The sequence below is a fragment of the Neorhizobium sp. BT27B genome (genome assembly GCF_050455485.1).
Lineage (GTDB): Bacteria > Pseudomonadota > Alphaproteobacteria > Rhizobiales > Rhizobiaceae > Neorhizobium.
In genome coordinates this window covers 1-223,319 of the sequence record NZ_JBCIYT010000003.1, presented here as the reverse complement: position 1 = coordinate 223,319, position 223,319 = coordinate 1, and the positions used below count along the sequence as shown (strand labels likewise).

At 60.2% G+C, this 223,319-nt stretch carries 226 protein-coding genes and 1 tRNA gene; 119 read left to right on the top strand and 108 right to left on the bottom strand.

Features of this window, described 5'->3' with window-relative positions; translation table 11 throughout:
• Nucleotides 1-145 precede the first annotated feature (145 nt).
• From AAIH70_RS09795 to AAIH70_RS09780, 4 genes are all read left to right on the top strand, one after another.
• Nucleotides 146-1,369 carry a PQQ-dependent sugar dehydrogenase gene (locus tag AAIH70_RS09795; protein WP_430033928.1) on the top strand — a complete coding sequence of 408 codons (1,224 nt, stop codon included), beginning with the start codon at nt 146-148 and terminating at the stop codon, nt 1,367-1,369.
• A 161-nt stretch (nt 1,370-1,530) separates the two neighbouring features.
• Entirely contained in the window at nt 1,531-2,091 is a 561-nt protein-coding gene (locus tag AAIH70_RS09790; RefSeq protein ID WP_132272059.1) for an RNA polymerase sigma factor, read from the top strand.
• A 35-nt stretch (nt 2,092-2,126) separates the two neighbouring features.
• On the top strand, nt 2,127-3,080 hold the full coding sequence (locus tag AAIH70_RS09785; protein ID WP_165931932.1) for a FecR family protein: 954 nt from the start codon (nt 2,127-2,129) through the stop codon (nt 3,078-3,080).
• 85 nt (nt 3,081-3,165) lie between these two features.
• Nucleotides 3,166-5,676: a TonB-dependent receptor gene (locus AAIH70_RS09780; RefSeq protein ID WP_132272057.1), complete on the top strand. Its 2,511-nt coding sequence runs from the start codon at nt 3,166-3,168 to the stop codon at nt 5,674-5,676.
• Between the two features lie 79 nt (nt 5,677-5,755).
• Here AAIH70_RS09780 and AAIH70_RS09775 read toward each other — a convergent pair whose 3' ends face one another.
• Entirely contained in the window at nt 5,756-6,958 is a 1,203-nt protein-coding gene (locus AAIH70_RS09775; RefSeq protein WP_132272056.1) for a pyridoxal phosphate-dependent aminotransferase, read from the bottom strand.
• Between the two features lie 364 nt (nt 6,959-7,322).
• Between AAIH70_RS09775 and AAIH70_RS09770 the strand changes: the two genes are divergently transcribed.
• Both AAIH70_RS09770 and AAIH70_RS09765 read left to right on the top strand, forming a co-directional pair.
• Nucleotides 7,323-7,652: a hypothetical protein gene (locus AAIH70_RS09770; protein ID WP_132272055.1), complete on the top strand. Its 330-nt coding sequence runs from the start codon at nt 7,323-7,325 to the stop codon at nt 7,650-7,652.
• A 529-nt stretch (nt 7,653-8,181) separates the two neighbouring features.
• Nucleotides 8,182-8,397, top strand: coding sequence for a cold-shock protein (locus tag AAIH70_RS09765; RefSeq protein ID WP_003494703.1), 216 nt, complete (start codon nt 8,182-8,184; stop codon nt 8,395-8,397).
• Nucleotides 8,398-8,475: 78 nt separating this feature from the next.
• Here the strand turns inward: AAIH70_RS09765 and AAIH70_RS09760 are convergent, their stop codons facing one another.
• Both AAIH70_RS09760 and AAIH70_RS09755 read right to left on the bottom strand, forming a co-directional pair.
• Nucleotides 8,476-9,123, bottom strand: a complete 648-nt coding sequence (locus tag AAIH70_RS09760) for an MBL fold metallo-hydrolase (RefSeq protein ID WP_132272054.1) — start codon at nt 9,121-9,123, stop codon at nt 8,476-8,478.
• 76 nt (nt 9,124-9,199) lie between these two features.
• On the bottom strand, nt 9,200-9,403 hold the full coding sequence (locus AAIH70_RS09755) for a hypothetical protein (protein WP_132272053.1): 204 nt from the start codon (nt 9,401-9,403) through the stop codon (nt 9,200-9,202).
• Between the two features lie 300 nt (nt 9,404-9,703).
• Between AAIH70_RS09755 and AAIH70_RS09750 the strand changes: the two genes are divergently transcribed.
• The 4 genes from AAIH70_RS09750 (at nt 9,704) to AAIH70_RS09735 (ending at nt 12,854) form a co-directional block, all read left to right on the top strand.
• Nucleotides 9,704-10,171, top strand: a complete 468-nt coding sequence (locus AAIH70_RS09750; RefSeq protein WP_132272052.1) for a MarR family winged helix-turn-helix transcriptional regulator — start codon at nt 9,704-9,706, stop codon at nt 10,169-10,171.
• Nucleotides 10,168-10,866: a response regulator gene (locus AAIH70_RS09745; RefSeq protein WP_132272051.1), complete on the top strand. Its 699-nt coding sequence runs from the start codon at nt 10,168-10,170 to the stop codon at nt 10,864-10,866. Before AAIH70_RS09750 ends, AAIH70_RS09745 begins: the two co-directional genes overlap by 4 nt.
• Before the next feature lie 51 nt (nt 10,867-10,917).
• A complete protein-coding gene (locus AAIH70_RS09740) occupies nt 10,918-12,300 on the top strand; it encodes an ATP-binding protein (RefSeq protein WP_132272050.1) in 1,383 nt (460 codons plus the stop codon).
• A gap of 101 nt (nt 12,301-12,401) precedes the next feature.
• Nucleotides 12,402-12,854 (top strand): MarR family winged helix-turn-helix transcriptional regulator, encoded by a 453-nt coding sequence (locus AAIH70_RS09735; RefSeq protein ID WP_132272049.1) that lies wholly within the window; start codon nt 12,402-12,404, stop codon nt 12,852-12,854.
• A gap of 41 nt (nt 12,855-12,895) precedes the next feature.
• Here the strand turns inward: AAIH70_RS09735 and AAIH70_RS09730 are convergent, their stop codons facing one another.
• The 4 genes from AAIH70_RS09730 to AAIH70_RS09715 form a co-directional block, all read right to left on the bottom strand.
• Nucleotides 12,896-13,237, bottom strand: a complete 342-nt coding sequence (locus tag AAIH70_RS09730) for a tRNA-binding protein (protein ID WP_132272048.1) — start codon at nt 13,235-13,237, stop codon at nt 12,896-12,898.
• A 2-nt stretch (nt 13,238-13,239) separates the two neighbouring features.
• Entirely contained in the window at nt 13,240-14,058 is an 819-nt protein-coding gene (gene proC / locus AAIH70_RS09725; RefSeq protein ID WP_132272047.1) for a pyrroline-5-carboxylate reductase, read from the bottom strand.
• Entirely contained in the window at nt 14,058-14,558 is a 501-nt protein-coding gene (locus AAIH70_RS09720; RefSeq protein ID WP_132272046.1) for a YbjN domain-containing protein, read from the bottom strand. The genes proC and AAIH70_RS09720 overlap by 1 nt, the downstream gene beginning before the upstream one ends.
• Nucleotides 14,559-15,020: 462 nt before the next feature.
• On the bottom strand, nt 15,021-15,278 hold the full coding sequence (locus AAIH70_RS09715) for an accessory factor UbiK family protein (RefSeq protein ID WP_132272045.1): 258 nt from the start codon (nt 15,276-15,278) through the stop codon (nt 15,021-15,023).
• Between the two features lie 269 nt (nt 15,279-15,547).
• On the opposite strand from AAIH70_RS09715, the gene lgt reads away from it, so the two are divergent.
• The 6 genes from lgt (at nt 15,548) to AAIH70_RS09685 (ending at nt 21,677) form a co-directional block, all read left to right on the top strand.
• The gene (gene lgt / locus AAIH70_RS09710; protein ID WP_430033918.1) at nt 15,548-16,363 is read left to right on the top strand and encodes a prolipoprotein diacylglyceryl transferase; all 816 of its coding nucleotides are present in this window, start codon (nt 15,548-15,550) and stop codon (nt 16,361-16,363) included.
• 16 nt (nt 16,364-16,379) lie between these two features.
• Nucleotides 16,380-17,483, top strand: coding sequence for a class I SAM-dependent methyltransferase (locus tag AAIH70_RS09705; protein WP_132272043.1), 1,104 nt, complete (start codon nt 16,380-16,382; stop codon nt 17,481-17,483).
• Between the two features lie 191 nt (nt 17,484-17,674).
• The gene (gene pgeF / locus AAIH70_RS09700; RefSeq protein WP_132272042.1) at nt 17,675-18,472 is read left to right on the top strand and encodes a peptidoglycan editing factor PgeF; all 798 of its coding nucleotides are present in this window, start codon (nt 17,675-17,677) and stop codon (nt 18,470-18,472) included.
• Between the two features lies 1 nt (nt 18,473).
• Nucleotides 18,474-19,640: a M24 family metallopeptidase gene (locus AAIH70_RS09695; protein ID WP_132272041.1), complete on the top strand. Its 1,167-nt coding sequence runs from the start codon at nt 18,474-18,476 to the stop codon at nt 19,638-19,640.
• A 106-nt stretch (nt 19,641-19,746) separates the two neighbouring features.
• Complete coding sequence (locus AAIH70_RS09690; protein ID WP_245519035.1) at nt 19,747-20,595, top strand: hypothetical protein; 849 nt, start codon at nt 19,747-19,749, stop codon at nt 20,593-20,595.
• 149 nt (nt 20,596-20,744) lie between these two features.
• The gene (locus tag AAIH70_RS09685) at nt 20,745-21,677 is read left to right on the top strand and encodes a ribose-phosphate pyrophosphokinase (RefSeq protein ID WP_132272040.1); all 933 of its coding nucleotides are present in this window, start codon (nt 20,745-20,747) and stop codon (nt 21,675-21,677) included.
• 125 nt (nt 21,678-21,802) lie between these two features.
• Here AAIH70_RS09685 and AAIH70_RS09680 read toward each other — a convergent pair whose 3' ends face one another.
• Both AAIH70_RS09680 and AAIH70_RS09675 read right to left on the bottom strand, forming a co-directional pair.
• The gene (locus tag AAIH70_RS09680; RefSeq protein WP_132272039.1) at nt 21,803-23,257 is read right to left on the bottom strand and encodes a hypothetical protein; all 1,455 of its coding nucleotides are present in this window, start codon (nt 23,255-23,257) and stop codon (nt 21,803-21,805) included.
• A gap of 110 nt (nt 23,258-23,367) precedes the next feature.
• Nucleotides 23,368-25,443, bottom strand: coding sequence for a putative bifunctional diguanylate cyclase/phosphodiesterase (locus tag AAIH70_RS09675; protein ID WP_132272038.1), 2,076 nt, complete (start codon nt 25,441-25,443; stop codon nt 23,368-23,370).
• Between the two features lie 327 nt (nt 25,444-25,770).
• On the opposite strand from AAIH70_RS09675, the gene AAIH70_RS09670 reads away from it, so the two are divergent.
• The 6 genes from AAIH70_RS09670 (at nt 25,771) to AAIH70_RS09645 (ending at nt 32,146) form a co-directional block, all read left to right on the top strand.
• Nucleotides 25,771-26,382, top strand: a complete 612-nt coding sequence (locus AAIH70_RS09670) for a 50S ribosomal protein L25/general stress protein Ctc (RefSeq protein WP_132272037.1) — start codon at nt 25,771-25,773, stop codon at nt 26,380-26,382.
• 330 nt (nt 26,383-26,712) lie between these two features.
• Nucleotides 26,713-29,088 carry a putative bifunctional diguanylate cyclase/phosphodiesterase gene (locus AAIH70_RS09665; RefSeq protein ID WP_132272560.1) on the top strand — a complete coding sequence of 792 codons (2,376 nt, stop codon included), beginning with the start codon at nt 26,713-26,715 and terminating at the stop codon, nt 29,086-29,088.
• 37 nt (nt 29,089-29,125) lie between these two features.
• Complete coding sequence (locus tag AAIH70_RS09660) at nt 29,126-29,854, top strand: substrate-binding periplasmic protein (protein ID WP_132272036.1); 729 nt, start codon at nt 29,126-29,128, stop codon at nt 29,852-29,854.
• Between the two features lie 94 nt (nt 29,855-29,948).
• On the top strand, nt 29,949-30,686 hold the full coding sequence (gene pth / locus AAIH70_RS09655) for an aminoacyl-tRNA hydrolase (RefSeq protein WP_132272035.1): 738 nt from the start codon (nt 29,949-29,951) through the stop codon (nt 30,684-30,686).
• A gap of 5 nt (nt 30,687-30,691) precedes the next feature.
• Nucleotides 30,692-31,141 carry a GNAT family N-acetyltransferase gene (locus tag AAIH70_RS09650; RefSeq protein ID WP_132272034.1) on the top strand — a complete coding sequence of 150 codons (450 nt, stop codon included), beginning with the start codon at nt 30,692-30,694 and terminating at the stop codon, nt 31,139-31,141.
• Nucleotides 31,142-31,216: 75 nt separating this feature from the next.
• A complete protein-coding gene (locus AAIH70_RS09645) occupies nt 31,217-32,146 on the top strand; it encodes an oxygenase MpaB family protein (RefSeq protein ID WP_132272033.1) in 930 nt (309 codons plus the stop codon).
• Between the two features lie 9 nt (nt 32,147-32,155).
• Here the strand turns inward: AAIH70_RS09645 and clpS are convergent, their stop codons facing one another.
• The 3 genes from clpS to AAIH70_RS09630 all read right to left on the bottom strand — a co-directional run bounded on the left by clpS (nt 32,156) and on the right by AAIH70_RS09630 (nt 33,233).
• Nucleotides 32,156-32,464 (bottom strand): ATP-dependent Clp protease adapter ClpS, encoded by a 309-nt coding sequence (clpS, locus tag AAIH70_RS09640; protein WP_132272032.1) that lies wholly within the window; start codon nt 32,462-32,464, stop codon nt 32,156-32,158.
• 84 nt (nt 32,465-32,548) lie between these two features.
• On the bottom strand, nt 32,549-32,947 hold the full coding sequence (locus AAIH70_RS09635; protein ID WP_132272031.1) for a PIN domain-containing protein: 399 nt from the start codon (nt 32,945-32,947) through the stop codon (nt 32,549-32,551).
• Nucleotides 32,937-33,233: an AbrB/MazE/SpoVT family DNA-binding domain-containing protein gene (locus tag AAIH70_RS09630; RefSeq protein ID WP_132272030.1), complete on the bottom strand. Its 297-nt coding sequence runs from the start codon at nt 33,231-33,233 to the stop codon at nt 32,937-32,939. Before AAIH70_RS09630 ends, AAIH70_RS09635 begins: the two co-directional genes overlap by 11 nt.
• Before the next feature lie 139 nt (nt 33,234-33,372).
• On the opposite strand from AAIH70_RS09630, the gene ychF reads away from it, so the two are divergent.
• The 3 genes from ychF to AAIH70_RS09615 are packed head-to-tail and all read left to right on the top strand — an operon-like array spanning nt 33,373 to nt 35,439.
• Nucleotides 33,373-34,476 carry a redox-regulated ATPase YchF gene (ychF, locus tag AAIH70_RS09625; RefSeq protein ID WP_132272029.1) on the top strand — a complete coding sequence of 368 codons (1,104 nt, stop codon included), beginning with the start codon at nt 33,373-33,375 and terminating at the stop codon, nt 34,474-34,476.
• 16 nt (nt 34,477-34,492) lie between these two features.
• Nucleotides 34,493-34,975 carry a MaoC family dehydratase gene (locus AAIH70_RS09620; protein WP_132272028.1) on the top strand — a complete coding sequence of 161 codons (483 nt, stop codon included), beginning with the start codon at nt 34,493-34,495 and terminating at the stop codon, nt 34,973-34,975.
• Nucleotides 34,972-35,439 carry a MaoC/PaaZ C-terminal domain-containing protein gene (locus AAIH70_RS09615; protein WP_430033911.1) on the top strand — a complete coding sequence of 156 codons (468 nt, stop codon included), beginning with the start codon at nt 34,972-34,974 and terminating at the stop codon, nt 35,437-35,439. Before AAIH70_RS09620 ends, AAIH70_RS09615 begins: the two co-directional genes overlap by 4 nt.
• A gap of 11 nt (nt 35,440-35,450) precedes the next feature.
• Here the strand turns inward: AAIH70_RS09615 and AAIH70_RS09610 are convergent, their stop codons facing one another.
• From AAIH70_RS09610 to petA, 5 genes are all read right to left on the bottom strand, one after another.
• A complete protein-coding gene (locus AAIH70_RS09610) occupies nt 35,451-36,065 on the bottom strand; it encodes a LysE family translocator (protein ID WP_132272026.1) in 615 nt (204 codons plus the stop codon).
• Between the two features lie 92 nt (nt 36,066-36,157).
• Nucleotides 36,158-36,703, bottom strand: a complete 546-nt coding sequence (locus AAIH70_RS09605; protein WP_132272025.1) for an adenine phosphoribosyltransferase — start codon at nt 36,701-36,703, stop codon at nt 36,158-36,160.
• Between the two features lie 169 nt (nt 36,704-36,872).
• Nucleotides 36,873-37,763 (bottom strand): cytochrome c1, encoded by an 891-nt coding sequence (locus AAIH70_RS09600; protein ID WP_132272024.1) that lies wholly within the window; start codon nt 37,761-37,763, stop codon nt 36,873-36,875.
• A gap of 20 nt (nt 37,764-37,783) precedes the next feature.
• Nucleotides 37,784-39,100 carry a cytochrome b gene (locus AAIH70_RS09595; RefSeq protein WP_132272023.1) on the bottom strand — a complete coding sequence of 439 codons (1,317 nt, stop codon included), beginning with the start codon at nt 39,098-39,100 and terminating at the stop codon, nt 37,784-37,786.
• A gap of 15 nt (nt 39,101-39,115) precedes the next feature.
• Nucleotides 39,116-39,694: a ubiquinol-cytochrome c reductase iron-sulfur subunit gene (petA, locus tag AAIH70_RS09590; RefSeq protein ID WP_132272022.1), complete on the bottom strand. Its 579-nt coding sequence runs from the start codon at nt 39,692-39,694 to the stop codon at nt 39,116-39,118.
• A gap of 378 nt (nt 39,695-40,072) precedes the next feature.
• On the opposite strand from petA, the gene AAIH70_RS09585 reads away from it, so the two are divergent.
• On the top strand, nt 40,073-41,002 hold the full coding sequence (locus AAIH70_RS09585) for an endonuclease/exonuclease/phosphatase family protein (RefSeq protein ID WP_132272021.1): 930 nt from the start codon (nt 40,073-40,075) through the stop codon (nt 41,000-41,002).
• Between the two features lie 4 nt (nt 41,003-41,006).
• Here the strand turns inward: AAIH70_RS09585 and AAIH70_RS09580 are convergent, their stop codons facing one another.
• From AAIH70_RS09580 to AAIH70_RS09560, 5 genes are all read right to left on the bottom strand, one after another.
• Nucleotides 41,007-42,893, bottom strand: coding sequence for an ABC transporter ATP-binding protein (locus AAIH70_RS09580; protein ID WP_132272020.1), 1,887 nt, complete (start codon nt 42,891-42,893; stop codon nt 41,007-41,009).
• Nucleotides 42,894-43,276: 383 nt separating this feature from the next.
• Entirely contained in the window at nt 43,277-45,187 is a 1,911-nt protein-coding gene (locus AAIH70_RS09575; protein ID WP_132272019.1) for a HAMP domain-containing methyl-accepting chemotaxis protein, read from the bottom strand.
• 313 nt (nt 45,188-45,500) lie between these two features.
• A complete protein-coding gene (locus AAIH70_RS09570; protein ID WP_132272018.1) occupies nt 45,501-47,438 on the bottom strand; it encodes a HAMP domain-containing methyl-accepting chemotaxis protein in 1,938 nt (645 codons plus the stop codon).
• Nucleotides 47,439-47,736: 298 nt separating this feature from the next.
• On the bottom strand, nt 47,737-49,650 hold the full coding sequence (locus AAIH70_RS09565; RefSeq protein ID WP_132272017.1) for a HAMP domain-containing methyl-accepting chemotaxis protein: 1,914 nt from the start codon (nt 49,648-49,650) through the stop codon (nt 47,737-47,739).
• A gap of 224 nt (nt 49,651-49,874) precedes the next feature.
• Nucleotides 49,875-51,725 carry an ABC transporter ATP-binding protein gene (locus AAIH70_RS09560; protein WP_132272016.1) on the bottom strand — a complete coding sequence of 617 codons (1,851 nt, stop codon included), beginning with the start codon at nt 51,723-51,725 and terminating at the stop codon, nt 49,875-49,877.
• 402 nt (nt 51,726-52,127) lie between these two features.
• On the opposite strand from AAIH70_RS09560, the gene AAIH70_RS09555 reads away from it, so the two are divergent.
• A complete protein-coding gene (locus AAIH70_RS09555) occupies nt 52,128-52,586 on the top strand; it encodes a tRNA (cytidine(34)-2'-O)-methyltransferase (protein WP_132272015.1) in 459 nt (152 codons plus the stop codon).
• A gap of 3 nt (nt 52,587-52,589) precedes the next feature.
• Here AAIH70_RS09555 and AAIH70_RS09550 read toward each other — a convergent pair whose 3' ends face one another.
• Entirely contained in the window at nt 52,590-52,847 is a 258-nt protein-coding gene (locus AAIH70_RS09550) for a hypothetical protein (protein ID WP_165931931.1), read from the bottom strand.
• A gap of 155 nt (nt 52,848-53,002) precedes the next feature.
• Between AAIH70_RS09550 and hemF the strand changes: the two genes are divergently transcribed.
• Together hemF and AAIH70_RS09540 are read left to right on the top strand one after the other, a co-directional pair.
• Nucleotides 53,003-53,917, top strand: coding sequence for an oxygen-dependent coproporphyrinogen oxidase (gene hemF / locus AAIH70_RS09545; protein WP_132272014.1), 915 nt, complete (start codon nt 53,003-53,005; stop codon nt 53,915-53,917).
• A 103-nt stretch (nt 53,918-54,020) separates the two neighbouring features.
• Entirely contained in the window at nt 54,021-54,284 is a 264-nt protein-coding gene (locus AAIH70_RS09540; RefSeq protein WP_132272013.1) for a hypothetical protein, read from the top strand.
• Between the two features lie 13 nt (nt 54,285-54,297).
• Here AAIH70_RS09540 and AAIH70_RS09535 read toward each other — a convergent pair whose 3' ends face one another.
• On the bottom strand, nt 54,298-54,570 hold the full coding sequence (locus AAIH70_RS09535; RefSeq protein WP_132272012.1) for a Txe/YoeB family addiction module toxin: 273 nt from the start codon (nt 54,568-54,570) through the stop codon (nt 54,298-54,300).
• Nucleotides 54,567-54,821, bottom strand: coding sequence for a type II toxin-antitoxin system Phd/YefM family antitoxin (locus AAIH70_RS09530; RefSeq protein WP_132272011.1), 255 nt, complete (start codon nt 54,819-54,821; stop codon nt 54,567-54,569). Before AAIH70_RS09530 ends, AAIH70_RS09535 begins: the two co-directional genes overlap by 4 nt.
• Before the next feature lie 194 nt (nt 54,822-55,015).
• Here AAIH70_RS09530 and AAIH70_RS09525 point away from each other — a divergent pair, with 194 nt between their 5' ends.
• A complete protein-coding gene (locus tag AAIH70_RS09525) occupies nt 55,016-55,207 on the top strand; it encodes a DUF1059 domain-containing protein (protein WP_132272010.1) in 192 nt (63 codons plus the stop codon).
• Here the strand turns inward: AAIH70_RS09525 and AAIH70_RS09520 are convergent.
• From AAIH70_RS09520 to AAIH70_RS09510, 3 genes are read right to left on the bottom strand one after another with little or no spacing between them, the layout of a single operon-like run.
• Entirely contained in the window at nt 55,204-56,481 is a 1,278-nt protein-coding gene (locus AAIH70_RS09520; protein ID WP_132272009.1) for a CCA tRNA nucleotidyltransferase, read from the bottom strand. The two genes, AAIH70_RS09525 and AAIH70_RS09520, sit on opposite strands and share 4 nt — an antisense overlap.
• A complete protein-coding gene (locus AAIH70_RS09515) occupies nt 56,478-57,113 on the bottom strand; it encodes a CoA pyrophosphatase (RefSeq protein ID WP_132272008.1) in 636 nt (211 codons plus the stop codon). The genes AAIH70_RS09520 and AAIH70_RS09515 overlap by 4 nt, the downstream gene beginning before the upstream one ends.
• Nucleotides 57,110-57,733 carry a DUF1285 domain-containing protein gene (locus tag AAIH70_RS09510; RefSeq protein WP_132272007.1) on the bottom strand — a complete coding sequence of 208 codons (624 nt, stop codon included), beginning with the start codon at nt 57,731-57,733 and terminating at the stop codon, nt 57,110-57,112. The genes AAIH70_RS09515 and AAIH70_RS09510 overlap by 4 nt, the downstream gene beginning before the upstream one ends.
• Before the next feature lie 183 nt (nt 57,734-57,916).
• On the opposite strand from AAIH70_RS09510, the gene AAIH70_RS09505 reads away from it, so the two are divergent.
• The 5 genes from AAIH70_RS09505 (at nt 57,917) to AAIH70_RS09485 (ending at nt 65,391) form a co-directional block, all read left to right on the top strand.
• On the top strand, nt 57,917-58,930 hold the full coding sequence (locus tag AAIH70_RS09505; protein ID WP_132272006.1) for an AAA family ATPase: 1,014 nt from the start codon (nt 57,917-57,919) through the stop codon (nt 58,928-58,930).
• 25 nt (nt 58,931-58,955) lie between these two features.
• Nucleotides 58,956-59,900: a DUF58 domain-containing protein gene (locus AAIH70_RS09500; RefSeq protein ID WP_132272005.1), complete on the top strand. Its 945-nt coding sequence runs from the start codon at nt 58,956-58,958 to the stop codon at nt 59,898-59,900.
• Nucleotides 59,897-62,770, top strand: a complete 2,874-nt coding sequence (locus tag AAIH70_RS09495) for a DUF4159 domain-containing protein (RefSeq protein WP_132272004.1) — start codon at nt 59,897-59,899, stop codon at nt 62,768-62,770. Before AAIH70_RS09500 ends, AAIH70_RS09495 begins: the two co-directional genes overlap by 4 nt.
• Before the next feature lie 12 nt (nt 62,771-62,782).
• Nucleotides 62,783-64,849 (top strand): hypothetical protein, encoded by a 2,067-nt coding sequence (locus AAIH70_RS09490; protein WP_132272003.1) that lies wholly within the window; start codon nt 62,783-62,785, stop codon nt 64,847-64,849.
• A 122-nt stretch (nt 64,850-64,971) separates the two neighbouring features.
• Nucleotides 64,972-65,391 carry a GNAT family N-acetyltransferase gene (locus AAIH70_RS09485; protein WP_132272002.1) on the top strand — a complete coding sequence of 140 codons (420 nt, stop codon included), beginning with the start codon at nt 64,972-64,974 and terminating at the stop codon, nt 65,389-65,391.
• Nucleotides 65,392-65,403: 12 nt separating this feature from the next.
• Here the strand turns inward: AAIH70_RS09485 and AAIH70_RS09480 are convergent, their stop codons facing one another.
• Nucleotides 65,404-66,381 (bottom strand): LysR family transcriptional regulator, encoded by a 978-nt coding sequence (locus AAIH70_RS09480; RefSeq protein ID WP_132272001.1) that lies wholly within the window; start codon nt 66,379-66,381, stop codon nt 65,404-65,406.
• Nucleotides 66,382-66,471: 90 nt separating this feature from the next.
• Between AAIH70_RS09480 and AAIH70_RS09475 the strand changes: the two genes are divergently transcribed.
• Nucleotides 66,472-67,446 carry an MBL fold metallo-hydrolase gene (locus AAIH70_RS09475; protein WP_132272000.1) on the top strand — a complete coding sequence of 325 codons (975 nt, stop codon included), beginning with the start codon at nt 66,472-66,474 and terminating at the stop codon, nt 67,444-67,446.
• A 40-nt stretch (nt 67,447-67,486) separates the two neighbouring features.
• On the opposite strand, the gene AAIH70_RS09470 is transcribed toward AAIH70_RS09475, so the two are convergent.
• Both AAIH70_RS09470 and AAIH70_RS09465 read right to left on the bottom strand, forming a co-directional pair.
• Complete coding sequence (locus AAIH70_RS09470) at nt 67,487-68,800, bottom strand: MFS transporter (RefSeq protein ID WP_132271999.1); 1,314 nt, start codon at nt 68,798-68,800, stop codon at nt 67,487-67,489.
• A gap of 80 nt (nt 68,801-68,880) precedes the next feature.
• On the bottom strand, nt 68,881-69,396 hold the full coding sequence (locus AAIH70_RS09465) for a GNAT family N-acetyltransferase (protein ID WP_132271998.1): 516 nt from the start codon (nt 69,394-69,396) through the stop codon (nt 68,881-68,883).
• Nucleotides 69,397-69,656: 260 nt separating this feature from the next.
• Here AAIH70_RS09465 and AAIH70_RS09460 point away from each other — a divergent pair, with 260 nt between their 5' ends.
• Nucleotides 69,657-70,646, top strand: a complete 990-nt coding sequence (locus tag AAIH70_RS09460; RefSeq protein WP_132271997.1) for a glutathione S-transferase family protein — start codon at nt 69,657-69,659, stop codon at nt 70,644-70,646.
• A gap of 33 nt (nt 70,647-70,679) precedes the next feature.
• Here the strand turns inward: AAIH70_RS09460 and AAIH70_RS09455 are convergent, their stop codons facing one another.
• Nucleotides 70,680-70,838: a hypothetical protein gene (locus tag AAIH70_RS09455; protein WP_165931930.1), complete on the bottom strand. Its 159-nt coding sequence runs from the start codon at nt 70,836-70,838 to the stop codon at nt 70,680-70,682.
• A gap of 89 nt (nt 70,839-70,927) precedes the next feature.
• On the bottom strand, nt 70,928-71,416 hold the full coding sequence (locus AAIH70_RS09450; protein ID WP_132271996.1) for an NUDIX domain-containing protein: 489 nt from the start codon (nt 71,414-71,416) through the stop codon (nt 70,928-70,930).
• 41 nt (nt 71,417-71,457) lie between these two features.
• Here AAIH70_RS09450 and AAIH70_RS09445 point away from each other — a divergent pair, with 41 nt between their 5' ends.
• From AAIH70_RS09445 to AAIH70_RS09435, 3 genes are all read left to right on the top strand, one after another.
• Nucleotides 71,458-72,426: a metallophosphoesterase family protein gene (locus AAIH70_RS09445; protein ID WP_132271995.1), complete on the top strand. Its 969-nt coding sequence runs from the start codon at nt 71,458-71,460 to the stop codon at nt 72,424-72,426.
• A gap of 87 nt (nt 72,427-72,513) precedes the next feature.
• Complete coding sequence (locus AAIH70_RS09440; protein WP_132271994.1) at nt 72,514-72,978, top strand: sigma factor; 465 nt, start codon at nt 72,514-72,516, stop codon at nt 72,976-72,978.
• A gap of 3 nt (nt 72,979-72,981) precedes the next feature.
• Complete coding sequence (locus AAIH70_RS09435; protein WP_132271993.1) at nt 72,982-73,812, top strand: anti-sigma factor family protein; 831 nt, start codon at nt 72,982-72,984, stop codon at nt 73,810-73,812.
• Nucleotides 73,813-73,889: 77 nt separating this feature from the next.
• Here the strand turns inward: AAIH70_RS09435 and leuA are convergent, their stop codons facing one another.
• Nucleotides 73,890-75,596 (bottom strand): 2-isopropylmalate synthase, encoded by a 1,707-nt coding sequence (gene leuA / locus AAIH70_RS09430; RefSeq protein ID WP_132271992.1) that lies wholly within the window; start codon nt 75,594-75,596, stop codon nt 73,890-73,892.
• Between the two features lie 372 nt (nt 75,597-75,968).
• A complete protein-coding gene (locus tag AAIH70_RS09425) occupies nt 75,969-77,156 on the bottom strand; it encodes a benzoate/H(+) symporter BenE family transporter (protein WP_132271991.1) in 1,188 nt (395 codons plus the stop codon).
• Nucleotides 77,157-77,378: 222 nt separating this feature from the next.
• Between AAIH70_RS09425 and AAIH70_RS09420 the strand changes: the two genes are divergently transcribed.
• A complete protein-coding gene (locus AAIH70_RS09420) occupies nt 77,379-79,673 on the top strand; it encodes a bifunctional diguanylate cyclase/phosphodiesterase (protein ID WP_132271990.1) in 2,295 nt (764 codons plus the stop codon).
• Nucleotides 79,674-79,755: 82 nt separating this feature from the next.
• On the opposite strand, the gene AAIH70_RS09415 is transcribed toward AAIH70_RS09420, so the two are convergent.
• The gene (locus tag AAIH70_RS09415; protein WP_132271989.1) at nt 79,756-80,340 is read right to left on the bottom strand and encodes an ATP-dependent Clp protease proteolytic subunit; all 585 of its coding nucleotides are present in this window, start codon (nt 80,338-80,340) and stop codon (nt 79,756-79,758) included.
• A gap of 235 nt (nt 80,341-80,575) precedes the next feature.
• Here AAIH70_RS09415 and AAIH70_RS09410 point away from each other — a divergent pair, with 235 nt between their 5' ends.
• Together AAIH70_RS09410 and AAIH70_RS09405 are read left to right on the top strand one after the other, a co-directional pair.
• On the top strand, nt 80,576-81,163 hold the full coding sequence (locus AAIH70_RS09410; RefSeq protein WP_430034201.1) for a HupE/UreJ family protein: 588 nt from the start codon (nt 80,576-80,578) through the stop codon (nt 81,161-81,163).
• Between the two features lie 110 nt (nt 81,164-81,273).
• The gene (locus AAIH70_RS09405; RefSeq protein ID WP_132271987.1) at nt 81,274-82,074 is read left to right on the top strand and encodes a DUF2076 domain-containing protein; all 801 of its coding nucleotides are present in this window, start codon (nt 81,274-81,276) and stop codon (nt 82,072-82,074) included.
• Nucleotides 82,075-82,237: 163 nt separating this feature from the next.
• On the opposite strand, the gene queF is transcribed toward AAIH70_RS09405, so the two are convergent.
• The 7 genes from queF to AAIH70_RS09370 form a co-directional block, all read right to left on the bottom strand.
• On the bottom strand, nt 82,238-82,702 hold the full coding sequence (gene queF, locus AAIH70_RS09400) for a preQ(1) synthase (protein WP_112734420.1): 465 nt from the start codon (nt 82,700-82,702) through the stop codon (nt 82,238-82,240).
• On the bottom strand, nt 82,699-83,577 hold the full coding sequence (locus AAIH70_RS09395) for a cation diffusion facilitator family transporter (protein WP_132272558.1): 879 nt from the start codon (nt 83,575-83,577) through the stop codon (nt 82,699-82,701). Before AAIH70_RS09395 ends, queF begins: the two co-directional genes overlap by 4 nt.
• 179 nt (nt 83,578-83,756) lie before the next feature.
• A complete protein-coding gene (locus AAIH70_RS09390; protein ID WP_132271986.1) occupies nt 83,757-84,059 on the bottom strand; it encodes a HigA family addiction module antitoxin in 303 nt (100 codons plus the stop codon).
• A 22-nt stretch (nt 84,060-84,081) separates the two neighbouring features.
• Nucleotides 84,082-84,363: a type II toxin-antitoxin system RelE/ParE family toxin gene (locus AAIH70_RS09385; protein ID WP_132271985.1), complete on the bottom strand. Its 282-nt coding sequence runs from the start codon at nt 84,361-84,363 to the stop codon at nt 84,082-84,084.
• 76 nt (nt 84,364-84,439) lie between these two features.
• Nucleotides 84,440-84,940, bottom strand: a complete 501-nt coding sequence (locus AAIH70_RS09380) for a GNAT family N-acetyltransferase (RefSeq protein WP_132271984.1) — start codon at nt 84,938-84,940, stop codon at nt 84,440-84,442.
• 36 nt (nt 84,941-84,976) lie between these two features.
• Complete coding sequence (lepB, locus tag AAIH70_RS09375) at nt 84,977-85,801, bottom strand: signal peptidase I (protein ID WP_132271983.1); 825 nt, start codon at nt 85,799-85,801, stop codon at nt 84,977-84,979.
• Nucleotides 85,802-85,879: 78 nt separating this feature from the next.
• Nucleotides 85,880-88,069 (bottom strand): anthranilate synthase, encoded by a 2,190-nt coding sequence (locus tag AAIH70_RS09370; RefSeq protein ID WP_132271982.1) that lies wholly within the window; start codon nt 88,067-88,069, stop codon nt 85,880-85,882.
• Between the two features lie 316 nt (nt 88,070-88,385).
• Here AAIH70_RS09370 and AAIH70_RS09365 point away from each other — a divergent pair, with 316 nt between their 5' ends.
• Nucleotides 88,386-89,573: an extensin family protein gene (locus tag AAIH70_RS09365; RefSeq protein WP_430033894.1), complete on the top strand. Its 1,188-nt coding sequence runs from the start codon at nt 88,386-88,388 to the stop codon at nt 89,571-89,573.
• Nucleotides 89,574-89,719: 146 nt separating this feature from the next.
• Here AAIH70_RS09365 and AAIH70_RS09360 read toward each other — a convergent pair whose 3' ends face one another.
• Complete coding sequence (locus tag AAIH70_RS09360; RefSeq protein ID WP_132271981.1) at nt 89,720-91,399, bottom strand: formate--tetrahydrofolate ligase; 1,680 nt, start codon at nt 91,397-91,399, stop codon at nt 89,720-89,722.
• Between the two features lie 351 nt (nt 91,400-91,750).
• Here AAIH70_RS09360 and AAIH70_RS09355 point away from each other — a divergent pair, with 351 nt between their 5' ends.
• The 4 genes from AAIH70_RS09355 to AAIH70_RS09340 all read left to right on the top strand — a co-directional run bounded on the left by AAIH70_RS09355 (nt 91,751) and on the right by AAIH70_RS09340 (nt 95,442).
• Nucleotides 91,751-92,473 (top strand): helix-turn-helix transcriptional regulator, encoded by a 723-nt coding sequence (locus tag AAIH70_RS09355; protein WP_132271980.1) that lies wholly within the window; start codon nt 91,751-91,753, stop codon nt 92,471-92,473.
• A gap of 34 nt (nt 92,474-92,507) precedes the next feature.
• Nucleotides 92,508-93,008 (top strand): diguanylate cyclase, encoded by a 501-nt coding sequence (locus AAIH70_RS09350; protein ID WP_132271979.1) that lies wholly within the window; start codon nt 92,508-92,510, stop codon nt 93,006-93,008.
• Between the two features lie 226 nt (nt 93,009-93,234).
• On the top strand, nt 93,235-93,789 hold the full coding sequence (locus tag AAIH70_RS09345; RefSeq protein WP_132271978.1) for a TetR/AcrR family transcriptional regulator: 555 nt from the start codon (nt 93,235-93,237) through the stop codon (nt 93,787-93,789).
• Between the two features lie 555 nt (nt 93,790-94,344).
• A complete protein-coding gene (locus tag AAIH70_RS09340; RefSeq protein ID WP_132271977.1) occupies nt 94,345-95,442 on the top strand; it encodes a porin in 1,098 nt (365 codons plus the stop codon).
• A gap of 86 nt (nt 95,443-95,528) precedes the next feature.
• Here AAIH70_RS09340 and AAIH70_RS09335 read toward each other — a convergent pair whose 3' ends face one another.
• From AAIH70_RS09335 to AAIH70_RS09325, 3 genes are all read right to left on the bottom strand, one after another.
• Nucleotides 95,529-96,680: a DUF2333 family protein gene (locus AAIH70_RS09335; protein WP_132271976.1), complete on the bottom strand. Its 1,152-nt coding sequence runs from the start codon at nt 96,678-96,680 to the stop codon at nt 95,529-95,531.
• A gap of 32 nt (nt 96,681-96,712) precedes the next feature.
• Nucleotides 96,713-97,621, bottom strand: a complete 909-nt coding sequence (locus AAIH70_RS09330) for a hypothetical protein (protein WP_132271975.1) — start codon at nt 97,619-97,621, stop codon at nt 96,713-96,715.
• A 121-nt stretch (nt 97,622-97,742) separates the two neighbouring features.
• Nucleotides 97,743-98,195: a pseudoazurin gene (locus AAIH70_RS09325; RefSeq protein WP_132271974.1), complete on the bottom strand. Its 453-nt coding sequence runs from the start codon at nt 98,193-98,195 to the stop codon at nt 97,743-97,745.
• 202 nt (nt 98,196-98,397) lie between these two features.
• Between AAIH70_RS09325 and choX the strand changes: the two genes are divergently transcribed.
• The 8 genes from choX to AAIH70_RS09285 all read left to right on the top strand — a co-directional run bounded on the left by choX (nt 98,398) and on the right by AAIH70_RS09285 (nt 106,511).
• The gene (gene choX / locus AAIH70_RS09320; protein WP_132271973.1) at nt 98,398-99,351 is read left to right on the top strand and encodes a choline ABC transporter substrate-binding protein; all 954 of its coding nucleotides are present in this window, start codon (nt 98,398-98,400) and stop codon (nt 99,349-99,351) included.
• 77 nt (nt 99,352-99,428) lie between these two features.
• Nucleotides 99,429-100,271 carry a choline ABC transporter permease subunit gene (gene choW, locus AAIH70_RS09315; RefSeq protein ID WP_132271972.1) on the top strand — a complete coding sequence of 281 codons (843 nt, stop codon included), beginning with the start codon at nt 99,429-99,431 and terminating at the stop codon, nt 100,269-100,271.
• Nucleotides 100,268-101,356: a choline ABC transporter ATP-binding protein gene (choV, locus tag AAIH70_RS09310; RefSeq protein WP_430033890.1), complete on the top strand. Its 1,089-nt coding sequence runs from the start codon at nt 100,268-100,270 to the stop codon at nt 101,354-101,356. Before choW ends, choV begins: the two co-directional genes overlap by 4 nt.
• A 53-nt stretch (nt 101,357-101,409) precedes the next feature.
• Nucleotides 101,410-102,144: a HugZ family protein gene (locus AAIH70_RS09305; RefSeq protein ID WP_132271971.1), complete on the top strand. Its 735-nt coding sequence runs from the start codon at nt 101,410-101,412 to the stop codon at nt 102,142-102,144.
• Nucleotides 102,145-102,282: 138 nt separating this feature from the next.
• Nucleotides 102,283-102,600, top strand: coding sequence for an ArsR/SmtB family transcription factor (locus AAIH70_RS09300; protein ID WP_132271970.1), 318 nt, complete (start codon nt 102,283-102,285; stop codon nt 102,598-102,600).
• Between the two features lie 258 nt (nt 102,601-102,858).
• Nucleotides 102,859-103,206, top strand: coding sequence for a DUF2185 domain-containing protein (locus AAIH70_RS09295; protein WP_132271969.1), 348 nt, complete (start codon nt 102,859-102,861; stop codon nt 103,204-103,206).
• A 184-nt stretch (nt 103,207-103,390) separates the two neighbouring features.
• The gene (locus tag AAIH70_RS09290; RefSeq protein ID WP_132271968.1) at nt 103,391-105,112 is read left to right on the top strand and encodes an ABC transporter ATP-binding protein; all 1,722 of its coding nucleotides are present in this window, start codon (nt 103,391-103,393) and stop codon (nt 105,110-105,112) included.
• Between the two features lie 283 nt (nt 105,113-105,395).
• On the top strand, nt 105,396-106,511 hold the full coding sequence (locus tag AAIH70_RS09285; protein ID WP_132271967.1) for a branched-chain amino acid ABC transporter substrate-binding protein: 1,116 nt from the start codon (nt 105,396-105,398) through the stop codon (nt 106,509-106,511).
• A 48-nt stretch (nt 106,512-106,559) separates the two neighbouring features.
• Here the strand turns inward: AAIH70_RS09285 and AAIH70_RS09280 are convergent, their stop codons facing one another.
• Nucleotides 106,560-108,182: an SDR family oxidoreductase gene (locus AAIH70_RS09280; RefSeq protein ID WP_245519033.1), complete on the bottom strand. Its 1,623-nt coding sequence runs from the start codon at nt 108,180-108,182 to the stop codon at nt 106,560-106,562.
• Nucleotides 108,179-108,604, bottom strand: coding sequence for a thiol-disulfide oxidoreductase DCC family protein (locus tag AAIH70_RS09275; RefSeq protein ID WP_245519032.1), 426 nt, complete (start codon nt 108,602-108,604; stop codon nt 108,179-108,181). Before AAIH70_RS09275 ends, AAIH70_RS09280 begins: the two co-directional genes overlap by 4 nt.
• 142 nt (nt 108,605-108,746) lie before the next feature.
• Between AAIH70_RS09275 and ade the strand changes: the two genes are divergently transcribed.
• The gene (gene ade / locus AAIH70_RS09270) at nt 108,747-110,441 is read left to right on the top strand and encodes an adenine deaminase (protein ID WP_132271966.1); all 1,695 of its coding nucleotides are present in this window, start codon (nt 108,747-108,749) and stop codon (nt 110,439-110,441) included.
• A gap of 125 nt (nt 110,442-110,566) precedes the next feature.
• Here ade and AAIH70_RS09265 read toward each other — a convergent pair whose 3' ends face one another.
• Nucleotides 110,567-111,409 carry an alpha/beta fold hydrolase gene (locus tag AAIH70_RS09265; RefSeq protein WP_132271965.1) on the bottom strand — a complete coding sequence of 281 codons (843 nt, stop codon included), beginning with the start codon at nt 111,407-111,409 and terminating at the stop codon, nt 110,567-110,569.
• 189 nt (nt 111,410-111,598) lie between these two features.
• Between AAIH70_RS09265 and AAIH70_RS09260 the strand changes: the two genes are divergently transcribed.
• The 4 genes from AAIH70_RS09260 to AAIH70_RS09245 all read left to right on the top strand — a co-directional run bounded on the left by AAIH70_RS09260 (nt 111,599) and on the right by AAIH70_RS09245 (nt 114,565).
• Nucleotides 111,599-111,799, top strand: coding sequence for a hypothetical protein (locus AAIH70_RS09260; protein ID WP_132271964.1), 201 nt, complete (start codon nt 111,599-111,601; stop codon nt 111,797-111,799).
• Nucleotides 111,796-112,050 carry a type II toxin-antitoxin system RelE family toxin gene (locus tag AAIH70_RS09255; protein WP_132271963.1) on the top strand — a complete coding sequence of 85 codons (255 nt, stop codon included), beginning with the start codon at nt 111,796-111,798 and terminating at the stop codon, nt 112,048-112,050. Before AAIH70_RS09260 ends, AAIH70_RS09255 begins: the two co-directional genes overlap by 4 nt.
• Nucleotides 112,051-112,158: 108 nt before the next feature.
• Nucleotides 112,159-113,256 (top strand): carboxynorspermidine decarboxylase, encoded by a 1,098-nt coding sequence (locus tag AAIH70_RS09250; protein ID WP_132271962.1) that lies wholly within the window; start codon nt 112,159-112,161, stop codon nt 113,254-113,256.
• Nucleotides 113,257-113,323: 67 nt separating this feature from the next.
• The gene (locus AAIH70_RS09245) at nt 113,324-114,565 is read left to right on the top strand and encodes a saccharopine dehydrogenase family protein (protein ID WP_132271961.1); all 1,242 of its coding nucleotides are present in this window, start codon (nt 113,324-113,326) and stop codon (nt 114,563-114,565) included.
• A gap of 85 nt (nt 114,566-114,650) precedes the next feature.
• Here AAIH70_RS09245 and AAIH70_RS09240 read toward each other — a convergent pair whose 3' ends face one another.
• Nucleotides 114,651-114,773, bottom strand: coding sequence for a hypothetical protein (locus AAIH70_RS09240; RefSeq protein ID WP_281033525.1), 123 nt, complete (start codon nt 114,771-114,773; stop codon nt 114,651-114,653).
• A gap of 232 nt (nt 114,774-115,005) precedes the next feature.
• Between AAIH70_RS09240 and AAIH70_RS09235 the strand changes: the two genes are divergently transcribed.
• Entirely contained in the window at nt 115,006-115,914 is a 909-nt protein-coding gene (locus tag AAIH70_RS09235) for an AraC family transcriptional regulator (RefSeq protein WP_132271960.1), read from the top strand.
• A 9-nt stretch (nt 115,915-115,923) separates the two neighbouring features.
• On the opposite strand, the gene AAIH70_RS09230 is transcribed toward AAIH70_RS09235, so the two are convergent.
• Nucleotides 115,924-117,567, bottom strand: coding sequence for an alpha-glucosidase family protein (locus AAIH70_RS09230; RefSeq protein ID WP_132272553.1), 1,644 nt, complete (start codon nt 117,565-117,567; stop codon nt 115,924-115,926).
• Nucleotides 117,568-117,852: 285 nt separating this feature from the next.
• On the opposite strand from AAIH70_RS09230, the gene AAIH70_RS09225 reads away from it, so the two are divergent.
• The 7 genes from AAIH70_RS09225 (at nt 117,853) to AAIH70_RS09195 (ending at nt 125,229) form a co-directional block, all read left to right on the top strand.
• The gene (locus tag AAIH70_RS09225; protein ID WP_132271959.1) at nt 117,853-119,433 is read left to right on the top strand and encodes a peptide ABC transporter substrate-binding protein; all 1,581 of its coding nucleotides are present in this window, start codon (nt 117,853-117,855) and stop codon (nt 119,431-119,433) included.
• Nucleotides 119,434-119,547: 114 nt separating this feature from the next.
• Nucleotides 119,548-120,471, top strand: coding sequence for an ABC transporter permease subunit (locus AAIH70_RS09220; protein WP_132271958.1), 924 nt, complete (start codon nt 119,548-119,550; stop codon nt 120,469-120,471).
• On the top strand, nt 120,468-121,385 hold the full coding sequence (locus tag AAIH70_RS09215; RefSeq protein ID WP_132271957.1) for an ABC transporter permease: 918 nt from the start codon (nt 120,468-120,470) through the stop codon (nt 121,383-121,385). Before AAIH70_RS09220 ends, AAIH70_RS09215 begins: the two co-directional genes overlap by 4 nt.
• A gap of 1 nt (nt 121,386) precedes the next feature.
• Complete coding sequence (locus AAIH70_RS09210) at nt 121,387-122,394, top strand: ABC transporter ATP-binding protein (RefSeq protein ID WP_132271956.1); 1,008 nt, start codon at nt 121,387-121,389, stop codon at nt 122,392-122,394.
• On the top strand, nt 122,387-123,412 hold the full coding sequence (locus tag AAIH70_RS09205) for an ABC transporter ATP-binding protein (RefSeq protein ID WP_430033884.1): 1,026 nt from the start codon (nt 122,387-122,389) through the stop codon (nt 123,410-123,412). Before AAIH70_RS09210 ends, AAIH70_RS09205 begins: the two co-directional genes overlap by 8 nt.
• Before the next feature lie 239 nt (nt 123,413-123,651).
• Nucleotides 123,652-124,563: a sugar kinase gene (locus AAIH70_RS09200; protein ID WP_132271954.1), complete on the top strand. Its 912-nt coding sequence runs from the start codon at nt 123,652-123,654 to the stop codon at nt 124,561-124,563.
• A gap of 132 nt (nt 124,564-124,695) precedes the next feature.
• A complete protein-coding gene (locus tag AAIH70_RS09195; RefSeq protein WP_132271953.1) occupies nt 124,696-125,229 on the top strand; it encodes a hypothetical protein in 534 nt (177 codons plus the stop codon).
• Nucleotides 125,230-125,263: 34 nt separating this feature from the next.
• On the opposite strand, the gene AAIH70_RS09190 is transcribed toward AAIH70_RS09195, so the two are convergent.
• A complete protein-coding gene (locus tag AAIH70_RS09190) occupies nt 125,264-125,824 on the bottom strand; it encodes a fused DSP-PTPase phosphatase/NAD kinase-like protein (RefSeq protein WP_132271952.1) in 561 nt (186 codons plus the stop codon).
• A gap of 187 nt (nt 125,825-126,011) precedes the next feature.
• On the opposite strand from AAIH70_RS09190, the gene AAIH70_RS09185 reads away from it, so the two are divergent.
• The gene (locus tag AAIH70_RS09185) at nt 126,012-127,052 is read left to right on the top strand and encodes a glycosyltransferase family 4 protein (RefSeq protein ID WP_132271951.1); all 1,041 of its coding nucleotides are present in this window, start codon (nt 126,012-126,014) and stop codon (nt 127,050-127,052) included.
• A gap of 347 nt (nt 127,053-127,399) precedes the next feature.
• Here AAIH70_RS09185 and AAIH70_RS09180 read toward each other — a convergent pair whose 3' ends face one another.
• From AAIH70_RS09180 to AAIH70_RS09170, 3 genes are all read right to left on the bottom strand, one after another.
• The gene (locus AAIH70_RS09180) at nt 127,400-127,753 is read right to left on the bottom strand and encodes a hypothetical protein (protein WP_132271950.1); all 354 of its coding nucleotides are present in this window, start codon (nt 127,751-127,753) and stop codon (nt 127,400-127,402) included.
• A gap of 331 nt (nt 127,754-128,084) precedes the next feature.
• On the bottom strand, nt 128,085-129,509 hold the full coding sequence (gene der / locus AAIH70_RS09175) for a ribosome biogenesis GTPase Der (protein WP_132271949.1): 1,425 nt from the start codon (nt 129,507-129,509) through the stop codon (nt 128,085-128,087).
• 46 nt (nt 129,510-129,555) lie between these two features.
• The gene (locus AAIH70_RS09170; RefSeq protein WP_132271948.1) at nt 129,556-130,227 is read right to left on the bottom strand and encodes a tetratricopeptide repeat protein; all 672 of its coding nucleotides are present in this window, start codon (nt 130,225-130,227) and stop codon (nt 129,556-129,558) included.
• Nucleotides 130,228-130,457: 230 nt separating this feature from the next.
• On the opposite strand from AAIH70_RS09170, the gene AAIH70_RS09165 reads away from it, so the two are divergent.
• The gene (locus AAIH70_RS09165; RefSeq protein WP_132271947.1) at nt 130,458-131,498 is read left to right on the top strand and encodes a polysaccharide deacetylase family protein; all 1,041 of its coding nucleotides are present in this window, start codon (nt 130,458-130,460) and stop codon (nt 131,496-131,498) included.
• A 54-nt stretch (nt 131,499-131,552) separates the two neighbouring features.
• Complete coding sequence (locus AAIH70_RS09160) at nt 131,553-131,906, top strand: VanZ family protein (protein WP_132271946.1); 354 nt, start codon at nt 131,553-131,555, stop codon at nt 131,904-131,906.
• A gap of 365 nt (nt 131,907-132,271) precedes the next feature.
• Here the strand turns inward: AAIH70_RS09160 and sbmA are convergent, their stop codons facing one another.
• The 8 genes from sbmA to AAIH70_RS09120 all read right to left on the bottom strand — a co-directional run bounded on the left by sbmA (nt 132,272) and on the right by AAIH70_RS09120 (nt 140,473).
• The gene (gene sbmA, locus AAIH70_RS09155) at nt 132,272-133,552 is read right to left on the bottom strand and encodes a peptide antibiotic transporter SbmA (RefSeq protein ID WP_132271945.1); all 1,281 of its coding nucleotides are present in this window, start codon (nt 133,550-133,552) and stop codon (nt 132,272-132,274) included.
• A 128-nt stretch (nt 133,553-133,680) separates the two neighbouring features.
• Nucleotides 133,681-134,850 carry a YbfB/YjiJ family MFS transporter gene (locus AAIH70_RS09150; RefSeq protein ID WP_132271944.1) on the bottom strand — a complete coding sequence of 390 codons (1,170 nt, stop codon included), beginning with the start codon at nt 134,848-134,850 and terminating at the stop codon, nt 133,681-133,683.
• Nucleotides 134,851-134,955: 105 nt separating this feature from the next.
• On the bottom strand, nt 134,956-135,711 hold the full coding sequence (gene map, locus AAIH70_RS09145) for a type I methionyl aminopeptidase (RefSeq protein WP_132271943.1): 756 nt from the start codon (nt 135,709-135,711) through the stop codon (nt 134,956-134,958).
• A 53-nt stretch (nt 135,712-135,764) separates the two neighbouring features.
• Complete coding sequence (locus AAIH70_RS09140; protein WP_132271942.1) at nt 135,765-136,826, bottom strand: LLM class flavin-dependent oxidoreductase; 1,062 nt, start codon at nt 136,824-136,826, stop codon at nt 135,765-135,767.
• A 263-nt stretch (nt 136,827-137,089) separates the two neighbouring features.
• Nucleotides 137,090-137,551 (bottom strand): SRPBCC family protein, encoded by a 462-nt coding sequence (locus AAIH70_RS09135; protein WP_132271941.1) that lies wholly within the window; start codon nt 137,549-137,551, stop codon nt 137,090-137,092.
• An 87-nt stretch (nt 137,552-137,638) separates the two neighbouring features.
• A complete protein-coding gene (locus AAIH70_RS09130; protein WP_132271940.1) occupies nt 137,639-138,913 on the bottom strand; it encodes an RNA polymerase sigma factor in 1,275 nt (424 codons plus the stop codon).
• The gene (locus tag AAIH70_RS09125) at nt 138,910-139,302 is read right to left on the bottom strand and encodes a YciI family protein (RefSeq protein ID WP_132271939.1); all 393 of its coding nucleotides are present in this window, start codon (nt 139,300-139,302) and stop codon (nt 138,910-138,912) included. The genes AAIH70_RS09130 and AAIH70_RS09125 overlap by 4 nt, the downstream gene beginning before the upstream one ends.
• A 127-nt stretch (nt 139,303-139,429) precedes the next feature.
• Nucleotides 139,430-140,473: an SMP-30/gluconolactonase/LRE family protein gene (locus AAIH70_RS09120; protein WP_132271938.1), complete on the bottom strand. Its 1,044-nt coding sequence runs from the start codon at nt 140,471-140,473 to the stop codon at nt 139,430-139,432.
• Nucleotides 140,474-140,867: 394 nt separating this feature from the next.
• Between AAIH70_RS09120 and AAIH70_RS09115 the strand changes: the two genes are divergently transcribed.
• Together AAIH70_RS09115 and AAIH70_RS09110 are read left to right on the top strand one after the other, a co-directional pair.
• Nucleotides 140,868-142,826, top strand: a complete 1,959-nt coding sequence (locus tag AAIH70_RS09115; RefSeq protein WP_132271937.1) for a methyl-accepting chemotaxis protein — start codon at nt 140,868-140,870, stop codon at nt 142,824-142,826.
• 347 nt (nt 142,827-143,173) lie between these two features.
• Nucleotides 143,174-145,081, top strand: coding sequence for a methyl-accepting chemotaxis protein (locus AAIH70_RS09110; protein ID WP_132271936.1), 1,908 nt, complete (start codon nt 143,174-143,176; stop codon nt 145,079-145,081).
• Between the two features lie 90 nt (nt 145,082-145,171).
• Here the strand turns inward: AAIH70_RS09110 and AAIH70_RS09105 are convergent, their stop codons facing one another.
• A complete protein-coding gene (locus tag AAIH70_RS09105) occupies nt 145,172-146,065 on the bottom strand; it encodes a DMT family transporter (protein WP_132271935.1) in 894 nt (297 codons plus the stop codon).
• Between the two features lie 340 nt (nt 146,066-146,405).
• Between AAIH70_RS09105 and AAIH70_RS09100 the strand changes: the two genes are divergently transcribed.
• Nucleotides 146,406-147,056, top strand: coding sequence for an outer membrane protein (locus AAIH70_RS09100; protein ID WP_132271934.1), 651 nt, complete (start codon nt 146,406-146,408; stop codon nt 147,054-147,056).
• 67 nt (nt 147,057-147,123) lie between these two features.
• On the opposite strand, the gene AAIH70_RS09095 is transcribed toward AAIH70_RS09100, so the two are convergent.
• Nucleotides 147,124-148,716: an MFS transporter gene (locus AAIH70_RS09095; protein ID WP_132271933.1), complete on the bottom strand. Its 1,593-nt coding sequence runs from the start codon at nt 148,714-148,716 to the stop codon at nt 147,124-147,126.
• 106 nt (nt 148,717-148,822) lie between these two features.
• Here AAIH70_RS09095 and soxR point away from each other — a divergent pair, with 106 nt between their 5' ends.
• Entirely contained in the window at nt 148,823-149,353 is a 531-nt protein-coding gene (gene soxR / locus AAIH70_RS09090; RefSeq protein WP_132271932.1) for a redox-sensitive transcriptional activator SoxR, read from the top strand.
• Between the two features lie 11 nt (nt 149,354-149,364).
• Here the strand turns inward: soxR and AAIH70_RS09085 are convergent, their stop codons facing one another.
• Nucleotides 149,365-149,973, bottom strand: a complete 609-nt coding sequence (locus AAIH70_RS09085) for a DUF2026 family protein (protein ID WP_132271931.1) — start codon at nt 149,971-149,973, stop codon at nt 149,365-149,367.
• A gap of 324 nt (nt 149,974-150,297) precedes the next feature.
• Here AAIH70_RS09085 and AAIH70_RS09080 point away from each other — a divergent pair, with 324 nt between their 5' ends.
• Together AAIH70_RS09080 and AAIH70_RS09075 are read left to right on the top strand one after the other, a co-directional pair.
• Nucleotides 150,298-151,395 carry an AbrB family transcriptional regulator gene (locus tag AAIH70_RS09080; protein WP_430033874.1) on the top strand — a complete coding sequence of 366 codons (1,098 nt, stop codon included), beginning with the start codon at nt 150,298-150,300 and terminating at the stop codon, nt 151,393-151,395.
• A gap of 125 nt (nt 151,396-151,520) precedes the next feature.
• The gene (locus AAIH70_RS09075) at nt 151,521-151,784 is read left to right on the top strand and encodes a DUF982 domain-containing protein (protein WP_132271930.1); all 264 of its coding nucleotides are present in this window, start codon (nt 151,521-151,523) and stop codon (nt 151,782-151,784) included.
• A gap of 10 nt (nt 151,785-151,794) precedes the next feature.
• Here the strand turns inward: AAIH70_RS09075 and AAIH70_RS09070 are convergent, their stop codons facing one another.
• Genes AAIH70_RS09070 through AAIH70_RS09060 form a run of 3 tightly spaced genes read right to left on the bottom strand, consistent with a single transcriptional unit; the run spans nt 151,795 to nt 154,816 of the window.
• Nucleotides 151,795-151,992: a heavy-metal-associated domain-containing protein gene (locus AAIH70_RS09070; RefSeq protein ID WP_132271929.1), complete on the bottom strand. Its 198-nt coding sequence runs from the start codon at nt 151,990-151,992 to the stop codon at nt 151,795-151,797.
• A gap of 11 nt (nt 151,993-152,003) precedes the next feature.
• Nucleotides 152,004-152,417 (bottom strand): Cu(I)-responsive transcriptional regulator, encoded by a 414-nt coding sequence (gene cueR / locus AAIH70_RS09065; protein ID WP_132271928.1) that lies wholly within the window; start codon nt 152,415-152,417, stop codon nt 152,004-152,006.
• The gene (locus AAIH70_RS09060; protein ID WP_245519031.1) at nt 152,414-154,816 is read right to left on the bottom strand and encodes a heavy metal translocating P-type ATPase; all 2,403 of its coding nucleotides are present in this window, start codon (nt 154,814-154,816) and stop codon (nt 152,414-152,416) included. Before AAIH70_RS09060 ends, cueR begins: the two co-directional genes overlap by 4 nt.
• 144 nt (nt 154,817-154,960) lie before the next feature.
• Between AAIH70_RS09060 and AAIH70_RS09055 the strand changes: the two genes are divergently transcribed.
• Together AAIH70_RS09055 and AAIH70_RS09050 are read left to right on the top strand one after the other, a co-directional pair.
• Nucleotides 154,961-155,296: a hypothetical protein gene (locus AAIH70_RS09055; protein WP_132271927.1), complete on the top strand. Its 336-nt coding sequence runs from the start codon at nt 154,961-154,963 to the stop codon at nt 155,294-155,296.
• Nucleotide 155,297: 1 nt separating this feature from the next.
• Nucleotides 155,298-156,119: a nucleotidyl transferase AbiEii/AbiGii toxin family protein gene (locus tag AAIH70_RS09050; protein WP_132271926.1), complete on the top strand. Its 822-nt coding sequence runs from the start codon at nt 155,298-155,300 to the stop codon at nt 156,117-156,119.
• 3 nt (nt 156,120-156,122) lie between these two features.
• On the opposite strand, the gene AAIH70_RS09045 is transcribed toward AAIH70_RS09050, so the two are convergent.
• Together AAIH70_RS09045 and AAIH70_RS09040 are read right to left on the bottom strand one after the other, a co-directional pair.
• Nucleotides 156,123-157,229: a helix-turn-helix transcriptional regulator gene (locus tag AAIH70_RS09045; RefSeq protein ID WP_132271925.1), complete on the bottom strand. Its 1,107-nt coding sequence runs from the start codon at nt 157,227-157,229 to the stop codon at nt 156,123-156,125.
• A 131-nt stretch (nt 157,230-157,360) separates the two neighbouring features.
• Nucleotides 157,361-157,819, bottom strand: coding sequence for a YcgN family cysteine cluster protein (locus tag AAIH70_RS09040; protein WP_132271924.1), 459 nt, complete (start codon nt 157,817-157,819; stop codon nt 157,361-157,363).
• A 164-nt stretch (nt 157,820-157,983) separates the two neighbouring features.
• On the opposite strand from AAIH70_RS09040, the gene AAIH70_RS09035 reads away from it, so the two are divergent.
• Nucleotides 157,984-160,269: a PBP1A family penicillin-binding protein gene (locus tag AAIH70_RS09035; RefSeq protein WP_132271923.1), complete on the top strand. Its 2,286-nt coding sequence runs from the start codon at nt 157,984-157,986 to the stop codon at nt 160,267-160,269.
• A gap of 68 nt (nt 160,270-160,337) precedes the next feature.
• On the opposite strand, the gene AAIH70_RS09030 is transcribed toward AAIH70_RS09035, so the two are convergent.
• Nucleotides 160,338-160,721, bottom strand: coding sequence for a hypothetical protein (locus tag AAIH70_RS09030; protein WP_430033868.1), 384 nt, complete (start codon nt 160,719-160,721; stop codon nt 160,338-160,340).
• Nucleotides 160,722-160,899: 178 nt separating this feature from the next.
• Here AAIH70_RS09030 and AAIH70_RS09025 point away from each other — a divergent pair, with 178 nt between their 5' ends.
• Complete coding sequence (locus tag AAIH70_RS09025; RefSeq protein WP_132271921.1) at nt 160,900-161,595, top strand: alpha/beta fold hydrolase; 696 nt, start codon at nt 160,900-160,902, stop codon at nt 161,593-161,595.
• A gap of 14 nt (nt 161,596-161,609) precedes the next feature.
• Here the strand turns inward: AAIH70_RS09025 and AAIH70_RS09020 are convergent, their stop codons facing one another.
• The gene (locus AAIH70_RS09020) at nt 161,610-162,773 is read right to left on the bottom strand and encodes a hypothetical protein (RefSeq protein WP_132271919.1); all 1,164 of its coding nucleotides are present in this window, start codon (nt 162,771-162,773) and stop codon (nt 161,610-161,612) included.
• A gap of 78 nt (nt 162,774-162,851) precedes the next feature.
• Here AAIH70_RS09020 and AAIH70_RS09015 point away from each other — a divergent pair, with 78 nt between their 5' ends.
• Both AAIH70_RS09015 and AAIH70_RS09010 read left to right on the top strand, forming a co-directional pair.
• Nucleotides 162,852-163,439 carry a DUF1214 domain-containing protein gene (locus AAIH70_RS09015; RefSeq protein WP_132271917.1) on the top strand — a complete coding sequence of 196 codons (588 nt, stop codon included), beginning with the start codon at nt 162,852-162,854 and terminating at the stop codon, nt 163,437-163,439.
• Nucleotides 163,432-163,980 (top strand): DUF1254 domain-containing protein, encoded by a 549-nt coding sequence (locus tag AAIH70_RS09010; RefSeq protein WP_132271915.1) that lies wholly within the window; start codon nt 163,432-163,434, stop codon nt 163,978-163,980. Before AAIH70_RS09015 ends, AAIH70_RS09010 begins: the two co-directional genes overlap by 8 nt.
• Before the next feature lie 31 nt (nt 163,981-164,011).
• Here the strand turns inward: AAIH70_RS09010 and AAIH70_RS09005 are convergent, their stop codons facing one another.
• Nucleotides 164,012-164,191 carry a hypothetical protein gene (locus tag AAIH70_RS09005; protein WP_132271913.1) on the bottom strand — a complete coding sequence of 60 codons (180 nt, stop codon included), beginning with the start codon at nt 164,189-164,191 and terminating at the stop codon, nt 164,012-164,014.
• A 689-nt stretch (nt 164,192-164,880) separates the two neighbouring features.
• Between AAIH70_RS09005 and AAIH70_RS09000 the strand changes: the two genes are divergently transcribed.
• Complete coding sequence (locus tag AAIH70_RS09000; RefSeq protein ID WP_132271911.1) at nt 164,881-165,825, top strand: DUF2336 domain-containing protein; 945 nt, start codon at nt 164,881-164,883, stop codon at nt 165,823-165,825.
• On the opposite strand, the gene AAIH70_RS08995 is transcribed toward AAIH70_RS09000, so the two are convergent.
• Complete coding sequence (locus AAIH70_RS08995; RefSeq protein WP_132271909.1) at nt 165,822-166,169, bottom strand: DUF1491 family protein; 348 nt, start codon at nt 166,167-166,169, stop codon at nt 165,822-165,824. The two genes, AAIH70_RS09000 and AAIH70_RS08995, sit on opposite strands and share 4 nt — an antisense overlap.
• Before the next feature lie 184 nt (nt 166,170-166,353).
• Here AAIH70_RS08995 and AAIH70_RS08990 point away from each other — a divergent pair, with 184 nt between their 5' ends.
• Nucleotides 166,354-166,584, top strand: coding sequence for a hypothetical protein (locus AAIH70_RS08990; protein ID WP_132271907.1), 231 nt, complete (start codon nt 166,354-166,356; stop codon nt 166,582-166,584).
• Between the two features lie 31 nt (nt 166,585-166,615).
• Here the strand turns inward: AAIH70_RS08990 and AAIH70_RS08985 are convergent, their stop codons facing one another.
• Nucleotides 166,616-167,647 carry a peptidoglycan-binding domain-containing protein gene (locus AAIH70_RS08985; RefSeq protein WP_132271905.1) on the bottom strand — a complete coding sequence of 344 codons (1,032 nt, stop codon included), beginning with the start codon at nt 167,645-167,647 and terminating at the stop codon, nt 166,616-166,618.
• On the bottom strand, nt 167,619-169,208 hold the full coding sequence (locus AAIH70_RS08980) for a sensor histidine kinase (RefSeq protein WP_132271903.1): 1,590 nt from the start codon (nt 169,206-169,208) through the stop codon (nt 167,619-167,621). The genes AAIH70_RS08985 and AAIH70_RS08980 overlap by 29 nt, the downstream gene beginning before the upstream one ends.
• Nucleotides 169,209-169,673: 465 nt before the next feature.
• On the opposite strand from AAIH70_RS08980, the gene AAIH70_RS08975 reads away from it, so the two are divergent.
• The 4 genes from AAIH70_RS08975 (at nt 169,674) to AAIH70_RS08960 (ending at nt 172,097) form a co-directional block, all read left to right on the top strand.
• The gene (locus AAIH70_RS08975) at nt 169,674-170,111 is read left to right on the top strand and encodes a DUF5330 domain-containing protein (RefSeq protein WP_132271901.1); all 438 of its coding nucleotides are present in this window, start codon (nt 169,674-169,676) and stop codon (nt 170,109-170,111) included.
• A gap of 245 nt (nt 170,112-170,356) precedes the next feature.
• Complete coding sequence (locus AAIH70_RS08970) at nt 170,357-171,064, top strand: glutathione S-transferase N-terminal domain-containing protein (RefSeq protein WP_132271899.1); 708 nt, start codon at nt 170,357-170,359, stop codon at nt 171,062-171,064.
• A gap of 50 nt (nt 171,065-171,114) precedes the next feature.
• Complete coding sequence (locus AAIH70_RS08965) at nt 171,115-171,573, top strand: GFA family protein (protein ID WP_132271897.1); 459 nt, start codon at nt 171,115-171,117, stop codon at nt 171,571-171,573.
• 92 nt (nt 171,574-171,665) lie between these two features.
• A complete protein-coding gene (locus tag AAIH70_RS08960; protein ID WP_132271895.1) occupies nt 171,666-172,097 on the top strand; it encodes a VOC family protein in 432 nt (143 codons plus the stop codon).
• A 42-nt stretch (nt 172,098-172,139) separates the two neighbouring features.
• Here the strand turns inward: AAIH70_RS08960 and AAIH70_RS08955 are convergent, their stop codons facing one another.
• Nucleotides 172,140-173,480: a D-alanyl-D-alanine carboxypeptidase family protein gene (locus AAIH70_RS08955; protein WP_132272549.1), complete on the bottom strand. Its 1,341-nt coding sequence runs from the start codon at nt 173,478-173,480 to the stop codon at nt 172,140-172,142.
• 339 nt (nt 173,481-173,819) lie between these two features.
• On the opposite strand from AAIH70_RS08955, the gene AAIH70_RS08950 reads away from it, so the two are divergent.
• The 3 genes from AAIH70_RS08950 (at nt 173,820) to AAIH70_RS08940 (ending at nt 176,028) form a co-directional block, all read left to right on the top strand.
• Entirely contained in the window at nt 173,820-174,314 is a 495-nt protein-coding gene (locus AAIH70_RS08950; RefSeq protein WP_132271893.1) for an invasion associated locus B family protein, read from the top strand.
• A 16-nt stretch (nt 174,315-174,330) separates the two neighbouring features.
• A complete protein-coding gene (locus AAIH70_RS08945; protein ID WP_132271891.1) occupies nt 174,331-174,945 on the top strand; it encodes an SH3 domain-containing protein in 615 nt (204 codons plus the stop codon).
• 159 nt (nt 174,946-175,104) lie between these two features.
• Nucleotides 175,105-176,028 (top strand): bestrophin family protein, encoded by a 924-nt coding sequence (locus AAIH70_RS08940; RefSeq protein ID WP_132271889.1) that lies wholly within the window; start codon nt 175,105-175,107, stop codon nt 176,026-176,028.
• An 11-nt stretch (nt 176,029-176,039) separates the two neighbouring features.
• Here AAIH70_RS08940 and glpK read toward each other — a convergent pair whose 3' ends face one another.
• Both glpK and AAIH70_RS08930 read right to left on the bottom strand, forming a co-directional pair.
• Nucleotides 176,040-177,545 carry a glycerol kinase GlpK gene (gene glpK, locus AAIH70_RS08935; protein ID WP_132271887.1) on the bottom strand — a complete coding sequence of 502 codons (1,506 nt, stop codon included), beginning with the start codon at nt 177,543-177,545 and terminating at the stop codon, nt 176,040-176,042.
• A 104-nt stretch (nt 177,546-177,649) separates the two neighbouring features.
• Nucleotides 177,650-177,940, bottom strand: coding sequence for a hypothetical protein (locus AAIH70_RS08930; RefSeq protein WP_430033861.1), 291 nt, complete (start codon nt 177,938-177,940; stop codon nt 177,650-177,652).
• A 237-nt stretch (nt 177,941-178,177) separates the two neighbouring features.
• On the opposite strand from AAIH70_RS08930, the gene AAIH70_RS08925 reads away from it, so the two are divergent.
• The 5 genes from AAIH70_RS08925 (at nt 178,178) to xdhB (ending at nt 185,233) form a co-directional block, all read left to right on the top strand.
• Nucleotides 178,178-179,281 carry a methyl-accepting chemotaxis protein gene (locus AAIH70_RS08925; RefSeq protein ID WP_132271883.1) on the top strand — a complete coding sequence of 368 codons (1,104 nt, stop codon included), beginning with the start codon at nt 178,178-178,180 and terminating at the stop codon, nt 179,279-179,281.
• A gap of 176 nt (nt 179,282-179,457) precedes the next feature.
• Entirely contained in the window at nt 179,458-180,303 is an 846-nt protein-coding gene (locus tag AAIH70_RS08920; RefSeq protein ID WP_132271881.1) for a glycosyl transferase, read from the top strand.
• A 97-nt stretch (nt 180,304-180,400) separates the two neighbouring features.
• Nucleotides 180,401-181,177 carry a 3-hydroxybutyrate dehydrogenase gene (locus tag AAIH70_RS08915; protein WP_132271879.1) on the top strand — a complete coding sequence of 259 codons (777 nt, stop codon included), beginning with the start codon at nt 180,401-180,403 and terminating at the stop codon, nt 181,175-181,177.
• Nucleotides 181,178-181,236: 59 nt separating this feature from the next.
• The gene (gene xdhA, locus AAIH70_RS08910) at nt 181,237-182,709 is read left to right on the top strand and encodes a xanthine dehydrogenase small subunit (protein ID WP_132271878.1); all 1,473 of its coding nucleotides are present in this window, start codon (nt 181,237-181,239) and stop codon (nt 182,707-182,709) included.
• Between the two features lie 187 nt (nt 182,710-182,896).
• Nucleotides 182,897-185,233, top strand: coding sequence for a xanthine dehydrogenase molybdopterin binding subunit (gene xdhB, locus AAIH70_RS08905; RefSeq protein WP_132271876.1), 2,337 nt, complete (start codon nt 182,897-182,899; stop codon nt 185,231-185,233).
• 2 nt (nt 185,234-185,235) lie between these two features.
• Here xdhB and AAIH70_RS08900 read toward each other — a convergent pair whose 3' ends face one another.
• The 3 genes from AAIH70_RS08900 to AAIH70_RS08890 form a co-directional block, all read right to left on the bottom strand.
• On the bottom strand, nt 185,236-185,556 hold the full coding sequence (locus tag AAIH70_RS08900; RefSeq protein WP_348639705.1) for a hypothetical protein: 321 nt from the start codon (nt 185,554-185,556) through the stop codon (nt 185,236-185,238).
• Nucleotides 185,557-185,570: 14 nt separating this feature from the next.
• Nucleotides 185,571-186,485: a DMT family transporter gene (locus AAIH70_RS08895; RefSeq protein ID WP_132271874.1), complete on the bottom strand. Its 915-nt coding sequence runs from the start codon at nt 186,483-186,485 to the stop codon at nt 185,571-185,573.
• A gap of 100 nt (nt 186,486-186,585) precedes the next feature.
• On the bottom strand, nt 186,586-187,527 hold the full coding sequence (locus tag AAIH70_RS08890; RefSeq protein WP_165931928.1) for a GGDEF domain-containing protein: 942 nt from the start codon (nt 187,525-187,527) through the stop codon (nt 186,586-186,588).
• Nucleotides 187,528-187,733: 206 nt separating this feature from the next.
• Between AAIH70_RS08890 and xdhC the strand changes: the two genes are divergently transcribed.
• Nucleotides 187,734-188,567 (top strand): xanthine dehydrogenase accessory protein XdhC, encoded by an 834-nt coding sequence (xdhC, locus tag AAIH70_RS08885; RefSeq protein WP_132271870.1) that lies wholly within the window; start codon nt 187,734-187,736, stop codon nt 188,565-188,567.
• On the opposite strand, the gene AAIH70_RS08880 is transcribed toward xdhC, so the two are convergent.
• Nucleotides 188,541-188,774: a hypothetical protein gene (locus AAIH70_RS08880; protein ID WP_430033856.1), complete on the bottom strand. Its 234-nt coding sequence runs from the start codon at nt 188,772-188,774 to the stop codon at nt 188,541-188,543. The two genes, xdhC and AAIH70_RS08880, sit on opposite strands and share 27 nt — an antisense overlap.
• A 107-nt stretch (nt 188,775-188,881) precedes the next feature.
• On the opposite strand from AAIH70_RS08880, the gene AAIH70_RS08875 reads away from it, so the two are divergent.
• Entirely contained in the window at nt 188,882-189,823 is a 942-nt protein-coding gene (locus AAIH70_RS08875) for a LysR substrate-binding domain-containing protein (RefSeq protein WP_430033854.1), read from the top strand.
• Here the strand turns inward: AAIH70_RS08875 and AAIH70_RS08870 are convergent.
• Nucleotides 189,801-190,031, bottom strand: a complete 231-nt coding sequence (locus AAIH70_RS08870) for a hypothetical protein (RefSeq protein WP_132271864.1) — start codon at nt 190,029-190,031, stop codon at nt 189,801-189,803. The two genes, AAIH70_RS08875 and AAIH70_RS08870, sit on opposite strands and share 23 nt — an antisense overlap.
• Nucleotides 190,032-190,203: 172 nt before the next feature.
• Here AAIH70_RS08870 and AAIH70_RS08865 point away from each other — a divergent pair, with 172 nt between their 5' ends.
• The gene (locus AAIH70_RS08865; RefSeq protein WP_132271862.1) at nt 190,204-191,106 is read left to right on the top strand and encodes a LysR substrate-binding domain-containing protein; all 903 of its coding nucleotides are present in this window, start codon (nt 190,204-190,206) and stop codon (nt 191,104-191,106) included.
• A 9-nt stretch (nt 191,107-191,115) separates the two neighbouring features.
• Here AAIH70_RS08865 and AAIH70_RS08860 read toward each other — a convergent pair whose 3' ends face one another.
• Nucleotides 191,116-191,448 carry a hypothetical protein gene (locus AAIH70_RS08860; RefSeq protein WP_132271860.1) on the bottom strand — a complete coding sequence of 111 codons (333 nt, stop codon included), beginning with the start codon at nt 191,446-191,448 and terminating at the stop codon, nt 191,116-191,118.
• 283 nt (nt 191,449-191,731) lie between these two features.
• On the opposite strand from AAIH70_RS08860, the gene puuD reads away from it, so the two are divergent.
• The 4 genes from puuD (at nt 191,732) to AAIH70_RS08840 (ending at nt 195,988) form a co-directional block, all read left to right on the top strand.
• Nucleotides 191,732-192,961 carry a urate hydroxylase PuuD gene (gene puuD / locus AAIH70_RS08855; protein ID WP_132271858.1) on the top strand — a complete coding sequence of 410 codons (1,230 nt, stop codon included), beginning with the start codon at nt 191,732-191,734 and terminating at the stop codon, nt 192,959-192,961.
• A gap of 8 nt (nt 192,962-192,969) precedes the next feature.
• Nucleotides 192,970-194,301 (top strand): guanine deaminase, encoded by a 1,332-nt coding sequence (guaD, locus tag AAIH70_RS08850; protein ID WP_132271857.1) that lies wholly within the window; start codon nt 192,970-192,972, stop codon nt 194,299-194,301.
• A 27-nt stretch (nt 194,302-194,328) separates the two neighbouring features.
• A complete protein-coding gene (locus AAIH70_RS08845) occupies nt 194,329-194,709 on the top strand; it encodes a helix-turn-helix domain-containing protein (protein WP_132271855.1) in 381 nt (126 codons plus the stop codon).
• Between the two features lie 133 nt (nt 194,710-194,842).
• Entirely contained in the window at nt 194,843-195,988 is a 1,146-nt protein-coding gene (locus tag AAIH70_RS08840) for an alpha-hydroxy acid oxidase (RefSeq protein ID WP_132271854.1), read from the top strand.
• 81 nt (nt 195,989-196,069) lie between these two features.
• Here AAIH70_RS08840 and AAIH70_RS08835 read toward each other — a convergent pair whose 3' ends face one another.
• The 11 genes from AAIH70_RS08835 to AAIH70_RS08785 all read right to left on the bottom strand — a co-directional run bounded on the left by AAIH70_RS08835 (nt 196,070) and on the right by AAIH70_RS08785 (nt 203,780).
• A complete protein-coding gene (locus AAIH70_RS08835; RefSeq protein ID WP_132271852.1) occupies nt 196,070-196,351 on the bottom strand; it encodes a hypothetical protein in 282 nt (93 codons plus the stop codon).
• A 134-nt stretch (nt 196,352-196,485) separates the two neighbouring features.
• Nucleotides 196,486-197,823, bottom strand: a complete 1,338-nt coding sequence (locus tag AAIH70_RS08830; RefSeq protein ID WP_132271850.1) for an MFS transporter — start codon at nt 197,821-197,823, stop codon at nt 196,486-196,488.
• A gap of 167 nt (nt 197,824-197,990) precedes the next feature.
• A complete protein-coding gene (locus AAIH70_RS08825; RefSeq protein ID WP_132271848.1) occupies nt 197,991-198,740 on the bottom strand; it encodes a metallophosphoesterase family protein in 750 nt (249 codons plus the stop codon).
• Nucleotides 198,740-199,096 (bottom strand): hydroxyisourate hydrolase, encoded by a 357-nt coding sequence (gene uraH, locus AAIH70_RS08820; protein ID WP_132271846.1) that lies wholly within the window; start codon nt 199,094-199,096, stop codon nt 198,740-198,742. The genes AAIH70_RS08825 and uraH overlap by 1 nt, the downstream gene beginning before the upstream one ends.
• The gene (locus AAIH70_RS08815; protein ID WP_132271844.1) at nt 199,093-199,593 is read right to left on the bottom strand and encodes an ureidoglycolate lyase; all 501 of its coding nucleotides are present in this window, start codon (nt 199,591-199,593) and stop codon (nt 199,093-199,095) included. Before AAIH70_RS08815 ends, uraH begins: the two co-directional genes overlap by 4 nt.
• Before the next feature lie 16 nt (nt 199,594-199,609).
• Nucleotides 199,610-199,972: a HepT-like ribonuclease domain-containing protein gene (locus AAIH70_RS08810; RefSeq protein WP_132271843.1), complete on the bottom strand. Its 363-nt coding sequence runs from the start codon at nt 199,970-199,972 to the stop codon at nt 199,610-199,612.
• Nucleotides 199,969-200,259 carry a nucleotidyltransferase family protein gene (locus AAIH70_RS08805; protein WP_132271841.1) on the bottom strand — a complete coding sequence of 97 codons (291 nt, stop codon included), beginning with the start codon at nt 200,257-200,259 and terminating at the stop codon, nt 199,969-199,971. Before AAIH70_RS08805 ends, AAIH70_RS08810 begins: the two co-directional genes overlap by 4 nt.
• 36 nt (nt 200,260-200,295) lie before the next feature.
• On the bottom strand, nt 200,296-200,793 hold the full coding sequence (gene uraD / locus AAIH70_RS08800; protein ID WP_132271839.1) for a 2-oxo-4-hydroxy-4-carboxy-5-ureidoimidazoline decarboxylase: 498 nt from the start codon (nt 200,791-200,793) through the stop codon (nt 200,296-200,298).
• Nucleotides 200,790-201,719, bottom strand: a complete 930-nt coding sequence (puuE, locus tag AAIH70_RS08795; RefSeq protein WP_430033847.1) for an allantoinase PuuE — start codon at nt 201,717-201,719, stop codon at nt 200,790-200,792. The genes uraD and puuE overlap by 4 nt, the downstream gene beginning before the upstream one ends.
• A gap of 82 nt (nt 201,720-201,801) precedes the next feature.
• Nucleotides 201,802-202,509 (bottom strand): DUF1045 domain-containing protein, encoded by a 708-nt coding sequence (locus AAIH70_RS08790; RefSeq protein ID WP_132271836.1) that lies wholly within the window; start codon nt 202,507-202,509, stop codon nt 201,802-201,804.
• Nucleotides 202,510-202,610: 101 nt separating this feature from the next.
• Entirely contained in the window at nt 202,611-203,780 is a 1,170-nt protein-coding gene (locus AAIH70_RS08785; RefSeq protein WP_132271834.1) for an NAD(P)/FAD-dependent oxidoreductase, read from the bottom strand.
• Between AAIH70_RS08785 and mnmD the strand changes: the two genes are divergently transcribed.
• Nucleotides 203,779-204,486: a tRNA (5-methylaminomethyl-2-thiouridine)(34)-methyltransferase MnmD gene (gene mnmD / locus AAIH70_RS08780; RefSeq protein ID WP_132271832.1), complete on the top strand. Its 708-nt coding sequence runs from the start codon at nt 203,779-203,781 to the stop codon at nt 204,484-204,486. The two genes, AAIH70_RS08785 and mnmD, sit on opposite strands and share 2 nt — an antisense overlap.
• 3 nt (nt 204,487-204,489) lie before the next feature.
• On the opposite strand, the gene AAIH70_RS08775 is transcribed toward mnmD, so the two are convergent.
• Both AAIH70_RS08775 and AAIH70_RS08770 read right to left on the bottom strand, forming a co-directional pair.
• The gene (locus tag AAIH70_RS08775; RefSeq protein WP_132271831.1) at nt 204,490-205,284 is read right to left on the bottom strand and encodes a glycosyltransferase family 2 protein; all 795 of its coding nucleotides are present in this window, start codon (nt 205,282-205,284) and stop codon (nt 204,490-204,492) included.
• Nucleotides 205,285-205,488: 204 nt separating this feature from the next.
• On the bottom strand, nt 205,489-209,220 hold the full coding sequence (locus AAIH70_RS08770) for a PAS domain-containing hybrid sensor histidine kinase/response regulator (protein WP_132271829.1): 3,732 nt from the start codon (nt 209,218-209,220) through the stop codon (nt 205,489-205,491).
• A 457-nt stretch (nt 209,221-209,677) separates the two neighbouring features.
• On the opposite strand from AAIH70_RS08770, the gene AAIH70_RS08765 reads away from it, so the two are divergent.
• Entirely contained in the window at nt 209,678-211,432 is a 1,755-nt protein-coding gene (locus tag AAIH70_RS08765) for a DEAD/DEAH box helicase (protein WP_132271827.1), read from the top strand.
• Nucleotides 211,433-211,602: 170 nt separating this feature from the next.
• Here the strand turns inward: AAIH70_RS08765 and AAIH70_RS08760 are convergent, their stop codons facing one another.
• The gene (locus AAIH70_RS08760) at nt 211,603-211,902 is read right to left on the bottom strand and encodes a hypothetical protein (RefSeq protein ID WP_132271825.1); all 300 of its coding nucleotides are present in this window, start codon (nt 211,900-211,902) and stop codon (nt 211,603-211,605) included.
• A gap of 154 nt (nt 211,903-212,056) precedes the next feature.
• On the opposite strand from AAIH70_RS08760, the gene AAIH70_RS08755 reads away from it, so the two are divergent.
• Nucleotides 212,057-212,581 carry a YcxB family protein gene (locus AAIH70_RS08755; protein WP_430033843.1) on the top strand — a complete coding sequence of 175 codons (525 nt, stop codon included), beginning with the start codon at nt 212,057-212,059 and terminating at the stop codon, nt 212,579-212,581.
• Here AAIH70_RS08755 and AAIH70_RS08750 read toward each other — a convergent pair.
• Nucleotides 212,575-213,474 carry a DMT family transporter gene (locus tag AAIH70_RS08750; RefSeq protein WP_132271821.1) on the bottom strand — a complete coding sequence of 300 codons (900 nt, stop codon included), beginning with the start codon at nt 213,472-213,474 and terminating at the stop codon, nt 212,575-212,577. The genes AAIH70_RS08755 and AAIH70_RS08750 overlap by 7 nt on opposite strands.
• 326 nt (nt 213,475-213,800) lie before the next feature.
• Here AAIH70_RS08750 and AAIH70_RS08745 point away from each other — a divergent pair, with 326 nt between their 5' ends.
• The 4 genes from AAIH70_RS08745 to AAIH70_RS08730 all read left to right on the top strand — a co-directional run bounded on the left by AAIH70_RS08745 (nt 213,801) and on the right by AAIH70_RS08730 (nt 217,574).
• On the top strand, nt 213,801-215,210 hold the full coding sequence (locus tag AAIH70_RS08745) for a circularly permuted type 2 ATP-grasp protein (RefSeq protein WP_132271819.1): 1,410 nt from the start codon (nt 213,801-213,803) through the stop codon (nt 215,208-215,210).
• Nucleotides 215,211-215,219: 9 nt separating this feature from the next.
• Complete coding sequence (locus AAIH70_RS08740; protein WP_132271818.1) at nt 215,220-216,161, top strand: alpha-E domain-containing protein; 942 nt, start codon at nt 215,220-215,222, stop codon at nt 216,159-216,161.
• A gap of 16 nt (nt 216,162-216,177) precedes the next feature.
• On the top strand, nt 216,178-217,029 hold the full coding sequence (locus AAIH70_RS08735; protein WP_132271816.1) for a transglutaminase family protein: 852 nt from the start codon (nt 216,178-216,180) through the stop codon (nt 217,027-217,029).
• 68 nt (nt 217,030-217,097) lie between these two features.
• Nucleotides 217,098-217,574, top strand: a complete 477-nt coding sequence (locus tag AAIH70_RS08730) for a hypothetical protein (protein ID WP_132271815.1) — start codon at nt 217,098-217,100, stop codon at nt 217,572-217,574.
• 51 nt (nt 217,575-217,625) lie between these two features.
• On the opposite strand, the gene AAIH70_RS08725 is transcribed toward AAIH70_RS08730, so the two are convergent.
• Entirely contained in the window at nt 217,626-217,808 is a 183-nt protein-coding gene (locus AAIH70_RS08725) for a DUF3329 domain-containing protein (RefSeq protein ID WP_132271813.1), read from the bottom strand.
• Here AAIH70_RS08725 and AAIH70_RS08720 point away from each other — a divergent pair.
• The 4 genes from AAIH70_RS08720 (at nt 217,807) to AAIH70_RS08705 (ending at nt 218,808) form a co-directional block, all read left to right on the top strand.
• Nucleotides 217,807-218,040, top strand: a complete 234-nt coding sequence (locus AAIH70_RS08720; RefSeq protein ID WP_132271811.1) for a hypothetical protein — start codon at nt 217,807-217,809, stop codon at nt 218,038-218,040. The two genes, AAIH70_RS08725 and AAIH70_RS08720, sit on opposite strands and share 2 nt — an antisense overlap.
• Before the next feature lie 44 nt (nt 218,041-218,084).
• Nucleotides 218,085-218,161 (top strand) — tRNA-Arg (locus AAIH70_RS08715).
• An 87-nt stretch (nt 218,162-218,248) separates the two neighbouring features.
• Nucleotides 218,249-218,551 (top strand): hypothetical protein, encoded by a 303-nt coding sequence (locus tag AAIH70_RS08710; protein WP_132271809.1) that lies wholly within the window; start codon nt 218,249-218,251, stop codon nt 218,549-218,551.
• A gap of 113 nt (nt 218,552-218,664) precedes the next feature.
• On the top strand, nt 218,665-218,808 hold the full coding sequence (locus tag AAIH70_RS08705; RefSeq protein WP_132271807.1) for a DUF1127 domain-containing protein: 144 nt from the start codon (nt 218,665-218,667) through the stop codon (nt 218,806-218,808).
• Between the two features lie 447 nt (nt 218,809-219,255).
• Here the strand turns inward: AAIH70_RS08705 and msrA are convergent, their stop codons facing one another.
• The gene (gene msrA, locus AAIH70_RS08700) at nt 219,256-219,768 is read right to left on the bottom strand and encodes a peptide-methionine (S)-S-oxide reductase MsrA (RefSeq protein ID WP_132271805.1); all 513 of its coding nucleotides are present in this window, start codon (nt 219,766-219,768) and stop codon (nt 219,256-219,258) included.
• A 203-nt stretch (nt 219,769-219,971) separates the two neighbouring features.
• Here msrA and AAIH70_RS08695 point away from each other — a divergent pair, with 203 nt between their 5' ends.
• The 3 genes from AAIH70_RS08695 (at nt 219,972) to AAIH70_RS08685 (ending at nt 221,349) form a co-directional block, all read left to right on the top strand.
• On the top strand, nt 219,972-220,184 hold the full coding sequence (locus tag AAIH70_RS08695; RefSeq protein ID WP_132271803.1) for a hypothetical protein: 213 nt from the start codon (nt 219,972-219,974) through the stop codon (nt 220,182-220,184).
• A 399-nt stretch (nt 220,185-220,583) separates the two neighbouring features.
• The gene (locus tag AAIH70_RS08690; protein WP_132271801.1) at nt 220,584-220,973 is read left to right on the top strand and encodes a group II truncated hemoglobin; all 390 of its coding nucleotides are present in this window, start codon (nt 220,584-220,586) and stop codon (nt 220,971-220,973) included.
• A gap of 55 nt (nt 220,974-221,028) precedes the next feature.
• Entirely contained in the window at nt 221,029-221,349 is a 321-nt protein-coding gene (locus tag AAIH70_RS08685) for a DUF423 domain-containing protein (protein WP_245519066.1), read from the top strand.
• Between the two features lies 1 nt (nt 221,350).
• On the opposite strand, the gene AAIH70_RS08680 is transcribed toward AAIH70_RS08685, so the two are convergent.
• The 4 genes from AAIH70_RS08680 to AAIH70_RS08665 all read right to left on the bottom strand — a co-directional run.
• Nucleotides 221,351-221,668: a FliM/FliN family flagellar motor switch protein gene (locus AAIH70_RS08680; protein ID WP_430033838.1), complete on the bottom strand. Its 318-nt coding sequence runs from the start codon at nt 221,666-221,668 to the stop codon at nt 221,351-221,353.
• Nucleotides 221,669-221,814: 146 nt separating this feature from the next.
• On the bottom strand, nt 221,815-222,255 hold the full coding sequence (locus AAIH70_RS08675) for a hypothetical protein (protein WP_132271797.1): 441 nt from the start codon (nt 222,253-222,255) through the stop codon (nt 221,815-221,817).
• A gap of 179 nt (nt 222,256-222,434) precedes the next feature.
• Complete coding sequence (locus AAIH70_RS08670) at nt 222,435-222,848, bottom strand: DUF2325 domain-containing protein (RefSeq protein WP_132271795.1); 414 nt, start codon at nt 222,846-222,848, stop codon at nt 222,435-222,437.
• Between the two features lie 216 nt (nt 222,849-223,064).
• Nucleotides 223,065-223,319 (bottom strand): peptide chain release factor-like protein (locus AAIH70_RS08665; RefSeq protein WP_430033835.1); only part of this gene is annotated, 255 nt, incomplete at its 5' end.

The window sequence follows — 223,319 nt, the reverse complement described above, 5'->3', positions numbered from 1 at the left end:
TTGAATCTGTTTGTCAGCGCGCCGGAACGGGCGCCGAAATCCGATAAAGTTATGTTGAACACTGCGTGTGCGGTTCTGGCGGCATGACGCCCTAGATAGGAGACGTCCACGCACCAGAGACGATCACGATGAAAGGGAGTTCACCATGACGCGCCTCGCCCGTCTTCTCACCGGCACCATGCTGGCCACCGCTGTTCTTGCAGGCCCGGTCCTTGCGCAAACGGCAGGCAAGCCGGCCGAAACCAAGGCCGCCAACGCCCCGGACCAGAAGCCCGCCTTCGCCAACCAGACCCGTGCGCCGCAGCCCGCCCAGATGCCCAAAATCGCCACCGAGACCGTGGCGGAAAACCTGCCGCATCTCTGGTCGATGGAATTCCTTCCCGATGGCCGCATGCTGGTCACCGCCAAGGAAGGCGCAATGCATATCATTTCCGAGGAAGGCGAAGCCGGCCCCGAAATCAAGGGCGTGCCGAAAGTCCTATCCGGCGGACAGGGCGGCCTGCTCGACGTGGCGCTAGCACCCGACTACGAAACCTCCGGCAAGATTTACTTCTCATTTTCCGAACAGCGTGAAGACGGCAACGGCACCTCGGTCGCTTCGGCCAAGCTGGTGCCAGACGATGCCGGCGGCGGTACGCTCGAAGACGTGAAGGTCGTTTTCCAGCAGATGCCGAGCTATGACGGCAACAAGCATTTTGGCTCCCGCCTCGTGTTTGGCCCGCAGGGCGAGCTTTACGTAACGGTAGGCGAGCGCTCGGATGCGGAACCACGCGTGCAGGCGCAGGAGCTTTCGAGCGGCCTCGGCAAGGTTTTCCGGATCGATGCCGAGGGCAAGGCCCTGCCCGATAACCCGTTCGTTTCCACCGAAAACGCAAGGCCGGAAATCTGGAGCCTCGGCCACCGCAACCTGCAGGCCGCCACTCTCGACGGCCAGGGCCGTCTCTGGACGGTGGAACACGGCCCCAAGGGCGGCGACGAACTGAACCGCCCGGAAGCCGGCAAGAATTACGGTTGGCCGGAAGTCACCTATGGCGTCGAATATAGCGGTAAGGCGGTCGGCGACGGCATTACCGCAAAGGCCGAAACCGAACAGCCGGTCTATTACTGGGACCCGGTGATCGCCCCTTCCGGCATGGCCTATTATGATGGCGATGCCATTCCCGAATGGAAAGGCGCCTTCCTCGTCGGCGGTCTCGGATCGCAGGGCGTCGTCGTGCTGCACATGGATGGTGACAAGGTAGCTCATGAAGAACGCGTGCCGCTCGATGCGCGCATCCGCGACGTCAAGGTCGGCCCCGATGGCGCCGTCTATGCCGTTACCGAAAGCCGCGGCGGCAGCTCCACCATCGTCAAGCTGACCAAGGCCTGATACGGCTCTGATAGCAGGCGGCCACCGACAGCCGCCGCCGCCTGCTGACCCGCTCTCCAAAAGAGGGCATCAATAAACATGATGATAAAAATCATATTTGTTGCATTGCCTGTCCATGGCGTCTAAGAGACCGGTGATCCACCGCCACCTCCGGGACTGCCATGACCGCGCATTTCGGCGCCTCCTCCTCCGGCGACTTCACGTCGACCACCAGCCACACAGCCCTGCTGGATAGCGCGTTGCTGGCGCATTACGAGGAACTGTGCACAAGCGTGCGCCGCCGCGGCCATAGCCCTGCAAATTCCCAGGAAATCGTCCACGACGTTTATGTTCGCCTGCGGCAGAAGCAGACGGCGCTGGAAGGCAAGACGTCGCTGAGGGCGTTTCTGATCCGCGCCTGCGTCAATCTCGGCATCGACCGTTTCCGGCGCCAGCGTTTCGAAGCCTGCCTGTTTTCCGGCAGCGAGCAGGAAGCACTGCTGGTCAGCGCACCGATCGCCTCGCCCGATCAGGGACTGGATCTCGAATACCGCATCGCCATTCTCAAGACGGCCATCATGGACATGTCGCTGCAGAGACGCCGCGTCTTCATCGCCAGCCGCGTCGGCAACCTGTCGTCCGATGAAATCGCGCTGCGCATGAAAATCAGCCGCAACATGGTCGACCGTCATCTGCGCAAGGCTTACCTGCATTGCCTCGACAGGCTGGAAGAGACACTCTGACCCCGATGACCAGCAGAGCGGAAAAAGCCGGATCCATGTCAGACGACAAGGCAAACGACCGAAAACTGCGCGAACAGGCGGTCGACTGGCTGCTGCGTCTGCAGGACGAGCCGGATGACCCGATGCTGCAGGCGCAGTTCCAGACCTGGCTTGCCAAGGACCCTGCCCGCGCCGTGGTGTACGAACGCGCCCGCCGCGCCATGGGCGATGCCAGCCATCTCCTGAAAAGCGACCTCGACTTTGCCCAGAAAGCCGCCCACAAGCCGCTGCTGCGCGCCCGCAACGTGGTGGCGGCACTGCTGGTCATCATGGCAGGCTCCGGCGCATTCATGGCCGCTGACGGCCCCATGCGCCTGCGTGCCGACATCATCACCGGCACCGGCCAGCCGCAACACCTGACGCTGGCCGATGGCTCCAGGGTCGAACTCAATGCCGAAACCGCCATCGCGATCCATATGGAGCGCAACGAACGCCGGATTAAACTGCTGCGCGGCCAGGCCTATTTCGAGGTGGCTGCCGACCCTGCCCGGCCTTTCGTGGTCGAGGCCGGCCATGGATCGACGACGGCACTCGGCACAGCCTTCGACATCAACCTCACCGCCGACGCAACGCATGTGACCGTGACCGAACACGCCGTCATGGTGACCTCGCTCTCCGGTGACGGCCGGCAGCGCCTGCCGGAAGGCAACCAGCTCTCCTATGACGACGACGGCCAACTGGGTGCGGTCGAACCGGCCGATATCGGCATGGCGACCGCGTGGCGGCAGGGCCGCATCGTTTTCGAAAACCGTCCGCTTGCGGCGGTCGTCGACGAAATCGCCCGTTATCTTCCGGGCCGTATCGTCATCGCCCAATCCGATCTGGCGACGCGAAAAATCTCCGGAAGCCTCGACCTCACCGATCCGCAGACCGCGCTCGACGGTTTTTCCGAAGCGATCGGCATCAAGGTGACACGCCTCGGCCCCTACCTGACGATCCTGCGCCAATAATTTTTTTCAAAAGACCTGTCCCAAACCCGGCCGCCCATCCGTCCACCCGGCAGAGACATAGCTTGAGAGGACGGGTCCGGGGACCATGACAGTTTCGACCAACACACATTCGACATCCCGCAGCCAGCGACGGCTACAGCATCTTGCCGCCGCACTTCTGGCCGGCTCCGCCATTTTCGCGACAGTTGATGCGCCTCTTGCCCAGCAGGCAACCGCCATCAGCATCAACGTGCCCGGCGGCAATCTTTCCACCGCGCTCAACGCACTGGCCGCACAGGCAAAGCTGCAGATCGTTTATGACGCGGCGATCACGCAAGGTGTGCGCACCTCGGGCGTCTCCGGCAACCTGCCGGTCGATGCGGCACTGTCGCAAATGCTGTCCGGCACCGGCATCAGCTACCGTTACAGCGGCCGGACAGTGACGCTGTCGAAGGCAGCAACAGCGGATGCTGCTGCGGCGACGGATGGTGATGCGACCAATCTGGATACACTTCAGGTCAAGACCAGCCGCTATTATGCTTCCGGCAACCCCAGCTCAGCAGCGATTGATGAAGAACTCATCGCGCGTGTGCAGGCCTCCAGTCTTCCCGAACTGGTAAGGCAGACACCAGGCGTCTCGATGGGTGGCGGTGTTCGACTGCAGGGGCAGAGTATCTCGATCCGAGGTTTCGCAAGACAGTCCGACACCCGAATCCTGCTCGACGGCGCCCCGAAAAACTTCGAGAAGTACGATCAAGGTAATATTTTCGTCGAGCCGGAATTGCTGAAGCGGGTAGAAATCGAAAAAGGTGCAACCTCGGTTCGTTACGGTAACGGCGGGTTTGGCGGCACGGTTCGTATGGAAAGCAAGGACGCGGCAGATATGCTAAGACCCGGCGAAAGCTGGGGGGCATGGGGAAAGACTGCCTATCAGACCGCCAACAAGGAATTTCTGGAAACAGGTGCGCTCTATGGCCGGTCGGATTTCGGCACGCCAATCACCTATGATGGCCTGCTTTCACTGACATGGAGAAAGGGCGGCGATATGCGTGTCGGCGGCGGCGAACATTACGCCTTTTCTGACTCCAAGCTTGCCACCGGCATGGCAAAATTCGGCGCTGAGTTTGACGGGCATGAAATCAATACGTCGGTCATCTACGGCGAAAGCAATAACTGGGGTCCGGTTGCAGCCATTCGCGGACAGCTGGATATCTCGCTCTCCGACATCGCCAGATACGGTTACAAGGAAGCCGCACGTCGGCGCCTTGCGTGGCGCGAACTACAGGATCTCACGACAACATTCGAATACAAATACAAGGGCGACAGCGAGCTTTGGAACCCACGTTTCATGGCCAGCTATTCCTCGACAGGTCAGCTCGCTACCCGCCCGGGCAATCTCAGCCCCGCCGCATCGGTCGGAGGGCTCGAGAACGAAGCAACCTATTCCGACCTGCGGCTGGAGCTGGAGAACACCTCGGAATTCACGCTTGGTGGACTGGATCATAGCCTGAATTACGGCCTCCAATATAACGCCCACAAGCGCGACGTCTGGATGTACGATGTCGCCAACAAGAACTCGGCACAGCACAATTACGGGTATTACGCACCGTGGTTCATGCCCGAAGGCACGCAGGATACCGCCTCCGCCTTCGTTCGTGACACGATAAGCGTAACCGACGACCTGAAAATTACACCCGGCATGCGTTTCGATTTCATTCGATCGGAAGGCGTGCCCAGTAACGCACCGCGCTACAACAATCCGGCGGCCGGTCATGACTTTTCCGCCGTTGATCACACAGGCTTCACACCGGCTATCAGCGTGATCTGGGATGCCACACGAAACCTGCGCCTCTTCGCTGACTGGTCCTACGCGATGCGCGCACCCAATATCGATGAGATCTATTCGAACCAAAGTGCGGCAACGACGGCGGCCAGCACGAGCAGGGGTCTCGAAGCCGAACGCAACAACACCATCAACCTCGGCGCCGAGGTCAATTTCGACGACGTGCTGACATCCGGCGACATGTTCGCTGCAAAGGTTGCCGTCTATAACAACCATGTCACCAATCCCGTGACGCGACGGTTCGGAACGGCCAACCTGTCGGGCATGGGCGTCGTCGGCCCGGTGCCGTTTTACTGGAATACCCCGTCCTATTCCACAAGCGGCCTGGAAATTCAGGCGCACTATGAGAACGAACGGATGTTTGCCGATCTTGGCCTTTCATGGATGACCGGCACCCGACAGGGCGCCATCAACAATGTCTTTGGGCCCCGCACCTATACCAATGACCTGGCACCCTTCACGGCCCAGACGACACTCGGTGTGAAATTCCCCGATCAGGACCTGACCTTTGGATGGTCTGGCACGTTTGTCGATGCTCAGGACAAGACACCCTACAATCAGGATGGCAAGACTTATGCACGTCCGCCAAGTGCGGGTTACGCCGTGCATGGCCTCTTCATGAGCTGGACGCCCAAGGACGGCATCATGAAGGACACCGAACTTCACGCAGCCGTCGAAAACATCTTCGATAAAAACTACGAGCCCTATCTCGCTGACGGTATTACCGCCATGCCGGGCCGCAATTTCAAAGTCTCGCTCAGCCGCAAGTTCTAAAGCCAAAAACACCCCACAAAAACCAGAAGGCCCGCCGTTTCCGGCGGGCCTTCTTCGTTTCAATGTCGGTTCGAACCGTTTAGCGGCAGGCGGCGCAGAAACGCTGGATGCGCTTGCAGGCTTCTTCCAGCAGTTCTTCCGAAGTCGCATAGGAAATGCGGAAGTTCGGGCCGAGGCCGAAGGCCGAGCCGTGCACGACGGCAACGCCTTCGGTTTCCAGAAGCTCGGTAACAAAATCCTCGTCGGTCTCGATGACCTTGCCCGACGGCGCGGTCTTGCCGATCAGGCCGGCGCAGGACGGGTAGACGTAGAACGCACCTTCCGGCTTCGGGCACACAAGGCCCGACGCCTGGTTGAGCATCGACACGACGAGATCACGACGGCCTTCGAAGATCGCCTTGTTCTTGGCAACGAAGTCCTGCGGGCCGTTCAGCGCTTCCACGGCCGCCCACTGGGCGATCGAGGAGGCACCCGAGGTCTGCTGGCCCTGGATCATGTCCATGGCCTTGATCAGCTCGAGCGGGCCGGCAGCGTAGCCGATACGCCAGCCGGTCATCGCATAGGCCTTGGAGACGCCGTTCATGGTCAGCGTGCGGTCGTAAAGTTTTGGCTCGACTTCCACCGGCGTCACGAACTTGAAGTCACCAAAGGTCAGGTGCTCGTACATGTCGTCGGTCAGGACCCACACATGCGGATGCTTGAGCAGAACGTCGGTCAGCGCCTTCAGTTCATCGTGGCTGTAGGCTGCACCGGTCGGGTTGGACGGCGAGTTGAACAGGAACCATTTTGTCTTCGGCGTGATCGCGCTTTCGAGCTCTTCAGCCGTCAGCTTGAAATTGTTTTCCTGCTTGGTCGAGATCGATACCGGCGTACCGCCGCAGATCGCCACCATTTCCGGATAGGAAACCCAGTAAGGCGCCGGGATGATGACCTCATCGCCCGGGTTCATCGTCGCCATGAAGGCGTTGAACAGGATCTGCTTTCCGCCGGTGCCGACGATCGTCTGGGCAGCCGTGTAATCGAGACCGTTCTCGCGCTTGAACTTCTTGGCGATCGCCTCGCGCAGCTGCGGAATACCCGAAACCGGCGTGTACTTCGTCTCGCCGCGATTGATCGCGTCGATAGCAGCCTGCTTGACGTTGTCCGGCGTATCGAAATCCGGTTCGCCGGCGCCGAGACCGATCACATCGCGGCCTTTGGCTTTGAGATCGCGCGCTTTCTGCGAAACGGCGATGGTGGCGGAGGGCTTTACGCGGGAGAGGGCATCGGCAAGAAAGGCCATGATGAAGTCATCCTGAGGGTTTGAGTAGGCGGACAAGACTGTATTTCCGCCGTCAGGTTCTATGTCGAATGTGACAGGCTTATTCAAGCACAAACCGGCCTCAAACGGTTCTTTCGCCAACAAAATCGAGCCTGTCTGACAGCTAGACTTGTTTCGCTGCGGCGACAAATTGGAGCCGACGCCAGTCGGTTTGACGGGTGCTTCTGCACGTGTTGGTGCCACCCGCAAACGACCGTTAACCGCTGCCTTGTTTTGGCCACATCAAAGCCGCGTGAGGCCGCAAATCAGTCTTTATCGGGTCGTTTTCCAAGGCGATCGTCCGCTTGTTCGCAGCACGACGGACGCGCCCGAGAAAGACAAGACGATGGACAACGAAAACACCCCTGCCCCGAAACTGCCTGCCCGAACCGTTTCGGCTTACAGCGGCCGCATCTCGCTCGCCATCGTCACCCTCACCGCCGCGCTGGGCACCACGCTTCTGATGTCCGGCCTCGCTCACGCGGAACCGATGATATCGGCCGCCGGATCGTTGACCCATGGCAGCAGCCTGCAGCAGTCCGGCTTTGCGGATGAACGCTTTTTATTCGGAACGCTGACATTCGGGTTTTCACTTCTGGCAGCCGGCGTCTGGCACCGCAGCTTTCGCGCTGCGGCAAGGCCAAACACCGCAGCAGGCACTAAGCCAAACCGATAGCCTCTCTCGAAGGCATGTTCATGCTCGCAAAAATTGCACGCAAAGCGCCATTCATAAGCCTTGCCTAAAATGCAAGATTAAGCAGGAAAATGCTCGTTAAGCGGGATTTTGTGCCAAAATCGCGCGGCAATTTAGATATTCTTATCGCTAGCGATGGAAATTGGGTAGGGTTTTGCCAGCACATGCCGCAAAGCCTTGCCACCAAAGGCTTTTGCTGCCTTTGGCCACCTCCGAATTTCAACGACTGTTAGAAAACTTTTTCTTGCCAATTTACGATAAACGCAGCAATCTGTGTTCGTTCGGGCAATTTGCGAGCATGGGAAGACCTAATAATCAATGCGATCCGGGGGCGCAAACAACCCCGGGCGGACGACTGGGGGACTGATTTTTGGTGATCTTTCTGCCGGCCTGCCGCGGTAATACGGGGCCCCTTTCCTCAATTTTCGAACTGCCTGCCGCTGCCCTTCGGGGTAAACATCGTAATGCTGTCCGCCCGCTGAACACGGACAGAGGAAAAAGGACCTGATGCATGGCCGAAACTGGCACTGTAAAATTCTTCAACACCGACAAAGGCTTCGGCTTTATCAAGCCAGATAATGGCGGCGCCGATATCTTCGTACACATCTCTGCCGTCCAGGCTTCTGGCCTGTCCGGTCTTTCTGAAAACCAGAAAGTAAGCTTCGACACGGAACCGGATCGTCGTGGCAAAGGCCCCAAGGCTGTCAATCTGCAGATTGCTGGCTAAAGCCCAAACGGCTCTCTATTCGAGTTGAAGCCCGGCAGCGATGCCGGGTTTTTTTATGCCTGTTTCACTGTGGCGCAGTCAAAGCCCTGTCAGGTATGGGTTGGAGCGCCGCTCATCACCGATGCGCCCACCGGGTCCATGGCCACAGAGAAACCCGACCTCGTCTCCCAACGGCAATACCTTGTCGCGGATCGAGGCCAGAAGCTGGGCATGATCGCCGCCGGGCAGATCGGTGCGGCCGATCGAGCCGTTGAACAGCACGTCTCCCAGATGCGCAAAACCTTCCGCGCGATTGAAGAAGATCACATGGCCGGGCGCGTGGCCGGGGCAATGAAAGATCTCGAACACATGGCTGCCGAAGGAAACGCTGTCGCCCTCCGCCAGGTAGCGATCTGGCACCAGATTGCGCAGCGGCATGGCGACACCGAATTTCTGGCCCTGCACCTCGAGATTTTCGAGAAGCGGCTTGTCATCGATATGCGGGCCGATGACGGGCACACCCAGCCGCTCGCGCAGTTCGTCTGCACCGCCGGCATGGTCGAGATGGCCATGGGTGATCCAGATTTCCTTCACCGTGATCCCGTTCTGCGCGATGGTTTCAACGATCGTGTCGACGTCTCCGCCGGGATCGACCACCACGCCTTCCTTGCTATCGGCATCGAAGAAAATGGTGCAGTTCTGCTGGAAAGGAGTGACCGGAATAATGCCGGCCTGAAGCTTGCCCATATCGTTGCCGCCTGATTTCAAGAGAGTGTCCGGGCCGGGTATAACGACAAAACGTGCCGGCGGTCAGCCCCAAAAATCAGTTGGCCGCAGCCAATTGTGCATCGCCGGCAAGATAACGGCTTTCGGCAGACAGCGGCGGCGAAAGCGATACGGAAAGCAGCAGAAAGGCGGCGACTGCCAGCTTCAGCGACAGCACGGTCAACAGGACCGGTCGCAACGAATTGGCCGGGGCATCGGTGAGATCTGCGGACAGTGTCTGGGCGGCGATGGCGGTCGGCATGGATGGCTCCTTGTATCTGGCGGTGAGAACGGGTGACCATCGTGAAGGTTCCGAAACGAAGTCTTACAGTTTGTAACAATCGTGGCGCGTTTCACGGATTGAGAATGACGGGTCATCAAGAGTGACGAAACAACGCCGCCATACGATTATGCAATTGACCTAAAGCCTTGACAGGACAGCCGTGGGCGATATCCAGAAGCTTTAGGGCGAGGCAGTGATGTCCGGAAACACGCCCGGCGAAATGGAGGCCGCGTGATACGCGCAACGACCGGAAAAGCGGTGGCGAAAGTACGACCGCAAATGCCAGCCGTAGATGAGGCAGAGATCGACTTCGAGTGCATCGAGTTGTTCTTCTTCGCTTACCGTGATTTCATTTCCGATCCGGATGCTATCCTCGACAAGCTGGGCATGGGTCGCGCCCATCACCGTGTCGTCTATTTCGTCTGCCGCCAGCCCGGCATGATGGTCGGCGACCTCCTCGATATTCTCAGGATTACCAAGCAGTCGCTGGCGCGCGTCCTCAAGCAGCTGATCGACGAAGGTTATATCCGCCAGATGGCCGGCGCCAAGGATCGTCGCGAACGCCGGCTCTATCCGACGCTGGCCGGCCGCGAACTGGCGCTTGCCCTTTCGCAGCCGCAATCGCAACGTATCGCCCACGCCATGGAGCCGCTTTCACCGGAAGCGCGCGCAGGCGTCATGCAATTCCTTCAGCGCATGCGTCAGCCGATAGCGGCCGACAGTCAAAAGGCGAGTAAGACGACATGAGCAAGGTTCCTCTTTCGGACGATGCCGCCCACCTTCTGGTCGTCGATGACGATACCCGCATTCGCGACCTGTTGAGCCGATATCTCACCGACCAGGGTTTTCGTATAACGGTCGCGGCTGACGCGGCGGAAGCACGCCGCAAGCTGGAAGGGTTAAATTTCGACCTGATCATCCTTGACGTGATGATGCCGGGCGAAAGCGGCCTGTCGCTGACGGAAGCCATGCGTGAAAAACGTGCCATTCCGATCATCCTGCTGACGGCGCGGGCCGAGGCGGAATCGCGCATCGCCGGCCTTGAGGCTGGTGCCGACGATTATCTTCCAAAACCCTTCGATCCGCGTGAACTGGTTTTGCGCGTCAACAACATCCTGCGTCGCAGCACGTCTGCCGACACTCCGAAGATCGACCAGATCATGTTCGGTCCGTTCACGTTCTCGATTGCCCGGCGCGAATTGCGCCGTGCGGCCGAAAACATCCGCCTGACGGATCGCGAGCAGGAAATCATGCTGCTGTTTGCGCTGCGCGCCGGCGACACCATTCCGCGTCACGAACTGATCGGCGATGATGCCGATGTCGGCGAGCGCACGATCGACGTGCAGATCAACCGCCTGCGCCGCAAGATCGAGGACGACCCGGCAAACCCGATCTATCTTCAAACCGTTCGTGGCATCGGTTACCGTCTCAGCATCGATTGAGGTCTTGTGCGGCCGGGTCAGAGACCCTCCACATGAAAACCGGAAGGCAGCATGGCGATATTGGAAAGCTTCAGGCGCACGACCGGACGGCTGCAACCGCCCGGCTGGCGCCTGTTCGGGCGCTGGCTGAAACGGCGCATGCCGACCGGCCTCTACACCCGCACCATGCTGATCGTCATCATCCCGATGCTGCTTCTGCAGACCGTGGTTGCCGCGGTGTTCATGGAGCGCCACTGGCGCATGGTGACGGATCGCCTGTCGCAAGCCGTCACCCGTGATATCGCTGCCATCATCGATGTCATCCGTACCTATCCGCAGGATGGCAATTACAGCGAAATCACCCGCATCGCCGATCAGCAGCTCGATCTGAGCATCCTGATCGAACCGAATGCGCAATTGCCGCCGCCGCGTCCAAAACCGTTCTTCTCGCTGCTGGACGATGTTCTCGCCAGCCAGATCCAAACCAATGTCGGCCTGCCCTTCTGGATCGACACGATCGGTGACAGCGGCCTCGTCGAGATCCGCATCAAGATCGATGATCGCGTGCTGCGTGTCTTTGCCCGCCGCAGCCAGGCCTATGCCTCCAACACCCACATCTTCCTGGTCTGGATGTTCGGCACCTCGCTGGTGCTTCTCGGCATTTCGGTGCTTTTCCTGCGCGGCCAGATCCGGCCTATCCTCGCGCTTGCCGATGCAGCCGAGACGTTCGGCAAGGGCCAGCGCAGCGACGAACCGTTCCAGCCACGCGGCGCCGACGAAATCCGCCGCGCCGGCCTTGCCTTCGTGCTGATGCGCGAACGCATCGAGCGCCAGATGGACCAGCGCACCACCATGCTGAGCGGCATCAGCCATGACTTGCGCACCATCCTCACCCGCTTCAAGCTGCAATTGGCGCTGGCAGGCGACCTTCCCGAACTGCAGGGCATGAGCGCGGATGCAGACGACATGCAGACCATGCTGGAAGGTTATCTGGCTTTTGCCCGCAACGAATCGGAAGAGGATATCGGCGTCCTCAAGCTCAGCGACCTGATGGAAAAGATGCGCGCCGACTTTGCCCTGCACGGCAAGACCATGACCTATTCGATCGACGGCGAAGATGAACTGTCAGTGCGGCCGAACGCTTTCCTGCGGCTTGTCGACAACCTTGCCTCCAACGCCCAGCGTTACGCAAACTCGCTGCATGTGGAAGCGCGCCACAGCGCCAAATGGCTGATGCTGGTATTCGACGACGACGGTCCCGGCATTCCGGAAAATGCCCGCGAGGAAGTGTTCAAGCCCTTCTACCGGCTGGACGAAGCCCGCAATCTCAACGCATCCGGCACCGGCCTTGGCCTTGCCATCGCCCGCGATGTCGCCCGCGCCCATGGCGGCAATGTCACGTTGGGAGAAAGCCCCAAAGGAGGTCTGCGAGCGATCGTCAGAGTGCCTGCCTGATCGGTCAATTCGGGCTGACAAATAGTTCAGTCGCCTGAAGATGACAGCCAGTCGAATATGTGCAATAGCAACAGTTGATAGAGAAACGAGATACAGCCCGCATGACATCAAACGTCCGTGACAATTTCGGTAATCTTCTCAGCCAGGCCGGCCGCAATTGGCGCCGCGCCCTCGACTTGCGCCTTCGGCCGTTTGGCCTGACGGATGCCACATGGCTGCCGCTACTGCAGCTGTCGCGCGCCGAAACACCGATGCGCCAGAAAGATCTCGCCGAAGCGCTTTTTCTGGACAGCTCGTCTGTCGTGCGCCTTCTCGATGCCCTGCAGACCAGCGGCTTCATCGAACGTCGGGAGCACCCTGAAGATCGTCGCGTCAAGACCATCGTGCTGACGGAGGCCGCTCAAGGCGTTCTGGCTCAGGTCAATCAGGTTGCGGCCGAAGTGCGCAAGCAGGTTCTTTCCGGTCTTTCGGACGAAGAGCTGGAAGTCGCATCACGTGTCATGCGCAGTATCAGCGCCTCCATCGACCTGCCCGAGACGGAAGAGACAGCTTAAGCCAGCCCAGCGCATCGGAAAATGGCACGCTGCGCCGGAGATTACATGATCTTCCGGCCGTTCGGTACAGTGCGTTCCGGCGAACCGAGCACGATGGCGCCGGCTTCATCCTCGAAACCCAGCGTCAGCACTTCCGAACGTACCGGGCCGATCTGGCGCGGCGGAAAATTGACGACCGCCATCACCTGTCGGCCGATCAGCGTTTCGGGTGTATAATGCACGGTGATCTGTGCTGACGAACGTTTTATGCCGATCTCCGGGCCAAAATCGATGCGCAGCTTGTAGGCGGGCTTGCGGGCTTCCGGAAATGCTTCCACCTCGATGATCGTGCCGACGCGGATGTCGACCTTCTCGAAGTCGGCATAGGTGATTTCGTCGCTCATGCTCAGCTACCAAGCTCCTGTGCGCGTGTTCTTGCTGCTTCAAGCGCCGTATCGAACAGCGGCTGCATGCCGTCCTCTGCCATCAGCACGGAGAGAGCGGCCGCCGTCGTGCCGCCGGGCGACGTGACGTTCCTGCGCAGCTGCGCGGCTTCATCGGGGGATCGCCGCATCAGCTCGCCCGCCCCCGACACGGTTTCCCGCGCAAGCCGCATGGCAAGGTCCGCCGGCAGGCCGAGCTTGCGCCCCGCTTCCGCCATGCACTCAACGAGATAAAACACGTAGGCCGGGCCGCTGCCGGACACGGCGGTGACGGCATCGATATCGGCTTCGCTCGAAACCCACTCGACGGGACCGCTGACGGCCAGAAGTTCGGTCACTCGGCTGCGCTGCTCATCCGTGACGCGGGCATTGCCGTAAGCGCCGGTAATGCCGCGGCCGATCATGGCAGGCGTGTTCGGCATGGCCCGCACCATGGCGGCTTCACCGAGATGTTTTGAAAGAGAGGAGAGCGTGGTGCCCGCCGCAACCGACACGACGACCGTCTGTGGCCCGACGACGCGTTTCACCAGTGGCAGCACGGTTTCCATCATCTGCGGCTTGACCGCAAGAAACAGGATGCCGGCAATCAGGCCTTCCGGCGCAGCGGGATAAGAGGAAGCCCCCTTCTCCGACAGCTTCGCTCTGATCGCCTCGGATGGCGACGGATCGAGAACAACGATGGAGGCGCCATCCGTGCCGGCATCGAGCCAGCCCGAGAGCATCGCGCCGCCCATATTGCCGGCACCAACGAGAACGATCGGCCCCGCCACCGCTGCAGTCATCAGGCCTCTCCGACGGTTTCGAACAGAACGCATTCCATGGCGGACTTGGCATCCATGCCCGACCACACGACGAACTGGAATGCCTGATAATAGTTTTCGCAGGCATCGAGCGCACTGGAGAGCAGAACCTCCACCTGCTGGTTGGTCGGCTCGGCACCGCCTGCCAGAAGCAGGGACTGACGGAAGATCACCACATCTTCCTGACGCCACAGGTCGAAGTGACCCATCAGCGTCTGGCCGTTGACATGCGACAGCAGGCGGAAAATCTCGTTGACGCGCACTTCCGGCACCTTCAGGTCGAAGGCGCAGGCCAGATGCAGCGCCTCGAACTCTTCCATCCAGGAGAAGGACACGTGGTAATCCGTCCAGTGACCGGCGACCGTCATGGCGATTTCGTCCTCGCCAGAACGCTCGAACGTCCAGTCATTGGAGGCAGCCACAAACTCGATCATATCGACCGGGTTAGACTGTCGTTCAATTTCCATTCCCATGACGTTCATGCGGCACCTTTTAGACCGGGGTTGGATCTTGCGAAATTCACGTGCGAACACACCAAAACGCGACACAACGAACCGGAGACAAAATCTGGAATGATCGCCGACGAACTTGAGCCTAGGCTTCGCAACATGTGCGGAGCTTGCCGGTGTTCATCTCGAATCATCTTGTAAAATCAGTGTATAGGCACAGAGTCCCAACTCCAGCCCCCGGCTTTAGATTTTGCGGGGACGACTCACAAACCATGCTCGGATTTGGATTGAGCGGGAACGATAACTGACTCTGGCAATTGGCTTTTTCGGCAGTGTCCACAGGGTGCGGATTTTTTAACGTACCGTTTACCAATAGGCGGGCGATGCACAACAAAACGGGGCTGCCAAGCCCCTGATTGCCAACGGAATGTCCGTCAGCGGCATTATCAAGAGAAAATTGTGGCTGGAACAAGACCAGCCACAAGCGCTTGTGAATCAGGCCTTGTCGGCGAGCTTGGCTTCAAGAGCTTCGATGCGGGCCTTCAAAGCGTCATTTTCGTCACGCGCCTTGATGGCCATTTCGCGCACGACTTCAAACTCTTCGCGCTTGACCACTTCCATGCTGTTGAGGAAACGCTCGGCCTGCGCCTGGAATGCGGTTTCCACTTCCTTGCGCAGCCCCTGTGCGGTGCCTGCAGCATCCGTCATCAGCCGTGCGAATTCGTCGAAGATGCGGTTCGTTCCGGTTGACATTGTGGTCTCCGTATAAAGGGGCCGCAAAAGGGCCATTGATCTGTGGAAATCAGGTAGGGTCTGGCGTCGCCGCTTGCAAGAAGATTTGGCGTCACACCCGCCGATTCCAAAGATGCCTGAGGATGACGCGAGGTGACACGGAGATTCGTCTTGACCGCGATTTTCCCAAGCCCCATGGTCCGCAAACGCCTGTTTTAGGCCTCTTTTAAGTATGTATCCCGCCGGGAGAGCGTAGAATTTTGGTAACAGCGTCCAGTCTCCTTGCCATAATGCCATTTCCGAACATCGATCCGATCGCTTTTTCCATCGGGCCGCTTTCGGTACATTGGTATGGTCTGGCTTATGTTGCAGGCATTCTTCTCGGCTGGCTTTATGCCCGCAGACTTATCGCCACATCAAAACTATGGCCCAACGACACCCCGCCGATGACGGCGCAGCAACTCGACGATTTCCTCGTCTGGGTCGCAGCCGGCGTCGTGCTTGGTGGCCGTATCGGCTATATCCTGTTCTATGACTTCGCAGCCGTCGCAGCCGATCCGATCCGCGCATTGCAGATCTGGAACGGCGGCATGTCCTTCCATGGCGGCCTCACCGGCACCACGATTGCGATGATCCTGTTTGCCCGCCGGCATTCCATCCCGGTATGGAGCATGTTCGATATCGTTGCCGCCGTCGTGCCGCTGGGCCTGCTGTTCGGCCGGATCGCCAATTTCATCAATGGTGAACTCTGGGGTCGCATCAGCGACGCGCCGTGGGCTGTGGTTTTCCCGACCGGCGGCCCCTTCTCCCGCCATCCGAGCCAGCTCTACGAGGCAGGCCTGGAAGGCATCGTGCTGCTGATCCTGCTCGCCATCACCGTCTACGCCTTCAGAGCGCTGAAGACACCCGGCACCGTCACCGGCCTGTTCGTGATCGGCTACGCCGTGTCGCGCATCTTGGTGGAATTTTTCCGCGAACCGGACGCGCAGCTCGGTTACCTCGCCTTCGGCTGGCTGACCATGGGCATGGTCCTGTCGCTGCCGATGGTGGCGCTCGGCATCTGGTCAATCGTCCGTGCCCGCCTCGCGGCCGGCAAGGCCGCGTAGGACGACGAGGACGCCCATGACCACGCCCCTCGCCGACAAGATCAAGACGATCATCCGCCACAACGGCCCGCTCAGCGTCACCGATTATTTTGCCATATGCCTCGCTGACCCGCAGCACGGCTATTACATGACGCGCGAGCCGTTCGGCCGCACCGGCGATTTCATCACCGCGCCGGAGATCAGTCAGCTTTTCGGCGAAATGCTCGGCATTTTCATGGTACATGCCTGGCAGCAACACGGCAGCCCGACGGAGAATATCCGCCTCGTGGAGATCGGCCCCGGTCGCGGCACGCTGATGCTCGACATGCTGCGGGTCATCTCGAAACTCGCACCGACACTGTTCGAAGCAGCCCACGTGCATCTCGTCGAAACCAGCGAACGCCTGCGCGGCGTGCAACGCATCACGCTCGAATCCTATTCGGCCAAGGTCAGCTGGTTCGGCGATTTTGAGGAGGTGCCGGAAGGTTTTACACTTCTGGTCGCCAACGAACTGTTCGACGCCATCCCGATCCGCCAGTTCGTCAGGACGCCGACCGGATTTCGCGAACGCCTTGTGACGCTGGATGCCAATGACGAACTCGCTTTCGGCGTCGGTATCGCCACGATCGATCCGCAGCTTTTGCCGGTCCCGCATGGCAACGAGCCGGAAGGCACCATCTTTGAACTGGCACCTGCCCGTCAGGCGGTGATGCAGACCCTGTCCGAACGCCTGCGGCATCAGGGCGGCACGGCAGCGATCATCGATTACGGCACCATGGTCACCAGCTATGGCGACACCCTTCAGGCGGTTCTGCGCCACCAGTTCGATGACCCGCTGGCGCATCCAGGCGAGGCCGATCTCACCAGTCACGTCGATTTCGAGGATCTGGCCAAGGTGGCGCGTTCTGCCGGTGTGCAGATCAACGGCTGCCTGCGTCAGGGTGATTTTCTCTACGGCCTCGGCATTGCCGAACGCGCCTCCAAACTGGCCAATGACAAACCATTCGAGCAGCAGAAGCTGATTGCCGCCGCCGTCGATCGCCTCGCTGGCGAAGGTGCGGGCAAGATGGGCGAACTGTTCAAGGTCCTCGCCGTCTCCAGCCCCGATGTGCGCCTTGCACCGTTCCGCAAGATCGACTGATCGCAGCCCACGGAGCGTCGCAAACCGTTCCGTGATCTGCATCGCGATTGACAGACGGCGTTCGGCTGGGCCAACATCCGGCCCAACGAAGCAGCGAACCGGGAAACACCGCACCATCCGCCTGCAACATTGATCCGGTGCCGAGACCTTCATCCATCCATCCCATATCAGAACGAGAAACAGTCCAGCCGATGCAGGAAAACTTGCCGACGCCGATTGAAAGCCCGCTGCTCGCCCAAAACGCCGGCAGCCGCATTCGCCATGGTTTTTTCACGCGCCAGGGCGGCGTTTCGCAAGGCATCTATGCCGGTCTCAATGTCGGCCTCGGTTCGGATGATGTCCGCGAAAATGTCGTCGAGAATCGCCGCCGTGTCGCCGCCTGGTTCGGAGAGCAGGCAGAAAATCTCGCCACCGTGCATCAGGTTCATTCGCCCGATGTCGTTGTCGTCAGCAGCGACAATGCCGGCGAACGCCCACAGGCCGACGCCATGGTCACCCGCGTGCCCGGACTTGTTCTGGGCGTGCTGGCGGCCGATTGCGGGCCGATCCTGTTTGCCGATGCGCAAGCGGGCGTCATCGGCGCGGCCCATGCCGGCTGGAAAGGCGCGCTCGGCGGCGTCGCAGAAAACACCATCACCGCCATGATCGCGCTCGGAGCAACACGCGAAAACATCACCGCCTGCCTCGGTCCATCGATTACTGGCGCCAGCTACGAGGTCGGTCCGGAATTCGTCGAACGGTTTTTGGGTTTCGATCCGGCTTACGACGAATTCTTCGCGCCGTCAGGCAAGCCCAGCCACGCCCTGTTCGATCTGCCCTCGCTCACCCTCAAGCGCTTGAAGGCGGCCGGCGTGCGGGCGGAAAAACTCGATATCGACACCTATCCCGACCCCGACCGTTTCTACTCCTATCGTCGCACCACACATGCCGGTGAACCCGATTATGGCCGGCAGATTTCGGCGATCAGCATCATGAAGAAGGAAGGCTGACATGGCCCTGCATTTCGAGAGACCGGAATATGACGCCCGCCTTGCCCGCCTGACAGAGCGGATGCGGACGGAAAAGCTCGATGCCATGCTGCTGTTTGCTCAGGAAAGCATGTACTGGCTGACCGGCTACGACACGTTCGGCTACTGTTTCTTCCAGTGCCTCGTGGTCAAGGCCGATGGCACGATGTCGCTGATCACCCGCTCTGCCGATCTGCGGCAGGCACGCCATACCTCGACCATCGAAAACATTGTCGTCTGGGTCGATCGCGCCAATGCCGATCCGACCGTCGACCTGAAAAACCTGCTGAGCGAATTCGATCTGCTCGGCACCCGCATCGGCGTCGAATACGACACCCATGGCATGACCGGCCGCGTTGCGAAACTGCTCGACAATCAGTTGAACTCTTTCGCCCAACTTGTTGATAGCTCCTATCTCGTCGGCGAACTGCGGTTGATCAAGAGCCCTGCTGAAATTGCCTATGTGGAAAAGGCAGCCGCCCTTGCAGACGACGCACTCGATGCCGCCCTGCCGCTGATCAAGGCAAGCGGCAATGAGGCCGATATTCTGGCGGCGATGCAGGGCGCCATCTTTGCCGGCGGCGGCGATTACCCCGCCAACGAGTTCATCATCGGTTCCGGCGACGACGCGCTGCTGTGCCGCTACAAGGCCGGCCGCCGCACGCTGTCCGCCTCGGACCAGCTGACACTGGAATGGGCCGGCGTCAGCGCCCATTACCATGCGGCGATGATGCGCACGGTGCTGATAGGCGAGCCGAGCGCCCGCCACCGCGAACTTTACACGGCCTGTCACGAAACCATCCTTGCGATCGAAGAGGTGCTTCGCCCCGGCCACACCTTTGGCGACGTTTTCGACACCCATGCCCGCATCATGGATGAGCGTGGCCTGACACGTCACCGCCTCAACGCCTGCGGTTATTCGCTCGGCGCGCGTTTCTCGCCGTCCTGGATGGAGCAGCAGATGTTCTATCAGGGCAATCCCCAGGAAATCCTGCCCGGCATGTCGCTGTTCGTCCACATGATCATCATGGATTCGGAAAGCGGCGCGGCAATGTCGCTGGGCCATACCTACCTGACGACAGAGGAGGCGCCACGCGCCCTCTCCCGCCACCCGCTCGACCTTATTGCCCTGCCCGCTTTCCCGGCCTGATGGAGAAAGTGCAGACGGCGCCACCGACGGTGGCGCCAGCGGCATTGACAGGCCCGGAAAGGCGCACGTAAATTTACCGCCGGGACTGGTGGTAAAGGAGACGGACATGCGGCACGGCAAAACAATGCCCGCAATTGCCGGCGGCACTCCGTTTCGCGCGATCACCCTTGCTCTCTCCCTAAGCCTCACATTGGCGCTCTGTGCCTGCAACACCACCGATGCCCTGACGCCGCAGGTCGATGTCGGCGGCGGCATGCAGCCGTCGAACCCTGTCACGCAAGCGGATACGGAGCGCATGGCCTCGAGCCAGCAGCCGGCCTATCGCTCGAACGCCTATGCCGGCAGTAGCAACTATGGAAACGATCAGTTTCCGGAGCCTCCATCCAGAAACCGCCGCGGCCCGCAGAATTCGCTGGAAGCGCAGGCACGCGCCATCGAGGCCGGCAACGAATCTCAGGTCGCCTCCGCACCGCTCGATCCGCTTCCGGGCACCGCCCCGGCCTCCACGGAGACCCCTGCGAACAATCCGCCGCAGACCCAAAGCGCGCCGATGCAGGCAAACCTGCCGCCGACGCGCGCGAACACGACCGCGGAAACGATCCGCTTCCTGCCGATCATCGGTGCGCCCGTACAGGCCGTGACGCCGCTGTCGCGCCAGCTCGGCATGCGTGCCCGCGCCGCCGGCCTCACCATCAAGTCCTCCGGTGACAATTCTTCCGAACATATCCTCAAGGGCTATCTTTCCGCCTTTCCTGATGGCGGTGGCATCACCGTGGTTTATGTCTGGGATATTCTCGACAGCGGCGGCAACCGCCTCAACCGCATCCAGGGCCAACAGAAGGTTCCCGGCGGCGGAACAGACCCATGGGCGTCGGTGCCCGCCGCAACGATGGAAACGATCGCCGGCGAGACGATAGATGCGTATATGGAATGGCGGCATGCACAACCGGGCTGAAACGCGTCGCAACACCGCATTGACTGATGCAAAAACAGCGCCTGCGTCATGGAGTCTTCATAAAAAAGTAGGGGCATCGGCCAATCGGACTTGCATTCACAAACTGCGGCGGTAAAAGGCCCCATCCAGCACACAATAGGCGGACCGAAATGAAGGTTTTCGCAGGAAATTCGAACCGGCACCTAGCCGATGCGATCTGCAAGTATCTCAATGTTCCTGTTGGAAAAGCCAGCGTCAGACGGTTTGCGGACCAGGAGATCTTCGTAGAGATCCAGGAAAACGTTCGCGGCGAAGACGTGTTCGTCATTCAATCGACGTCCTTTCCCACCAACGATCATCTCATGGAACTGCTGATCATGATCGATGCGTTCAAGCGGTCTTCCGCCAAGCGCATCACAGCAGTCATTCCCTACTTCGGCTATGCTCGTCAGGACCGCAAGGCCGGGCCGCGCACACCGATTTCGGCAAAGCTCGTCGCCAACCTCATCACCGAGGCCGGCGCCGACCGCGTTCTGACACTCGACCTGCATGCAGGCCAGATTCAGGGCTTCTTCGACATCCCGACCGACAACCTCTACGCCGTGCCGATCCTCGGACGTGACGTCAAGGAACACTATGACCTGAAAAACGTCATGGTCGTTTCCCCTGACGTCGGCGGCGTGGTGCGTGCCCGTTCGCTTGCCAAGCGCCTCGATTGCCAGTTGGCGATCGTCGACAAGCGCCGCGAACGCGCCGGTGAATCGGAAGTCATGAACGTCATCGGTGACGTGACCGGCAAGGACTGTCTGCTTATCGACGACATCGTCGACTCCGGCGGCACGCTTTGCAACGCGGCCGAAGCGCTCCTGAAGAACGGCGCCACCAGCGTGACGGCCTATATCACCCACGGCGTTCTGTCCGGCGGTGCCGTCACCCGTATCGCCTCGTCGATGCTGAAGGAGCTTGTCATCACCGACTCGATCCAGCCGACGACGGCCGTACAGTCCGCACCGAACATCCGCGTGGTCTCGACCGCCAACCTTCTCGGCGAGGCCATCAACCGCACGGCACTGGAAGAATCCGTATCCAGCCTGTTTGACTGATCCAGCGATCATCAAGTATCAAAAAAAGCCGCCCTGCTTCAGCAAGGGCGGCTTTTTTGTTGGCGTTTCTTACCACCTCTTCGGTGGTGAAGGCGGACACGGGAACCGCATCCGCCAATCAATGTTTAGAACGGCAGCAGATTGCCGTTGATCGTCACCTTGCGGTTCTCATCGACACTGACTTCCCAGCGCGCACGACCGTCGGCATCCGTCTTGGCAAGGCCCTTGACCATGGTCATGCCGAGAAACACCTGCATGACCTGCGGATCGGCCTGGCCGAGCTGCTGAACGGCAGCCATGGTCTTGTCGAAGTCACGCGCCAGAATGACCGTATCGACCTTGACGCGATCCGGCGCCATCAGCGAACCGGTCACCTTGCCGCTGATTTCCAGATCATAGGACGGTGCCGTCACGATGGACTTGCCGATATTGACCGTGTAGGCGCCGCCCGGAAACACCGAGAGCCCCATGGCGGCCGATTCCGCATCGCTGAGCGGCTGCTCCTTCGAGTAGTCTGCATTCAGCATGACATCGATGGGTGCCTGCAGGTTCAGGTTCGGCACCGAGAACTGCAGATCGGTCACGGTCGGCACGAACGGCGTGTAGATCGGCGGCACCATGCCGTCAGCCAGCGTCAATTCCTTGGCGCCGAAACCGAAGCCGACTTCGGTCGCGGCAAGCGGGCCGGAAGCCTTCATCATATAGCTGACGGTCTCGGCAGAGACGTCGCCCTGCTCGGTGGAAACCGTGGTATTCTGAAGGTCGATCTTCTCGTCAAAACTGGTGAAGAACGGCAGCGCAGCGCGCACATGACCCTTCAATTCCTCGATTTCCGGCGCATCGAGCTTCTGCTTGTTGGCCTTGTCGGTGATGAATACGAGGAGGTCACGCAGCTTCTGTGCATTGACGCCGGCGGCACCGGCATCGATGTCGACGCTTTCGGCGGTGAACTCGAACGGCGCCTGCGGTGTCATGATCGTCTGCTTGAAATCGGCAATCGAGCCGCTGCCCCGGAAATCCATCGTCGATGCGGCAGCACCGGCTACAGACGACAGGGTGTATTCCATGCCGGAGAAGCTGGCATCGACCTTCTCAGCGCCGGCCGTGGTCGTAATGGTGCCAGCGCCGGAGCTGAAATCGCCCGAGCGGAAATAGCTGATCGCCGGATCGAACAGGCCGTCATAAGCAACCTTGGCGATCGTATAGCTGAAATCCGACTGCTTGCCTTCCGGATCCTTGCCAACGCTGGACATGGCAAAATCGTTCTCACCTTCGACCTGCCACAGGCCACCATCCGCCGGCGTGGCGAACAATGTCATCGGCGTGATCTGCTTGAGCGAGAACAGCGGGTTGTCGTAAACGCCGATCAGTTTCGGCAGATCGAAGAGGATCTGGTACTTGTCGCTCTGCGGAGTAACGGCAACGACACCCTTCTCAACCAGTTTTTCGGGCATCATTTTCGTCAGGCTGCCCTGAAGCTCCTTGGCTCCCTGCTCACTGACGTCGGCGGCCTGTACCGGCTGATGGAACATCGCGGCCGCGATTGCCACGGCGCTGGCCGTGGCGAGGTTGAGACGCATGGATCGACTCCTGTCGTTTTGAATTAATCGTGGGCAAATCTGCAAGCCGAAAGGCGAAAGTCAATGAGTGGGCTTCAAGATAACGTCGCGGCCGCTAAAACAACCACAGCTCATGCAGCGGCAGCACTCTCCGCAACCGTAGAAATACCCTCAGGCGCGACTGCCGGACCGTTGACGATGTCCTCTATGCCGGATCTCGGACCCGGCTTGCCGAAGAGATAACCCTGAACCTGCCCGCATCCTTCTTCCCGCAGGAAAGCGATATGGGCATCGGTTTCGACGCCCTCCGCCAAAACCGGGATATTGAGGCTGGAGGCAAGGATCAGCGTCGAGCGGACAATGGCAGCCGACTGCGCGCTGGTGGGCACGCCATCAACGAAAGCACGGTCGATCTTGATCTTGTCGAACGGAAAGGTCAGCAGCGTCGACAGCGAAGAATAACCGGTGCCGTAATCGTCCATGGCGATCTTCACGCCGATGTCCTTCAGCTGCCGGATGATCACCAGCGCACGCTGCTGGTCGGCAACGATACCTGTTTCGGTGATCTCCAGTTCCAGCCGTTCGGCGGGCAAGCCGCTCGACGCCAGAATGTCGCGAACCTTCATCGGGAACAACATGTCGGCCAGTTGCGGCGCGGCCACGTTGACGGCGATCCGCAAAGGATTTTTCCAGCTTGCCGCTTCCGTGCAGGCCTGCCGCAGCACCCATTCGCCAAGCTCGTTGATAAAGCCGTTGCGTTCGGCGATGGGGATGAACTCGACCGGAGAAATCATGCCTCTGGTATGATGGCGCCAGCGCAAAAGCACTTCGAAAGCGATCACATTGCCGCTGAGCGTATCGTTCTGCTTCTGATAATAAAGTTCGAACTCGCCGCGGCGCAGGCCGGAGCGCATATCCATGGCCAGAATGTTGCGCTCGCGCGCCGCCTGATCCATCGACGGATCGTAGAAGCAGACGGCGTTTTCGCCGGACTGCTTCGCCCGGTACATGGCGACATCCGCCTGCGCAAGAAGATCGTCGATATCGGCCGCATCATCCGGATGGATAGCAATGCCGACGCTCGAACCGACGATGAACGTGTTGCCGTTCCACTCCACCGGTTTGCCGATTTCGCCCATCAGCCGATTGGCCATCGCACTGGCATCGGTGCGCACATAATAATTGCGGGTGAGAGCGATGAACTCGTCACCACCGACGCGCGCCAGAAACTCGCCATCCCGCAATGATGCGGCCAGCCGCGCAGCAATCTCGCGCAGAACGGCGTCACCGGCCGCATGGCCATGCACATCGTTGACTTCCTTGAACCGGTTGAGGTCGAAGGAAAGAACGGCAATGCGCGCCGAGCTGTCATGGTTGCGACGCGGCAGGCTCTCGATTTCCTCGTTGAAGGCGGAGCGGTTCGGCAAACCTGTCAGCGCGTCATGACGCGAGAGATGACGATAACGCTCGACAGCGGCCTCGGTGGTGCGCGCATCGAGCAGGTAGGCGCAAGCGGCAAGAACCAGCAGCACCATCATCACGGAAAGAATGGTGAAACCGAGCAGAACCGGGGAAATGGCTTCTGCCGCGGAGCCGATGGCCGGGTCGAGCGTCACCGCCATTGCTGCCATGCCGGTGAAATGCGTGCTGGCAATCCCGAGAACCATGGCAAGCGGCCCGCCATACCGGCAGAACCGGCTGACAGGACGAACCACGCGGTTCATTGCCAATCCACCGAAAAACGCGGCAAGTACCAGTGAGGCGACGACGTAGGCCTGATCCCAGGCGATCACGCCACGGATCTCATAGGCAGCCATGCCGGTATAATGCATGGCAGCGATACCGAGCCCCATGACAGCGCCGCCAGCCTCAGCCAGCGCGGAGCGACCGGCATATGTGGCGATGGCAATGCCGCAAACTGTCGTCGCCACGGCAATGAACAGCGACAGCAGCGTCAGCTCACCGCCGTAACCAGCAGCCCCGCCGGCGTGATAACCGAGCATCGCCAGGAAATGCGTCGTCCAGATGGACGTGCCGCCGATAAAGCCGGACAGGAAAATCCAGATTGCCCGCTCGAGGCCCGCCGCACGACGGGCGCGCGAAAACAGCCGGATGGTCAGGAATGAACCGACCACGCAGATCATCACGGCGGCGCCCACGTAACGCCAGTCGTGTTCGACGGCGATACAATTCAATATATGCAGCATTTCATATTCCGGCTTGGAGTGTCTCTGCCGTTTTAGAAACAAATGATAATCGAAGCGTTGGCGAGCAAGGTTAAGGATTCGGCAATATCAACAGGGCAAGGTTGCAGCCTGTCTCGAAACGCCGCCGGAGCGCAAACTGCAGGCTGCAAACGCTTTCCTGACACCTTCCCTTGCCATTGCTGAGCCTTTGTATTATGGACCCCTCGTCCGCGTAGACACCCTTGGAGGCAATGCGGATGGGAGAGTATCGCGAGATATCCTCCGGTTTGCCCATCATAGCGTTTTTCGCTGCGGCAGACACTCCAAACAACCTCGAAAGGAAATGCCATGAGCCAGGACAATTACGAGCTCAAGGCCGAGGCGCGCGAACGGGTCGGTAAGGGGTCCTCCCGTGAACTTCGCCGCAATGGTCTCATTCCCGCTGTCATCTATGGTGACAAGCAGGCCCCCATCTCCATCACGTTGTCGACCAACGAAGTCACCAAGCGTATCCACGCCGGCGGTTTCATGACGACGATCGCTACCATCGTTCTCGATGGCAAGAAGATCAACGTGCTGCCGAAGGACTACCAGCTGGACCCGGTCCGCGACTTCACCATGCATGTCGACTTCCTGCGCGTGTCTGCAAAGACCGAAGTCAACGTTGAAGTACCGGTTCACTTCGAAAACGAAGACAAGTCGGCTATCAAGCAGGGCGGCGTACTTAACATCGTTCGCCACACCGTCGAGCTGCATTGCCCGGCCAACCAGATCCCGGAATTCATCACGGTTGATCTGACCGGCGCAAAGATCGGCGACAGCCTGCACATCTCGGCCGTCAAGCTGCCGAAGGGCGTTGTTCCGGTCATCACCGATCGCGACTTCACCATCGCAACGCTCGTCGCTCCGGCTGCCGGCGTTGAAGAAGAAACTGCTGAAGAAACACCTGCTTCGGAATAATACGTTTTCCGACAGTGCTTTGATCGAGGCCCGCCGTTTCCAACGGCGGGCCTCTTTCGTTTTAAGGCTTGTTTAAGCACGTGCGGGCGGCGTCATCTGCCGAGGCTTGAAAAATCAGGCTTATTCAGAAAGTGATAACGGATCGCATTATAATGGAGATCATGTGATCGAACTCTACTCTTCCTAACAACGGCAAAAAAACGATCAAAGGGAAAGAAGAGGCCAAAAATAACTTCAGCAAAGCTTAATCTGTCCGTGACAAAAATTCGGATTAACAAGGCGTCCAAAACGCCACCATAAGAGAACGCTGCGACCCTGAAAGTACGAATGATGACTCATTCTGTAGAAAGCCGTTTTGTCGCCATCATATCAGGCGCGCTGCTTGCTGTCGTCGCACCGTTGTTCACGCTCTTTCTCGCCCTGTCTTCGCAGCAGGCCGCCAAAAGCCTCAACGAACAGATTGAAATCCTTGTTGCCGCCAATGCTCAGGCGCTCAGCAAGCCGCTGTGGGAACTGGACATCGAAAGCGTCCGCCGTATCTCGGGCATGCTCGTGGCCGAACGCGGCGTACGTGTCGTGCGCATCACCGATACGCTCGGCAAGCTCGACGTCACCGATAGCAACCCGCAAAGCGATGGCGATGATGTGGAGCAGCTTTCCAGGCAGATCTTCTTCCAGTCGGCGGACGGGCCGCGCAACGTCGGCAGGCTGACGCTTCAATATGTCAGGATCGGCTGGTTCGCGGCGCTGAACCAGATGGAAATGGCGTTCATCTCGATTTTCGTCATCGCCATCCTCACCGTGTTCGGCGCCGCCATCATCGGCAATCGCATCATGATCATCAAGCCGCTGATGCGGCTGACCGCTGCGATCGAAGCCACGCGTCGGCTAGGCTCCCGCCACCATGTCGACTGGCGCTCCGGCGACGAGATGGGCCGGCTTGCCAAAAGCTTCAACGAAATGCAGATCCAGCTGGACAGGGAGGAGCGCGAACTGAAGCGCGCCCACCAGTTGATGAAGGAGACCTACAACCTCACGCCCGCCATGCTGTTTTCTCTCAATGCCGACGACATGATCTCGGCGGTGAGCGATTACTGGCTGCTGGCAACGGGCTACCGGCGCGAAGACATCCTGGGCCATCCGTTCAGGGACCTCGTCGCCCCCGCAGACCGTGACCGTTATGCTCGGCGCAAAGGCGGCGGCGTCGCCGCCGGCTCGGCGAGCGATGTGACGATCGGATTTGTCTGTGCCGACGGACGCATCATGGACGCCCTGATCGCCGAAACACAGCTGGTATCCTCGGCTGCCGACCTGCCGGCCTCGCTGAGCGTCATGACCGACGTCACAGAACTGAAGCAGTCCGAGTTGCGCAATCACCACCAGGCGATTTCCGACTACCTGACGGGCCTCCTCAACAGGCAGGGTTTCGAGGCCGCTCTCGATGGCCGGATTGCCGAGGCGGACGCGACCGGCAGTGAGGTGGCGTGCCTGTTCATCGACCTCGACCGCTTCAAGGCGATCAACGACAATCTTGGCCATGCCGCAGGCGATTCTGTACTGCGGCAGTTCACCCAGCGTCTGCAGCCGCTGATCGGCAAGGGCGATTCCGTCTCCCGTCTCGGCGGCGATGAATTTGCTATTCTGGTTACGGGTGGTGCAGTACAGGAACGCGCCGCAGCGCTGTGTGACAAGGTTGTCGACATATTCGACCTGCCCTTTCAGGCAGAAGGCCAGCATGTGCGCCTCAGCGCCAGCATGGGCCTCGCCTTCTACCCCCTGCATGCCAACAGCGCCGCCGAGCTTTTGCAAAAATCCGACATAGCGATGTACGAGCGCAAGCGCGAGGGCAAGAACGGCGCCCAGGTCTTCGATCCAAGCATTCTCGACCGCACCCGAGAACGCGCCGAGATCGAAAGCGACATCGAGGCAGCATTGGCGGCCCACTGGTTCGAGGCGCATTTCCAGCAGATCGTCGAGATCGAGAGCGGAAAGATCATCGGCTTCGAAGCGCTTATGCGCATGCGCCATCCGCGCAAGGGACTTCTGCCACCTGCAGCCGTCATCGGCGTTGCCGAAGAAACCGGCTCGATCGGCCGCATCGGCGAGCAGATTTTCGAGGACGCGATCGCCAACCTCGCGCGCGTCTCGCGTCTGCCGGGTCTGGCGGACACCTATGTTGCCGTCAATTTTTCGCCGCTGCAGTTCGACCGGCACCTCGCCCCATATCTTGCCGGCACATTGAACCGCTACGACATCCGCCCATCCCGTCTTGTCGTCGAGATTACCGAAGCTGTGCTGATGCACGACAACCCGGAAATCCGCCAGATCCTTGACGGTATTCACCAATTGGGCTGCCGCATCGCCATCGACGATTTCGGAACCGGTTATTCGTCGCTCAGCTACATGAGCCGTTTCCCGGTAGATATCGTCAAGATCGACCAGTCCTTCATCCGTTCGCTTGGCGGCAATCGCAAGGAAGTCGCCGAAAAGAGCCGGATGCTGGTGGAAGGCATCAGCGCGATCTCGCACAAGATGAAATGCACCGTGATCGCCGAAGGCGTCGAGACGGAGGAACAGCGTACCTTCCTCAGGGAAATTGGTGTAGACTGCGCCCAAGGCTATCTCTACGCCAAGCCGCTTGGCATTGCCGACCTGATGACGGCGCTTTCGCAAAGCGACGACGAACTTGAAACGATGGCGGGTTGATGAAGACACTCCACAGTCGCACCGACAGGGAGAATAAATGAAGGCTCCGGCGCTGACACTCAGCCTGATCTTCGCTGCCGGACACGCTGCGGCAGACGAAACTCTGCTTTTCACCACGGAATCCTATCCGCCTTTCGTCATTGAGGACGCAGCAAGCCCTCCCAGAGGTATCTCGGTCGATCAGATCAGAGGCATCATGGCGGGCAGTGACCTCGATTACCGGATAGAGGTCATGCCGTGGGCGCGCGCCATAGCGCTGGCAGAAACCCAGCCCGCGACCTGCGTTTTTTCAGCGGCACAGACCCCCGAAAGAAAACCGCGCTTCAAATGGGTGATGCCGCTTGCCAAAAGCCGGAGCATTCTCGTCAAGCATCGCAACGCCGGCGTTGCTGCCCAGACGATCGATGAAGCCAAGGCCTTTACCGTGGGCACACACAGGTCCGATTACACGGAAACGGTGCTGCAAAAACTGAAATTTCCGAAAATCGACATCAGTTCGACATTCGACGTGACGCTTGCCAAGCTGCTGCGTGACCGCATCGATCTCATGCCGATGTCGCAGGACGTCTATGAACAACTGCACAAGCGCGGCGTCGAAATCGAAAAGGTCGCGCAACTGACCGAACAGAGCCTGGGCATCGCCTGCAATCGCAACGTCCCGTGGCAGACCATAAAGACATTGCAGACCAAACTCGACCGCATGATTGCCGACGGCACACAAGCCAGAATATATCGCGCCCACGGTCTTGAACCACCGCTACCCTGAAGTGATGAAAACACTCCAGCGAACGCAAGGCGGTTGACATCCGTGCCGTTTCGCGGTGGTGAAGGCCGGACAGATCACCACGAACGGTGCAGACATGCAGATCATCGCAGGGCTGGGCAATCCCGGCACGCAATATGCGGGTAACCGCCACAATATCGGTTTCATGGCGCTGGACGCCATTCAGCGACTGCCCGGCTTTGCGCCGTGGTCGAAAAAGTTCAAGGCGCTGATTTCCGAAGGCGAACTTGGCGGCGAAAAGGTGCTGCTGATGAAACCGCAGACCTTCATGAACCTGTCGGGTGAAGCCGTCGGCGAGGCCATGCGGTTCTACAAGCTCGGCCCCGGTGACATCGTCGCCATCTACGATGAACTCGACCTCGCGCCCGGCCGCGCCCGCATCAAGACCGGCGGCGGCCATGGTGGTCATAACGGGGTCAAGTCACTCGACGCCCATTGCGGCAACGAATATCGCCGCCTGCGGCTCGGCATCGGCCATCCCGGCAACAAGGAACAGGTGCACAACCACGTGCTCGGCGATTTCGCCAAGTCCGACAAGGTCTGGCTGGAACCGCTGCTCGACACACTGGCCGACGATGCCGGCATGCTGGTGAAGCGCGAGGATTCGCAACTGATGAACAAGCTGGCGCTGGCCGTCGGCGCCAAGCCCGAGGCGGAAAAGGCCGAAAAGCCCAAGTCGGAAAAGCTGGCCTCCCCAAAACCGGCCGGCAAATCCCACATTCATCAGGCACGCGGCGGCGGAAAACCCAACCTGCCGACATCAGGACCGATGGCAGAGATGTTGAAAAAGATGTTCGGCAGCAAGGGCGAGTGACATCGATGGCGGAGGAGCTGGTAATCCGCGCTGCTGGCAGCGATGATTTGACCGCCTTGCTCGCTCTCTATCGGCATCTTGGTCACGATGATCCGGTCGTCAGTTCTAAAATTGCTGAGGAGCGATTTTCAACGATCCTTGCTCAACCGGGCATGACTGTGCTTATCGGATTTCAAGGCGACAAGGCCGTGGCAACCATCACGCTTGTCGTTGTGCCAAACCTGACCCGCAACGCCTGCCCATATGCCCTTATCGAAAACGTTGTCACCCATGCCGCGCACCGTCAGCAAGGGCATGGATCGCAGCTGATCCGACACGCGATCGAGATGGCATGGCAGGCCGATTGCTACAAGGTCATGTTATTAACGGGTTCAACAAATCCATCGACGCTGCGCTTCTATGAGGATTGCGGTTTTGAACGTAGCAAGACGGGCTTTCAGATCCGCCGCAGTTGAACAAAAACAGATGATCAATCACAATTCTGGAACAAACGCCCTCTTGAGTGACTTCTGGTCACGAAGGAGTTTGCGATGTTTCATCATTCCACAGCCCTGCCACTGCCCGGTATGCTGCATGACAGGCTGGATCGCGCCGCCACCGACCTGATCGGCAATAGCGGCCTGAAAATCGATTTTTCCGCACCCAGGGGCGAGCCGGCACTGGTACCGGCCGATTCCGTTTCGTGGATCGTCTTCAAGAACCAGATCTCGATGTTCATCGGTGGCATCGCCGCCGTTCTTCTGGAATTCGCCGAACCGAAAGTGCGGGACGGCGTCTGGCAACATAGCAGCTTTCGCGACGACGCATTGACGCGCCTGCAACGCACCGGCCTTGCCGCCATGGTGACGGTCTATGGCGCCCGCAGCCAGGCCGAGGCCATGATCTCCGGTGTCGTGCGCCGCCACGGTCGGGTCGAGGGCCATACAAGCAGTGGTGAATCTTACAACGCCAATGATCAGGACCTGCTCGACTGGGTGCAGGCCACGGCCGGTTTCGGCTTCATGGAAGCCTATCATCACTTCGTGCGGCCGTTGTCCGACGAGGAACGCGACGCCCTTTTTCGCGAAGCAGGGCTTGCCGCCCGGCTTTATGGCGCCTTGGGCGCGCCCAAATCACAGACCGAACTGAACGCTCTTTTCGCCGCCAAACGCGACCGGTTGGAGCCGTCACCGATCGTTGGAGAATTTCTCGCGATCATGCGTGATGTTCCGGCACTCCCGGCCCCGACGCGGCCACTGCAGGGCATGCTGCTCAAGGCTGCGGTCGAAACCCTGCCCCACTGGATAAGACACCGGCTGGAGCTTGGTCCGGAATGGTCGCTCAACCGACTGGAACGCGCGACCGTGCGACTGGCGGCCCGCAGCGCAGACCGCTTGCTGCTGCGCTCCTCGCCACCCGTCCAGGCCTGCCGCCGCCTCGACCTGCCGGACGATTATCTCTACCGGCCGATGAAACGCTGAGGCTGCGTATCATTCCTCGGGTTCGGTGGTGAACATCAACGGAAAACCCGCTTCCTTGGCGAGATCGACGGCTTCGGTCGCCTTCGTCTCGGCAATATCCTTCGCCGCCACCATGACGACGCAACTGCCCATCTTGTGCGCAGTCATCATCACCCGATATCCCGCCTCCTCGCTCATCCGGAAAACCGCCTTGAGCACGAGGGTGACGAAATCGCGTGGCGTATAATCGTCGTTTAGCAACAGCACCTTGTGGAGCTTCGGGCGCTCCGTCTTGGGTTTGGTTTTCGATGTCGGCTTGAGCGTGGTGTCGTCGGCCATCGGCATCTCCTGATGATGACGTTGCCTGATAGGCATGAATTCCAGCGCATAAGCGCGGTTCAATATTTCAGCAATATGACGTTGTTATTTGCTACCCAGCAGCAGGCATTCCCGCCCCTGCCCGCGAATGATCATTGCGGCCCGGCGATCGAAAGTCGCGAAAACCCTGCCACCAAGCCGTCGTCCTTCAAATTCGACAATGCCATCGGCAAAATCGCCGCCCGCATCGAGAAATGACAAACCTGCCGTCACGGCATCCAGCTGCACAATAACACGATCATTGGAAATCAGCGTCCTTATTGCACCGGCAATCTCAACACCTGAAAGGCGATAGATCTGCCGGAGTACCCAGACAAACTCGCAGAAAGCTGGGACGGGCACGTAAATGTGCTGCGCTTTCGCCATGGCATCCTGTGCTTGCGCGGCCTGGATCGCGTCGTCTCCGGCCCAAACACGGACCAGCACATTGGTATCAGCGATCATCGTCGAACCGTACTTTACCGGCCCAACCGCTCTCAATTGCTTCATTGATTTCATCAAGCGAAGGAGCCGGCTGCCGTCTGTTTTTCAGGCCTCCGAAAAACGCCTCCAGTCCACCTTCGGCCTTTTCTCCGGTCGGCGCGGCCTTATCTCGCATGCGTGAAAGAGACAGTCCGCCATCGGCCTGCGGAAGAGCAACCAGCCGGTCGCCCGGCGCAATGTCCAGCGTCTCCAGAAGCTTTCTGTCGAGGATCACTTCGCCCTCGCTGGTGACAGTCAATATGGTCATGACCAACACTCCGTGAGCATTAAAAGTAAGTGATATCGGGCCGGCCCGCAAGGGACGAGGTCCGCCCGCCCCCTTGACCCTCACGGCGCTTTCCCCCATAGCCTGCCCCACGTTTGTTCAAAGATACGGGTTCCCGACCATGGGCTTTAAATGCGGTATCGTGGGCCTGCCGAATGTCGGCAAGTCCACCCTCTTCAACGCACTCACCAAGACGGCTGCCGCGCAGGCCGCCAACTATCCCTTCTGCACGATCGAGCCTAACACCGGCGAAGTCGCCGTGCCCGATGCACGCATGCAGCAGTTGGCAGCGATTGCCGGCTCCAAGGAAATCATCCCGACGCGCATCTCCTTCGTCGATATCGCCGGCCTCGTGCGCGGCGCATCCAAGGGTGAAGGCCTCGGCAACAAGTTTCTGGCCAACATCCGCGAAGTCGATGCTGTCGTGCATGTTCTGCGCTGTTTCGAAGACGACGACATCACCCATGTCGAAGGCAAGATCAATCCGGTCGGCGATGCCGACACGATCGAGACCGAGCTGATGCTCGCCGACCTCGAAAGCCTGGAGCGCCGCGTCGAACAGACCCGCAAGCGCGCCAAGACCAATGACAAGGAATCGGTCGCCCAGCTGCCGGTTATGGAAGCGGTCATCAAGCTTCTCAACGAAGGCAAACCGGCCCGCATCCTCCTGAAGACGCTGGCGGCTGATGATATCGAGATCCTCAAGGGCCTCAACCTCTTGACCTCGCATCCGGTTCTCTACGTCTGCAACGTCGCCGAAGGCGATGCGGTCGACGGCAACGAGCACACCAAGGCCGTGGCCGAAATGGCCAAGGCACAGGGTGCGGAATGCGTCATCATCTCGGCGGCGATCGAATCCGAAGTGGCGCAGCTGCCGGAAGAAGAAGCCAAGGAATTCCTCTCGGCGCTTGGCCTTGAAGAAGCTGGCCTCGACCGCCTGATCCGCGCTGGTTACAACCTGCTCCACCTGATCACCTATTTCACGGTCGGCCCCAAGGAAACCCGCGCCTGGACGATCGTCCGTGGCACCAAGGCACCGGCTGCCGCCGGCGTCATCCACACCGATTTCGAACGCGGCTTCATCCGCGCCTTCACCATCGGTTTTGACGATTACATCGCCTACAAGGGCGAAGTTGGCGCCAAGGAAGCCGGCAAGGGCCGCGACGAAGGCAAGGAATATGTCGTCAACGACGGCGACGTGATCCACTTCCGCTTCAACACGTAAGATAGAAGCACCGGCCATGGGCGTGATCGAGTTCCATTTCGAGGATTTTGAACCGGGACGCATTTTTGCCCTGGCCCATGCCGAAATCACCGCGGAGGCGATCATCGCCTTCGCGTCCGAATTTGATCCGCAGCCCATGCACCTCAGCGAAGAGGCCGGCCGTGCCAGCATTCTGGGCGGCCTTTCGGCCTCAGGCTGGCACACGGCAAGCCTGTTCATGCGCATGATGTATGACGGCTGGTTGTCGCGCTCTTCCTCGCAAGGCTCTCCCGGCATAGATTTCATGGAATGGCGCAAACCGGTCTTGGCCGGTGATACCCTGTCCGGCCGCTCCACCGTCATCGAAGCACGCCCGCTGCGCTCCAAGCCCGGCATCGGCCTTGTCAAATTCCTGCACGAGGTGGAAAACCAGCGCGGCGAAACCGTCATGCGTGGCGAAAACCCGATCATGATGCGCCTGCGCGCCCATACCGAAATCTCGCCCGAGGTTTCCGAATGAGGCTGATAGAGCTTTCTCCACCGGGCGAAAAGGTCGTGACCGGCACGATGCTGTTCACGACGGACGACATCATCCGCTTCGCAAAACAGTTCGATCCGCAGCCCTTCCATGTCGATGTGGAAGTTGCCAGGCACTACGTCTCCGGCGCGCTTTGCGCCTCCGGCTGGCACACCTGCGCCGGCTGGATGAAGACATTTCTGGCCTATTGGGCGCAGGAAAGCGGGCGCCTGATCGCCGAGGGCCAGCAGCCGCCAAAACTCGGACCCTCACCCGGTTTCCAGAAGCTGCAATGGCTGCGCCCGGTCTATGCCGGCGACAGCATCACCTATTCGGTGACGATGGTGGACAGCCGCCCGCTCGCCACCCGTCCGGGCACCTTCATCAACCGCACGCTCAATGAGGGCGTCAATCAGGACGGTCAGCTGGTGATGCGTTACGAAGGCAGCGTGCTGGAATTCGAATAGGCAAAAGCGTTTCAGCGCGACGCTGCCACGGCAACACCCGCCCCGATCATCATTGTGCCCGACGCCCGGTTGACCCGTCGCATCACCACCGGACTGCGCAGCATTTTTCGCGCGCGGCTGGCAGCCAGCACATGGGCACCGATGACGACCACTTCCACAAGCAGGATGGTCAACGCCAGCATGCCGCCCTGCTCAAACGTCAATTGCGGCCCGACCACATGCGGCAGCAGCGCCACGTAGAACAGTGGCATCTTGGGATTTCCGAAATTGAGCGCGATGCCGGTGACGAAGGTTTTCATCAGGTCGCGCCGGTCGGCAGCCGGCAACACGTCCGGCAGAACCGGATCGGCGCTCCACATGCGAAACCCCATCCAGATCAGGTACACCGCGCCGGCATAACGCAGCACCGTCATCACGCCACCCATTTCGGCAGCAAGCACGGAGAGGCCGAGAACGGCCAGAGAAAGACAGACAAGAATGCCCGCCACCATGCCGCTCGCATAAGCGATGCCGAATGCTGCGCCATGCGACAGCGTCCGCGCGATGATGGTCATGTTATCCGGGCCGGGACTTGCGGCGAATACGAAAAAAGCAACGGCAAAAGCCAGAAGCGTCGCCACGTCCATGCAAAATCCCCCATGATGGTGTCCCGGCCCCGTCGGCTCAGGCATGGAGGATAACGCGGGCAAAAACCCGCGCAATCATGGAAAACGAGGGGTCAATGCCCGGAAAATTCCGCCAGTACTCGCACTTCGACGCCCAGCGCCTCGAGCTTCTTGCGGCCTCCGAGCTCCGGCAGATCGATGACGAAACAGGCGGAGACGACTTCCGCGCCGATCTGGCGCAGCAACTGCACTGCACCCACGGCCGTACCGCCTGTCGCAATGAGGTCGTCACAGAGGATCACCTTTTCGCCGGGCTTCACCGCATCGACGTGGATTTCCATTTCGTCGGTGCCGTATTCCAGCGCATAGGCCATGCTCACCGTTCGGTAAGGCAGCTTGCCCTTCTTGCGGATCGGCACGAAGCCGGCGGACAGTTGGTGGGCCATGGCGCCGCCCAGAATGAAACCACGCGCTTCCATGCCGGCGATCTTGTCGACGCCAAGCCCTTCATAGGGTTTCACCAGTTCATCGACCGCCAACCGGAAAGCTGTCGCATCACCGAGCAGCGTGGTGATATCGCGAAAGATGATGCCCGGCTTCGGATAATCCGGGATCGAGCGGATGGCGGCGGAAAGGATGTCTTTGGTGGAGGCAGTCATGGGACCCTAGTCTCTTGTTCTTGAGGCGGCACCTTGGCCCGCAATGACCGCCCTGTAAAGTTCCGCGTTGCCGCGCATACCGCGTTCAAACCACCGTCCCCAGAACAACAGGACGGCGCACATGAAAAAGGCGGCCGCAGCCGCCTTTCACAAACACTCGGAGCTCGTGTCAGTGCTCCTTGCTGGCATAGACCGACTTTTTGGTCAGGTAGATCAGGATCGTGAAGATCGCCAGGAACACCATGACCATGAAGCCGGTGCGCTTGCGTTCTTCCAGATGCGGTTCTGCTGCCCACATCAGGAATGCGGAGACGTCCTGCGAATACTGATCGAGCGTCTGCGGCGTACCGTCCTCATAGGTGACCTGATCGGCCGAGAGCGGCGGCGCCATGGCAAGGGCTGCGGCATTGGCGAAATACGGGTTGTAATGCGTGCCCTCGGCGATCTCGGTGCCTTCCGGCGGCTCCTGATATCCGGTCAGCAGCGCATGGATATAATCCGGGCCACCCTCCTGATACTGGGTGAACATGTCGATGATGAACTGCGGGAAACCGCGGGTGATGCCGCGGGCCTTGGCGATCAGCGAAAAGTCCGGCGGTGCCGCGCCATTGTTGGCGGCAGCGGCCGCCTGTTCGTTCGGGAACGGCGACGGAAAGTAGTCCGAAGGCACGGCCTTGCGGGTAAACATCTCGCCATCTTCGTTCGGGCCGTCCTGCACTTCGTGCGTGGCCGCAAAAGCCTTCACCTGGGCTTCCGAATAACCGAGTTCTTCCAGCGTGCGGAAGGACACGAGCTTCATTGAATGGCAGGCGGAACAGACTTCGTTGTAGATCTTAAGGCCGCGCTGCAACTGCCCCTTGTCGTAATGACCGAACGGGCCGGCAAAACTCCAGTCGACCGCATGTGGATGTTTGATCGGATAATGCGGCGTGGCGCCGGCATGCTCCTCGGCGGCAGCGCCGCCAGCAGCTTTCTCGTGGTTTTCCTGTGCCGAGGCCGGGAGGATGGAGATCCCCACCAGAAGACCGAGCGACAGGAAGCTTATACCAAGCTTTTTCATGATGTTTTCCTCTCGCTGGCTCAGGCGACCGTTCCGGTCTTGGACGCACCGTTCTTCTTTTCCAGAACGGCTTCGGTGATCGAGTTCGGAATGCGCCGCGGCGTCTCGACCAGACCGAGAACCGGCATGATGACGAGGAAGAAGCCGAAGTAATAAAGCGTTCCGAATTGCGAATAACCGACATAGTTTCCGGACAGGTCACCCCTGAACAGCAGGCCCCAGAGGCCGCTGCCTTCCGCCGGCATGGCGCCGAGCCAGCCGAGAATGATGGCGTTGACGACGAACAGCCAGAAGAACAGTTTGTACCAGGGGCGGTAGACCGCCGAGCGAACTTTCGACGTATCGAGCCAGGGCAGGAAAAACAGGATGATTATCGAACCGAACATCACCAGAACGCCGCCGAGCTTGGAATCGATCGGGCCGACATTGAAGGTGATGGCACGCAGCATCGCGTAGAACGGCAGGTAATACCATTCGGGCACGATATGGGCCGGTGTCTTCAGCGCGTTGGCCGGAATGTAGTTGTCCGGGTGGCCGAGATAGTTCGGCATGTAGAACACGAACCAGGCATACACGATCAGGAATACTGACACGCCGAACGCATCCTTGAGCGTCGCGTAAGGCGTGAACGGCACCGTATCGGTCTTGGTTTTCACCTCGACACCGGTCGGGTTGGTCTGGCCGGTCACATGCAGCGCCCAGACGTGCAGCACGACGACGCCGGCAATCATGAACGGTAAGAGGTAATGCAGCGAGAAGAAGCGGTTCAGCGTCGGCTGGTCGACGGCAAAGCCACCGAGCAGAAACTGCTGGATCCACTCACCCACCAGAGGGAAGGCGGTGAAGAAGCCGGTGATGACGGTCGCGCCCCAGAAGGACATCTGGCCCCAGGGCAGAACATAGCCCATGAAACCGGTCGCCATCATCAGCAGGTAGATGACCACACCGAGGATCCAGAGGATTTCGCGCGGCGCCTTGTAGGAACCGTAATAGAGACCGCGGGCGATGTGCAGATAAACGGCGATGAAGAAGAAGGATGCGCCGTTGGCATGCATGTAGCGCAAGAGCCAGCCGTGGTTGACGTCGCGCATGATCTTTTCGACGCTATCGAAGGCGCCGATCGTCGAGGCCGTGTAATGCATGGCCAGCACGACGCCGGTCAGGATCTGCACGATCAGCATGACCGAAAGCATGGCCCCGAACGTGTAGGCATAGTTGAGGTTGCGCGGAACCGGATAGGCAACAAAACTATCATAGACCAGACGCGGCAAGGGAAGCCGCGAGTCGATCCATTTTTCGATGCCGGTGGATGGCTGGTATGACGAATGACCGCTCATTTTGAAAATCCCCCCTTATCCGATCGTGATGACGGTATCGCTGGTGAAAGCGAAGGTCGGAATCGCGAGGTTTTGCGGTGCCGGGCCTTTTCGGATACGGCCCGCCGTATCGTAGTGCGAGCCATGGCAGGGACAGAACCATCCGCCGAATTCGCCGGCCTGGCCGAGCGGAACACAACCAAGGTGGGTGCAGGAGCCGATCATGACGATCCAGTTCTCCTTGCCAGCACCTGCAGAGCGATCGATGCTGCTGGCTGCAGCATCCGCGCCCAGATTGGCGTTGCGGGCAATCGGGTCCTTCAGGTCGGACAGTGCGACGGCATTGGCTTCTTCCACTTCCTTGGGCGTACGGTTGCGAATGAACACGGGCTTGCCGCGCCATTTCACCGTCAGCGACATGCCCGGCTGCAAGGCCGCGACATTGACCTCGATCGAGGCCAGTGCCAGCGTCGATGCATCCGGCCGCATCTGGTCGATGAATGGCCACGCGACAGCAACGGCGCCGACAGCGCCCGCCATGCCGGTGGTCAGATATAAAAAGTCACGGCGAGTCGGCTCGCCGGACGCCTGTCCGTTCGATGTGTTTTCACTCACGGTTTTACCATCCTCTCACGCATCCCGATCAACCGCATAAGCCTCCTCCAGGCTGGGCCGAAACCGCGTCCACCATAGTGCGAACAACGAGTCCCCAGCAAGTCGGCGCAATACTACCTTTGATCGCAGATAAACTCCTGTTTTGGCAAGGGCTGCGACCAGTCAACCGCATGAATTCCGGCTGCTTCGCCCCGCTACACTTCGTGCACGCCATGACAAACCGGTCATGGCGCCGCTCAAGGCGATTTACGCAAAGGAATCAGCTGTTAAATTGATTTGAATCAAGCCCCTGCCCATGCGGGCGGTTGCGCGTGTTGCAACGCACACATGCTTTGTGCTACCCCGTCCGCAGACGTGGCGACTTCCGGGCGGTAGGACATGAAATACACGATCTCCGTCGCCCTCTGCGTCATTGTGTCGCTTGTACTGGGCGCGATTGCCACACGGTATGTGCATCCGCACTGGATGCTGGCCACCCTTCACAGCCTGCAACTTCATGCGGCGATCGCCTGCGCGCTGGTAATGATTGTCGCGTTGCTGCTCAGCCGAAATGCATTTCCGGTCATCTTGCTGCTCGCGTCCATCGGCATTGCCGCGCATGCCGGGTTGATGCCTTACGAATTCGACGCCGATCGGGCGCCGCAATCGGGCAAGACCATCAGGTTGATGCATTTCAATATTCTCGGTGGCAATTACCGCAACGGTGAACGCATCTACCAGACGATCGTCAATTCCGGCGCCGACATCGTCAACATCATGGAAATGCCGCCGCTTGCGCCATATCTGGCGGAACTGGACAAGGTCTATCCCTACCGCATCGGCTGCGGCAAGGAGACGGATATCTGCGACATGATGATGCTGTCGAAACTGCCGCTCACGAACCTCAGCGTCGGGGGCCTCAGCGAACTGCGCAAGGATCGTTTCATGCTGGCGGATGTCGATGTCGGCGGCACCACGGTCCACGTCGTCGCCATGCACCTCAGCAAGCCCTATTTCGACGATTACCACGAGATGGAACTGGCGAACGCCGCCCGCATCATCAACAATCGCAAGGGACCGCTGCTTCTGTCCGGCGATTTCAACTCATCCAGCACGGCACCGGATGTGCAGGATTTCATGCGCTGGACGGGCCTGCGGACGATTGCCCCGGAAATCCCCACCTGGCCGGTGCGCCTCGGCCGCTTCGGCATCGCCATCGATCATGTGATGGTGCGCGCGCCGCTCGGCATGAAATCGGTGGCCCGCATACCCGACGCGATGGGCTCCAACCATTTTGGCCTGACCGCGGAATTCGTGCTGCCCGAATAGAGGCTCAGTCCTCGGCGCCGAGAAAACCGCCGGACTGCCGTTCCCAGAAGGACGCATAAAGCCCGCCGCGGGCGATCAGCTCCGCATGCGTGCCCTGTTCGACGATCCGCCCGCCATCCATGACGATCAATCTGTCGAGTGCCGCAATGGTCGAAAGCCGGTGGGCGATGGCCAGCACCGTCTTGCCCTCCATCAACCGGTCGAGATTGGCCTGGATCGCCGCCTCCACTTCAGAATCGAGCGCCGACGTCGCTTCATCCAGCACGAGGATCGGCGCGTTCTTCAGCATGACGCGGGCAATGGCGATCCGCTGGCGCTGGCCGCCCGACAGCTTGACGCCGCGTTCGCCGACATGGGCATCGAACCCCGTGCGGCCGCGCTGGTCCTCCAGGCGCTCGATAAATCCATCCGCCTCGGCCCGCTCGGTGGCTGCGCGCAAATCCGCGTCACTTGCGGTCTGCCGGCCGAACAGGATGTTGTCGCGGATCGAGCGATGCAAAAGCGCCGTATCCTGCGTCACCATGCCGATCTGTCGGCGCAAGCTGTCCTGCGTCACCTTTGAGATATCTTGCCCGTCGATCAGGATACGGCCGCTCTCGACATCGTAGAAACGCAGCAGCAGATTGACCAGCGTCGACTTGCCGGCGCCGGAGCGTCCGACGACGCCCACCTTCTCGCCCGGCCGGATTTCCAGCGACAGGTTGTCGATGACACCCTTGCTGCGCCCGTAATGAAAACTGACATTGTCGAACACGATGCCCGGCTGCTTCACCGACAGCGTGCCGGCGTTCGGCGCATCGACAAGGCCGATCGGCTGCGAAATCAGCTCGGCGGCATTCTGCACGACACCAAAATTGCGCATGATGCCGTTGAACTGCGTCATCAGCCGTCCGAGCAGAAAATTCAGCCGCAGTACCAGCGCCAGCGTGAAGGCGACGGCACCCGAGGTGATCTTGCCCGACAGCCACAGATCGATGCAGAGCGCCGCCATGCTGGTGATCATGATGCCGGACAGAAGCGCCATCGATGCCCGCACCCCGGTGATGAAACGGGTGAACAGGATGGTGGTTTTCTGGAAGGTCTCGAAACCCTGCAGCATGTAGCGGTCGTTGGCATCGTCATGGCCGAACAGGCGCAGCGTCTGGATATTGCTATAGGCATCGACCATACGGCCGTTCAGCATTGACGAGGCTTCCGCCGTCTCGCGCGAATGGTAGCGGATGCGCGGCACGAAATAACGCGCCAGCAGCCCGAAAATGAACACCCAGACGCAGACGACCACCGCCAGCCGCCAATCGAGGCTACCGACGAGAAACAGCATCGAGACAGAATAGATGCCGACGAACCACACGCTTTCCATCAGCGAGGTGACAAGGTCGCCCGCCGACTGTCCACCCGACCAAACCTTGTTGACGATGCGGCCGGAAAAATCGTTCTGGAAGAAGGACAGCGATTGCCGCGCCACATGCATGTAGGACTGCCAGCGCACCATGTTGTAGAAACCGGGCGTGATGATCTGCTGGTCGGTGAGCGCGGTCAGCAAAGTCACCACGAAGCGCACGACGCCGATCAGCACCAACATGCCGGCAAGCTCCCAGCCATGCGTGGCCAGAAGCCCCGCCCAGCCATCCTCAGGCTTGATGGTGGCAAGAAGGTCGATCAGTCGCCCCACGAACCAGAACAGCGCCGCCTCGATTGCCGCCGTCAGTCCGCCCAGCACCAGCATGGCGATGAACGGCGCCTTGGCCTGATTGAGATAAAACCAGATGAAACCGAGCGTCGTTGCCGGCGGACGAAGATCGTCTTTCCGGGCAAAAGGTGAAATCCAGTTTTCGAAGAAACGGAAGAGACGGGTAATAATGGCCATGAAGCCGATATAGCGGCTGCGCATGAACTGGCAAAGGCCAGTGCGGCTTACATTTCGGTAAGGTGCGAAGATAGAGTCTGTCTGGGCTAGATTGCAGCATTCTGCCGGAGCAGGTTTTCGTCGGGGCAGTGGCGATTGGCGAAGTGCATACCACCGGGTACGTGCGAGCCGATCGCCGCTGATCCCGGCGGAAAGATGCCCGGCCCTTCGGGTTGGCTGAAACGGGCCGGCTGATCGCATGGCCGGCTTGGCCGTATGCTTTGGCTACGACACGCGCCAGCCATGCGACCATCCAGCTCCGTTTGAGCCAACAGAATGCTGCAATCTAGCCCGGACAGACTCTAGCACGGGCCAGACACGAAAACGCCGGCGCGAGGCCGGCGTTTTCTCATTCTCGTGGGACGTTCTCAGAAGTCCGACCATTCCTGCTTGACGGCGGCATTGCCGTTGAAAGCCGAGGCGATGCGGGCGCCGATGGCGCGGGCCGGCGATGCCACCGGGCGTGATGCCGGGTTGGCACTGCGGACATCTGCGCGTCCATCTTCCAGCTTGAACTGCGAGAGCAGCTGCGTCAGTTCGGCGGCCTGCTTGGCGAGGCCGTGGCTGGCGGCCGTGGTCTGCTCCACCATGGCCGCGTTCTTCTGCGTGCCCTGATCCATCTGGTTGACGGCCGTGTTGATCTCGGTGAGGCCAGTCGACTGCTCGCGGGCCGACATGACGATCGTGCCGACATTCTGGTTGATCTTCTGCACGTCGGAAACGATGGCTTCCAGCGCGCTGCCGGTCTGGCCGACCAGATCCACACCGTCTCGCACCTTGTCACCGGATGCACCGATCAACGTCTTGATTTCGCGGGCAGCCGTGGCCGAACGCTGGGCCAGCTCACGCACTTCCTGTGCAACCACGGCAAACCCCTTGCCGGCTTCACCGGCACGCGCCGCTTCGACGCCTGCATTGAGCGCCAGAAGGTTGGTCTGGAAGGCGATGTCGTCGATCACACCGATAATGTTGCCGATCTCGCTGGACGACTGTTCGATCGCCTCCATCGCGGCAACCGCCTGACGGACAACCTCGCCCGAACGCTCGGCACCGACGCGGGTATGTTCGACCAGCTTGCCGGCCTCACCAGCGCGGACAGCGGAATCCTTTACGGCGGTGGTCACCTGTTCCAGCGCTGCGGCGGTTTCCTCGACGGACGACGCCTGCTGTTCGGTGCGCTTCGACAGATCGTCGGCAGCGGCGCGGATTTCGTTGGCGCCGGCATCGATCATACGGGCATTTTCACCGACAGCGCGCAGCGCACCCTGAAGCTTGGAGACGGATTCGTTGAAGTTGACACGCAGCTGATCGAGCTGACCGGTAAACGGCTGCGCCAGACGGAACGTCATGTCGCCATCGGAAAGGCTCTTCAGACCCGACGCCAGACCATCGACCGCGAAGGCGACATCGGCAGCTTCACGCGCCTTCTGCTCTTCACGGGCAATACGCTCGCTTTCGCTCATCGAACGGTTGGCTTCGGTTTCGCGCTCAAGACGCTCGCGCTCCAGTGCATTGTCACGGAACACGGCCACGGCAGCAGCCATTTCGCCGATTTCATCGCTGTTGCCTGCATAGGGAATCTCGGCCTTGTTATTGCCCGAAGCCAAGGTTTTCATCGACGCGGTAATCGCCGAAATCGGGCGGGTGACACGCATCACGCTGAGGATGGCCGCACCGGCCGCAACCAGCACCGACAGAACGATACCGAAGATGGTGGACTTCAACGCGAACTGGCCAGCATCCGCCGCCGCCTGGCGGTCTAAGACGCCGCGCGCCTTGTTGTCATCGATCAATTGCTGAAGCGCCGTACCGGCGATCGTGCCCTTCTGCGCCATTTCCAGAATGAGTGCGCGCGCTTCCGCGGTCCTGCCGGCATCGAGCTGATCGACGAGATTGCCGCCCAGCCGATCGAATTCGGCAACGACACTCATAAGCTCGGCGAACTTTGCCTTGGCGGCAGGGATCGTCATCGACTGGCTGTAGGAATTGAATTCGGTGGTCCGCTGCTGAACCTTTTTCTGAATCTGCGCCAGCATCTCCTGCCTAGAGGCAGCAGAGTCGGTCGTCAACATCGTCAGGTAGAGACGACGGATATCCGACATCAGGCCGTCCATGCCGGCCACCATCAGCGAACGCTCCATGCGCCGGCTGATATTGTCGGCCTGCGTTTCCAGTTCGGAGACGGAACGCGCGCCGAGCACACCTTGCAGCACGATGAGCAGGACGGTCAGGGCAAAAAGAGACGGAAGAAGAATTTTGATTTTGATGGAATTGAACATTTGAGAACCCGCGAGAAAAACCGTCCGACACCTGGACGTCGCATCTGTCTCAACAGGCTCTAAACAAAAAATTACCACAAAAACCAACGAACTAGCTGGTTAACGCGTTATTTCTTTTGTTTTCTTGTTGAAATTCATCAAGTTGAACAAACAAAACCAAGAAATTCATCATCCGAAAAACAATATTAAATAAATATTTAATGCGACAAAGCGCCGCCATTTGAGAATGACGGCGCTCTACTATCGATTAGATATTCATCAAGACGACTTCGAGCAAGTAAAGCGAATCTGTACTTGCATCAAATTTTCCGGATCAAAACTCTGACCAGTCCTCACCACGAGGCGCCGCCCCACCAAAGCTGGCGGCAACCTTCTGGCCAAGTGCACGCGCCGGTGAATGTGTCGGACGCGACGCTGGTGAGGCAGGAACCGGCGCGCGCACCGGCGCATGGTGTGCCGCATCACCCAGACGGAATTGGCCCAGAAGCTCGATCAGGCCGGACGCTTCCCGCGCAAGGCTGTGCGTGGCCGCCGTCGTTTCCTCAACCATGGCCGCATTCTTCTGCGTGCCCTGGTCCATCTGGTTGACGGCGGTGTTGATCTCCTTGAGGCCCGTTGCCTGCTCCTGCGCCGTGGTGACGATCTCCGCCACCAACCGGTTGATGTGCTGGACCTCGGTAACGATTTCCTTCAACGCCGTACCGGTCTCTCCAACCAGCGCGACACCATTGCGTACCTGTTCGCCGGAACGGTTGATCAGCGACTTGATCTCCTTGGCGGCATTGGCGGAGCGCTGTGCCAGTTCGCGGACTTCCTGGGCAACGACGGCAAAACCCTTGCCGGCTTCCCCTGCCCGCGCCGCTTCGACACCGGCATTGAGCGCGAGAAGATTGGTCTGGAAGGCGATATCGTCGATGACGCCGATAATGTTGCCGATTTCGGTCGAGGACTGCTCGATCTGCTCCATTGCGGCGACGGCATCGCGAACGATGGCGCCGGAATGTTCGGCTCCCGTCTTGGTCTTTTCGACCAACTGGCCGGCCTCACGGGCACGTCGGCTGCTGTCGCTGACCGCGGTCGTGACTTCTTCAAGCGCCGCTGCCGTCTGCTCAACCGAGGCAGCCTGCTGTTCGGTGCGGCGCGACAGATCATCGGCGGCACTGCGGATCTCGTTGGTGCCGGCACTGATGGCATGGGCGTTTTCACCCACCGAAACCATTGTCGTCTGTAGTTTGCCCATGGAAGCGTTGAAGTTGGTGCGCAACGTTTCGAGGTCGCCATGGAACGGTGTGGCAATGCGGAAGCCGAGATTGCCGTCGGCAAGGTTCGAAAGCCCGGCAGCCAGACCATCGACGGCGACCTTCACATGGCCGGCCTCGATCATCTTCTGCTGTTCGCGCACGCCGCGTTCATGTTCCATCAGTTCGCGGTTGTCATCGGCCTCATGTTCCAGACGAATACGCTCGAGCGCATTGGCGCGGAAGATTTCGACAGCCGCCGCCATCGAACCGATTTCGTCACGGCGCTCGATAAACGGGATCGGACGTTCATTGTCGCCACTGGCCAAAAGACCCATGGCGCGGGTGATCGCATCGATCGGCCGGGCCACGCGGAAGAAGGAAATGCAGGCGGCACCGATTGCGATGAAGGCTGCGAATGCGAGTGCCGCATACGTGCTGGTCAGCGCCTGGTCGTAAGCTGTATCGGCTGCGACAAGTGCTGCCTCGCTGATCGCCTGGTTGTTGGCGGCGGTCGTGTCGAGCGCTTCGGTCATCGATTTTGCGGCATCGCGCATTGCGCCGCGATAAACGGACTGCGCCTCCTCGTGGCGACCGGCTTCGACCAGTCCGACAAGCGTCTTTGCCGCAGCGTCATAAGCGATCACACCGTTCTGCAACGTCGAAAACAGTTCGCGCGTTTTCGGCAGCGTGATCATGTCTGAATATTGCTTGATGAGCGCATCACGCTCGTTCATGCGCGTCGCGATCGTCTGCTCGTTGGTTCTGATCTCTTCGGCATCATTGGCCAGAAGAAGATCAGCATAGGAGCGACGGATGACGTTGATGGAGTGATCCATCTTGGCGATCAGCGTGTTGCGCGGCAAGCGCTCGCGGCCGATCTCGTGCACCTGCTGCTTCAGCGTCGCAAGTGAAAAAAGCGCCATGCCGCCCTGGGCAAAAGCGATAACGATAACCAGCCCGAACAGAGCCGGAAGAAGAACCCGAATGCGCATCTGAGACAGGTATCGCATGATCATCCCCTGGAAACGCCAAGGGCGCCGATACGTTGGGGGGAAACGTCTCGACGCCCTCTGGCATGCGATTGCAAAAATCAACGAAACAGAACCATGCGTTGATATGAGGATGTTCGAATATAAGGCTTAATGAATGGATAATACTGCACACGAGAAATTGCAGGCAATTTCAATAAAATCCAAGGTAGTAAAATATTGACAATCGATCACATGTATAAAACCAGCGATTTTCCAGGTCCGACAACGAAAAACGGCGACCGAAGCCGCCGTTCCATTCTCACATTTGAGCAGGTGTTCAGAATTCCGACCATTCCTGTTTGACGGCCGCCGATCCTCCACCAAAAGCAGCCGCGATGCGGTTACCGATTGCGCGCGCCGGAGAATTGACCGGACGTGCATCCGCGGGCGCCATGCGCACATCCGCCCTGCCCTCATCCAGCCTGAACTGCGCCAACAACGCGTTGAGTGCCGCAGCCTGCGAAGCGAGACGATGACTTGCCGCTGTCGTCTGCTCCACCATGGCAGCATTCTGCTGCGTGCCCTGATCCATGTGGTTCACCGAGCTATTGATCTCCGTGAGGCCGGTCGACTGTTCTCGGGTCGACACCACGATCGAGGCGACATTGCCGTTGATCCGCTGAACATTGGCAACAATCGTTTCCAGCGCCTCACCGGTCTGATCGACCAGCTTCACACCGTCACGAACCTTCGCGCTGGAAGCGGAGATCAGCGCCTTGATTTCGCGCGCCGCCGTGGCGGAACGCTGTGCCAGTTCACGGACTTCCTGTGCCACGACAGCAAAACCCTTGCCGGCATCACCGGCGCGCGCGGCTTCAACGCCGGCATTGAGGGCCAGAAGATTGGTCTGGAACGCGATCTCGTCGATCACGCCGATGATATTGCCGATCTCGTTGGACGACTTTTCGATCGCCTCCATGGCCGTGACCGCCTGCTTGACGATCTCACCGGAACGTTCCGCATCGGTGCGGGTATGATCGACAAGGCTTCCCGCCTCACCGGCACGCACAGCCGAATCCTTGACAGCGGTCGTCACCTGTTCCAGCGCGGCGGCCGTTTCCTCGACGGAAGAAGCCTGCTGTTCGGTGCGCTTGGAAAGATTGTCGGCCGCAGCACGGATCTCGTTGGCGCCGGCATCGATCATGCGGGCATTTTCGCCGACCGCCTGCAGGGCATCCTGCAGCCTTGAAACGGACTCGTTGAAGTTGAGGCGCAACTGATCGAGCTGACCGGCAAACGGCTGGGCCAAGCGATAGGTCATGTCGCCATCGGAAAGGCTCTTCAAACCATGCGCCAGACCATCGACGGCGAAAGCGACATCGGCCGCTTCGCGTGCCTTCTGTTCCTCGCGCGCAATCCGCTCATTCTCGCTCATCGAGCGATTGGCTTCCGCCTGTCGCTCAAGCTGCTCGCGTTCGAGGGCGTTGTCACGGAACACGGCAACGGCCGCCGCCATTTCGCCGACCTCGTCATGACGGCCTGCATGCGGGATCTGTGCTTCGGTATTGCCGGCGGCCAGCACCTTCATCGCCCTGGTAATGTTGTCGATCGGACGGGCAATCCGGAAAACGCTCAGCGCGGCAGCCACGACGGCCACCACGACCGCGAACACGATACCGATCATGGTCGACATCGAGGCGAATTGCGCGGCAGCATTTGCCGCCTGCCGATCGGTAAGACCGAGAGCATTGTTCTCATCGATCATCTGCGACAGGATCGCGCCCGCCTCGCCACCCTTGGGCACCATCTGCGCGATCAGGGTCTTGGCCTCATAGACGCGGGAGGTGCTGATCAGCTCGATGAACTTCGCGCTCATCACATCGTATTCGCCGACCACCTTCTGCAGGTCGTCAAATTTCGTCTTGGCCGCCGGGTCGGTGATCTTCTCGCCGAATGCGGCAAAGGCTGCGCCCCGCTCCTTGGTCTTTTCCTGAAGCTGGCCCAGCCACTTTTTCTGCTCGCCGGCATTGCTGCCCGAAAGCGCCATCAGCACGAGGCGGCGAACCTCGCCCAGTAACCGGTCCATGTTGGCCATGGCCACGGATTGCTCCATGCGGTGGCCGAGATTGTCCGCCTGCGTGTCCATCTGATTGACCGAACGCATGGCAAGACCGCCCTGAAGAATGGCGACAAGGACGACCGTGCCGAAGAGGATAGGCAAGAGAAGTTTGATCTTTATGGATCTGAACATGTGAAAACCGCAGCGTGAGACACAAATGGAATACACGCTCGTTTTTTCACCATTCCATAAAGAAAGACTTACTTTTTCACATAGCTTTTTGCCGGCAAAACACATTTCGCAAATGCGCCGTAACCATCCTCGGCAGAAGCCCGTCATCCCGACTGAGACCAGCAAAAAGCCCGCGACACCAAGGCGTCACGGGCTATTTTTCAAGTGGAGAGACAGGCAGAAACCTACTCCGCAGCCGCATCCTCTGTGTGATCACCCAGGAAACCGCCGGACTGACGATGCCACAGATCGGCATAGATACCACCGCTGGCGGACAGTTCCTGATGCGTGCCGGTCTCGATGATCTTGCCCTTGTCGAGCACGACCAGTCGGTCCATCTCGGTCAGCGTCGACAGGCGGTGAGCGATGGCGATAACCGTCTTGCCTTCCATCAGCGAGAACAGGTTCTCCTGAATGGCCGCCTCGACTTCGGAATCGAGCGCCGACGTCGCCTCGTCCAGCACAAGGATTGGTGCATCCTTGAGGAACACGCGGGCGATCGCGATACGCTGGCGCTGACCGCCGGACAATTTGACGCCACGCTCGCCGACATGGGCATCGAGACCGGTCCGGCCCTGCATGTCGGCCAGCGTCTCGACAAAATCCCAAGCCGATGCGCGCCTTGCCGCCTCGATGATCTGCTCGTCCGTCGCACCGGGATGACCGTAAGCGATGTTGTCGCGGATCGACCGATGCAGGAGCGAGGTATCCTGCGTCACCACGCCGATCTTGGCGCGCAGGCTCTCCTGCGAGATCGCCGAAATATCCTGACCGTCGATGGTGATGCGCCCGCCTTCCAGATCGTAGAACCGCAGCAGCAGGTTCATCAGCGTCGTCTTGCCGGCACCGGAACGCCCGACCAGACCGACCTTCTCGCCGGCAGCGACATTGAGTGTCAGGTTTTCCACCACACCCTTGTTCTTGCCGTAGTGGAAGCGGATGTTGTCGTAGGCGATAGCACCTTCCGGCACTTTCAGTTTTGGCGCCGCCGGCTTGTCGGTCACGTCATGCGGCTTGGTCATCATTTCCATGCCGTCATAAACCGTGCCGATATTCTCGAACAAGGCCGAGACCTCCCACATGATCCATTGCGACATGCCGTTGATACGCATGGCGAGACCGATGGCGATGGCAATCGCACCGATCGAAATGGCGCTGTCCAGCCAGAACCAGATAGACAGAGCTGCGACCGCAAACAGCGCCGCGCAGTTGTAGAAATAGACCAGCACCTGGAACATCGTCACCTTGCGCATCTGGTCGTGCACGGTGCCCAGGAACATCTGCATGGCATCGCGGGCATAACTCTCTTCGCGACCGGTATGCGAGAAGAGTTTTACGGTGGCGATATTGGTGTAGCTGTCCACCACGCGGCCGGTCATCATCGAACGCGCATCCGCCTGCGCCGCCGAAATCTTGCGCAGACGCGGCACGTAATAAGACACCGTCAGGCCATAGACGATGATCCACACGACCAGCGGAACGGCCAATCGCAGATCCGCCGCCGCAACGACAACGATCATCGAGATGAAATAGACGGCGACATAGACGAAGACGTCGAGAATCTTCATCACCACTTCGCGGATGGCGAGCGATGTCTGCATCAGCTTGGTCGAGACACGGCCGGCAAACTCGTTGGCGAAAAAGGTCATCGAGTGCCGAAGCAGATACCGGTGCATCTGCCAGCGCGCCACCATCGGAAAATTGCCCATCATGATCTGGTGCATGATCAGCGAGTTGAGCGTCGCCACCAGAGGCAACGCGACCAGCACGACCAGCGCCATCATCACCAGCTTCATGCCTTCGCGGGCAAGAAAGGTCTCGCGATCGGCCGTAGACAGCCAGTCGACGATATCGCCGAGAAATCGATAAAGCGCCACTTCGCCGAGCGCGATCAGCGTCGTCAGGATCGACATCAGCACAAGCCAGGGCCAGACCGGCTTGGTATAATGCCAGCAGAAGGCAAACAGCCCCTTCGGCGGCAGGGTCGGGGCGGCATCCGGATACGGATTGATGCGCCGTTCGAACCAGGAAAACATAAAAAGCTCCGTCAGTCGGCGACTGCTCACTCACAGACATCATCGACGCATGCGAAAGCCGGGCAGCCGGAAAACGAGATATCGCGACCTTGTGACGGTCACGCAACGATCAGAATGGGAAAAAGTTCAGTGGAACCGCGAAACGCTCAAGCAGAAAGAACTCGGGCCGGAAGGCGTGTGCGCACGGTCATATCCATGTAGGCCTCCTTGGCTGGCGTTTCGGTTGGAGCGTTTTGTAACGTCAACCAGAAAAATTGGAAAGAGCAAACGCACAGGAGTTGGTCAAAAAACTCCCATCTGCCTGCATTTGAACCGAAAAACCTGCATGGCGAGAATGGTACAGGTCACCCGCCGAAGACAGGACTTGAGCCAAAACACCGTTTTCGCTTAAGGACATCATCCATGACAGACCTGCGCATCGCCCTTTACCAGCCAGACATCCCCGGCAATACCGGCACGATCCTGCGGCTTGCCGCCTGCCTGGGCTTCGGCGTCGACATCATCGAGCCGGCCGGTTTCGACATTTCCGACCGCAACCTGAAACGCGCCGGCATGGATTATCTCGGTTCGGTATCGCTGGTGCGCCACGTCAACTGGCAGGCTTTTGACGCGTGGCGGCAGAGTGAAAACCGCCGTCTCGTGCTCGGCTCCACCAAAGCCGCCCTGCCCTATGTCGATTTCACCTACCAGCCGGGTGACATTCTTCTGTTCGGCCGTGAAAGCGCCGGTGTGCCGGACACTGTCCATGAAGCGGCGGATGCCCGCGTGCTGATCCCCATGCGCGAAGGTCAGCGTTCGATCAATGTCGCCATGTCGGCGGCGATGATCGTCGGCGAGGCCTTGCGGCAGACGGGTTTCTGAAGGTCAGTCGGCGGTCGGCAGACGCCGCATGGTGAACTCGATCTGGTCACCTTCAAGCTGGCGCCAGCTTTCGACTTCGGTCCAGTAAGCGGCCTTGGGAAAGGCATCGAACCATTCCTTGGCCTTTTCGCGCGCTTCCGGCCTCGAGAGGCAAAAAGTCTCGCGCACGAAATGGCCATTTGTCGCGGTCGCCTTTCCAAGGCGATGGCGATCCATCCTGCGCTTCAGGCCGTCGAGCGGCGGGACTTTCGTTATCGTCATGCGCGCTACCTTTCACAAAGCAAGATAATGCGCGGTTGCAGGCTTTGCGAGTCGATTCTGAAAGCGTTATAGGCTGCGCAACGACATTCCCGGACCGCGCCTCACGTGGCAGCATAAAACGGGAAGCCAAACAGGACGACACCGGAAGGAACGACATGGAACGGCCGCAGCTCGCAAAGGGCCTGCCCGAGGGCATCGAGGAAAAGAAGGCAACCGCCAAAGCCTGGTTCGAGAGCCTGCGCGACACGATCTGTTCCACCTTCGAGGCGCTGGAAGACGAAGTCTCCGGTCCTCTGTCCGATCGCACGCCCGGCCGTTTCGTCGGAAAAGACTGGCAGCGCGACGGCGGCGCCGGTGGCGGCGGCCGCATGTCGATGATGGAAGGCCGCGTGTTCGAAAAGGTCGGCGTCCACACCTCCACCGTCCATGGCGAGTTTTCCGAAGACTTTCGCAAGCAGATGCCGGGTGCTGATGAAGACCCGCGTTTCTGGGCGTCGGGCATTTCGCTGATTGCCCACCCGGTCAATCCCAATGTGCCGGCCGTGCACATGAACACCCGCATGGTGGTGACGTCCAGCCAGTGGTTCGGCGGCGGTGCCGACCTGACACCGGTGCTCGACCGTCGCCGCACGCAGGACGACGCCGACAGCCAGTCCTTTCACAAGGTGTTCGAAAACACCTGCAATGCCCATGCTGGCGTCGCCGATTACGATCGCTACAAGAAATGGTGCGACGAATACTTTTTCCTGCCCCACCGCAACGAGGCGCGCGGCATCGGCGGCATCTTCTTCGACTGGCTGACGCCGCAGGCGGACAAGGGGGGCTGGGACGCCAACTTTGCCTTCGTGCAGGATGTCGGTCGTTGCTTCGAAAAGGTCTACCCGCAGATCGTGCGCGGCAATTTCAACTCGGAATTCACGCAGGCCGATCGTGACGAACAGCTGGTTCGCCGTGGCCGTTACGTCGAATTCAACCTGCTTTACGACCGCGGCACGCTGTTTGGCCTGAAGACCGGCGGCAATGTCGAGGCGATCCTGTCGTCACTGCCGCCAATGGTGCGCTGGCCCTGATCATAATTTAGCGATCAGTTAACAAAAGCGATATCCAAATCACATCTCTTGGTGCTAGCTTTCTGACGGCTGTCAAGGCCGGTAGCACAGGGAGGATGTCGCAATGGTCGCATCGCAGAGCATACCGCAGCAGCATAAAAAGCCGGAACGCAACATCGCCACCGAGGAACTGATCGACCGTATGGCGCGCGATCTCAGGGCCAAGGGCGATCCGGATTTTCCGCATTCCTATTACGTCGCGCAGGTGCGCCGCCAATTGGCCGGAAAACCGTCACACCTTCCGGCGGCCAATGACCAGACGGTGGCTCAGCCACCCGGCGCCAAGGAACACAGTTCCGTTTTTCATGCCTGGGCGCTGGCCGAGTAGAGGCGAAACGATATTATTTCCGGTAGTGGAAACTGCATTGCAGGATTTCCAGACGCTGGTCATCACCGCTACCGGCCATGCGATAAACGAACCGGTGCTCGCCTGAGATGCGGCGGGACCAAAAACCGGTGAGATCGCCTTTCAACGGCTCGGGTTTTCCCGGGCCAGCGAACGGCGTGCGTTTGGCGCTCCTGATCAGTTCGTTGATCTTTTCAACGATCTTTGGATCGTTCTTCTGCCAGAACTCGTAATCATCCCAGGCATTGAGCGTCCAGACCAGCTTCATTCTGCGGTCGGGTCTCTTTCGACGACCCGTCCGCCTTGGAGCTGCTCGAGACCGTCGCGCAGGCGATCGGCATTGGCGGGCGTGGAAAGCAGATGCAGCGTTTCCTGCAGGCTCTCATATTCACCTTCGGCAAGAACGACGACGGATTCCTTGCCCTGACGCGTCACCAGAAGCGGTGCGCGCGATTCCAGAACCGTGTCGAAATGCGTGGCGAAATTCTGCCGGAAGTCCGTGAAGCGCACACTTGCCATGCTCAAACCCGCTGTAAAATCTGTACAGATTTATGTACGTAAATCACGATAAAGCGTCAAGATGTCCTCAGCGACCAACATCAGCCCTGAATTGAATTTGCTTTTGCATGGAAACCTCCAGCCACGACGCTAGTTTTCCTCATGGACAGGCTCGCGCGAGACCGCTCGCCTGCCCCATCCAAGGAGGAAACATCATGAGACTGTTCGAATGCGGAACGCTGGTTCCCGGTTGCGAGTGGCATACGCGGGCTGATGAGGATGCCGAGGTGGTGCGGCGTGCCGTCGAGCACATGCGCTCCGCCCATGGCGAAACATTCATCCGCGAAAACATGGTCGACAATATCAAGGCCCGTGTTCGTGATGAGGCGGGCAGCAAGGCGGCCTAATCCGCCTTGCCCACTAGATCGGCCAGCCGGGCAGTCAGCGCTGCCCGGTCGAGGGAAAAATTGCGCTCCACCCAGAGCGTTTCCAGTTCCGCCAGCAGCGCCCCGACCTTTGGTCCCGGCTCCATGCCCGCCGCGATGACATCGCCACCGCTCAATGGGAAGATGGGCTTCTCGAAATTTTCCGCTCGCTTCAACAGCACGGAAAGACGCGCCGCCTTACGCATTGCGATCGGGTAGCCTTCGGCATTGGCGCGTGCCGAAGCCAGCGCCAGCTTCAGTTGCATGATCAGACCATCACGCCCCGAGCGATAAAGAATGCGGTCAAAGCCGACATCCGTCACCTCGTCGGGCAGAGCCGGCGCCGTTGCCCAGCTTTCCAGGCGAGCCGCTTCCGCATTGGCCATGCGCAACCGCTTGGCCATTTCGGCAAGGCGTGGCGCATCGACCGGTACGATGGCCGCAAGCCGCAACAGCGGATCCGGTTTCCAATTGAGCGCAGCTTCGGTGGCGACAACGCCATGAATGGAATCGATGCCCCATTTTTCCGTTTCGGGCAAAATTTCGGTAAGCACGCCGGTCTGGCGCATCCACAAAAGCGCACGCGACGGATCGGTGGCGGTCAGCAGCTTTTTTGTTTCGGCCCAGATGCGCTCGGCCGAAAGCGTCGAGAGCTTGTCCTTGGCGCGGGCAACGGCACGCAAACCGTCGGCATCCGGCCGGCCTGAACCGTAATAGGCAAAAAACCGGAAGAACCGCAGGCTGCGCAGATGATCCTCGGCAATGCGGGTCGCGGCATCGCCGATAAAACGGATCGTCCGCGTCTCGATATCGGCCAAACCTTTGACCAGATCGACGACATTGCCCTCGCGATCGGCATACAGCGCATTGATGGTGAAATCGCGCCGCTCGGCATCGGCCTGCCAGTCGGTCCCGAAGGCGACTTCGGCATGGCGGCCATCGGTCGAAACGTCGCGTCGCAGCGTCGTCACCTCGAATGGCTGGCCATCGACCACCAGCGTCACCGTGCCATGGGCAATGCCGGTCGGCACCGACTTGATGCCGGCAGCTTTCGCCCGCGCCTGCGTATCAGTCGGCAGCAGCGTCGTCGCCAGATCCACATCCTGAATGGCTAAGCCCATCAGCGCGTTGCGCACCGCGCCACCGACGATGCGCGTTTCGCCGCCATCACCGTTCAAAAGATCGAGCACACGTTTCAGCGCCGGATTGTTGAACCAGTCCTCGTCGGCAATGTTCTTGTTGGTGGGACCGGTCATGCATAAAGCCTTTCGTAGAGCGTGCGCAGTATCCCGGCCGTAATGCCCCAGATATTGCGTTCGCCATAGGGCATCAGGAAAAAATGTCGCTCGACGCCGTCAAGAACACGGCTGCCGCGCTGGTGATTGGCCTCGTCCATCAGGAATGGCAAAGGCACTTCAAACACGTCAGCCACCTCGGCCGGATTGAGTTCAAGCTCGAAACCGCGCTTGACGACGGACAGCACCGGCGTAATGCGAAAACCTGTCGGCGTGAAATAGGTCGGCAAACGCCCGACCGGTTCCACGAACAGGCGCGAAAGACCGATCTCCTCCTCCGCCTCGCGCAAGGCCGCCTCTTCCGGTGACCTGTCCTCGGGGTCAATCGAACCGCCCGGAAAGGCGATCTGGCCGGAATGTTTTCGCAGCGTCGTGGTGCGCTGGGTGAGGATCACGCTCGCCTTTTCCCCATCGTCAACGACCGGGACCAGCACGGCGGCATCCCGCAGTTTCAGTTCCTGCGCCCGCGCCACGAACAGCGGATTGAGCGCATGGTCGCCGTGTGCATTCCACGCTTCCTCGAGCGGCAGCCCCATCTGGTCCTGCGCGCGCGCACGAAAATCTCCTGCTGAAAAAAGCGGGTATTGCGTCATGTGACAAGCGCATCCAGTTCGGCCTGCGGCATCACCGGAAACACCGCGCCGCCCGAGCGGATCACGAACATCGACACACCATCAATCTCTTCCGTCTCGCCGAGTTCGGCCAGATCATACATCACGGCGCGCGAAACCAGCGCCTCCAGCCGGCCACGAACGAGCAGATAAGGCTTCAGCTCGCGATTTTCGCCAGCGATCTCGAATCGCAGCGGATTGTCAGGACCCGCCTCGACCACATCACCGACATTTGTCCTGAACGTCAGAACCGTCACGCCATCCCGCTGCGTCACCGTCATCTCAACCGCCACGAAAGGTGCGTCGATAACCCGAATGCCGACCTTTTCCACAGGCGTGACGAGATAGGTTTTGCCGTCGTCTTCCTTGCGCAGAACCGTGGAAAACAGCCGCATTAGCGGCGCCCGGCCGATCGGCGTGCCCATGTAGAACCATGTGCCGTCAGCGCGGATTTCCATGTCGAGATCGCCGCAAAACGGCGGATTCCAGCGCTCTACCGGCGGCAGGCCACGCTTGCCGTCGCCGGTCTGCTCGGAGGCGCGCGAAATCATCGCTGCAAGACCTGCGGCGTCTGCCGCCTGATTTATCCGTTCCGTCGCCATGATTGTGTCCCGGTTCGACCTTTAAGGACAATTGAGTCACGAGATAGTCATTCAGCGTCGGCTTGTCAGCCGTCAAACTGGGAATAAGTTCATTGCGATAGTGCGCATGTGCAGCATTCCCGATATGAATATCGAACCGCCATTGCGCAGAAGCCGCGAAAAAACCGACAGATGGAGAACCCAATGGGTGTGATGACGTCCACAGAAACTCCACTCGATGAGAAAGCCATCATCGCCGCCGCCGAAAAGGCGCTCGCCGATATCGCCGCCATCCGCGAAGAAGTCGGCAAGGTGATCTTTGGTCAGGAGCAGGTGGTCGAAAACACGCTTCTCGCCGTCCTCTCCGGTGGCCATGCGCTGCTGGTTGGCGTACCGGGCCTCGCCAAGACCAAGCTGGTCACCACACTCGGCACCGTCTTGGGCCTCGATGGCAACCGCATCCAGTTCACGCCTGACCTGATGCCATCCGACATTCTCGGCACCGAGGTGATGGATCAGGACGAAACCGGCCGCCGCTCCTTCCGCTTCGTCAAGGGACCGGTTTTCGCCCAGCTGCTGATGGCCGACGAAATCAACCGCGCCTCGCCGCGCACCCAGTCGGCGCTTTTGCAGTCGATGCAGGAATATCACGTCACCGTCGCCGGGCAGCGGTATGATCTGCCCGCCCCCTTCCACGTTCTCGCCACCCAGAACCCGCTGGAACAGGAAGGCACCTATCCGCTGCCGGAAGCCCAGCTCGACCGCTTCCTTCTTCAGGTGGATGTGCTTTACCCGGAACTCGACGCCGAACGGCAGATCCTGCTCGGCACGACTGGCATTTCCGAAGCCAAGGCCCGCGGCGTCATCGATGCCACCCGCCTTCTCGAAATCCAGTCGCTCATCCGCCAGATGCCGGTCAGCGACAAGGTCGTCGATGCTATCCTCTCGCTTGTCCGCTCCGCCCGCCCCGGCCATGGCAACACCATGACCGATCGCCACGTCGCCTGGGGTCCCGGCCCGCGCGCCGGTCAGGCGCTGATGCTGTGCGCCCGCGCCCGCGCCCTTTATGAAGGCCGCCTCGCCCCATCGCTGGACGATGTCGCCGCTCTCGCCGAACCGGTTCTACAGCACCGCATGGCATTGACCTTCTCGGCCCGCGCCGAAGGCATGACCGTGCGTGACGTGGTTTCCGGTCTGGCAAAACAGGTCCGCGGCTAAAACCGTTCGACCGAAAGGAGTACGCGTGGCATCCATCGGTGAGATCGTCGACCAGACGCCGAGCGCAGAAGTTCTCAGCCGTGCCCGGCAGCGGGCCATCCTCGTGCCCGATTGCATGGTCGAGGCCCGCCGCATCGCCAATACGGTGATCGCCGGCTGGCATGGCCGCCGCAAGCGCGGCATCGGCGAAAATTTTTGGCAGTTCCGGCCCTATGCGGATGGCGAAAGCCTCGCCCGCATCGACTGGCGCCGCTCCGCCCGCGATGACCATACCTATATCCGCGACAAGGAATGGGAAGCCGCCCACACCGTCTGGCTGTGGGCCGACATGTCGCCGTCGATGATGTACAAATCCACCTATGCGGCCGTTTCCAAGGAAAGCCGGGCGCTGGTGCTGATGCTGGCGCTCGCCGAAGTGCTGGCTCGGTCGGGCGAACGCATCGGGTGTCCGGGCATCATGGAACCGGTCTCGGCCCGCAACGCCGCCGAACGGCTGGCGACCGCGCTCGTCCACGCTCCGCCATCCACCGGCCTGCCGCAAACGGAGATGATCCGTGGCGCCAGCGATATCGTGCTGATCGGCGATTTTCTCGATGATGCCGACCGCATCATGCAGCGCGTCGCGCCGCTTGCCCGCCGTGGCCTGCGCGGCCATGTCATCGAAGTGGCGGATCCGGCCGAAGAGATTTTCCCCTATAGCGGCCGCACCGAATTCACCGATCCCGAAACCGGCGAAAAGCTGGTCTCTGGCCGAGCCGAATCCGTCCGCGAGATCTATCGCAATGCCTATCTGGCGCGCCGCGAAAATCTCGGCCAGTCGCTGCGCCGCATGGGCTGGAGCTTTATCGTACACCGCACCGATCATCTGGCATCCGAGGCTCTCGGCGCCGTGCACGGTTACCTCTCAGGCAATCCGCCGCGTATCGTGCCGAATGCATCGTCTGGCGTTGGCGCAGGAGCGAATGTATGAGTGGTTTCGCCTTCGCCAGCCCCACCATCCTCTTCGCACTGATCGCCCTGCCCGCCATCTGGTGGCTGTTGCGGCTCACACCACCGCGTCCGCGTTCGGAAGTTTTTCCGCCGCTGCGCATTCTTGCCACCGTCCTGAAACGCGAGGAAACGCCGGCGCAAAGCCCGTGGTGGCTGACGCTGCTGCGCATCCTGCTGGCCGCCGCCGTCATTCTGGCAATTGCCGATCCGGTCATCAACCCGCGCAGCAATCCGCTGGCCTCCGGCGGCCCGCTGGTGCTGATCGTCGACAACAGCTGGGCAAGTGCAGAAGACTGGGAACGCCGCGTGCAGACCGCCGACCTGATGATCAGTGACGCCGCCGAAGCCGAAATACCGGTCTCGCTGGTCTTCACCGCCGAAGCCACCCACGACGCCGTGCCCGCCAGTGCCACCGTTGCCCGCGAACATCTTGCCGCCGCCCGCCCGAAACCGCTGGTGCCGGATCGCCTGCGCGCCGCCCGCGCCGTCACCGAAGCATTGAACGGCACGCAGCCCGGCACGCTCGCCTACCTCTCGGATGGCATAGCCACACCTGCCGATGGCGACATGCTGACGGCGCTGGCAAGCCTGTCACCACGCGACATGCAGCTGATCGAAGGCGACGGCCAGAAATCCCTCGCCGTCACCGGCGCCACCAACAATGCCGCCGCCATGTCGGTCAACGCCACACGCCTGAAGACCGAAGGCGCCCAGAACTTTTCCGTCAATGCGCTCGACCAGCAGGGCCGCTCACTGGCAACGGGAACACTCGATTTCGCAGCCGGCGCCAATACCGCGACGGCCACTATCAACGCCCCGTTCGAACTGCGCAACGATTTCGCCCGCCTGTCGGTCGAGGGCATTGCCACGGCTGGTGCCACGCATCTGCTCGACGACGGTTTCAAGCGCCGCCGCATCGCCCTTCTCTCCGGCGACAGCGGCAATGACTTTCAGCCGCTGCTTTTGCCACTCTATTATATCAGCCGAGCGCTCGAACCCTATGCGGACCTGATACAGCCGCGCGGTGGCGATCTTGCCGCATCGCTGCGCGAAATCTTGACCAGCAATCCGTCGGCCATCGTCATGGCCGATGTCGGTCGCCTGCCCGAGGAAAGTTATGCGCCGCTGCAGCAATGGCTGAACCGTGGCGGCACGCTGATCCGTTTTGCCGGCCCGCGCCTTGCCGCGGCCCCGGCTGACGATCCGCTTGTGCCGGTGCGCCTGCGTCAGGGCGAACGCGCGCTGGGTGGCGCCATGTCCTGGGCCGATCCGCAGCCTCTCGCCGCCTTCCCCAATTTCGGCCCCTTCGCCGGCATGGCCCCGCCAGCCGACATCACCGTGCGCCGTCAGGTTCTGGCGGAACCGACGCCCGATCTCAACGAGCGCACCTGGGCAAGCCTTGCCGATGGCACGCCTCTGGTGACGACGCGTGAGGTCGAGGCCGGCCGCATCATTCTTTTCCATGTCAGCGCCGATGCGACATGGTCGAACCTGCCGATCTCCGGCAATTTCGTCGAAATGCTGCGCCGTCTCGTGCAACTGTCGCGCGCCGGTGGCGCCGCCCCGCCGGAAGCGGGTGCGACGGCCGCAGCCCTGCCGCCTTACCGCCTGCTCACGGCTGACGGCATTCTGTCGACCGAAGTCGGCAGCGCCCGTCCGCTGGCCATCAAGGTCGGCGCCACGCCGATTGCCAGCCTCGACAATCCGCCCGGCCTTTATGGTTCGGAGGAAGGTTTTACCGCCGTGAACCTTTTGGCACCCAACGCAACGCTCTCGCCCTTCGACCCCTCGTCCGCCGTTTTCCCGATCGTCCGGCAGGGGCTTGCCGGTGGTGAAGCGTGGTCGCTGCGCCCTCTCCTGTTTGCCGCTGCCTTCTTCATGCTGCTTGTCGATACGCTGATCGTGCTGTTCATGAATGGCGGTTTCGCCCGCCTGCCGCGCGCCGGTCGTGCCGCTGCCATGCTCGCAGTCTTCGCCGGCGCGATTGCCTTCGCTCAGCCGGGTGATGCCCATGCCCAGACGCCGCCCGCGCCACCGGCACAATCCGCACCCGCCCAGTCCGCGCCCGATCCGAACGCCCCGATCGAACACGCAAAACCCGGCGACGACACCATCCTCGAGCGCCTCGACACCACCCATCTCGCCTATGTCATCACCGGCGAAGGCGATGTCGACCGTATTTCCGAACAGGGCCTGGATGGCCTCAGCCAGTTCATGACCTATCGCACCACGCTGGAGCCCGGAGCGCCGGTGGGCGTCGACATCACCAAGGACGAATTGTCCTTCTACCCGATCATCTACTGGCCGGTCTCCGCCACCGCGCCCATGCCGTCGGCGGCCGCCATTTCCCGCATCGATGCCTATATGCGCAGCGGCGGCACGGTTCTGTTCGACACGCGCGACCAGTTCAGCTCGCTCGATAGCGGCGGCACCAGCCCCAACGGCGAACGCCTGCAGGCGATCCTCGCCAATATCGACATCCCGCCGCTGGAGCCGACCCCGAGCGACCACGTTCTCGCCCGTTCCTTCTATCTGCTCAACAATTTCCCCGGCCGTTACAATGGCAGCCCGCTCTGGGTGGAGGCGCGTCAGGATGCCCGCAATCAGGGCACCGGCCTCTCGTCTTCCGGCGACGGCGTGACGCCGATCCTCATCACCGGCAACGACTTTGCCGGGGCATGGGCGGTGGATGCGCAGGGCAATTCCGTGCTTCCGACGGTGCCGCCGGACGATATGCAGCGCGAGCACGCTTTCAGAAGCGGTGTGAACATCATGATGTACATGCTCACCGGCAATTACAAAGCCGACCAGGTGCATGTCCCCGCCCTGCTCGAACGTCTTGGACAATAAAGGGAGCTGCCGATGACCATCGAATTCTCCCCCTTCTTCGCATGGCCGATCCTTGCCGGCCTCGGCGTGTTTGCCGCCATCCTTGTGGTCTTGAGCCTATTGCGCGGCCTGCGCGGTTCTCTTTTACGCGCTCTTGCGCTCGTCGCACTGCTGCTCGCCATCGCCAATCCGCTTCTGACACAGGAAGACCGCGAACAGCTTTCGACCATCGTCCCGGTCATCGTCGACCGCTCGCAGAGCCAGGAAACAGCCAACCGCACTGAGCAGACAAATCGGGCGCTGGAAGGCCTGAAGGAACGCCTGTCGCGTTTCCCGCGCATCGAACCGCGCATCGTCGAGGTCAACGACAACCCGGATTCAGACTCCCCCTCGACACAACTGTTCGGCGCCCTTTCCGCAGCATTGTCGGATGTCCCCCCTGCCCGCGTCGGCGGCGCCATCTTCCTGTCCGATGGCCAGATCCACGATATGCCCGGCATCAATCAGGATCTCGGTTTCGACGCGCCGATCCACGGCCTGATCACCGGCCAGCCGGACGAATACGATCGTCGCATCGAAGTGGTGAAAGCCCCGCGTTTCGGCATTGTCGGCGAACGTCAGGACATGACGCTGCGCGTCTTCGACGACGGCCGTCAACAGGGTGGCTCGGCCGAGGTGACGGTGCGCATCAACGGCGAACAGGTCGCCATCATTCAAGCGGCTCCCGGTGCGGAAACGCCGTTCAGCTTCACCGTGCCGCGCGGCGGCAACAACGTGATGGAATTTTCCGTCGCCGGCATTCCCGGCGAAGTCACCACCGCCAACAACCGCGCCGTCCACGTCATCGACGGCATCCGCCAGAACCTGCGCGTGCTGCTGGTCTCCGGTGAGCCGCATGCGGGCGAACGCGCTTGGCGCAACCTGTTGAAATCCGACGCCTCTGTCGATCTCGTCCACTTCACCATTCTGCGCCCGCCGGAAAAGCAGGATGGCACGCCGATCAACGAACTGTCGCTGATCGCCTTCCCCACCCGCGAACTGTTCGTCGAAAAGATCAACGATTTCGACCTGATCATCTTTGACCGCTACAAACACCGCGGCGTGCTGCCGATCCTCTATTACGATTACATTTCGCAATATGTCGAAAAGGGCGGCGCCCTGCTGATTGCCGCCGGTCCCGAACATGCCGGCGAGGATTCGATCGCCTCGACGCCGCTGGAACAGGTCCTGCCCGCCTCGCCGACCGGCGAGATGCACAATGCAGGTTTCTACCCGCACCTGTCGGCTGCTGGCCAGAAACACCCGGTCACCCGTGGCCTCGAAGGCTCAACGCAGAACCCGCCGGCCTGGGGCCGCTGGTTTCGCACCGTCGATGTCGCGCCGCCGCGTGGCCAGACGGTGATGGAAGGCGATGGCGACCGCCCCCTCCTCGTCCTCAACCGACAGGGTGAAGGCCGCGTCGCCATGCTGCTCTCCGATCAGGGCTGGCTGTGGGCGCGTGGTTTCGAAGGCGGTGGCCCGCATGTGGATCTCTATCGCCGCATCGCCCACTGGCTGATGAAGGAACCGGAACTGGAAGAAGAGGCACTCACCGCCCGCGCCTCCGGTCGCACGCTGGAAGCCACCCGCCAGACGATCGGTGACGATCCGGGCCCGGCAACAGTCAAATATCCGTCCGGCAAGACCGAAAGCCTGCCCTTCACCCAATCCGGCCCCGGCCTCTACAAGCTCGAAAAACGGATGGATGAAACCGGCCTGTTCGAAGTGTCCAACGGCGAGTTTTCGACGCTGGTACATGTCGGTGCGGTCGATGCGCCGGAGTTCAAGGCGATGGTCTCGACCGAACAGACGCTCGCCCCATACGCGGAAAAAACCCGCGGCCTCGTCACCCGCGTCGCCAGCGAGGACGGCATCCGCCTACCCGACATTCTGCCCGTTCGCGGTGCTGTGCGGGTGGCCGATGCCAATCGCATGACCATCCGCATGACGGACGAAACCGTGCTGCGCGGCATCAACACGCTGCCGCTGTTTGCCGGTTTTGCTGGTCTCGCCGCGCTGTTGATGGCCGTCTCGGCCATGTGGTGGCGTGAAGGCCGCTAACGTTTTACCGGCCTGCCGTCGCGGCGGGCCGGCTTCTCTCTTTTGTCCGTTGAAAGCCACAGCCTTTACGGCCGCCTCACCTCTCTGCTATCGCCCTTCGGCAATCGATGAGGGGAGAGAGCATGACCATCGAACTGACCATCACCGAAGACTGGTTGCCGGAAGAGGAAAAGGCGGTCGAAGCCCCTCTCGTCGCTTATAATCTCGAGCGGTTCGGCCCGTCGGATCTGCAAAAGCTCGGCATCTTCCTGCGCGATGCCGATGGCAATGTAGAAGGTGGCCTCGTTGGCCGCACAGCACGCGGCTGGCTCTATACGCAGCTGATCTTCATCCCCGAAAACCTGCGCGGTCAGGGCCTTGCCGGGCAATTGCTGGCCAAGGCGGAAGAAGAGGCAAAAGCCCGCGGCTGCATCGGCGCCTATATCGACAGCATGAACCCGGATGCCGTCGCCGCCTACCGGAAATACGGTTACGAGATCGCCGGCGAAGTCGGGCCTTTCACCGCCGGCAATGGCGTCACGTGGTTGTCCAAACGCTTCTGACGCGACCGGGTTTCAGGCCGTTTTCAACGCGCGCGTCACAACGGTCGGCACCACGCCGGTCTGCTCATCCTCGCCGCCGATAACCTCGCGGATCTGCTGACGCAGCCAGGCATTGGCAAGGTCGCCATCGGCATGGTTGGCCCAAACCATGCTGACTGCCGGAAAGGTCAGCGGTACCGGCAGCGGGCTGACCTCCAGCCCGAGCAGCGGCGCATAACGCTCGGCAATCCGGCTCGGCACTGTTGCGATCACCGGGCTGACCTGCGCCGCCGACAGAACCGACATGTAACCGGGCGCCGCCGCAACCACGTTCAGCTCGACGCCGGCCAGATCCAGCGCATCCTTGATGCAGCCCTGCAATGTCTCGTTCTGGGTGATGGTGGCATGCTCGGCGGCCAGATAGTCGTCGAGCGCGATCGGGTTCGACAGCGACAGCAAGGCAGGATTGTAGCAGGAGGCGAATTTGACATCGTAAAGCGCCTCGAACGAGCGACGGCTGGTTTTCGTATAGGTGCAGCCGACCGCCAGATCGATGCTGCCATCCTCCAGCGATGGCTCCATCGCCTCATAGGGAAAAACCCGCGCCAAAACCTTGATGCCCGGCGCAAGCCGTCTCAACCGTGCCGTAAGATCGGGGATCAGCAGCAGCTCGATTTCCGGCGACATGGCAATCCGAAACGTCCGCTCCTCGGTCGCCGGATCGAAGGCAAGTCCACCGGTCAGCGCCAGCTGTGCTTGCCGCAGAGCGTGGCGCACCGGCACGGCAAGGCTGCGTGCCCGCGCCGTCGGCTGCATCACCTGACCGACACGAATGAAAAGCTCGTCCTGCAACAGCACTCGCAAGGTCGACAGCGAATGGCTCATCGCCGGCTGCTGGATTTTCAGCCGTTTCGCCGCCTTGGTGACGCTGCCCTCCGCCATCAGTGCATCGAAGGCCACGAGCAGGTTGAGGTCGAAGCAGCGCAGATTGAAATGATCGATAGTTGTCATGAGCCGGATCGATTTGTTTGCTGATGCACCGATACATACGTGCTCTCCAGGTCAGTTCAAGACCGCCTATCAATCGATCTGGAGTTTTCCATGCAGACCCGTCGCTCGCTTCTCACCAACACCGCCGGCCTGGCATTGGCCGCCGGTGCAATCTCCGCCCTGCCCGTCAGCGCCTTCGCCAAGGCTGCCATCATCGGCACACAAGTGCCCAGCTTCTACCGCCTGAAACTCGGCGATTACGAAGTCACAGCACTGTCCGATGGCACCATCAAACTGCCGATGGCGAAGATCTACAAGAACATCAAGGAGGCTGACGCCGAGACCTATCTGGAAGGTCATTTTCAGGCCGGCGACAGCGAGACCTCGGTCAACGCCTTCCTCGTCAATACCAGTGAACGGCTGGTTCTCATCGATGCCGGCACCGGCGACCTGATGGGGCCATCGCTCGGCAAACTCGTCGCCAATATCGAAGCGTCGGGCTACAAGACATCGGAGATCGACGACGTCATCCTCACCCATATCCATGCCGATCATTCCGGCGGTCTCGTCATCAACGGCAAGCGCGTTTTCGAAAACGCCATCCTGCATGTGAACCAGCGCGAAGCCGATTTCTGGCTGAAGGCGGATGCCAAAGCCAAGGCCGACAAGACACTCGGCCCGCAGATCACCCAGGCCGAAAAATCCGTCGGCCCTTATGTCGAAGCCGGAAAGTTCCAGACCTTTGCCGACAATGCCGCACCGATCCCCGGCTTCGGTTCCGTCCTGCATGCCGGTCACACAGCGGGTCACAGCGGCATCATCGTCGAGAGCAAGGGCGAGAATATCATCTTCTGGGGCGACATCGCCCATGGCGACGTGCTGCAATATGATCACCCGGAAATCACCGTGTCCTTCGACGTCGATCAGAAGGCGGCGGCAGCAAGCCGCGCTCTCGCTTTTGCGGATGCGGCAGACAAAAAGTATCTGGTGGCCGGCGCGCACCACGCCTTCCCCGGCATCGGCCATGTCCGCCGCGACGAAACGAATTACGAATGGGTACCGCTGGTCTATAAAGCCAGCTACTGAACGGAAACGGGCACCGTCAGCAGACGGTGCCCGGATCAGATCACGACAGCGAAACATCCTTGGTTTCGGCGTCGATCATCAGCGCCGCTGCAGCGGCCAGTACCAGCAGGCCGGCAAACACGCCGATCGCAAGGCCAAGCCCGTCGGACACGACAAAGGCCATCACCGACGGCGCCAGAAGACCGCCAAGCCGCGCCATAGCCCCCGCCGCCCCCATGCCGGTGGCACGCGAGGCCGTCGGATAGAGTTCCGGCGTGTAGGCGTAAAGCGCACCCCAGGTGCCGAGCAGCGCAAAGCTCATCAGCAGCAGCGCCGCGGCGACCAGAAAACCGCCATCGGCGATCACGAACAGCAGGCAACCGAAAGCCGACAGCAGGCAGAAGGCCACCAAAGTCGGCCGCCGCCCCCAGGCCTCGACGCCATAGGCGGCGAGCGCATAACCCGGCAATTGCGCCAGTGCGACCAGCACGAGAAAACCGTAACCACGCACGAAACCAAAACCATCGGCCGCAAGTTTCGGCGGCATCCATGTGAAGACGCCGTAATAGGAGATCGACACCAGAAACCAGATCGCCAGCATCATGACACTGCGCTGGCGCAGTTTTGGCGAAAATAGGCCGACACTCTTCACCACCGGCGGCTTGACGAGACTGATATCGGCACCGAGTTCAGGCTTGCCGTTGCCGGCGAGGATGCGGTTGATAACCACTTTGGCCTCATCACCGCGTCCATTGCGCAACAGATAGAGCGGCGATTCCGGCACCAGAAAACGCAGGCCGATACCGATGATGGCCGGCACCGCATTGACGGCGAGGATGTAACGCCAGCCATCCTCCAACCCGGCAAGGCTGGTGGCCCAGGCCGTCAGCGCCACGATCAGCGTGCCGACCGCCCAGAAACCTTCGAGCATGACCAGCCAGCGGCCACGGTTTTTCGCCGGCAGGAATTCCGCCATCATCGCATAATCGACCGGCAGCGTGCCGCCGACCGCAAAGCCGGTGAGAAAACGCAGAACGATCAGGCTGGTGAAATCAGGAGAGAAAATCGCCAGCGTACCGAACAGCGCATCGCAGGCGACGGTGAAGATCAGAACCCGGCGGCGGCCATAACGATCGGCCAGCTTGCCGCAGACGGCAGCACCGATCAGCATGCCCAGAAAGAACAATGTGCCCGCCTGCAGTGCCTGCGGTATGGTCAGGCCAAAGCTTGTGGCGATCGAGGCGGCGGTAAAACCGACCGCCAGAACCTGCATTGCATCCGCTGTCCAGACAAGGCCGAATATGCCGAGCAGGCGGCGCTGATAGGCGCCCGTGCCTGCCCGATCCAAAGCCGCATCGATGGAAATTCCCGTCATTCCAAAGCCCCCTCGGCACGCATTCACCGTCGGCGACATTTCGCCCGACCTGATGCCCGGCAAGATTTAGAGGGTTTGATTTACGGGCGCCAGCCGATTTTGCCCTTCAGGCGTTCGGCAATGTCGTCGGCCATCGGCACGATCAGCACGCGGCCGGGATCGACAGGGCCGGGAAATTCGAGCGCGCCATAGGCGACCTTCACGAAACCGAGCGGCATGTAATAAGGCGGGTCGCCAACGAGGATGACACCTTCCGACCCCTTGCGCCGTGCCGCCTCGATGGCGATGCGCACCAGTTCGCGGCCAATCCCGCGGTTCTTGTGCGACGGCCGCACGGCCAGCGGCCCGAGCATATGCGCCTTGACGCCGCCGGCCAGAACCGGCGTCATCCGCACCGAACCGATGGTTTCGCCGTAATCGGTGCAGACGAAAGACAGCGAACGGTCATGCGGCCCCTGCTCACGGATACGCGCTGCCGCCTTGACGAACCGGCCGGGGCCAAAAGCCTCGGCATTGATCAGTTCGATGACGTCGTCGTGAGACGCGTCTTCCGTGAGATAAACGAGGTCGTGCTTTTCGAGAAGTTGCGGAGCCATGGTGAACCGAAGCCGTAGAAATAAGAGCGGACAGGACAAGTGATCTCGTTGACGCCTGTTGAAGCGTCTTGTCGAAGGATCAGCGTCGTCGCAGTGCTCTTGGCTCGGTCATGAATGGATGGTTCCCAGAAATTTGTGAAAACGCGGTTAGCAGGATTTTTTTCGTCCGTCCAACACAAAACTCACTGTTCGCAATTTCGCGCCTCGATATCTGCCTGCGTTGTCGTATCTATGCAGCAGAACACGGAAGGAATTTCATCATGGGTATGCTCGTCGACGGCAAGTGGCAGGACGTCTGGTATGATACGAAAGCCACCAAGGGCCGTTTCGAGCGGTCGCAATCGCAGTTCCGCAACTGGCTGACCGCGGATGGCTCGGCTGGTCCGACCGGCCGCGAAGGTTTCAAGGCCGAAGCCGGGCGTTACCACCTCTATGTCTCGCTCGCCTGTCCCTGGGCTCACCGCACGCTGATTTTTCGCAAGCTGAAGAAGCTGGAAGACCTGATCTCGGTGTCAGTCGTCGATTACCTGATGCTGGAAAACGGCTGGGAGTTCAAAAAGCCCGCAGGCGCCACCGGCGATACCCTTTATGGTCTCGACTATCTTTACCAGATCTATTTGAAAGCCGATCCGCACTATTCCGGCCGGGTCACCGTGCCGGTGCTGTGGGACAAGCGAGAGCAGACCATCGTGTCGAATGAAAGCGCGGAAATCATCCGCATGTTCAACACCGCCTTCGACGGCCTGACCGGCTCGACCGACGATTTTTATCCATCCGAGCTGCGCGATGAGATCGATGCGCTCAATGCGGTGATCTATGCAACGGTCAATAACGGCGTCTACCGCGCCGGTTTCGCCACCACGCAGGAGGCCTATGAAGAGGCCGTCGTCAAACTCTTCGAAACTCTGGATATGCTGGAGACCCGGCTTTCCTCAAGCCGCTACCTGTTCGGAGAAAAAACCACGGAAGCAGACTGGCGGCTGTTCACCACTCTTGTCCGTTTCGATCCGGTCTATGTCGGCCACTTCAAGTGCAATATCCGCCGTATCGCCGATTACCCCAATCTCTCAGGTTATCTGCGCGATCTCTACCAGCAGCCGGGCATCGCCGACACGGTGAACATGGAGCATATCAAGGGCCATTATTACCGCAGCCACAAAACCATCAATCCCACCGGCATCGTGCCGGTCGGTCCCCAAATCGACCTCACCCTGCCGCACACACGCGAAAGTGTCGGCAAGGTGAAGTAGCGGATTGCGAGGTGGTGAATCCTGTCTTTCTGATCAGTTGAGTGCGACGCGCGTCCGGCGACGGCGCACCAACTCCTCCCTTGCTTCTTCCAGTGCAAGCCCGATGAAATAGGCCAGCATCACCTCGTGTTCCTGCACTGCCAACTTGTGCGTCGCCATCAGGTGGTCGATTGCCATCTCGATCTTCGTCATACCCATCTCCCCATTTATTAGGACATGATGATCAACGATACATGCAGTTGCAAGCAACCAGCAGGTGAATGTGTTCTGGCTTAAGTATCCTACCAGTAGTCTTGCAATTTTGATTCGCCGGACAATTCTTTCAGCCGGCTTAAAGTCGACTTTGTCACGCCTTCTGGCAAAGCGTCGAGAGAGTAAAAACCGCTTTCGGCAATCTCCCTGTCAGGTAAACGTACAGACGTTTGCTTGACGTCCACGCGGTAAAAAAGGACATGATCGCGCTTGCTGGCGCCGCGATTGAAATAGCTGGCGAAAAGCTGTGGATAGCCCTGAATTTCCAGATTTCCTTCCTCGCGCAGTTCTTTCGAAAGCGCCGCATTCGCTGTTTCCCCCCGCTCAACCCCACCGCCGGGAAAATACCATCCCGGCACGTAGGTATGGCGCACCAGAAACACCCGGCCCTCCTCGTCGAAGCAGGCAGCGCGCACACCGAGTGTCATGCTGCGCGTCAGCAGAAAATAACGGTGCAGCAACCACACCATCATCCTGGTGCTTTTACGGGAAATTTCCGGGATGCCTTCGTCACTCATAAGCTTGCTCCTTGGACCTCACAGCCCTATGTCATGACCCCATGTACAGGTTCGCGCATATTTCCGATATCCATCTCGGCCCGCTTCCGCAGTTGACGTTGCGCGAGCTATTTTCCAAGCGGATTACCGGCTTCATCAACTGGCACCGCAACCGGCGCAAGCATCTGCTTGTCAATACGCTGGATCTGCTCCTGAGCGATATCCGCGACCATGATCCCGACCATCTGATGATCACCGGCGATCTCGTCAATCTTGCCACCGAGATTGAAATCCGGCTGGCTGGTGAATGGCTGGAAAGCGTTGGTGAACCGCTGGACACGACGGTCGTGCCCGGCAATCACGATGCCTATGTGCCCGGCGCGCACGACAAGTCGGTGAAGCGCTGGTACCCGTTCATCGCCGGTGACGACAGTCCTCAGCAATGGCCGGACGACGACCACGTTTTCCCGACCTATCGCCGCCGCGGGCCGATCGCCATCATCGGCTGTTCCACCTCACTGGCCACACCGCCTTTTTCCGCCACCGGCTTTTTCAGCTCCCGGCAGGCGCGCGAAACAGTGGAACTGTTGAAAAAGGCCGGTGAAGAAGGCCTGTTCCGGGTCGTTCTCATTCACCACCCGCCGATTCGGGGTGCTGCCGCCCGCCACAAACGCATGATCGGCATCCGCCGTTTCAACGCAGCCATGTCCATGGGCGGCGCGGAACTGATTCTGCATGGCCATACCCATCTCGACACGGTCCACTTCCTGAGAACCCATAGCGGTGGCCAGATCCCGGTCGTCGGCATCGCCTCCGCCTCCCAGGGGCCGGGCGGCCACAAGCCGCGCGCCGCCTACAACCTCTTCACGCTGACGGGCGAACCCGGCGCATGGAACCTGATCTGCGAACGCCACGGACTGACCGAGGCGGCTGATGCTATCTCGCTCGACAACACCCGGCTGTTTTACGGTCACGATCCGCGTGAGACGCTGGCAATCAAGCCGCAGGTGGTGCCTGTGCAATCGCCATGACAGCCTGGCGAAAGCCAGAGATGTTTCAATATCGCAAATTCTCCGCATTCGCATGCCAGTACCATCACTCCAACGCATCGGACGGACATGACACTGCAGCCGGATCTGACAGATATCAGACGCGACCTCGTGACCCTTTTACCGAGGCTGCGGCGCTTTGCGCTCGCGTATTGCGGTCAGCCGGATGTGGTCGATGAACTGGTGCGCGAAGCCTGTGCCAGGGCCGTCATGCAGGCACCGCATTTCGATGGCGCCACACGGCTTGAAAGCTGGGTCTTTTCGCTGATTCGCACCGTGTGGATGGAAGACGCCAAAAAGCGTGCGTTGGGCGCAGCGGAGAGCCACGCCAATGGCTTTGCCCAGCATCAGGCCATACTCGGCATGCCCGCAGGCGCCGCGGCAAGTTTCCTGCTCGTTGCCGTCGAAGAACACCGTTATGCCGAAGCCGCCGATATTCTCGCCATTGATGTGGAGGCGGTCACCGCCCAGCTTGCTCTTGCGCGTCAGCATTTTGCCGGCCTGACAATCGACAGCGCAGAGCGGAGAGCCTGACCCATGCCGCATTCGCAGGACGCGACGCTCGATAACCGCCTGTCTTCGGCAATGGACGGCGAACTGAACGAGCTTGAACAGGCCGAGGTCGACGCGCTGCTTGCCGACGACCCACAGGCATGCGCCGCGCAGGACGAATTGCGCCGCGGTTCGGATTTCGGCAGCCAGGCTTTTGCTGAAGTGCTGCGCGAACCGGTTCCGTTGACGCTGGTGCGCAACATCAAGACGGCCACACCGCCGCGCAAGGCCGTGCGCCTGCCGCAGGCACAAAGCCCCACCCTGCCCTTCAAACCAACGCGCCGACAGGCTATTGCCGCCTGTGCTCTGCTTGTACTGGCTGCCGGCGGCATCGGTTACATGATCGGCAGCCGCCCGCAGATGCAGACCTTTGCCGATCTAGCCATGCCCGTCACCAGCGGCTGGCTGGAAGACATCGCCACCCACCACCGCGTCTTTTCGCGTCAGACCGAACATCTCGTCGAAGTACCGGCATCCGATTCGCCGCATCTGGTCGACTGGCTGATGGCAACAACGGGCGTCTCGTTTCGCGTTCCCGACCTGAGTGCCGAAAAGCTGGAATTTCTCGGCGGGCGCCTGTTTTCAGCAGCCGGCAAGCCGGTCGGCCAACTGGTCTATCGTGACGAGGACGGCAGCATCATTTCGATCTGCTTTGCCCGCAACCTGATCGGCAACGACCAGAACCTGGCCGAACAGATCCGTGACGATATCGGCCTGATCGGCTGGCATCGCGACCAGACGGATTATGTGCTCACCGGCCCTTCCGCCGACGCGACGCTTGATTCCATCGCTGCAAAGATCGCCGGACAGATCTGAAACCCGGCAGTTCCTCAAAAAACAAACGGCCCGGAATCGCTTCCGGGCCGTTTCGTTTTCAGACAGGACAGAGACGATCAGCGACCGGCCAGCACACGGTTCGCGGCCGAAACGATGGCTTCCAGCGATGCCGCCACGATGTTCGTGTTGATGCCTGCGCCAAAAAGTTTGCCGCCGGGATGCTGCATCTCGACATAGGCGATAGCCGAAGCATTGGAGCCGTGCTGCAGCGAGTGTTCGGAATAGTCGTTCACCGACAGTTCCATGCCGAGATAGATCGACAAAGCGTTGATGAAGCCATCGATCGGACCGGTGCCCCGGCCCTCGATACGCTTGACCTCGCCACCATCGGTGATCTCGGCTGCCACCACACGAATGCCCTTGTGCTCGACACCGGCCGGATAGGTATTCTGGTCGACGAATTTCAGGCGGCCTTCCGGCTGATCGACATAACGCTCGATGAAACGATCATAGATGCGCTTCGAGGAAAGCTCCTTGCCCTCTTCGTCGGTGATACGCTGGATCTCCTCGCGGAACTCCACCTGCAGGTTGCGTGGCAGGTTGATGCCGTAATCCTGTTGCAGGATATAGGCGATGCCACCCTTGCCCGACTGCGAGTTGATGCGGATGATCGCCTCGTAGGAGCGGCCGACATCCTGCGGGTCGATCGGCAGATACGGCACTTCCCAGACCGGATGGTTGGCGACCTTGATCGCCTTCATGCCCTTGTTGATGGCATCCTGGTGCGAGCCGGAAAACGCCGTATAGACCAGTTCCCCGACGTAAGGATGACGTTCTGGAATGACCATCTCGTTGGAATATTCATAGACGTCCTTGATGCGCTCGATGTCGGAGCAATCCAGTTCCGGATCAACACCTTGCGTAAACATGTTCAAGGCCAATGTCACCACGTCGACATTACCGGTGCGCTCACCATTGCCGAACAGCGTGCCTTCGACGCGGTCGGCGCCAGCCATCAGCCCCAGTTCGGTAGCGGCAATGCCGGTGCCGCGGTCATTGTGCGGATGCAACGAGATGATGACGTTTTCGCGGTTGTCGATATTGCGGCACATCCATTCTATCTGGTCGGCATAGATGTTCGGCGTCGCCATTTCGACGGTGGACGGCAGGTTGAGGATCAGCTTGTTGTCCGGCGTCGGCTTCACGACCTCGATCACCGCGTTGCAGATCTCCAGCGCCACGTCCAGCTCGGTGCCGGTAAAGCTCTCCGGCGAATATTCGAAACGGTAACCGCCGCCGGCCTTTGCCGCCATGTCGGTGATCATCTTGGCCGCATCGACGGCAATCTGCTTGATGCCGCCGACATCCTTGGCAAACACAACGCGGCGCTGCAGTTCGGATGTCGAATTGTAGAAGTGGATGATCGGCTTGTGCGCGCCTTCCAGCGATTCGAACGTGCGGGTGATCAGTTCCGGGCGGCACTGCACCAGCACCTGCAGGGACACATCTTCCGGCACGCCGCCCTCTTCCACGCACCAGCGGGCAAAATCGAAGTCGGTCTGCGAGGCCGACGGGAAACCGATCTCGATTTCCTTGAAGCCCATGTCGAGCAACAGCTTGAACATGCGCGCCTTGCGGTCATGCCCCATCGGGTTGACCAGCGACTGGTTGCCATCACGCAAATCGACGGAACACCAGATCGGCGCCTTGTCTATCACCTTCGAAGGCCATGTGCGGTCGGGAATATTGATCTGCGGATAGGCGCGATATTTTACGCCTGCGGCCTGCATGCCCTTGGCCGATGCGGAAATCTTGCTGTCCATGTCTTCGTCCTTCGCTTGCCCTCCGCAGGAGCCGTTTGGCTCGATGCCGTTCATCGACGGTCATCCGACTGCGGATGCTGGACCTTATGGTCCGTGTTTATTTCAGGGATTTGATGCGAGGAGCTCTTACGCCGGCGGGCTTTGTCGGCCGCCGGGCGCTCCTCAACGGACCCGGCAACCGAGTGTAAGGTCGAGGCTAAGAAGCGAGAGAGGCGCGAAAACCGTCGCCCCGGCTGCGATGCAGCGGGTTGCAAAACGGTCAAACATGATCGCGCCTGTCATGGTCATGTGCGAATCTATAGCTGTCGGGACAAGATGTGGCAAGAACGGCTTTTTGACTTTTGGTACGCCTTCACGAAACCGATCAAGACATCAACGCTTTCCCCAGCCCTTGGTGAAACGTGCAAGCCACAGCACGAAGCCGCCTGCGACAAGCCCCCAGAAAGCCCCGGAGATACCGGCAAACGTCGTGCCCGAAGCCGTCACCAGAAAGGTGATGGCGGCGGCTTCCCGCGCCGACGGATCATGAAACGCGGCATGCGCGGCATTGGACAACGCACCGATCAGCGCCAGCCCCGCCACCGCCTGCAACAGGATCGGCGGCGCCAGCGATACGAAAGCGATAATGCCACCAGCGATCAGCCCGAGCACGATATAGGCGCTGCCGCCCACGACCGCCGCCCAGTATCGCCGTTTCGAATCGGGATGCGCATCCTCGCTGGCGCACATGGCCGCAGTGATGGCAGCAAGATTGACGGGCACGCTGCCGAAGAAGGCAATGATGGTGGAAAACACGCCGGTCGAGGCAAACAGCGGCCCCGGCGGCGGCTCATAACCATGCGCCTTGAGAATGGCGATGCCCGGAATGTTCTGCGACGCCATGGTGACGATGAACAGCGGCAGCGCCACAGAAACGAACCCGTGCCAGGTGAACAGCGGAGTGACGAATTCCAGTTGCGGATGGATCGCACCACCAACCCGCGCCATCGCATCCGGCGGCAGGTCGACACCAAAGATCAGCACCAGAATGAAAGCCGCCAGCGCCGAAGGCACGGCCCAAAGCCGCCAGCGGGTCACCACCAGCATCCATGCCAACACGATCGGCAGGCCAAACCACGGATTGAACGCCACCGCCTTGACAGGCGCGAGGCACAGGCCCAGCAGAATGCCGGCAAGCATGGCATTGGCAAGCGGCGTCGGGATCAGCCGCACGGCCCGGCCGAACGGCGGAAACAGGCCCGTCAGCGTGATCAGCAGGCCGCAGAGCACGAATGCACCGATAGCGGCCGGAAATCCGCCCTCGATCATGCCGGTCGTGGCCAGCAGCGCGCCGCCCGGTGTCGTCCATGCCATCATGATCGGCATGCGATGACGCAGCGAGAAAAACACGGCGAGCACGGCTTGGGCGACGCAAACCGCCAACAGCGCCGACGCCACCTGATCGGACGTGGCACCCATCGCCGTCAGTCCCTGCACGATGACGGCAAACGAACTGACGAAACCGACAAACGCGGTCAGCAGCCCCATCAACAGGGCGGGAACGGAGAAATCTTTCAGCATCGGGAGGATCCGTCTCTAGATGGAGACAGCAAGGAACACAGGAATTTGCGGCAGGCAAGTCCGTGTCGCCCGTGCCGAGTACGGCAGGTCAGCTTTTCGGCAAAAACACATATCCACAGCCAGTTCTGCACAGAACTGCGGCACAACGATTCCTACAAATAAACATCAGACTAAATTAAAGTCTTTTTCTCATACTGACGGCATATTCCATGGGACATTTGGATGAGTATTTTGCCGTCACCACTTACGTTCAGAGATTTCTTCTCTGGTCGGTTTCATCAGCTTGGCTACATTCTGCCTGCCATCCTGGTGATGACAGTGGTGGCCGTCGGCATTGTCCGTGCCGTTCAGGATGAACATGAGCGCCACATGTGGGCGCAGCGGCTTTCCGCATCGGAACAGCTTGCCCAGGTGTCCTCCATGCTCGAAACCAACATCCACGGCAACGTCAACCTAATTCACGGTCTCGTCGCCGCCATCGCCGCCGATCCGTCGATCAATCAGGCGCAGTTCGCCCAACTGGCCGAACACATCTTCGCTCATCCGTCGCAACTGAAAAATGTCGCTGCGGCACCGGACCTCGTGGTGCGAATGATCTATCCGCTGGCGGAAAATCGCGAAATCCTCGGCCAGGACTATACGGCAAATCCCAAGCAATCGGCCTCCGTGATGGAAGCGATCAAGCGGCGCACCACCACGATCGCAGGTCCCGCCAAGCTCGTTCAGGGCGGCAAGGGTCTGTTTGCCCGTTATCCGGTCTTCCTCTCCTCCAACGGCCATTTCTGGGGTGTCGTGTCGACCGTAATCGATATCGACCGCCTGCTGCGCGACAGCAATGTCGATACGGAGCGGCAGCAACTGGAGATCTCGATCGCGCGGCGCCCGGTTCCGAAGGAAAAGGATGTGTTCTTCGGAGATGCCGGCCTTTTCTCGCAGGACGTCGTTCGTACCCGCATCGAACTCGGCTACGACACCTGGTATCTGGCGGCCCGGCCGAAGCTCGGATGGCAGACCACGCCACCGGATATCGCCCGCCTCTATATTTACGCCACGCTGGTGGCTCTTACCGTGTTTCTGCCAACCATCTGGGTCGGCTTCCTGATCCGCCAGCGTCAAGGTCATATCCAGACGCTGCAACAGCGCGAAGAACAGCTTCAGTCGCAGAATGACGAGCTGCGATCGGCGCGCAGGACGCTGGAACACCAGTCCCTGCATGACGCCCTCACCGGCCTTCCCAACCGGCGTTTCCTCGACCAGTTCATGGACGCATCCGCCGCGACTTCCGAAAGCGACCGGCTGGCCTTTGTCCATATCGATCTTGACCGATTCAAGGAGGTCAACGACACGTTCGGGCATGCTGCAGGCGATCAGGTCCTGCGCCAGACGACAACGCGCCTGCAGGCTCTGCTGCACGGTGACGAATTTGCATCCCGTATCGGCGGCGACGAATTCGTTCTCGTCACCAGCGGCACCAAGGCGGCAGACCGCGCCCTTCAATTGGCACGCGCCGTCGTCAAGGCGCTGGCCCGGCCGATCATCGTTGATGGCCATGAATGCCATGTGGGCTGCAGCGCCGGCGTGGCGGCGCAATCCGTTGCCGGCGAAGACCTCAGGCAGTTGCTGATCAATGCCGATATAGCGCTCTACGAGGCAAAAAAACGCGGCCGCAACCGCGCCGAAATCTTCTCTGAAAACCTCCTGCTTGCGGCGATCCACACCAAGCGCAGTTCCGACGAATTGCTGGTGGCGATCGAAAACGATCAGATCGTGCCGTTTTTCCAGCCGCAATTCGATGCACGCACGCTCGGCATCGTCGGCGTCGAAGCACTGGCACGCTGGCAACATCCGACCCGCGGCATCCTGACGCCCGACAAATTTCTCGACATCGCCGAGGGCCTGCACCGCTCCGGCGACATCGACGCCATCATCCTGCAAAAGGCCCTGTTCCAGGCCACCCGCTGGCGCGCCCGCGATCTGAACATACCGCATCTGTCGGTCAACATTTCCGCACAGCGCCTGAAGGACGAAAATCTGCTCGCACAGATTTCCAGCCTCAACATCCCCAAGGGCAGCCTGTCATTCGAACTGCTGGAGTCGATTTCCTTCGATGGTCAGGACAAGGCATTGCGCTCCGTCATCGGCCACCTCAAGGATCTCGGCATCGATATCGAAATCGACGATTTTGGCTCGGGCCACGCCTCGATCGTCAGCCTGCTGGATCTCGATCCAAAACGCCTGAAGATCGACCGCCGCCTGATCATGCCGCTTGAAGCCTCCGGCTCGCAGCACCGGCTGGTCGCCTCGATCATCGAGATCGGCCGCAGCCAAGGCATCGAGATCGTCGCCGAAGGCGTCGAGACGACGGCGCATGTCGAAATCCTGCGCAATCTCGGCTGCCATGTGCTGCAGGGTTATGCCTTCGCAAAACCGATGTCTGCGGAAGCCTTTGTCGAGTTTGCGGAAAACTGGCAGGCAGAGCGTGGCGATCTGTTCTCCCACGCCCGCCAGTCGGCCTGACATCCGCACTCATCAAGACATAAAAAATCCCCCGACAGCAGGCTGCGGGGGATTTTGATGTCTTCGCTCAATAAGCGACGGATCAGATTTCCGACTGGCTCGTAACGATCTTCGAAGCGAGACCATAGGCAACGGCTTCTTCAGCACCGAGCCAGTAGTCGCGATCGATGTCCTTGGCGATCTTTTCTTCCGTCTGGCCGGTGGCCTTCGCGAAGATCGTGATCAGGCGCTTGTTCATCTTGATGATTTCGCGTGCCTGGATCTCGATATCGGATGCCATGCCGCGCGTGCCGCCAGAGGGTTGGTGCAGCAGGAAGCGGGTGTTCGGCAGAGCGATACGGCGTTCCTTCGGAACCGAAACGTAAATCAGCGCGCCGGCGGAAGCGACCCAGCCGGTACCGATGATCCAGACCTTCGGCTTGATGAACTTGATCATGTCATGAATGGAATCGCCCGATTCCACGTGACCGCCGGGCGAGTTCACATAGATGCGGATGTCTTCGTCACTGGCGGCAGCGAGAGCAACCAGCTGGGTGCAGACCTTCTGCGCCAGTTCCTGGGTGATGCCGCCATAGATGAAGATCGAGCGGGACTTGAAGAGATTGGCTTCAGTCTCCTTGCCGAGCGGCAATTCCTTCGTCTTGTCGTCGTCGTTTTCGTCGTTCATCATTGTCTCCAGCATGGACGTGTCGATACCGGACATAATGCGTTCGCGTCGTTAAAACAATGTGCGAATAGGCTTAGAGCCTTTCATTGTTAACCGGAAACGGATCTGTGACGAATTCCGCGTCCCCGGCATTTTGCCCATGGACTGCAAAAAGCACTCTGCCTAATCTTGACCCCATACCGGCGGATCGGTGCACCATCACCACCGTCAGGCATCAAGGGGAACAACCATGTCGATATTCAAACGCCTTTCCATCACCGCCGCCATATTTGCAGCCGCGGCAGCACCCGCCTTTGCGCATCTCGATCCGCAGGAACACGGCTCCTTCATGGCTGGCTTTTCGCATCCGCTGTTCGGCATGGACCATATTCTGGTCATGCTCGCCGTCGGCCTCTGGGCCGCGCAGATAGCGCAGGGCAATAATAACCGTCGCGCATTGTGGCTGGTTCCGGCAGCCTTTGTCGGCACGATGGCGGCAGGCTTCGGCATCGCCGTCTCGGGCATCGATCTTCCCTTCGTCGAACCCGCCATTCTGGCATCCGTGATCGCACTCGGCCTGCTCGTCGCCATGGCTGTCAGGCTGCCGGTTGCTGCATCGGCTGCGATCGTCGGCGTCTTCGCACTCTTCCACGGTCATGCCCATGGCGGTGAACTCGGCGCGGCCGGCGCGTTGCAGTTCGGCGCAGGCTTCGTGATCGCCACCGCCTTCCTGCATGTCGCGGGCATTGCGCTTGGCCTCGGCATCGCGCGTTTCAGCCCTTATATCGCCCGCGTGCTCGGTGTCGTCACAGCCCTTCTCGGCCTGTCTCTCGTCTTCGGCTGAGCAGCCTTCCAGAGCAATTCGAAGGTTACCAAAATGTAAGGGATCGTCGCTTTGAAAAGCCACGATCCCTTCCTAATTCGAGAGTGGATATCACCGCCAAGGAGGCAGATATGTCACCCGAAGAACGCCAGCTTCTCACCGCATTGTTCGACCGCATTCAGACCGCATCCTCCACCCCGCGCGACCGCGACGCGGAAACGCTGATTGATGAACAGACGCGCCGTCAGCCCTACGCCACCTATTACCTCGCACAGGCCGTCATCGTTCAGGAAAAGGGACTGGAAGCGGCATCCCACCGCATTCAGGAACTCGAAGCGCGCGTGGCAGAACTGGAAAATGCCGCCAGCAGCCCGCGGCAGGGCAGCAGCGGCGGTTTTCTCGGATCGATTTTCGGCAGCAGCGAGCAGCCGACACAGAGCGCCACCAGACCGGATCGAATTCCGGCTCCAAGTTCCGCCTATGCCGGCAATCCCGGCTACGACAACAATGATTATCGCCCTCCGCAGCCGACCGGTGGGCCATGGGGCGGTGGTCAGTCCTTTGGCGCCCAAACTTCCGCACCATCGGCAGGCGGCAGTTTTCTGCGTGGTGCGCTCGGGACCGCGGCCGGCGTCGCCGGCGGCATGCTGCTTGCCAATTCACTTTCCAGCGTTTTCAGCAATCACGTGTCCGGTCTGGGCTGGGGCTCGCCGGCCGAAAGCGCAACGGCTGCCAGTAGCGGCCCGGTCGAGGAGACCGTGATCAACAACTATTATGGTGACAGCGCGTCCAAGGATGACAACCAGCAGACATCCGGCAACGATCAAGACGATGGCAATGCCCAGCAGGCTGATTACAACGACGACGACAATGGCGCGTCGGATTACGGCGATGACGATTTCGGCGGCAGCGACGACAGTCTCGACGTTTGATCGTCATCATGCCACGAACGAAAAAAGCGCCGGAGCGATGCGTTCCGGCGCTTTTAGTTTCCGAGAGTGGAGCGACCTATCCCGGCCCCTCTCCAAGGCTCGGTGCGTTCGTCACTGCAATCGATTCACTGGATCGATTGCTCCGGCTTTGCCGGATCGTTCCTCACCCACGTCCGCGATAGGTCGGCACACCCTGATCGGGCAGCCAGACGCCGGCCGGAACGTCGCCGGTCTGCCAGAAGACGTCGATCGGAATGCCGCCGCGCGGGTACCAGTAGGCGCCGATCCGCAGCCATTTCGGCTGCAGCAGATCGACCAGCCGCTTGGCGATATAGACCGAGCAATCCTCGTGAAAAGCGCCGTGATTTCTGAACGATGTCAGGAAAAGCTTCAGCGACTTCGATTCCACCAGATAGGCGTCCGGAATGTAATCGATGACGATATGGGCAAAGTCCGGCTGGCCGGTCATCGGGCAGAGTGAGGTGAATTCCGGCGCGGTGAAACGCGTCACGTAATCCATGCCCTGATTGCTGTTGGGCACACGTTCCAGCACGGCTTCTTCCGGGCTTTTGGGTGCATCCACCTGTTTTCCGAGCTGCGACAGCCCGCTGACATCCGTCATCGTCATTTGCCTGTTCCTTCTATTTCGACGCGCAATCCATGGGCATGCTCGCTTTCGGGCTCCACATGGATCGCCAATGTGGCGCCGGGAATAACCGCTTTGATCGCATCTTCCAAGCGGTCGCAGATCTCATGCGCCTCAACGACCGACATCGAGGCCGGCACGACGAGGTGGAAATCGATGAACGCAGCCGAACCGGCCTGACGCGTTTTCAGATCATGGACATCGAGCGCCCCACCGCAATGGGCAGCAATCGCCTCGCGCACCGCTGCTTCTTCCTCCGGCTCTAGCGCCTTGTCCATCAGCCCGCCCAGCGAATGGGTGATGACCTTGTAACCCTGCCAGAGAATGTTGATGGCGACGAATATCGCCAGCAGCGGATCGAGAATGGCGTAACCGGTCAGAACCGCCAGAACCAGACCGACGAACACGCCGGCAGACGTCACCACGTCCGACATGATGTGCTGACCATCCGCGGTCAGTGCCACAGAGCGATGCGCCCTTCCCGCGCGGATCAGCGTGGTCGCCCAGATGGCGTTGATCACACCGGCAACCGCATTGATGCCGAGACCGAGCCACGGCGCTTCCGGCATGACCGGCGCCATCACCGCAGCCCATGCCTCCTGAATGATCAGCAGCGCCGCAACGACGATCAGCACGCCTTCGAGGACGGCGGAAATATACTCCGCCTTGTGATGACCGAACTGATGGTCATGATCGGCGGGGCGCTGCGCATAACGAATGACGAAATAGGCGATGAAGGCGGCAGCCACATTGACCAGCGATTCAAGACCGTCCGACAAAAGCGCCACCGAACCGGTCACCCACCAGGCACCAAGCTTGAGGCCCAGCACGCCGATCGAGATCGGAATCCCCCACATCGCCAGCCGCTCGACGGTCTTGTCGTCCTTCACCACGTCCAAATTCCCTTTCCTGCGTCTGCGAATGATTTGCAGAACGCCATGCCCAAAACGACGAAACCGCCGCAGCGAGAATGTCTCGCTGCGGCGGTTTCGAATTGACTGGTGATATGGCTCAGGTGACGGATTTTGTCAAAGGGTCAGGCGGCGGCTTCGTAGGCCTCGATATTTTCCAGTTCCCCCTTCAGCTTCTGCATCTCGACCTTCAGATCAAAACTGTTCTGCAGGTTCATCCAGAATTCCGGCGAGGTCTTGAAGAACTTGGCGAGGCGAAGTGCCGTATCCGACGTCACGCCTGTTTTACCAGCCACGATGCGTTCGATTCGCGTGCGCGGAACATGAAGCTTTTTGGCAAGCGCATAGGGCGTCATGTCGAGAGGATCGAGATAAAGCTCTCGCAGGATCTCGCCGGGATGGATCACCGGAAGCTTGCTGACGGTCATGTCTATCTCCTGTGAATGCGACCTAGTGATAATCGGTTATCTCGACATCCTCTGGACCAGCGTCGGTCCAGCGAAAGCAGATGCGCCATTGCTTGTTGATACGGATCGAATGCTGCCCAGCCCGATCACCCGACAATTTTTCAAGTCGGTTCCCCGGCGGAGATCGCAAATCCTCAAGCGAGGTTGCCGCGTCCAGAACAGCAAGGAGCAACTGCGCCCGACGCAAAAGATCGGCGGGAAACCCTTTACGGACGGACCCGTCGTCGATCGCCTGCGTCAACTTATCCTTGAACGACCTGATCATCAGCAAGCCTCCAACAAACGTATCATACAAAGATACCAACCAGAGAGCAAGCAAACGTATCAGATCGCGATACCGATTATTCGAAAATCATCGCCATCAGCACGCTGTCCATATAGCGACCATCGATACGAATGGCATCGCGTGCCAAGCCTTCGTGCCGGAACCCGACCTTCTCGTAGAGAGCGATGGCGCGCAGGTTATCCGCATGGGCGTGCAGCTCCACTCGATGCATGCCGGCAACTCTTGCTGCCTCGATGGTCGCAAGGATCAGCTTGCGACCCAATCCCCTGTCGCGATAATCGGGAATGATACCCATGCCAAGCACGCCGCAATGGGCCTGCGCATCCCGCGCGCCGCGGCGGATATCGCACCAGCCGACAACCTTGCCGTCATCGACAGCCACCATATGCGGATGGCCGGAAGCGATATTGTCTCGAACGAAGGACAACATAACCTCGACCGGCGGCGCTTCCAGAAACACCAGATATTTTCGCTCGCGCGCGACAATATCGAGAGCCTTGCGAAAACCCTCGACATGTTTTTCTTCGATCGGTTCGATGATGATATCGCTCGTCACGTCTGCATTTCTTTCAAGCGAGGAAAAATTCAGCGGTTACTCGACAACAAGTCCAATCCGGGCATCGTCTTTTGATGCGACGACGGCAACGAGACGACCCGTGACGCTATCGGCCGGTACAAAACCATTTTCACCGAGCTGATCGGGATATCGGCTGTCGGCCGAGTTGTGCCTGTTGTCGCCCAGCACGAAATAATGGCCCTCCGGGACATGAAACGGCCCGGCATCGTCCGTTTTGGCTGAAGGTGGTTTCGCCGTCATGCCGATATTGTACCGACGCCCTTCAGGCGTCGTTTCCGTCAGAACACGAACAGCACCGCCGCCCAGCGCCTCGAAGGATTGCTCCGTTGCAGACTGCGACAATGCGCGTCCATCAATGAACACGACGCCACCTTTCAACTCGACCGTCTCTCCCGGCAGGCCGATCAGGCGCTTAACATAGGTGACGGGCTTGTCGGAATAGGCCGTCTTGGTGTCGAACAGAATGATATCGCCGCGTTGCGGTATCTCGTCTGCACGATAGGATTGGCGAGCAATCAGCTCACGCTCACGCACGGTCGGCGCCATCGACGATGATGGCTGCACCAGCATTTTGAGGCCGCAATTGTCCTGCCAGAACCTTGCAGCATCGCAATCCTCCGGCACGACAGCAGCAATGCCGGTTGCCGTTTTCCTGACGAAGATTTCCACCCGTTGAGGATCGGCTTCCCATATCCCGACACTGCCCAGCAAGACCGGGTATAGGGGCCGGAGAACATCGACGAATGCATCGACCCGTTCGGCCATCGGCTCGGCAGCCGCCGGCAGCGGCACAAATGCCAGAGCTGCCAGCAGAATTTTGCGATAAACTCCTGAGCGCATTACAAATCCCCCGTCAAATCTACGAGGGATCTAGGTCAGCGAAAGCGGTTTCCATCCCCGTGAAGGAACAGAAATCGGTCAAGCCGCCTTCGTCTCACGCTTCCTTGCCAGATGCGCCACGACGTTCTCGATCATCCGCATGCCGGCATCGCCGCCGAGCGACATGATCGATTCCGGGTGGAACTGTACCGCCGCGATCGGCTCCTTGGCGTGTTCGATACCCATGATCGTGCCATCCTCGCTTTCGGCGGTGATGATGAAATCACGGTCGAGCGTTGCCGGATCGGCGAAGATCGAGTGGTAACGGCCAACCGTCACCTCCTTGGACAGACCCGAGAACACGATACCCGGCTCCAGCACGCGGATACGCGACGGTTTGCCGTGCATCGGCACGGCCAGATGCCGCAACTCGCCGCCATAGGCTTCGGCGAGTGCCTGCAGGCCGAGGCAGACGCCGAAGATCGGCAGGTTTCTCGCACGTGCCGCCTTGATGGTGGCCTTGCAGTCAAAATCCTTCGGATTGCCCGGACCGGGCGACAGGACAACGAGATCGGGATCGAGACGGTCAAAAATTTCCTGCGGCACCGGCGTGCGCACGGTCGAAACCTCGGCACCAGTCTGGCGGAAATAGTTGGCGAGCGTGTGAACAAAGCTGTCCTCATGATCGACCAGCAGAATCTTTACGCCTTGGCCGACCTTGGCCACATCACGGGAAACCTTGCCGGAATTGCCGGCGCGTGCGTCACGGATGGCGGAAATCATGGCGGATGCCTTCAGTTCGGTTTCGGCCTCTTCCTCTTCCGGGTTTGAATCGTTCAGAAGCGTCGCCCCTGCCCGCACCTCGGCAATGCCGTCCTTGATGCGGATGGTGCGCAGGGTAAGCCCGGTATTCATGTCGCCGTTGAAACCGACCATGCCGATCGCGCCGCCATACCATGCGCGCGGACTGCGTTCGTTCTGCTCGACAAACCGCATCGCCCACAGTTTTGGCGCACCGGTCACGGTTACGGCCCAAGCGTGGGAGAGAAAACCGTCGAAGGCATCCATGTCGGGGCGCAAACGGCCTTCGATATGATCAACCGTGTGGATCAGACGCGAATACATCTCGATCTGGCGGCGGCCGATCACCTTGACCGAGCCCGGCTCGCAGACGCGGCTCTTGTCGTTGCGATCGACATCCGAGCACATGGTCAGCTCGGACTCGTCCTTCTTGGAATTCAGCAGCTTGAGGATCTGTTCCGAGTCGGCAATGGCATCTTCACCACGCTTGATCGTGCCGGAAATCGGGCAGGTCTCGATACGACGGCCCGACACGCGTACGAACATTTCCGGCGAGGCGCCGACCAGATATTCCTGATGGCCGAGATTGATGAAGAAGGAATAGGGCGACGGGTTGATCGCCTTGAGGCGGTTGGAGATCTGCGACGGATTGCTGTCGCAACGCTCCATGAATTTCTGGCCCGGCACGACCTCAAAAAGGTCACCGCGACGAAAACTTTCCTTGGCGCGGGTCACAAGCGCCGCGTATTCGCCCGGCTTGTGATCGCCCTTCGGCGGAATGACATCGGTGCGCACGAACGGATCGGGCGCGATATCCGATGCCTTGCCCTCGGTCGTCACGCCGTCCTTGGAAAAATCATAACGATCAACCCAGGCCTTGGCGGCATGATGGTCGACGACGAGAATTTCGTCGGGCAGGAACAGAACCATGTCGCGCTGGTCTTCCGGGCGCGCCAGCGAGAGCTTGATCGCATCGAACTGGAACGCCAGATCGTAACCGAAGGCGCCAAACAGGCCGATGGCGCTGTCGGCATCCGAATAGAACAGGTCGACGACGGCACGCAGGACCGTAAACACGGTCGGCATTTTCGAGCGCTCTTCCTCGGTGAAGGCGCGGGTCGGCTCGTTGACGGTGAGGTCGAGACGGCGGCTTGAGCGCTCGCCGAGCGTCAGTTCCGGTTCCTTGGCGAGACGCTCGGCAACGAAATCGAGCAGCACTTCGCCACGACCGTTAAAGGCTTCGATCCAGACTTTTCGGCCATTCGAGGAAAAGCCCAGCGGCGGATCGGCGATCGCGGTGTCCCAGCGGGTGTAACGGCCCGGATATTCGTAATTGGAGGAAAACACCGCGCCGCGACGCTCGTCCAGCCTGTCGACATAACTGCTGATCGCCGTCGCATATTCCGCCGGCCGGCGCTGGCGGCGCACACTGATGCCGCCCCGCGTGGAATAACTTTCTGAACCGTCGTCTTCGATAACCGTAACCATATTCCGCCTCTGAATTGGGTTGCCCGATCCGGTCAGCGGCTCAACAAAAAAGCCGCCTCGTGGTTCGGGCGGCTTGTCGTCGTCTTGTCGATGGACATGACTGGTCAAGGCCGCGTTAGCGTGCCCACCACCAGTTAGCAATGTTCATCGAGTTCATCATGGGGCGAATTGTTAGCGTGGCTTTGAAATGCATGCAAGCGGATTCCTGCCGCAATTTTATTGCCGTTTCGATGCGACCAAATCATCGCCGTCTGCGTTCCCTTCCTCGCCGGCCATCCGAAAATGGTTTGCCGCCCAATGAAAGGACCGATGAAGGATGAAGCCTATCCTTTGTGTTTTTGCCTGCCTGCCGCTTGTTCTGGGGGCCGCCATGCCGCCTCACCCGCCGGTTCCGGCCATGGAGCGCACCGACGTCATGCCCGTCAACGCCTTCGACCGTTTCATGAAGGATATCGGTGCGCGAAAACAATCGTCCCGCCCAAAATCCTCCGAACGCCGCCGCGCACGTCCCAACCGCACGAACAGTGCCATACCGGCAGCGCCAGCCCTGGCGATCGTTCCGGTGCCGACCCCGAAGCCGGGCGAAAACGCGGCACCCGCGGTGAAGACCGAGGAAACCAAACCGGCTGAAACACCAGCGGCGCAAACACCGGTAACCACTCCGCCCGCGCCCAACAATGCGGACAAACCCTCCGTCACCACTACCGAGCCACCCGCTTCGGCCCCCGAACAGCCACAGGCGGCAGAGGTTCTCACGCCGCTGCCAAAACCGGAGCCGCCGCCGACAGAAAAGCCCGAGGCCACGGACAAGGCCGAACAGAAACCGGAGAATGCCGAGCCCGCTCCAAAATCGGAGGAGCAGAAGGCAGACCAGCAAAAACCGGGCGATGAGAAGAAGGACGAGGAAAAAGCCGACACCCCGCCGCCTCCGCCGCTCGAAAAGGAAGATCCGGAAGAGCTGAAAGCCTGCCTTGCCGATCTCACCGCGCTTGGCACCAAGTTTGAAACCATTCCGGCCATCACCGGCGAGGAACCCGGCTGCGGCATCGAGCAGCCCATTGCCGTGAAGGAGATCCTGCCGGGCGTAGAGACCGGTGGCGCGCAGATGCGCTGTGAAACGGCCAAGGCGCTCGCCACCTGGATGAAGGACAATGTCCAGCCGGCAATGAATGTCGCCATGCCGGGCCGCAAGGTCACCGGTATCGTGCCCGGCTCCACCTATGCCTGCCGCCTGCGCAACAGTGCCTCGACCGGCAAGGTATCCGAACACGCCCGCGGCAACGCCATCGACGTTGCAGCGTTCAAGCTCGACAATGGTGAAAAATTCGAGATGAAACCGCGCGAGGAAGATTCGACGCTGGAAGGCGCATTCCAGCGCACCGCAACGGCCAGCGCCTGCCTGTATTTTTCCACCGTTCTGTCACCCGGCAGCGATGCGACGCATCAGGATCACCTGCATCTCGATGTGCTGGATCGCAAGAGCGGGTACAGATATTGCCGGTGACGGACAAAGGTCCGGGCGTATGACAAACCGTCCAATGTAATGCTCGTCATCCTCGGGCCTGTCCCGAGGATCTGAGCACACCAGTAATTACAGGCAGTTACAGATCCTCGGCACAAGGCCGAGGATGACGGCGGAGATGTAGAACCTCAGAACAGGCCTTCGATATACCCCTGATCATTCAGCACAATGCGCTCGGCGGCCGGTGAACGCGGCAGGCCGGGCATGGTCATGATATCGCCGGTGATGGCGACGACAAAACCGGCGCCGGCAGACAGGCGCACTTCGCGCACAGTGACCACATGGCCTTCCGGCGCACCGCGCAGGGTCGGATCGGTCGAGAAGGAATATTGCGTCTTCGCCATGCAGACCGGCAGCTTGCCGTAGCCCTGCTCTTCCCAGATTTTCAGCTGGTCGCGCACCGCCTTGGTCGCCGTCACTTCACCGGCATGATAGATCTTTGCGGCAACCGCCTCGATCTTTTCCATCAGCGGGATGTCATCGGGATAGATCGGCTCGAACTTTGCCGTGCCCGACTGCGCCATCTCCACGACCTTCCAGGCCAGTTCCTCGATGCCGGCAGAACCCTCAGCCCAGTGACGGCACAGGATCGCCTCGGCACCAAGATGCGCCACATAATCCTTCACGGCCTGAACTTCCGCATCGGTATCGGAGATGAAGTGGTTTATGGCGACCACGACCGGCACGCCGAATTTGCGGACATTGGCAACATGACGGCCAAGGTTGGAGCAACCACGCGTCAGCGCCTCGACATTTTCTCGGCCCAGATCTTCCTTGGCAATACCGCCATTCATCTTCAGCGCCCGCACCGTGGCAACGATGACGGCGGCGTCAGGCTTCAGCCCCGCCTTGCGGCACTTGATGTCGAAGAATTTTTCAGCGCCGAGATCGGCACCGAAACCGGCTTCCGTCACCACGTAATCGGCGAGTTTCAGCGCCGTCTTGGTGGCGATCACCGAGTTGCAGCCGTGCGCGATATTGGCAAACGGGCCGCCATGCACGAAAGCCGGATTGTTTTCGAGCGTCTGCACCAGGTTCGGCTGCATCGCATCCTTGAGCAGCACGGCCATCGCGCCATCGGCCTTGAGGTCGCGGGCAAAAACCGGCGTCTTATCGGTGCGATAGGCAACGATGATATTGCCAAGACGGCGCTCGAGGTCTTCGAGGTCGGAAGCAAGGCAGAGGATCGCCATCACTTCCGAGGCAACGGTGATGTCAAAACCACCCTCGCGCGGGAAACCGTTGGAGACGCCACCGAGCGAGCCGACGATTTCGCGCAGCGCACGGTCGTTCATGTCCATCACGCGGCGCCAGGTCACCCGGCGCACATCGATATTAAGTGCATTGCCCCAATAGATGTGGTTGTCGATCATCGCGGCAAGCAGATTGTGCGCCGAGGTGATGGCGTGGAAATCGCCGGTGAAGTGGAGGTTGATATCCTCCATCGGCACGACCTGCGCATGGCCACCGCCGGCGGCCCCGCCCTTGACGCCGAAACAGGGGCCGAGCGAAGGCTCGCGCACACAGATCATCGCATTTTTGCCGATGCGGTTGAGACCGTCACCAAGGCCCACGGTTGTCGTGGTCTTGCCCTCGCCGGCGGGTGTCGGGTTGATCGCCGTTACCAGGATGAGCTTGCCGTCGGTTTTTTTTGATTGTGCGTTAATGAATTCCGCACTGACTTTCGCCTTGTCGTGACCATAGGGAACGAGATCCTCGGGTGCGATGCCGAGCCGGGCGCCTATCTCGAAAATCGGTTTCTTGGTCGCGGCGCGCGCGATTTCGATGTCGGAAGCTACGGTCGGCAAATGTCATCTCCTTGGAATGGCGAGCCCGGAAAATCGCTGAAACGGGCTGATACGGCAAGGCTTGTTGCAAGGCCATCCCCATCAATCACAAACAACTATTAATCGATCGAAAAACGCGATCGAAAGAATCGGGGCGCGTTATATTTTCCCGGATATAGAAAAGGCCAAAAAAAACGACGATACGCGTCGATGAAATTGAACATAAAGCGCTGAAATAACGGGAAATTTTGAGCAAAAGCCCAACAAGCTTCTTTTCGGTTCGTTAAATCCGAAAAAATATGCTGGCAACACAGCTTTTTTGGTATAATCGTTGCGTCCCAACATAATTGGGTGTCATGTTTCGGGATCACCATGATCACACTCGAACGGCAAGCGGCTCTGAACAAGGAGATATCCTCGTCAGAATCGCATCCGGACGTCATCTCTGCTCTGAAGAAGGTTGCCGTGGAATTCGGCTTCCGGCATGTCACGTTGCTCGCCTCGCCGGACCCTGATGATATTCTTCTGGCACCGCTTATCGTTGAGACCACTTGGCCGCGCGATTACATCCGTGAATTCGACCGCCGCAGATTGATGCGCCGTTGCCCGCTTGCATCGGTGTTGATCGGCTCTGCGCTTCCGGTCAGTTGGTCGGCCGATCATGACCACAATCACAATCTTGAATTCGATGCCCAGACGATGGAGTTGCTGCGGCGTTATGAAATCATGTCCAGTGCCGCCATGCCGCTGCATTCGGTTGATGGCAACCGCTTCATCATGCGTTTCGACGGCACGCGCGCACCGCTCAACCAGCCGGAACTCAACGAACTGGGGATGATTGCCCTGCATGCTTTCGATGTTTTCGATCGCCTGCGCCGGCATGAGCCTCGCCCCACGGCACCCGCTCTCACAGCCCGCGAGCTTGAAGTGGTCCGCTGGACATCACAGGGCAAGACATCCAACGAGATCGGCAACATTCTCTCGCTGTCTGATCACACCATCAATGCCTATCTCACGAATGCCATCCGCAAACTCGATTGCGTCAACCGCACGCAATTGGTAGCTAAAGCCATCCGGCTAAAGCTAATCGCCTGAGATTTGGCCTCGGAATGCATCAAGGAGTGCTGTCTTGCCGTTTTGGGTCGAGCAGGAACATCGAGACAACGAACAGCACCAGGGCATCGGCATCAAGGATGCGGAAGTCTTGCAACTGGTTACGGCATTCCAGCTGTTCGGCTCCTGGCGGCTGGATCTCGATAGCGGCCATTTGTTCGCCAGTTCCGATTTCAGCGACCTGTTCAGCCTCGAACATACTGACGGCCCGATGAACCTCGCTGCGGTTTCCGCCCAGATCCACCCGGACGACCTCGGCTTCATCATGTCGACCTTCGAACGCGCAAGTGTCGACAAGCGCACCTATCACAGCATCTTTCGTGTCGGTGCCGAGGGTGAAACATATCGTTTCCTGCGCTCGGTCGGCATGTTCCGCAACAAGCCTGGAACCTCTGGCGAAGTTGTCGGCATTACCTATGAATTTTTCCCGCGCCGCAGCGGCACCGCGTTCATGTCTGCCGACGAGCGCTGGCCGCTTGGCAGCCCCGGCCCGCATCAGACCGACAGCGAAGATTGATCGCCTTGGGCCCTGATTCGCGCATGCAATCATGACGGCAGCGCAGCTCTTCTCCCTACCTTTCAGCCGTCAATGACGGTTTTCCACGCTCGCCTTGCAACAGCCGCTGGCTGTATTTTTTGGGTGAAAGCATCGGCAAAGCGTCAAATCACTTGCGCAATCGTATTCAACTCGGCGTGATAACTGCTATAGGTGGTTGAAAAGAAATAAGGGGCTAGACGCATAAGTGGGACCTAGGAAAATCGACCCGGAGCATATTCTCGACGCAGCCGAGCGCGTTATTTCGCGTACAGGTGCCGCAAGTCTGTCAATCGACTCCGTTGCCAGGGAAGCTGGCGTCAGCAAGTCGCAGGTTGTTTACGACCACAAGACGAAATGTGCGCTTCTCGAAGCACTGGTTGAACGCCAGATACTAAGAGACCAGCAAACCACAGATTCTTGCGTAAAAGATTGCTATGATGCCGGGTCGTCTCACGCCGAGCTGTTTGGCCGGTTGATCGCTGCACGCAAACGGCCAAATGAAAGAGACCGCGCGGTGGCGATGGCCGTCAGCGTGTCTTTGGGCCGAGACGAACTTTTGCAGAAGATCATGCGAGACTGGATGAACAAAGAGCTTGCCGCCGTTTCGCATGGCCCCAAGCCAAAGGCGGCGCGTATGGCATATTTCGCACTGACCGGCTTCAGCTGCATCGAGCGCTTCAATTTCCACACATGGACCGATACCGAGCGCACCGAGATCCTCGAAGAGATTGCGGAAGTCTACGCCACCTATACGGCCTGAACGGGACAGCGGCGGACAGCCGCCACGAAGGCGCAGGCGTCATCGTTTTCAAGGCACTCACCACAACGACAAAGCCGCCCTTCCAGGGAAGAAGGACGGCAAAGATCGACGTGGAGGTATTGTGCCGACACTTTCCTTGACCATCACGACAAAGCCCAATCCCTTCGTCGGTCGCAACGACACCGAAGATCAAGGGCCCTGCCCTACGCTGTAAAGCGCAACACACAGACACAATACGAACGATCGTTCAAAACAGCAAGCGCTCTTTGTAGGATCGCGAACGAGCACCGCATATCGGATCCCGGCCTCGAAAACGGGACACCAGATCACATTTAAGCCACGAAATAGCCATTATTGCCGCTTGATCGGCAAATCGTGATTGTGTTTTTTTTATCACGGACGCTGACGGAAACACGCCAGCGACACCCGGATCCGCATTCACCAATTGCGAAAAGAACGATCGTTCGTACATTGGTCAACGTGTGTCGAATACATTTCGACTCGGATCAGATCGGGCGCACCCTGTGCCCAACCCACCATACTGGAGTTCAACTGATGAACATCAAGAGCCTTCTTCTCGGCTCCGCTGCTGCCCTCGCAGCAGTATCTGGCGCCCAGGCTGCCGACGCTATCGTTGCTGCTGAACCTGAGCCCATGGAATACGTTCGCGTTTGCGACGCTTTCGGCACCGGCTACTTCTACATCCCGGGCACCGAAACCTGCCTCAAGATCGGTGGTTACGTCCGCACCCAGGTTGACGGCCGCAGCGACTTCAACATCGACGGCGTTGCCACGACTGCTGGCCGCTCTGCCGGTTACCGCACCAACACCCGCGCCCAGCTGCGCCTCGAAGCCAAGTCCGACACCGATCTCGGCACGCTGGCTTCGCGCGTCACGCTTCGCGCCAACACCAACGACCCCAGCCGCGGTAGCGACTTCTACCTCGAAGAAACCTACATTGAACTTGGCGGCCTCCGCGTCGGTCAGTTCTACAACTACTTCGACACGGGTCTTCCGGGCGAAACCGTTCTTCACGATGCCGGTCCGGCAGCTGGTTATGTAGGCTACCAGGCCACCGACACCCTGAACAACGGCATCCGCTACACCTTCGACGGCGGCGCGTTCAAGGGCTACGTTGGCGTTGACGCATTCAACTCGGAAGCCGGTTGGAAGACCGATTTCGCTGGCAATGACGACGAAATCGGCGTCAACGGTCTTCTCGCAGCCAAGTTCGGCGGCGTTTCGATCGACGTCTTCGGTGGTTATGAATTCGACAACGAAGATGGCGTCATCGCATCCACGCTGACCGCCGAAATCGGCCCCGGCTCGCTCGGCGTCTTCGGCGTCTACTCCACCGGCCCGAACCGCTACTGGGATTACTCCGAGTGGACCATCGGCGCTGAATACGCCATCAAGGTCACCGACAAGCTGACGATTGCTCCCGGCGCACAGTACTGGGACAAGATCGTACCGGTTTCGGGCGATTACGTTGGCGGCAGCGCATGGCGCGTTGGCCTGACGGCTGACTACGCCATCACCGAAAACCTGGCGTTCAAGACCACCGTCAACTACACCGACGTCGACATCGACAACGGCGTTGCCGGCGACGGCGACCGTTGGGACGGCTTCGTTCGTCTGCAGCGTAACTTCTAATCTGATCTTTCAGGTCTGATCGGAAAAGCCCGGCAAGTTTCTTGCCGGGCTTTTCTGTAATTGCAGCACTGCGTATCCGAAGAAGATCAGCGATCCAGAACCGAACGGACTTCCACGAGGTTCGAGCGGACGCGCAGCATGTAAAAGCCCATGGTCGACAGATGCGTCGGCATGATCAATCCATCTTCGCGACCATTGGAAATGATCGAAGGCTGAATTTTCAGCGCCGCCTTGAACTGGCCGAGCGTATCAGTCCAGAGCGGTCCCAGATTACGCTCGCGAATGACCTGACTGAAATCGGCGCCAGCAGCCGAAAGCACGGCATAGTAACCGTAAAGCTGGCCATAGGCGAACCAGAACCGGTCATCGGCACGCGTGTCGAACCAGCCGCCATTATGGTTTTCCGAACGCTCTCGCAGGATCGCCGTCGTGCTACCGAGATCGTTGGCGATGCGATCGACGAATTGCACGAGATTGTCGGCGCGGCTGTCGAAGGTGGTCACGCAGGCGGCCAGATCGACATTGAACTTTTTCAGGCTGGTAATCGCAGCGCGATAATAGCTCGGCGTCGGCGTCTTGGGGCCGAACGGCGTCAGGCCAAAATACCAAGAATATTCATCGAACTGCAGATTGTTGCGGGCATCCTGCAGGTTGTTGTCGATGCCGGATGTGCCGCGCACGCGGGCAAGACTGTCGACAAGCTCGACCGTCGTGCGGCGCAGGGCCTGGTTCACGCCGCGCTGGAACGAAGCCTTGTTGTCGAAGAACGGCGTATGATCCCAGTCGACGCCGAAAAAGCCCAGTCGATAAAGCAGCATGGAGGATATCCATGCATTACTGTTGACGTTGCGGTTGGTCAGATCGGCTGCGACATCGACGATGGCCGATGACTGGCATTGGCGTGGCGGCGTCACCGCACCAGCCGGCGCATCGACGCTGGCGGGCGCCGGTGTCGTCAGCGTCTGGCCGGCCGGCACCGTCCGTTCCGAGAAACGGTAGCTATCCACGAAATCCGGATCGAAATCGGTCCAAAGCTGAGTTTGGTAGAAGAAGTAGCCATAAAAGCCGAACACGATCGCCAGCACCGCGATAATCGTTCCGCGGATCGTCCAGTTGCGCTGACCATACCAGCCTCGCGCCGCCATGAACGGCCAGGCGAGACGCGCAAAAACCAGCCCCAGAACACGGGACAGGCCGGCAAGCAAACGCCGGAAAAAGGCGAGGATCGGTTCAAACATAAGGGGTTATTGCTCCTGTGTCGGCCGGAATATCAGGCTGTCGACTGTTCTGTTTGCGGAATATGCTGTGTCGCTGCGCCACTTTCCCCTTGCCGCACCGGCGCCGGGTTGAAGCGATGCAGAAAACCGGCGTCGACGGCATGCTTGCGCCGCTCGACTTCGCGCATCGACAACATGTTTTTCTCGCAGAGCGTCAACAGCGGCAAAAATGCGCCACGCGCCTCAGCTGAAAACAGGTCCGCAAGCGGCAATGACTGCCCAGCTGTGAGAGCATGCAGGACGACGATACCGCGCTCGGCCTCGATGCTGAGCTTGTGGTACAGGCTGTTGCAGGCCGCTTCATGACGGATGATTGCCTCAGCAAGGTCCTGCCGGCTGGCCAGTCGCTCCGTCGCATCGGAAATGGCCTCGTCGTCGATGGACTTCGTCTGCTCGATCCGTTTGATAAGATCGCCTTCTATCGACACGAGGTGTGATTTCATCACCTGACGGTGCATTTCAAGCGCTGCAATCAGACGTGCCGCACGCTCAAGCGACGTCACAAGACGAGCAGCCAAAACACCATCACGGCGGCGCATGTCGTTCGATGCCGGCCTCAAGCGCAATCGGCGCAGAAGTTTTTCGTGAAGGGAAAGAGCCTCCGTATCGCTCGCCTGCATGATGATCGTGTGGATATCGTGATCCAGGCGGCGTGCGAAATGTACAAGCGGCGATTTTGCTCCAGCGGCAGCATCAATACCAGACACAACGACAGCGACATTGCGTTCGCCCGCTTGCACGGTTTCGGAGATCACGGACAACTCTGCGGCATCGTCGGCAACATCAGACTCAGCCAGCGTCTGCGGCGCTTCGGGCACCCATCCCGCAACAGTTGCTTCGATCTCGGCGAGGATCTTCAGTGCACCGGAAAGTTCGTTGTCAGCAGGATGTCGTTTCGCCATGCGGCAGCCCCTTTATTTGCCCGCTAGACATAAGCACGGACAGGTAAAATACCAGAGGCATTTGGTCGGATGCGGCGGTACATCCCTGCCCCGCCGCATCGATTATGATGTATTACGTCGATCAGAGGCCGAGATTGGCGATTTCCGCATCGAGGCGATCACGGGTCTTTTTCGGCATCTTGGCAGCCTTTATGGCATCGAGATTGGCAGGCGCACCTTCACCGACGACGACCAGCGCCACCATGCCCATGCCGAAATGCGGCGTGCATTTCACGACATAAGCGCCTTCCTTGTCGACGGTGACCACCAGATCGGTGCTGATCTTGCCCTTGAACGGTTCGACACCTTCCGGGATCAGTTCCTTCACCGCCTGCGCATCATGGCCCTTATCGACGGAAACGAAGCGAATCGTGTCCCCCACGGCGGCGCGCACGGAAGCCGGCTCGAACACCATGGCCTGACCGTCGCTGCCCTTGTTCAGCATCTTGATTTCGATGTCCGCCGCCAGCGCCGGAACGGCGAAAAGGCCGATAGCGGCTGCAAAAAGGGCTGGGCGGATGAGTGCGAGACGCATGGGAAACTCCTGTGGCGTTCATGGCTTTTGTCACGCGACACCTACACCCCATGCTCGCCCAGCCACATTGACGGAGATCAATCTTGCTGCAGCGCGCCATTATGTCGCAAATACCCCTGTTAACCTGCCGTTTTTGCGCGCGCTTGCCTGTTGGCGGGATGTATTCATAATAACCGGGAACAAAAAAGAACGGGAGCCCAACATGCGCATTATCAAATCCATGACCGTACTGGCCACCACTGTCTCGGCCCTCCTCCTCGCGCAGACGGCTCAGGCCGCCGATGCCAAGAGCTGTGCCACCGTCCGCATCTCGGATGTCGGCTGGACAGACCTTGCCGCGACCAATGCATCCTTCATCACCGTGCTGGAAGCGCTCGGCTACAAGGCCGACGTCAAGACGCTCGGTGTGCCGGTCACCTACTCCTCGATGAAGAACAAGGATATCGACGTCTTCATCGGCAACTGGATGCCCGCCCAGAACGGCGCCATCAAGGATTACATCGCCGACAAGTCGATCGAGAGCATCACCGTCAACCTCGAAGGCGCGAAATACACGCTCGGCACCAATGCCGCCGGCGCCAAGCTCGGCATCAAGGACTTCAAGGATATTGCCAAGCACAAGGCTGAACTTGGCGGCAAGATCTACGGCATCGAGCCGGGCAATGAAGGCAACGGCATGATCGTGTCGCTGATCGACAAGAACACCTTTGAGCTCAAGGGCTTTCAGGTGGTCGAGTCTTCCGAGCAGGGCATGCTCACCGAGGTCACCCGCGCCGACAAGGAAGACAAGCCGATCGTCTTCCTCGCATGGGCTCCGCATCCGATGAACGTCGCCCACGAGATCACCTATCTCGCCGGCGGTGACGAGACGGTCTTTGGCCCGAACTACGGCGGCGCCACGGTTTATACCGTCGCACGCGGCGGTTATGTCGCTGAATGCCCGAACCTCGGCAAGCTGCTCAAGAACGTAAAGTTCTCGCTCGACATGGAAAACACCATCATGGGCAAGATCCTCGACGACGGCGAAGATGCCGACAAGGCCGCCAAGGCCTGGATCAAGAAAAACCCGACGGTGATCGAGCCGTGGCTGGCCGGTGTTACCACGCTCGACGGCAAGGATGGCCTTGCAGCCGTCAAGAAAGAACTCGGCCTCTGATTTGACATCCATGACCCGTGGCGGCTAGGCCGCCGCGGGCACCCGCCCTTTCTTTTCCTCCGGATGGCAGGTTTCTCGTGGATTGGCTTGAAGAGCATCGTTTTCCCATCGGCGCATGGGCTAAGGCGGTCGTCGACTGGTTGACGACCAATGGTTACTGGTTTTTCAGATGGCTGTCGGCCGTCTTGTCCTCCGTCATCGACGGATTGTTATGGGTGCTGGAAACGCCGCACCCGCTCGTTGTCATGGCGGCCTTCGCCATTCTCTCATACTGTCTCAGGCGCTCGATAGCGCTTGCCCTTTTCACCTTCGGCGGCTTCCTGTTCATCTTCAACCAGGGTTACTGGGAAGAGACGACACAGACGCTGGCACTGGTCAGTGCGGCAACCTTCGTCAGCATGCTGATCGGCATCCCGCTCGGCATCGCCGCTGCGCGCCGCGAATGGCTCTACAACGCTATGCGGCCGATCCTCGACCTGATGCAGACGCTGCCGAGCTTCGTCTACCTCATCCCGGCGCTGATCCTATTCGGCCTCGGCATGGTGCCCGGCCTCATCGCCACCGTGATCTTCGCCATCCCCGCGCCGATCCGCCTCACCCGGCTTGGCATCATCTCGACGCCCGGCGCCCTCACGGAAGCAGCCGTTGCCTTCGGCGCCACACCGTCGCAGGTGCTGCGCAAGGTCGAACTGCCGTTCGCCGCACCGCAGATCATGGCCGGCATGACCCAGACGATCATGCTGTCCCTTTCGATGGTGGTGATCGCCGCCCTCGTCGGCGCCAACGGTCTTGGTGTTCCGGTGCTGCGCGCACTCAACACCGTCAACGTCGCCCGCGGCTTTGATTCCGGCCTCTGCATCGTCATTCTGGCGATCATTCTCGACCGCATGTTCCGTACATCGCAGGGAGGCGCATCATGACCGCCAACACCATGGCCGCCGTCCAGACACCGGTCGAAACAAAGCCAAACGACTGCGTCAGGTTCGACAACGTCGATATAATTTTTGGCGATCGCCCCGAGCGTGCCCTGCCGCTGGTCGATCAGGGCAGGACACGCGACGAAATCGCCGCCGAGACGGGTATCGTGCTCGGTGTCGCCAACGCGTCGCTGTCTATCCACGAAGGCGAGATCCTTGTGCTGATGGGGCTCTCCGGCTCCGGCAAATCGACACTCCTGCGTGCCGTCAACGGGCTTGCCCCGGTGGTGCGCGGCAGCGTCAGCGTCGCCACGCCGAACGGCCCTGTCGATCCTTACAAGGCCGATGCAAAAACGCTGCGCGATCTGCGTATGCATTCGGTTTCGATGGTTTTCCAGCAATTCGGCCTGCTGCCCTGGCGCACGGTCGCGGAAAATGTCGGCTTCGGCCTCGAACTTGCCGACGTGCCGGAAGCCGAGCGCAAGAAACGGGTCGCCGAGCAGCTGGAACTGGTCAGCTTGTCGAAATGGGCCGACCGCAAGGTGGGGGAACTCTCGGGCGGCATGCAGCAGCGTGTCGGCCTTGCCCGCGCCTTTGCCACCGGCGCGCCCATCCTGCTGATGGACGAACCGTTTTCGGCCCTCGACCCGCTGATCCGGACGAAACTGCAGGATGAGTTGCTGGAATTCCAGCGGCGACTGAAAAAGACCATCCTGTTCGTCAGCCACGATCTCGACGAAGCGTTCCGTATCGGCAACCGCATCGCCATCATGGAAGGTGGCCGCATCATCCAGTGCGGCACGCCGCAGCAGATCGTTCAGGCACCGGCTGACCAGTATGTCGCGGATTTCGTGCAGAACATGAACCCGATCTCGATGCTGACGGCAGCCGATGTCATGCGCCCGGGCGTTGCCGACGCTTCCGTGCCCGTCACCGCCACTGCACCGGCAACGACCCCCCTGGTGGACATCCTTGACGCCATGTCCCGCCAGCCGGGTTTGATAGGCATCATTGACAATGGCGCGGTGGTCGGCACGATCACCGCCGATGATGTGATCGCCGGCCTCACCCGGCACCGCCGCCGCTGAGACCAGCATGCTTCGTCGTGCCGGATGACAGTTCGGCACGACGAGGAAATATTATGAAAGACAAGCCCTCCCCCATTCGCGAAACCGACGAGGAAGCCCGCCGCCTCGGCCGCAGGCTGCTGCGTGGCGCGCGTTATGCGTCGCTCGCCGTCATCGATGCACAGACCGGCTTTCCAGCCGTCAGCCGGGCGCTTTTGGGGATGGATCTCGATGGCGTGCCGGTCATTCTCGTCTCGGATCTCGCCAGCCACACCGTCAGCCTCAAAAAGGATCCACGCTGCTCGATCATGACCGGGGAGCCCGGCAAGGGCGATCCACTCGCACACGCCCGCATCACCGCCTTCTGCACGGCCGAACCGGTCGATCGCGATAGCGATGATTACAGCAGAATTCGCGCCCGTTTCGTCGCAAGACACCGCAAGGCGGAGCTGTACGTCGATTTTGCCGATTTCCGTTTCTTCAGACTGGTGCCTTCGTCCGCCGCTTTGAACGGCGGCTTTGGCAAGGCCTATATACTGGCAGGCGAAGAATTGACGATTCGCAATTTCTCGTTTGAGGCAGAATGGTTACACCTCCAAAAATTAGTGGGGGCAATGACCACCGAAGCAGACGCTGCGGCACGTTTCCTGAAAACGCGAGAAACCGGCGATTGGACCATTTCCGGCATAGATATGGCGGGTTTTGATCTGATCAGGGGCGATATCTTGCTCAGATATGAGTTTAATGAACCGATTTCAGGCCCAAATGAGATTTTGGATCGTATTTCAAATTTTTCTAAAACATCATAGACGCTACGCTAAATTTAGGGATATACAATCCATCACAGAGCTTGCTAAATTTTCGGTCTCGAACCGATCAGACTTACTGATACCTGCATCAACTCAGCTGATACCTGCTTTCCTATTTTGAGGGGACGTTTGAACGACATGGACACGATGTCACTTTCCGATCACTCGACGACGGCCGCTGGCCTTCTGTCGGCAATGGCCAACCCGAAACGCCTGATGATTCTCTGCTGCCTGGTAAAGGGCGAAGTGGCCGTCGGCGCGCTCGCGAACCAGGTTGGCCTGAGCCAGTCTGCTCTTTCCCAGCACCTTTCCAAGCTGCGCGCACAGAAGCTGGTCAATACCCGCCGCGACGCACAGACGATCTACTATTCCAGCTCGTCGGAATCGGTCCTCAAGGTTCTCGAAACACTTGAGACAATCTACTGTGCACCTGAGCGGAAAAAGACTGCCGCCTAATGGTAGCGCTGTCAAAAGGTAAAACTACCTTGACGCGCATTTGCTAATATAGGCGACCTTGCCTACGAAATCGAATTCGGCACTAGCGGCACTCCCAACCCGCCATGCCGGGTTTCTGCATTTTACATATGCCTTTACTTCAGATGACGTTGCATGCCACGGCGAAAGCTAGGGCGCCTGCAACGTCATCGTTGCTCTTTGCAAGCTTGCTTCCTCAATCCTGTGCGCCATCTATCCGCGCGAAATCAGGAGTACAGGATGACAAAACAATTCAAGCTGTCGGCAGATGCCATCAAGCCACTCGCCACCGGTCACGGCGGCTGCATCGCCAGCGACATGATCACCGTCGACGGCCATCCGGTCGGATTTTTCTACCGCCAGAAACCCGATAACGACATGGACAGCGGCTGGCGCTTTCTCACCGGTTTTGAAGACGACGCTTATATGGATGACGCGGACAATCACGCCATCTACGACGTCAACACCATCGCCAATTACGACCCGTCCATCATTGCGCTCCTCGATGCTCCGATCGGCAGCGTTTTCGAACGCGACGAGGATACGTCTCGCTTCGTGAGCGTGGATGACTGGGCGACACCGGCCTGACTTAAGCAAATCCGGATATTCCGCACAACGGACTGATGACAGGCCATGTAAGCGCCCCTATAAGGCGACACGTACGATCAGGTTATCGGACGGAGAAGGCATGATGCATGCCGACGGCGCGCGAAGTAAACGCACGCACCATCCTCTATCTCGTCGCACCGTCAGTCCTGCCGCCGGAGTTCCCATGTTACGCCGCTTCTTTTCCTATTACGCACCCTACAAGGGCCTTTTCGCCCTCGATTTCGGATGTGCTGTCCTTGCCGGCCTGCTCGAACTCGGTTTTCCGATTGCGGTGAAATTTTTTGTCGATGACCTTCTGCCCGGCCAGCACTGGGGCTGGATTGCCGCCACCGCCGCCGCCCTCCTCGTCATTTACGTCTTCAACACCGGCCTGATGGCGGTGGTGAACTACTGGGGCCACGCGCTTGGCATCTCGATCGAGACTGACATGCGCCGGCAGGCCTTTGACCATATCCAGAAACTGTCCTTCCGCTATTTCGACAACAACCGCACCGGCCAGTTGATCACCCACGTGACCAAGGATCTGGAAGAGGTCGGCGAAATCGCCCATCACGGCCCGGAAGACCTGTTCATCGCCATCATGACCTTCATCGGCGCCTTCCTGCTGATGTTCACGGTCAACTGGAAGCTGGCGATGATGACCACCGTCATCGTGCCCTTCATGACCTGGCTGGTCAGCCGCTACGGTGCGCGCATGACCACCAACTGGCGCAAGCTTTTCCGTCAGGTCGGCGATTTCAACACCCGCGTTCAGGAAAGCGTCGGCGGCATCCGCGTCGTCAAAGCCTTCGCCAACGAGGATTACGAGCGCCAGCTGTTTGCCGCCAATAACGAAGGCTACAAGACCACCAAGCTGAACGCCTATGCCTATATGACCGCCAGCATCACCATGAGTTATCTCAGCACCCGTCTGGTGCAACTGATGGTGATGATATTCGGCACCTATCTGGTCATCCAGGGCGAGCTCACCTATGGCGGTTTCGTCGGCTTCCTGCTGCTGGTCAACGTGTTCTTCCGGCCGATCGACAAGATCACCTCGGTGATCGAATCCTATCCGAAGGGCATTGCCGGCTTCTCGCGCTTCACGGCGCTGATCGATACCGCCCCCGATATTGCCGACAAGCCGGATGCCCGCGCGGTGACACACCTGGCCGGCGCCATCGAATACCGCGACGTCGCCTTCAGCTACGACGGCAAGTCAAAGGTGTTCGAACACCTGAACCTGAAAATCGCACCGGGCGAAACCATCGCCTTTGTCGGCGCTTCCGGTGCGGGCAAAACGACGCTCTGCTCGCTGCTGCCGCGCTTTTATGAAGTCGATGCAGGCGCGATCATGATCGACGGCATCGACATCCGCGACATGACGCAAGGCTCGTTGCGCAACCAGATCGGCCTCGTACAGCAGGACGTCTTCCTGTTCGGCTCGACCATCCGCGAAAACATCGCCTATGGCCGCCTCGGCGCGACTGACGAGGAAATCATCGATGCGCTGCGCCGTGCAGCACTCGACGAATTCATCCTGTCCCTGCCGGAAGGTCTCGACACGCCGGTGGGCGAGCGCGGCGTCAAACTGTCGGGCGGCCAGAAGCAGCGTCTGGCGATTGCCCGCATTTTCCTGAAGGACCCGCCGATCCTGATCCTAGATGAAGCCACATCGGCGCTCGACTCGGCCACCGAATACGCCATCCAGCAGGCGCTCGGCGAATTGTCGCGCGGCCGCACCACGCTGGTCGTCGCCCATCGCCTCGCCACCATCCGCAATGCTGATCGTATCGTCGTCATGGGTCCGCAAGGCATTCTGGAGGAAGGCTCGCATGCCGGCCTGATCGCCAAACGTGGCGCCTATGCCCGCCTGCACGAGGCCCAGTTCGGCGCGGTTGCCTGAATTTGATGTTTGCGAGGGTCGGCATATGCCGGCCCTTCACTCCCGCGCGATAAGCTTTGAATTAATACGCCGAAACGTCGCAGCTTTCGGTTATCTTCTTGCGTGAATCTACGAATATTCTTAGAAAAATTGCCGACTGCGCCGCGAGCCAAACATGGTCGCGCGCGGAACGGACGCAGCGTCCCCTTTCCCGATGAGATACGGCAAGGCCGAGGGTCGGGTTGGCAGGGCCGCTGCATGATCAAGAAACGGGTTGGGAGGCCCGTGCCCCAAGGAGACGGACATGACATTGAAGACAATCACTGCGGCGCTCGCCGCCACGCTGGCCTTTGCCCCACTCGCGGCAACTGACGCACATGCTGACATCACCATCGGCCTCATGGCGCCGCTCACCGGCCCGGTCGCCGCCATTGGAGCGCAGATCAAAAACGGTGCGGAAACCGCTGTCGAGGAAATCAACAAGAAGGGCGGCATCAACGGCGAAAAGCTCGTCCTGAAGATCGCTGACGATGCCGGCGACCCGAAGCAGGGCGTCTCGGCTGCCAACCAGCTGATCGCCGATGACATCCGCTTCGTCGTCGGTCCCGTCACGTCTGGCGTATCGGTTCCCGCCTCACTCGTCTTCGCCGAAAACGGCGCGCTGATGGTCACCCCGACGGCCACCGCTCCGGAACTGACGGCACAGGGCCTCTCCACCGTTTTCCGCACCTGCGGTCGTGACGATCAGCAGGCGGAAGTTGCCGCAAAATATGTCGTTGAGAAGTTCAAGGACAAGAAGATCGCCATCCTCAACGACAAGGCCCAGTACGGCAAGGGTCTGGCCGACGCCTTCAAGGCATCGCTCAATGCTGCCGGCGTCACCGAAGTCTTCAACGATGCGCTCAATCCGGGCGACAAGGATTTCACCGCGCTCGTCACCCGCATGAAGTCCGAGGGCGTCGAAGTTCTTTATTTCGGCGGCTACCACCCGGAAGCAGGCCTGCTGGTTCGCCAGATGAAGGATGCCGGCATGGCCGTGCAGCTGGTCGCCGGTGACGGCCTGTCGAACAGCGAGTATGTCGCAACCGGCGGCGACGCCGCCAATGGCACGATCTACACCAACGCCGCCGACGCGCTGAAGAACGAAGACAGCAAGGCAGCAGCAGCAGCGCTGATCGCCAAGAACATCCCGGCCGAAGCGTTCACGCTGAACACCTATGCCGCCGTCGAAGTCATCGCCGCCGGCATCGCCAAGGCCGGCAGCACCGACGACGCGGAAGCCGTCGCCGCAGCGCTCAGGGATGGCACCGGCATCAAGACCGCCATCGGCGAACTCACCTATGGCGAAACCGGCGACCTCACCTCGCAGACCTTCTCGGTCTACAAGTGGGAAGGCGGCAAGACCGTCGCTGCCGAGTAATCGGACCTTTTTGGAAATGCAGCGGGCGCCTTTTGGCGCCCGTTCGTTTTAGAGGCGCCGCAACCGGCCGCGATAGTGAACCAGATCACCGATCAGCGGCAGAGCAACCGGCACGTCGAACCAGAAATCCTCGCCCTCGCCCCATTCCCGCGCCACGCTTTTCGGCGCCAGGGATAGCGGCATAGGCACGCGGAATATCGTCCATTTTTTCATGATCATGGTCAGGCCAGACGCATCGGACGGCAGGTCGAAATAGAACCGCATCGGTCCAAAACGCTCGACAAGATGGCGACCGGACTGGCTGAGTTCGCTGACAAACACATGGCCGCCGAAATCGCGCGTCCAGCGTTCCACCCCGCCCTCTTCCTCGAAGGACACGTGCAGGTCGTATTCTCCCGGCGGTGGGAACCGGACAAGATCGGCAATCAGCCCTGCCAGACGTGAGCGCCCGCGCGTCACCGTCGCCTTGCCGGCCGCACCGGCATCGCCGAACACATCATGTATGTCGCGCATCGGCAGCGGCAGCGCGTCATAAGCCTGCCCCATCACACGCCGGTAGAGTGGCAGATAGTCTTGCACCTCCACCTGCCGATGGATCGACATGGCATCCAGCAATGGCGCGAAATCGTCCAACGACAATTCGCCGGCGGCAGACCTTGCACCGGCGGCAAGCCGGCCCTCCGCCAGCCTGCTGGCCAGCCGCTGCGCCGCCATGGTCGGCACCTCCGGCCCATGGCCATCTTCCGCAATCAGCGTCCAGCGCCGGCCGACGAATGCGCCGCTGCATCGCCCCTTCACCTCGACCATCATCGCCGAGCGGTCGCTGCCGAGATTGGCACTCAGGCGCTGCAGCGGTCTCAGCCACCGCGCCAGTGGCGACAGGGAGTTGATCCAGCCCCATTTCACCGGCCAGCTCAACAGCCACAGCATCAGCAGCTGAAACGAAAATTCCGGCCCGGCGCGAAAGACGGTAGCCGGCCGCCCTTTCACTCTCGCGGGTACGATATCGAGGTCAGGCACGTCCGAGAACGCCACCAGCCGGGAAATGGCCGGGCGGCCCGCCAGTTGATAACGAACCCGCTTGAGACCATGCCAGCCGGTCTGATGCCGCCAGCGTTTTCCGCGCCACAGGCGTATCGGCTTGCCGACAAAACTGAGGATCGCCGCCGCCACCGAAGCGCCGGCAGCCGCGCGGCTGGAGGCGCTGATCGCCATCGAAACGGAGCACACCTGGTCCATATCCCGCGCCAGCTCCGCGATGATGGCACCCGACATGGCCGGAACGCTGGAAGCGCCGGAAATCACGACGATACCGGCGGCCCTCGCCCTTTCGTCCAGCGCAGCAATGCCGGACACGAAGGCGCGCGCATCGGCCAGATCGATGTAATGGACGCCGTTTTCGATACAGGCTTCGGCCACCCGGTAATCGCTGCCCTGAAACGGCCCGGCCGCATCGATCAGCAGCAGCGGCATATGCGCCTTCAGGATCGACGTCAGGTCGCCCCCGCGGTCGGCCCGCACGGCCTGCGCATTGGCCATGCCGGCGGCGAACGCACGTGCGGCCTCCAGATTGCGGCCAGCGACCAGAACCCGCCAGCCGTCGCCAGCCAGCCTGCGAGAAAGCCGCGCGCCAAAACCGCCATATCCACCGATCACAAGAACCGTCTTCACAGAAAACGATCCGCATGCTCGGGCGACGGCAGCCAGCAGACCTCGTGCTTTCCGAAAATCCGGTAGCGATTGCGGGCAATCAGTCGATAGAGCGGATCGCGCAGGAAACGCGGCACGAGCCGCGCTACACCGGCAGCTTTCCACGGCCAGCCCAGTTCGCGATAGATCGCCAGAACCGCATCGCTGTCGCGCAAGGCCTTGTCGCCTTCCACCACGATCATCGTCTCGGGATCGGCTGGATCGATACCAAAGCGCCGATAGAGCGCGGCACCGACCTCTCCCTGCATAGAGGCCAGCCGAAACCGGTGGGCATGATCATGACGCAGCACGAACTGCGCATTGGCCGAGCAGAGAATGCATTCGGCATCGAAGACGATGATCGGGCCATCGGGTGTCACTGTAGAAGGCATCTGAGTGGTCATGCCCACACCATATGCCGCCGTCGATCATCCCGACAATGACAATTCCGCGCAGCACCTGACGAACGCTATATTCTTCATCCCCCTCCCCGTTTTGCCGGCAAGCGGCTAAAGAGAGGAATCAATTCAGTATCAGGAGCCCTCCATGAGCCATCGCCTCGAAACCCTCATAGACCAGGGCACCGGCCGCGAGCCTGCGGATATCGTGCTGAAGGGCGGACAATTCTTCGATCTCGTCACCGGCGAACTCGTGGCCTCCGACATCGCCATCTGTAGTGATCGCATCGTCGGCACCTGCGGCGATTACGTCGGCAAGACGGAGATCGACATTTCCGGAAAGATCGTCGTCCCCGGCTTCATCGACACGCATCTGCATATCGAGAGCTCGCTCGTCACCCCGCATGAATTCGACCGCTGCGTTCTGCCCTATGGCGTCACCACGGCCATCTGCGATCCGCACGAGATCGCCAATGTCATCGGCGCGGATGGCATCCGGTTTTTCCTCGACAGCGCCGAACAGACGATCATGGACATCCGCGTCCAGCTGTCGTCCTGCGTGCCCGCCACGCATCTGGAAACCGCCGGTGCCGATCTGCCCATCGAAAAGCTCCTGCCCTTCCGCGATCACCCAAAAGTCATCGGCCTTGCCGAGTTCATGAATTTTCCGGGCGTCATCCACAAGGACCCGACCTGCCTCGCCAAGCTCGACGCCTTCTATGGTGACCACATCGACGGCCACGCGCCGCTGCTGCGCGGGCTCGATCTCAACGGTTACCTGTCGGCCGGCATCCGTACCGAACACGAATGCACGACGGCGGAAGAAGCGCTCGAAAAGATCCGCAAGGGCATGCACATCCTCGTGCGCGAAGGCTCGGTCTCAAAGGATCTACACGCGCTTATGCCGATCCTCACCGAACGCCTGTCGCCCTATCTGGCGCTCTGCACCGACGATCGCAATCCGCTCGACATCGCCGAACAGGGTCATCTCGACTACATGATCCGCACGGCAATCGCCAACGGTGTCGAGCCGCTTGCCGTCTATCGCGCCGCCTCCATCTCCGCCGCCAAGGCATTTGGCCTGCGTGATCGCGGCCTCGTCGCCCCCGGCTGGCGTGCCGATCTCGTCATCATCGACAGTCTCGAAAACTGCAAGGCGGACATCGTTTTTGCAGCCGGTCGCAAGGTCACCGATGAACTGTTTTCCACCCGCAAGCCCGTCGCCCCGGTCGGCCTGGACAGTGTCAAAGCCCGCCCCGTTCAGGCCATGCATTTCGGCGTTCCGGTCGCGGAAGGCGAAACACCGGTCATCGGCGTCATGCCCGGAAAAATCATCACCGAACACCGCCGTTACCGCCTACCGGTCTCCGGCAACCAGACCACCGTCGATCTGGAGCGCGATATCATCAAGGTCGCGGTCATCGAGCGCCACGGCAAAAACGGCAACCATGCCAATGGTTTCGTGCAGGGTTTTGGCCTGAAGAAGGGCGCGATCGCCTCCACCGTCGGCCATGACAGCCACAATATCTGCGTTGTCGGCGTTTCCGAGGACGACATGGCGCTGGCCGCCAACCGGCTCGGCGAAATCCACGGCGGTTTCGTCGTGGTGGAAGACGGCAAGGTCACCGGCGAGATCGCGCTTCCCGTCGCCGGCCTGATGAGCCTTGAGCCATACGAGTGGGTGCGCGACACGCTGCATGACTTGAGAAAGTCCGCCTATGCCCTTGGAACGACTCTTGAAGAGCCGTTCCTGCAGGTGGCTTTTCTGCCGCTGCCGGTCATCCCGCATCTGAAAATATCGGACATGGGCATGGTGGATGTGGACAAGTTCCAGCTGATTTGAACAGGGGCGACAAAGCCTCTCTCGACGTCATCCTCGGGCCTGTCCCGAGGATCCAACCGCGCATGCCAAAACGCCAACGCAGCAGATGCTCGGGACAAGGCCCGAGCATGACGACCACTAAGCAACTACGCCCGGAAAAACGCCAACAAATCTGCATTGACGAGATCGGGATCGGTCGTCGCCACGCCATGCGGCTTGCCGTCATAAACCTTGAGCGTGCCGTTCTTCAGAAGCTTGACGGACAACGGCGCTGAATCCTCGAAGGGCACGATCTGGTCGTCCGTGCCATGCATCACCAGCACCGGCACATCGATCACCTTCAGATCCTCGGTGAAATCCGTTTCGGAAAACGCCTTGATGCAATCGTAATGGGCCTTGGTGCCGCCCATCATGCCCTGTCGCCACCAGTTGCGGATAACGCCCTCGGAGACCTCTGCCCCTGGCCGATTATAGCCGTAGAACGGCCCGGTCGGTATATCGAGAAAGAACTGCGCCCGGTTGGCGGCCTGCGCCTTGCGAAACCCGTCGAACACTTCCAGCGGCAGCCCGCCGGGGTTCTTGTCGCTTTTCACCATCACCGGCGGCACGGCACCAATCAGCACCGCCTTGGCAACCCGTCCCTGCGGTTGGCCGAATTTGGCGACATAACGCGTCACCTCGCCGCCACCGGTGGAGTGGCCGACATGGATGGCGTTTTTCAAGTTCAGATGCGCGGCAAGCTCGGCGACATCGGCGGCATAGGTATCCATCTCATTGCCGGTATCGGTCTGGCTGGAACGGCCATGGCCACGCCGGTCATGCGCGATGACACGAAATCCTTCGTGGAGAAAGAACAGCATCTGCGCATCCCAGTCATCGGCCGAAAGCGGCCAGCCATGATGGAAAACGACCGGCTGCGCATCCTTGGCGCCCCAGTCCTTGTAAAAAATCTGCGTGCCGTCCTTGGTCGTAATGAAATTGCTGCTCATGATTTTCCCTCGGTTGATCTGGCAAAATGCATGCGACGTTTTCGAATGCGCCTGAGGAAGTTCCGGTGGGCGGCGCGGCGCCACGATATGATGAACTGTCAATTTTGCAAATCGCAATAAAAAGCTGAACTTCAACAGAACTGGGTATTCTGCTATATCGCCCACAGCCGCCTGATTTAGAGTTCCGACATGACCAAGCTCGAACAGATCGAAAAATCCGTATCCGAACTGAACAGCGAGGAGCTGGAAGCCTTTTCCGCCTGGTTTGAGGCCTTTCAGGCCGCTCAATGGGATAGACGGATCGAAAACGACAGCGCGGGCGGAAAGCTCGATAGGCTCGCCGAGGGCGCCCTTGCCGAATTTCGGGCCGGAAGGACACGGCCTCTGTGAACCATCACGCGACGGCCGGATTTTGGGACACCTACCACCGGCTGCCGCGACAGGTGCAAAACCTCGCCGACGCGAATTTCGAACTGCTGAAAACTGACCCGAAGCACCCGTCGCTGCATTTCAAATCGCTGGGCAAATTCTGGTCCGCCCGCGTGGGGAAATCCTGGCGCGCACTCGCCATCAAGGAGGGTGACAACGTCATCTGGTTCTGGATCGGATCCCACGCCGATTACGACAAGCTCGTGAACTAGTACCTTTTCGGGCAAACAATCGCGTGTTGGGTCTTGAAGATGTCATCTGCGTCAGGCAATAGGCCCCCTTACGTTTTAGAATAACCGTAAGAAGGCCACCCGACAAAAATGCTGCAGACACCTTACTACCTCATCGACAAGTCCAAACTGCTCCAGAACATGGAACGGATTGCCGCTGTGCGTGAGAAGTCGGGCGCCAAGGCATTGCTGGCACTGAAATGTTTCGCCACATGGTCCGTCTTCGATTTCATGCGCGATTACATGGACGGCACCACCTCGTCCTCGCTGAATGAAGTCCGTCTCGGCCACGAACGTTTCGGCAAGGAAACCCACGCCTATTCCGTGGCTTATGCCGATTACGAGATCGACGAGGTCGTGTCGCACGCCGACAAGATCATCTTCAACTCGATCGGCCAGCTGCAGCGTTTCGAAGGCCAGTCTTCCGGTATCACCCGCGGCCTGCGCCTCAACCCCGGCGTCTCGTCGTCGAGCTTCGATCTGGCAGACCCAGCCCGCCCCTTCTCGCGGCTGGGCGAATGGGATCTGAAACAGGTCGAGCCGGTCATGGACATGATCACCGGCTTCATGATCCACAACAACTGCGAGAACAAGGATTTTGCCCTGTTCGACCGCATGCTGGGCGACATCGAAGAAAAATTCGCGCCGCTGCTGAAGAAGGCCGAATGGGTTTCGCTTGGCGGCGGCATCCATTTCACCGGCGATGATTACCCGGTCGACCAGTTTGCCGAGCGCTTGAAGCGCTTCTCCGGCGAATATGGCGTGCAGGTCTATCTCGAGCCGGGCGAAGCCTCGATCACCAGATCGACGACGCTGGAAACCACCGTCCTCGACACCCTTTACAACGGCAAGAACCTTGTCGTGGTGGATAGTTCCATCGAAGCACACATGCTGGATCTCCTGATCTATCGTGAGAATGCCAAGGTTCACCCGAACCAGGGACCCCATCGTGCGATGGTCTGCGGCAAGTCATGCCTTGCCGGAGACATTTTTGGGGAATTCGACTTCCCCGAAGAGGTAAAGGTCGGCGACCGCATCTCGTTCCAGGATGCTGCCGGCTACACGATGGTCAAGAAAAACTGGTTTAACGGCGTGAAAATGCCGGCAATCGCCATTCGGGAACTGGATGGCAGCCTCAGGACGGTCCGTGAGTTTGACTACACGGACTACGAACAGAGCCTTTCCTGATCAGAAAGGGCCAAAGGCCCACAGGACAAGACTTTCTGACGATTGGACGCAAGGAGTGGTCCCCAGAATGAAAAAGAACGTGCTCATCATCGGCGCCGGCGGCGTCGCACAGGTCGTTGCCCACAAGTGTGCGCAGAACAACGATGTCCTCGGTGATATAAATATCGCATCGCGCACCAAGTCGAAATGCGACGCCATCATCGCCTCGGTCCACGAGAAGAAGGCGATGAAGCAGGAAGGCGTGCTCGAAGGTCACGCGCTCGACGCGCTGGACATCGAAGCCACCAAGGCCCTGATCGTAAAGACCGGCAGCCAGATCGTTATCAATGTCGGCACCGCTTTCTTGAACATGTCGGTGCTGCGCGCCTGCATGGATACCGGCGTCGCCTATATCGACACCGCCATCCACGAAGAGCCGAACAAGATCTGCGAAACGCCGCCGTGGTACGGTAACTACGAGTGGAAGCGCGCTGCAGAATGCGAGGAAAAGGGCATCACCGCCATCCTCGGCGCCGGTTTTGATCCGGGCGTCGTCAACGCCTATGCGCGTCTGGCCAAGGACGAATATCTCGATACCGTCACGGACGTCGATATCGTCGACATCAATGCCGGCAGCCATGGCAAATATTTCGCCACCAATTTTGACCCGGAAATCAACTTCCGCGAGTTCACCGGTGTTGTCTATTCGTGGCAGGGCGGCGAATGGAACGTCAACAAGATGTTCGAAATCGGCAAGGACTACGACCTGCCGGTCGTCGGCACCCGCCGCGCCTATCTCTGCGGCCATGACGAAGTGCATTCGCTGGCCAAGAACATGGACGGCGCCGACGTGCGCTTCTGGATGGGCTTTGGTGATCACTACATCAACGTCTTCACCGTCCTCAAAAACATCGGCCTTCTGTCCGAACAGCCCGTAAAACTCGCTGACGGCTCGGAAGTCGTGCCGCTCAAGGTCGTAAAGGCCTGCCTGCCCGACCCTTCGTCGCTGGCGCCGGAATATGAAGGCAAGACCTGCATCGGTGACTTCGTCAAGGGCACGAAGGACGGCAAGGAACGCACGGTGTTCATCTACAACGTCGCCGACCACAAGGAAGCCTTCAACGAAGTCGGCAGCCAGGGCATCTCCTACACGGCAGGCGTTCCGCCTGTCGCGGCAGCGATGCTGGTCGCCACCGGCGAATGGGACGTCAAGAAGATGGCCAACGTCGAAGAGCTGGCACCCCGCCCGTTCCTCAACATTCTGAACAAGATCGGCCTGCAGACCTGCATCCGCGACGAACAGGGCGAGCGCGAGCTGCATTTCGATTGAGATGCGGGCACTGCCTGAATGCTGAAATGACGAAAGGCCCGCGAGCGATCGCGGGCCTTTTCCGTTGGGTGCACCGATATACAGATCAGCCGTTCAAGTAACGGCGCGGCTTGGCGGCACGCCGTTCGGCGATCTGCCGCTCGACGAAGCGGACAAGATTGCCCACCATCAGGCGAGCGGTGTGCAATAGCTGTGTCAATCCGGTCATGACCGTCTCCTCTGTTGGTTTGTGGTGATGGGTGGCACCGGCTTGCGCCATCCGATGGCCACCATATGCGCCCTTCGCCGCCGAACACGGTAGACCAGACCTCCGCGATGATTGCACAATTCTACGAAAGCCTGTTTTGGCCTCTGGCAAAAAACCATTTCCAATTGTAGAAGGGATCATCGAATACGGCTGTAAAATGGCCGTTTTCAACATACGGCCTGGAGAAGACGTGATGGATCACCTCGCAACACTTGTCACAAAAATTGCACAACACACCGATTGCGACGGCGTTCATCCGACAAAAATTCCCAATCTGTCGCTGATCCGCATGTCCAACCCCACCGAACCGGTGCGCGGCGTCACCCAGCCGTCGCTCTGCATCGTCGTGCAGGGCACCAAACATGTGACGCTTGCCGACCACACCTATGAATACGGCGCCGGCCGCCATCTCGTGGTCTCGGTCGAACTGCCGGTCATCAACCGCATCGTCGAGGCCAGCCCGGAAAAGCCCTATATGTCGCTGCTTCTGGCGCTCGACATGGCGGCGCTTGGCTCGATGCTGATGGAAATGCCGCGCCCGGCCACCGAACTGCCCTCGGCCCGCTGCGGCAAGGGCCTGTGCGTCAGCGAAGCCTCGCCGAGTTTTCTCGATGCCGCTCTGCGCCTGACCCACCTGCTCGACACGCCGGAGGATATCGATTTCCTCGCACCGCTGGCCGAACGCGAATTGCTCTACCGGCTGATGCGCGGCGAACAGGCCCACAAGGTGCGCCACATGCTGATGCCGGAAAGCCGCCTGCAGCAGGTCAACCGCGCGATTTCCTGGATCCGCGACAATTACGCAAAACCGTTTTCCATCGATCGCGTCGCCAGCGAAGCCAACATGAGTTCATCTTCGCTGCACGAACATTTTCGCGAAGTGACGGCCATGAGCCCGCTGCAATACCAGAAACAGCTGCGCCTGCAGGAAGCCCGCCGGATGATATTGGCCGAAGCACTGGACGCCGCCACCGCAGCGCACCGGGTCGGCTACGACAGCCCCTCGCAGTTCAGCCGCGAATATCGCCGCCTGTTCGGCGCCCCGCCAATCCGCGATATTTCGCGGGTACGGGGTGAGCCGAACAGTTACGCCGAAGCATGAGCCAAAAGCTCACACCCGCGCGCAAAACACATCGATGGCATCGAGCTTGACGACACCGCCCTCAAGCGTCGACACGAAGCCCGGCAGGTTGACCGGCATTACACCCGCCAACCGCTTCGGCAGCGTAAAATTCTGCGGCTCGCGGGTGAGATTGTAGACGAACAGCAGCTTTTCGCCGCCCTTCTCACGCTCGAAGGCCAGCAGATCCTGATTGGTCTCGATAAACGTCATGTCGCCGTCGATCAGCGCCGCATGCGATTTGCGGAAAGCGATCGTCGCGCGGTAATGCGCCAGCACCGAAACCGCCAGTTTTTCCTGCGCATCGACGGCGCGCACGGCATGTTCGGCTGGCACCGGCAGCCATGTCTTGCTGCCATCGGTGAAGCCCGCATGCGGCTTGGCGCTGTCCCACACCATCGGCGTGCGGCATCCGTCGCGGCCCTTGAAGGCCGGCCAGAAGCGGATGCCATAGGGGTCGCGCAGATCCTCGAAGGAAAGTTCGGCTTCCGTCAGGCCCAGTTCCTCGCCCTGATAAAGGCAGATCGAACCGCGCAGCGTGGCAATCAGCGTCGCGGAAATCTTTGCAACGCGGTCCTGCTCCTCCGGTGTCTCGATAAAACGGGTGACGTGACGGATAACATCGTGGTTGGAAAACGCCCAGCAGACCCAGCCGTTGACCACCGTGTCGAGCACCGTCTGCATAACCTTGCGGATATAACTTGCCGAAAACGCCGGTCCCAGCAGGTCGAACGTGTAGCACATGTGCAGCTTGTCATTGCCGGTCGTGTAGAGCGCCAGCGTGTTCAGCGAACGCGGCCCGTCGCCCACCTCACCGACACTCGCCCTGCCCTCGTAACTGTCCAGCAGCGCGCGAAAACGCTTTAGGAAATCAATGTTTTCCGGCTGCGTCTTGTCATAGAGGTGGTTCTGCATCGAATAGGGATTGGTGTCGGTCTCCATCCCGGCGCCGTCTGTGTCATAGACCATCGGCGGATTGTTGCGCAGCTGTTTGTCGTGGAAATAATAGTTCACGGTGTCGAGGCGAAAGCCGTCGACGCCGCGGTCGAGCCAGAATTTGACCGTGTCCAGCATGGCATCCTGCACATCCGGATTGTGAAAATTGAGATCCGGCTGCGAGATGAGAAAGTTGTGCATGTAATATTGCTTGCGCACGCCATCCCATTCCCAGCCCGGCCCGCCGAAGATGGAGAGCCAGTTGGTCGGCGCCGTGCCGTCCGGCTTGGGATCGGCCCAGACGAACCAGTCGGCCTTCGCATTGGTGCGGCTCGACCGGCTTTCGATGAACCACGGGTGCTGGTCGGATGTGTGGGAAATCACCTGATCGATAATGACCTTCAGGCCGAGCCGATGCGCCTCCGTCATCATCTCGTCGAAATCGGCAAGCGTGCCGAACATCGGATCGACATTGCAATAGTCCGAAACGTCATAGCCCATGTCGGCCATCGGCGAAGTGAAAAACGGGGACAGCCAGATGGCGTCGACGCCGAGCGAGGCAATATGCCCCAGCCTTCCGGTAATGCCCTTGATGTCGCCCAGCCCGTCACCCGTGGTGTCCTGGAAGGAGCGCGGATAGACCTGATAGATCACGGCCCCGCGCCACCAATCGGATCGGATTCCTGCCTGCGAAATCATAAGCATATACCTCTCGTAGAGTTCGGTTCCTGCCAAACTAAGCCCCGTGAGACAAAAGGCAACCGAGAGCAGCCAGACCGTTCGTAACAGAGTTTTGAACGGTATTTTGATCGCGATAGGTGCAATCTCGATGACATGCTCATAGTTGGTGACGCACAACCCCCAAAAATTCGGGGGGTTACAATGTCCCAATTGCGGCACTAGTCTGCCGCCTTTCCGCATGTCGGAAAACGGGAACATGAATGAAAAAGAGGCTTAGAAGCCTTAGAAAGGTGGGGGTTTCCCATGTATCACTTCAGCAAGAAGTTTTTGGCGACGGCAATGTTTGGCGCATTGCTGGCCTGTTCCGCCCAGGCAGCGACGATCAATATCCACAATGGCGGCGATCCGCAGTCGCTCGATCCACAGAAATTGTCCGGTGACTGGGAAAACCGCATCGCCGGCGACATCTTTGAAGGCCTCGTGACCGAAGATGCCAAGGTCAACCCGATCCCGGGTCAGGCCGAAAGCTGGACCATCTCCGACGACGGCCTCGTCTACACTTTCAAGCTGCGCGACGGCATCAAGTGGTCCGACGGCAAGCCGGTCACCGCCGGCGACTTCGTTTTCGCCTTCCAGCGCCTGATGGACCCGAAGGCCGCTGCCGACTACGCCTACCTGCAATACACGATCAAGAACGCTGAAAAGATCAACAAGGGCGAAATCGCCGATGCCAGCCAACTCGGCGTGAAGGCGATCGACGACAAGACGCTCGAAATCACCCTTGAAAACCCCACTCCCTATTTCATCAACGCCCTGATGCATTACACGGCCTATCCGCTGCCCAAGCACGTCGTGGAAGCCAAGGGCGCAGACTGGGTGAAGATCGGCACGATCGTCACCAACGGCCCATACAAGCCGGTCGAATGGGTTCCGGGTTCCCACGTCACCACCACCAAGAACGACCAGTATTACGGCGCAGCCGACATCAAGATCGACGGCGCAAAGTTCTTCGTTCTGGAAGATCAGGAAGCCGCACTGAAGCGTTACCGCGCCGGTGAATTCGACATCCTCACCGACTTCCCGACCGACCAGTACGAGTGGATGAAGAAGAACCTGCCGGGCCAGGCGCATGTCGCCCCGTTCTCCGGTCTCTATTATTACGTCATCAACTCGCAGAAAGGCCCGACCGCCGACAAGCGCGTCCGTCAGGCGCTCTCCATGGCGATCAACCGCGAAGTGATCGGCCCGCAGATTCTGGGCACCGGCGAACTGCCGGCCTATTCCTGGGTTCCGCCGGGCACTGCCAACTATGGCGAGCCGGCTTACGTTTCGTGGAAGGACGAGCCCTACAAGCAGAAGGTCGAGGAAGCCAAGAAGCTTTTGACCGAAGCAGGTTTCGGCCCGGACAAGCCGCTGTCGCTGGAACTGAAGTACAACACCAACGACAACCACAAGCGCATCGCTGTTGCGATCGCCGCCATGTGGAAGCCGCTCGGCGTCAACGTTCAGCTCGTCAATGCCGAAACCAAGGTGCATTACGACCAGTTGCAGCGTGGTGACGTGCAGGTCGGTCGCGCAGGCTGGCTCGCCGACTACAACGACCCGGACAATTTTCTCAACCTGCTGATGACCGGCGTTCCGAACAACTATGGTCGCTGGACAAACGCCGAATACGACAAGCTGATCCGCGATGGCAATGCCAACAAGGATCTGAAGAAGCGCGCAGAGCTCTTCAAGCAGGCCGAACAGATCGCACTCGACGATTCAGCCGCGCTGCCGATCTACTACTACGTTTCCAAAAACGTGGTTTCTCCGAAAATCTCGGGTTTCGAAGACAACGTGCAGGATACACACCGCACGCGCTGGCTCTCGATCAAAGAATAACAGGGAGTCTAGGCTCTTTTGTCTGGCAGCGTCGTGCGCGTTCATCGTGCACGACGCTGTAGCGCTTTAGGGCGCTTCATCACGCCGAGGTAAAAAGACCCGATCCGAACCAATATGCTCAGTTATGCCTTCCGTCGATTGCTGTCGACGATCCCGGTCTTGTGGATCGCCGTGACAGCCTGCTTTTTCGTCCTTCGCCTCGCACCCGGCGGCCCGTTCGATGGCGAACGCTCGCTGCCCCCGGCGATCCTCCAGAACCTCGCGGCCCACTACAATCTGGATAAGCCGCTGATCCAGCAATATTTCTATTACGTCGGCGATCTGCTGCGCGGCGACCTTGGTCCTTCCTTCTCCAGCGAGGACTTCAACGTCGCCCAGCAGATCATGATCGGCCTGCCCTACACGTTCACGCTCGGCATGACGGCCTTCGCACTTGCCATCATCATCGGCGTCGCCGTCGGCTGTCTTGGGGCGCTCTATCAGAACAAGATGCCGGACTACGTCCTCGGCGCGATGATTCTGGTGGGCGTCGTGTTCCCGAACTTTCTCATCGCCCCCATCCTCCAACTTGTGTTCGGCATCCAGCTTGCGTGGCTGCCCGTCGGCGGCTGGGGGGATGGCTCGCTGAAATTCCTTGTTCTGCCGGTCGTCGTCATGGCGCTGCCGCATGCGGGGCGCATCTCGCGTATCACCCGCGGTTCGATGATCGAGGTGATGAACCAGAACTTTATCCGCACCGCCAAGGCCAAGGGCATCGGCCCGCGCCTAACGGTCATGCGCCATGCGCTCAAACCCGCCATGATGCCGGTGGTTTCCTATCTCGGCCCCGCGGCAAGTTACCTTCTCACCGGCTCGCTGGTCGTCGAAAGCATTTTTGGGCTTCCCGGCATCGGCCGCTACTTCATCAACGCCGCACTCAACCGCGATTACGGCATGGTTCTCGGCACGGTCATTTTCTACATGGTGCTGATCGTCTTCCTGAACCTCATCGTCGACATCGCCTATGCCTGGCTTGACCCGAAAGTGAGAAACAGATGATCCTCAATCCCGCAAAAAGAGAGCTGCTCGCAGCCGAACTGCTGGAAGCGGAAGGTCTTTCCCCGGAAGGTCGTTCGCTGACAAAAGACGCCATGCGCAGGCTCTGTCGCAACAAGGCGGCGGTCGTATCGATCGTTGTCCTGGCGCTGCTCATCCTCGCCGCCTTCCTCGGCCCCTACTTTATCCCGCACGGTTACGAAGACCCGGACTGGGCCGCCTTCCGCGCCCCGCCCTCCTGGGAAGACGGCCACTATTTTGGCACCGACCCAAACGGCCGCGACCTCTTGGCCCGCGTGCTCTACGGCACCCGCGTCTCGCTCGCCGTCGCCTTCGTCGCCACGCTGGTCTCGGTGGTGATCGGCGTGCTTTACGGCGCGATTTCCGGTTATTTCGGCGGACGTCTGGATTCGATCATGATGCGCTTCGTCGACATCATGTACGCGCTTCCCTACATCCTGTTCGTCATCCTGCTGATGGTCATCTTTGGCCGCAACGTCTACCTGCTCTTCGCAGCGATCGGCGCACTGGAATGGCTGACCATGGCCCGCATCGTGCGCGGCCAGACACTGTCGCTGAAACACCGCGAATTCGTCGAGGCCGCCCGCGCTTCCGGCCAGAAGCCGCTGAAGATCATCACAAAACACATCATCCCGAACCTCGTCGGGCCGGTGGTCATTTTTGCGGCCCTCACCGTGCCGGAAATCATCGCGACCGAGAGCTTTCTTTCCTATCTCGGTTTCGGCGTTCAGGAACCGCTGACCTCGCTCGGCACGCTGATTGCCGAAGGCACCGATGCCATGGAAAGCATGCCGTGGCTTCTGGCCTTCCCGGCCGTCTTCCTCGTCTCGCTTCTGCTTAGCCTGCTGTTCATCGGCGACGGCCTGCGCGATGCGTTCGACCCGAAGGATCGCTGACATGACAGACACAATTAAAAACGACGTCCTTCTCGAGTTGAAGGACTATTCGATCACCTTCAAGACGCCGGATGGCGACGTGAAGGCCGTGTCGGGCATGAACCTCACCGTCAAGCGCGGCGAGCGCATCGCCATCGTCGGCGAGAGCGGATCGGGAAAGAGCCAGACATTCCTCGGCCTGATGGGCCTGCTCGCCAAGAACGGCCAGACCTCCGGTCAGGCGCTTCTGGAAGGCCGCGATGTGCTGGCGCTGAAACCGCGCGAACTCGACAAGGTGCGCGGCAAGGACATGGCCATGGTCTTTCAGGACCCGATGACCGCCTTGAATCCATCTCTCAAGATCTCCCGGCAACTGACGGAACAGCTTGAGATTCATCGCGGCTTCACCGCCCGTGCGGCCTCCGTCGAGGCGCTGGATATGTTGAAACGTGTCGGCATCCCTGACCCGACCCGCCGCTTCAATCTCTACCCGCACGAACTGTCGGGCGGCATGCGCCAGCGCATCGTCATCGCCATGGCGCTGCTCACCAAACCGAAACTGCTGATTGCCGACGAACCGACCACAGCACTCGACGTCACCATACAGGCGCAGATCCTCGACCTCTTCAACGATCTGACCGCCGAGATGAACACGGCGCTGTTGATGATCACCCACGATCTCGGCGTCGTTGCCGGCCTCGCCGACCGTGTTGCCGTCATGTATGCCGGACGCATCGTCGAGGAAGCGCCGGTGGACGAGCTGTACGAAAACCCGGCCCATCCCTACACTGCAGCCCTGCATGCGGCGATCCCTCGGCCCGATCAGGATGTCGATGAACTCGTCGTCATTCCCGGCCGCCCGCCCAACCTGCAGCATCTGCCAAAAGGCTGCAATTTCTCGCCGCGCTGTCCCAAGGCGGAAGACGACTGTATCGATGGTCCACCACAGCTCGAAACCGTGGCGCCGCAGCATTGCGCCGCCTGTTTCCACCCCTTCCCGCGTCTCGAGGAGCTGTTGACCCATGCCTAATCAGCAAACATTGGATCAGACATTGTCAGCCCCGACCCTGCTCAAGGTCGAAAACCTCACCACCCAGTTCGAGATCCAGGCAAAGTCCTTCTTCAAGAAGCCGACCATGCTGACGGCCGTCAACGACGTGTCGTTCGAACTGAAGGAAGGCCGCACGCTCGGCATCGTCGGCGAAAGCGGCTGCGGCAAATCCACGCTCGGCCGGTCCATCCTGCAATTGATCCGTGCCCAGAAAGGCCGGGTTGTCTGGCAGGGCAAGAACCTGCTGGACCTTTCGCCGGAACAGATCCGCATGGCGCGCCGCGACATGCAGATCATCTTTCAGGATCCGATCGCCTCGCTCGATCCGCGCATGACGGTGGGCGATATCATCGCCGAACCGCTGACCGTGTTCGAACCAAAGCTCAACCGCGCCCAGCGCACCGAGCGGGTGCGCGAGATCATGAACGCCGTCGGCCTCGTGCCGGAAATGATCAACCGTTATCCGCACGAGTTTTCCGGCGGTCAGGCCCAGCGTATCGGCATCGCCCGCGCCGTCATCACGCGGCCAAAACTGATCGTCTGCGACGAGCCGGTCTCGGCGCTCGACGTGTCGATCCAAGGACAGGTGATCACGCTGTTGCGCAAGCTGCGCAAGGAGTTCGGCCTCATCCTGATCTTCATCAGCCACGACTTGTCCGTCGTGCGGCTGATTTCGGATGATGTTCTGGTGCTGTATCTCGGCCGCATCGTTGAAGCCGGCGACTGCGCCACCGTGTTCAACCACCCGGCGCATCCCTATACGCAGGCCCTCTTTTCGGCGGCCCCGATCCCCGACCCGAAACTTGCCCGCCAACGTAGCCGCATCCGCCTGCAGGGCGATCCGCCCTCGCCGATGAACCCGCCGCCGGGCTGCCCTTTCCAGCCACGCTGCTGGAAGGCGACGGATATCTGTCGCACCAAGATGCCGGTGACCGAACTGGTGCGTCCGGGCCAGTCGGCGGCGTGTTATCATATGGATCGGCCGCCGGAGGCGTAAGGCTTCTGCTCTCGGCCTGTAAACAAAGGTGGCAAACCTCTCCATCGTCATCCTCGGGCTTGTCCCGAGGATCTGCAACGGCCTCATATCATCTGCGTGGTTAGATCCTAGGGACAAGCCCTGGGATGACGAAATCGGAGATTGGAAGGTTTGCCATCAAGCCGAGCCGCCACTCCACCCTTGCCTCCCAAACCATCATCGCGTATCGCCAAATGACGAAAATTGTTGGGAGAACGGTTTTGGGCGGAAAGTTTTTGTCGATCGGCGAATGCATGGTGGAACTGTCGCAGGCGGGTGATGGCCTGTTGCGACGCGGCTTTGCCGGCGACACATTCAACACCGCCTGGTATTCCCGCGCCTGTCTGCCCGCCGATTGGTCCGTCGATTATTTCACCGCCCTCGGTGACGATCCGCTCTCCGGCGAAATGCTGGCGATGATGCAGGGTGCCGGGATCGGCACCAGTCATATCCGCCAGATCGCGGCCAAGACACCCGGCCTCTACCTCATCACCCTGAAGGACGGCGAGCGCACCTTCAGCTACTGGCGCGACACCGCCGCCGCCAAAAAGCTGGCCGACGATGCAGACCACCTGCGCCGCGCCATCGAAGCCTCCGACATCATCTATTTCTCCGGCATCACGCTGGGCATTCTCGCCCCCGACGCCATCGACACGCTGTTTTCCGAACTGCGTCGCGCAAAAGCAGCCGGCAAGACGGTCGCCTTCGACCCCAACATCCGCCCGCGCCTCTGGGCCGGTAAAGACGTCATGCTGAAGACGATCGAGGATGGCGCCCGCGCCTCGACCCTCGTGCTGCCGAGCTTCGACGACGAAAAGGCCCATTTCGGCGACGCGGACGTCGCCGCAACCATTGCCCGTTACCACGCCCTCGGCGTCGCCAATGTCGTGGTCAAGGACGGCCCCAACGGCGTGACGCTGAGTTTTGGCGGTGACGTACAGCATGTGCCGGCCGTGGAGGCAAAGGCCGTGGTCGACACGACCAGCGCCGGCGACAGTTTTAACGGCGGCTTCCTGTCACGCCTGTTGACCGGCGCAACGCCGGCCGAGGCCGCCGCCCATGGCGCCGCCGTCGCAACCACGGTCATCGGCCATCACGGCGCGCTGATCGATCCGTCTCTTCTACCGCGCTGAAAGAAAAAACCAGAAACCGCGCCGTGTTTTTCTCTCGGCCGGCGCCGTTTTCTTACGGATATAAATCACACAATCTCAATGGATTTACGTGATACTTCGCGAACATGGTATTGGCCATCTCCGGAGGAAAACATGCGCGCCGTTTTTGCTACCCTGACCGTTCTGTCCCTGTCGTTTTTACCTTTGGCGACGGCTGCCCACGCCGATGCACTGGAAAACCTCACCAAGGCCGAAACAAAGATGTACGAGGCCTGGGCAAAGGTGCCGTTCAGCGAACGCATCGTCACCTTCGTTGCCCAGAAATCAGGCGGTTATGGCATCTATCAGGAAAAGCAGGGCACCGTCTTCAAGCAGGGTGAACCGGTCATCACCTATGTCGAACCGATCGGTTTCGGCTGGAAGGAACTGCCGGGCGAGATGTACGAGACGAATTTTGTCGCCGACCTGGTGCTGAAGGACGACAAGGGCGCCGTCGTCACCGACCAGAAGGGTTTTGTGAAGAACGTGCTGCAGAGCCACAACGCCATCACAGAATTCTCGATGGACTTCACCCTGACACTCGATGGCGCACCCGCCGGCAATTACGTGGTCACCTATACGATCAACGACATCAGCAGCGGCGAAAAATTCAGCTTCGATCAGGATTTCAGCATCGCAGCCCAGTAAAATACAAAACGGCGGGTCATGCCCGCCGTCTCCCTCAGAAACCGATGGTTTCCTCGAATTTGTCCCAGGACTGCCACATCGCATAGCGGCCGATGCCGGGGATCGGCACATGGCCGTAATAGGGTGACAGCTGCAGCTCGGAAAACAGTTCGCTGCGCTGCGCGACCGCTCCGACATAGATCGCCGAGGCAAGCCCGGTCCGGTTGGCGCCATGTTCACAATGGATCAGGATCGGCTTTTCCGCATCGCGCATGATCTGCGCCAGTTCCTCGCTGCCTTCCACCGGCAGAATTGCTCCCGAGCTGATCGGATAGTCGATCAACCTCACGCCATTGCGCTCGGCTGCAGACTTTTCCTCCGCATACCACTGACCGCGTGTCTCGTTGCGCAGATTGATGATGGTCTTGATGCCATGGCGGCGCACGAGGCTGTCGATCTCCTCACCTCCCGGCTGGGCGGAGCGATAGAGCTCGCCCGCAATCACTTCATGCTCGTTGCCGGTCAGCTGATTGACACCCATGAAAATGCCTATTGCCGCAACACCCGACAGCAGACCAAGGGACAGCGACCGGAAAATACGCATGAACAAATCCATCAACAAACAATCGATCAATACATAAGCGGTGGTTGCGGCGCTCGCAAATCAAACTGTCGGCAGCCTTGCCCACGGCCCGACATTCGCCTGTCACACAGCTCGGCGATAGAACAGCAAGGCTGCAACAACCGCCATGAGTCGGCGAAATTGCGGCAGAGCGACGGGCAAAAGGGGTTTCAAGCCGGTCATGACCAGAATTACCATCGTTTCCGATGCCTGGTATCCGCAGATCAACGGCGTCGTTCGCTCGATCGAAAACACCAATCGCGAACTCACCCGCATGGGCGTGGATGTCGCCATGGTGACGCCGCAGGACTTTTCCAGCGTGCCCTGCCCCACCTATCCGGAAATCCGCCTGTCGGTCGCCACCTACTGGCAGGTCGCCGCCGCCATCAAGGCATCCGGCCCGACGGCGGTGCATATCGCCACCGAAGGACCGCTCGGGCTGATGGCACGCCGCTGGTGCCTGAAGAACCACATGCCCTTCTCCACCAGCTATCACACCCGCTTTCCCGAATATGTGGCCGCCCGCTTCCCCATTCCGCTGCGCTGGCTGAACGCCTTCGTGCGCTGGTTTCACAATGCCGGCAATGGCTGCATGGTGGCGACGGGCAGCCTTGAGCGCGAACTGTCGAAACTTGGCATCAAGAACCTTCTGCGCTGGAGCCGCGGCATCGACCAGACGGTGTTTCACCCGATGGATCAGGACGACCGCCCTTTTGACCTGCCCCGGCCGATCTTCATGACGGTTGGCCGCGTCGCGGTGGAAAAGAACCTGCCGGCCTTTCTTGATCTCGATCTGCCGGGTTCGAAAGTGGTTGTCGGTGATGGCCCGGATCGCGCCGAGCTGCAGCGCAGATACCCGGACGTGCTGTTCACCGGCATCAAGACCGGCGAAGAACTTGCCCGCGCCTATGCCCAGGCCGACGTCTTCGTTTTTCCTTCCAGGACCGACACGTTCGGCAACACGATCCTCGAAGCGCTGGCAAGCGGCGTGCCCGTCGCAGCCTATCCGGTGATGGGACCGGTCGATATCCTTGAGGAAGGCTGCGGCGCCGGTGCGCTGAACGAAGACCTGCGCGAAGCCTGCCTTGCAGCGCTGTCGTGCTCACGCGCAGACGCCCGCGCCCATGCTCGAAAGTTCACGTGGGAAGCGGCCTCGCGGCAGTTCCTGTCCAACGTGCTCAAGGCACAAACACTGAAAGCCCTGCCGGCACCGGCAGAGTGACGCCGGTACAGGCAGGACTGAACAGGATGCAAAGCGCCAAAGGCGGCGGATGAGAGATTCATCCGCACCACAGGCACGTCATCAAACGAAGGAAGCTTCAATCAGCCGGATCAGCCGATGTTTTCATCCCGCCAGTGGAAAAACAACACGCTTCCGATACCCAGACAGATGGCGGCGACGAGACCTGCAATGATCATGGATTCCTCCTCCCATTGATCGAAACGGCTTGCTGTCCCCTCCCAGAGTCACAAGCCATGGTCGCAGTCGAACACAAGCGCAACGAAATAGCAAGCAGAGGCCCGCGCCCTCTGCCACTTCCGTCGCCGGCAGGTGCCTAAACCTGCATGTCAGAAGACGGTGACGGCAACCCGGTCGCGAAACACGGTGAGTTTTTCGCGACCCTTCGTTGTTGCGGTGAACTTGATCCCGCGTGCCGGCACCGCCTTGCCGCACTTGCGGCTCCGCACGATACCAAGCCCACCATCCGAAAACGTGCCGGTGGCAGAGACCGGCAGTTTTGCAACGACCTCGTCCCATTCCGGCGCCGGGTCGTTGCAGTTCTTGCCGCGCACGCCCTTCAGCAGCAATGCCTTGCCGGGCTTGATGGCGACGCTCGGCCGATAATTGAAGGCGATTTCCTCGGCCAGCGCGGCCGGACCGGAAGACACGCCGAGAACGATCGCAAGTGTCATGCGAACCATTTCATTCCCCTCTCTGCTGGCGTAATGCCAGCAGTGGCACACAGCCCTTAACCCTGTGAACCAATTGAACATATCCGTGCCCCGGCGCGTGACTGCACACAGACCAAAGCAAAATTATGAATGTGGAAAAAAAGGCGAATGCCGCCGAACATGGCAGCGGCCGGATCATCGGGATGGATCGCACATGTCGGGCTAGCGTCCTGGAAAACGCCACCCGATATCATAAAGCGACAATCGCAAAGCCACGGCCATGTCGGCTCGGGCATATCAGACGATCAAAAGATATCCGTCACCACCCATACGGGTGACGGATATCATTTTTTACACGCGATCAGCGCTTTCTGCGGCGACCTTCGAACGGGTTTTCACCCGCCTTGAAGTGAATGCGGATCGGCACGCCGGGCATCTGGAAGTCGGTGCGCAACGTGTTGGTCATGTAACGCACATAACTTTCCGGCAGCGCGTCGGGACGTGTGCAGGACACCATGAAAGCCGGCGGACGGGCCTTGACCTGCGTCATGTATTTCAGCTTCAGGCGGCGGCCGGAAACGGCCGGTGGCGGATGCTGAGTCGTGGTCTGGTCGAGCCAGCGGTTCAGCTTGGCGGTCGAGATGCGCTTGTTCCAGACCTTGTCGGTGTCGACGATGCTCTGCATCAGCTTGTCGAGGCCGTAACCGGTCTGGCCGGAAATCGGCACAGCGCGGATGCCGCGGGCCTGCGGCAGCAGCCGTGCGGTCTTTTCATGCAGATCGGTCAGAAACGCCTGCGGATCCTCGATCATGTCCCACTTGTTGAAGGCGAGAACCGCGGCACGGCCTTCGCGCAGTACCAGATCGGCGATCTGCAGGTCCTGCTTTTCGAACGGGATGGTGGCATCGAACACGATGACGACCGTTTCGGCAAAGCGGATGGAGCGCAGCGCATCGGCAACTGACAGCTTTTCCAGCTTTTCCTGCACGCGCGCCTTGCGGCGCATGCCGGCGGTGTCGAACATCTTGATGGTGCGGCCGCGCCAGTCCCATTCGACGGAAATGCTGTCGCGGGTAATGCCGGCTTCCGGGCCGGTCAAAAGCCGGTCTTCACCGAGAAAACGGTTGATCAACGTCGACTTGCCGGCATTCGGACGGCCGACGATTGCTACGCGAAGCGGCAGGGTCTCGTCGTAAAGGCCGTCTGCATCTTCATCCTCGTCGTCGAAATCGCTGTCGCGCACGTCGACATTGGTCTCGGCCTCATCGACCTCTTCCGGGAAAGCAACCTCTTCGCCGATGGCCTCGACGATGGCGTCGCGCAGATCGATCATGCCCTGGCCATGTTCGGCCGAGATCGGCACCGGCTCGCCGAGGCCGAGCGTATAGGCGTCGTAGAAACCGCCATCCGAGCCCTTGGCTTCGGACTTGTTGGCAACCAGCACGACCGGCTTGCCACTGCGGCGCAGCAGTTCGCCAAACGTCTTGTCGAGCGGCGTCAGCCCCGCCTTGGCATCGACGACGAACAGCGTCAGGTCGGCTTCCTCGATCGCCATCTCCGTCTGGGCGCGCATGCGGCCTTCAAGCGTATCGGCACCGGCTTCTTCGAGACCGGCGGTATCGATGATGGTGAAGCGCAGATCGACGAGCTTGGCATCGCCGGGACGACGGTCGCGGGTAACGCCCGGCGTATCATCGACCAGCGCAAGCTTCTTGCCGACCAGCCGGTTGAACAGCGTCGACTTGCCGACATTCGGGCGTCCGACGATGGCGACGGTGAAGCTCATGTGGTTTCTTTCTCTTCTTGGGCACCTTCAGCCGTCTGGCCGAAAATCAGGGCGCCTTGCCGGATGCGGCGATGTTGTCGAGCATGATCTGCGCGCGGCTGGCGACATTGCGCGGCGCGTCGGCAGCATTGGTGATCTGCGTGAACCAGTCCTTGGCCTGCTTCATGTTGTCTGCCTTGTAGGCGGCCAGACCCAACACTTCGCGCGCCGAAAAACGCAGCGCATGGCCGTCGCTGCTCAGCACCTCGGCTTCGGCGGCAACCTGTTCATAGCCGGCCGTATCGACCAGCAGGAAGGCGGCGCGCAGCTTGGCGGTGTCGCGCACCAGCGCCGGCACGGCATTGTCCTTGGAAATGGCCTGGAAGGTGGCAATTGCCGCAGCCTTGTCGCCCTTCTCTGCCTGAAGTGCGGCGGTGCGCAGCTTGGCCAGAACCGGATAGGAACCGGTGCCATCCTTCTCGAGTTCGGAGAAGGCTGCGAGCGCCTCGTCATTCTTCTTGTCGCCGGCAAGGTCGAGTGCCGTCACGAAACGGTCGCCGGAAGCGGACGCGTTGTTGGAATGCCAGTATTCGTAACCGCGATGACCGGCAACACCGACGACGAGAAGCACTGCCGCACCGATGAGGATGCGGCCAAAACGCTTCCACGCCTTGCTCATCTGCTCCGAGCGCAGTTCGTCGTTCACTTCGCGAATGAAGCTGTCGTCGTTATTTGCCATGCCAGTCTCCGGCCGCCGGGCCTCTGAATGCGGAAAGACCGCCTTCTAGCGCATTTTGCCGCGCATGTAAGGCCCTTCGTGCATTTCACGAAAGCTTGTTAACGCCGAACGTGCAGGATGACCACGAGACGCAGCCTAAATTTTGTCATCACGCACAAAGCTTCGCCGCAATCTCGACGCAGAAGCCATTGCCAGGAATTCTATCCGAAAATGATTTTCGACAGGTTTTTATGTCCCGCGTATCGTCTTTGCTCGCCCTCACCCTGTTTGCCGCCATCCCGGCGACGCTCGCTGCACCTGCAGCCATGGCCGCGGAAAAGCCGAAACAGCTGGTGCTGATTTCCTTCGATGGCGCCGGCAGCAACGATCTGTGGCAGCGCAGCCGCGATATCGCCAAACGCACAAACGCCCGCTTCACCTATTTTCTCTCCTGCACCCTCGTCATCGACCGCGCATCGGCGAAAACCTATCAGGGACCGGGCCAGAAGCCGGGCCGCTCCAATATCGGTTTTGCCCAGACGAAAGAGGAAGCCCGCATCCGTTTGGGCCATGTCTGGCAGGCGAAGGAAGAGGGTAACGAGATTGCCAGCCATACATGCGGCCATTTCGATGGTGGCGAATGGACCTCGCAGGAGTGGACGCAGGAACTGAAAACGTTCCGAAACGTGCTCTCCAATGCATGGGTGGCCAATGATGCTGCTGAACAGGAGCCGGCCGGCTGGCAGGATTTCGTCAAAACCGGCATTCGCGGTTTTCGCGCGCCCTATCTCAGCCAGGGTCCGGCGCTGATGCAGGCGGAACGTCAGGCCGGTTTCGTGTATGACGCAAGCCCGGTCACGCGCGGGCCGGAAGTGCCGGAGGAAAAGGACGGCGTTTTCCGTTTCGGCCTGCCGACCATTCCCGAAGGCCCGCAGCAGCGACCGATCATCGCCATGGACTACAATCTGTTCATCCGCCATTCGGCCGGCATCGAAAACCCCAGCCGCTCGGCGGAGTTCGAGGAACGCGCCTATTCCGCCTTCAAGGCCGCCTTCGACAAGCAATATGACGGCAAGCGCATTCCGCTGCAGATCGGCTTTCACTTCGTCGAGATGAATGCCGGCGCCTATTGGCGGGCGATGGAACGGCTGGTGACCGACGTCTGCGGCATGCAGGATGTCGCATGCGTTACCCATTCGCAAGCGATGGCGATGCTGTCCGGCAACGAGACGACGGCGTCGGCAGGCCTGAGGCAGGCCCTTCCCGTTTCAGCGCCCTCATCAGGTCTTTAACGACGCCCGGCGATATGATTTCCCAACGCGCTCCAGCCGGATTATGACAGCTGAATGACAAGAACACTCCTGAAAACCCTGCCCTGGCTGGTGCTCGCCTTTGTGATCTTCGCCACCGTCTCGCCGATCGAGATGCGCCCGCACGACTTTCTGCCGGTCAATGTCGACCGCGCCGGTGCTTTTGCCGTCATGGCCTTCCTGTTCGTGATCACCTATCCACGCCACTGGAAGCTTTGCGCCGTCCTGCTGCTGCTCGGAGCCGGCGGCATCGAACTGCTGCAGTTCATATCCCCCAGCCGCCATGCCAATCCCGACGACGCGCTGATCAAGGCGGCCGGTGCGGCGATCGGCTGTGTGGCCGGATGGGGCGTCAATCTTTTGCGCACCCGCACTGCGGCGCTGTCGTAAGACACCAGTCTAACGCCGCTTTCCGCAGACGTGGACGTTCAGCACCCCGATTATTTTTTTAATCGTTCGAAAACAGCCACTTCGCATTTTTCCTGCGTCCATTTCATCCACGCTCCGGCAGGTGAGCGGATAATCGCGAGGTCATCGGATGGGCACCGGGATCGCGAACCGGCCTCCTCCTCCGGCTTTGTGTCCGGTTCTGGTGATGGTCGTTGCCAAGGCGAAATGCCGAAAGCGCGGTCGGGGCAGGCGGAAGCCTGAAATGCCAAACTTGATACCGATACCGCCTGCCCCAAGCCCAAAACAAAACCGCGCCGGACTTTTCACCCGGCGCGGCCAAAACTGCTGTGTGTTTTATTGAGAAATCAGGTCGGCTTGTTCGCCGCCATCTCGCCGCCTTCGGCTTCACGCTCCAGATAGTTCTGGTCGATCACCGGCAGAGGCTGGTCATCAATGGCGGCCTCGAAGGCAACCAGACGCTTGCGGATCGACAGAAGCTCGATGATCGTCGACCAGGAGCTGACCAGATACTGAAAACTGTCGCTGACCTGGCCGAACGCGGTGGCGATCTGCTGCCAGATCCCCATGGTGATCTTGGCGGCAACGATGGTCGGGATCAGCATGAATGTCAGAATGATCGCATCGAGCTGACCAAACGTGTAGCGGGCGACGTTGAAGTACAGGTAGTGCCAGTACATGCGGAAATAGTTCTTGCGCACATTGGAAAACAGCTCGCGCATGGTCGGCGGCTGCGCCCGATCCTCGTGGTCTTCACCATAGACCAGCTCCTTGCGGAAGGCCGCTTCGACGCGCTGATTGCGGAACTGAAGGCCCGGCAGCTTGATGCCGACGACGGCAAGCAAGACTGTACCAAAAACAGACCACAGGAGCGCCAGCCAGAACAGCGAATGCGGAATGGCTCCGAGCAGTGGGATTTCAGTGACATGCACCGACATCTGGAACAGCAGCGGCAGGAAGACGACCAGCGTCATGATCGAATTGATCAGCACGACGCCAAGACCTTCGACAATGGACGCAAATCGCATCGTATCTTCCTGAACACGCTGCGAGGCACCTTCGATATGGCGAAGCTTGTCCCATTTCGACAGGTAGAAATCGTTCATGGCCGTGCGCCAGCGGAAGACGTAATGGCTGGTGAAGTAGGCAGTAACGACGTTCATCGCCACGCCGACCATGCCGATTTCAAGGAAACGCAGCTGCAGGTCATAAAACTGTCCAGCCGTGATGCCGGGCTGCTTTTCGAGCGCGCGCTGGAAAAGATCGAAGAACGGACCACGCCAGTTGTTCAGCGCCACCGAAATCTGCACGACGAAATAGGCGATGAAGATGATGAAGGCCGATCCCCAGATGGACCAGTTCGACCACGGGTGATCCCGGTCGATCAGCTTCCAGACACCGCCAAAGATCAGCACGAAGATGGTGAAATAGAGATAGAACCAGAGATTGTCCGGGGTGAGGAAATAGGCAAGCCCGAGGGGTGCCTGCTGGCCTGCCTCAAGCGGCGGCATGCCGAGAGCGGCACCCATTTGCGGGCCGACGGCATACCACACGAAGATGCAGACGGCCGTCCACAAGGCAGCGGACAGGAAAAACAGTTTTGGTCGGGGGAAGAAGGAGTGGAACACGGAGCGGCTGCTTTCCTGAGTTCGAATCTAACAATGGTCGGGTGGACCTTTAAGCGCGAAACTAAGGCAAGTCCAAGGGAGCGGCAATGGGGCTTGCCGTTTGTTACCTATTTGTAACCGTGGACATTTTAGCCGCGCTCACGCAGCAGCGGCAGTGACAGTGCAATGGCCGCGACCAGCACTCCGGCGGCCAGCAGCGACGGTGCGGTAAAGCTCCCCGTACGCTCGGCCACAAAACCCGCCACCAGCGGCCCGATTATCTGACCGGTTCCGAAGGCGGCGGTGACCACGGCGATCGCCCGGCGCGGGCTTTGCGGCGCGAAACGGCGGCCGAGTTGCAGACCGAAGGCGGTGATCACCATGAAGGTCGCGCCGAGCAGAAAGCCACCCACCAGCGTGCCGGCCACCGGCGGCAGTTCGACAGACGCGACGACGCCGATCAGAAGCACGACGATGGCCGCGAGATAGGCCCCACCAAGGCCGATCCGGCGCGCGATCGGGTTCCATGCGAACAGCGACACCGCCGCCGCACAGCCGGCCACGAACCACACGAGAAACTCGATCATCGGCCCGGTATTGCCCATGCGCGCAATGGCGACGAGGAAGGTGGCGGTGATGACATAACCGAAACCGTAAAGGCCGTAGGACAAAACCGTCATGATCAGCGGCAGGCGCCAGACAAGCGGCGGCTCGGCCACGCTTTTTGCGTCACCCTGCGGCCTGGGCAGGAAACGCTGAACGAAGACAAAGATGGCAAGGACGACAGCCGCCGAAGCGAACCAGTCGAGACGCCAGCCATGCGCCGCATCCCCCGCCAAGGCATTTACCCCCAGAACCAGCAGCGAGGACAGAGCGATGCCGACACCGACGCCGCCGAAATGCAGCATGCCGATCGTCGGGCGTCCCGCCGCATGCATCATCACGATCGTCGAGGTGAACAGCATGGCAAGCGCGCTGGCCGCACCGGCAAGAAAGCGAATGACGGTGAAGGTGGCGACCGACGTCGTCAGCCCCATGGCCGCCAGAAGCACGACAGACGCCAGCAGACCGGCGAGCGCCACCTTGCGCTCCCGGCCCGCCGCCCAGCCATAGGCCGAGGCGATAGCGCCGAGCAGATAACCGGCAAAATTGCCGGCGGCGATCGTGCCGGCATCAGCCGAGGACAGCGGAATACCGGTGATCATGCCCGGCAGGATCGGCGTGTAGACGAAACGGCCAAACCCCATGGCACCGGCCATGGCGGCAGCGCCGGCAAGGCCGATCCAGAGCGAGGAAGAAGAAGAAGGAGAAGAGGACATGGGCGGCTTATCGCACCCGGCCTACAGCCTGACAAACCACAAATTCTGATCGCTGCGATCAGGCGGATTGAGGCGCCACCGACAGATGGCGCCTTTCGAAAAACCTCAGTTCGGCAGCGTCAGGATGAGCGGGCCGTTGCGGGTAACAACGATCGTATGCTCGTATTGCACGGTTGGCGCGCGCGGATCGCTGTAAAGCGTCCATGGATCACCATTGCCGCCATCTTCCGCCCAGGTACCGCCGAGCGACAGGAAAGGCTCGATGGTGAAGACCAGCCCCTCTTCCATGATCCGGGTTTCATCCGGGTCCGGCCAGGTGGAAACTTCCTTCGGCTCCTCATGCAGCGAGCGGCCGACGCCGTGGCTGGCAAGGTTGGAGATCAGCGTATAGCGGTTCTTGGTGGCGAAGGCGCCGATGGCATTGCCGATACCGGCGATCGGCTTGCCGGTCCTGACCTGCTGCAGACCGGTCCACAACGCGCGACGGCCGTCACGGCAAAGCTTTTCGATCTGTTTGCTGACCGGCGGCACGGCGAAGGACGAACCGGTATCGCCAAAAAAACCGTCCTTGACGGCCGACACGTCGATATTGACGAGATCACCCGCCTCGATGCGGCGATCGCCGGGAATGCCGTGCGCCACTTCCTCGTTGACGCTGATGCAGGTGGCGCCCGGAAATTCATAGCAGAATTCCGGGGCCGATTGCGCGCCATTATCCTCGAGGATCTTGCGGCCGATCAGGTCGAGTTCACGGGTGGTGATGCCCGGCTCCAGAGCCTTTGCCATGGTTTCCACGGCCACGGCGCAGAGGCGCCCGATATCCTTGAGCTTCTGCAGCTCTTCTTCGGTGGAAATCACCATGCGTGCATTCTTCCTATCATCGTGTCTCGCGGCCTTCCCCCAAGGCCGGCTTGTCAGGCAGCCGGTTTCGCGCCATCGGACGATCCGGTCAATTCCTTTCTGACCAGAGGTGCTACTTTCGTGCCGTAAAGTTCGATGCCGCGCATGATCTGCGCATGCGGCATCAGACCGATCGCCATCTGCAGCATGAACCGGTCGTTTTTGAACACCGCGTGCGCCGCGACGATCTTTTCCGCCACCACTTCCGGCTCACCGAGGAAAAGATTGCCCTGGGCCCCACGCGCCGCATCGAAATGCGCACGATTGGTCGGTCCCCAGCCACGTTCGCGGCCAAGCCGGTTCATCACCTCGGCCTGCGGACCATAAAACTGATCGGCAGCGGCTTCAGTCGTATCGGCAATGAAGCCATGCACATTGATGCTGGTCTTCAGCGTCGACGGGTCCTGACCGGCGCGGCGAGCGGCCTCGCGGTAAAGATCGAACATCGGCGCAAACCGGCGATATTCACCGCCGATAATGGCGATGGCCAGCGGCAGGCCCATGGCCCCTGCCCGCGCCACCGATTCCGGCGTGCCGCCAACGGCGATCCAGATCGGCAGCTTTTCCTGCAGCGGGCGCGGATAGACGCCGCGCCCATTGATCGGCGGGCGCAGCTTGCCTTCGTTCCAGCTCACCACTTCCTGATCGCGAATGGCGAGCAGCAGGTCGAGCTTTTCGGAAAACAGCTGGTCGTAATCGGCGAGATCGTAACCGAACAGCGGGAAGGATTCGATGAAGGAACCGCGCCCCGCCATGATTTCCGCACGCCCATCCGACAGCAGGTCGACGGTCGAAAACTGCTGGAACACCCGCACCGGCTCATCCGAAGAGAGAACGGTAACGGCACTGGAAAGGCGAATGTTTTTCGTGCGCACGGCGGCGGCGGCCAGCACGGTCGAGGGAGACGATGCCGCATAATCGACGCGGTGATGTTCGCCCAGCCCAAACACGTCGAGCCCGACCTGATCGGCCAGCTCGATCTCTTCAAGAAGATCCTTCAGCCGCCGATGCGCTTCCGCACCCTTGTTGACCGCGTTCGGATCGACATCCGCAAAAGTATAAAGACCGAGTTCCATGCGCCCAAAATTTCCGTTGTTCGATAGCCTCACATAGATATCGCCGGCAGCCGGCACAAATGTGAAACTTTCGAAGCCATCCTTCGAAGATTTCGATGGGCGAAACGATTCCGATTTCAGAAGGTTGCGGCGACGGGCGAAATCTGCGGGTGAAGCACATATCCTTCAACATGGCGGAGGCGACAGATATATCCGCCGCCTCTCGCTGATTGAATCCAACACGCAAACATGCCTGGCAAACGCCTGAAAAGACTCGCCAAAGCTCAGAACGTCCTGGCGATCTCCGCCATCTGGCCGGCGACGATGCCCCAGCCTTCCTCGAAACCCATCTGCTTGTGGGTTTCCATGTCTTCCTCCGTCCAGTGAAGGGCAGTCGCGGTATAACGCGTGCGGCCGTTGCCGAGGTCCTCGAATTCGATGATACCGGTCATGAACGGCTTGTCTGACGGCTCCCATGCCTTGGTGAAGGCATCGGTGAAAACGATCTTCCTGTTGGGCACGACTTCCAGATAGACGCCGGTATTGGGGATCTTTTCGCCTTCCGGACCTTCCATCAGGATAAAACTGTCGCCACCGGTGCGCAGATCCATGCGCGCCTCGGTCACCTTCCACGGCAGCGGGCAGAACCATTCGCCATAGCGCTCCGGCGTTGCCCAGACCTTGAAGAGCTTTTCGGCTGGCACATCGAATTCGCGAACGAGCTGCAACTGATATTGGGCGGTCATGGCTTTCTCCTCTGGTTTTAACGCATCGCTGTGAATGTGAACCTAGGACGCATGGCGATACGGGAAACCGACAGGGGGCGGAGAATTTTATGTCCCCACCTCCCCCAGCCGGTCGATCTGCATGCGGATATGCGCGGCTTCCGCCGGCGAATTGGCGAGCGATATGGCGCGGTCGAAGGCTTCGCGTGCCTCGGCCTTTTGCCCGGCCTGCATCAGCAACCCTCCGCGCACGCCGTGAAAATAGAAATACCCGTCGAGTGGCGCCGCCACCGTGGCAATCAGCGCCAGAGCCTCCTCCGGGCCTTCCGCCTTCGAGACCGCAACCGCGCGATTGAGGGTAACGACCGGCGACGGCTGCAGGTGTTCCAGCGCCTGATAGAGAAGATCGATCTGCCACCAGTCGGTATCTTCCGGCTTTTCGGCGCGGGCGTGCAGGGCAGCAATCGCCGCCTGCAACTGGTAGGGCCCGCCGCTCCTGTGCCGCACCGCCTTGTCGAGCATGGCGAGCGCTTCGGCGATCAGCTTTTTGTCCCACAGTGAACGATCCTGCTGTTCGAGCAGAATAATCTGCCCGGCCTCGTCGAACCGGGCGCCGGCGCGGGCATGCTGCAGCAGCATCAGGGTTGCCAGCCCCATGATCTCCGGTTCTGCCGGAAAAATCCGCAACAGGATGCGCACCAGCCGGATCGCCTCCTCGCAAAGCGTGAGGCTGTCGGGATTGTTGACGCCGGACGAATATCCTTCGTTGAAGACCAGATAGATCATCGCCGCCACGGTTTTCAGCCGCGCGGCCCGTTCATAGGCATCCGGTGCCTCGAAACCGACGACACCCTTGTCACCCGGCCTCTTCTCGCTCTGGGCTCTGGCAATGCGGGCCTTGGCGCGGGTGATGCGCTGTTCCATCGCCGCATCCGAGACCAGAAAGGCCTTGGCGATCTGCGGCACGGTGAGGCCCGACACGATCCGAAGCGACAGCGCGATCTGCTGGGTGTTGGGCAGTTCCGGATGGCAGCAGATGAACATCAGCCGCAAAATGTCGTCGCGGTAATGGGCATTGTCCAGCCGGTCGGCGATATCCTCTTCGGCATCGGAAAGATCGGAAAACGCCGCCTCTTCCGGCAGCGGCTCGTTCTTGGCGCGTTTGCGGACCTGGTCGACACCGCTGTTGCGTCCGACAAAGATCAGCCATGCGGCGGGATCACGCGGCGGCCCCTTGTCCGGCCAGGTGCGGATGGCGCGCAGGCAGGCTTCCTGAAACGCTTCTTCCGCCGTATCGAGATCACGGAAATAACGCAGGAGTGCGCCCAGTGCCTGCGGCCGCGCCGCCGTCAGCGCCAGTTCGATCCAGCCGAGATCGGTCATGATGCACCACCTGCCCCAACCTGCGCATCGCCGGGATGGAAAACGTAGAACGGCCGGATTTCATAGGAGCTGGAGCCGGGATTGACGGCAGACAGGTCCTTGGCGAAGGTGACGGCCTCATCCAGCGTCTCGAATTCAGCGGTGTAAAAACCGAGCAGCACTTCCTTGGTTTCGGCAAAGGGACCGTCGAGCACCAGCGGCTCGTCGCGGCCCTTGCGCACCGTGGTCGCCGCCGTCGTCGGCATCAGCCGCCCGACCGGGCCAAGCTTGCCGGCTTTCGCCAGCGGCTCCTGCAAGGCGTAAAGTTTTTCCATGACGGCAGCCTCCTCGTCCTTGGACCAGGCGAAAACGGTTTCCTCATGGGCGTAACACAGGATGGCGTAGAGCATGGATTTCTCCCTTCTGCATGGAAGACGCAGAAGTAACGGCAGAACCGACATCATGCACCCGAAAATGCAAGCAGGGCCGGATCGTTCACAGATCCGGCCCCGCAAGTCAGTCATTCAAAACAGCCGATCAGACGGCGCCGCGGGTTTCCACGAACAGCGCGTAGACCGAATGGCTGGACGCCATATAGAGGCGGTTCTTCTTCTTGCCACCGAAAACGAGGTTCGGGCAACGCTCGGGCAGCTTGATGAAGCCGATCGCCTTGCCTTCCTTGTTGAAGATTTTCACGCCGTTGAGGTCTTCCGGCTTGGCACCGGCAGCGCCCGAAGAGCCCCAGCCGCACCACAGGTTGCCGTCAACGTCAACCTTGAAGCCGTCGAGACCGCCATTGTCGTCGGCGGTGATGAAGGCCTTCTTGTTGGAGACGGTCTTGCCGTCCTTCGATACGTCGTAGGACCAGACGATGCGGTAAGGCGCAGCGCGGCCTTCGACAACGTAGAGCTTCTTTTCGTCTTCGGAGAAGGCGATGCCGTTCGGGCCCTTCAGTTCGTCGGTGATGAGCGACAGCTCACCTTCCGCCGAAATGCGGTAAACGGAATGCGGCAGTTCGGCTTCCGCCTTTTCGCCTTCCCATTCGCCGCCGATGCCGAACGGCGGGTCGGTGAACCACAAGGAACCATCAGACTTGCAGACGATATCGTTCGGCGAGTTGAGCTTCTTGCCCTTGAACTTGTCGGCGAGAACAGTGATCGAACCGTCATGCTCGGTGCGGGTGACGCGGCGGGTCAGGTGCTCGCAGGAGATCAGACGGCCCTGCAGGTCGCGGCAATGACCGTTGGCATAGTTCGAATTGGCATCGAACACGCTCCAGGTCTCGTTGGTCTCGTCGAACTTCATGACGCGGTTGTTCGGGATATCGCTGACCAGCAGGTACTTGCCGTCGCCGAAATAGACCGGGCCTTCCAGCCAGCGGGCGCCGGTGGCAACCTGTTCCAGCGAGGCGCTGGCAACGCGGTACTTGGCGAAGCTCGGGTCGAGAACCTGGATGGACGGATCCGGGTAGATCGGCGAGGGCGTGAAGCTGATCGCCTGAGCGGAGGCAATCTTGGTGGTGACGGCAGTCGCGGCGGCGGCAACGCCCAGCGACATGATGTTACGGCGGGAAAGATCCACGGTAAAAGGTCCTTCGAAAACGGATTTTTGATTTCATATCAATTTGCCCCAGCGCATGGGGAAAGCCTGAACATAGCCCGGTCCGGGATTTACCGGCTCAACCTTTCGCACTGCAACAAACAGATGGTTGCCTACTGCGCAGATGGTTACGCGGTTATGAAAATCAGGCAAAAAAGTGGCAAGCCACCGAATTTCGTTCGAAATTGTGATGCACTGCAGCAAGTGTAAGATTTTCTTATGATAATGCCCATAACTTCCGGGACCAAGGACATTGCGATCGATCAGGTCGCCGGGGCGCGCATGATGTGCGCCGTCTTAAAAAGAAGACGATTCCTGCATTTCCCTTTTCCCGCCATGCGCTTCCGTTCCTTCAGCGTGCTCCTGAGGCTATCCGATGCTCAAGAATTTGAAGATCAAGACAAAGTTTTTGATGGCGATCGCCATCCTCGGCGCGATTTCGCTCGCCGGCCTTCTTTTCGTTACCCAGCGCTTCAGCGCTGCCAATCAGTCCTATTCGCACTTCCTCCAGAACGAAAGCACCGCGGCGACCTTCGTTCCTCGCGGTGCAGCCGGCATGTGGACGGCAACCACCTGGCTCAGCCGCGCGCTTGCCCAGGATCCGCAGTCTCCCGCCTTCAAGGATCTTTCCGAACGTTTCGGCAAGGAAATCACAGGCGCCCGCGGCCGTCTGGCACAGGTTCCGGGTCTCGTCCCGAGCCGTCAGGCCGCCACCGACGAACTGCTCGCCGGCGCGGACAAGCTGAAGGCGATCGGCGACGATCTGCTGAAGGCCCATGCCGCCGGCGATACCGCAAAGGTAACGGCCCTCTCGTCCGACCTCGACAAGGCCATCGTTGAACTGTCGCCGAAATTCGGCGCAAGCAACGGCGCCATGGCGGACCTGATCAAGAACGGCGGCGACTCTCTGTCGGCCGAAGTGTCCTCGACCATCCAGTTCGCCATCATCGGCATGCTGATCGGCATCGCCGTTGCCATCGTGCTGGCACTGACGATCGCCCAGAAGGGCATTACCGGTCCGATGGCACGCCTGCGTGAACGCATGGCATCGCTTGCCGCCGGCGAAACCCGCGCCGAGATCGATGGCCTCGACCGCAAGGACGAAATCGGCCAGATGGCCGAAGCCGTCGCAATCTTCCGCGACAACGCGCTGGAGCGTCAGCGTCTGGAGCAGGAAGCCGAAGACAATCGCAGCCTGTCGGAAAGCGACCGGATCGAACGTGAAGCCCAGCGTGCCCGTGAAGCCGCCGACGTCAAGTTCGCCGTCGACAACCTTGCAGAAGCGCTTTCGAACCTGTCCGACGGTAACGTCTCCTACCGGATCGATCGTTCCTTCGCAGCCTCGCTCGATGGTGTCCGCAACGACTTCAACGCCTCGGCCTCCAAGCTGCAGGCAGCTCTTGAAGAAGTCGCCGCAAACGCCCGCAGCATCGAAGCCGGTTCCGGCGAGATCAAGTCGGCCGCTGACGATCTGGCCAAGCGCACCGAACAGCAGGCCGCATCGATCGAAGAAACCGCTGCAGCTCTGGAAGAAATCACCACCACGGTGAAGGACGCCGCACGCCGCGCACAGGACGCCGGTGCACTGGTTGCCCGTACCCGTCAGGGCGCTGAAAAGTCCGGCGAAGTTGTCCAGAACGCCGTCAAGGCGATGGAGCAGATCGAAAAGTCCTCGGGCGAGATCGGCAACATCATCGGCGTCATCGATGACATCGCATTCCAGACCAACCTGCTTGCATTGAACGCAGGCGTCGAAGCCGCACGCGCCGGTGAAGCCGGCAAGGGTTTTGCCGTCGTCGCTCAGGAAGTTCGCGAACTGGCCCAGCGTTCTGCAAACGCCGCCAAGGAAATCAAGACGCTGATCACCGCCTCCAACCAGCAGGTTCAGAACGGTGTTCACCTCGTCGGCGAAACCGGCAAGGCGCTGGAAACCATCGTCTCGGAAGTCCAGGAGATCAACCGCAACGTCAACGCCATCGTTGAAAGCGCGCAGGAACAGTCTTCCGGTCTCCAGCAGATCAACACCGCGGTCAACGCGATGGATCAGGACACCCAGAAGAACGCCGCCATGGTGGAAGAACAGACCGCTGCCAGCCACGGCCTCGCTCGCGATGCCGCCGCGCTGAACGCCCTGCTCGCCCAGTTCAAGCTGTCGCATGTCCGCATGCAGCAGGTTGCCGCCGCCAGCCGCCCGGCTGCTCCCTATGCAGCACAGCAGTCGGCCCGCCCGGTTGCCTCCCCTGCCCGCAAGCTGGCCAACAAGGTCGCGACCGCGTTTTCCGGCAATGCCGCTCTCGCCGTCGACACCCAGGCCAACGACTGGCAGGAATTCTGAGAAACACCGCCTGCGGCCCTGCCGCCGGCAACGGACTGACAACAAAACGGCCGCAGACGAAAGTCTGCGGCCGTTTTGTTTTGATCGCAATTCTTAACAGGCAGCATCCTCACAATTGACGCCTGTCAATTTTAAGTCATTGAAACTGCGACATTTTGTCGAAAACCGCCCAGGAATTTTCAAAGTAAGATTTTATTATAAGACGAAATTCTACGGTTCGCGCCAAGGACACTGGAGACCTCTTCTTCGGTCGCAGCGCGCATGATGTACGCCGTCTCGACGAGACGATCCCTGCTTTTCCCAGACATGAGCCTCCGCTCTTTCCCGAGTTTTTACGAGGTTATCCGATGCTGAAAAATCTGAAGATCAAAACGAAATTCCTGATGGCGATCGCCATCCTCAGCCTGATATCGCTGGCTGGCCTGACATTCGTTACTCACCGGTTCAACGCCGCCAACGAAGCCTATTCGCGCTTCCTGCTGAATGAGAGCATGGCCGCCACCTTTGGCCCGCGCGGTGCGGCCGGCATGTGGACCGCCGTCAACTGGCTGAACCGTGCCGTCAGCCAGGATCCGCATTCCGACGCCTTCACCGAATTTGCCGCCAAGTTCAGCAATGAAATGACCGGCGCCCGCAACCGTCTGGCGCAGATCCCGGACATCGTGCCGAGCCGCAAGGCCGCCATCGACGAATTGCTGGCAGGCTTCGACGAACTCAAGATCGTTGGCGGCGAACTGGTCAAGGCACACGCCACCGGCGACAAGCAACAGTTCGCCGCCGTCTCCGCAAAGCTCGAACAGATCACGCTCGACATGTCCGTCAAATCCGGTGCCAACAATGGCGCCATGGCCGACCTGATCAAGAACGGCGCACAAGAACTGTCGGACGAGGTTTCGACGACGATCCAGCTTGCGCTCGCCGGAATGCTGGCGGGGATCGCCATTGCCGTTGTCTGGGCCATGATCATTGCCCAGAAGGGTGTCGTCACACCGATGATCCGACTGCGGGAACGCATGTCGTCATTGGCATCGGGCGAAACCGAGGCAGCAATCGATGGCCTCGACCGCAAGGATGAAATCGGCCAGATGGCGCAGGCCGTCGCCGTCTTCCGCGACAATTCCCTTGAGCGCGCCCGCCTGCGGCAGGAAGCCGAAGACAATCGCAGCCTGTCGGAACAGGAGCGTATCGACCGCGAAGCCATCACGGCCCGTGATGCCGCCGATGTCAAATTTGCCGTCGACAGCCTTGCCGAAGCACTGTCGAACCTTTCGGACGGCAATGTCTCCTACCGCATCGATCGTTCTTTCGCGGTCTCGCTCGATGGCGTGCGCAACGACTTCAACGCCTCGGCTTCCAAACTGCAGGCAGCGCTTGAACAGGTATCGGAAAACGCCCGCAGCATCGAAGCCGGTTCCGGCGAAATCCGGTCGGCGGCCGACGATCTGGCCAAGCGCACCGAACAGCAGGCCGCCTCCGTCGAAGAGACGGCTGCGGCGCTCGAGGAAATCACCATCACGGTGAAGGATGCCGCCCGCCGCGCGCAAGAAGCCGGCGACCTCGTCGCCCGCACCCGTCAGGGCGCTGAAAAATCCGGCCATGTCGTCGCCAATGCCGTCAAGGCGATGGAAGCAATCGAAAAGTCGTCCGGCGAAATCGGCAACATCATCGGCGTCATCGACGACATTGCCTTTCAGACCAACCTGCTCGCGCTGAATGCCGGTGTCGAGGCGGCCCGTGCCGGTGAAGCCGGCAAGGGTTTCGCGGTCGTCGCCCAGGAAGTCCGCGAACTGGCCCAGCGCTCCGCCAATGCCGCCAAGGAGATCAAGGCACTGATCACCACCTCGAACCATCAGGTGCAGAGCGGTGTGGAACTGGTCGGAGAAACCGGCCGCGCGCTGGAAGAGATCGTTGTCGAGGTTCAGGAGATCAACCGGCACGTCAATGCCATCGTCGAAAGTGCGCAGGAGCAATCGTCCGGTCTCCAGCAGATCAATACTGCCGTCAACACGATGGATCAGGACACCCAGAAGAACGCTGCCATGGTGGAGGAACAGACAGCAGCCAGCCACGGCCTCGCCCGTGACGTGGCTTCGCTGAACACACTCTTGGCACAGTTCGATCTATCGGGCACCCGCCCGACGCTACGCCCGGCCGACCAACGCGAAGCGCCCCCTGCCTCCCCTGCCCGCATGCTGGCCGGCAGGCTGACATCGGCATTTTCCGGCAATGCGGCGCTTGCTTTCGATCGGGACTGATCGCTGCAGCAACACCCGAAACGAGAACGACCGCGGACAAAAAGTTCGCGGCCGTTCTCGTTGCAAGCAAATCGTCATGCCGCGGCCGACTTACGCCTTCAGCACTTCCGCGTCTTCTTTCCGCACGCCGAGGCGATGCTCGCGCCACACCGTAAACAGCCCGGCGCCGACGACGATGACGGCGCCGATCGCCATATTGAGCGTGATCGTTTCGCCGAAAAAGGCGACGGCGACGGCAGCGCCCATGACGAGCTGAAGATAGGTCAGCGGCTGTGCTTCGACGGCACTCAGCAGGCCATAGGCCTTAATCATGAAATAATGGCTGGTGGCACCGCAGATGCAGAGTGCCGCCATGGCCGGCCAGTCCTCCATCGCGATCGGCGTCCAGTAGAACGGCCCGATGACGCTGGCGAGTGCGGCACCCGCAACGCCGGCATAAAGCACGCTCGTCACCGCACTGTCGGTACTGCTCACAGCCCGAGTGGCAATGCTGTAAAGCGCGTACATGAAGCCGGCTGCGAGCGGCAGCAGAAGACGAATATCGAAATGCACATTTGTCGGATTGAGGATGATCAGCACGCCGACAAGACCGACGCCAAGCGCCACGCCGCGACGCCAGCCGACCGTCTCGCCCAGAAGCGGCACGGACAGGAGCGTGATCATCAGCGGTGTCGCCTGAAAGATCGACTGCGTCATGGCAAGGCCGGCAATGGTGAAGGAAATGACGACGACCACCACCTCGCTGACCAGCAGCATGCCACGGATGACCTGCAAAACGGGGCGTTTGGTGACAACGGCGCGACGCAGGCCACCGGGCGAGGTCGCAGCCAGCAGAACCACAAACACCGCAAAGGCCCAGAAGCGGATCATCGTCACCATGATCGGCGGATATTTGTCGCCCAGAAGCTTCGAAAACGCATCCTGGCCCGCAAAAATGGTGATGGCGAGAAGGACGTAGAGATAGCCCAATGTCTTGCTGTTCATGGGGTCTTGCTTTTCATGTCCGGGGTCGTGTGTGGCAGGAGCAACGCTGCGTAATCTTGTTCTTCGGCTCCTATACCGTTTGCGGTTGATACGCCAGTTCGGCCATGCGGCGAACGGTACGCCCGCCTGCAAGCGCCGGTAGATTCATCCGCGACCTGCTCAAAAATGCCGCTTTCTGCACATTTAATCACACAAGCGCGATCGGGATGGCATGGAACCAAACGGCCACCTACGTAGTTTGCGCAACGTGATGGTCCTCCGCGACTTGGCTTGGGAGCCGCGGCTGGAGTGTTCGAACAGCAAGGCATCTGCCTGTCACGATACCCGAGAGGAAAAGTCCATGAAGAAATTCTCCCCCGCAGCCGGCACCGCCCTGGCTGGTATTTTCGCCGCCGCAATCGCGATGACCGCGACCTCGGCAGCACGCGCGGCAGATGCCGTCGAGCAGATCCCGGAAGCGCCGGTTGCGATCGAGGCGACGGCACCGGCCTTTACGTGGAGCGGTCCCTATGTCGGTCTGCACGGCGGTTACGGCTGGGGCAACGGCGATGTCGGTGCGTTTTCGGAAAATTTTGACGGCGGTCGTTTCGGCGGCTTCGTCGGTTATAACTGGCAGATGTCGAATGGTTTTGTCGCCGGTCTCGAAGGTGACGTGAACTACGACTGGAACGAGCAGAGCATTGCTGGCGCTGACGTAAAAAGCGGCTTCTCCGGTTCTGCACGCGCTCGCCTGGGTTATGCCATGGATCGCGCCCTGCCCTATATTGCAGGTGGCTGGACAGCGACCAACGCCAAGGTCAGCGGCCCGGTTAGCGACGACGACACGCTCAGCGGCTGGACGATCGGCGCAGGTGTAGACTACGCATTCACCGACAACATCTTCGGCCGCGCCGAGTATCGTTACAACGATTACGGCAGTGGCAACCTCGCTGGCGCCAACGTCAATTTCGACCAGCATATCGTCAATGTCGGTATCGGCGTGAAATTCTGATCGTCGCAGATCGATTTGAGTTGCCGAGGGCAGCGGGGCACTCCGCTGCCCTTTTTCGTATGCGGGCTTAGCGCGGCAGTTTGACACCGAACGAAAACAGGAAGGCTATGCCGGCCCCGACTGCCGCAAGGCCGTAAAGCCAGAGTGACGGCAGGGCGATAGAGGGGGCAAGTGCGGCATCCGGCACACTGGCTTCCAGCTTGGCGACCAGACCGGTCGCTGTTGCCACCAGTCCGGCAAGACCGGCACCGATCGCGTAGCCCACAGTCGATACGGTTGGTAGCAAGGCCCCTGCCCGGTCGCGCTCCTGCGCAGGCGTGCCGGCCAGCGCTGCGCGATTGACATTGGCCCATGCCAGACCGAAACCGGTTCCGATCAGGATCTGGCTGACAATCACCAGCGCGATCATGTGCGACGTCAGGCCGATCGCGATGATGATGAAGCCCGCCAGCTGAAACAACGGCCCCATGCGGGTGCGCGCATCCTGGAGGCGTGGCGACGGATTGCGGCTGGCAAACACCGCAACAACGCTCCATGTGAGCGGCATCAACAGTACGACCGCGCCGACGGTGATCGGCCGGTAGTGCCAGATCTCCGAGATCGCCAGCGCCAGATAGACCGCACCAACGGAATGGCTGAGCGACATCAGCAGCAGCACCCAAAGTCCGCAGCCGAACACCGAGCGCGAGCCGAATGCCTGCGTCGGCAGCAATTTTGGCCCGATCCGTCCGTCGAACACCATGGCCAGCACGAAAAGAGCGACGCCGGCAATCACCGCAAGCGCCTGTCCCCAACCGGACGAGGCGACCGATGACAGCGACAGGACCAGCGCGCCGACGATCAGCATGCCGATCGCAAACGGGGCTGCGGCCACACGGTCGGCGGTGGATGGCGCGGGCTTGGCAATCGGAGCAAGTACGACAAGCAGGAGAAGGAAAGGCACGATGGCAAGGAAGGACATGCGCCAGGAAAACGCTTCCGTCAGCCAACCACCGACAATCGGGCCGAGCAGAGACGCCACTGCCCAGACCATCGCTTCCGCCGCGAAAACCTTGGAGATCAGACCGGGGCGAAAATTGCCGGGGATCAGGCTGTAGGCGATCGCCACGATCAGCCCGTCGGCAACACCCTGCAGCAGCCGTCCGGCAAGGATGAAACCAAAATTTTGCGCCGCCAGCGCAGCAAAGCCACCCAGCGCGAACAACAGGCACGAGACAAGCAGCGATGTGGAAAGGCCGACACGATCACGAAAGGCAGCAGCCCCCGTTCCGCCGGCAATCGAGCCGATGAAATAAAGGCTGTAGGCCCAGCTGAAAAACGCCGTGCCGCCAAGCTCCGCAGCCGCGAGTGGCATGGCCGCGACGATGGCAAACGAGTTGAAGGCATGCAGCCCTACCCCGGCCGATACCAGCGCCAGCATGACGGCATTGCGACCGGATAAAAGGGCCGACCAGTCGTCTGCGGGATCGGTCTGTGGTCTGTCGGCTGCTGCTTGAGCCTTCGTCTTCAATGTCGCCCCATTCGAACCAACGGCACTTGCGCCCTCTTCCATGCCGGTCTCTTCAGGCTCTCGCACCGCATTTTCCCCTTCGCATCGCTCGGCGAATTTTCCGCCGCGCTCGGAAATGCGCTGCCTGAGATTTTCTTCTACCGTGTCCATCCTCTGCCTTCCAGTTGGGGGACTGCATGGGCACGTTTCAAAAAAGCGCTGCCATTCCCGAAATCATGCTGTACGATCTCAACCTTACTTGAGGTCAAGATGCAAAATGGCAAAATCGAAACCACCGGGCGATGCCGGTGCAAGTGCAGGCTACACCTCTGTCGAGAGCCTAAGTCCACGCATCCGTGCCAGTGATGGCGTCAGTGTCGGTTTCGTGGCGGAGCGATCCGGCGTCGCCGTTTCGGCCCTTCATTTTTACGAGCAGGAGGGGCTGATCCGCAGCTGGCGCAACGGCGCCAACCATCGCCGCTACGATCGTGACGTGTTGCGGCGGGTGGCGGTGATCCGGGTCGCCCAGAAGGCCGGCGTCCCGTTGAAGGAAATCGCCAGGGCCCTCGCCACGCTGCCGCAAAGCCGCACACCGAATGCCCATGACTGGGAAAAACTGTCGACCGGATGGAAAGCCGAACTCGATGCGCGCATCGAACGCCTCACGCGTCTGCGCGACGAACTGAACGGCTGCATCGGCTGTGGCTGCCTGTCGCTAAAAAACTGCCCGCTTCGAAACCCCGACGACCGGCTGGCCGCCGGAGGGCATGGCCCGGTCTTGCTGGAAGAGTTGAAGGCCGATGAGTAAGCGAGCAGGCGTTACCAGCTGCCGGCAAGCGGATTGCCAGACAGGGAAACGGTTCTTGCCTTGCCGTCACGATCGCTGAGTGAGAGCGAAGCCGGCATCTGTCGTGGCGACTTGCGGAACCAGCCGGCGGCAACGGATGCAAGGTCGCCGATTGCGCCATGTTTGTGCCATTCGGCGAAACGGCGAGACATTGCCTCGGCTTCCACCTGATAGAAAAAATCGCCGGACTGGTTGAGCGCGTTGATGCCGGATGCCATCTCGGCGAGCGGCCGCTGGAACATTTTGGACGCCACCGCCAGTTCGGGCACGGTCTGCGGAAAGGCCGGCGCCATGAAATCGATCGCCCAGCCATCGGCCTCCACCCAGCAATGAAAATTCTCGCCGGCACCGGTCACATATCCGTCTTCGCGATGGTCTGCGAACAGCAGCATCGCGCCGCCGAGATTATAGGCCGCCAGCCCGCCCTTCGGCTTCGCCTTTATCTTGAAATGGTGCTCCAGAATGAAGGCGCCAAAGGTGGAGAAATACATGGCGGCCGTTGCCGGATCGGCATTGTTGGCGGTGAGCAGGCTATGGATCACCTTGTAAATCCGATGGTAGTCGCTCTGCTTGATCAACATGGGCCTTCATCCGCAAAATTCTGTTCTGGCGCGGTGACTATGCGAGAGCGGGCGAGATGTAAACGCCGACACAGGAAATCCCTCGCGCAAATCGACCATGCCGGGCACAGGCACAACCGGGAGGAAATATCTTGCGGCACCGCAGCATCAGTTGCTCATCGGATAGATGGCATTGCATCGATTTCGCCCCTGCCAGCCTTGCGAGCTGTCCGAGAACGTGATTACCACGAGGGCGCCCGGGCATAACCCGGCATCCAGCCTTTTGCGGAATACCGGTTGTCTCTGTGCCGCCGGATCCGGTCCGCGCCATTCACGGAGCATGTTTTGACCGAGAGAAATCCAGCAGGCCGCGCCTTCGAGGCAAAGCGACCCGCCACATGGCCCGTTCCGCTGCGCTGGATCGCCCTGCTTCTCGTCTCCGCCGTCATCGTTTTTCTTCTGGAATTGATGCATCTGCCCGCCGCACTGCTGCTGGGGCCGATGGCGACGGCCGTGCTGATGGCGACGATGGGCGGTGGCGTGCGTATCGGCAGCCGCGCGTTCACCTCCGCACAGGGCATTATCGGCATGATGATCGCCAGCAACATGCCACTGTCGCTGTTCAGCGAACTGAAGTCCGACTGGCCGATCTTTATCGTCGGCGTGTTCTCCACCGTGGCCGCGGCAGCATTTCTCGGCTGGTTGATGGCGCGCACAAAACTCTTTCCGGGCACGACAGCCATCTGGGGCTCCTCGCCCGGTGCCGCCTCCGCCATGACGCTGATGTCAGCCGGTTATGGTGCAGACATGCGCCTCGTTGCCTTCATGCAATATGTTCGCGTCGTCTGTGTCGTGCTGGCCGCCACCATCGTCGCCCGCTTCATGGGCGTCACCATCGTCGAGGAACAGGCAACCGTCTGGTTTCCGCCGGTGGATTGGCTGGCCTTCGCCGCAACCATCGCTGCAGCACTTGTCGCGTCCTGGGTCGGCATGCGCTTGAAAGTTCCGGGTGGTCCGCTGCTTCTGCCGCTAGCCGCCGGCATGGTGCTGAAATTTTCCGGCGTTATGCCGATCGTGCTGCCGCCATGGGTTCTGGCCATCAGCTTTGCCGCCATCGGCTGGGGCATCGGCATGCGCTTCACCCGCGAAGTGGTGGCCCACGCCGCCCGCGCCCTGCCCCGCGTGCTGCTCTCGGTGTTTTCGCTCATCGCAATCTGCGGCTGCTTCGCCGCCGGCCTCGTCCATTTCGCCGGCATTGATCCGCTGTCCGCCTATCTTGCCACCAGCCCCGGTGGCGCCGACAGCGTCGCCATCATTGCCGCCTCCACCAATGTCGATGTGCCCTTCGTGATGGCCATGCAAGTAACGCGCTTCATCTTCGTCGTCATCACCGGTCCGGCAACCGCACGCCTGCTTTCGCGTAGCTCACAAATACACAAATAATCTGATATATACTCTCATTCAGTAATTTATTAGATAAATCGAATTTAACGGGACAGCGGAATCCACCCATGATATTTTGGGCAGCGACCTGATTTGCGAGCGCATGGCGCCGGGAGGCTTTGGCTATGGACGCTGTTTTCAGAGTGGATTTCGAGTTGAGATGGAACATGCCGGTTTATGTCCTGCATGACGACGGCTCGGAGCAGCCGATTTTCGGGCCACACGACGCTCTTCGTTACCTGCGCGAATGCCCGACGACAGGACCGAAGGAAAATTACGAACTGGCGATGGACGCCTGCGAACGCTGCATGAACCGAGAAATTGACCGGGCCCTGGCGCGTGCGCTGTTCGTGGTGGCCTATACGAATTTGGCGATGATGCGGATGTGATCCGACAGGCTTAACCCGCCCGCTCCGGCGAATAGCCTGCCTCGCGGATCGCTTCTTCCGCCGTCGCTGCATCGCCCTCCACAGTCACCGTGTGGGTGGAGAGATCGATGCTGACGGCGGCATCCGGAAGCACGTCGGCGAGTGCACCGCGCACGGTCTTTTCGCAATGGCCGCAGGTCATGTCGGAAACGGTGAAAATGGCTGTCATGTCAAAACTCCTTATACGTTATGGGTATGGGCTTGGCTGTCGCCCGCCAGATCATCGAGGATCGGGCAATCCGGGCGATGATCGCCGCCGCAACAATGCGAAAGATGTTTCAGCGTCTTCACCATGCCCTGCATTTCGGCAATGCGGCGCTCGAGGTCATTGATATGGCTCGTCGCGACATCCTTGACGGCGGCGCTGGTGCGGCTTTTGTCCTGCCACAGTTTCAGCAGCGTTTCGGTCTCTTCCAGCGAAAAGCCCAGCGAGCGGGCGCGCTTGATGAACCGCAGCACATGCACCTGATCGGCGCCGTAAACCCGGTAATTGTTGCCGGTGCGCGCGGGCGGCGCGATCAGGCCGATCTCCTCGTAATAACGGATCATTTTTGCGGAAACGCCGGAAGCCTCGGCGGCCTGTCCGATATTCATGTCGCCTCTCCGATTGTCACGGTTTTCAGCCTCAGTGCATTGGCAAGAACAAAGGTGCTCGACAGCGCCATCGCCGCCGCCCCGATCATCGGCGAAAGTGTCAGGCCGAAAGCCGGGTAGAAGACGCCGGCGGCCAGCGGGATCAGCGCCACGTTGTAACCGAACGCCCAGAACAGGTTCTGACGGATGTTCTTTATCGTCGCACGGCTGATGGCAATGGCAGAGACGATGCCGGTCAGCTCGCCGCCGACCAGCACCACGTCGGCACTTTCGATCGCTACATCCGTGCCGGTGCCGATGGCGATGCCGATATCGGCCTCAGCCAGCGCCGGTGCATCGTTGATGCCATCGCCGACAAAGGCGAGTTTCCTGCCGTCACCGCGCAGGTCATGAATGGCGGCGACCTTGCCCTCCGGCAGCACTTCCGCAACGACCTTGGTAATGCCGACCTGTGCGGCAATCGCCTTCGCGGTCAACGCATTGTCACCGGTCACCATCGCGACTTCGATGCCCTGCGCCTGCAATGCCTTGATGGCGACCGCACTCGACGCTTTCAGAGGATCGGCGACGGCGATGATCGCTGCAAGACTGCCGTCGACGGCAGCGTAAAGCGGCGTTTTACCCTCATTGCCGAGACGGGCCGCACTATCGGCAAAAGGCGTGACCGAAAGCCCGAGCTTTTCCATGAATCGATCGGCCCCGACGGCAACCATGTGGCCATTCACCTGAGCGGAAATCCCGTAGCCGGTGGTGGATTCGAATTTTTGCGCCTCCGCCACGCCCAGCCCCCTCGCCTCAGCGGCCTTGACGATCGCCTCGGCAATCGGGTGTTCGGAACGGCTTTCCACCGCCGCCACCAGCGCCAGCACGTCATCGCCGGCAAAACCATCGGCAACCAACAGGTCCGTCAGTTCCGGCCGGCCCTTGGTGACGGTGCCGGTCTTGTCGACCACGACGAGATCGATGCCGGAGAGCGTCTGCAATGCTTCGCCTTTGCGAAACAGCACGCCGAGTTCGGCCGCACGCCCGCCACCCACCACGATCGACACCGGCACCGCCAGCCCCATGGCGCAGGGGCAGGCAATGATGAGCACGGCCACGGCGCTGATCAGCGCATGGGTGAGAACCGGCTGCGGCCCGATCAGCAACCACGCCACAAAAGTCAGCACGGCGAGCACCATAACGGCCGGCACGAACCACGCGGTGACGCGATCCACCAGCGCCTGGATCGGCAGTTTTGCCCCTTGCGCCTGCTCCACCAGCCGGATGATGCCGGACAGAACGGTATCGCGGCCGACTTTTTCGGCGCGGAAACGGAAGGATCCGGTGCGGTTCACCGTGCCGCCGGTCACGGTTGCGCCTGCGGTTTTCTCCACCGGCAGCGGCTCGCCTGAAATCATCGATTCATCGACATTCGACTGACCATCGATGACGGTGCCATCGACAGGCAAGCGTTCACCGGGGCGGATGACGAGAATATCGCCGACCACGACATCCGCCGTGGGGATATCCAGAACCTGCCCACCGCGCTCGACACGCGCGGTCTTCGCCTGCAGGCCGGCCAGTTTGCGGATCGCCTCACCGGTGCGCCCCGTCGCCCGCGCTTCCAGCAGACGGCCGAACAGGATGAGCGTGACGATGACGGTCGCCGCTTCGTAATAGACGTGCTGCGCATCATGGGGCAGCAGATCCGCCGCGAAGGTCGTCACCAGAGAATAACCATAGGCCGCCAGCACGCCGACCGCGACCAGCGAATTCATCTCCGGGTGGCCACGCAGCAGCGCCGGCAGACCGAGCCGCAGGAAGCGCAAACCGGGCCAGAAAATCACCGCCGTCGCCAGCGCGAAATAGAGATAATAAAGGGTCTGCGTGTCGATCACCTCCATCAGCCAGTGATGGAAGGGCTCATAGGCATGGCCGGTCATTTCCAGAACGAACAACGGCAGGGTGAGGACAAAGGCGATGACGAGATCGCGCTTCAGGACGGCTTCCTCGCCTTCATGCATGTGGGCATGGTCATGATCGACGGCGCCTGATGTTTTCCCGCCCCCCGAAACCTCGACATGGCCATCGTGATCAACATGATCGCTGACGGAAGCCGGAATCTCCGGCACGATCCGACCTGAATCGCGCAATGCCTGCAGCATCGCACCCGCCGGGATGTCATAACCCAGCTTGTGGATCGCCTTTTCAAGCGTCAGCGGATCGAACCCCTCACCCGTTTCCACCGTGAGTTTTCGGGTGGCGAAATTGACGATGCTTTTTTCCACCCCCGCCACCTTTGCCGCACCCGTTTCCACACGGCGGACACAGGAAGCGCAGGTCATCCCTTCCACCGGTATGGTCAGCGGCTCGATGGGCATAACGGGTTTGGTGAGCAGTTCGATGGGTGTGTTCATGGCGAAGCGGGATCCTTTCGCAGCACCATGTAGGCCTTCCCATCATGGGAAGGTCAAGGGCGTGGGTGTAGGATTATTTGCTCCGATTGTCGAACCTTGCAGCGTATCCCGGATACGGGTAAACTTTTCACAGAGGAAAAGGCAATGGCAATTCACGACAGGATCAAGCGATATCGTGTAAGCGGCGGCGCGGCAGACCTCGTCCGGGTGGAAGTCCTTGTGCCATCGCACAAACGGCAGGACATTCTGGACAACGCCGCTACCTTGCGCGCGGGACACCGGCAGAAAAAACAACGACTGCAGGAACTGATGGACCGGGCACTGCAACTCTACAGCCTGCGTATTCTCGACAATATCGACCTCGATCGATTGCCAGACATCCACGATCGATCAAGGGTTATCGCAAATGCATTGATGGAACGTGGGGATGCACGTGCCTTTGCCATCGGTCGTCGTCTGCTTGCGGAGATGGAAAGCTGATATGGCCCCCACATCGCTTCAAAAGGCCATCATGGAGATCCTCGCGCAGAACCGCTCGGCATCCAGCTACCTGGCAGGCGGCGTGGTTCTCAATCGGGATTGGCCACGACAATCCGATGACATCGATATTTTTCAAGATACGGACGAGGAAATCGGTTCCGTGGCCACAAGAGATATCGACAACCTGCGACGACACGGCTTCGACGTATCGATCGATGTCTTCATATATGGCTGCGTTGAAGCCTCAGTCGGACGCGATGGTGAAGCGACCCTGATACAATGGATGAGCGAAGCGCGGCAGCGCTTCATGCCGCTGGTTGACGATCCGGGATGTGGCATCCGCCTGCATCAGGCCGATCTTGCCGTCAACAAAGTGCTGGCTGCCTCCACACGCCGCAAGGCACGTGATTATGTCGATCTCCTTTTGATCGAGGAGAATTTCTGCCTGCTCGGCCCCATCATCATGGCCGCAGCGGGCAAACCACCGCATTTTTCGCCTGTGCGGATCATCGACGAAATACGCCACAAAGGGCTGTCCATCGCTTCCGAGGACTACCAGTCGGTAAAAGGGCTTCCAACCGATTATGATCCGGCATCCATTCGTGAAAAGCTTGAGCGCGCCTTACAGAATGCGCAAGCCTATATCCGCATAGCCCCAATCGATCTTGTCGGATTGTTGGCGGTCGATGCCGATGGCAGGCCGATCGAGGTCCATGCAGACACAGCTGCGCCTTACGAAATCAGACGCGCCTCGATCCAGACAGAGATCATGCCGGCATTTGCCGATCAACCCGGCCCTTGGCAGGTACCATCTGACGGATAGTCCTCAAAATCCGCCCGGTCCGCTACCCGGCGCATTCAGCCCGGACAGCAGCAACACCAGTTCGGCCTGCCGCGTCGTGCCGGTCTTGTGCATGATGCGTTTCAGGTGCGAGCGCGCGGTTTCCACCGAAACGCCGAGCGAGGCTGCCACCATTTCCGGCGTATGGGCCATGGCGATGCCGCGGGCGACGCGGGCTTCGGCGGGTGTCAGGTCGAACAGGCCGCAGAGCACGCGCATGTCCGGCGGCCCCACCTGCCCGACTTCGGTGACGGCCAGAACCGCCATGGCGCGGGAAAAGATGTCGCGGGCGGCACGACGGATGGGCAGGAGATGCAGGATCAACGGCGGCACACCGTCATCGCCCAGCATCGGTACCGATTGCACCGTCGGTTCCGCCTGAGCGCGGTAACGGGCAATCGCCTCGTCGAGCAGAACGCGTGCACCCACACTTTCCAGCACCAGCCGGTTTCCCGCGGCCGTGCGGATGCGCGGCGACAGCGCCTCCAGTTCCGGGTTCATCGCCAGCGCCTGACCGGCATCGCCGATCACCACGGCCGGCAATCCGATCATCGACAGCGTCTCGGTCATCGAGCGCGCTTCCCTGAAGGCGAGGCGAGACGCCATATAGGCGGCGCGGGAAATATCCGGCTTCAGCAGGTTGAGATGCTGCAACTGCTCCGGCGAAAAATGATCAAGCCCGAAGGCGCGCATCAGGGTGATGACGACAATATGGCCGGTCGGTTCCTGAAACGCATATCCCGCCTCCCATTCCATGCCGTGCGGATGGATGAAATCGCGGTTGATCGCGTCATTGGCATATTCTTCGGGCGACAGAATGTCCGTGGTGCGGGCAAACGAGAACGGATACCGCTCCATCGCCCGGATAGGCCGCAGATTGTTGAAGCGATGTTCGCTCTCGATGAAACCGGCAAAGGCATCGGCGATATTGGGCGTCGTCACATAACGGTGCTTGCCGATCGTATCGACGGTGAAGATCGATGCCGTCGATGATCCGACCGTATCCGCAAGCGCGGTACAGGCATCGCCCCACAGTTCGGGGATCATCGCCGCCTCGTAAAGACGGTCAGCCAATGTGCTTTCAGCGTTCATCACCCACCCACGATACGCTATCGGACCCAACTTGGCCTTTCGGTTGTATCGCTGCAGACCTTATCAGTACATCAGCAAAATGGCGTAGACATCCGTATGTTCCGACGGGGCAACCGGCGCACTGTCAATTTTCAGGCCTTTTCACCGACATGCATCGGCCAGTCGACGAGATAATCCTCGAAATCATCTACATCGACATCCTTCTCGCTGACGGTGCGATCCTTGGCCGAGATGCCGGCGATATGCACCGTTTCGGGATCGCCCGAGATCAGCGGATGCCACCATTTGAGGTCCTCGCCGTCGCGCACGAGGCGATAACCGCAGGTCGGCGGCAGCCAGCCAATGTCGCGCACCTCTTGCGGCGTCAGCTGAATACAGTCCGGCACAGTCGCCTGCCGGTTGGGATAGTCCGAACAGCGACAGGTCGAACCGTCGAGCAGGCGACAGGCAACCGAGGTGAAGGCCACCGCGCCGGTTTCCCAGTCCTCCAGCTTGTTGAGACAACAGAGACCGCAACCGTCGCAGAGGCTTTCCCACTCGGCGGGCGAAAACTCTTCCAGCTGTTTCGTCTTCCAGAATTGTTCGACCATGATTTGTTTTATTTTCGCAACGCGGATCGCAAATAATTATCCCGAAAGCGAGACCAGCGGCGCGTCATATCTCGCCGGTCAACCTTTTATAAGCTAATGCTTCCTAAGGGAGATGCTGGCAGCTTTTGATCCTTCTGCAAGGAAGCGTCAAGGCTCGGTTGAAAATGAGACGTGGGAGCGCCGGCGTGCACAACGAAAATGGCTCCGAAGAGAGCCGCAAGACGGCACCGGGTAACGGACCTGAAAAGGCTCGTCCGCAGCGCAAACGTCATTTTTTCCTGAAACTCGACAGCTGGATCGATTCAACCGTCTGGAATCTCGGCTTCAAGCTGGCCGAGACATGGGAGGAGATCACCATCTTCTTCCGCCGTTTTCGCGTGCGCGGCTGGAAACGTCTCGGTTTCGAACTGGCCGGCGAAGCGATGACCTTTGGCACCGCCGGCGCGGTCGTGCTTCTGACGCTTGCCCTGCCCGCCTTCGAGGAAACCAAGGAAGACTGGCGCAACCGCGGCGATTTCGCCGTCACCTTCCTCGATCGCTACGGCAACGTGGTCGGCCATCGCGGCATCATCCATGAGGATTCAGTGCCCGTCGACGAATTGCCGGATCACCTGATCAAGGCGGTGCTGGCCACCGAAGACCGGCGTTTCTTCGACCATTACGGCATCGATTTCATCGGCCTTGGCCGCGCCATGAGCGAAAATGCCAAGGCGGGCGGTGTCGTGCAGGGTGGCTCGACGCTGACGCAGCAGCTGGCAAAAAACCTGTTTCTGACCAACGAACGCTCGATCGAACGCAAGATCAAGGAAGCGTTTCTGTCGGTCTGGCTGGAAGTGAACCTGTCGAAGAAGGAAATCCTGTCGCTCTATCTCGACCGCGCCTATATGGGCGGCGGCACATTCGGAGCAGCGGCTGCATCGCAATTCTATTTCGGCAAGAACATCACCGAGGTCAATCTGGCCGAAAGCGCCATGCTGGCCGGCCTGTTCAAGGCGCCGGCCAAATATGCACCGCATGTCAACCTGCCGGCCGCCCGCGCGCGCGCCGCAGAAGTGCTGACCAATCTCGTGCAGAGCGGCATGATGAGCGAAGGCCAGGTCGTGGCCGCGCGCCGCAACCCGGCAACCGCCATCGACCGAGCGGAAGTGACCGCCCCCGATTATTTCCTCGACTGGGCGTTTGACGAAGTGCAGCGGCTCGCGGCAACGGGAAAAATCCATCAGCGCTCCGTCGTGGTGCGCACCACCGTCGACACCGGCCTGCAGCAGGCAGCGGAAGCGGCAATGGAATCCGGCCTTCGCGAATTCGGCGAGAGCTACCGCGTCAAGCAGGGCGCGCTTGTGATGATCGAAAACGGCGGCGCCGTGCGCGCCATGGTCGGCGGTCGTGATTACGGCGAAAGCCAGTTCAACCGCGCCACCAAGGCGCTGCGCCAGCCCGGCTCGTCGTTCAAGCTCTACACCTATACCGCCGCCATGGAGCGCGGTTTTACGCCGGAAACGATGATTTCCGACGCACCGATCACCTGGCGTGGCTGGTCGCCACAGAACTATGCGCGATCCTACAAAGGCAGGGTCAGCCTGCTGACGGCAATGGCACAGTCGCTCAACACCGTGCCGGTTCGCCTTGCCAAGGATGAACTCGGCACCGACCTGATCGCCGACACCGCTATCAAGATGGGCGTGGAAACACCGCTGCGCCGCGACAAGACCATTCCGCTCGGCACCTCGGAAGTGACCGTCATGGATCAGGCAACCGCCTATGCGGTGACGCCGGCCGGTGGCATGCAGTCACGCCGCCATGGCGTCGAGCAGGTGATCAATTACGAAGGCGAAGTTCTCTACGACTTCAACCGTGACGAACCGGCGGCGAAACGCGTGGTGTCCGAACAGGCGACCTCGTCGATGAACCGTATCCTCACGCAAATCCCGGTAATCGGCACGGCAAGGCGCGCGGCCCTTGATGGCGGCGTCGTCACCGGCGGCAAGACCGGCACCTCGCAGAGCTATCGCGACGCCTGGTTCATCGGCTTCACCGGCAATTACACGACCGCCGTCTGGTTCGGAAATGACGACTTCACCTCGATGAACAACATGACCGGCGGTGCGCTTCCGGCCATGACCTTCAAGAAATTGATGGATTACGCCCATCAGGGCATCGAGTTGCGTCCCATCCCCGGCATCGAGAACCCGCTGCCGCATGGCAACCACGCCACCGGCCCGAGCATCGCCGATGCCAGCCACAAGGGCGGCGAACCGATCGCGCCGGCACTGGTGCGTCCGCGCACACTGTCGGCTGAAACGGCACGCGTGCTGCGCGGCATTGCGGAAGGCTTGAAGGGCGCCGGCCCGATTGTCGCCGGCGCTGCTCCCGGCACTGTCTCCGACACCGCCCCTGCCCGCCCTCAGACGGCAAAAGTGACGCCGATCCGGCTGGATGTGAAACCATAAGATCGCAGTCGTCGTCCACGAGCCGACGCTTCAGGCCGCGGACAGCAATTCCGCGGCCCCTATTTCCATCAGGCGTACCGCATCCTCTCGACGCTTTCGACAATGATAACCCGCGCAAGCACGCCATAAACGACAGACAGCAACGCCGCCCGCAGTGGCGATGGCCATACCATCTCATCCGTTGCGTAGGAGGATGACAGCAAGGAAACGACCAAGTTGACCAGCGTTGTGATGATGACCATGCCGATAAGCAGGACCGAACGGTTCTGCGACAGGACACACCGGAATGTCACCGGATCCGGTGCTCCCCCGAGCACCGCATGCGCCTGCCGGCTCATCGAAAGCAGGATGGCAACAACAAAGAAAAGCAATCCGAGAAGATTATCGATTCCATCCGCAGTCGGATTCCAGTCGACCACCTGCGAAAGAATATTGCCCGTGCCGGCGAGCACTGCAAGCAACGCCGAATAGCAAGCTCCAAATATTACAAATACTCTGATTTTAATACCACACCCCTTTGGCGCAGGAGGTATCAGGAGACCTATAACGGGCTTATAAGTCGAGATATAAAAATCTATACATTTTCGAAATACACACAATACTGCCGCGCAACACCCAAGGAAACACCATATGCCCCTGCTGCTGATCCCCGGTTTCATGCTCGATGCCGATCTCTGGCGCGACGTCGAACCGGCGCTGGCGCAATGGGGACCCGTCGTCCACGCCGTGGCGACCGAGGGCGATACACTCGCGGAAATGGCCGGCCACATTCTCCGGGACGCGCCACAGACATTCACCCTGATCGGCTTTTCGATGGGCGGCTATATCGCCCGCGAGATTTTCCGGCAGGCACCGGAACGGGTGGAAGCCCTTATCCTGATCGCCACTTCGGCACGCGGCGATAGCGAGGTGCAGGCCAAGCGCAAGCAGGCACTTTTCAGCCAGCCGGACGGCGTCACCTTTCGCGGCTTGAGCACCGCCGCCGTCGCCTCCTCGCTTCATCCCGACAATACCGGCCGCAGCGATCTCATCAGCCGCATCCAGGAAATGGGCCAGCGCCTCGGCGGACCAGTGTTCCGGCGGCAATCGCTGCTCGAACGTCGCGACGAGCGTCAAGAGCTGCAGATGATCACCTGCCCGACGCTGGTCATCTCGGGTGATGAGGACCGGCTGCGATCACGCGAGGAAGCGCTTGAACTGCATGAGGGAGTTTCCGGCTCGGCTTTTGCGGTGATCGAAGGGACCGGTCACATGATACCGCTGGAAGAACCGGAAAGGCTGGCAGAGGTCGTGAATGGGTGGCTGGGGGAGCGGCAGCGAAAATAGCCCAGGCGGCGGTTTCATCCGTCCGTACCAAGGCCCTGTTGAGTTTCTTCCGCCAGCATCCTCTGCAGATATTCCAGGCGAAACTGGATGCTCGGCTTCGGGTCGCCAGAGAGCTCTTTGAGACATCTGACAATCAACGGCTGGAAACCCGGATCCCGGCGATGCCGGATCACTGCATCAAGGGCTTCCTTGCGAACCGCATTGGCACGGTCACCGAGGGCACACGCGACGACCGAACTCACATCATAGCCGCCGACAGACCGTTCGCCCATGTCGGGGACCATCCGGAACATGCCGGCAGACTTGTCCACCCATTGCCGCGACCACGTCCCCAACGGAAAACGCACGTAAGCGGCACTCAGATAGTTCACGGCAATGGCCCTGATATGCGGTTGGCTTGCATGCACGGCAAGAAAGGGCAAAAGCGGATCGACATGCCGGCTCTGGCAAACGATCCCGAAAACACCGCCCGCTTTGCTGCGTTTTTCCGATACCAGGCGGTTCACCAATGCCTCAACAAGATCGCGACGCTCCATAACTGCTTCGCGAAAATCGTTTGTACCGGCCCAACGAAGCCAGTGCCTCGAATTGATCAGCAAGACCCACACAGCCGGAAGCAAAACCTCTATGGACGTCTTGTCAAAACAGCGCGCGAATGTCTGCCTGGCGGCGGCCCGGACCTCTGGTGACCAGTCATTGAGGCGCGACACAAGCCCGTAAAAGACCACAGGCAGGGTAATCGCACCATCCAGCACCTTGAGCGCCACCTCGCGGACACGCCCGTCGCCGTGAAAGATGAACGCATTGGCCAGTTCGGGACGCCTGGCCAGCGACACAGATCCGGCCTCACGACGATCACCATGATGTCGGCTGCCATCCATCCAGTGGAACAGATGAAAACCATTGCGGATTTCTCTTTCGATTGATGCAAACTGCAAAGGATCGTCCTGCGCTCGCAGAAAGACAATCAGACGATCATCGTCAGCATCCTGGAGCGCCTGCGTATCGCTCGGCGCCTTGCCACGCAATGTGACAAGCCGCTTCAGGAAATCGTACCAGTGCATGAAAATTCCTTGTGCCGCGAAACATGGCGGGCACAGACTTGATAGCCCCGGATCACTGGTTTGGCAAAAGCATCTGCCGCGAGAAAGCAGGATCATTCGGGCATAAGGGCGCATGGCAGCACCCTCCCCGGTTCCTTCCAGCCAGAATCAATGCTAATCCTCGGCCACCGTCCGCGAGGTCCAGAATAAAACGTGCTGCGTGTTCCCCTTCTCATTGCCATTTCGCTTGCCATCGCCTTCGGCGGCGGCATCTGGTCGACGCTGGTGGCGCTTGAGGCCACGATCGGGTTCGGTGCGATCAAGCTCGGCGCCTGGGAGGCTTTTCCACGCGCGCAGACTGCCGATGCCGATCCTTATGCAAAATCGCACCGCGCCAATGCCGGCAAGCTGCTTTACGGCACCGCCGAAGGTCTGACGTTTACCGCAGCTGTCGATGAAACCGGCGCCCGCCTTGATGGCAATTGCACCTATCGGATGACCGGACATACGCCACCGGCGCGGCTGTGGACGCTGTTCACCAACGATGCCAACGGGCGGCCGCCCTCCGAAAGTGCCGAACTGCCGGCAGCGCTCAATTCCCGCACGGTGCTGCGCGGTGCCAATGGTGATTTTTCCGTCGATATCTCCGCATCCGCCCAGCCCGGAAACTGGTTGTCCGTTGCGCCGCATCAGCCTTTCCGGCTGGTCCTGACGCTGTTCGACACCCCGACCGCCGGCAGTTCCGGCCTGATCGACCTGTCCATGCCGAAAGTGCAGAAAATCGGGTGCGGCAATGCTTAAAATCCTGCTTGCCATCGTCGTCGGCCTTGTCGGCGCGGCGCTGCTGCATCTCGTCATCGTGCTGTCGCTGCCGTATTTCAGCGATCGTGACGCCTATAGCCGTGTGATTTCGGAGGGTGAGCCGTTCACCTTCCATATTCTCGAACAGAAACCCGATGATGCCGGTCTGGCGCAGGAGGATCCGTTCCTCGAAACCGCCGTCTGTTCCTTCGATACGGAAGAGCGTCCGGTGCGGTTCAGCGCGGGTTCGGGCGTGCCGTTCTGGTCGCTGGCGGTTTATGATCCGGCATCGAACGAGACGTTTTCGATCAACGACCGAACATCGTCCGGCGGCAAGCTGGATGTGATCGTCGCCACGCCGCTGCAAGCCACGGCCCTGCGCAAGGCGATGCCCGAGGGACTGAACCAGTCCATCCTTATCGAGACCCCGTTGACGCAAGGGTATGCGGTGTTGCGGGCCATGGCACCACAACCGAGCTACCGGCCCATGGCCGCAGCTTTTCTGTCCTCTGCCGGCTGCCTGCCGGCGGAATGGCGTTAAGCGCCCGCGACGGAACTCCGTCGTTTTTTTCTCAGTTCTGCTCGGCCCGAACCGGCGCCAGATCCATGGAGCGATGATCGTTCACTTCGCGCCGCTCATAGCGAACGCCGGTGTAGATCAACACCTTTGCCGGTGCGGTATGCGGCGATCTTGCCGGAACTCTGCCGGGATGCTGTTCACGCCATGCTTTCAGGACAATTACATTGGCCATTACACGTCTCCATTGGGGTTTCGAGACGGATGAAGGACGGACCGATTTCACCCTGCCCTTTTCAGGGGCCGGCGCATCCTCGTTTCCGGGGCATCTGCGCCTTTCTCGTCAGCATGTCCGGTTCTTCCTGAACGGGACTTAGCGACATTCCATCCTGACCTGAAACCGGAAGTTGCCGAATTTTCGGATTTTCCGTTTCAAGAAGCCTCCGCAACTCAAGGGTGCCTGCGATGAAATCGCCAACAACCCTTATATTTCGGGGCATGCACGTCAGTCTCGGCCTGGATGATTAACAATTCGCTAATGCTAATAAGCCACTTTATCCCTATTAAAAGTTGTGCCAGGCTTGCGCTAACGCAAGGCCCGCGAAGAAAACGCATGAGTGCCGCTTCGGTTCGGCTGACGAGAACAAAAATTCGGGAAAGCTGCAGAGAACCATTTGCCTGGTGACACAAACGACATTCCGTCCCGAAACCGGCCAGTCTTCACCGCTCATTAACCGTGATCTGCCTAAGCTTCTGCCTCATGGTGAGACAGGTGTTTGCGGCAGGGCCATGGCCCGCGGTCAAGCGATGTCTAAAGCCAGTCCTCCCGCCACGGGGCGCAAAACCCGGCGGTTTCGGTGTCAAAGTATTGCGTTGTTGGATTTATCCGTGGACCGGTTTCGGGAACTTGAAAGGCCGCAGGCCATGCGTAGGAAGGATGTGGTTCTCATGGCCACCGTGACGAGCTTCGAAGGGCTCGAGCGCCCGTCCAGGTCAGAGCTGCGCCAATTTGCCGAACTGTTCGAACCGCTGTTTGCCAATTCCAGCGAAGAGGCACGCCGCCAGGCAGTCGCCGCGCTGTCGCAGTCGGCCAACGTCCCCGCTGCCGTCGCCTTTTTTATCGCCAGCCAGCCGATCACGATCTCCGCTCCATTCATCGCCACGTCGAAATGTCTGGATGACCAGACCTTGATCACCATCGCCCGTACACAGGGTGCCGCCCATGTTCGCGCCATCGTGCGCCGCGAAAACCTTTCACCGACCGTGATCGATGCACTTGTCGGTTTGCGCCACGCACTCGACGACAGCAAGAGCGCAGCCGAAAAGCCAAAGGCGCCGGAAGCGCAGCGATCGCTGCTCGATGCCGCGCCTTCCGGCGATGACGAAGCCCTGCGCGAGCGTTTGCGCGCCATGGCAGCCCATGTGGTGCGGCCGGAAAGCGACCGGCTTGGCCTGCGCACGCTCACGGCCATGCAGGAAGCACTGCTGGTGCGGTTTGCCCGCAATCGCGAAGCCGAACTTTTTGCGGCCACGCTCGCCGACGCGCTGTCCGCCAGCCGCTGGCTTGCGGAGCGCATCATGCTCGACATTTCCGGACGACAGCTGGGAACCACGTTGAAAGCCATGGGCATGCCGCGCAACGAAGCCCTGCTGATCCTCGAGCGTCTTTACCGCCACCTCGATGAGCTGGAAGGCGACGTGCCGCAGTCAGAGGGGCTGTGGGACGGGCTGGATGCCGATGAATGCGGCCGCCGGGTGGAAGCCTGGGGCCGCGCCGATCGTTACACCTATGAGGATCGTAAGCTCGCTCAGGCGGCACCGGCCGAAGCCGCACCGACAACCGCACGCGCCAGCGGCGGTCGTCGCTAAGCTTCGTCGGGTTTCACGATCTCGAAGAGATCACCGATCTCGTCCAGCTCCAGTTCCACCACCCAGAGATCCGAGTCAAACCGGCTTTCGCGCCCCACAACCGCATCGACGGCGGACGGTTCAGCACGCGCCAACCGCGCCTCGAAGCGACGCATGCCATCGTCATCGCGGGCAAAGGTCTGAGGGGCCGGGCCATAGACGCTTTCCAGCCCATCGCGAAACCGCTGGCGGATGAAAATGGCACCCGCCGCCTCTGCACCCTTTTGCACGACGGCCGCAAATCCACCGGCAGAAAAGCCGCGACGGATCAGGGCGGAAACGAAAATGTCGGAACGGATACGCATCCGGCCTTCTTAACGCATTGCCTGCGCAAGCGGAACCCATTGAGGCAAAACGCGAAATGGAGCCGCCGTCCGCGGCATTTCATCAATTGTCAATATTACGTCCGGCATAGTCAGCCTGTTGCTACCATTCCGGCAGGCAGCAACGGCATGCAAGCATCCGAAAATGCCGGCACACGGGTCTGCAATGGCACAGTTCAAATACCAGAATTTTCTGCGCGAAAGTAACGTTCCGGCTTTCGACCGCGACTGGCAGCCCGGCCAGATCGTGGCCAATGGCGGCATCTATCGCTGCAAGACCTGCGGTGACGAAACCGCCGTTGGCAAGGGCGGCGCTCTGCCGGCAAATCATCATCGACACGATCTTCTCGGTGCCGTCGTCTGGCAGATGATCGTGTTTGCCCAGCAGCGCCCCTGATCGGCGCTCGGTGTAGAGCAAAAAGGCGCGCCTAAAGCGCGCCGATGGATTTCAGCTTCTTCAGAACGATCTCGTTCGGCTCACCGGTTTCCGGCAGCCGGTAATGGCGCTCGAAATGGCGGATTGCCGCCTTTGTCTGCGAGCCCGCCACACCATCCACCGACACATCCGTATAGGCGATATTGGCAAGACCGCGCTGGATCTGCTGCACCATATCCGGCGACGGAAGACCTGTGCCAGTGATCGGCGCGCGGTTATCGGCGGTGCGGATCGCGGCATTTTCAGGACGTGCGGAAGCGGGCGTCACTTTGGCCGGAATGGCGGCGGGCGTTTTGGAGCCGCCCTCGGCGGCGCGAATGGCAGCAGCGACAGGATCCTCGCCCTTGAGGTTTTCCGTCGGGCGCGGTTTGGGGACCGGGCGGCTCGCAAGCTGCGGCGCCACGGGTTCGCTCGGAGACGGCACCGCGTGCTGCGGCTGCGTTTCTGCAATCGGCGGCGTCGCCTGCGGTTCTGCCCGCAAAGCAGTGAGGATTTCAGCAGTCGGCGCACCGCTCTGCGGCAGACCGGCCGTCTGTTCGAAAAACAGGATTGCCGCTTCCGTGCGCGTTCCGATCACGCCATCGGCTGCACCATCATAGAGGCCCCGGCGCGTCAGTTCGCGCTGGATGTCGGCAACGAGCGGGTTCGGCTGTGCGGTTGCGCCAGGTGCTGTCGGCGTTGCCGTGACCAGCTTGCTGTCATCGGCACGCTCGATACGAAACGTGGTGACATCGGCAGGCGGCTGCGGCCGTGCAAGACGATAGCCCGGAATACCGTTCGGATCCTCGACGTCGCGGGTGCGCAGGAAAGGTGACGGATGGCCGCCGGGCTGGTACCAGAGCGCATTGGCGGAAACGAAGCCGAAAATGATGGCAAAGCAGGCGCCGCCACCGATCACGCGTGGATAACGCGCAGCAAAGCTGCCCACCATATAGATGGCCTGAATGAAGAGAGCCGGCTGCCTGCCTTTGGCCTTGGCCGAGCCCTTCTTGCGATCAGGCGATTTTCGCTTCGGCGCGTTCATCCGCAAAGTCCTGTGCCTGAATATCTGTCTGGTCGGTTTTTACCGAATTGATCTTGTCATGAGCAAGGAGACGCTGGTTTTCCACAGCCGAAGTCAGGCGCGGCGGAAATTCGAAGGCGATATCGGCGGCAGCTTCCGCATCGACGACACCGGTGCCATCAGCTGGCAGCACGATCGTCACAACGGTGCCGACGCCCGGATGGCTTGCCATCGCGAACTTGCCGCCATGCAGCGCCACAAGCCCCTTGACCAGAGACAGGCCAAGACCCGTGCCCTCGTGCGAGCGGACATAATGATCCTGCACCTGCACGAAAGGCTGGCCGATCTGGCCGAGCTTGTCGGCGGCGATGCCGATACCGGTATCGCTGACGGTGAGGACGAGATCGTTGCCGGCAAGGGTCGCATCGATGGAGACGACACCATTGGCATCGGTGAACTTGATGGCATTGCTGACCAGATTGATCAGCACCTGCTGCAATGCGCGACGATCGGCTGTGACTTCGCCAAGATCGCGCTGGATGCGGGTCGTCAGCGTCACGCCCTTTTCACGCGCCTGCAGGTCGAGCATGGCGCGGCAGGCCTCGACGGCATCGCCGATGAGGAAGGGTTCGGTCATCAGCTCGTAACGGCCGGCCTCGATCTTGCTCATGTCGAGCATGGTGTTGACCACCGAAAGCAGATGCGCACCCGACTGGCGGATCAGGCCGACATATTCGCGCTGGCGATCATTGGCGAGCTTGCCGAAATATTCGCCGGCCAGCACGTCGGAGAACCCGAGAATGGCGTTGAGCGGCGTGCGCAGCTCATGGCTGACGGCGGCCAGGAAACGCGACTTGGCTTCATGTGCCGAGCGCACTTCTTCGGCACCGAGCCGAATTTCCTCGCGCAGCTTCATCTCTTCGGAAATGTCACGCAGCTGCACGAAGACGGCAGCGAGGTCGCCGAGATCATTGCGCACAGCGCTCATGTCCAGTCGCGACGACATGAACTGGCGACCCGTTTCGGGATCGACCGGGCGTTCGATACGGGCGTCGACGATAGCGCTTTGCGCACCGAGCCTCAGCGCATCGAATGCCTGAACGACAGCGATGCGATCGGATACATGGACGATATCGGAGAGCGTCAGGCCGACCGGCTCGATCAGCATTGATGGCATGCGGCTGCGTTCGCGCCCACCGGCGCGCTGGATGCGACCGGAAGCATCCGCATAAAGCGCAAGACCGGGGCAGGCATCGAACATGATCCTGTCGATATCCATCACCGGCGCATCCATACGGTCGGCACGCGAACGCGGCAGGGCGATGACCGCCGTTGCCAGCGCCAGAAAGAAGGACAGGACGATTGCCACGCCAAGCGGCAGCGCCAGCGACGGCGCCATGACGGTGACGAGCAGAAGCGGCACGATGACAAAGGAAGGCAGTGCCGCAAAGGCAAGGCAACGCAATGCGACAACCTCGCCCGCACGGGCTCCATCCCCCTCGCCGAGATGCTGTAGCCAGCGAACCGCGGTATGGTCGACTGTCGCGACCACCCTCAAGCCGATGTTACTCAATACACGCACGCCCGGACCCAAAAATTCACGGTTTTCATGACACCGACAATAGGCGTCGGCGGCTTAAGGAAAGGATAAAAATGGCCTGCCTGCGCTATCCGGCGAGGCCCAAACATGACTTTCCGACGCTTTTTGAGGGTACTTTTCCCAACATGGTTAACGCGGCGTAAGCGACGGATTTGCCTGAATTTTCCGGTTCGCGTTAATAATTTGGGCAGCGCATTCGCCTGTTAACACTCGTGACTTTGGGCTCGCCCGCCATAAATATGCTTAACAGAGGTCGCTAAAGTTTGACGCAAACAAGCATCGAATGTGTGTCGAATACGCACAGGCATTTGAAAAGATAAAATTCGATACAAATTTTGCGAAAATTCGCGGCTCTGCCATAAGCCGGCATTCGGGGATGGCGCCTAAGGTGAGCGTCAGAACCGGGCAAGAACCGGCAGCCGACAACAGGGCGAAACGGGTAATAATATGTGGTTTTTGATCAAGGGTAGCGCTTATTTCGGTCTCGGCCTCGTTGCCCTGTCCTATTTCAGCGCCCATAGCGACGAGGCAAACGGCCCGCAGCCGTTCGAAATGGGCAGCGCCATTGCCGCCGCAACCGGCGCCTATGACTATGTATCCTCGCTGTGCATCGAAAAGCCGGATGTCTGCGTCAAGGGTGCCGAAACTTTCACGGCACTCGGTTACCGCGCCAAGGAAGGCGCACGCGTCGCTTACGAGCTGCTCGACAAGAGCCTTGCCGACGACGACACCAAGACCGCTGCAAACGATGCCATCATCGCGAACCCTACACCGCAGCCGATGCCGCAGAAAGTCGCCGCTGTCGGCGAAGCGCAGCCGGCCGACCAGATCTTTACCGGCACCGTCATCAACATCCCGGTACCGATGCGACGACCGCAACTCTGAAGAATTTTGCCGCACGATTCCGCGCGGCCTGATGACCGCGTCACGGCCTGCCTTGCCCGTGACACGAAAATACCGACTGCAACCCTGTTGACGCCGCAAGCTCCCTGTCTTGCGGCGTTTTTTTGTGCGTCGTTCAAATGGAAAATGTTTGATCAGGCAATGCACGAGTGATCTTCTGCGCATTACGCGGCAGGACAAAGCGTGAGTCCCGCCGTCTGCGAAGCCAATAACGCATGAGGAAACCCATGGCCGATCTGTCCGCATTTCCAATCACCCGAAAATGGCCCGCGCAGGATCCGAACATCCTGCAACTCTATTCGACACCGACGCCGAACGGCGTGAAAGTGTCGATCATGCTGGAAGAGACGGGCCTGCCCTACGAGCCGCATTTCATCAATATCGGCGCAGATGAAACCTGGGGACCGGAATATCTGGGGCTCAACCCGAACGGCAAGATCCCGGCAATCCTCGATCCCGATGGCCCGAACGGCGCGCCGCTCGCCCTGTTCGAATCGGGCGCCATCCTGATCTATCTCGCCGAAAAGACCGGCAAGCTTCTGCCCGTCGATCCGGCGAAGCGTTACGAGACCATCCAGTGGGTGATGTTCCAGATGGGCGGGCTCGGGCCGATGTTCGGCCAGCTCGGTTTCTTCCACAAATTCGCCGGCAAGGATTTTGAAGACAAACGCCCGCGTGACCGTTACGCCAAGGAAAGCGCCCGCCTGATCCGCGTGCTCGAAACCCGGCTGGAGGGCCGCGACTGGATCATGGGCGACGAATACACCATCGCCGACATTTCCATGCTCGGCTGGGTGCGCAACCTGATTGGCTTCTACGGTGCCGGTGAACTTGTGCAGTATGACGAACTGAAGACCGTGCCCAAATGGCTGGAACGCGGCCTTGCCCGGCCGGCAGTCGAGCGCGGTCTGGATATTCCCAAACGCCCCGCCTGACTTCAGGCAATGAACGCGCTATCTCCCTGATATAGACAAGGGAGATAGCCATGCCGATGCCAAACCTGCCGATCGAAGGGTCCTGCCGCTGTGGCGAGGTGCGCCTGAAGATCAGCGCGCCGCCGATGATTACCATGGCCTGCCATTGCCGCGGCTGCCAGAAGATGAGCGCCAGCGCCTTTTCCTGTTCGGCGGCCATCCCTTCCAGCGGCTTCGAGATCACGGCGGGCGAGCCGGTGATCGGCGGCGCCCATGGCGACGATACCCGCCACTATCATTGTCCGCGCTGCAAGAGCTGGCTTTTCACGAAGCCGGTCGGCATGGACTGGTTCGTCAACATTCGCCCGACCATGCTGGACGATGCCTCCTGGTTCGCACCTTATATCGAAACCTATACCTCGACGAAATTTCCATGGGCCGAGACCGGTGCCGTCCGCAGCTTTGCAGAATTTCCGCCGATGGATGCCTATGAGGCGCTGACGAAGGATTTTGCGCAGTGGGCACCTTAAAAAATGTTGTGCCGACTGTCGGCTTACCGCTTCCCACTGCGTCCTAAAGATATCCCGGCGAAACGGGAGGCCATGGCAAGGAGGATCAGGACATGGAAAACGCAATCGAACAAGGCACAGGCGAACAGCAGCCGGCACCCGTCAAGGGCGGCATCGTTGCCTATCTGCAGGTGGACGGCGCCATGAAGGCGGCCGAAGTCTATGGCAAGGCGCTCGGTGCCGAACTTGCCGGCGCGCATCCGCCGGATGAACAAGGCCGCACCATGCATGTGCATGTCTATATCAACGGCTCATCGCTGATGCTGAGCGATCCTTACCCGGACTATGGCTATGCGCTGGAAAAACCGCAGGCGTTTACGGTCATGCTGCCGGTTCAGGATATCGATTTCTGGTGGAAACGGGCCGTCGATGGCGGCTTTGCCGTCGTCACCGAATTGCAGGTGATGTTCTGGGGCGACCGTTACGGCCAGTTGCGTGACCCGTTCGGCGTGCTCTGGGCCATGAACGAGCCGGTCAAAAAGTGAAAGCCATGCGAGGGAGTGAAGCTGAGAGCTGCTCCCTCCCCGTCAGCCGGCTCCCTGAAGCACGAAACATTCCACCGCATATTGCTGCAGGGCGCTGCAGGCTGCCATTGCGCCCCGGCGATCACCAAAACCCACCAGCTGCGCACGGAACATCGCCGCGCCTGACGTGCTGGTGGCCTCGTTGATCAGAGGCGCAACGGCGCCAAAATGATCGGCGAGGATGGCCTGCGCACGGGTCAGAAGCCGCGATGCCGTGCTGCGGCTGCCGGCAGCGGCAATCTGCACCCGCCAGCCGTTCGGATCGGCAGAGGCAACGGCCGCCCCCGGCGTCGATGGTGCGATGGCCGCGATACCGTCCTGCGCGCTCGAGCGTGCATTCGCTTCCAGAGCCAGAGTCGGCACAGGCGCCGCGCGCGAAACACCCGGCAGGCTTGAGACCGATTTTCCGGCCAGTTTCGTCTGCGCCATAACCTCGGTGGTCGCAGGATCGCGGAACGGTTTTGGCACGTTTGCCGGAGCAGCCGCGACGACACCGGCGCCAGAACGCTTGGCATCCGCACCGGCCACCAGCGTTTCGCGGCCAAGCGCACGGTCAAGCAATGCTTCCATCTGCGCATCGCGGCTACGGGCGGTCTTGCCACCCATCACGACGCCGATGATGCGGCGGCCGTTCTCGTTGACCGCGCTGACGAGGTTGAAACCGGAGGCATCGACATAACCCGTCTTGACGCCATCCATGCCGGCGTAGCGATACATCAGGTTGTTATGTCCACGGATGGTGCGGCCGCGAAAATTGAAAGAGCGCTCGGAAAAGATGCGGTATTCCTGCGGATAGTCACGGATCAGCGCCGCCGCCAGCACGGCCATGTCGCGCGCTGTCGTCACCTGCGCCGCATCGGGCAGGCCCGAGGCATTGCGGAAAACGGTGCTGCGCATGCCGAGCGCCCGTGCCTTCAGCGTCATCATGCGGGCAAAGTTTTCTTCGCTGCCGCCGAGATGATCGCCGATCGCCTGGGCGGAATCGTTGGCGGAGCGGATGGCGGTGGCATAAACGGCTTCACGCACCGTGAGTGGCTTGCCGGCCCCGATCCCCAGTTTGTAAGGGATCTTTTCCGCTGCATTCGGGGTCATGATGATCTGCTGGTCCCAGGAGAGACGCCCCTGCCCGATCGCCTCGAAGGCGAGATAGAGCGTCATCATCTTGGTCAGCGATGCCGGGTGATTGAGGACATCGGCATTTTCCGCCGCAAACACTTCACCGGAATTGGCATCGACGATGAAATGCGCGTAACCGGCGCGCGCGGCATTGGCGGACATGCTGAGCGCCACGAAAAGCAGGCCGGCAACAATATGGAAAAGGCGGCTGCGGGCCACGGAAATCATGCGCATTATCGTCCCATCGATGCGTTCGGGCCGCGCATAATATGCACAACCGACCAGACCCAGCCCATGGCGGGAGACACTATCCTCTCGGCAATGGTGGATGCAATCACCTTTGCCATTTGTCCCCGCCTTAGCATTGCGTGTTTAACGACACGCCTATTGCGATGCCTCTATGGCCAACAAACGGCGGTATTGCGGCGACTTCACGGCTTCGTGAGGCTCCTTGAACAGCAGAAAGATAAGATTTTAACTAATGAGTAACCCGGCCCGCCTTTGATCGGGCCTCGCCGGCCGGTCTGTCCAGACCTTTATGCCAACACCAATCGTCAGGGACATCCGATGCTCGTCAAGTCCATTTCCGCTGCAGTTTCCATCACCCTTCTCGCCGCTGCCGCTGCGCAGGCACAGCCCGCCCGCGTCAAGCAGTTCGACGCATGGGGCGTCTATTCCTATGAGAGCGGCGGCCAGAAACATTGTTACGCACTCAGCGTACCCACCTCCTCGCAGCCCGCCTCCGTCAATCACGGCGACAATTTCTTCATCGTCGCGCCACAGAACGGCGGCGCCGTCATGCCGCAGGCGATCATGGGTTACGATCTGCGCTCGACCTCCGATGTCACCGTCAATATCGACGGCAACAGTTTTGACATGCAGCCCAAGGACAATGCTGCCTGGGTGCGCAACAAGGATCGCGAACCGGCCATGGTCACCGCCATGCGCGGCGGCAGCAGCATGAGCCTCAACGCCACATCGGCGCGCGGCACCAACACGCAATATTCCTATTCGCTCTCCGGCGTCACCGCCGCGCTTAACGAAGCCAACCGCTGCAATTGACGTGACGAACGCGCCGATGCGGCCGCGACACAAACACCCGACCGGAAAAAAACGCGGGAAAGGCCATGGCACACTTGCCGTGGCTTTTTCGGCTGTTCTGGTCGGCGTGGCGCTGGCGGCGGCTTTTATTGCTCCCGCAAGCGTCAGCGATCCCGTGGAGGCGGCTCCCGCATTTAATGCCGGCTGGAAGAAAGGCCGGGAAACCGGTTTTCCGGTGCCGCGATACGTGTCGCTGAAATTCGCCAATTCGCGCATGCGTGTCGGCCCCTCGACCGACTATGGCAGCCGCTGGGTCTACAAGGCGCAAGGCCTGCCGATGGAGATCACCGAGGAATTCGGCAACTGGCGGCAGGTGCGCGATTATGACGGCATAAGCGGCTGGATGTACGCCCCGCTTCTGTCCGGCCGCCGCACGGCAGTCATCGGGCCGTGGATCGAAACGACGGTGCCGCTCCATCGCTCAGCCTCCAGTCGGGCGACGATCCTTGCCGATCTGGAAGCCAAGGTGCGCATGTCAATCAACGAGTGCGATGGCCACTGGTGCGAGGTGTCATTGATCGGGCACAATCTCAAGGGCTATGTCGAACAGGCCTCGCTCTGGGGCGTTTATCCGGGCGAGACGATCAAGTAGTCGGCCCGAACAGCCGCGACTGACCGCTTGCTTCAATACGCCGCAGCCATCTGTCGACAAGGCGATGAAATTCGGCCGGCATTGAGCCTATAGGGACAGGCATTCCTTGACGATTCGCAAGGATACCCATCCTCATGCCATTGCCTGTCGAGCTTTCCGATGATCGTCCGTCCCCGCCCTTCCCTTTTCAAACTGTTCTTCATTGTCAAAGGCTCGATCATCATGCGGATCCTGCCGCAGATGCTGTTCGTCTTTGCCGTCTCAACCATCGTTGTCGCCGGTCATCGTGATCTGCCATGGCTGGTGCCCGGTTCGCTTGGCGCACCGTTCGCGCTGTTCGGCATCGCCATTTCCGTCTTTCTCGGCTTTCGCAACAATGCCTGTTACGACCGCTGGTGGGAGGCGCGCAAATGCTGGGGCCAGCTGATCTATGCGGCCCGAGGGCTCGCCCGGCAGTCGGTCATGCTGGCGGAACTGCATGGCGAGCGCGGCGAGACGGCACGCCGCTCGCTGATCGACCTGACGATCGCGCTGCCGCATGTTCTGGTCGGTTATCTGCGCCCGGATGGGCAGCAGACCGTGACGCCGGTTCTGCCGGAAGACATCCGCACCGCCATCATCGCCTCTAAAATGCCGGCGGAAGTGGTGCTGAACCAGATTTCACGGCAACTGGCCATCCTGCGCCGCGACGACATGCTGACCGATATGCAGCTGAAAATGCTGGATGAAAACGTTCAGCAGATGGGCATCGCGGTCGCCAATTGCGAGCGTATCCGCTTCACGCCGCTGCCCTTCGGTTACACGTTGCTGCTGCACCGCACGGCGCATCTTTTCTGTTTTCTGCTGCCCTTCGGTTTTTCAGACCTGCTGGGCTGGGGCATGCCGTTTGTGACGGTGCTGATCGCCTACACATTCTTCGGCCTCGACGCTCTGGGTGACGAGCTGGAGGAACCGTTCGGGCTTGGACCGAACGACCTGCCGATCACGACGCTTGCCGCCGTCATCGAACACAATCTGCGCGAGGCCCTGGGCGAAACCGACCTGCCGCCTTTGCCGCAGCCGGTCGATTACGTTCTCACCTGAAATCCGAAGCGTCAGGCGCGACTTAAAGTGCGCCTGACGGCATCTTTCCACCCCGCCAGACGCGCCTTGCGGGTCTTCGCATCCATCTCCGGCTCGAACCGCCGTTCACGCGCCCAGGTCTTGGCAAAGGTTTTACGATCCGGCCACAGACCGACGCGACTGGCGGCAAGCCAGGCAGCACCGAGTGCGGTCGTCTCCAGAATGGTCGGCCTGTCCACCGGCGCATCGATGAGATCGGCCAGCCGCTGCATCGTCCAGTCGGAGGCAACCATGCCGCCATCGACGCGCAGAACGGTTTCCTCGCCCGATGCGGAGCGCCAGTCCTTGTGCATGGCATCGAGCAGATCCCGGGTCTGAAAGCAGACGGCTTCGAGTGCTGCGGCGGCAAACTCCGCCGGGCCGGTGCTGCGGGTCAGGCCATACATCGCACCGCGTGCATCCGCATCCCAATGCGGCGCACCAAGACCGGTAAAGGCCGGCACGAGGTAAACCTCCTGCTGCGGATCGGCCTTGGCCGCGAGTTCACCGGTGCGGGACGCCTTGTCGACGATGCCCAGACCATCGCGCAGCCATTGCACGGCGGCGCCGGCGATGAAGATAGACCCTTCCAGCGCATAGATCGTCTTGCCATCGAGGCGATAGGCGATTGTCGTCAGCAGCCGGTTTTTCGAGCGTACCATCTGGGTGCCGGTGTTGAGGACGGCAAAACAACCGGTGCCATAGGTGGATTTGACCATGCCCGGTTCGAAACAGGCCTGACCGATCACCGCCGCCTGCTGATCGCCGGCCACACCGAGGATCGGGATTTCGGCGCCCAGAAGCGCCTCTTCGGTGATGCCGAAATCGGCGGCGCAATCCTTCACCTCCGGCAGCATGACGGCGGGAATTTTCAGGATATCGAGAAGTGTCTTGTCCCAGCGGTTGTCGGCGATGTTGTAGATCAGTGTGCGCGACGCATTGGTGGCATCGGTGACAAAACTTTTAGCCCCGGTCAGCCGCCAGATCAGAAACGTATCGATGGTGCCGAAGCAGAGTTCGCCCTTTTCCGCCTTTGCCCGCGCGCCTTTGACGTTGGACAGCAGCCAGGACAGTTTTGTGCCGGAAAAATAGGGATCGAGAATGAGGCCGGTGCGGCGGACGAATTTCTTCTCCAGCCCCTTGGCCTTCAGCTTTTCGCAATCGCGCGCCGTGCGGCGATCCTGCCAGACGATGGCATTGTGGATCGGCTTGCCGGTTTCCCGGTCCCAGACGACAACGGTTTCACGCTGGTTGGTGATGCCGATGGCGGCGATCTCGCCGGCCTTGATCTTGGCATTGGCGATCGCCCTGCGGATCGTCGACAGCACGCTTGACCAGATGTCTTCAGGATCGTGTTCGACCCAGCCGGATTTCGGAAAGAATTGCGGAAACTCCTCCTGGGCAAAACCGGCGATCTTCATGTCCTTGTCGAACACGATCGCCCGTGTCGACGTCGTGCCCTGGTCGATCGCCAGAACATAACCCTTGGCAGCCGCCATGTCGCTCCTCCTCAAGCCCGAAATGACCGGACATGGTTTGAGCAGAAGCAAATGACGCCTGTCAACCATCGGTCGGCAGGCGTCACAGATCAAATCCGGTGGCGTTACTCGGCGGCGATACGCGGCGGCTCATCGCGACCGGCATCATGGCGCGGAGCAACGTCCGGCGCCGGCTGCGGTACCGGTGGTAACCAGCGCATCGGCAATCGCGGGAACATCACGAACAGGACCGTGACGAGCAGCGAGAAAATCGACATCTTTTTATTGTAAGCGGTATCGCGTGTAAAATCGTCTGCGGTGGCTGCATGGTTCATGTCATCGGCCTCTTTCATGGGCGTTCCTCCAATGGAAAGCACCATAGACGGGCAAACTTGATGGCCGCTGAAAATGATCATTCGAAATTTAACATTCGCAACTGTTGCGCTTAATATTTTCACAACTCGCGCGATTATGACTCATCATCGGCTTCCATCAGAAAGACCTGAACTGATCTCAAAATAATCAATATGCCCAATGAATTAGCATGAAAAATACTTGGACTTCGGGAGCATCGTTAATACTTCTACAATCTTGCAATGCTTAAATGTGCCAAACTGTCACGTTTCATTTTCAGCCACTTTCGGATATTCGCGATGATTCCTGTTGAAGCCCATGCGCATGAGAAGCAGGCCGCCACACCACGTTCGGTCCGTCTGGTGACGGAAGCGATCGGTACGGATCTGGAGCGGTTCAGTGCCGACAATACCCATGTGGTCAGGCAAATCCGGCTTCTGGCCATCAACGCCCTGATCGAAGCGGCTCGCGCCGGCGAAATGGGCAAGGGATTTGCCGTCGTCGCCAACGAAGTGCAGCGACTGGCGCAGGTAGCATCCGACATTGCGGCCAAGTTCGAAAGTAATGTCGTCAGCCGCATCGGCCTCAGTCGCCAGATGGCAGATGCGCTTGTGAACGAAATGGAAGGTGTGCGGCTGACCGATCTGGCACAAACACTGGTGCAGCTGATCGTTCGTAACCTTTTCGAACGCACTGCCGATGTGCGCTGGTGGGCGACCGATACGGCACTCTGGCAGGCGTTGGCGGAACCGACCCCGCAAAGCCTTGCCTTTGCCAGTGAGCGTCTTGGCGTCATCAACCGCTTTTACACCGTCTATCTCGATCTTGTCGTGACCGACCTCTCCGGCAAGGTCATTGCCTCGGCCAATCCGCGCTTCCAGCGCAAGGTGATCAACCGGCCACTCGCGGGCGATCCGTGGTTCGAAGCCGCCCGCCGCACCAAATCCGGCGATGACTACATCGTCGATACCGTCAAGCCGAGCGCCTTGCATGACGAACAGAACGCACTGGTTTATGCGACCGGCATACGCGAGGGCGGCAAGGTGGATGGTGCATTGCTCGGCACACTCGGCGTCTATTTCGACTGGAAAAACCAGGGCCAGGCAATCGTCGAGAAGGAAGCCAACCTGCCGCCGCAGATCGCCTCACGCACGAAGGTGATGCTGCTCGATGGCGAGAGCCGGGTCATCGCCAGCACCGATCCGGCACTGATGTTCACGCACTTCGTTCTGGCTGGCCAGCACGGTCAGGCGTCCGGCAGCTATTACGACAATAGCGGCTCCATCGTCGCCTATGCGAAAACGCTGGGTTACGAGGACTATGACGGCCTCGGCTGGCATGGGGTCGTGGTGCAGCAGACGGAAAACGACGAGGCGATCCGCGAAGCGCTCGACATTCGTTGAGGCCCGACAGACGCGCGAGGCGCCAGTGGCTTCGCAACAATACGCCATCTAAATTCATCTCTCACGCCTTGCGTGCGTGCCAACGCCTCATTAAGTAGGCCGGCAGCGCGCCTCCCTGCTCTTGGCGGTGCCGACGTCGCATGGACGCGGAACCGACGATGAAAGACCGTTTTTAGATGACCAACAATGTTCTGGCTGCTACCTCGGGCACCAAGCAAATAATTTGCATTAACTGGGGCATGACTTACGGGCCTGAATTTATCAATCGCCTTTACGCGATGGTAAAACGCAACATCACACCGCCCTTCACATTCACGTGCTTCAGCGACATCCAGACCGGTCTCAATCCGGAGATCCGCTGCGAAGACCTGCCGCCGCTGCCCATCGAGAAATTGCCTGAGCGCACGCTCGGCATCTGGGGCAAATCCCGGCTTTGGTATCCGCAACTCGGCTCCCTGACCGGGCCTGTCCTCTTCCTGGACCTCGACATCGTCATCGTCGGCTCTCTCGACGTGTTCTTCGAAGTCGGCGATGCCGACGACGTCGTCATGGCACGCAACCAGACGACCCCGTTCGAGCGACTGGGACAATCGTCGGTGCTGCGTTTCCCGATAGGTAAACTGGCGCCACTGCTGGACATATTGCGCGCGGACCCGCAGGGCGTCGCCGACAAATACAGGTTCGAGCAGCGCTTCGTGACCCGCAATGCGCCCGGTGGGGTAAAATTGTTCCCGCGCAACGCCGTCCTGCATTTCCGCCAGGATTGCCGCCGGCCATTTCCTCTGAACTACATCCTGGCGCCAAAACTGCCGCCGAAGGCGCGGGTCGTGCTTTTCCCGCGTGGTCTGCATCCCGAACATGCGGCGGAAGGTCGTTTCGGTGGGGAAAATGCGCCACGCTCGCCGCTAGCGCATCTGCGGGGGCTGTTCGACAGCCGCATTCGCGGCAGCCAGCGCGCGTTTCGTTATCTGCGGCACTACATCTTGCCGACGCCCTGGATCAAGGACCATTGGTACGAATGACCTCGTACCTGATGGCCACTCCGCTCATGCATTGCCTGACGAACTGAAATACGCGTAACCTGCCGGGCAGCATCATGGCTGCTCGGGAGGAAACCGCATGCCAAGAACCGTCGTCGTTACCGGCTCCACCTCCGGCATCGGGCTGGGGATAGCCCGCGCATTCGCCGCCGATGGCGCCAATGTCGTGATCAACGGGTTTGGGCCTTTCGAGACGATCGAAGCAACCCTGCAGGATCTCGGCGCCCTCACCGGCGGACGCATCATCTACCACCCCGCCGACATGACCCGGCCTGACGAGATCGAGGATCTGATCGGCACCGCCGCGAAAGAATTGGGCGGCATCGATGTGCTGGTCAACAATGCCGGCATCCAGCATGTGGCGAGGATCGAAGAATTTCCGCCGGAAAAATGGGACCAGCTGATCGCCATCCTGCTCTCCTCGGCCTTCCATACGATGCGCCACACCATCCCGCTAATGAAAGCGGCCGGCAAAGGCCGCATCATCAACATTGCCTCTGCCCACGGCCTTGTCGCCTCGCCGTTCAAATCGGCCTATGTCGCGGCCAAACACGGCATCATGGGCCTGACCAAGACGGCGGCGCTGGAACTGGCGCAGGAAAACATCACCGTCAACGCCATCTGCCCCGGCTTCGTTCTGACGCCGCTGGTCGAAAAGCAGATCCCCGATCAGGCCCGCGAGAAGGGCATCAGCGAAGCACAGGTGAAGGACGAGGTTCTGCTGCGTCTGCAGGCCACCAAGGAATTCGTCGGCATCGAGGAAGTGGCCGCAACCGCGCTTTATCTGGCCAGCGATGCCGCCCGCAGTATCACCGGCACGCATATTTCCATCGACGGCGGCTGGACTGCGCAATAGGATCGGGATTCGAGGGCCAAAACAGACACCGAAAACGGTGCAAGCCCAAGGGGAACGACATGAATTCTGCAATACGCTTCATTCTGAATTCTGAAGAGATCACGCTGGCCGACTTTTCAGCCACGGAAACCCTTCTCGATTACCTGCGGCTGCGCCGTCGGCTGACCGGCACCAAGGAAGGCTGCGCCGAGGGCGATTGCGGCGCCTGCACCGTGCTGGTCGGACGACTGGTAGAAGGCAGGCTGGTCTATGAAAGCATCAATGCCTGCATCCGCTTTCTTGGATCGCTGCATGCCACCCATGTGGTGACGGTCGAACATCTGGCAGCAAAAGACGGCACGCTGCATCCGGTGCAGCAGGCGATGGTCGACTGTCATGGCTCGCAATGTGGCTTCTGCACGCCCGGTTTTGTCATGTCGCTCTATGGCCTCTGGCTGTCGAACGAGGAGCCGGATCGGTCGGAGATCGAGATCGCGTTGCAAGGCAATCTCTGTCGATGCACCGGATACGAACCGATCATCAAGGCCGCCGAGCAGGTTTCGCTCACCCGCCCGAGCGCCCTGTTCGACCCGCTGGAGCGCGACCGCGCCGACATCATGGCAAAACTCTGGACGCTGAAATCTTCGAGCGACACGATCGCGGTCGAAAAGGACGGCGCGCGGTCGATCATTCCGGGCAGTGTCGAGGCGCTGGCCGGCATTCTGGCCGACGCGCCGCAAGCAACCATCGTTGCCGGCGCCACCGATGTCGGCCTGTGGGTGACGAAACAGATGCGCCGGCTCGATCCCGTCGTCTTCATCAATCACCTCACCGAATTGCAGCGGATCGAGAGCGACGATACCGGCATCACCTTCGGCGCGGGCGTTACCTATGCGCAGGCACTCGAAACCCTGCAGATGGAAATCCCGGCATTCGGCGACCTGATCGACCGGATCGGTGGCGCGCAGGTGCGCAATGCCGGCACGATCGGCGGCAATATCGCCAACGGCTCGCCGATCGGCGACACGCCGCCGCCGCTGATCGCGCTCGGCGCCAGCGTGACGCTGCGGTCTGTCGAAGGTTCGCGCAGGCTGCCGCTGGAAGATTTTTTCATCGCCTATGGCAAACAGGACCGGCGGCCGGGCGAATTCGTCGAAGAGATCCTTGTGCCGCATCCGCACGAGGATGCGTTCTTTTCCGTCTACAAGATCTCCAAGCGCCGCGACGAGGACATTTCGGCGCTCTGCGGCGCGTTTTACCTGATGATCGATGCCGAGGGATGCGTCGGAGACATCCGCATCGCTTTCGGCGGCATGGCGGCAACGCCAAAACGTGCGCAGGCGGTGGAGGCAGCGCTTCTCGGCCAGCCATGGAGCTGGCAAACAGTTGCCGAGGCAAGCCTTGCCTTCGACGAGGATTACCAGCCGCTGACCGACTGGCGGGCGAGCGCGGAATATCGCAGCCTGACCGCAAAAAACCTGCTGACCCGGTTCTTTCTGGAAACGGCCGGTGCGCCGGTGCATCTGCAACGGTTCGAGATGGAGGAGGTGTGAGGATGACAAGACATTCGACGACCACCTGCCCCCTCTGGCCTGCCGGCCATCTCCCCCACAAGGGGGGAGAAGACTTGCCGCAAACGTCTGCCTCAATTGAGCCACAACGGAGCGGCTGGGTTAAGCCCTCCCCCTTGTGGGGAGGGTGGGGAGGGGTCTTTTTCTCCGAAATCGGAGGCACCCTCTGATGGACAAGCTCACCAACGCCCCAAAATCCGTCATCAACGGCCCGATGCACACCTCGCTAAAACATGACTCAGCCCATAAACACGTCACCGGAACCGCCGAATACATCGACGACATCGCCGAACCGGCCGGCACGCTGCACGGTGCGCTTGGCCTATCCGAGCGCGCCCATGCAGAACTCCTGTCGGTCGATCTCGACGCCGTAAAAGCTTCACCCGGCGTCATCGCCGTCCTGACCGAAAAAGACGTGCCCGGCTTCAACGACATCGCCTCCACCGGCCAGCACGACGAACCGCTGCTGGCGACCACCGACGTGCGGTTCCACGGCCAGCCGATCTTTGCCGTCATCGCCGAGACCCGCGATCAGGCGCGGCGGGCGGCAAAGCTGGCAAAAATCGAATATCGCGACCTGCCGCACTGGAGCGACATTCAAGGCGCACTCGAAAACGGCGGCAAGCTGGTCACCCAGCCGATGACGCTCCTTCGCGGCGAGCCGGAAACCGAGATCGACAAACCGCCGCTGCGCATACAGGGCTCGATGGAGATCGGCGGACAGGAGCATTTTTACCTCGAAAGCCAGATCGCCTTTGCCATGCCCGGCGAGGATGAGGATGTGCTGGTCTGGTCCTCCACCCAGCATCCGAGCGAGATCCAGCATATGGTGGCGCATGTGCTCGGCATCGCCAACCATGCGGTGGAGGTGAAGACACGGCGCATGGGCGGCGGTTTCGGCGGCAAGGAAACGCAGGGCAATCTGTTCGCCTGCCTCGCAGCACTGGCCGCCAAGACCCTCAAGCGCCCCGTGAAATTCCGTCCCGACCGCGACGAGGACATGGTCGTCACCGGCAAGCGCCACGACTTCAAGGTCGATTACGACGTCGCCTTCGACGAGGATGGCCGCATCCACGCGGTGGACGCCACCTATGCGGCGCGTTGCGGTTGGTCGGCGGATCTGTCCGGCCCGGTCACCGATCGCGCGCTGTTCCATGCCGATTCCAGCTATTTTTATCCGCATGTGCGGCTGACCTCGAAACCGCTGATGACGCACACCACGTCCAACACCGCCTTTCGCGGTTTCGGCGGGCCGCAGGGCCTGCTCGGCGGCGAACGCATCATCGAGGAAATCGCCTATGCCGTGGGCAAAGATCCGCTCGATATCCGAAAGCTGAATTTTTACGGCCAGCCGGGATCGGGCCGCACCACCACGCCCTATCATCAGGAGGTCGAGGACAACATCATCCTGCGGATCGTCGAGGAACTGGAGGCGTCGAGCGATTACCGCGCCCGCCGCGAAGCGATCGTTGAATTCAACGAACGGAGCCCGGTGATCCGCAAGGGTATTGCGCTGACGCCGGTGAAATTCGGGATTTCCTTCACCATGACCGCCTATAATCAGGCCGGCGCGCTGGTGCATGTTTATCAGGACGGCTCGATCCACCTCAACCACGGCGGCACCGAAATGGGCCAGGGCCTTTACACCAAGGTGGCGCAGGTGGTGGCAGACGCGTTCAACGTCGATATCGAACGGGTAAAGATCACAGCAACGACCACCGGCAAGGTGCCCAACACATCCGCCACCGCCGCCTCTTCCGGTTCCGATCTCAACGGCATGGCAGCTTACGATGCCGCAAGACAGATCCGCGAACGGCTTGTCGATTTCGCCTGCCGCCAGTGGAAGGTGCATAAAGACGACGTCGAATTCCTGCCCAACCGGGTGCGGATCGGCACGGAAGTGGTACCCTTCGACACGCTGGTGCGCGCCGCCTATTACGACCGCGTACAGCTCTCCGCCGCCGGTTTCTACAAGACGCCAAAGATCCATTGGGACCGCGCGGCCGGCCGCGGCCACCCCTTCTATTATTTCTCCTATGGCGCCGCCGTCTCGGAAGTGTCGATCGACACGCTGACTGGCGAATACATGGTGGACCGCACCGACATCCTGCATGACGTCGGCAAGTCACTGAACCCGGCCATCGATATCGGCCAGGTGGAAGGCGCTTTCGTGCAGGGCATGGGCTGGCTGACGACGGAGGAACTATGGTGGGACGACAAGGGACGGCTGCGCACCCATGCGCCCTCCACCTACAAGATCCCGCTCGCTTCCGACCGGCCGCGCATTTTCAACGTGAAGCTTGCGGAATGGGCGGAAAATACTGAACCGACCATCGGCCGCTCCAAGGCCGTCGGCGAGCCGCCCTTCATGCTGGCGATCTCGGTTCTGGAGGCGATTTCCATGGCGGTGGCGAGCATCGCCGATTATGCCGTCTGCCCGAAGCTGGACGCACCGGCTACACCGGAGCGGGTGCTGATGGCAGTGGAGAGGTTGAAGGCGATGTAAACTCAGCGACCGGCCTTGCGCCAACCTGCCGCTCTTGCCTCTGTTTCAGAACAGAACCAGCGCTCGCCGTATTCGGTGCGAATAATCGTATCCGCATAATTTTCCTGGCCGCGAACGTGATAAATCTTGGCTCCGGAGTTGATCGAGATATTGCCCTTGATATCGCAGCTCTGATCATAGGTCTGACGTGGCAAAAGCGTATACCCACCTGTCGCCATGAAGACGGCGCCGGAAATCAGCAGTGTGACGAGTGTGAAATTGCTCATTGCCACAGCATGCACGGCAGTCAATTCATTTCGGTTGATCGTGCTTTTAAAATACAACCAAACTCAGATATTCACGGCACCCCATCCTGATGCGGCAAGGGCACTGCCGCCACCTTGCTCCGCTGCCACGGAAACAAGCCCAGCACCAGCGCGCAGCCGAGAATGATCACCGCAGCGCCGACGATCTGGATGGATGACAGCGGCTCGTCCAGCACGATGGCACCGACGAAAACCGCCACCACGGTCACCGCGAACTCGACGCTGATCGCCTTGGTCGCGCCGATCGAACCGACCAGCTTGAAATAGAGAACATAGGTGGTGGCGCTCATCACGCAGGCGGAAATCAGCAGATATAGAATATCGAGCGCTTCCGGCACACGCGGCACCGGCACGGCAAAAAGAAACGGCGCAGAAATCAGCCCGCCGAACAGGAAGGAGCCGATGGTGACTTCCCAGGATCCGGTATGTTTCAGCTTGTGGGCGGCGTAATTGCTGCCGAAGGCGGCGGAAAAACAGGCGGCGAGCGCCGCGGCACAACCGAACACGAATTCGCTCGTCACCGGCACCGCCGGAAAACCGACCAGAAGCACGATACCGGCCACCCCGAGTGCCAGCCCCGTCAGGCCGCTCGCCTTCATCCGCTCCAGCCCCCAGACCTGGCTGATGACCATGGAAAACAACGGGATGGAGGCGACCAGAATGGCCGCCATGGCGGTGCCGATCATCGGTATCGCGTAGGAAAGGCCGAGAAGCTGACCGGCCACCGTGGTTGCGCCGACCACCAGAAACGGCTGCCAGCCGTCACTGAAATCCAGATGGCGGTGGGTGAGCTTTGCGATCGCAAACAACGTGCCGCAGGCGATGAAGCCGCGGATGGAAGTGGCGGCGACGAACCCGAAGGCATCGACCACCTTGACCACGACAAGGAAGGAAAGGCCCCAGGCAAGGGCGAGAAAGAGATAGATGGCAAGGTCGCGGGGTTTCATGGGCGGCAGGATCACGCGTTGAAGTGGCAATGTGCATAACCGATGCCCGCCCGCTTCGCCATGCCATTCGCGACATGTCCCCGCCTGAATGGTCGGACGCTCAGGAGGCCAGCGCCACCCGTTCCATCTCCACCGACACCAGTCGGTCGCGGCCGCCGCGCTTGGCCTCATAAAGCCCATTGTCGGCACAGGTGACCATATCGTCGAGCCGCGCCTCGCCGGCAAGCGTCGTCACGATACCGGCGCTGACCGTGAGATTGACCGGCTCATGGCCTTCCCAGTGGAATTCGATTTCCGTGAAGCGCGCACGAACCCGCTCCACGACAACAGCGGCCATTTCCGCCGAACCGGGAAGAAACAGGATAAATTCCTCGCCGCCCCAGCGGCCGACAATATCGTCGGCGCGAACGGTGCTGCGCAGAACCTCGGAAAAACGCACGATCACCTCGTCGCCGGCATCATGGCCAAAACGGTCATTGACGCTCTTGAAACCGTCGAGATCGAACAGCGCCACCGACACGGTCTTCGCCGCATCGCGGATCAGGCTGCCCGACACCTGCTCGCGAAAGGCGCGGCGGTTGAGAAGGCCGCTCAGACTATCGGTTTCCGCCAGCCGCTTGAGATCGTTCTGGTAACGGACATGGTCGCTGATATCGCGCACCACGGCGATCATCATCGGCTCACCGGCAGCCTCGGTGCGCAGGATGGTGATGCCGCAATGGATTTCGGAACCATCGGCCCGCCGCCCCACGGTGTTGGCATCACGCTGGCCCATGTAGCGGGCATCCGCCGCGCCATGTTCGAAACCGGAGACCAGCTTGTGGTGGAAGGAATGCAGCCGGTCCGGCAACAATACCTCCAGCGGTTTGTCCAGCAGTTCGCCCGGCTTCCAGCCAAAAATCGCTTCGGCCGCCGGATTGCACAGGCGGATCGTGCCATGCGAATCGATGCCGATAATGCCATCGGCAATCTCGAAGACGATCTTGCGATAGATGTCCTGCGACGCCGGGATCAGCGACGCGATCGATTCTCTTTTTGCCATAGTAGTCGGATGCAACTTTCGCAGACACGCAGTAATGCGGCGCAGCATTTGATAATGCGCAAGATCTATCGGTAAAATACTGATAAATTTCTAACTCGCACTGCTGGTTCACCTTGCAACGACACCAGTATAACGCGTCAAAAACCGATACGGAGACATAAATCCGGATGATGCGAAGGTTTTGCCGCGATGCTACAGTCTCCCCCATGCACCAGTCATCGGCCCTCGATTTCCTTGCTGAACATCATGCCTGCATCCTCATCGAGGTGACGGAGGCAAAAGGCTCGACACCCCGCGATGCCGGCACGTTCATGCTGGTTGCAACGGATGCGATCTGGGGCACGATCGGCGGCGGACAGCTGGAATATATGGCCATCGACAACGCCCGCGACCTGCTGGCCGGCAGCGGCCTTGCCGAAATGAATATCCCGCTTGGCCCGGAAATCGGCCAGTGTTGCGGCGGCCGCACGCGGCTGTCGTTCGACATGATGACGCCGCAGCTTGCGGAGAACCTGCGTCATCGGCTGGAAGCCGAAAAATCCGCCCTGCCGCACATTACCCTGTTCGGCGCCGGCCATGTCGGCCGCGCGCTGATACAGGCACTTTCCCCCCTGCCCTTTACGGTAAGCGTGGTGGAAAGCCGGGCCGAGGAACTGCGCTCCCTGCCGGCTGGCATCAATACCCGGCTGACGGCACTGCCGGAAGCCGAGGTGGAAAAGATGGCGCCAGGCAGTGCAGCGTTGATCCTCACCCATGATCACGCACTGGATTTCCTGATCGCCCGCATCGCCCTTGCCCGGCATGATCTCGCCTATATCGGCATGATCGGCTCAGCCACCAAACGCGCCACCTTTGCGCACTGGCTGGAACGCGAGGGCGAAGACCGGGCTCTGCTGCAACGCCTCGTGCTGCCGATCGGCGGCAGCGTGGTGAAGGACAAGCGCCCGGAAGTGATTGCCGCTCTGGTGGCGGCCGAACTGCTGACCGTTTATGCCGTGCGGCAGGAGAAGCGATCAGAACGGCAGGTCTCGCATCCGTGATCCCTGCCGGGTCTGCCAGAAAACATCCGCCCGGTCGGCCGGCAAGGTCTCGGCAACGCCGACATCCCGTCTGAGGTCATCGGGCAAAACCGCACTCCGCCTTGCTCTTCCCTGCAAAACACAGCCAAGGAGGCCGATCAGCCGGCGCGGCAGTTCATAACCGCGACGCGGTTTCGAAGGCAAAAGGTCAGCGATTGCGGTCAGCATGGTCGCTCCACATCGTTTTTTTAAGGGTTGCATGCGGTGATGGTTGCACCCGATTGTCGGGCAATTCCAATTCGATTACGATCGGCGACGATCAAGAGAGCTTATCGATGAAATTGTCTCGCCGCTTTCCGCTGAATGCGCTCCGGGTTTTCGAAGCGGTCGCACGCCTGGGCAATTTTACCCGCGCGGCGGAAGAGCTTGGCATGACGCAGACGGCCGTCACCTACCAGATCAAGCTTCTGGAGGATTTCGTCGGCGACACCGTGTTCATCCGCAAGCCACGCGATCTGCAACTGACGGAAAGTGGCAAACGCCTGCGGCCCAAGGTGACGGAAGCCTTTGCGCTTCTGTCCGACGCTATGGCGGACGCATTGCAGGCATCCGGCGAAACGCTGGAAATCCAGTCACCACCAACCTTTGCCTCGCACTGGCTGTCAAAACACCTCGGTGATTTCCAGCTGCAGAATCCCGGCATTTCCGTCCGGCTGACACGCACGATGGGTGCGATCGATTGCGATCGTATTCCAACCGATGTCGCCATCCATATTTCCGACAAACCATGGGAGGGTTTGGTTTGCCACCCTCTCATGAAGCTCGATTACACGCCGATGCTGCATCCCCGGCTGGCAGAAAGCATTGGCGGCATCAATGAACCGGCCGACCTGCTGAAACTGCCGTGGATTTCTGACACCAAGGATATCTGGACCGGATGGTTCGAGAATATCGGGCTTGATCCGGGGCAGATACGGCATATCAACCTCAACACTTTTGGCGCACTTGACCTGCAGGCGAACGCTGCGATTGCCGGCCATGGTGTGGCCATGCTCGCCCCGTTTTTCTTCGAGCGTGAGCTGGCATCCGGCCAGTTGATCCAACCCTTCGATATCAGCATCGACGACGGCAAAACCTATTGGCTCGCCTATCCGCCGGCGCGACGCAATGCACCAAAGGTCAGAGCTTTCCACGCCTGGATCAGCGGCATGTTGGCAAGTGCTCCGGCCCTGTCATCCGAGACGCGCAAATCCGTCACAGAGGCCGCTGGGACGTGATCAGGCGAATTGCACCATAAGCACCCTCCTGATCGCGCTCTCCCCGCGCGCTGCGGCCATCCAGAACGCCGAGGTCGCGGCGCAGGTTTTCCGGCAAGGCCTGCAGGTCGATGCTTTCCGGCTTGGGCGTCGCGACGCGGCCGAAGAGACGCGAAAAATCCACATCCGGCCAGAGCCGGGCAAAGGGCTGCTGAAGGATCGATAACATCGTCTTACTCCTGATTTCGGGCGCACGCCGTCATCCCGGAAAACCTTGTTTTCCGGTCGCGCTGCCCTGCGGGAAACCCCGCTTGCATTTGATGTTGGTGAGCGTAAGTTGCGCCGAAAAGTGATGGTAATCCAATCGAATTACCGTCTGTACGGATCAAGAGAACTTATCCATGAAACTGTCGCGCCAATTCCCGATGAATGCATTGCGCGTGTTCGAAGCCGCCGCCCGGCTGCTGAGTTTCACCAAGGCGGGCGAAGAACTGGGGCTGACCCAGACGGCGGTCAGCTATCAGATAAAACTGCTGGAAGACACGATCGGCGAACCGCTGTTTTTGCGCCGGCCGCGGCAGGTATCGCTGACGGATGCGGGGGAGCGGCTGGCGCCAAAAATCTCCGAGGCCTTTGAGACGATCAGCGACGCCATTGCCAGCACGCGCCACCAGTCGGATGGCACGCTGATCATCCACACCACGGCCACGTTCGCATCCCGCTGGCTTGCCCATCACATCGGAACGTTCCAGCTGGAAAATCCGCAGATCGCCGTGCGTATGGAAACCTCGCAGGAAACCATCGATTTTTCCAAGACCGAAGCGGACGTGGCGATCCGCAGCAGCAAGAGCGGGCAATGGCCGGGGCTGCGATCGCATTTCATGATGAAAAGCCATTTCACGCCAATGCTCAATCCGAAACTGGCCGAATCCGTCGGCGGCATCAGGGAGCCGGCGGATCTTCTGAAAGTCAGGATCATCGATGCCAGCGATCCCTGGTGGGTATTGTGGTTCGAAGCAGCCGGCCTGCCGGGCATCGATCTGGAAGGGCGGCCGACCAGCCGTTTCGGCGGCATCCAGGCGTTCGAGGCAGCAGCAGCCATCGCCGGTCATGGTGTGGCGATCCTCAAACCCGAATTTTACGCCGATGACGTGGCGCTCGGCCGCCTCTACCAGCCATTCGACCTGCTCGCCAGTGACGGCTCCGACTACTGGCTCGCCTATCCGGAATCCCGTCGTAATGCGCCAAAAATCCGCGCGTTTCGCGAATTCATGCGCAAGATGATGCCGACGTTTCAGGACTGAGGTACCGCCTCAATAACTCATATCCGGCGCGTAGAAACAGCGCAGCGTATCCTCGTTGGGATAGAGGCAGACATGATATTCGCTGTCCTTCGAGCGCCGTGCCTCGCTCTGCCGCAGCTTGAAATCATGATTGCGGGTAATCAGCCGGTGGTCGCCGGGGCCGAGGATGACCTCATAGCCGCCCTTGACGATCCTGACATTCTTGGTCGGGATCATCTGGCAATCGCCGGTATGATTATCGCCGTTGCAGCAATAGCTTTCGTATTTCCAGCCGGTATGTGCCTCGTGGGCCGCCGCACCGGATGCGTACGCAATCATCACACTCGCCAGAATACTGCGCATAAGCTCATTCTCCGTTGATGAATGCACCTCCGGTGAACTGCAATACTCAACCGCACCGGCTGCCTTGCATGTGGAATATTAGCTGAGTCGGCTTAGCCGGCTAATTGGCAAATCTTGCGATGCACAATTTATATGTGCGCAAATTCTAAAACGTGGATGCCCGATTGTGGTTCCATCGCTATAATGGCTTGAGTTGCAATGTCGCGGCCCTGCTTATCCCCTTCCCTCCGGCGTGTTTTTTCCTCACAGTATCGAGTCGGGGAATAAAAAACGGGGAACCCGAATGTACGAATATGCGATCGCCTGGGAATGGCTGAGCTTTGCGGCTCGCTGGTTCCATGTCATCACCGCCATCGCCTGGATCGGCTCATCCTTCTATTTCATCGCACTCGATCTGGGGCTGGTGAAACGGCCGCATCTGCCGGTCGGCGCCCATGGCGAGGAATGGCAGGTGCATGGCGGCGGATTTTATCACATCCAGAAATATCTGGTGGCGCCGGCGCAGATGCCCGAACACCTGACCTGGTTCAAATACGAGAGCTATTTCACCTGGTTGTCGGGTTTCCTGATGCTCTGCATCGTCTATTACGGCGGCGCCGACCTGTTCCTGATCGACCGCACGGTGATGGAACTGGAGCCCTGGCAGGCGATCTGCCTGTCGCTGGCCTCGCTGTCGATCGGCTGGATCATCTATGACCAGCTCTGCAAATCGCCGCTCGGCAACAACACCTGGGGCTTGATGGTTCTGCTCTACATCGTACTCGTGGCGATGGCCTGGGGTTATACGCAGGTGTTTACCGGCCGCGCCGCCTTTCTGCATCTGGGCGCGTTTACTGCCACCATCATGTCGGCCAACGTGTTTTTCATCATCATTCCCAACCAGAAGATCGTCGTCGCCGACCTGATCGCCGGGCGCACGCCGGATGCCAGATACGGCAAGATCGCCAAGCAGCGCTCTCTCCACAACAACTACCTGACGCTGCCCGTCATCTTCTTCATGCTGTCCAACCATTATCCGCTGGCCTTCGCCACCCAGTTCAACTGGGTGATTGCAGCACTCGTCTTCCTGATGGGCGTGACGATAAGGCACTGGTTCAATACCACCCACGCCCGCAAGGGCAAGCCGACATGGACATGGCTGGTGACGGTGCTGATCTTCATCACCATCATGTGGCTGTCGACCGTGCCCAAGGTGCTGACCGGCGAGACCGAGACGAGCATGACCCCGATGCAACAGACATTCGCCTCGAATGTGCATTTTCCGGCGGCCCGCGATATCGTCACCAGCCGCTGTTCGATGTGCCATGCGGCCGAACCTGTGTGGGACGGCATCACGTTCACGCCGAAGTCGGTGAAGCTGGAAACCGATGGCGAGGTTGCCGCCCATGCCCGCGAGATATACATCCAGGCGGGAAGAAGCCACGCCATGCCGCCCGGCAACGTCACCGACCTCACGCCGGAAGAACGCAAACTGCTGGTTGCATGGTATGAAAGCAGCGTGGCAGCGAAATAGAGTTTTAGATGACAAGCACCCTGATCCGCGGACGCCTCCTGTCCTTCCACCGCGCGCCCCACTCGCTGACCGATAGCGACAGTTATCGTTACGAGCACGATGGCGGCCTGCTGGTGGATGCTGCCGGAAAGATCGCCGCAATCGGCGATTACACGGCGGTGAAGGCCGGGGCGCCCGAAGATGCGGTAGAGATCGACCACCGCCCGCATCTGATCCTGCCGGGCTTCATCGATACGCATGTTCATTTCCCGCAGATGCAGGTGATCGCCTCCTACGCCGCCAACCTGCTGGAATGGCTGAACACCTACACGTTTCCGGAGGAATGCCGCTTCGTCGAAAGCGATCACGCCGCCCGCATCGCCACGCATTTCTACGACGAGTTTCTGCGCCACGGCACCACGACAGCCGTTGCCTATTGTTCCGTCCACAAGACCTCGGCCGACGCCTTTTTCGCCGAAGCGCTGAAGCGCAACATGTGCATGGTCGGCGGCAAGGTGATGATGGACCGCAATGCTCCACAGGGCCTGCTCGACACGCCACAAATGGGCTATGATGAAACCCGCGCCGTCATCGAGCAGTGGCACGGCAAGGGCCGAAACCACGTCGCCATCACCCCACGTTTCGCCATCACCTCGACACCGGGACAGATGCAGGCCGCCCAGGCGCTGGCGAAGGAGTTTCCCGACCTGTTCATCCAGACGCACCTGTCGGAAAACCACGACGAGATCAAATACACCTGCGAACTCTATCCTGAAGCCACCGATTACACCGACATCTATGCGCGCTACGGCCTGCTCGGCCAGAAGACGCTGCTCGGCCACGCCATCCACCTCTCCGAGCGCGAACTGGACGCGCTGTCTGAAGCAGGCAGCATCGCCGTCCACTGCCCGACCTCCAATCTCTTTCTCGGTTCAGGCCTGTTTCCGTTGAAGGCGTTGATGCGGCGGGAAAAACCGCTACGCGTTTCGGTGGCCACCGATATCGGCGGCGGCTCCAGCTATTCCATGCTGAAGACGATGGACGAGGCCTACAAGATCCAGCAGTTGCTCGGCGAACGCCTCAACCCGCTCGAAAGTTTCTATCTGATGACGCGCGGCAATGCCGAAGCGCTGTCGATGGAGGGTGATATCGGCACGCTGGAGATCGGCTCGACGGCGGATCTGGTGGTGCTCGACGCCGCCTCCACGCCGGCCATGCGGCTGCGCATGGAAACGGTAAAGACGCTTCCGGAAGAACTGTTTCTGCTACAGACCATGGGCGACGACCGCGCCGTGGTGGAGACCTATGTGGCGGGCGTGGCGATGAAGAGCGCGATTGTTGCACCCAATTCGGGAGCGTGATAGTTTCATAAGTGGCAACGGTGGAACATGATTGAACTCAAGCCCATCCGCACCGAGGCTGATTATCACGCGGCGACTGCGCTGCTGAAGACCTTGTGGGGAGCAGAGGCCGGCACACCAGAGGCCGACAATCTCGATCGGCTTGTCACGCTGGGCGATGACTATGAGAGCGCCAACGACCCCGTCGACCTGCCTGACCCCATCGACGCCATCATTTTTCGCATGGAGCAACAGGATCTGACGCGCAAGGATCTGGAGCCTCTCCTGGGCAGCCGCGGCAGGGTCGCAGAGATCCTCAATCGCAAGCGTCCGCTTTCGCTGGAAATGATCCGCCGCCTGCATTCTGAGTTGGGCATTCCGGCTGAAATTCTGATCCAGCCCATTCGACCGGCAAAAGACGCGGCCTGAAACACCGTTTGCTTTGGAGATCGCGTTGCAGCTGGTACGGCACTATAAAATGTTGCCACAACATCGAATTCGTCTTCCTTCGTCCGGTCCATATGCTACCTCTCTGACACCATGTCATGGAGGGAGACGTATCATGTCCAAGCCGCTTACCATCGCCGATCTGAAGACAATGGCGCGCCGCCGGGTGCCCAGAATGTTCTTCGATTATGCCGATAGCGGTGCCTGGACCGAAGGTACCTACCGCGCCAATGAAGACGATTTTTCGAAGATAAAACTGCGCCAGCGCGTGCTGGTCGATATGACCAACCGCTCGCTGGCCACCACCATGGTCGGCCAGGATGTGTCCATGCCGGTGGCGCTGGCGCCGACGGGTCTGACCGGCATGCAGCATGCCGATGGCGAAATGCTGGCGGCAAAAGCTGCCGAAGAGGCCGGTGTGCCGTTCACGCTGTCGACCATGAGCATCTGCTCGATCGAGGATGTGCGCTCCGTCACGACGAAACCATTCTGGTTCCAGCTTTACGTGATGAAGGATCGCGGTTTTGTGGAGCGCCTGATCGGCCGCGCCAAGGCGGCGGGCTGCTCGGCGCTCGTTGTCACCGCCGACCTGCAGATCCTCGGTCAACGCCACAAGGACCTGCGCAACGGCCTGTCGGCACCGCCGAAATGGACGCTGAACAGCGCCCTGCAACTGGCGACGAAGCCGTTCTGGTGCCTCGACATGCTGCAGACCAAACGCCGTGGTTTCGGCAATATCGTCGGTCACGCCTCCAACGTGTCGGATCTTTCCTCGCTCAGCGCCTGGACGGCGGAACAGTTCGATCCGCGCCTTTCGTGGGATGATATCCGCTGGATCAAGGATCTGTGGGGCGGCAAGCTGATCATCAAGGGCATTCTCGACGAGGAAGACGCGCGTGCGGCAGCCGACACCGGCGCCGATGCGATCATCGTGTCCAACCATGGTGGCCGCCAGCTCGACGGTGCCTTGTCATCGATCAGCATGCTGCCGAAAATCGTGTCGGCGGTCGGTGATCGTGTCGAGGTGCATATCGATGGCGGCATCCGCTCCGGTCAGGATGTGCTGAAGGCGGTGGCGCTCGGTGCCAAGGGCACGTTCATCGGTCGCCCATTCCTCTATGGCCTTGGCGCCATGGGCAAGCCCGGCGTCACGGCCGCGCTGGAAATCATCCGCAAGGAAATGGACATCACCATGGCCCTGTGCGGCAAGCGCGACATCAAGGATGTCAATTCCAACGTGATTGCGGCAAATCCGTTCTGAAACGCAAAGCGCCCGCTGCATCCACCGTCTTTGTGACGGCAATTGCGGCGGGCGCCTTTCAAATTTTAAGCAGTGGCCTTATCAATCGCGGTCGCGTACGGCGCCCGAAAGAAACAGGCCGATCACGGCGCCGAGTGCAAGCGCGCCGAAAACTGCGCCGGTCGCTGCGGTCGGGTGGCGTTTTGCCGCTTCAGCGAGACCAAATCCCTCGCTCCTCAATTCCTTGGACAGACGGTTCGCGCGCGGCGAGAGGTAGGACGAGGCCTCCGAAGCCTTTTCGCGAGCCTGATGCTGCAGCGTGGAGCGGAGCTGCGAAAGCTGTTCCTGCAGGGCTTCGACGGTGGAATTAAGATCTCGGGCCAAAACGCATTCCTTTTCTATCGTCACTGGGAGCGACTGAGAACGCCGTAAACCCCGCAAAGTTCCATCCCGAAAAACGAATGGGGGATGCACCATCGGCGCATCCCCCATCACGTTCCGGAATATTGAAGCGTCGATCAGTTGCGCGCCATACGCTCCGTCAGTTCCTCGATACCGGCTGCCGCTTCCACCGTCTCGCCACGCAGGCTGAGATAGATGCCGAGCGCAACCGTCAGTGCCGCGATGAACAGCAGATAATAGGCATGTGCCATCGGGTTGACGGCCAGCATGGAGGTGACGGCAATCGGCGTCAGGCCGCCGAAGATGGCATAGGCGACGTTATACGAAAAGGACAGGCCGGAAAAACGCACGCGCGCCGGAAACGCGCGGACCATGACATAAGGCACGGCACCGACCATGCCGACCGCAAGGCCCATGACCGCATAAAGCGCGAACATGACGGTGATCGAGGTACTGGCATAGCTGTAAAACGCCGAGGTCGCGGCGCCGAACAAAACGCCACCAACGGTGAAGAAGCGGCCGGAACCGATACGGTCGACGATCGCACCCGCTGCCGAGGTCGAGAAGATCAGAAACACCGTGCCAAAACTGGTTGCCGCCAGCGACTGCTGCGCCGTGTAACCATAGATCTTCTGCAACAGTGTCGCGGTCATCAACGTGGTGACGACGATGGCAGCCGACAGGACCCAGGTCAGCAGCATGGAGATGATGACACCACGACCATGGTCACGCAGAACGGTCTTGAGCGGCAGTTCCGGCGCCAGCGCGCGGCTGGCCTTCATCTCGGTAAAGATCGGGGTTTCCTGCAACCAGCGACGCAGCCACACGGCCAGAAGGCCGAAGACACCGCCGAGCAGGAAGGGGATGCGCCAGGCATAGGCGGCCACATCTTCAGGCGTGAAAACGGTATTGATGACGGTGGCGATGGACGATCCGAGCAGGATGCCGAGCGACAGGCCGGAAGTCAGAAAGCCGCAGGCGAAACCGACACGGCGCAAAGGCACATGTTCGGCAACAAAGGTCCATGCACCGGGCACTTCACCGCCAATGGCCGCGCCCTGCAGGACGCGCATGAGAACCAGCAGGATCGGCGCCAGAACGCCGATCGTCGCATAGGTCGGCATGATCGCCATGCCGAGCGTCGACAGCGCCATCAGCAGGATCGAAAACGCGAAAACCCGCTTGCGGCCGAAAAGATCGCCGAAATGGGCGAGCACGATGCCACCGAGCGGGCGCACCAGATAACCGGCGGCAAAGATGCCGAAGGTCTGGATCAGCACCAGCCATTCCGGCATGTCGGCCGGAAAAAACAGCTTGCCGATGACGGCCGCGAAAAACACGAAGATGATGAAATCGTAGAATTCCAGCGCACCGCCGAGGGCGGCAAGGCCAAGCGTGCGAAAATCCTGGGCGGTGAGACGGCGCGGTGCGGCGCCGGGAGATGTCGGGGACATGGCAGTATCCGGTTATTGCTGCAGAACAAAGGCTTTTGCATCCGCAAAAGCCGCATGGCCCGGCATTGCGCCATCAACAGGTGTTTTTCAAGCCAAATCGTCGCATAGCCCACAGCGCAGGCAGTTCATCGCATTTGCGCAACACTATTTCGGAAAAACAGGCCGGTTCAGCCCATGCGACCGGTGGCAATCGCCGCCGCCCAGTCTGCTCGGCCGTTATCGGCTGCCAGCCGCGACACCGCCATGTGATCATACGCGACGGTGCGAAATTGCGGTGTCCAGCCGCGCTCAGCCTTTTCCAGAACGACGTAACTCGCCAGCGGATGCCCCGTCTCGACATCGTGCGGCACTGGTTCATCGTCATGATAGGCCGGGCAACCGACACTGCCGGGATTGACGATCATCCGCCCGTCCGAAAGCGAAACGACACGCGGCAGATGGCTGTGAGCGCACAGGATCAGCGATTGCTCCACGCCTTCGGCGAATGATTCGATCTCGGCCTGCGGGCGCAGTACGACATTCCCCTCACCTGACACCTTGTCCAGCCAGTAGACATCATCTTTGCTCGGCGTCGCATGACAGAGAAACACGTCTTCGCGCCAGACCATGCTTGTCGGCAGTTTGCGCAGCCATTCGAAATGCCGTGGTGCAAGTTGTCCATGCGCGTGCGCGTCGGAGCGCCCCATCGCCTCGGGCGGGGTTTCCAGAAGATAACGGTCATGATTGCCGCGCACCGTCTGCACCGCGTTCATATCGAGAAGCAGCAGAAGATCGGCGGTGTGCCCAGCCTCCAGCGGACCACTGAAACAATCGCCGAGATTGACGATGTCGCGAATGCCGAGAGCGGCAATATCCTCCAGCACCGCCTGCAGGGCAGCATGATTGCCATGGATGTCGGCGATCGCAGCAAAACGCATCAGCTCCCCCGATAGGTCGAATAGCCGTAAGGCGAAAGCAGCAAGGGCACGTGATAATGCGCCGTCACGTCGGCGATACCGAAACGGATCGGGATGATATCGAGGAAGGCCGGCTCGGCAAGCGCCACGCCATGGCGGCGCAGATAATCACCGGCATAAAATACCAGTTCGTAAGTGCCGGTGGCAAAGGTGTCGCCGATCAACAGCGGCCCGCCATCGACCCGCCCGTCACTGTTTGTCGTCACCGTTTTCAGCTTTTCGCGCCACTCGCCGTCGATACGGTAGAGATCAATGGCAAGTCCCTCGGCGGGCTTGCCGCTGGCCGTATCGAGCACATGGGTGGTGAGGCCGGTCATAGGTCTGGCTCCGTTATGCGATAGGCGGTTTCGAAGAAATATTCCTCGAGATTTTCCGCCGTATTGTCACGATCGACAACGAGAAAATCGCTGACGTCGGCCAGCACCATCAACGGATGGTGCCAGGTATTGGCAAAATAGTTCACGCCCTGATGCGCCTGCGCCAGAAACACCAGCGGACGCCCAGGCCGACCGCCCTCGTCATCCGAGACGGCGACCAGAAACGGACGGCCCGAGAGCGGCACAAAACTCTGGGTGCCGAACGGGTGCCGTTCCATCATGTCGATTGCATGGGGAAATTTTCGAGGCTGTCCGCGAAAGATGTTGAAGATCAGCCGCTCCGGCTGACCGATCGCGACGGGTTCGGCGAGCGCGTGAAAACGCTCGGTGGTGCCGTTGTTGATCAGCCGCATACGGGAAGGATCAGCCTCAATGACATCGCCGAAACGGTCGAAGCCGGCTTGGGTGAGAGGCAGGATGTCGAGAATGTCAGTCAATGATTGGCCTTTGTCGTCATTCGCCCTGGGCGCGCCAGTTTCGCAGTTCGTCCAGATCATTGATCAATTTTGGCAATTCATCCCTCACTGTCCTCCAGATCACCGGCAATTCGACTTCATGATAATCGTGGACGACGATATTGCGCATGCCCTTGATCTTGGACCATGGAATTTGCGGGTGATCGACGGGGAAATCCGGGTGATGTGTCATTATCCGCGCCGCCGCCTCCCCAATCAGCACGAATGCCATGCCGACCGCCATCTGGGTGCGCTCATCTTCCAGAAAACCGGGTTCAGACATACCCGCCATGAAAGCACGGGCCTGCTCGGCGGCGGCATGCATCCGGTCCAGATACTCACGCAGCCGTTCAGCCGTCATATAGGCATCGCCTCGGCCAGAATACGTTCTCTCATGGCGCTGCGAATACCCTTGGACGTGACGAGATCGACCTTCGCCTCAAGCAACGTCTCCAGCGCATCCTGAAGGCCGCCAAGATCGAGCAGCGTCGTATCGGGCAGTGTATCGACAAGAATGTCGATATCGCTTGAAACGCCATCCTCACCACGCGCAACAGAACCGAATACACGCGGGTTCGCCGCATTGAAGCGTTTTGTCGCTTCGCGGATGGCCTGCCTGTTCTTGTTCAGGACTTCCGATGGCCTCATGGCGGCATATCTCCTTGCCACGACAATATAAGCGGATCACCGCTCCGGCAACAGCGCCTGCAACCGCAGCAACGCGATGCGCTCCACCTGTTCTGCCGCCGTCTCGAACTCCTCGTCAAAACCGTTATCGATGCGGCTCTCGAAGGCGGCAAGGATATCTTGCCTGTTCAGCCCCTTGACGGCAATGATGAAGGGAAAGCCGAATTTTTGCGTATAGGCGCTGTTGAGTTCAGTGAAACGCGCATGCTCCTGCGGGCTCAGCCGGTCGAGACCGGCGCCAGCCTGTTCCTTGCGGCTGTCCTCCGTGAGTTCGCTCGATATCGCCAGCTTGCCGGCGAGATCAGGATGGGCGCGCAGGATGCCGAGCCGCTCCTCGCGCCCGGCATTGCGGAATTCCAGAACCATGCCGTCGTGCAGTCCCTTGGCCGTCAGCGGCACGGTCACGAAGCCGGCATCATAGGCGCGCTCGGCGATGAAGGGGGAGTGTTCGAACACGCCGCCGAATTTTGCGATGAAATCTCCACGCGCCGTCAAAGGGCACCTGCGGGCTGGTGGTGCTGATGCCAATGCCGCGCGATCTCGACACGCCGCGGGATCCATACCTTGTCATGGCCGAGCACGTATTCAACGAAACGCCGCAAGGCTGCCACGCGACCGGGCCGCCCGACAAGCCGGCAATGCAGCCCCACCGACAGCATTTTTGGCGCGCCTTCCTGTCCTTCGCGGTAAAGCGTATCGAAGGCATCCTTGAGATATGCGAAGAACTGGTCGCCGGAATTGAACCCCTGCGGGGTAGCGAACCGCATGTCGTTGGTTTCAAGCGTATAGGGAATGATCAGGAACGGTTTGTCATCCACGCCTTTCACCCAATAGGGCAGATCATCGGCATAACTATCTGATGAATAGAGGAAACCGCCCTCCTCCATAATCAGTTTCAGCGTGTTATCGGATGGCTTTCCCTGATACATTCCATAGGGCCGTTCGCCCGTCAGCTCGGCATGCAGGCGCACCGCTTCGAGAATATGGGCGCGTTCTTCGGCCTCCGAAAAATCCTTGTATTCCAGCCAGCGATAACCATGGCTGGCGATTTCCCAGCCGGCCTCCTTCATCGCCGACACCGCCTCCGGATTGCGGGCCATGGCCAGCGTCACGCCATAAACCGTGGTCTGCACCTTGAGGTCGGTGAAAAGCCGCCACAGCCGCCAGAAGCCGGCGCGCGAACCGTATTCGTAGATCGACTCCATGTTGAGATTGCGCTGGTCCGGCCAGGCGGCGGCGCCGACGATTTCGGACAGCAGATTTTCGGAGGCCTTGTCCTGATCGAGGATCGAGCTTTCGCCGCCCTCCTCGTAATTGATCACGAACTGGACGGCGATATTCGCTCCGCCCGGCCATTTCGGATCAGGCGGATTGCGCCCGTAACCGACAAAATTGCGCGGGCTCTCGATCGGCAGCAGCATGACATCCCCTCGATGCGTTTTTCCGAACGGTAACAGCCGTCTGGCATCAATGTCGAGATGCGATCTGTGAGCGTTCAGGGGATCAGGCGGTGCGACGCGCCGAAACGCGTCCGAGCGGATGCAGCGAATGCACCGTCAGCGGCGCACCCGGCTCCTCCTCCACGAACAGGGCAAGGTTCGTCACCTCGACAGGATCGGTGAGGATGGGGGCGAAATAGCCGCGCAAAGCCGTCTCGAATTTGGCGAGATCGGTCGGCGCCAGCGGGCCGGTCAGCGTCATGTGGAAACGAAACTCGTCCATCAGATAGGGATCGCCCCAGCGCAGCATGTTGGCGAGCTGGCCGGCGGAGAGATTGCCGGGGTCGGCACGTTCCATCTCGTCATCAGGCATCGGCAGGCGAAAACGCTCGAACTCGGTGACGACAGCACCGGCGAGCAGATGCATCGACTGGCAGGGAATGACGGGAGCCAGCGCGAACTGGGTGCCGATACGGACCACTTCCAGCAGCGGCAGCGCAAATGGCCGCTGCTTGCCGGCAAAGCGCATCAGGTCGCGCAGCAGTTCCGCTTCTGTCACGCCGGGTGCCAGCTTGAATGTGGGGCGCAGCGCGCCGTGGAAACCGGAGCGACGCGGCAGCGCCGTGTTGAAGGAAATATCATGGAGGCTCAGGGCACGCATCGCCGGATGATCGAAGGCAGCGCCCGAAAAGGCATGCCGCCCCAGCCATTGGGCTGCGGCAAGCGTCAGCGGATCATGCGCCGGCGGCGTAAAATTGATTGAATAGCGCATGCGTCATCATCCTGATTGCGGTTGTTATTCACGCATTGCTCAAGCTTCCCGAAAACCGGGTTAGGTGATTTGCGTAACAGGATGACGACGATTCGCGGGGTCTATACGGCTGCTCGCGCGACTGTGAGATGATTTTCTAATAAAAAGCTTGGCGGCACGGCCATCGGCCTTCCGGCCAGCGCGTCCAGCGCGGCATCGGCCAGCTTGTGCGCGACCCCGAAGCTGACCTTGAAGCCGCCTGCCAGCGCCAGAATATGCGGATGGTCGGGGTGACGACCGATCATCGGGTCGCGATCAATGGCCTTGGGCCGCAGGCCTGCCCAGCGCTCCACCACCGGCGCATCGGCGAGCATCGGCGAGATTTCGCGCGCACGCGCGATCAACGCGTCGAGCTTGTCGTCCGTGGAAAACGGCTCATCGAACTCCTCTTCGCTGGTGCTGCCGATCGCGACCGTGCCACCCTCATGCGGCACCACGTAAAGACCTTTCAGAAAGATCACCGGCAGGCTGGTATCGACATGGGCCTTCAGCAGCGCCGACTGCCCCTTGACCGGCATTCCGAGCAGACGCGGCGCGCCGAGAGTTTCCAGCAGCGGAAAGGCCTCATATCCATTCGCCACGATGGCGTGGCCGAAGGCGATACGACTGCCGTCAGCAAGGATCGCCTCGCGCCCATCGAACCGGACGACGCCATTGTTCTCGATGATCCGCACATGATGCCCCTGCTTCAAGGCTGCCACCAGTGCCGCGCCGAAGCGACGCGGCGAAGCCCGGCCGGCCAGCGTGTCATGGGCGACACCGGCCTCGCCGATCGAAGCGTTCAGCCATTCGGGATGCGGTGTCTTGTCCAGCACATGCCAATGAAACTGCCGGTCGCCGGTAAGCCACCGGGTTTCGGCATCCAGTGAATGGCGACGGGCGATATCGGCAAGATGCGGTTTCGGCAACGGGATCAACCGACCGCAGCGACGATACCCGCAGGACACGCCTGTTTCGCTCTCCAGCCGGGCAACCTCGTCTTCCAGCGCCACCAGCGCATCGAACTGAAACTGCTTCTTGTCGCTCCACTTGTCGGGCAGATGCGCCATCAGCGCGCCGACCAGACCGTAACTGGCACCCTGCCCCAGACCACCGGAATCGATGAGGATCGTACGCATACCAAGCCGCTGCGCCTTCACCGCCGCCCACAGGCCCATGACGCCACCACCGATGATCAACAGGTCGGTGGACGATTGACCGGACGACGCAGCCGGATTATCGGCATTTCCCATGACAGATCCCAATCAGATTCCGGAAGCCCAGCCTCTCGACTGGCGTGATGGCGACATGCCCTATTCGCCGCAGTTTGGCGATCATTTTTATTGCCAGACCGATGGCCGCCTGGAATGCGGTCATGTCTTTCTGGCCGGCAATGGCCTGCCGGAACGCTGGAACGGTGCCGAAAATTTCGCGATCGGCGAACTCGGCTTCGGCACCGGCCTGAATTTCTGCGAAACCTGGCGACAATGGAAAGAGCTGCGGCATGCAGGCGCAAGCCTGCACTTCACCTCTTTCGAACTTTATCCGATGGACCGCGCCTCGATTGATCGGGCACTTGCGCACTGGCCGGAACTGGATGCCGAACGCGCCGCGCTGACAGCGCTCTGGCCGGACGATCCGCATGGCCGTGTCGAATTGAAGCTGGATGAGCAGACCACGCTAACCGTCGTATGCGGCCCGGCAATGGACAATGTCGCCCGCCACGAAACACCGTTCGACGCATGGTTCCTCGATGGCTTTGCGCCGTCGCGTAATCCCGACATGTGGTCACCGGAGCTGATGTCGGCGGTTTTCGCAAAGACGGTGGAGGGCGGCTCGTTCGCCACCTATGCCGCCGCCGGCTTCGTACGTCGCAACCTGCAGGCAGCCGGTTTTACCGTCGAGCGCCGGCCGGGCTTTGCCGGCAAGCGCGAGATGTTGTGCGGGACAAAAGGCTGAACGTCAGCCAGCCACCTTCGGCCGCGGCGTAAGCCATCGCTGCGGCAACTCCGTATCGATGCCCAGTTTGCGCAGACCGTGCCAGAATTTGCGCTGCGCCGATTGCGACCATTTCGACCAGTTGCTACGGCTCAGCAAAGGATTTTTCTGCTTGCCGTAATTGCTGCGGCCATGCCCGCCGATGTGCCGCACATCCTGTCCCATCACCCAGCACATCGTGCGGCGCTGCGCCTTGTAATACTGGTTCAGCGCATATTCGTTGCCGATCGCATGGTAACCGCCGGCAATCTGGCGATAGTCGGCCGTGCGCTTCAGGCTCGGATTGAAGGTGAATGTGTACCACATGAAATGCAGCTCGGGATAAAGCCGCTTGTAGGAGACGCCGTTCTTCGTGCGGGTGCGGATGCTGCGCACATAACCCTGCATGTCGGATTCCGTGCGCGCCAATGCCAGCAGAGTGTCGGGCTCGGCCACCAGCGCTTCCTTCAGCGCGGCAATGGTGCCGGAATTGGTAAATTCCCAATCGTCCTCGATGTGGAAGATGTAAGGGGTTTCGACTTGCGCGTAGGCTTTGTCGACGGATCGCGACTGGCCAATATTCACCTTGTTGAAGATGATCCGGATCGGCTGATCTGGAAACATGTCGGCTATCTTGAAAATGCCCTCGTCGTCACTGTCCTCGATGACGATGACTTCCTTGAGCGGATAGTCGTTGTAAGAAAAGAAGGACCGGAGAGTTCTTTCAAGAAGATCAAATCGCCGGCAACTGGTTACGACCATCGTGACGTCAGAAGTCATGCTTTGCGGCAGGAGAGATCATCTCCCGGCCCCTTCCTGATTGAGGTATGTGGAGTTGGCGCCGCGTTTAAGCAACGACGCATAACTTCGCAATATCGCGACCATTCAGAAAATGAAAATATTCGAAGCGTTGCACAAACTCGACACCCGGCATGCCGGATGCCGGGTTTCTTTATGATGCGCAGTGTTCAGAGAGCGCTCTCATTACCGCACGGCATTGCTCACCGCGCCTGTTCCCAGCCAGGCATTGATCTTCTGCTCCAGCATCTCCGGACTGATCGGCTTGGACAGGTAGTCGTCCATGCCGGCAGCGATGCAAAGCTCGCGGTCGCTTTCCAGCGCATGCGCCGTCACGCCGATGATCGGCACATGTCCGCCCTGACCGCTTTCGATCTCGCGGATTTTCCGCGTCGCCTGATGGCCGTTCATCACCGGCATCGACACATCCATCAGGATGACCGCCGGATCACGCTCGCGCCAGGCATCCACCGCCTCGGCACCATTCTTGACGATCAGGAAATTGAGGCCGGTCGATTGCAGGATCTGCGTAAAGACGATCTGGTTGACGTCATTGTCTTCCGCGACCAGCACATGCAGCGACGGCTCAAGAATGACCTCGACAGCAGCGACAGCAGGGGCCGGGGCGCTGGCCGCGACGGGCTGACGATGCCGCCGCGCCGCCAGGCCCCCGGAACCGAGTGCCGACACGTCTGCTTCGCCAGCCGCCCGGCGGCGGGTGCGGACACCACGCACCACATCGACGATCGTGCTGCGCAAAAGATTGGCGCGCGCCGGTTTCATCAGGTGCGCCTGCACATTCATGGCGGCAAACACGCTGTCGTCGCCGGCCATGTCCATCGAGGTGAGGAAAACGATGGCTATATCGGCAAAACGAGCATCGCCACGGATATGCGCTGCCACCTCCATACCGTTCATTTCCGGCATGTGATAATCGAGCACGACGGCATCGATGGTGATGCCCAGACGGGCGGCTTCGGCAAGCACTGCCAGCCCCTCCGGCCCGCCATCGGCGGCCACCGTATCAAAACCCCACATGCCGAGCTGTTCTGTCAGAATACGGCGGTTGACGGCATTGTCATCGATGACGAGAATTTTTGCGCCTTCGGTTGCAAGCGGCAGCGCCGGTGCGTTGTTGCGCTCACTCACCACCTCGAACGGCATGCTGACCGTGAAGATCGAACCACGCCCGACCTTGCTCTCGACGCCGATCGAACCGCCGAACAGGTTGACCAGACCGGCGGTAATCGCAAGGCCCAGACCAGTCCCCTCGTGACGACGCGTCGACGACGTATCGACCTGCGAAAATTTCTCGAACACCGTGCGCAGCTTGTCTTCGGGAATACCGATGCCGGTGTCCTCGATGCGGATCGCCAGCAGCAGCTGGTTGTCTGCCGCAGGCGTCGCCGACAGCTCGATGAAGACATGGCCCTTTTCGGTGAATTTGACCGCGTTGCCGACAAGATTGGTGACGATCTGACGGAAACGGCCCGCATCACCCATCACCGTATGCCGCACGGTGACATCACCGCGCACCAAAAGCTCGATATCCTTGTCGGCGGCGGAAGACGACAGCAGCGTCGCCACGTCCTCGATCGCCTCGACCGGATCGAAAGGCGCCTTGCGCAGCTTCATCTGGCCGGCATCGATCTTGGAGAAATCGAGGATGTCGTTGATGATCGTCAGCAGCGCATTGCCGGATTTGACGATGATGTCGATGAAGGTCTTCTGGCGCGGATCGAGCTGCGATTTCGACAGAAGTTCCGCCATGCCCAGCACGCCGTTCATCGGCGTGCGGATTTCGTGGCTCATGTTGGCGAGGAATTCGGATTTGGCGCGGTCGGCGGCTTCGGCGCGCTGCAGCAACCGGGTCAGGTCCTGCTCGCGCTGCTTCAGTTCGGTAATGTCGGTGAAGACCGCCAGCCAGTGATCGTCTCCGGTCAGCTTGGCCTCGATCTGCACCCATTTCTTTTCGGCAATGAGGAAGGTCAGAGCGACCGACTTGCCAAGCTCCATGCTGGTTTCCCAGGAGCGCAGCGCATCCATGGCCTGATCGTGGCTGCCGAGATCGCCCCGTTTCTGGCAAAAACGAAAGATATCCCGCCATGCGGAACCGATACCGGCAAGATCGTCCGGCAGGTCCAGCATCGCGGCAAGCGCGTTGTTGGAAAAGACGATCAGCCCGTCATGCAGGATCAGCAGGCCCTGGCTCATGGCGCTGGTGGCATCGCGCATCAGCGCGCCCTGCCGTTCCAGCGCAGCCCGCGCCTCAAGCACCTCCTCGTCGCGCTTGCGCAGCGCCGAGACATCCATGTAGCTCAACAGCATCTTGCCGCCGGTGAGCGGCGTGCCGGAAATGACGATCGTGCGTCCGTCGCGGCTCGTCACCTCGATCGGCGGTCCATCCTCCTCCCCCGTCAGGCGATGGATTCGCTCGGCATAAATCTCGTCGAACGAACGCGGATCACCGGCATAGATGCCATGGTCGTAATTGACCTTGAGAAAATCCCGGTAGGTGCGGCCCTTGAGTTCGAACTGCTCGCCGGCATCCCAGAAGCCGTAAAAGGCGGAATTGGCATATTCGAAACGCAGATCGGGATCGAGAATGCCGATGCCGACCGGCATGGCATCGAGGATCGTCTGCAGATCCCGATGCATCTTCTCGGCCTTGTCCTGCGCTTGTCTGACCATGGTGATGTCGGTGCGCGAACAGACGAGATGACGTTCGCCATCCGGTGAAATGATGCGGCGAAGGCGGGTGATGACGGGGATGACGTCGCCATCCGGAAAGGTGACTTCCTCGACCTTGTCGATCGGCGTGCCGTCCCGCAGCACGCGGGTATTTTCTTCGACGAAACGCTGGCCGGCAGAGGGAAACATTTCCGCTTCCGTCTTGCCGAGGAAATCCTCGCGTTTGCCACCCAGCATTTCCTCATAGGCGTCGTTGGCGAAGGTCAGGCGACGGTCTGCATCGCGCAAGAACACCGGCACCGGCAGGTCTTCCAGCACGGCGCGGAAAAGCTCGCTCTGCTTGGCCTTTTCGCGCAGCTGGGTTTCCTGCTCCTTGAAATCGGTCACGTCGATGCGCAGCGAAATCACCAGGCCATTGTCGAGGCGTTTATTGACGCTGCGCAGCCAGCGCCCACCCGGCATGCGCTCGATGATGTCGCTATAAGGCTGACCAAAGCGGGCAACCCGTGCGGCGACCCAGATGGCCTTGTCCGGATTTTTTTCCGGCATGCGTTCCGGCTCGCGCTCGCAGGCGCGATCATAGGCAGCACCGAATATGTCGGCGATGGTCATGCCGGGGGCGATATCGATGCCAAGAGGCGCAAAGAAGCGGACAAGCTGCGCATTGCAATAGATCAGCGTCTTGTCGTCGCTGTAATCATCTTCGCCATAGATGCCGACGCCGATATCGAGCAGATCAAGCGCATCGTTGAGCAGCAGTTCCTGCAATTCCGGCCGGCCATCCTCGGCGAACTGGGCAATCCCCTCGCCGGCCTCCTCGATAAATCCGCCTTCCGGCACCGGCATGCGCGACACCATGTCCATGACCGGAGCATCGCCCATGGGTTCGAGAACGCCGTAAACGTAAGCACGATCATCTTCGGTCAGAAAACGTTCGATATGGATCTTGTGGCGGGTGACACCATGCTCGTCGAACGACAGGGCTGTTTCGTCGGTGCCGAACACCAGCGTGCGGCGCTCCTTTTCCTCGCAATCGAACGTATCCAGATGCTCGGCCAGATCGAACGTGCGCTTGCCGTGGAAATCGGTGCGGGAGAAGCCGAACAGCCGCGCATAGGCATCGTTGACCGCGACATAACGCAGGGCGCTGTCCTTGATGAAGGCGGGCGTGCGCAGATCGTTGATCCGCTCGCAGGCCACGCCCAAAAGCTCGCTATCGCTTGTCAACCCGCCCTCGCTGACCGCGCGCGCACTCGCAACGCGTGATTCGATATGTCATCAGATCGCGGGATATCATCATGCGGATGGTTAACAATGGGTTGTCCCCGCAGGCACATTCCAGCAATCTTGGCGAGTATAACACACATGACCGTCGAAAACAGGCGGGATGCCATCCCGGCGGCTGGCGGCACTGCTCTTGACTTTTTGCCAGAAAACAGCCACATGGCGCCAAGCTTTCACCTTCCGGCCGCCGCGTGAGCTGGCCCCGCGACGAATTATGCATTCGCGAAGAAGGAACAAGGCGCACAGATAGATCGCCCTCAAGACGAGGGTTCAAGCGCTGGAAAGTATTTTCCAACACACAAGTTCCCACTTCACGCGGGGTTCTTGACGCCAGAAGCAGCCGACCCGGCATGGTGCCGCGCCGGCACACGTGCTTTTGGCGCCCCGAAAGGTTTTTGACTTGACCAATTTCGAAACGCTTGGCGTCTCCAAGCAGATCGTCGCAACGCTGTCGCAGCTCGGGATCGAAACGCCTACTCCCATTCAGGAAAAGGCTATCCCTCTGCTGCTCGAAGGCCGCGACCTGATCGGCCTGGCACAGACCGGTACCGGCAAGACCGCCGCTTTCGGCCTGCCGCTGATCGAGCGCCTGCTCGCCGAAGACCGTCGTCCCGACAACCGCACGACGCGCTCCCTCATCCTGGCCCCGACCCGCGAACTGGTGAACCAGATCGCCGCCAACCTGAAGACCTTCATCAAGGGCCGTCCGCTCAAGATCAACCTCGTCGTTGGCGGCGTGTCGATCAACAAGCAGCAGCTGCAGCTGGAAAAGGGCACCGACATTCTCGTCGCCACCCCCGGCCGTCTGCTCGATCTGGTTTCCCGTCGCGCTATCGGCCTGACCACCGTGCGCTTCCTGATCCTCGACGAAGCCGACCAGATGCTAGACCTCGGCTTCGTGCATGACCTGCGCAAGATCGCCAAGATCGTCCCGAAGAAACGTCAGACCATGCTGTTTTCGGCGACCATGCCGAAGGCGATCGCCGATCTGGCCTCCGAATTCCTGACCGATCCGGTCAAGGTCGAAGTGACGCCTCCGGGCAAGGCCGCCGACAAGGTCGAGCAGTATGTCCACTTCGTTGCCGGCAAGGGCGACAAGACGGAAATCCTGCGCAAGACGCTGCTCGAGAACCCGGACGGTCGCTCGATCGTTTTCATGCGCACCAAGCACACTGCCGAAAAGCTGATGAAGCATTTCGACAATATCGGTTTCTCGGTCGCGTCCATCCACGGCAACAAGAGCCAGGGCCAGCGCGAACGCGCGCTGAAGGGTTTCCGTGACGGCGAGATCAAGACACTGATCGCCACCGACGTTGCCGCCCGCGGCATCGACATTCCGGCCGTCAGCCACGTCTACAACTACGATCTGCCGGAAGTGCCGGACGCCTATGTTCACCGTATCGGTCGTACGGCCCGCGCCGGTCGCGACGGCATCGCCATCGCGTTCTGCGCACCCGACGAAACGATGCTGCTGCGCGACATCGAAAAGCTGATGGGCATCGAGATCGCCACCGCTTCGGGTGAACGTCCCGAGACGATGAACCGTCCAGTGCGTGGCAATGGCAACAACAACAATCGCGGCGGCAACCGTGGTGGCCAGTCCCAGGGCCGTGGCGGCCGTGGCAATGCTGGCGGCGGCGAAGGCCGCAATGCATCCGGCGAAGGTCGTCCGCGTCGCGAACGCCCTGCCCGTCGCCCGCTCGGCGATGGCGTCAATGCGGAAGCCGGCGCCCGTACGGAAGAACGTGGCGAGCGTCCGCAGGGCGCACGCCCCCAAGGTGATCGTCCGCAGGGTGGCCGTCCGGCTCGCCCGGCCCGTCGCAACGAGGATTTTCGCGGCCAGCGCCGTGAAGAGGCAGCACCTCAGTCGCATGGCGACAACGACCTGACCTCGACCTCGGATTTCCGTCCGAAGAAGCAGTTCGGCGGCGAAGGCCGTCCGGCTCGCAAGGATGGTCACGGCAAGCCCGAGCATGCAGCACACGGCGCCCATGAACCGGGCGCACAGCGCAACAACCACCGCGGCGGCCAGGGCCGTCCGGCGGGCGCGCCGGGTGCGGGCCAGAAGCAGGGCGAAGCCCGTGGTCCGGTCAAGTTCGGTGGCGCAAGCCGCAACGAAGGTGGCCAGCAGGGCCGCAAGCGTCGCCCGGCATAACGGCCGACCTTGATTGAAAACAGACACGGCCGGGCTTTGCAGCCCGGCCGTTTTCTTTTCGGGAATTTGCAGGCGACCGAGAGATCGCGTATCGACTTCACGACGCCCTGACGAATGGCATCACCAGTCCGGCGCGGCCTCCTCCCGGCCTGCAGACATATCATCTGCTTTTAGCGGTTCGGCACCCAGATACGGCGACCATCGCGGTAGACAAACTGCCCATCCCGGCCACGTCGATCATCTCTGTCCGCACGACGATCGTGGTTCCAGTCGCGTCGGTCGTCAAGGGCATCATGGCGGCCACGGTCCCAGTCGCGGCGGTCATGACGGGCGTTATAGTGATGGCTCGGGCCAGCCGGACGTACATAGACGCGTTCATGCGTGCGATAGGTTGGGCCTTCGCTGACGCAACCGGCAAGGGTGAGACAGGCAAAAGCCGTGGCGGCGAGTGTAGTCAAAGATCTGATCATATCTGCTCCTTCGTGCCACGCACACATCGGGCGTTACCGGGATTTGGCAAGATGCCGCTGCGCGCAAACGCTTGGCGTGTGCGAAACCACGCCTGCTCACCTTTGCCTTTTCCCGTCGGCCCGGCTACGAACTCCGCAACAGAACGGAGACCGCATGCCCGCCCGCTATTCCCTCACCGAACAGGACGTCGTCGCCGGTAACGACATGTGGCGGCGGCATCAGATGAACATCTGGCCGCTGGTGGCCGTCATGGCGTTTTCCTGGCTGCTGATTTCGGCCTATTTTGCCCGCACCTTCGCAGGCTTTGCGCTGGCGGCCGTCTCCTTCGGCGTACTTGCCATCAATCTTGCACTGGCGGCTGTCGCCCTCTGGCACGGCAAGCGAAAATCCCGCCTGATGGCAGCCTCCACTTTCCGCGCGGCATCCGACCAGGGGCGCGAGGTCAAGGTGACGTGGAATGCCGATGGCATCGAGTTTTCACAGCGCAAGGCCAACCGCAAACAGGCGTGGCGGGAGATTTCCCACTGGGCGGAAAGCGACGAAACATTCGTGATGCTGGGCAGAGGTGGCATGTTCAACCCGATCCCCAAACGCGCCTTTTCGGCCGCTGATCTCGAACAGATCAGGGACCATCTGACTCGGACCGGCGCGAAAAAGGCAAAACTGTTCTTCTACTGAGCTTCCGACGCCTCGGGCCGGGCCGCCTTGCGGTTGACCATCCACACACCGGCAACGACGATGATCGTGCCGATCACCATCGGTGGCGTCAGCGGTTCGCCGAACAGGATGGCGGCTTCGATCGCCACGGTCGGCGGCATCAGGTAGATCAGCGAAGCGGCCCGCGACACCTGCCCGCGACGGATCAGATACAGCAGCAGCGCCACCGCCCCCATCGATATGCCGATCACCGACCACGCCATCGCGGCCACCGCCTGCATGGTCCAGTCGAAACGCAGGTCTTCCAGCAGAAGCGCCAGCGGCAGCGTCACGATCAAGGCGCCGACGAATTGCAGCGAGGCGATGGAGAGAAGATCGCCCTGCTGCAGGTGCTGCTTCTGGTAAAGCGTGCCGTAGGTGACGGAAAACATCGCCACCAGATTGATGATGACCGGCAGCGCCAGCCCCTCCAGCCCGTGCTCGGCGATATCGAGCAGCTGCGGTGAAATGGCAATCAGGATGCCGGCGAAACCGAGGCCGAGACCGGCCTTCTGGATCGGTCCCAGACGTTCACTCAGAAACAGCGGCGCAACCATGGCGGTGAGCAGCGGCTGCAGCCCGGCGATCACGCCCGAAAGCCCGGCCGGCACGCCCTGCCCGATCGCATACCAGACGCCGGCAAGATAAAGCCCGTGCAGGAAGACGCCGGAAAACAGCGCATGGCCGAATTGCCGGGATGTTTTCGGCCAGGACGCACCCACCACGACCGCCACACCGGCAAAGGCGATGGCCGCCAGCGCATGGCGCGCGGCGAGAAAGGTGATCGGATCGGCATGCGCCGCCGCATATTTGGCGACGATCCAGCCGGTGGACCAGAGAAACACAAAAACGGCCGGAGCCAGACGATCGAGCATGCGAATATCCTGCTGCGGCGGGTGGCGGCACGTCTACGGCCAGCGCAACCTCCGCGTCAAAGGAGAAAATTTGATCCCTGTCATCAGCGCCGCTCAACGCATGGCGATCTGCCCAAAATCAAAGCATGACAAAACGCAATGTCACGACCACAACCCCTTGAGCCACATGCATTTGGCCCGACAATAACCAATAGCCGCTTTTTCTGGCAAAAAGCCTTAAAACACGGCATTATTTGATCAATTGGAAATTCTGCGCGCGAAATGTGCATCCTGCTTGCAAAGCCCCGATGCTTGTACTCTTATGGTCAAAAAAGGGGAACGCGCCATTGGCATTTGATGAAATGTTAACTGCGGAAGAACGTCCGCGGTCACCCTACCAGACCTATCACGAGTGGTATTCGAGCCAGGATCCGGCGCACCTGATCCAGAAGACCCGCGATGCCGAAAACATCTTTCGAAAGACCGGCATCACCTTCGCGGTTTATGGCCATGCCGACAGTTCCGAAAAGCTCATTCCCTTCGATATCATTCCACGCATCATCGCTGCGCGAGAATGGCGCAAGCTGGCGCAGGGTATCGAGCAGCGGGTGCTGGCGCTCAACGCCTTTCTGGAAGACATCTATCACAAGCAGGAAATCATCAAGGCCGGCCGCATCCCGCGCGAGCTGATCGAGAAGAACGTTGCCTTCCTGCCGGAAATGATCGGTTTTCGCCCGCCCGGCGGCGTCTACACCCATATCGTCGGCACCGACATCGTGCGCACCGGCGAAGACCAGTTCTATGTGCTGGAAGACAATGCCCGCACCCCTTCCGGCGTCTCCTACATGCTGGAGAACCGCGAAACCATGATGCAGATGTTCCCCGAGCTGTTTGCCCTCAACAAGGTGCAGCGCGTCGAGGATTATCCGCGGCTTCTGCGCCAGTCGCTCGCCTCGCTGGCGCCCGCCGGCTGCAAGGGACGGCCGCGCGTGGCGGTGCTGACACCGGGCATCTATAATTCCGCCTATTACGAGCATTCGTTCCTCGCCGACCAGATGGGCGTCGAGCTGGTGGAAGGCTCCGACCTGCGCGTCATCGACGGCAAGGTGAAGATGCGCACCACCAAGGGCTACGAGGCGATCGACGTGCTTTACCGTCGCGTCGACGACGATTTTCTCGATCCCCTCACCTTCCGTCCGGATTCGGCGCTCGGCATTCCCGGCATCATGGATGTCTATCGTTCCGGCAACATCACCATCGCCAATGCGCCGGGCACCGGCATCTGCGACGACAAGGCGATCTATTCCTACATGCCGGAAATCGTCGAGTTCTACACCGGCCGCAAGGCGCTTCTCGAAAACGTGCCGACCTGGCGCTGTTCCGAGGCCTCCAGCCTGAAATATGTGCTGGAGCATCTGGAAGAACTGGTGGTCAAGGAAGTACACGGTTCCGGCGGTTATGGCATGCTGGTCGGCCCGACCGCCTCGAAAAAGGAGCGCAGCGAGTTTGCCGAAAAACTGAAGTCCAAACCGAGCAACTACATCGCCCAGCCGACGCTTGCCCTCTCCACCGTGCCGATCTTCGTCAACAAGGGCATCGCCCCGCGCCATGTCGACCTGCGCCCCTATGTGCTGGTGTCCGACAAGGTCAAGATCATTCCCGGCGGGCTGACGCGCGTCGCGCTGAAACAGGGATCATTGGTGGTCAATTCCAGCCAGGGCGGCGGCACCAAGGACACCTGGGTACTGGAAGATTGAGGGCGTAACATGCTGGGAAGAACTGCAAACGGCCTCTACTGGATGTTCCGCTATATCGAGCGTGCCGAAAACATCGCCCGTCTTGTCGATGCGGGCCTGCGTGTCTCGCTCACCCGCGTCGGTTATTCCGACGAGGACTGGCACGGTGTCCTGGAAAGTGCCGGCGTGCGCGAAGCCTATTCCGAGGTTCACGACACGCTGACGGCTGCCAATGCCATCGACTACCTGCTGCGCGACAGTGCCAACCTGTCGAGCGTGATCTCCTGCATCGAGGCGGGCCGCAACAATGCCCGCATGGTGCGCACGGCACTGACGCGCGAGACATGGGAAGCCACCAACGAAGCATGGATCGACCTGAAGGCGCGACTTTCGAAAAAGCTGAAACCCGCCGACCTGCCGGAACTGATCGACGTCATCAAGCACCGCTGCGGCCTCATACGCGGCGCCTTCCATGGCTCGATGCTGCGCAACGATCTCTACAATTTTTCGCGCATCGGCACGTTCATCGAGCGCGCCGACAATACGAGCCGCATCCTCGACGTCAAATATTACGTGCTTTTGCCCTCCGTCAGCCAGGTCGGCTCGGCGCTCGACAACATGCAGTGGGAATCGATCCTGCGTTCCGTCTCGGCCCACCGTTCCTATGGCTGGGTGTATGACGGCGATTACCAATCGGCCAATATCGCCGATTTCCTGATCCTGCAGGTGCAGATGCCGCGTTCGCTCGCCTATTGTTACGAAAAGATCGTCAGCAATCTCGGTTATCTGGCCGAGGATTACGGCGAACGGCTGCAGGCGCACGAGACGGCAGGGGCGATCCGCAAAACGCTCAAGCAGAGTGCAATCGCGCAGATCATGGACCAGGGCCTCCACGAATTCCTCGAGGACTTCGTCAACCGCAACAACCAGCTGAGCGCCGAGATTTCCAACGGCTATCGCTTCTACCAGTGATCCGGAGAAAGATGCGATGCGCCTGACAATTTCCCACACCACCGAATATCTCTATGATGCGCCGGTGCCCTATTCGCTGCAGCGCCTGCGCCTGACGCCTGTCGATACACCGGCCCAGAAAGTGCTGTCCTGGCAGGTCAGCGTCGAAGGCGCCGCAGTCGAGGCCGGTTATGCCGATCAATACGGCAACCGCACCGAACTGGTCTCGACGGACGGCGACGCCCACACGATCCGCATCACAGCTACCGGCGAAGTGGAAACATCCGACAAGGCCGGCGTGTTCGGCGCGCATCAGGGTTTTTGCCCGCTCTGGCTTTTCCTGCGCGAAACGCCGCGCACCAAGCCCGGCAAGCTGACACGCGAACTGGCCCGTGGCCTTGCCGGCGACAGCGAGCTTGCCAAAATGCATGCGCTGATGGAGACGATCCACGAAACCGTCACCTACACGCCGGGCAGCACCGATACCGACACCACCGCCGAACAGGCGCTGGAGGCCAAAACCGGCGTCTGCCAGGACCACGCCCACATCTTCATCACCACCGCCCGCCTGCTCGACATCCCTGCCCGCTACGTGTCCGGTTACCTGCTGATGGAAGGCCAGACCGAACAGGTGGCGACCCATGCCTGGGGTGAAGCGTTTCTGCCCGGCCTTGGCTGGGTGGGTTTCGATGCCGCCAACAATGTCTGCCCCGACGAAAGATACGTGCGCATCGCCAGCGGACTGGATTATGTCGCCGCCGCACCGATTTCCGGCATGCGCCTCGGCTCGGCGGGAGAAGACCTGAAGGTATCGCTGACGGTGGCGCCAAGCCAGAGCCAGTCACAAAGCCAGGACGGCCAGGGCCAGCAGAACCAGACGCAGGCCTGACCCGACCATCGGCGCAAGCCCGGCGCCATCTCCGGCTGGTTGAATGTTCCTCAGGAACCGGAGGGCGTATGCTGTTAGGGCAGTCCATTTTCCAGTCGGTACTGAACCGGCTGGAGGACGAAAAACAGGAAACGGAAGAAGCAGGCCCGGACAATGCGGATTTCCGCATTCGCGGGCTGGGTGCCGGTTTTGTCACGCCCGAGGGACGGCCAGCGGCAGCGGAAACCGATACCGACGCCTATCTGGACTATCTCGCCGACTGGCTGGAGCAGCCCTCCGAAGCAGCACCTGCGACCGACAGGGAAGAAGCACCGCCCCAAAAACCGGTCATGCCACCCCATCTGGAGCGGCTGACGGAAGCCGAGATTGCCGAGGATCTGGCGATTTCACCGAAGGACAGCGAAGCGGTTCTGAACGACAGACGCCGGCAATTTGCCAAGCTCAATCACCCGGACAGCGTTTCAGCCGAATTTCGCGACAATGCAACGACGAGAATGAAGATCGCCAACCTGCTGATCGACCGCGCACTCGCCGCCTTCGGCTGATCACGACACGCAGCCCTGCCGAAACGCCTGCCGCAGCACGGCACCAACGGCTTATTCGGGCTTCTTGCGATCGAAAAACAGCTTGTAGGCAGCAAAAACGCCAACGAAGCCGACGATGCCGGCCCAGGTCGGATTGCCCAGATAAAGCTCGATGCCGACCCAGACGAAACAGACAGCAACGATCAGCGCCCGGCGCCAGGGTTCGTCGTAAAAAGGATGGTTCGGGTCGATCATGTCTGCTGTCCTCCTCCGGGCCGCTCATGCGCCGCCTGCCACCGGGTATCCGGGCTGGCGGATGAAAATGCAAGATGGCGCGGCGATTGAACGGTATTTTGCACCAGCAACTGGCGGCAAGCTCCGCTTTTTTCGCGGAAATTCACGTATCTGCGGCCGAAGTTCGAACCACGACGATTTTTCCGTCATCGGCGACGGTATTGGCATTGAAGCGCCCACCAAGCTAGGCTAAGAACCAATCATCGGACACCGGCGAGTCATCGCCGGACAAGGTTAGCACCCGTAGCTCAGCTGGATAGAGTGTTGGATTCCGATTCCAAAGGTCACAGGTTCGAATCCTGTCGGGTGCGCCACTTACAGAACCATCCCCACCTTGCCCTCACCACGTAGAACACCAGATAAGCCTTAGCTTATCCGCTTCCGGCAAGGACGACATTCCCATGAACAAGACCATCCTCTGCGCCGCCTTCGCGCTCACATTGACGGGCTGCACAGCCACCCCCGGTCCCGGCATGCAGCCGTTCGAGATCGGCCCCGGCATCCAGCCCATTCCCGGCAGCATCACCTATGGCGGCCAGCCGCGCACGCGCCTCACCAAATCGCCCATCGGCAGCAGCCTGACGCATGAGTTCCAAAACGAATTCGGTTATCGCGTCATCGAACGTTATATCCTCCAGCCGGATCGCAGCCTGCTTCTGGTCAGCCGGCGGGTGGTGCGCATACCGTTCAGCCGCAACGACTGAACAAGCGCCAATGCACAGCCACGCAGCAAACGCATGCCTCCATTGCTCGCAAATGCATAGAAAATCGTCATTCAAACGATTATATAATGTGCATCAACGAAGGAGAGAAACATATGCGTATCGCTGAAAAACTGAAGAACTACGCCGCCAACCGCCGCGCCATGCGCGAACTGGACCAGCTCGACGACCGCGCCCTGCACGACCTCGGCATTTCCCGTTCGACCATCCGCGCCGCCGTTCTCGGTTCCGGCCGCTAAGCCGGGCTTCGGCCAGGCAAAGACATGTGAATATTATGCCGGAGGCGAAACAGTTCGCCTCTCACGGCACTTTAAAGGAACGGCCGCAAGCGTTGACGCTGCCCGCCGCATTCCAGCAAATGCCCAAGGATGCGCCGAATACGAGCGCCACGCGCCAATCAGCTGCCGCAGCGACACTGTTGCCGGCATGGCTCCGGAGCTTTCCCGGGCGCGCGTCTTGAAACTTTCACAAAGCATGCCCATATTGCTCCCATACAAGAATTCATCTCCGCCTGACCACGGATGTACTGGCAGTGTCGTCGAGATGGAGTGAGGAAGGTCGGTGCGAGTTTCGCCCGGCCTTTTTTCTTGGCTTCGATTTCCCGTTGCAGATCATAGGAAACAGAAAGGGCGGAGCCGCACATGGCAGCCCCGCCCTCTTTGTCCCATCCGATGGCACCTGAAATTTCAGGCCGTCAGAACCTGACGGCGCGGCAGTTTCCAGTTCGGGCGCACGAAATGGCAGGTATAGCCGTTCGGAATGCGCTCCAGATAATCCTGATGTTCCGGCTCGGCCTCCCAGAAGTCGGAGACCGGCGCCAGCTCCGTCACCACCTTGCCCGGCCAAAGGCCGGAGGCGTCGACATCGGCAATCGTGTCTTCCGCCACCTGTTTCTGGGCGTCATCGACGTAAAAGATCGCCGAGCGGTAGCTCGGGCCAAGATCATTGCCCTGACGGTCGGGTGTCGATGGATCGTGGATCTGGAAGAAAAACTCCAGAAGATCACGGAAGCTGATACGCGCCGGATCGAAATTGATCTCGATCGCTTCGGCGTGGTTGCCATGGTTACGGTAGGTGGCGTTCGGAACCTCGCCGCCGCTGTAACCGACGCGGGTCGAGATGACGCCGGGCGTCTTGCGGATGAGATCCTGCATTCCCCAGAAGCAGCCGCCGGCCAGCACTGCACGTTCTGTCGTCATGACATGTCTCCAATGTTTGATCTGTCCCGATGAATATAGGAGGTGACGCGGGGATTTTACAGATGGTGGTGACGCGCTTGCTCCAGATCAAGGCGGCAGCATGGTCCATTCTGGTACTTTCGACCCTGCTAAAAAAGCGCTTGTCCGGGACATCAAATGAGCGCAATTTCAGCAGACTGCTCGGTTGCGAAGGAGGAGCGCGAATGAGTAGAGACCTGACCATCAGCGAAGCCATCATCGATCCCATGATCGTGCAGCTGCTTGAGGCCGACAAGGTGCCGATAGCGGCATTCGTGCAACTTCTGCAAAGTGCCGCTCGCGTCCAGAGGGCAGAGATCGAGCGGGCAAGGCTCGATATCGTCATCGCCGAAACGCCAAGCGGTTACCGCAGCACAGACGTGATGGGTGCGGCATGATTTCGACGCGCAGCGGAAACGAATATACGCGTTTTTCGAGACGGCCCGAGAGGGCAATAGCGCCCAGTCCATCATCGGCTGCGTTATCGGAGACGGCGCCTCGGCAAGTCATGCGCCAGGCGCGCTGGCCCGCCTCGCCGGTTCTGCAGGAGCCGTCCGATTGGGCCGCCGGCGAAGATCTGAATCCATCGGCGGCTATCAAGGCCGGCTCCCCGACACGACGTCCGGTCTGAACCATCCCTCAGCCACCCTCCTGCGACGGTTGGCCGCTTGCCGGCCCGCGCGTGGCGGCGTAACAAACATCAAACAAAATGAAACCCGCCGTCGCGGTGCCCCATGCCAGAGACCGGCAAAACCCGGTCGGCATGACCAGTCGGCGACGGCAGCAATGGACCACGCATGACCGGCGAGACAATCACCCTGTACGAGGCGATCGGTGCCGATGCGACGGTGCGCGCCCTTGCCCGCCGTTTCTACGAGCTGATGGACATATTGCCGGAAGCGGCGCGCTGTCGCGCCATTCACCCCGAAAACCTTGAGGGAAGTGAAGCCAAGCTTTACGACTACCTGACCGGATATCTCGGCGGCCCACCGGTTTATGTTGAAAAATACGGCCATCCGCGGCTGCGCTCACGCCATTTCGGCGCCGAAATCGGACCGGCCGAGCGCGACGAATGGCTGCTGTGCTTCCGCCGCGCACTCGATGAGACCATCGAGAACCCAAAACTGCGCGAGATCATCTGGCCACCGATCGAACGGCTTGGCTTTCACATGCAGAACAAGGAATAGGCCCTTGGCAGGGATAGAGAAATTGCGCCCGTTGATTCTGTTTGTCAGCGGCTTGATGGGGCTTTGCGGCGTGGCGCTGGCAGCGGCGGCCAGCCATAGCGGTGACACGCATTTCCTGGGCTCAGCCTCCACCATGTGCCTCGCGCATGCGCCGGTTCTGCTCGGGCTTTATCTCGGCCATGCCCGTTTTCGCACCGCCACCCTTGCAGCCCTCGTACTCGGCCTCGGCACGATCGTGTTTGCCGGCGATCTGATATCGCGCCATTTCCTCGGCGACCGGCTGTTTCCGTTTGCCGCCCCGTTCGGCGGCACTCTGATGATGCTCGGCTGGCTGGTGATCGCAGCCGGTGCATTTCTGCCGGTGCGCAAAGCCTGATTCAGAGATCCGATTCGACCGATATCATGCGGATGCCGATAATGTTGTCGCGCTCGTCGGCAATGATTTCGCCATAACCGATGCGCTTGCCGTTCACCTGCAGCTCGACCGGCTCGCCAAAATGTTTGTCCAGCCAGAAAGGCTCGCCCGGTTTGGCCGACATCAGTTGCGAAACGGACACCTTGACCTTGCCGAGAACGGCGTGAACCTCGATCGGAATGTCCCTCACCCGCGGCGATGAAAGCTCCAGCGCAGTGGCCGGCATGGCGGCACGGGAGGTCGCAGGGTTCGGCTGGCCGGCGGATGTATCGCTGTTCATGATGAGTGCTCTCTGAAAATCTACGGTGAATCACAGGTTAACCCGAGGGATTTGCCAAATCGCGGCCCATCCGCCGTAAACCTCAACGAGCGGTAAACATCCACAAAAGCGACGGGCTCACCGTCTGAAAACGATACATAATCATTTTATATCGTGACAACCGGTCGCCGGTTTCGGGTCATTCGTGCCTGCACCACAGGCGGGCAGGCATCACGGATGCTGCCAAGCGATGCCAGCGGCAGAACAACGCGCGCCAGGGCTTCGATGAAAAACGGATCCTCGGCCTGTGAAAAAGCCACGACCATCTCGCCCTTGCCGACATCCTTTTTCGCGCAGGTGAAAAAGATCTCGCCGGCACCGAGGCAGATGTAAAAATGGTCCGGCAGGAATTCGAGCGCCTTCGACTGGATGATCGCGCCCTTCTCATGCAGCGCCACGATACGGATCTGCACGCTGGCAAAAGATTTGACGCCGCCCTTGGGATAGATCGCCTGCCCGATCAGACTGGCCTTGCGCATGCGCGTCTGCGCATTGTCGTTGGCGCTATAAAACTGCGCCAGATAGTTACGGGGTTTTTGAGGTCTCAAATGAGTGGTCCGAGGCAAACAGCTTGGTTAAACAATTCTTAACGCTGTATCGCCTCGCAGAAAGATGCGCAACTGTCACATTTAGGGGTGCGCCATGCCCTGGGGAAAACGCCAACGCAAAACAGCCCGACGATCTGCCGGGCTGTTTGTGCATTTCAGGCGGTGGAAAGGTGCAGACTTTAGGAAACCCGGCGTTCTTCGCGGCGATCCTTCATCGTCTGAAGGGCGCGATCGAGGCTGGATTTCGAACCGTTGCGCAGCGGCACGAAGGTGACGCCGAACTTCTTGCAGCCCGTCTTGACGCGCAGACACGCGTCATGGCTGATACAGTCGATGGGGCAGAACACACAGTCGACCGAGGGCAGCACGGTATCGATGCGCGAGACCGCCTCGCGAAGACCGCCGTCATGGTGGATCAGTTCGGCGCCATGCGCGCTGGCGATGGCCCGCAGATGCGCCACCTGGCAGTCACGTCCGCCGACATAAAGGAAGCTGCGGATATCCTGCTGCGACTGGGTGAGGCTCGAGGCTTCGCGAGCCGTATCGTCGGCACCGCTGTTTCCGCCGCCCTTGCGCTTCTGCTTCTTCGCCATATCAATCCTCGTGTCGCAATCAAAGTGCTGCAATCAAATTCTGGCTCACTCCCTAGAGCGGGAGGTCCGTGATGTAGCGCACATTAATAAACTTGATTTTGAGAGTAAAGATTAAAGTTGAGGATTTGGGTCAGGAAATTTACCCGATGCCAAAATGACGCTGCCCTAAAGACGAAATGAGAGGACGAAATGGCCCCGGATGGGGCCCTTTCAGGTTTACAGCTTGAAGGTTTTCACCTCGTTGCCGCGCTCCAGATTACGGTTGGCGAGAAAACGCTCCCGCCGCGCCGCATCTGCCTTTCCGTGTTCCAGCATGGCGAGCATGCCGGCAAGACGCCGGATCGCCAGCGCCTTGTTGCGGTGCTGGGAACGCTCGTCGCGCGCCAGAACCGTTAGGCCGGTCGGGATATGCACGGCACGAACGGCGCTATCCGTGGTGTTCTGATGCTGCCCACCCGGCCCCCCCCCCCC

What these genes read in the sequence shown, in the direction of transcription:
- AAIH70_RS09795 (WP_430033928.1), top strand. Translation starts at nt 146, where the DNA reads ATGACGCGCCTCGCCCGTCTTCTCACCGGCACCATGCTGGCCACCGCT.
- AAIH70_RS09790 (WP_132272059.1), top strand. Translation starts at nt 1,531, where the DNA reads ATGACCGCGCATTTCGGCGCCTCCTCCTCCGGCGACTTCACGTCGACC.
- AAIH70_RS09785 (WP_165931932.1), top strand. Translation starts at nt 2,127, where the DNA reads ATGTCAGACGACAAGGCAAACGACCGAAAACTGCGCGAACAGGCGGTC.
- AAIH70_RS09780 (WP_132272057.1), top strand. Translation starts at nt 3,166, where the DNA reads ATGACAGTTTCGACCAACACACATTCGACATCCCGCAGCCAGCGACGG.
- AAIH70_RS09775 (WP_132272056.1), bottom strand. Translation starts at nt 6,958, where the DNA reads ATGGCCTTTCTTGCCGATGCCCTCTCCCGCGTAAAGCCCTCCGCCACC.
- AAIH70_RS09770 (WP_132272055.1), top strand. Translation starts at nt 7,323, where the DNA reads ATGGACAACGAAAACACCCCTGCCCCGAAACTGCCTGCCCGAACCGTT.
- AAIH70_RS09765 (WP_003494703.1), top strand. Translation starts at nt 8,182, where the DNA reads ATGGCCGAAACTGGCACTGTAAAATTCTTCAACACCGACAAAGGCTTC.
- AAIH70_RS09760 (WP_132272054.1), bottom strand. Translation starts at nt 9,123, where the DNA reads ATGGGCAAGCTTCAGGCCGGCATTATTCCGGTCACTCCTTTCCAGCAG.
- AAIH70_RS09755 (WP_132272053.1), bottom strand. Translation starts at nt 9,403, where the DNA reads ATGCCGACCGCCATCGCCGCCCAGACACTGTCCGCAGATCTCACCGAT.
- AAIH70_RS09750 (WP_132272052.1), top strand. Translation starts at nt 9,704, where the DNA reads ATGCCAGCCGTAGATGAGGCAGAGATCGACTTCGAGTGCATCGAGTTG.
- AAIH70_RS09745 (WP_132272051.1), top strand. Translation starts at nt 10,168, where the DNA reads ATGAGCAAGGTTCCTCTTTCGGACGATGCCGCCCACCTTCTGGTCGTC.
- AAIH70_RS09740 (WP_132272050.1), top strand. Translation starts at nt 10,918, where the DNA reads ATGGCGATATTGGAAAGCTTCAGGCGCACGACCGGACGGCTGCAACCG.
- AAIH70_RS09735 (WP_132272049.1), top strand. Translation starts at nt 12,402, where the DNA reads ATGACATCAAACGTCCGTGACAATTTCGGTAATCTTCTCAGCCAGGCC.
- AAIH70_RS09730 (WP_132272048.1), bottom strand. Translation starts at nt 13,237, where the DNA reads ATGAGCGACGAAATCACCTATGCCGACTTCGAGAAGGTCGACATCCGC.
- proC (WP_132272047.1), bottom strand. Translation starts at nt 14,058, where the DNA reads ATGACTGCAGCGGTGGCGGGGCCGATCGTTCTCGTTGGTGCCGGCAAT.
- AAIH70_RS09720 (WP_132272046.1), bottom strand. Translation starts at nt 14,558, where the DNA reads ATGAACGTCATGGGAATGGAAATTGAACGACAGTCTAACCCGGTCGAT.
- AAIH70_RS09715 (WP_132272045.1), bottom strand. Translation starts at nt 15,278, where the DNA reads ATGTCAACCGGAACGAACCGCATCTTCGACGAATTCGCACGGCTGATG.
- lgt (WP_430033918.1), top strand. Translation starts at nt 15,548, where the DNA reads ATGCCATTTCCGAACATCGATCCGATCGCTTTTTCCATCGGGCCGCTT.
- AAIH70_RS09705 (WP_132272043.1), top strand. Translation starts at nt 16,380, where the DNA reads ATGACCACGCCCCTCGCCGACAAGATCAAGACGATCATCCGCCACAAC.
- pgeF (WP_132272042.1), top strand. Translation starts at nt 17,675, where the DNA reads ATGCAGGAAAACTTGCCGACGCCGATTGAAAGCCCGCTGCTCGCCCAA.
- AAIH70_RS09695 (WP_132272041.1), top strand. Translation starts at nt 18,474, where the DNA reads ATGGCCCTGCATTTCGAGAGACCGGAATATGACGCCCGCCTTGCCCGC.
- AAIH70_RS09690 (WP_245519035.1), top strand. Translation starts at nt 19,747, where the DNA reads ATGCGGCACGGCAAAACAATGCCCGCAATTGCCGGCGGCACTCCGTTT.
- AAIH70_RS09685 (WP_132272040.1), top strand. Translation starts at nt 20,745, where the DNA reads ATGAAGGTTTTCGCAGGAAATTCGAACCGGCACCTAGCCGATGCGATC.
- AAIH70_RS09680 (WP_132272039.1), bottom strand. Translation starts at nt 23,257, where the DNA reads ATGCGTCTCAACCTCGCCACGGCCAGCGCCGTGGCAATCGCGGCCGCG.
- AAIH70_RS09675 (WP_132272038.1), bottom strand. Translation starts at nt 25,443, where the DNA reads ATGCTGCATATATTGAATTGTATCGCCGTCGAACACGACTGGCGTTAC.
- AAIH70_RS09670 (WP_132272037.1), top strand. Translation starts at nt 25,771, where the DNA reads ATGAGCCAGGACAATTACGAGCTCAAGGCCGAGGCGCGCGAACGGGTC.
- AAIH70_RS09665 (WP_132272560.1), top strand. Translation starts at nt 26,713, where the DNA reads ATGACTCATTCTGTAGAAAGCCGTTTTGTCGCCATCATATCAGGCGCG.
- AAIH70_RS09660 (WP_132272036.1), top strand. Translation starts at nt 29,126, where the DNA reads ATGAAGGCTCCGGCGCTGACACTCAGCCTGATCTTCGCTGCCGGACAC.
- pth (WP_132272035.1), top strand. Translation starts at nt 29,949, where the DNA reads ATGCAGATCATCGCAGGGCTGGGCAATCCCGGCACGCAATATGCGGGT.
- AAIH70_RS09650 (WP_132272034.1), top strand. Translation starts at nt 30,692, where the DNA reads ATGGCGGAGGAGCTGGTAATCCGCGCTGCTGGCAGCGATGATTTGACC.
- AAIH70_RS09645 (WP_132272033.1), top strand. Translation starts at nt 31,217, where the DNA reads ATGTTTCATCATTCCACAGCCCTGCCACTGCCCGGTATGCTGCATGAC.
- clpS (WP_132272032.1), bottom strand. Translation starts at nt 32,464, where the DNA reads ATGGCCGACGACACCACGCTCAAGCCGACATCGAAAACCAAACCCAAG.
- AAIH70_RS09635 (WP_132272031.1), bottom strand. Translation starts at nt 32,947, where the DNA reads ATGATCGCTGATACCAATGTGCTGGTCCGTGTTTGGGCCGGAGACGAC.
- AAIH70_RS09630 (WP_132272030.1), bottom strand. Translation starts at nt 33,233, where the DNA reads ATGACCATATTGACTGTCACCAGCGAGGGCGAAGTGATCCTCGACAGA.
- ychF (WP_132272029.1), top strand. Translation starts at nt 33,373, where the DNA reads ATGGGCTTTAAATGCGGTATCGTGGGCCTGCCGAATGTCGGCAAGTCC.
- AAIH70_RS09620 (WP_132272028.1), top strand. Translation starts at nt 34,493, where the DNA reads ATGGGCGTGATCGAGTTCCATTTCGAGGATTTTGAACCGGGACGCATT.
- AAIH70_RS09615 (WP_430033911.1), top strand. Translation starts at nt 34,972, where the DNA reads ATGAGGCTGATAGAGCTTTCTCCACCGGGCGAAAAGGTCGTGACCGGC.
- AAIH70_RS09610 (WP_132272026.1), bottom strand. Translation starts at nt 36,065, where the DNA reads ATGGACGTGGCGACGCTTCTGGCTTTTGCCGTTGCTTTTTTCGTATTC.
- AAIH70_RS09605 (WP_132272025.1), bottom strand. Translation starts at nt 36,703, where the DNA reads ATGACTGCCTCCACCAAAGACATCCTTTCCGCCGCCATCCGCTCGATC.
- AAIH70_RS09600 (WP_132272024.1), bottom strand. Translation starts at nt 37,763, where the DNA reads ATGAAAAAGCTTGGTATAAGCTTCCTGTCGCTCGGTCTTCTGGTGGGG.
- AAIH70_RS09595 (WP_132272023.1), bottom strand. Translation starts at nt 39,100, where the DNA reads ATGAGCGGTCATTCGTCATACCAGCCATCCACCGGCATCGAAAAATGG.
- AAIH70_RS09585 (WP_132272021.1), top strand. Translation starts at nt 40,073, where the DNA reads ATGAAATACACGATCTCCGTCGCCCTCTGCGTCATTGTGTCGCTTGTA.
- AAIH70_RS09580 (WP_132272020.1), bottom strand. Translation starts at nt 42,893, where the DNA reads ATGCGCAGCCGCTATATCGGCTTCATGGCCATTATTACCCGTCTCTTC.
- AAIH70_RS09575 (WP_132272019.1), bottom strand. Translation starts at nt 45,187, where the DNA reads ATGTTCAATTCCATCAAAATCAAAATTCTTCTTCCGTCTCTTTTTGCC.
- AAIH70_RS09570 (WP_132272018.1), bottom strand. Translation starts at nt 47,438, where the DNA reads ATGCGATACCTGTCTCAGATGCGCATTCGGGTTCTTCTTCCGGCTCTG.
- AAIH70_RS09565 (WP_132272017.1), bottom strand. Translation starts at nt 49,650, where the DNA reads ATGTTCAGATCCATAAAGATCAAACTTCTCTTGCCTATCCTCTTCGGC.
- AAIH70_RS09560 (WP_132272016.1), bottom strand. Translation starts at nt 51,725, where the DNA reads ATGTTTTCCTGGTTCGAACGGCGCATCAATCCGTATCCGGATGCCGCC.
- AAIH70_RS09555 (WP_132272015.1), top strand. Translation starts at nt 52,128, where the DNA reads ATGACAGACCTGCGCATCGCCCTTTACCAGCCAGACATCCCCGGCAAT.
- AAIH70_RS09550 (WP_165931931.1), bottom strand. Translation starts at nt 52,847, where the DNA reads ATGACGATAACGAAAGTCCCGCCGCTCGACGGCCTGAAGCGCAGGATG.
- hemF (WP_132272014.1), top strand. Translation starts at nt 53,003, where the DNA reads ATGGAACGGCCGCAGCTCGCAAAGGGCCTGCCCGAGGGCATCGAGGAA.
- AAIH70_RS09540 (WP_132272013.1), top strand. Translation starts at nt 54,021, where the DNA reads ATGGTCGCATCGCAGAGCATACCGCAGCAGCATAAAAAGCCGGAACGC.
- AAIH70_RS09535 (WP_132272012.1), bottom strand. Translation starts at nt 54,570, where the DNA reads ATGAAGCTGGTCTGGACGCTCAATGCCTGGGATGATTACGAGTTCTGG.
- AAIH70_RS09530 (WP_132272011.1), bottom strand. Translation starts at nt 54,821, where the DNA reads ATGGCAAGTGTGCGCTTCACGGACTTCCGGCAGAATTTCGCCACGCAT.
- AAIH70_RS09525 (WP_132272010.1), top strand. Translation starts at nt 55,016, where the DNA reads ATGAGACTGTTCGAATGCGGAACGCTGGTTCCCGGTTGCGAGTGGCAT.
- AAIH70_RS09520 (WP_132272009.1), bottom strand. Translation starts at nt 56,481, where the DNA reads ATGACCGGTCCCACCAACAAGAACATTGCCGACGAGGACTGGTTCAAC.
- AAIH70_RS09515 (WP_132272008.1), bottom strand. Translation starts at nt 57,113, where the DNA reads ATGACGCAATACCCGCTTTTTTCAGCAGGAGATTTTCGTGCGCGCGCG.
- AAIH70_RS09510 (WP_132272007.1), bottom strand. Translation starts at nt 57,733, where the DNA reads ATGGCGACGGAACGGATAAATCAGGCGGCAGACGCCGCAGGTCTTGCA.
- AAIH70_RS09505 (WP_132272006.1), top strand. Translation starts at nt 57,917, where the DNA reads ATGGGTGTGATGACGTCCACAGAAACTCCACTCGATGAGAAAGCCATC.
- AAIH70_RS09495 (WP_132272004.1), top strand. Translation starts at nt 59,897, where the DNA reads ATGAGTGGTTTCGCCTTCGCCAGCCCCACCATCCTCTTCGCACTGATC.
- AAIH70_RS09490 (WP_132272003.1), top strand. Translation starts at nt 62,783, where the DNA reads ATGACCATCGAATTCTCCCCCTTCTTCGCATGGCCGATCCTTGCCGGC.
- AAIH70_RS09485 (WP_132272002.1), top strand. Translation starts at nt 64,972, where the DNA reads ATGACCATCGAACTGACCATCACCGAAGACTGGTTGCCGGAAGAGGAA.
- AAIH70_RS09480 (WP_132272001.1), bottom strand. Translation starts at nt 66,381, where the DNA reads ATGACAACTATCGATCATTTCAATCTGCGCTGCTTCGACCTCAACCTG.
- AAIH70_RS09475 (WP_132272000.1), top strand. Translation starts at nt 66,472, where the DNA reads ATGCAGACCCGTCGCTCGCTTCTCACCAACACCGCCGGCCTGGCATTG.
- AAIH70_RS09470 (WP_132271999.1), bottom strand. Translation starts at nt 68,800, where the DNA reads ATGACGGGAATTTCCATCGATGCGGCTTTGGATCGGGCAGGCACGGGC.
- AAIH70_RS09465 (WP_132271998.1), bottom strand. Translation starts at nt 69,396, where the DNA reads ATGGCTCCGCAACTTCTCGAAAAGCACGACCTCGTTTATCTCACGGAA.
- AAIH70_RS09460 (WP_132271997.1), top strand. Translation starts at nt 69,657, where the DNA reads ATGGGTATGCTCGTCGACGGCAAGTGGCAGGACGTCTGGTATGATACG.
- AAIH70_RS09455 (WP_165931930.1), bottom strand. Translation starts at nt 70,838, where the DNA reads ATGACGAAGATCGAGATGGCAATCGACCACCTGATGGCGACGCACAAG.
- AAIH70_RS09450 (WP_132271996.1), bottom strand. Translation starts at nt 71,416, where the DNA reads ATGAGTGACGAAGGCATCCCGGAAATTTCCCGTAAAAGCACCAGGATG.
- AAIH70_RS09445 (WP_132271995.1), top strand. Translation starts at nt 71,458, where the DNA reads ATGTACAGGTTCGCGCATATTTCCGATATCCATCTCGGCCCGCTTCCG.
- AAIH70_RS09440 (WP_132271994.1), top strand. Translation starts at nt 72,514, where the DNA reads ATGACACTGCAGCCGGATCTGACAGATATCAGACGCGACCTCGTGACC.
- AAIH70_RS09435 (WP_132271993.1), top strand. Translation starts at nt 72,982, where the DNA reads ATGCCGCATTCGCAGGACGCGACGCTCGATAACCGCCTGTCTTCGGCA.
- leuA (WP_132271992.1), bottom strand. Translation starts at nt 75,596, where the DNA reads ATGGACAGCAAGATTTCCGCATCGGCCAAGGGCATGCAGGCCGCAGGC.
- AAIH70_RS09425 (WP_132271991.1), bottom strand. Translation starts at nt 77,156, where the DNA reads ATGCTGAAAGATTTCTCCGTTCCCGCCCTGTTGATGGGGCTGCTGACC.
- AAIH70_RS09420 (WP_132271990.1), top strand. Translation starts at nt 77,379, where the DNA reads ATGAGTATTTTGCCGTCACCACTTACGTTCAGAGATTTCTTCTCTGGT.
- AAIH70_RS09415 (WP_132271989.1), bottom strand. Translation starts at nt 80,340, where the DNA reads ATGAACGACGAAAACGACGACGACAAGACGAAGGAATTGCCGCTCGGC.
- AAIH70_RS09405 (WP_132271987.1), top strand. Translation starts at nt 81,274, where the DNA reads ATGTCACCCGAAGAACGCCAGCTTCTCACCGCATTGTTCGACCGCATT.
- queF (WP_112734420.1), bottom strand. Translation starts at nt 82,702, where the DNA reads ATGACGATGACGGATGTCAGCGGGCTGTCGCAGCTCGGAAAACAGGTG.
- AAIH70_RS09395 (WP_132272558.1), bottom strand. Translation starts at nt 83,577, where the DNA reads ATGTGGGGGATTCCGATCTCGATCGGCGTGCTGGGCCTCAAGCTTGGT.
- AAIH70_RS09390 (WP_132271986.1), bottom strand. Translation starts at nt 84,059, where the DNA reads ATGACCGTCAGCAAGCTTCCGGTGATCCATCCCGGCGAGATCCTGCGA.
- AAIH70_RS09385 (WP_132271985.1), bottom strand. Translation starts at nt 84,363, where the DNA reads ATGATCAGGTCGTTCAAGGATAAGTTGACGCAGGCGATCGACGACGGG.
- lepB (WP_132271983.1), bottom strand. Translation starts at nt 85,801, where the DNA reads ATGCGCTCAGGAGTTTATCGCAAAATTCTGCTGGCAGCTCTGGCATTT.
- AAIH70_RS09370 (WP_132271982.1), bottom strand. Translation starts at nt 88,069, where the DNA reads ATGGTTACGGTTATCGAAGACGACGGTTCAGAAAGTTATTCCACGCGG.
- AAIH70_RS09365 (WP_430033894.1), top strand. Translation starts at nt 88,386, where the DNA reads ATGAAGCCTATCCTTTGTGTTTTTGCCTGCCTGCCGCTTGTTCTGGGG.
- AAIH70_RS09355 (WP_132271980.1), top strand. Translation starts at nt 91,751, where the DNA reads ATGATCACACTCGAACGGCAAGCGGCTCTGAACAAGGAGATATCCTCG.
- AAIH70_RS09340 (WP_132271977.1), top strand. Translation starts at nt 94,345, where the DNA reads ATGAACATCAAGAGCCTTCTTCTCGGCTCCGCTGCTGCCCTCGCAGCA.
- AAIH70_RS09335 (WP_132271976.1), bottom strand. Translation starts at nt 96,680, where the DNA reads ATGTTTGAACCGATCCTCGCCTTTTTCCGGCGTTTGCTTGCCGGCCTG.
- AAIH70_RS09330 (WP_132271975.1), bottom strand. Translation starts at nt 97,621, where the DNA reads ATGGCGAAACGACATCCTGCTGACAACGAACTTTCCGGTGCACTGAAG.
- AAIH70_RS09325 (WP_132271974.1), bottom strand. Translation starts at nt 98,195, where the DNA reads ATGCGTCTCGCACTCATCCGCCCAGCCCTTTTTGCAGCCGCTATCGGC.
- choX (WP_132271973.1), top strand. Translation starts at nt 98,398, where the DNA reads ATGCGCATTATCAAATCCATGACCGTACTGGCCACCACTGTCTCGGCC.
- choV (WP_430033890.1), top strand. Translation starts at nt 100,268, where the DNA reads ATGACCGCCAACACCATGGCCGCCGTCCAGACACCGGTCGAAACAAAG.
- AAIH70_RS09305 (WP_132271971.1), top strand. Translation starts at nt 101,410, where the DNA reads ATGAAAGACAAGCCCTCCCCCATTCGCGAAACCGACGAGGAAGCCCGC.
- AAIH70_RS09300 (WP_132271970.1), top strand. Translation starts at nt 102,283, where the DNA reads ATGGACACGATGTCACTTTCCGATCACTCGACGACGGCCGCTGGCCTT.
- AAIH70_RS09295 (WP_132271969.1), top strand. Translation starts at nt 102,859, where the DNA reads ATGACAAAACAATTCAAGCTGTCGGCAGATGCCATCAAGCCACTCGCC.
- AAIH70_RS09290 (WP_132271968.1), top strand. Translation starts at nt 103,391, where the DNA reads ATGTTACGCCGCTTCTTTTCCTATTACGCACCCTACAAGGGCCTTTTC.
- AAIH70_RS09285 (WP_132271967.1), top strand. Translation starts at nt 105,396, where the DNA reads ATGACATTGAAGACAATCACTGCGGCGCTCGCCGCCACGCTGGCCTTT.
- AAIH70_RS09275 (WP_245519032.1), bottom strand. Translation starts at nt 108,604, where the DNA reads ATGACCACTCAGATGCCTTCTACAGTGACACCCGATGGCCCGATCATC.
- ade (WP_132271966.1), top strand. Translation starts at nt 108,747, where the DNA reads ATGAGCCATCGCCTCGAAACCCTCATAGACCAGGGCACCGGCCGCGAG.
- AAIH70_RS09265 (WP_132271965.1), bottom strand. Translation starts at nt 111,409, where the DNA reads ATGAGCAGCAATTTCATTACGACCAAGGACGGCACGCAGATTTTTTAC.
- AAIH70_RS09260 (WP_132271964.1), top strand. Translation starts at nt 111,599, where the DNA reads ATGACCAAGCTCGAACAGATCGAAAAATCCGTATCCGAACTGAACAGC.
- AAIH70_RS09250 (WP_132271962.1), top strand. Translation starts at nt 112,159, where the DNA reads ATGCTGCAGACACCTTACTACCTCATCGACAAGTCCAAACTGCTCCAG.
- AAIH70_RS09245 (WP_132271961.1), top strand. Translation starts at nt 113,324, where the DNA reads ATGAAAAAGAACGTGCTCATCATCGGCGCCGGCGGCGTCGCACAGGTC.
- AAIH70_RS09240 (WP_281033525.1), bottom strand. Translation starts at nt 114,773, where the DNA reads ATGACCGGATTGACACAGCTATTGCACACCGCTCGCCTGATGGTGGGC.
- AAIH70_RS09235 (WP_132271960.1), top strand. Translation starts at nt 115,006, where the DNA reads ATGGATCACCTCGCAACACTTGTCACAAAAATTGCACAACACACCGAT.
- AAIH70_RS09230 (WP_132272553.1), bottom strand. Translation starts at nt 117,567, where the DNA reads ATGATTTCGCAGGCAGGAATCCGATCCGATTGGTGGCGCGGGGCCGTG.
- AAIH70_RS09225 (WP_132271959.1), top strand. Translation starts at nt 117,853, where the DNA reads ATGTATCACTTCAGCAAGAAGTTTTTGGCGACGGCAATGTTTGGCGCA.
- AAIH70_RS09220 (WP_132271958.1), top strand. Translation starts at nt 119,548, where the DNA reads ATGCTCAGTTATGCCTTCCGTCGATTGCTGTCGACGATCCCGGTCTTG.
- AAIH70_RS09215 (WP_132271957.1), top strand. Translation starts at nt 120,468, where the DNA reads ATGATCCTCAATCCCGCAAAAAGAGAGCTGCTCGCAGCCGAACTGCTG.
- AAIH70_RS09210 (WP_132271956.1), top strand. Translation starts at nt 121,387, where the DNA reads ATGACAGACACAATTAAAAACGACGTCCTTCTCGAGTTGAAGGACTAT.
- AAIH70_RS09205 (WP_430033884.1), top strand. Translation starts at nt 122,387, where the DNA reads ATGCCTAATCAGCAAACATTGGATCAGACATTGTCAGCCCCGACCCTG.
- AAIH70_RS09195 (WP_132271953.1), top strand. Translation starts at nt 124,696, where the DNA reads ATGCGCGCCGTTTTTGCTACCCTGACCGTTCTGTCCCTGTCGTTTTTA.
- AAIH70_RS09190 (WP_132271952.1), bottom strand. Translation starts at nt 125,824, where the DNA reads ATGGATTTGTTCATGCGTATTTTCCGGTCGCTGTCCCTTGGTCTGCTG.
- AAIH70_RS09185 (WP_132271951.1), top strand. Translation starts at nt 126,012, where the DNA reads ATGACCAGAATTACCATCGTTTCCGATGCCTGGTATCCGCAGATCAAC.
- AAIH70_RS09180 (WP_132271950.1), bottom strand. Translation starts at nt 127,753, where the DNA reads ATGGTTCGCATGACACTTGCGATCGTTCTCGGCGTGTCTTCCGGTCCG.
- der (WP_132271949.1), bottom strand. Translation starts at nt 129,509, where the DNA reads ATGAGCTTCACCGTCGCCATCGTCGGACGCCCGAATGTCGGCAAGTCG.
- AAIH70_RS09170 (WP_132271948.1), bottom strand. Translation starts at nt 130,227, where the DNA reads ATGGCAAATAACGACGACAGCTTCATTCGCGAAGTGAACGACGAACTG.
- AAIH70_RS09165 (WP_132271947.1), top strand. Translation starts at nt 130,458, where the DNA reads ATGTCCCGCGTATCGTCTTTGCTCGCCCTCACCCTGTTTGCCGCCATC.
- AAIH70_RS09160 (WP_132271946.1), top strand. Translation starts at nt 131,553, where the DNA reads ATGACAAGAACACTCCTGAAAACCCTGCCCTGGCTGGTGCTCGCCTTT.
- AAIH70_RS09150 (WP_132271944.1), bottom strand. Translation starts at nt 134,850, where the DNA reads ATGTCCTCTTCTCCTTCTTCTTCTTCCTCGCTCTGGATCGGCCTTGCC.
- map (WP_132271943.1), bottom strand. Translation starts at nt 135,711, where the DNA reads ATGGTGATTTCCACCGAAGAAGAGCTGCAGAAGCTCAAGGATATCGGG.
- AAIH70_RS09140 (WP_132271942.1), bottom strand. Translation starts at nt 136,826, where the DNA reads ATGGAACTCGGTCTTTATACTTTTGCGGATGTCGATCCGAACGCGGTC.
- AAIH70_RS09135 (WP_132271941.1), bottom strand. Translation starts at nt 137,551, where the DNA reads ATGACCGCCCAATATCAGTTGCAGCTCGTTCGCGAATTCGATGTGCCA.
- AAIH70_RS09130 (WP_132271940.1), bottom strand. Translation starts at nt 138,913, where the DNA reads ATGACCGATCTCGGCTGGATCGAACTGGCGCTGACGGCGGCGCGGCCG.
- AAIH70_RS09125 (WP_132271939.1), bottom strand. Translation starts at nt 139,302, where the DNA reads ATGCTCTACGCCATCCTGTGTTACGCCCATGAGGAAACCGTTTTCGCC.
- AAIH70_RS09115 (WP_132271937.1), top strand. Translation starts at nt 140,868, where the DNA reads ATGCTCAAGAATTTGAAGATCAAGACAAAGTTTTTGATGGCGATCGCC.
- AAIH70_RS09110 (WP_132271936.1), top strand. Translation starts at nt 143,174, where the DNA reads ATGCTGAAAAATCTGAAGATCAAAACGAAATTCCTGATGGCGATCGCC.
- AAIH70_RS09105 (WP_132271935.1), bottom strand. Translation starts at nt 146,065, where the DNA reads ATGAACAGCAAGACATTGGGCTATCTCTACGTCCTTCTCGCCATCACC.
- AAIH70_RS09100 (WP_132271934.1), top strand. Translation starts at nt 146,406, where the DNA reads ATGAAGAAATTCTCCCCCGCAGCCGGCACCGCCCTGGCTGGTATTTTC.
- AAIH70_RS09095 (WP_132271933.1), bottom strand. Translation starts at nt 148,716, where the DNA reads ATGGACACGGTAGAAGAAAATCTCAGGCAGCGCATTTCCGAGCGCGGC.
- soxR (WP_132271932.1), top strand. Translation starts at nt 148,823, where the DNA reads ATGGCAAAATCGAAACCACCGGGCGATGCCGGTGCAAGTGCAGGCTAC.
- AAIH70_RS09085 (WP_132271931.1), bottom strand. Translation starts at nt 149,973, where the DNA reads ATGTTGATCAAGCAGAGCGACTACCATCGGATTTACAAGGTGATCCAT.
- AAIH70_RS09075 (WP_132271930.1), top strand. Translation starts at nt 151,521, where the DNA reads ATGGACGCTGTTTTCAGAGTGGATTTCGAGTTGAGATGGAACATGCCG.
- AAIH70_RS09070 (WP_132271929.1), bottom strand. Translation starts at nt 151,992, where the DNA reads ATGACAGCCATTTTCACCGTTTCCGACATGACCTGCGGCCATTGCGAA.
- cueR (WP_132271928.1), bottom strand. Translation starts at nt 152,417, where the DNA reads ATGAATATCGGACAGGCCGCCGAGGCTTCCGGCGTTTCCGCAAAAATG.
- AAIH70_RS09060 (WP_245519031.1), bottom strand. Translation starts at nt 154,816, where the DNA reads ATGAACACACCCATCGAACTGCTCACCAAACCCGTTATGCCCATCGAG.
- AAIH70_RS09055 (WP_132271927.1), top strand. Translation starts at nt 154,961, where the DNA reads ATGGCAATTCACGACAGGATCAAGCGATATCGTGTAAGCGGCGGCGCG.
- AAIH70_RS09050 (WP_132271926.1), top strand. Translation starts at nt 155,298, where the DNA reads ATGGCCCCCACATCGCTTCAAAAGGCCATCATGGAGATCCTCGCGCAG.
- AAIH70_RS09045 (WP_132271925.1), bottom strand. Translation starts at nt 157,229, where the DNA reads ATGAACGCTGAAAGCACATTGGCTGACCGTCTTTACGAGGCGGCGATG.
- AAIH70_RS09040 (WP_132271924.1), bottom strand. Translation starts at nt 157,819, where the DNA reads ATGGTCGAACAATTCTGGAAGACGAAACAGCTGGAAGAGTTTTCGCCC.
- AAIH70_RS09035 (WP_132271923.1), top strand. Translation starts at nt 157,984, where the DNA reads ATGAGACGTGGGAGCGCCGGCGTGCACAACGAAAATGGCTCCGAAGAG.
- AAIH70_RS09025 (WP_132271921.1), top strand. Translation starts at nt 160,900, where the DNA reads ATGCCCCTGCTGCTGATCCCCGGTTTCATGCTCGATGCCGATCTCTGG.
- AAIH70_RS09020 (WP_132271919.1), bottom strand. Translation starts at nt 162,773, where the DNA reads ATGCGCCCTTATGCCCGAATGATCCTGCTTTCTCGCGGCAGATGCTTT.
- AAIH70_RS09010 (WP_132271915.1), top strand. Translation starts at nt 163,432, where the DNA reads ATGCTTAAAATCCTGCTTGCCATCGTCGTCGGCCTTGTCGGCGCGGCG.
- AAIH70_RS09005 (WP_132271913.1), bottom strand. Translation starts at nt 164,191, where the DNA reads ATGGCCAATGTAATTGTCCTGAAAGCATGGCGTGAACAGCATCCCGGC.
- AAIH70_RS09000 (WP_132271911.1), top strand. Translation starts at nt 164,881, where the DNA reads ATGCGTAGGAAGGATGTGGTTCTCATGGCCACCGTGACGAGCTTCGAA.
- AAIH70_RS08995 (WP_132271909.1), bottom strand. Translation starts at nt 166,169, where the DNA reads ATGCGTATCCGTTCCGACATTTTCGTTTCCGCCCTGATCCGTCGCGGC.
- AAIH70_RS08990 (WP_132271907.1), top strand. Translation starts at nt 166,354, where the DNA reads ATGGCACAGTTCAAATACCAGAATTTTCTGCGCGAAAGTAACGTTCCG.
- AAIH70_RS08985 (WP_132271905.1), bottom strand. Translation starts at nt 167,647, where the DNA reads ATGAACGCGCCGAAGCGAAAATCGCCTGATCGCAAGAAGGGCTCGGCC.
- AAIH70_RS08975 (WP_132271901.1), top strand. Translation starts at nt 169,674, where the DNA reads ATGTGGTTTTTGATCAAGGGTAGCGCTTATTTCGGTCTCGGCCTCGTT.
- AAIH70_RS08970 (WP_132271899.1), top strand. Translation starts at nt 170,357, where the DNA reads ATGGCCGATCTGTCCGCATTTCCAATCACCCGAAAATGGCCCGCGCAG.
- AAIH70_RS08965 (WP_132271897.1), top strand. Translation starts at nt 171,115, where the DNA reads ATGCCGATGCCAAACCTGCCGATCGAAGGGTCCTGCCGCTGTGGCGAG.
- AAIH70_RS08960 (WP_132271895.1), top strand. Translation starts at nt 171,666, where the DNA reads ATGGAAAACGCAATCGAACAAGGCACAGGCGAACAGCAGCCGGCACCC.
- AAIH70_RS08955 (WP_132272549.1), bottom strand. Translation starts at nt 173,480, where the DNA reads ATGATTTCCGTGGCCCGCAGCCGCCTTTTCCATATTGTTGCCGGCCTG.
- AAIH70_RS08950 (WP_132271893.1), top strand. Translation starts at nt 173,820, where the DNA reads ATGCTCGTCAAGTCCATTTCCGCTGCAGTTTCCATCACCCTTCTCGCC.
- AAIH70_RS08945 (WP_132271891.1), top strand. Translation starts at nt 174,331, where the DNA reads ATGCGGCCGCGACACAAACACCCGACCGGAAAAAAACGCGGGAAAGGC.
- AAIH70_RS08940 (WP_132271889.1), top strand. Translation starts at nt 175,105, where the DNA reads ATGATCGTCCGTCCCCGCCCTTCCCTTTTCAAACTGTTCTTCATTGTC.
- glpK (WP_132271887.1), bottom strand. Translation starts at nt 177,545, where the DNA reads ATGGCGGCTGCCAAGGGTTATGTTCTGGCGATCGACCAGGGCACGACG.
- AAIH70_RS08930 (WP_430033861.1), bottom strand. Translation starts at nt 177,940, where the DNA reads ATGATCATTTTCAGCGGCCATCAAGTTTGCCCGTCTATGGTGCTTTCC.
- AAIH70_RS08925 (WP_132271883.1), top strand. Translation starts at nt 178,178, where the DNA reads ATGATTCCTGTTGAAGCCCATGCGCATGAGAAGCAGGCCGCCACACCA.
- AAIH70_RS08920 (WP_132271881.1), top strand. Translation starts at nt 179,458, where the DNA reads ATGACCAACAATGTTCTGGCTGCTACCTCGGGCACCAAGCAAATAATT.
- AAIH70_RS08915 (WP_132271879.1), top strand. Translation starts at nt 180,401, where the DNA reads ATGCCAAGAACCGTCGTCGTTACCGGCTCCACCTCCGGCATCGGGCTG.
- xdhA (WP_132271878.1), top strand. Translation starts at nt 181,237, where the DNA reads ATGAATTCTGCAATACGCTTCATTCTGAATTCTGAAGAGATCACGCTG.
- xdhB (WP_132271876.1), top strand. Translation starts at nt 182,897, where the DNA reads ATGGACAAGCTCACCAACGCCCCAAAATCCGTCATCAACGGCCCGATG.
- AAIH70_RS08895 (WP_132271874.1), bottom strand. Translation starts at nt 186,485, where the DNA reads ATGAAACCCCGCGACCTTGCCATCTATCTCTTTCTCGCCCTTGCCTGG.
- AAIH70_RS08890 (WP_165931928.1), bottom strand. Translation starts at nt 187,527, where the DNA reads ATGGCAAAAAGAGAATCGATCGCGTCGCTGATCCCGGCGTCGCAGGAC.
- xdhC (WP_132271870.1), top strand. Translation starts at nt 187,734, where the DNA reads ATGCACCAGTCATCGGCCCTCGATTTCCTTGCTGAACATCATGCCTGC.
- AAIH70_RS08880 (WP_430033856.1), bottom strand. Translation starts at nt 188,774, where the DNA reads ATGCTGACCGCAATCGCTGACCTTTTGCCTTCGAAACCGCGTCGCGGT.
- AAIH70_RS08875 (WP_430033854.1), top strand. Translation starts at nt 188,882, where the DNA reads ATGAAATTGTCTCGCCGCTTTCCGCTGAATGCGCTCCGGGTTTTCGAA.
- AAIH70_RS08870 (WP_132271864.1), bottom strand. Translation starts at nt 190,031, where the DNA reads ATGTTATCGATCCTTCAGCAGCCCTTTGCCCGGCTCTGGCCGGATGTG.
- AAIH70_RS08865 (WP_132271862.1), top strand. Translation starts at nt 190,204, where the DNA reads ATGAAACTGTCGCGCCAATTCCCGATGAATGCATTGCGCGTGTTCGAA.
- AAIH70_RS08860 (WP_132271860.1), bottom strand. Translation starts at nt 191,448, where the DNA reads ATGCGCAGTATTCTGGCGAGTGTGATGATTGCGTACGCATCCGGTGCG.
- puuD (WP_132271858.1), top strand. Translation starts at nt 191,732, where the DNA reads ATGTACGAATATGCGATCGCCTGGGAATGGCTGAGCTTTGCGGCTCGC.
- guaD (WP_132271857.1), top strand. Translation starts at nt 192,970, where the DNA reads ATGACAAGCACCCTGATCCGCGGACGCCTCCTGTCCTTCCACCGCGCG.
- AAIH70_RS08845 (WP_132271855.1), top strand. Translation starts at nt 194,329, where the DNA reads ATGATTGAACTCAAGCCCATCCGCACCGAGGCTGATTATCACGCGGCG.
- AAIH70_RS08840 (WP_132271854.1), top strand. Translation starts at nt 194,843, where the DNA reads ATGTCCAAGCCGCTTACCATCGCCGATCTGAAGACAATGGCGCGCCGC.
- AAIH70_RS08830 (WP_132271850.1), bottom strand. Translation starts at nt 197,823, where the DNA reads ATGTCCCCGACATCTCCCGGCGCCGCACCGCGCCGTCTCACCGCCCAG.
- AAIH70_RS08825 (WP_132271848.1), bottom strand. Translation starts at nt 198,740, where the DNA reads ATGCGTTTTGCTGCGATCGCCGACATCCATGGCAATCATGCTGCCCTG.
- uraH (WP_132271846.1), bottom strand. Translation starts at nt 199,096, where the DNA reads ATGACCGGCCTCACCACCCATGTGCTCGATACGGCCAGCGGCAAGCCC.
- AAIH70_RS08810 (WP_132271843.1), bottom strand. Translation starts at nt 199,972, where the DNA reads ATGACGGCTGAACGGCTGCGTGAGTATCTGGACCGGATGCATGCCGCC.
- AAIH70_RS08805 (WP_132271841.1), bottom strand. Translation starts at nt 200,259, where the DNA reads ATGAGGCCATCGGAAGTCCTGAACAAGAACAGGCAGGCCATCCGCGAA.
- puuE (WP_430033847.1), bottom strand. Translation starts at nt 201,719, where the DNA reads ATGCTGCTGCCGATCGAGAGCCCGCGCAATTTTGTCGGTTACGGGCGC.
- AAIH70_RS08790 (WP_132271836.1), bottom strand. Translation starts at nt 202,509, where the DNA reads ATGCGCTATTCAATCAATTTTACGCCGCCGGCGCATGATCCGCTGACG.
- mnmD (WP_132271832.1), top strand. Translation starts at nt 203,779, where the DNA reads ATGACAGATCCCAATCAGATTCCGGAAGCCCAGCCTCTCGACTGGCGT.
- AAIH70_RS08785 (WP_132271834.1), bottom strand. Translation starts at nt 203,780, where the DNA reads ATGGGAAATGCCGATAATCCGGCTGCGTCGTCCGGTCAATCGTCCACC.
- AAIH70_RS08775 (WP_132271831.1), bottom strand. Translation starts at nt 205,284, where the DNA reads ATGACTTCTGACGTCACGATGGTCGTAACCAGTTGCCGGCGATTTGAT.
- AAIH70_RS08760 (WP_132271825.1), bottom strand. Translation starts at nt 211,902, where the DNA reads ATGATCAGATCTTTGACTACACTCGCCGCCACGGCTTTTGCCTGTCTC.
- AAIH70_RS08755 (WP_430033843.1), top strand. Translation starts at nt 212,057, where the DNA reads ATGCCCGCCCGCTATTCCCTCACCGAACAGGACGTCGTCGCCGGTAAC.
- AAIH70_RS08750 (WP_132271821.1), bottom strand. Translation starts at nt 213,474, where the DNA reads ATGCTCGATCGTCTGGCTCCGGCCGTTTTTGTGTTTCTCTGGTCCACC.
- AAIH70_RS08740 (WP_132271818.1), top strand. Translation starts at nt 215,220, where the DNA reads ATGCTGGGAAGAACTGCAAACGGCCTCTACTGGATGTTCCGCTATATC.
- AAIH70_RS08735 (WP_132271816.1), top strand. Translation starts at nt 216,178, where the DNA reads ATGCGCCTGACAATTTCCCACACCACCGAATATCTCTATGATGCGCCG.
- AAIH70_RS08730 (WP_132271815.1), top strand. Translation starts at nt 217,098, where the DNA reads ATGCTGTTAGGGCAGTCCATTTTCCAGTCGGTACTGAACCGGCTGGAG.
- AAIH70_RS08720 (WP_132271811.1), top strand. Translation starts at nt 217,807, where the DNA reads ATGTCTGCTGTCCTCCTCCGGGCCGCTCATGCGCCGCCTGCCACCGGG.
- AAIH70_RS08725 (WP_132271813.1), bottom strand. Translation starts at nt 217,808, where the DNA reads ATGATCGACCCGAACCATCCTTTTTACGACGAACCCTGGCGCCGGGCG.
- AAIH70_RS08710 (WP_132271809.1), top strand. Translation starts at nt 218,249, where the DNA reads ATGAACAAGACCATCCTCTGCGCCGCCTTCGCGCTCACATTGACGGGC.
- AAIH70_RS08705 (WP_132271807.1), top strand. Translation starts at nt 218,665, where the DNA reads ATGCGTATCGCTGAAAAACTGAAGAACTACGCCGCCAACCGCCGCGCC.
- msrA (WP_132271805.1), bottom strand. Translation starts at nt 219,768, where the DNA reads ATGACGACAGAACGTGCAGTGCTGGCCGGCGGCTGCTTCTGGGGAATG.
- AAIH70_RS08695 (WP_132271803.1), top strand. Translation starts at nt 219,972, where the DNA reads ATGAGTAGAGACCTGACCATCAGCGAAGCCATCATCGATCCCATGATC.
- AAIH70_RS08690 (WP_132271801.1), top strand. Translation starts at nt 220,584, where the DNA reads ATGACCGGCGAGACAATCACCCTGTACGAGGCGATCGGTGCCGATGCG.
- AAIH70_RS08685 (WP_245519066.1), top strand. Translation starts at nt 221,029, where the DNA reads ATGGGGCTTTGCGGCGTGGCGCTGGCAGCGGCGGCCAGCCATAGCGGT.
- AAIH70_RS08680 (WP_430033838.1), bottom strand. Translation starts at nt 221,668, where the DNA reads ATGAACAGCGATACATCCGCCGGCCAGCCGAACCCTGCGACCTCCCGT.
- AAIH70_RS08670 (WP_132271795.1), bottom strand. Translation starts at nt 222,848, where the DNA reads ATGGCGAAGAAGCAGAAGCGCAAGGGCGGCGGAAACAGCGGTGCCGAC.